Source organism: Mycobacterium sp. NPDC050551, from assembly GCF_040674075.1.
In the GTDB taxonomy this organism is placed as follows: domain Bacteria; phylum Actinomycetota; class Actinomycetes; order Mycobacteriales; family Mycobacteriaceae; genus Mycobacterium.
Map to the genome: position 1 here is coordinate 115344 of NZ_JBFARC010000006.1, position 227148 is coordinate 342491.

Genomic DNA, 227148 nt, shown 5'->3' on the forward strand with positions numbered 1-227148 from the left:
CCGCCGCGGGATGGCGCACTGCCTTGACGGTCTGTGCCGGTGCGGTGACGTCGTGGCGCTCCCACAGCTCGGCGAACTCGGCGCTGACCGTCTGCAGGCGCTCCACGAGGCGGCCGAACTCCGTGTCCCCGGGGAACAGCGCTGCGTCGGCGCGGAAGGCTGCCACCACGGCAGGCGCTGCCGCCTCCCAGTCCATCCGCATCCCGCGGTAGCGGGCGCTGGTGAAGAACGTCACCAGGCAGTTCTCGTCCGGCTCGCCGTATCCGAAAACCGTTTCAGCCCAGGCATTCACCGCCAGCAGATGCCAGTGCCGGTCCCGGACGACGGCCGGCGCGGGCCAGGTGTCGAGCAGCCTGCGCACCTCCGCGGTGACGGCCGCGCCGGTACGGGCGGGAAGCGGCGGGTTCGCCCCGGCCAGGAGGTACAGATGCGCCCGTTCGTGCGGGTCGAGGTGCAGCGCACGGGCCACCGCGTCCAGCACGTCTGCGGAGACGGTGATGTTGCGGCCCTGCTCGAGCCACGTGTACCAGGACACGCCGACGCCTGCGAGGACGGCAACCTCCTCGCGCCGCAGTCCCGGTGTGCGACGTCGCCCTCCCGTGGGCATGCCGACGTCGGCGGGTGAGAGCCGCGCCCGCCGGGACCGCAGATAGGCACTGAGTTCGTCGCGCGTGGTCATGCCCGGCTCAACACCGGATCGGCCCGTCCCGTTCCACCGCCTACCCTTGTCGGAGTGTCCGATCAGCCCCGCGACGACGTGCGTGCGTTGCGCGCCCGCCTCGACGGGCTCACCATCCGCGACGCGGCGCGGATCGGCCGCAGGCTGAAGAACCTGCGCGGCCTGGTCGACGCCGACCGCCTGGCGCAGCTCGCGGCGCAGGTCGCCGCCGGTGAGGCGGTCGTCGCGAGCCGTGCCGCGGCCGTGCCCGCGATCACCTACCCCGACCTGCCGGTCAGTGATCTGCGCGGGGAGATCGCCACCGCCATCGAGGAGAACCAGGTGGTGGTGATCGCCGGTGAGACCGGTTCGGGCAAGACCACCCAGCTGCCCAAGATCTGCCTGGAACTCGGCCGCGGCGTGCGGGGCACCATCGGTCACACCCAGCCCCGCCGGCTGGCGGCGCGCACGGTGGCCCAGCGCATCGCCGACGAGCTCGGCACCCCGCTCGGCGACGCCGTCGGGTACACCGTCCGATTCACCGACCAGGTCAGCGACCGCACCCTGGTCAAGCTGATGACCGACGGGATCCTGCTCGCCGAGATCCAGCGTGACCGCAGGCTGCTCGGCTACGACACCCTGATCCTCGACGAGGCCCACGAGCGCAGCCTCAACATCGACTTCCTACTCGGCTACCTTCGCGAACTGCTGCCACGGCGCCCCGACCTCAAGGTCATCGTCACCTCGGCGACCATCGAGCCGCAGCGCTTCGCCGCCCACTTCGCCGACGCGGCAGGCAGGCCCGCACCGATCGTGGAGGTGTCCGGGCGCACCTATCCCGTCGAGATCCGCTATCGGCCATTGGAAGTCGTCGTTCCCGCGGCAGACCGCGACGACCCCGACGACCCCGATCACGAGGTGGTCCGCACCGAGTTGCGCGACCCGACCGAGGCGATCGTCGACGCGGTGCGCGAACTCGCCGCCGAACCGCCGGGCGACGTGCTGGTGTTCCTCTCCGGCGAGCGGGAGATCCGCGACACCGCCGAGGCCCTACGGGCCGCGCTCGACCCGCACACCGAGGTGCTGCCGCTGTACGCCCGGCTGCCGACGGCCGAACAGCAGAAGGTGTTCTCGCCGAGCCGCTCTGCCCGCCGGATCGTGTTGGCCACCAACGTGGCCGAGACGTCGCTGACGGTGCCGGGGGTGCGCTACGTCGTCGACCCCGGCACGGCGCGCATCTCCCGCTACAGCAGGCGGACCAAGGTGCAGCGGCTGCCGATCGAGCCGATCTCGCAGGCGTCGGCCGCGCAGCGGGCGGGCCGCTCGGGTCGCGTCGCGCCCGGTGTGTGCATCCGGCTGTACTCCGAGGACGACTTCGCCTCGCGGCCCCGCTACACCGATCCCGAGATCCTGCGCACCAACCTCGCCGCGGTGCTGCTGCAGATGTCGGCCCTGGGACTCGGTGACGTCGAACGGTTTCCCTTTCTGGACCCGCCGGATGCACGCAGCATCCGCGACGGCGTGCAGCTGCTTCAGGAACTGGGCGCCTTCGACGAGGACGGCGCGCTCACCGACGTCGGCCGCCGGCTGGCACGGCTGCCGCTGGACCCCCGCATCGGCCGGATGATCCTGCAGGCCGACACCGAGGGCTGCGTGCGCGAGGTGCTGGTGCTGGCCGCCGCGCTGTCCATCCCGGACCCGCGTGAACGCCCCGCCGACCGGGAGGAGGCGGCCAGGCAGAAGCACGCCAGGTTCGCCGACGAGCAGTCCGACTTCATGAGCTACCTGAATCTGTGGCGCTACCTTCGCGAGCAGCGAAAGGAGCGGTCGGGCAGCTCTTTCCGGCGGATGTGCCGCGACGAGTTCCTGCATTATCTCCGGATCCGGGAGTGGCAGGACCTCAACGGCCAGCTGCGCAGCATCGCCCGCGACCTGGGCATCGTCGAATCGGACGACAGAGAGCCGGCCGAACCGGACCGGGTACACGCCGCGCTGCTGGCGGGGCTGCTGTCCCATGTCGGCATGCGCCAGGAGGAGTCGCGGGAGTATCTCGGCGCCCGCAACACCCGCTTCGTGCTGGCCCCCGGCTCGGTGCTGACCCGCAGGCCGCCACGCTGGATCGTGGTGGCCGACCTGGTGGAGACCAGCAGGCTGTACGGCCGCATCGCGGCGCGGGTCCAGCCGGAGACGGTGGAGCGGATCGCCGGGGACCGGGTGCGGCGCAATCACAGCGAGCCGCACTGGGACGCCCAGCGCGGCGCGGTGATGGCCTACGAGCGGGTCACCCTCTACGGGTTGACGCTGGTGGCGCGCCGCCGCGTCGACTACACGAGGCACGATCCGGAGCTGGCGCGCGACCTGTTCATCCGGCACGCCCTCGTCGACGGCGAGTGGCAGACCCGGCACCACTTCTTCCGCGACAACAGTCGGCTGCGTGCGGAACTCGCCGAACTGGAGGAACGCACCCGCAGGCGTGACCTGCTGGTGTCCGACGATGACATCGTCGCGTTCTACGACGCGCGGGTGCCCGCGGACGTGGTGTCGGTGCGGCACTTCGACGGGTGGTGGAAGAAACAGCGGCACAAGACCCCCGACCTGCTCACGATGACGCGCGCCGACCTGCTGCGCGGGGATGTCGAGGCCGATCAGCCCGACCGGTGGGAGGCCGACGACCTGTCGCTGCCGCTGAGCTACCGTTTCGAGCCGACGGCGCCCGACGACGGGGTGACCGTGCACGTCCCCGTCGACGTGCTGGCCCGCCTCGGGGGTGACCAATTCGCCTGGCAGGTCCCGGCATTCCGCGAGGAGCTGGTCACCGAATTGATCCGCTCGCTGCCGAAGACGCTGCGGCGCAACTTCGTCCCGGCGCCCGACACCGCTCGTGCCGTGCTGTCCACGCTCGACCCCGGGACGGAGCCGCTGCTCGACGCGCTGCAACGGGAGCTGCACCGCCGCACCGGGGTGCTGGTCCCCGTCGATGCGTTCGACCTCGGCAAGCTGCCCGCGCACCTGCGGGTGACGTTCGCCGTCGAGGACGCCGAGGGCGCGGAGGTGGCTCGCGGCAAGGATCTCGACGCGCTGCAGGAGGAGCTCGCCGGGTCGGCGCGCCGGGCCGTCGCCGAGGCGGTCGCCGGAGACCTCGAACGCAGCGGACTACGCGGCTGGCCCGACGATCTGGAGGAGCTGCCGCGCACGGTCGAGCGCACCGTCGGCGGCCGCACGGTGCGCGGATACCCGGCGCTGGTCGACGCCGGCGCCGCGGTGGACGTGCGGGTGCTGGCGACGGCGGCCGAGCAGAACGCGGCGATGACGCCCGGCCTGCGCCGGCTGTTGCGGCTCTCGGCGCCGTCACCGGCCAAGGCGGTGGAGCGCGCGCTCGACACCCGCACGCGGCTGGTGCTCGGCGCCAATCCCGACGGCTCACTGCAGGCGCTGATCGAGGACTGCGCCGACGCCGCGGTCGCCGCGCTGGCGCCCGCCCCGGTGTGGCGGCGAGACGAATTCGGCGCGCTGCGCGACCGGGTGGCGGGCGCCCTGGTGCCGACCACGCTCGACATCGTCGGCCGCGTGCAGAAGGTGCTGGCTGCGGCGCACGACGCGGAACTCGCACTGCCGCAGACACCGTCGGCGGCGCAGGCCGAGTCGATCGCCGACATCCGCGCCCAGTTGGCCGGCCTGCTGCCGCGCGGCTTCGTCGCCGCCACCGGCGCCGCGCATCTGGGCGACCTGACCCGCTATCTGACCGCCGTCAGCAGGCGGCTCGACCGATTGCCGCACGCGCTGAACGCCGACCGGGAGCGGATGGCCAGGGTGCACGCCGTGCAGCAGGCCTACGACGAGGTGCTGCGCGCACTCGCTCCCGGCCGGGCGGCGGCCGCCGACGTCCGCGACATCGCCCGGCAGATCCAGGAGTTGCGCGTCAGCCTGTGGGCGCAGCAGCTCGGCACCCCGCGCCCGGTCAGCGAGCAGCGCATCTACCGGGCGATCGACGCCCTCATCTGAGCACGGCGGCGGCGGACACGGCCGCGACGGCCAGCAGCGCGAGGATCATCGTCGCGACACCGGCCCAGCCGAACCCGTCGAGCATCACCCCGCCCAGCCAGCCGAACACACTGGATCCGGCGTAGAACGCCAGGTTGTACAGCGACGCGGCCTGCGCCCGGCCGACGGTGGCCGCCCTGGCGACCCACCCCGAGGCGATCGCATGCACGCCGAAGAAGCCCGCCGTGGCGACCACCAGCCCGGCCAGCACCACGACCACATGGGTGGCCAGCGTCGCGGCCACGCCTGCCGCCATCACCGCGGCCGCCGCCAGCAGCACCGGCTTGCGCCCGAATCGCGCTGCCGCCGAACCGGACCGGGCCGACGACCAGGTGCCGGCCAGATAGGCGACGAAGACCAGGCTGATCACCGTGTGCGGCAGGCCGAACGGCGGCGCGGACAGCCGGAAGCCGAGGAAGTTGTAGAGCGCGACGAAGCCGCCGGTGAGCACGAACGCGATCGCGAACAGTGTGAGCTGTTGCGGTGAGCGCAGATTGACGGCCAGCCGGCGCAGCAGTCCGCCCCCACCGCCTGCGGCCGAGCCGGCCGTGAAGCCGCGCTGTGCGGGGATCAGCGCGATGAAGGCGACCGCCGCGACGGCGCACAACACCGACACCGAGAAGATCCCGAGCCGCCACGTCGTGGCGTCGGCGACCGGCCCGGCGAGCAGGCGTCCGGTGAGGCCGCCGATGGTGGTGCCGGCCACGTAGGTGCCCGCGGCGCGGGCGGCGTCGCGCGGGTCGATCTCCTCGGTGAGGTAGGTGAGCGCGACGACGGGCACCGCGCCCACCATCAGCCCCTCGAGGAAGCGTCCGGTCAGCAGCAGCGACATGGTCGGTGCGAACGGCGTCACCAGTCCGAGCAGTGTCGCGGCGATCACCGCGCCCGACATCGCCCGGACCCGGCCGACCCGGTCGGAGACCAGGGACCAGGGGATGACGCCGACCGCCAGGCCGATGGTGGCGACGGATATCAGCAGCGCGGCCCGCGACGCCGTGACGCCCAGTTCGGCGGAGACCTGCGGCAGCACCGCCTGCGGCGCGTAGAGCTGGGCGAAGGAGGCCAGGCCGGCACAGAACAGCGCGGCCAGCGCGCGGCGGTAGGCGCGGGTGCCGCGCGTGTGTCCAGCCCGGTCGAGATGGAGCGGTTCGACGGTGGTGGTCACCCGGGACACGCTAGAAAGGGCCGATCAATGTGTCCAATGCATGTATCGATGATCAGTGATACGTCTGACGCATGGTCAGACGGCGGCGCCCAGGAATGCGGCGAACCGGCGCGCCGCCGGTGACATCGGCCTGGCCGCGTGCCACGCGACGCCCACGGACCGCCGGGCGTGCGGGTTCGTCAGCGGGATGTACGCGGCGGCCGGTTCACCGCGGGGCGGCTGCGGCATGGGCACCACCGCCACGCCGAGGCCCGCGGCTACGAGTCCCTCGACGGTGGGCACCTCGATCGCCTCGAACACCACCCGGGGACTCACGCCGTCGGCCGCCCACAACTGATCGGTCAGCGCGCGCAGCGCGAACTGTTCACCCAGCGCGACGATCGGTTCGTCGGCCGCCTCGGCGAGCCGGATCCTGCGCCGTCCGGCGAACCGGTGATCCCGCGGGACCACCAGGCACAGCCGCTCGACATGTAGCTGATGCCAGCCGAATTCGTCGCTCTCCGGCCGTGGTGCGGTGATCGCCAGGTCGACCTGACCGCCGCCGAGGTACTCGGCGATGTCATAGGCCGCGGCCTGGCGCAGCAGCATCCGCACCCGCGGCGCCTCGGTGCGGAACCGGCCGAGCAGATCGGGCACGAACCAGCTCGCCAGCGAGTGCAGGAACGCCAGCCGCACGGTGCCGCCGTCGGGGTCGCGCAGGGCCGAGATCCGATCGGTCGCCGACGCGATCTCGGCGATGCTGCGCTGCGCGTGTTCGAGCATGATCTCGCCGTACACGTTGAGGCGCAGCCGCCGGTTCACCCGGTCGAACAGCTGCGTGCCGAGCCGGTCCTCCAGCCGGGCCAGCGCCCGGGACAGCGTCGGCTGGGTGATCCGCAACTCGGCGGCCGCATCGGTCATGTGCTGGGTCTGCGCCAGGACCACGAACCAGTGCAGCTCGTCGAGGTTCACGAGACAGACGATACGACGCGGCAGCGACGATCGTGGCTGGTAGGAGGGCTGATCACCGGATATTGACGACCCCCTGGCTTGTGCATGCCGATTGCCGTAGCGTGGGGTGCAGCGGTCATCCGGCCCTCGCGGCCGACGACCTGTGGATATTCCACGAATGACCTTGCAACGGGTTGGGACGTAGCCCTCTGCAGTACCGGGCGTCGAGACGACGCCATCAAGGCGCTGAATGCGCCGGGAAGTCCGAGGAATCCCTCATGGACGGACACATCTCTCTTTCGAGCACCACCACTCTTTCGAGCACCACCACAACGCTTCCAGGTATCGAACTCACCGAGGCCCGGCTGGGATCGGCCATCGTCATCAGTGTCGGCGGGTGCGTCGACATGCGCACCGCCGCGGAGTTGACCACCGCGATCGAGCGGGCGTGCAGCGAGAAGCCCGCGGGCGGGGTGATCGTCGATCTCACCGGCGTCCGCTTCCTGGCCGCCGCAGGCATCAACTCGCTGCTCGCCGCACGCTGGGGCTCGGCGGCTTCCGGGTTCGGCGTGGTCGCCGCCGGACCGGTCACCTCCCGGCCCATCACGGTGCTCGGGCTGAACGACGACCTGGCGCTGTTCTCCACCGTCGACGACGCGCTGGTGGGCCTCACCGCCGCCTGAGTTTCTCTTCGGCTACTTGGTGCCGAACATGCGATCGCCGGCGTCGCCGAGACCGGGAACGATGTACCCGTGCTCGTCGAGCCGGCGATCGATCGCTGCGGTGTAGATCGGCACGTCGGGGTGGGCGTCCTGCAGCGCCTCGATCCCCTCGGGGCAGGTGAGCAGGCAGACGAACTTGACCGACCGCGGGGAGCACTCCTTGAGCCGCTCCACTGCGGCCACCGCCGAATGGCCGGTGGCCAGCATCGGATCGACCACCACCACGTCGCGCTCGTTGAGATCGCCCGGCATCTTGAAGTAGTACTCGATGGCGACAAGCGTTTTCGGGTCCCGGTAGAGGCCGATGTGGCCGACCCGGGCGGCGGGCACGACGCTCAGCATGCCGTCCAGGATGCCGGTGCCCGCGCGCAGGATCGACACGAAGACGAGTTTCTTGCCGTCGATCACCCGGCTGGTCATCGTCTCCAGCGGCGTCTCGATCTCGATGTCGTGCATCGGCATGTCGCGGAGCACCTCGTAGGCCATCAGCGCCGAGATCTCCTGGAGCAGCTGGCGGAAGCTGTTCGTGGAGGCCTCTTTCCGGCGCATCAGCGTCAGCTTGTGCTGCACCAGCGGGTGCTCGACGAGGTGGACCCCTGTCATGTCAGAACACCGTCCCGTCGCTGCTGACCGTCAACGGTGGCAGCCCACCACGCAGCCGGCCCGCCAGTGCCCGGCCGGTGGCCCAGGTGCCGCCTTCGAGAATGCAGGCCAGCGGCAGGTCCTGCGTGCCCGCACCGAGTTCCGCACGCACCAGGGGCGCCAGGTCGTCGAGCAGTGCCACCGTCAAGGCACGCCATTCGACGACCAGTTCGTCGCCGGGCCGCCAGGTCTGCGTGGTCCACGCCGCGTCGCGCAGTTGCAGGACGCCGGTGTCGAGCAGCAGGCCGCCGTTGCGGTACTCGGGCAATCCGGTCAGCGCGTCGACGTCGTCCACCTGCACCCCTGCCCACTCGAACGGCTCGAGCAGCGAATAGGTCAACCACTGCGACAGTTTGTGGAACGGCATCCAGCCCGCCGTCAGCCCCGGCCCGGGCACCGCGTCGTGGCGCCAGCAGTCGCCGAGCCTCTGGTCGCCGATGGCGTTGTCCGCGGGCCAGATCGGCGCCATCGTGGTCAGCAGCTGCGCCAGCAGCGCTGGAGCCGAGAGCCGCCCGCCGGTGGCGGCGAGCGCGTCGAAGAGTCCCCCGGGGCGGCCATGCGGACCGAAGACGTCCGGCCGCGCGGTTAACGCCGCACCGAGCCGGCGCAGCAGTTCGGCGCGACCGTCGAGGCCGAGCAGCGGGTTGTCCGGGCCCACCTGAAAGGCGCCGGCCAGCGCGTCGGTCGTGAGCGCGCGCAGTGCCGCCGCGTCGACCCGGTACGGATCGTCGGGGTCGGAGGAGAACAGCCCGGTCTCGAAGGCGTGCATCCCGGCGACGGCCAGTCCCTCCGAGCGGGTGAACGTCCGGTCCTGTTCCCGGAACACCCATTCCGGCCCGGCCCCGGCGTCCAGCAGGACGCTCACCACCGCGAGGTCGATCATGGTGCGGGCGCGCGCGGCCGGGTCGCAGCCGGTGAGGTTCGACTCCAGGCGCTGTCGGCGGTCGACGCCGCCGGCCTCGAAGTGCCGCCACCTGCTGTGGTACGGAATCCGCAAGTCCGGGAAACGGTTTCGCGTCACGGCGGCCACCTCGGTGGCGGCGTGCGGCAGGGCGTCGTCACGGACGACGAACCACGGTGAACCGCCGGAACGGCCCCGGTCGAGCAGATGGCGTGCCCGCTCCCGGATGACGGCCGGCGAGCGCAGCGCCGTGGCGGCGCCGTCCGCGGTGGCGGTGTCGGGTGTGACGGCGATCGTGCTCACGCCTCGAGGCCCCGGCCCTTGGCCTTCGCGAGTTCGGCGGCGTCGGGCACCGGTCCCGGGGTGAAGTAACCGGCGGCGGTCTTCGCGTCGATCTCCACCCGGGCGTCGGCGGGGATCAGCTCGTCGGGGATGTTCACCCGCTCGCCGACCTCGATGCCGGATCCGGTGATCGCGTCGTACTTCATGTTGCTCATCGACACCAGGCGGTGGATCTTGGTCACGCCCAGCCAGTGCAGGACGTCGGGCATGAGTTCCTGGAACCGCATGTCCTGCACGCCGGCAACACATTCGGTGCGGGCGAAGTACTGGTCGGCCGTGTCGCCGCCGACCTGCCGCTTGCGGGCGTTGTACACCAGGAACTTCGTCACCTCGCCCAGCGCGCGGCCCTCCTTGCGGGAGTAGCTCACCAGGCCGACGCCGCCGTGCTGGGCGCCGCGGACGCACTCCTCGATGGCGTGCGTCAGATACGGGCGGCAGGTGCAGATGTCGGAGCCGAACACGTCGGAGCCGTTGCACTCGTCGTGCACACGCGCGGTCAGCTCGACGGCTGGGTTTGCGAGATCGCCAGGGTCGCCGAAGATGTACAACGTCTGACCGCCTATCGGGGGCAGGAACACCTCGAGGTCGGAGCGGGTGACGAGTTCGGGATACATGCCGCCGGTCTCCTCGAACAGCACCCGGCGCAGATCCGTTTCGCTGCAACCGAACCGCTGCGCCACCCCGGGCAGGTGCCACACCGGTTCGATCGCCGCCTTGGTGACGAGCGCGGCGCCACCCTCCAGCAGCATGCGGCCGTCTGGTTCCAGCCGTCCCCTGGCGATGGCGTCGGCGATCTCGGGCAGCACCACGTGCGCCTTGGTGACCGCGATGGTGGGGCGGATGTCGTAGCCGGCGGCCAGCTCGGCGGCGAACACCTCGCCGACCGTGGCGCCCCACGGATCGAGGCTGACGATCCGCGCGGGGTCGCCCCACTGCGGGTGCGGGCCGATGCGGTCGGTGGGCGAGGTGTCGGTGAGGTCGGCGCGGTGATCGCGGGACAGCGCGCCCGCGGCGACGGCCAGTGCGCGGTAGACGCTGTAGGACCCGCTGTGCGTGCCGATCACGTTGCGGTGCCCGCGGTTGATGGTGGTGCCGACCACGGGACCGCGCTCGGCCGCCGTCGGCGCACCCCAGTGCAGCGGTGGGGCCCCGAGGCCGCCGCTGTGAGACGTCAGCCGGATGTGCCCGGCGGGCCTCGGCGCGGCAGGCGGGGGCGCGGCTGTGGCATCAGCGGGCATGTGCGCTCCTCGGCCGGTGGGGAAGCCGCCAGCTTAGTGACGGCCGGCCGATGCGGCCACCCGTGCGCAACCGCCTAGCCTGGCAGGCGTGCTGGTGAAGGTGACCCGACGGTGAGTCGCAAGCGCGTCGTCGTCGCGGGCCTGGGCGACACCGGAGTGCTCACCGCGATCAAGCTTGCGCGCCGGGCCGACGTGGTGGGCATCTCGGTCAAGCCCGGCCTGCTCAGCGGGCAGGAACTGGGCACCCGGCTCAGCCGGCCGCACGACTGGGCGCGCGACTACTGGATCCCGTTCGACCGGCTGCGCGGCCTGGACCGGGTGCGCACGGTGCACGGCGAGATCACCGGTGTCGACCTCGGCGCGCGCACGCTCGGCGTGCGGGGCGCGGACGGCGCGGTGCACGAGGAGCCCTACGACGCACTGGTCATCTCGACGGGGGTGACCAACGGGTTCTGGCGGCAGTCCACGGTGCAGGACGCGGGCGCCGTCGGGGCGGACCTGCGCGCGGCCCACGACCGGCTGGCCGGCGCGGGCACGGTGATGGTGATCGGTGGGGGAGCGGCCGCCGTCAGCACCGCCGCGAACGTGGCCGCGACGTGGCCGGCCAAGCGGGTCGGACTGTATTTCCCCGGCGAGCGGGCGCTGCCGCAGCATCACGACGGGGTGTGGCGGCGGGTCCGGCGGCGGCTCGAGGAGTTCGGGGTCGCACTGCACCCGGGCCACCGTGCGCTGGTGCCCGACGGCTTCGCGTGTGACCAGATCACCGACGGGCCCGTGCACTGGTCCAGTGGCCAGCCCGCCGCCTCGGCCGACGCGGTGCTCTGGGCGATCGGGCGGGTGCGGCCGAACACCGGATGGCTGCCCGGCGAGCTGCTGGACGAGCAGGGCTTCGTGCGCGTCACGCCGACGCTGCAGGTGCCGCACCAGCCGGGGGTGTTCGCGGTCGGCGACGTTGCGGCGACCGACCCGCTGCGCACCTCCGCGCGCAACCGGGCGGACAAGCTGTTGGCGCACAACGTCATCGCGCAGTTCGAGGGCCGCAGCCTGAAGGAGTACCGGGCGCCGAAGCGGCGCTGGGGTTCGGTGCTCGGCGTGCAGGCCGACGGGCTGCAGGTGTTCGCCCCCAGCGGGCAGGCATTCCGGTTCCCGGCCTGGTCGGTGGAGCGAATCCTGCTGCCGCTCATCGTGCGCCGCGGGATCTACGGCGGAGTGCGCACCAACCGCCCGCTCTGAGTACGGCTCCTGGCACGAAGAAGCCCGCCGCCGCAGCGGGGCTGCGGCGGCGGGTCTTTCGCGTTACTGCTTGATCTAGCCGGCCATGAACTGGTCGTAGGCCGACGCGAGCTCCGGCGACAGCACCGTCACGTTGCACTGACGCTGCGTCTCGCCGATCGGCGCGAGGATGCCGCGCAGCTCGTAGTACTCCTGCGAGTTCGCGGTGAAGTACCCGCGCAGGTTGGCCTCGGCCTGCGGACGCGGCTGGGTGAACGCCGCGGTGACGGCCTGGTTGGCACCCGGGTGGGCGGCCAGGTAGTTGCGAGCCTCGCCGGTGACGTTGCTGACCGTGTTGGCCACCTGGTCGGCGTTGCACTGGGCAGGCGCCGCGACGGCGCTCGGCGCTGCGATGGTCGCTGCGGCCAGGCCCCCGAACAGGATGCCTGCGCTCGCGCCGGCGATTCTCCGGCGCATGGTGTTACCACTCGAATTCATGATCACTTGTCCTTCATATTGCGAATTGACTTTGGTGCGAATCCCCCGCCCCCGCAAACCAAGGTAGCCGAATGGTCGGGGTGCCAAACGCGAGCCGCGGGCCTGCGGAAACGCCTCTCCGGAGCGTTACATGATCACGGCGTGACATGCGCCTCAATAACGGCGGTATTCGATAAGCGCATCCGCAGATCGGACCCAATTCCTCAGAATCGCCGCCCGACTCTTAAATGATCGTGATGTGCGCGGTGACCGAATTGTTACCTTCGAATGCCGCTGCGCGGGATCTCCTCGGCGATGCGGTCCATCAGTGCGGTGTAGCGGTTGGCCTCGCGGTGTTGCCCCGGTTTACCGCTGCTGATGAGTCCGGCCGCGAGTCCGCGCTCCGGGTCGGCCCACACCGCGACGTTGGTCAGGCCGAGGTTGCCGAACGCCGCCGGGGCGTTGCGGCCGAACGGGCCGAAGCGCTTCGACCCGAGCATGTACCCGGTGCCCCAGCGCAGCGGCATCAGCCCGACCGCGACGTCCGGTCGCAGCCGCCGGCACGGCCGGGTGGCCGCGTACACGGTTTCGGGCGCCGTCACCCGAACGCCGTCGAGTTCGCCGCCGCGACGCAGCAGCTCGGCGAACCGGGACAGCTCGTCGGCGGTGGAGACCGTGTTGGACGACGGCAGCACGCTGGTCAGGTACTGCGGGCTGTTCGAGAACGGGATAATCTTGTGCAGCGGTCCGCCAGTGGCCAATTGGAAGACCTTCTGCATTGCCGCGGGCAACGGAACGCCCGTCGCGTGGCTCGGCGCGACTTGCGGGACGTCCTGCGGTGCGACGCCGAAATTGGTCCACCGGAAGCCCAGCGGATCGAGGATGTCGGTGGCCAGGATGTCGCGGATGTTCCGTCCGGCGGCCGCGCCGACGATCTCCCGGATCAACGGTCCCCACGTGAGTCCGTGATAGATGTGCACCAGCCCAGGGCGGTGCAGCGGACGCAGGCTCCCGAGCATCTGACGGGTGTACTCGCTGTCGTCCATGCGTTTGAGGTCGACGCGGGGGCCGATGTAGATGGGAACGCCTGCGCTGTGCGTCATGACGTGCCGGATCGTGGTGCGTTCCTTGCCGTGGCCGGTGTACTCGGGGAGGTGGTCGCACACCCGGTCGTCGAGGGACAGCACGCCACGCTCGACGAGCATGTGCACCACCGTGGTGGTGACGAACTTGGCGGCGGAGTACGCGCAGAACGGCGTGTCGGGGGTGACGGGCACCTTCTCGGTGTCCGGCGGGTCGTCGGGAGCGTTGCCCCAGCCGTGACCGATGGCCCGGTTCAGCACGATCCTGCCGTTGTGACGCAGGCACAGCTGGATCGCGGGATGCATCCCGGCGGTGTACCAGTACCGGACCGCGGCCCAGATCCGCTCGACGGCCGCCGGGTCGATGCCGGAGTGGTCTTCGGCGCCGGCGGTGGTGACCGCGTCCAGATCGGCCGGGACACGGATCCGGCCGTCGGCGGGTGCTTCGAGCTGCGATTCGGCCACGTCGACAGGCTAACCGCACCTCTCCGGCGGATGAATTCGTCGCTCGGCTACAACAGCTTTCGACCTCTGACAAGCGGCGACGCGGGTGTCGGCGAGATAGTGACATATGCAACACCGCGGCTGGTTTTAACGCTCCCGCAACACCGGGTAGCCCAATGGGCAGGTGCAAACGGCGCCGACAGAACACCGTCAACGCCAAAGGGGCTAACCATATGACTACTACCGCAGAGACCACCACCTTGCTCGCACAGTTGCGCACGCTGCTCGACCTCACGTCCACCGAGATCCAGGTGGCCGAGACCCGGGTCGCGCAGGCCCGTACCGAGGCCGTCCGCACTGAGCTCACTCAGAACGCGTCGAACGGGCGTGAGCGTGCCGAGGCCATCGAGCAGACCATCCGCGACCTCGGCGGCTTCCCCGACGTGATCGGCCCGTTCCTGGGTCGTGCCGCGGCTGCCGTCAAGGCGCTCACCGAGCAGGCGCAGCCGTTCGACGAGGCGCTGCTGGGCGACCTGGCGCTCGAGCACCAGTTGCTCGACCGGGCCCGCTACACGAAGGCGCTGGCCGTCGCGGCCCGCAACAAGGACGTCGAGAACCTGGCCACCCGGCTGATCACCGCACACGCGGCGACCGTCGACTGGCTCACCACCGTTCTCGCCGAGGACGCGCTGGGCGGACCCGCCGCACTGCGTCGCACGCCGGTCCAGGCGTTCGCCGGAGCGACCGTCAAGCTGGTCAACGTGCCGGTGACCTGGACCACCCGCGGTATCGACCGTGCGCTTGATTCCGTGCGCTCGGTGCCGCCGGCGCTCAACGAGCTGCGCAACCGGGGCGTCAACGCCGGTGAGATCGCCGCCAAGACGATCAGCGCGTCGCGCGACGCCGCGCTGAACGCCGCCGAGCGGGTCACCCGCCAGGAAGGCGCCGACGACGCGGCCGACGCGCTGCACTCCGCCCGGTCGGCCACCGGTGTGCTGGACGCGTCCGAACTGCCGATCGCGGACTACGAGGACCTCAACGTGAGCCAGGCCGTGGCCGCGGTGAAGGACCTCGAGGATGCCGCCGACATCCGGGCGATCATCCACTACGAGGAGGCCCACAAGAACCGGGCGAGCGTCGTGTCCGCCGCGCAGACGCGCGTCGCCGACATCGCCAAGGAGATCGTGGGCATCAGCAACTGAGCCACGCGAAGTACAGCCCCGGCGGCCACGGTCGCCGGGGTTTTCGCATGTCTGAGGGGTCAGTTCGGCCAGCGCGGTGACCGGCCGAGGTGGGCGACCAGAAGGTCGAGGTCGGTGGCGCGGCCGCCGGCGTGGGCCGCCGGACCGAACGGCGCCCCGGCGGCGGCGCGCGACTCGTCGTCGGGCACGATCCGCGCGACGGACAACGCCGCGGCCACCACGTCGTCGCCGAGTGCGAGGGGCCGGCCCAGGCTGCGCGCCACGTCCCAGCCGTGCACCGCGTAGTCGACGAAGTGCATGGCGATCGCCACCGGCCCGGGGAACACCGCGTCGGTGCCGAATTCGGGCAGGGTGAACGACGCGTCGAGCACACCGTCGGCGCCGAACGCCGCGAGCAGGTCCTCGGCCGCTTCGGTGTAGGTCCCCACCGGGTCGGCGTCGACGGCGGCGGCGACGCGGTCGGGATCCCAGATCTGCAGGTCCGCCCCGGCGCCACGCGCCGCCGCGGCGAATCCGTGGTGCTGAACCGTCATGTGCGCGAGCAGGTGGCGCAGCGTCCAGTCGCCGCACGGGGTGGGCAGATCGAGACGGTCGGGGGTGACCGCTGCGACGACGTCAACGGATGCGAGCACGGCGCGGCGGTGCAGGGGACGGAAATCGGTATCAGTAAGCATATGCAGATCGTATGCGCATGCGTACGATATGGCAATGCCTATACTCGCGCCGTGGCGGGACGGTCGAGGCGGCGCGACCTCGCGGCGATGCTGGCGCCGCTGGTGCGCGACGCGATCGCGGCCGAGCGTCCGGTGCTCGAGGCACACGGCCTCTCCATGTGGGGCTACAGCGTGCTGGTCACCCTCGACGAGTCGCCGATACGCACCCAGGCGGCCCTCGCCGAGGCCATCGGGGCGGACAAGACCCGGATCATCGCGACCCTCGACGAACTGCAGGCGCAGGGCCACATCGAACGCAGGCCCGATCCGGCCGACCGCCGCGTGCGGCTGCTGGCGATCACCGAGTCCGGCCGCACCGTCAAGGACGCCGCGCAGCACGAGATCCAGCAGGGCGAGGAGAGTCTGCTCGGCCAACTGCCGGACGCCGACCGCCGCGTCTTCCTGCGGGCGCTGGACCGGTTGTCGCGCCGCCCGTGACTCAGCGCGTCAGGAAGCCCGCGTCCAGCTTCCACTCGGTGCCGGTGATGAACGCCGCCGCGTCGGACACCAGCCATGCCACCGCACCGGCCACGTCGGCCGGTTGCAGCAACGGGATGGGCAGCGCATTCTGCTGGCTCAGCAGCCACGGGTCGGCCGCCTCGGAGAGCGCCATCGTGGTCTCGTTGAGGATCATGTCGGTGGCCACGCCGCTGGGGTGAATGGTGTTGACCCGGATCGACTGCGGTGCAAGCTGACTCGCCCAGCCCTGCATCAGCGCGACCAGGGCGCGCTTGGACGCCGAGTAGCCCTGCAGGCCGGGCCGGTCGGTGCCGGACGCCTTGATGCCCGCCGTCGAGGAGGCCAGCACCACCGAGCCGCCCCGGCCACCGGCGAGCAGGGCGGGGATGGCGGCCTCGACCGTGTTCCACACCCCGACCAGGTTGACGTCGACGACGTCGCGGAAGATCCGCTCGCGGTCCTCGCCGGAGGTCAGCCGGATGATGCCGGCGTTCGCGATGACGATGTCCAGGCGGCCGAACAGGTCGACGCCCTCGTCGACCACCGCGCGGACGGCGCCGCCGTCGCGAACGTCGGCCTGCCGGGCGAGGATTCGCCTGCCCTGGGCCTCGACCTCACCGACCGTCGCGACGAGGTCCTCGGGTGTCGACCCGGGGTAGTCGGTCGAGTCGAACTCCGCGCAGGCGTCGAGCGCGATGACGTCGGCGCCCGCGGCCGCCAGCGCGACCGCGTACGCGCGGCCCAGCCCCCGCGCCGCGCCGGTGACGAGGGCGACCCGGCCGTCCAGACCCCGCTCAGCCATCGTTGTCCGGGCTGGGGAAGTTCACGTCCTTGGTGACCGGTTTCCACTCCTCGATCGAGGCCGACATCGCGGCCAGCTTGTCGCGGGTGGCCTTGAGCACGTCGCGGCCGAGCAGCAGCCGCAGCGGCGGATCGTCGAGGGTGGTGAGCATCAGCACCGCCTCGGCGACCTTGCGCGGGTCACCGGGCAGGTCGTTGGCGAACTGCTTGATCAGCGTCTTGCGTGCGCCGACGTGTTCGGCGTAATCGTCGACGGGAGTGGCGGACTCCTTCATCGACCGGGCCGCCCAGTCGGTGCGGAAGGCGCCCGGCTCGATCGCGCACACCTTGATGCCCAGTGGCTTGACCTCGGCGGCCAGCGCCTCGGTGAGCGCCTCGAGGGCGAACTTGGTCGACGAGTAGTACGCATTGGGCGGGTTGGCCACCAGCCCGGTCATCGACGAGATGTTGACGATGTGACCGCCCCGGCGGGCCCGCATCTGCGGCAGCACCGCCTTGATCATGTCGACCGCGCCGAAGTAGTTGGTGTCGAACAGCTTCCGCACCTCGGCGTCATCGCCCTCCTCGACGGCGGACATGTAGCCGTAGCCGGCGTTGTTCACCAATACGTCCACCCCGCCGAACGCATCGTCGGCGGCGGCCACCGCGGCGGCGATCTGACCCTTGTCCGTCACGTCCAGGGCTACCGGCACGGCGCGCTCACCGAAGGTCTCGGCGAAGTCCCCGACGGCCTCGGCGCGCCGCGCCGTCACCACCACGCTGTGACCGTTCTCCAGTGCGACGCGGGCGATCTCGCGTCCGATACCGGTCGAGCACCCGGTGATGAGCCAGCGCGCCACGTCAGACCGTCCCTTCCGGCAGGCGCCGCAGATACGCCGCCCGCCGTGCCGCCAGTTCCCCGGCGCGTTCCTGCGTTGTCACCCGGTCGAGTCCGGGCACCTCGGCGTCCAGGTCGTCGAGCTTGACCACCCGGCCCCGCGCGCCAAGGTCCTCGCGCGGGCCGTCCGGCCCGAACTCGGCCATCCGCAGCGTCAGGATGCCCTCACCCAGGCCGTCGGTGTCGATCCAGTTGCGGGTCCCCGGATCGGTGGCGGAGATGACGTAGGTGTAGCCGCCGCCGTCCCCCGGATGCGACTGCGCCTTGTTGAGACTGCCTGTGCGATCGACGATCTCGAGGGTGGTGCCCCAGACGTTGCTCAGCGGCACGGTGAAGTACTCCGCGCCGCCGTCGTCGACGTCCACGACGAACGCCTCGTCGGGTCGCAGATCGAACCGGCCCATCACGTAGACCTGATTGCGCATCGCACCCGCCCGGTCCGCCGACCACGCCAGGTCGAAGTGGTTGGCAGGCATCTTGTACACGCCGTGGCTGAGCTTGCCGGTGAAGTTCGCGAAGTGCGCCATCATCGCCGCGGTGGCCTCGGCCTGTTCGTCGACGGTGCGAGCCGGCCCCGCGGGCGGCCCGCCGAGGCGCTCGACCGTGAGGTGGTTCGGGTCGTCGCGGCCCCAGTCGAGCAGCACGTCGCGGATGTAGAACTCGTGCGCCTCCGGCGTGGAGCGCACGTGGTTGGGTCTGCCGTTCGCGGGTTCGGAGTCCACGGTGATGGTGAACGACCCGTCGGACTCCACCTCCATGGTGCGGCCGTTGAGCACGTCGACGGTGCCCATGTTCGCGTCCCACAGCGTGAAGTAGTTCTCGGTCATCCGGTGTTCGCCGACGCGTCCGCGGATCTCGTAGCGTTCGTCGCCGCTGATCGGGATCACCCGGTAGATGCTGTCGGGATTGTCGATGCCCCAGCGTGTTCCGGGGATGGTGCGCCCGGCCACCGGGTGCGCCAGCCGGGTGATGCAGGTGACCTCGGGCCGCAGCGGGTCCTGATTGGACGACCACACCGCCGCGGAGAACATCACCTCGGCGAACGCGGCGTCGAAGCGCTCCCGCATGGTGTCCGACGGCTTGGCGCGCGACAGCCAGTTCTCCGCGACCGAGGTGTAGGCGGCGCGCACGGTCGGATGTTCGGTGAGCTCGAGGGCGGCCAGTTCGTGCTCGTGCTGCGCGGCGGTGGCGACGGGGTGGTCGGTCATCACGTCCTCGGGTGTCGGAAGCGGGAGTTGTAGGCCGCGAAGCGGTCGTCGACCTCTGACTCGGTGAGGCCGTAGTCCTGCAGCGCATAGGCCGGGCGTTGCGGCGCGCGCGGCCGTTCGACGAGCCACCGGCGCATGGCCGCCTCGGCCTCGGCGGTGAGTGCCAGGCCGATGGCGTCGTACACCCGCGCGACGGCTGCGATCGGATCGGCGACCGCGTCGGCGTAGGCGATGTCGGTGACCAGGGCGGCGGGCCACTGCGTGCGTACGGCCATGGCCCGGTCGGCGGTCCAGCCCATCCGCTGCAACCACTGTGCGCCGACGCGGTGCCGGTCGACGGTGTCGGCGTGCATCGCGTGCAGCGTCGCGTTGAGGCTGGCGCCCGAGGCGACGGTCTCGCGGGGATCCCGGTGCATGTGCACCACGTGCAGATCGGGGAACCGTGCGCGCAGGGCGTCGAGGTAACCGAGGTGGGCCGGCGACTTGAGCACCCAACGCCGGGCGGCGGTCCCGGCGTGCCGTTTCTGCCACTGCAGGAACTGCAGCATGCGGTGCAGGTACTCGTACGCCGGCGCGAAGTCCTGCGTGTCGATCCACGACCGGTACCGCGGCACGTGCGCACCGGACTCGGGCACGTGGGAGAGGAATGCGTCGGACAGGAAGACGATCTCCTCCTCCGGTTCCCGCGCGTACATCGGGTGGATCGCGAACAGGTCCGGCGCGAGCTCGCGCGACCTGGCCTCGCGCGTTTCGCTGATGGCGATCCGCGGGTCGGGCCCCGACCAGTCGTGGTCGAGCCGCGGCGCCACCTCGACCACCTCCCAGCCGTACGCGCAGTGCAGGCGGGGATCGGCGGCCAGCAGCCGCTGCAGCAGCGTGGTGCCGCTGCGCATCATGCCGACCACCACGATCGGGGCGGCGATCACCTCGTCGAGGATCTCCGGGTATCTGCGGATCCACTCCTGGGAGCGCAGCCGCATCCGCAGGCTGTGCACGATGCCCGCGCGCAGGATGTGCACGCCGATGTCGTTGAGATCGGCGGCCGCGTAGTCGTCGAGCAGGACGGCCAGCGGCTCGGCGAACGGCACCGGGCCCCAGTCCTGCAGGCCCTCCTTCTGCTGGGCGGCGGACATCACCGCCGCGACGTCGAACGCGGAGGTCTGCGCGGTGCCGGTCACCACTTGAGGTGGTGACTCATGTCGCCGACCTGGTCGACGAACATGGTGCGGGAGTCGAACCACCAGCGCCCGTCCACCCGGTGGAACGTGTCGTGGTAGCGACCGGTGACGATGACCTGCAGCGGCAGGTCGGGTGTGGCCTGCGTGACCAGGTAGCACGACCGGGCCGCGGCGCTGCCCGCGGCCTCGTCGACCTCGATCCGCACGTTCGTGGTGTGGTGGTGGGTCTTCGGGGTGCCGTCGTCGTGGAGCCGGGTCGCCATGTCGTACATCTGCCGCACCCGGACCGTGCCCTCGAACACCGTCTCCGGCGGGCCGTTCTCCACCCCGCAGATCCGGCCGTGCGCGAACAGGTCGGCGACCGCGCCGAGATCGCCGGCGTCGATCCGCTCGGCATAGGAGTAGATCAGGTTCTCGATTTCGCGTGCGCTGTCGGTCATGCGGAATGCCCCGTGGTGAACGGTGTGCGAACGGCGTTCTGGCGCAAGGGCGACCCCGCAATCCGGCCACGGAGGCCGTCATGGCCAGCCGTACTACTGGCTCTAGTCAACTAACCAGCAGTGAACATCGGTGTCAACGGCCGGGGCCGGTCCGGCGCGGTGCCGCACCGGGCTACCCTCACACCGTGACCACACCGTGGGCGCCGAGCCGACTCGGCAACCTGACCGGCAAACGCATCGTCGTCACCGGAGCCACCAACGGGGTGGGCCTGGGCACGGCACGGGCGCTGGCCGCGGCGGGGGCGCACGTCATCATGGCGGTCCGCAACACCGAACTCGGCGCGCAGCGCGCCGCGGAGATCGGCGGCTCCACCGAGGTCCGCAAGGTGGACCTCGCCGACCAGGCTTCGGTGCGGGCGTTCTGCGCCGACCTCGACGGCGAGATCGACATCCTGATCAACAACGCCGGGGCCCTCACCCAGGCCCGAACCGACACCGTCGACGGCTTCGAGGGAACGATCGGCACCAACCTGCTCGGACCGTTCGCCCTGACGAACCTGCTGTTCGACCGGGTGACGTCGCAGATCATCACCGTCGGGTCGAATGCGCACCGCAATGCGACCCTGCGCCTCGACGACATGCATCTGCGCACCAACAAGTGGACCGTGATGGGCGCCTACGCCCGCTCGAAGATGGCCGTGATGCTGTGGGGCCTCGAACTGGACCGGCGGTTGCGGGCGGCGAAGTCGCCGGTGGTCAGCCAGCTGACCGATCCGGGCTGGGTGGCGTCGAACATCTCCCAGGTGTCGGACAAGCCGCTGATGGCGGTGGCGCACAAGGTGGTCAAGGGGGTGGCCGACCGGCTGGCCAACGACATCGACGCAGGCGCGGCGCCGACGCTCTACTGCATCAGCGAGCCCATCCCGCCGGGCAGCTACGTCGGAGTGGCGGGCCGGATGGGCCTGACGGGCGGGCCCGTCCTGATCGGCCGCAGCGAGGCCGTCTGTGACTACGCCGCGGCCAGGCGGGTGTTCGAATTCGCCGAGCAGGAGACGAACACCACGCTGCCCGTGTGATTCTCAGATGCCGTAGCGCAGCTTCACGCTGCGGTAGCGGTCCTGCAGCTGGGCGGTGCGCTGCTCCGGCGTCACCATCGCGGTACCGGGCGGCAGGGCGTCGAGCAGGTCTGCCCGCGGCACCAGCCGGGTGCGGAACACCGCGGCATGCCGGCTGGCCAGGTTGCGGTAGGTGAGGTTTCCGTCCGAGAAGCCCTGTGTGTCAAGCCAGTTGTGTACCAGCGGGTCGTCGTGCGACAGCACCAGCCGCACCACCCCGTCGGCGTCGACCGCCGTACGTGCCGGGGTGTAGCTGACCGGGCGGTGCAGGAAGTCCATGCTCGAGCCGAACACGCCGCCCATGCCGAACACCCAGAATCCGTCGTGGGCGTCCATCTCCACGATCAGTGCCTCGTCGGGCGCCAGCCGCCACACCATGTGCGCGGCGACCCGGCCGCGCTTGGCGTCGGCGTCGGAGTCCGCGGACCGGTCGGCGGGAAACCGGTTGAGCTGCAACGGGTCACACACGCCACCGGAGTACCGCCACGAATGCTCGGGCCAGTCGCGCATCGCGCCGGTGAGGAAGTCGGCTGCCCAGCCGAACGCCTCGACCATCCGGTCGGCCAACGGCGGTGCCGGCGGGCCGGTCATGCCCACCCGTTCGATCGTCAGCGTCGTCGGTGTCTCGTACCAGGCGTCGAACGCCTCGCGCACGAACAGCTTCCGGCTGCCCGCGGTGGTCGGCAGCCAGTTCTGCGGACGTTGCGGCCCGCCGACGTACACCTCGAATCGACCGTCGGCGTCGGTGACGATCTGGTGGCCGAACAAGTTGGCCTCCGGGATGTCGCCGAAGGGTTCGTGCAGCGACGGCCAGTCGGTGCCGGGGATGGTGTCCGGCCGCGGTCCCTGCACCGTGATGTTCAGCCACCGCGCGGTGCCGCGGGCGCCGGTGAGCCGGTAGGTGTGGGAGCCGTCGATCCAGGCCTGACGGTAGGTGAAGTCGGCGACGTCGCCGCCGAGCTTGCGGGTCGGCGTACAGAACGGGTGCAGCTGGGGGTACGCCGGGTCGCGGGTCTCCAGCGCCAGGTCGAAGGCCTGCCCGAGGTTCTGGGTGAGGAAGCGGAAGGCATCGGCGCGCTGTACCGGTGCCGCCGGGTTGACGTCCTTGAACGCCTGCGCCCCTGCGTCTTTCAGCCGGTCGCAGAAGTCGCGCCACGCCTGGTCGAGTGCGTCGTCGGCGGGTCCGTCGCGGAAGGCCACGATGTTCAGGCTCCCAGGCGCGTCAACAGGGCGGACAGGTGGTGCGCCGCACGTGCGGTGGCAGGCGCGGCGCCCTCGGCGTCGATGCGCGGTCCCACCAGTTCGATGTCGAAGACGCCGCCGTAGCCCGTCGCCAGCACGTCGCCCAGGATCCCCGGCAGGTCGATGGTCCCGTCGCCGGGTACCGCCCGGCACGGTGCGCTCCGGTCACCGAGCACGTAGTCGCTGACCTGAACCAGGCCGGTGTGCGGCGCGGCGCGCTCGATGAGCCCGCGCAGCCCCGCCTCCATCCAGCAGGCGTGCAGGTCGACACACACCCCGATGTCCGCGCGCTCGGCCAGCGCGATCGTGTCGGACAGCGTGTGGGCCATGTGGATGTCGGCGTTGAACGGCGAGGCGTTCTCCACCAGCAGCCGCACCCCCGCGGCTTCGGCGGCCTCCCGGCCCGGGCCGAGCAGATCGGCGAGCCGGTCGGCGGCCCGCTCCCACGTCAGCCCGCCGCGGCCGCCGGTCAGCAGATACAACCGCTCGGCGCCGAGTTCCGCGGCGACGTCGACGACCTCCAGCAGCCGGCGGCCCGCCTCGCCACTGTCGCGTTCGATGTCCGGATGGACGGCGAAGACGTGGTTCACCGTGGTGACCCGCGGCCCGCCGCGACGCACCGCGCGCCACGCCTCGGCGGACAGTGGGAACGCCTGGCTGACCAGCGTCATGTGCTGGATTTCCAGGGACCGGCAGTGCTCGACGAACACCTCGGTCGGCCGGCCGAGGAACGCCACCTGGTGCAGGCTGACGCGGGAATGCACGGCTAGGAACGCTTTTCGATGGGCACCCCGAAGCGTTCCCGGAACGGGCGGAACTCCTCGTGCAGCGCGTCGAGGTCCTCGCCGATGTCGGTGAGCACCGTGGTGGAGTACCGGAACTTGCCGTGCCGGTCGCCCTTGTTCGTCGCCAGGTAGTCACGCATCGCCGCTTCGGCCTCGGCGGACAGCTCGCGGCCGGCGAACCCGTAGCAGTCGCGCACGGTGGCAACGGGGTCGGCGACGAAGTCCACATAGCGGACGTGGTGGATGCGCGGATCGGCGGCGAGCGGGTTGGTCATGGTGTTGGCGGTGCTCGCCCGCGTCATCTCCAGGTGGAACTTCGCCTCGGCGGCGAGATCCACCGGGCCGACGAGCCCGTCGGCGATGTCGGCCATCATCATCGTGCGCGACGCCGCCACCTGCACCGGATCGCGGTGCAGCCAGACCAGCCGGGCATCGGGATAGGCGTCGAAGAACTCGGCGAGCCGGAAGCCGTGAAAGCCCTTGCACACCCACTGCTGCGGCGGCCCGCCGTACTGAAGCTGCTGCAGCATGGCGCGGTGGATGCGGTACTGCGCTGCAGCGTCGGTGGGAAGCCCGGCCGCGAGTGTCTTCATCGGCACCCGCCACCAGGCCGTCGGCGTCATCACCCGGAAGTCGAACGCCCACGTCCGCTCGTCCTCGGGCAGCCCGTCGCCGAGCATGTCGTTGTACGGATGGCTGTGCAGCCACTTGGGCAGCTTGGCGTTGATCTCCCGCCAGTCCTCGTCGGCGCGGGCCCGGCGGGGATCGTCGGGGCCGGCGAGTCCCGGCGGCGGCGACGGGTACATCACCTCCCAGAACCTCAGCGCGCGGGCGGCAGGATCCACCGACATCAGCGCGTGCATCAGCGTCGTGCCGGAGCGGGGTTCGCCGGTGACGAACAGCGGTCGGTCGATCACCTCGTCGGCGATCGGATGGCGTTGGCGGTCCTCGAAGAACTCCAGTCGCGACGTGAGCAGCCACCGGCACACCTCGGTGGCCTGCCGCCGTCCGGCGTCGTCGAGGCCCGCGGCGTTGAGGTGGTCCACTGCCACGGCGAATCGCGCGGGCAGGGTGTCGTCGCCCCAGTCGGTCAGACCGGTGTCCCGGCACGCCGCGCCGAGCAGTTCCTCCGCGTCGAGTGCGTTGCGCGACAGCGTGATCGGTGCCGGGGCGGCCGCGGGATCGTCGAGCAGCGCGAGCAGCAGGTCCTCGGTCTCGCGGACCTTGCCCGCCGACGCGGCGCTGTAGGCCAGCCCGGCCATGCCGCCGTACTCCATCAGCTTGAACACCCGCATGCCTGCGTCGGCGAAGTCCTTGAGCCGCTGAGCCACCTCACGCGGGCTGCCGCACGGGAAGATGTCGCGGATGGCCTGGGTGTCCACCTCGTCGCAGAACCGCAGGAGGTTCTCCCGCGACAGCTTCACCGGATCGAAATCCTGTACTCCGCGCCAGTTCTCGCCCATCGGATGCCGGTGTCCGAAGGCTCGCAGATCCGCCGCGGTCAGCAGCAGCAGGATCGACTTCACCAACGGCGCACGCAGCATCTCGGCGATCTCGTCGTCGTCGCCGATCAGGCAGATCTGCGTCAGCGCGGGCACGATCGCCATCGGGTCGCGGCCGGCGCGGTCGGCGGCGGACCGCACGGCGGCGAGCTTGGCGGCGTAGTCCTCGGGCGTGTAGGCGCCCATCGGCCACCAGCCGTCGGCGTACCGGCCGGTGAGCTCGAGCATGCGGGGTCCGGCGGCGCCGATCCACAGCGGCGGGCAGCGGCCGTCGACGTGGGCGGTATCGAGGCGGGCGTGGTCGAGGCGGTAGAACTCGCCGCGGAAGTCGACGGGGCCCTCGCTGTCCCACAGCAGTCTGATCACCCGGATCGACTCCTCGAGACGGCTGACGGGACGGGCGAAGTCGAAGCCGTAGGGCACGATGTTCTCGAGTTCACCGGATCCGAGGCCGAGGATGAAGCGGCCGTTCGAGAGGTGGTCGAGGGTGAGGGCCGTCTGGGCGAGCAGCGCCGGGTGCCTGCGCACCGTGTCGACGACGCTGGTGGCCAGCGGGGTGCGCTCGGTGAGCACGGCCGCCGCGGCGGCGACAGCCATGGCGTCCAGATTCTGGTGGGGCGACGGCGAGGCGGTCGCCAGGTCGGTGAATTCCGGTGTCCAGATCGCGTCCGGCCAGAAGCTGACCATGTGGTCGGGAATCCAGATCGAGTGGTACCGGCCGGAGTCGTACGCGCCGAGCTGATCCAGCCCGAGCGGGAGCGTGGTGCGCAGGAACGCGGCCGGTTGCACCTTCATCGCGGGGCGCTTGCATGCGGGCTGTTGAGCACTCGCACAGCATACGAGCCGTGACCCTCTCGCCGCGGCAACTTCCCGCGTTGAGGTCGCCAGGGGCCCGGGTGAGCTACGTAGGCCGACGTTGCTGTGCGTTGACGCCGGCGTCGATTTCGCCCGGTTGCTCGCCGTACCGCCGTCCCGACGCCCGGCTGCAGCAGGACGATCCGGGTGGTGCCGGCACCGTCTGTCGCAGGGGTCACAGGGTGCGGGTGTCAACGTTAGGGAAACCCCCGATTCCTTCACCCCCGTTGCGCGTCGAGACTTGGCGACAAGGGACACGTGCGGCGCGGCGAATAGACAGTCGCGTCACGAAGGGGGAGGGGAAAGCATGATCCAGCAGACGGAGGAGCGTCGGATCGGCGGGGAGCACCGGCCGAGCCTGATCGGCCAGTTCGGGGGGCCGCGACCGCTTGAACAGCGGACCATCGGCGGACGCACCGCCAGCGAGGTGCCGGGACTCGACATCGGGGAGCTGCGTTCGTGGCAGAACTTCCTCGACGCGTCGCTTCGGCTGACGGCCCGGCTCAACCGGGTGCTGTCCGACGCGCACCAGGTGGGGCTGTCCGACCTGCGGCTGCTGCAGCGGCTGCAGAAGTCCGACACCGGCTCGGCGAGGATGGGGGACCTCGCCGACGCGCTCGTGGTGTCGGCCAGCCGGATCAGCCGCCAGGTGGGCCGGCTCGAGGACAAGGGCCTTGCCAAGCGGATGCCCAGCGAGAAGGACGGCCGTAGCGTGCTGGCCACCATCACCGAGAAGGGCACTGCCCTGCTCGAGGAGGCGATGCTCACCTACGGCGAGGCGATCCGTGAGCATTACCTGCAGCAGCTGTCCCGGCCGCAGACCGCGGCCATGGCCGAGAACTGCAGGCGGATCAACGCGGCGCTGATGTGCGAGGACACTGTCTGAGCGCGTCGCCTCAGTCGCGCGCGTTCGGCTCGCCCAGCACCCGCAGCGGTGGGTTGCGCACATACCGGGCCTGATTGCCGCCGTCGACGCGCGCCTGCCGCATGGCCGCGCATGCAATGCCGATCACCTCGTCGAGCACCTCGTCGGGTGGATGCCGCGTCAAGGGCCGCAGCGGTGTGCTGACCACCCCGATGCTCGCCGTCAGGCCTGACGGGGTGGTGGTGATCGCTCCGCGCAGCCGCTCCACCAGCGGCGACGCATCGGCGGTGGTGAACGTGTCGGCGATCAGGAACTCGGCGTCGGCCTCGCCGGTCAGCATGTGGGCGACCACCGCGTTCTGCCGGACGTTCTCGCGCATCGTCTGGCCGACGGCGACCCGTACCTGGTCGCCGACGTGCACGCCGCCGACGTCGACCCGGAGCGAGAAGCTGTCGATGCTGACGACGACGATCACGAAGTAGCGGTCGTCGTCGCGGCTGCGCGACGCCAGCAGCGTCGCCGCCCGCAGCCCGAAGGCGTCGCGATTCAGCAGGCCGGTGAGCGGCTCGATCTCGTCCTGGTCGATGTCGTCGACGATCAGCCGGCTGGCGGTCCGGCAGGTGTAGACCACCACCACGTTGACCGTCACCACCAGCGCCGCGCCGACGACCGCCAGCGTGGCGTCGGCGGTCATCCGCAGGGCGAGCGTCAGCAGCGTGGCGGCCATGCCCGTCCACACCACGAACAGCAGTCGCAGCGAGTGGAAGAACGCGACGTAGGCCGCGATGATCGCGAAGTTCGTCGCCCCGAGCAGCCCCACCAGCGGAACCGGTTGGATCAGGCACCCCGCGATGACCGCCACCGTGCCGATGACGACGCTGGCCGCCGATTCGGTGCGACTCGGCCAGCGGCGGCGCAGCCACGACAGTCCGACGACCAGGCACGTCGCCGCGACGGCAGCGGCGATCACCCGGTCGCGCCCGGTCTGCGGCCCGATCGAGCTTCCCGTGAGCGCCAGCGGCAACGCACCGGCGACGACGACGGAGCCCGCGATGACGCGACAGGTGCGCACCTGCGCTCCGCGCGCCGCCAGGATCGCCGTCAGCCAGTAGTAATGGTCCCCGGGACCCACTCGCTTCGACGCCGTCATCTCCGCGTCATCTTCCGTCCGAACTGTCCGCGCCCCCGGCCGCACACCCATTGTCCCTATCGCCGTCGACGGCTTTTTCATTATCGGTCGATTGCCGACGGACGTGTTGACTGCCGGTTAGGGGACCCTTAGTTTGTGGTGACAGCTTTGCGCGAACCGGCTGGTGTGGAACGCCCGGACCGGACTCCGCCCACCCGAATGCTCGGCCGACGATGGCGTGGCGACGTGCCGCGGGAGAGGACACCTGATGGCACGCGGTTTCCAGGGCGCCATGATGAAGGGGTTCGGCGCGCGCGACCACACCGCCACGGTGATCGGGACCGAACGGATCGCACCGCACTTCGTGCGGATCCGGATGGAGTCGCCGACCGTCTTCGAAGATGTGGTGCCCGAACCCGCGGCGTGGCTGCGGTTCTGGTTCCCCGACCCTGACGGGTCCGATTCGGAGTTCCAGCGCGGCTACACGCTGTCGGAGGCCGACGCCGACAGCGGCCGTTTCGCGGTCGACGTCGTGCTGCACGAACCGGCGGGTCCCGCGTCGACGTGGGCGAAGACCGTGCAACCCGGCGCGACCATCGAGGTGATGGCGCTGATGGGGTCGACGCGCTTCGATCTGCCCGAGGAACCGCCCGCGGGCTACCTGCTGATCGGCGACGCGGCCTCGATCCCCGGCATCAACGGCATCATCGGCGCGATCGACGCCGAGGTGCCCATCGAGCTGTACCTCGAGCAGCACGACGAACACGACCCGCTGATCCCGATCACCGAGCACCCGCGGCTGCGCCTGCACCGGGTGGCCCGCCGCGACGAGAAGTCGCTGGCCGAGGCGCTCGAGATCCGTGACTGGTCGAACTGGTACGCCTGGGCGACGCCCGAGGCCAACACCCTCAAGCATGTGCGGAACCGGTTGAAGGAGTTCGGCTTTCCCAAGTCCGAGATCCACGCCCAGGCGTACTGGAACGCGGGCAAGGCGATGGGCAGGCAACGCGGTGGTGACGAGCAACAGACCGCCGCGCCCGCCGTGACACCCGTGCCCGCCGCCGAGGCCCCGGCGCCCGCTCCCGCGGCGCCACAGGGCAGCTGGCGGTCGCAGGCGGCGGGCAGGCTGCTGGCGCCACTGAAGACACCGCTGATCGTCTGCGGGGTGCTGCAGGCGGTGATCACGCTCGTTCAACTGGCGCCCTTCGTGCTGCTGGTGGAACTCGCCCGGCTGCTCCTGACCGCTGCCGACGAATCCCGTTTGTGGACACTGGCGTTTACCGCGCTGACACTGCTGGGCGTCGGCACCGTGCTCGGCGCCGCGCTGACGCTGTGGCTGCACGCGCTCGACGCCCGGTTCGCCCGGGAACTGCGCGGCCGGCTGCTGACCAAGATGGCCCGGCTACCGCTCGGCTGGTTCACCGCCCGCGGCTCCGGCTCCATCAAGCAGCTGGTGCAGGACGACACCCTGGCCCTGCATTACCTTGTCACGCATGCCATTCCGGATGCCGTCGCCGCGGCGGTGTCGCCGGTCGCCGTGCTGGTGTACCTGTTCGTCGTGGACTGGCGGATCGCGCTGGTGCTGTTCGTCCCGGTGCTGGTGTGGATGGTGCTGACGTCGACGATGACGGTGCAGTCCGGACCGAAGATCCCGCAGTCGGCCAAGTGGGTGGAGCGGATGAACGGCGAGGCCGGCGCCTACCTCGAGGGTCAGCCGGTGGTGCGGGTGTTCGGTGGCGCCGCGGCGTCGAGCTTCCGTGCCCGGCTCGACGAGTACATCGCGTTCCTCAACGACTGGCAGCGGCCCTTCGTCGGCAAGAAGACGACGATGGACATCGCGACCCGGCCCGCGACGTTCCTGTGGCTGATCGCCGTCACCGGCACGCTGCTCGTCGTCGCGGGGTCGATGGACCCGGTGAATCTGCTGCCGTTCCTGTTGCTGGGCACCACCTTCGGTTCCCGGCTGCTCAACATCGCCTACGGGCTGGGCGGCATCCGGACCGGCGTGCTCGCCGCGCGGCGGCTGCAGAACACGCTCGACGAGCCCGAACTCGACGTGCGCGACGACGCCGCCCCGCATGACGACAACCGGAGCGGCATCGTCGAATTCGACCGCGTCACCTTCGGCTACCGCCCCGGGGTGCCGGTGATCAAGGACGTCTCGCTGACGCTGCGGCCGGGCACGGTCACCGCGCTGGTCGGGCCGTCGGGCTCGGGCAAGTCGACGCTGGCCGCGCTGCTGGCACGCTTCCACGACGTCGCCGACGGCGCGATACTGGTCGACGGCAGGGACGTCCGGTCGCTGAGCGCCGACGAGCTGTACCGGCGGGTGGGCTTCGTGTTGCAGGAGACCCAGCTGGTGCACGGCACCGTCGCCGAGAACATCGCGCTGGCCGAGCCGGACTCACCGCCGGAGCGGGTGCACGCGGCGGCCGAGCAGGCCCAGATCCATGACCGGGTGCTGCGGCTGCCGGACGGCTACGACACCGTGCTCGGCGCCGCCAGCGGGTTGTCCGGCGGTGAGCGGCAGCGGCTCACCATCGCCAGGGCGATCGTCGCCGACACCCCGGTGCTGATCCTCGACGAGGCCACCGCGTTCGCCGACCCCGAGTCGGAGTACCTGGTGCAGCAGGCGCTCAACCGGCTGACCAGTGACCGCACCGTGCTGGTGATCGCCCACCGGCTGCACACCGTCACCGGCGCCGACCAGATCGTCGTCCTCGACGACGGCCGCATCGCCGAACGCGGCACCCACGACGAGCTGCTGGCCGCCGACGGTCTCTACCGGCGGCTCTGGGACACCGCCCGGCCCGGCGAGGGCGCCGTGGCGAGCGCACAGGAGGCGACGCGATGATCCCGACCCTGATCCGGCTCATCCCGGTCGACCGCACGCCAAGGGTGGCGCTCTATGCGGTACTCGCGCTGATATCGGTCGTTCTGCGGGCCGTCGCCGCGGTGCTGCTGGTGCCGCTGATCGCCGCGCTGTTCGGCGACACCCCGGCGGACGCGCTGCCGTGGCTCGGCTGGCTGACCCTGGCGACCCTGGTGGGCTGGGCGGTGGACGGCGCGACCGCGCGGATCGGTTTCGACCTGGGCTTCGCCGTCCTCGACCGCACCCAGCACGACGTCGCCGACCGGCTGCCCGCGGTGCGGCTGGACTGGTTCGACGCCGAGAACACCGCCACCGCACGGCAGGCCATCGCGGCGACCGGGCCGGACCTGGTGGGCCTCGTCGTCAACCTGCTGACCCCGCTGCTCAACGCGGTGCTGCTGCCGCTGGCGGTCGCGCTGGCACTGTTCGCGGTCGCGCCGTGGCAGCTCGGCGCCGCGGCGTTGGCCGGAGTGGTGGTGCTGCTGGCGGCGATGGGGGCATCGGGCCGGCTGAGCCGGCAGGCCGACCGGGTGGCCGGGGAGTCCAACAGCGCGCTGACCGAACGGCTCATCGAGTTCGCCCGCACCCAGCAGGCGTTGCGCGCCGCGCGCCGCGTCGAGCCCGCCCGCAGCCACGTCGGCGAGGCGCTGGCCACCCAGCACGGGGCGACCATGCGGCTGCTGCTCATGCAGGTGCCCGGGCAGCTGCTGTTCAGCATCGCCAGTCAGCTGGCGCTCATCCTGCTCGCAGGCGTGACCACCGTGCTGACCGTGAACGGTGCGCTCTCGGTGCCGGAGGCCGTCGCGCTGATCGTCGTCATCGCCCGTTACCTGGAGCCGTTCACCACGCTGAGCGAGCTGGCGCCCGCACTCGAGACGATCCGCGCCACCCTCGACCACATCCGCGCGGTGATCACGGCGCCGACCCTGCGGGCGGGCACCGGCACGCTGCCCGAATCGTCGGCGCCGCCCCGGATCACGTTCTCCGACGTCAGCTTCGGCTACGGGGACACCCCCGTGCTCGACGGCGTCAGCTTCACGCTCGAGCCGGGCGCCACCACCGCGATCGTCGGGCCGTCGGGTTCGGGCAAGAGCACGATCCTGGCGCTGATCGCCGGACTGCACGAACCGGTGTCGGGTCGGGTGCTGATCGACGGTGTCGACGCGGCAGGCCTTGACGCCGAGAGCCGTCGCGCCGCCGCGAGTGTGGTGTTCCAGCAGCCGTACCTGTTCAACGGCACCATCCGGGAGAACGTGCTGGCCGGTGATCCCGCCGCGGACGCCGGCGAGCTGGCGCGCGCGACGGCGCTGGCCCGGGTCGACGAACTGACCGGACGGCTGCCCGACGGCGATGCCACCCGCGTCGGCGAGGCGGGCACCGCACTGTCCGGTGGCGAGCGCCAGCGGGTGAGCATCGCCCGTGCGCTGCTCAAGAAGTCGCCGGTGCTGCTCGTCGACGAGGCCACCAGCGCGCTGGACAACGAGAACGAGGCGGCGATCGTCGACGCGCTCACGGCCGATGTACGGCCGCGCACCAAGGTGATCGTCGCGCACCGGCTGGCCAGCATCCGCCACGCCGACCGCGTGCTGTTCCTGGACGGCGGCCGCGTCGTCGAGGATGGCAGTATCGACGAACTACTTTCAGCCGGCGGCCGGTTCGAGGAGTTCTGGCGCCAGCAGCGCGACGCCGCGGACTGGCGCATCCACGCCTGACTTCGCCGGACCTCGTCGCGACGACTCGGGGAGGCATGTGTGGCGGACACCAGCAGTGACGTCTGGGAGGTGCTGTCGACCGCCAGGTCGATCCGGCGGTTCACCGCCGATCCGGTGGACGACGCCACGCTGACCCGGTGCCTGGACGCCGCGCGCTGCGCGCCCTCGGGGGCCAACGCCCAGGGCTGGCGGTTCGTGGTGCTGCGGTCGGAGCGGCAGCGGGCGGTGGTGGCCGAGGCCGCCGCGCAGGCGCTCGCCGTCATCGAACCGGTCTACGGGATCACCCGCCCGGCAGCGGACGACCTCAGCCGGCGCGCCCGCGACAATCGCGCGCTCTACGAGTTGCACGACCGGGCAGGCGAATTCACCTCGGTGCTGTTCGCCCAGCAGCATTACCCGACCGCGTCGGAGCTGCTGCTGGGTGGCTCGATCTTCCCGGCCATGCAGAACTTCCTGCTCGCGGCGCGCGCGCAGGGCCTGGGCGCCTGCCCGACCAGCTGGGCGTCATACGGCGGTGAACAGCTGCTGCGCGGGGCGGTCGGGGTGCCCGAGGACTGGCTGCTGGCCGGCCACGTGGTGGTCGGGTGGCCCAAGGGCAGGCACGGCCCGGTGCGTAGGCGACCGCTGGAGACCGTGGTGAACCTCGACCACTGGGACGCCTCCGCGGGCGAGATCATCGGCGGTGCGGATTCCGTCGCCCGGCAGGCGAATGCTGAGTCTGGTTAAGCTTCTGATCATGAATGCATGCACGAATCGATCTTGGCCGAAACGATATTGAGTATTCGGGCGATCTCTAGCCGCTGATGCGGAATCCGTAGTACTTTCCGGTCGAGAACGAAGCGACCCCCCGTTCCGCGTGGAAGGTGCGCCATGCTGAGCACTGCCGATGACCATCATGCGGTCGAGCCGCGCAGTCCCGATGACGGTGTCGAATTCACCGGCAGGGCCGCCCTCGCGATGCGTCGCCATTCACCGGCCCGCGTGGTGGTGACCGTCGACGGCGAGATCGACGCCACCAACGGCCGGGCGTTGGGCCGATTCGTCGAGCGGCACACCGGCATCTCCACCCAGCTCGTCCTGGACCTGAGCAACGTCGAATTCTTCGGCTGTCAGGGCTTCCGGGCCCTGTACTACATCGGGGTGCACTGTGCGCGGTCCGACGTGGACTGGGCCCTGGTCGGCAGCCAGGCCGTACGGAGGCTGCTGCAGATCCTCGACCCGAACAACGAATTACCGCTGGTCGAAGACCTGGCCGCCGCAGAGTCGCGGCTGGACTGCCTGGCTCGCTGTCACCGCCTGGCGATGGGACGGGGCTGAGGGCTGTCGTCGTCCGTACTGACATCGGCAGATGGCGATCATGGCAAACGCAACTAACGCGATCGCCGATCACCATTCTCGGTCAGAACAGCGTGAACATGCGGTTATCGTTCTCGCATCCTGGGGCAGCGGGTTCCGGCAGCAAAGAGTGGGATCGATCATGAACCGAGACAGAATTTCCGTGGGTAGGAGAATCCCGGCAGTCCTCGCCGCGGCGGCGGGCATAGCGGCTTTCGGGCTGCTCACCACGCCGGTCGCGAGCGCACAGCCCCCCGGCCAGTGTCCCGAGGGTCAGTTCCCCACAACGGACGGATCCGGGTGCGCGGGCGTCCCGGACCCCACCAAGTACGGCTGTCCGCCCGAAGACTTCCAGTGCATGTTCGAGAAGACGCTGGGTCCGCGCTGAGGGTCGCTCGGATTCACCGCGTGGGGCCCGCTCCACGGTCGTGATGCAACGGGCATGTCAGTGGGCGCTCGTACACTCGCACACATGTTCGAAGAGTTGTCGGCGGTGCCGTTCGGGGCTGACGAAGCCCGGCTGCATGCCCGGTTGGCGGAGTTGGAGACGGCCAAGGCCGCCTGCGCCGCCGGGCAGGCCCGGGTCGCCGCTGAACTCGATGCGATGCGCCGGGCCCGCGAAGCCGCCCAGGGGGTGCCGGCGGCGAAGCGGGGTCGGGGGTTGGCCGGGGAGATCGCGTTGGCCCGACGGGCGTCGCCGAATCAGGGTGGGCGGCATCTGGGTGTCGCCCGGGCATTGGTGCATGAGATGCCGTGCACGCTGGCGGCGTTGGAGTGCGGGGTGCTCACCGAGTGGCGGGCGACGCTGATCGTGCGGGAGTCGGCGTGCCTGTCGGTCGAGCACCGCCAGCAGTTGGACGCCGAGATGTGCGGCGACCTGGCGGCGTTGGAGGGCCTGGGTGACGGCCGGATCGAGGCCGAGGCGAAGAAGATCGCCTACCGGTTGGATGCGCAGGCGGTGGTCGACCGCGCCGCAAAGGCGGTCACCGAGCGGACGGTGACGATCCGGCCCGCCCCCGATGTCATGGCGTACGTGAGCGCGCTGCTGCCGATGGCCCAAGGGGTGGCGGTGTACGCCGCGCTCAAGAATGCGGCCGACACCACCTTCGATGAGCGCAGCCGCGGCCAGGTGATGGCCGACACCCTCTATGAGCGGGTCACCGGTCGCAGCGCAGCGACACCGGTGCCGGTGACCGTGGATCTGGTGATGTCGGATCGGGCGCTGCTGGGTGGGGATGGCGAGCCGGCGCACCTGCAGGGCTATGGCCCGGTCCCGGCGCAGATCGCGCGGCAGATGGTGGCTGATGCCGCGGGTGCGGGTGTGGCGGCGTTGCGCCGGCTCTATGCGCGGCCGGCGTCGGGGGCGTTGGTGGCGATGGAGTCGCGGTCGCGGTGTTTCCCGAAAGCCCTGGCGCGGTTCATCGATCTGCGTGATCAGCGGTGCCGTACGCCGTATTGCGATGCCCCGATCCGCCACCACGACCACGCCCACCCGCATCACCGGGGTGGGGCGACGAGCGCGGTGAACGCCCTGGGGGACTGCGCGCGGTGCAACTACGACAAGGAGGCCCCGGGCTGGCAGGTCAGCACCGGCGAGGTCGACGGCGTGCACACCGCGCAGTTCGTCACCCCCAGCGGGGGCCGCTACCGCTCCACCGCGCCGCCGGCGCCGGGGAAACTCGACATCCTGGTCAAGCGCCCGCAACAGCGGATCACCTGCGGCGCGGCGCTACTCAAGAACCGGCTGCACCCAGACCCGGGACGATATCGCCCACGTCGAACGTGACCGGCTACCGGCCGCCGACGGTGATCATGTCGGACACCAGCTGGGTCCATCCCGGACGCCGGACCCGGTGCTGGTCGACGAGGGTGAATCCGGCGTCGGTGAACAGCGTGCGCATCTGCGCGGGCGACGGGTTGTGCGCCGGACTGCGGCGGCCCAGCGTCAGCCGGTCGAAGGGCGCCGGCAGATTCGGATTGATCGTGGTGACGGCGACCAGCCCGCCGGGCGCGAGCACGCGATGGAACTCGCGCAGGGCGGCCGGCTGGTCGAAGAAGTGGAACGCCGAAGTGGTGACGACCGCGTCGAGCGCACCGTCGTCGAACGGCAACCGCTCGGCCGGTCCCTTGCGCCAGTCGACCTTCGCCGACCGGGCGTGTGCCTGCTCGAGCATCCCGTCGGACATGTCGACGCCATAGATTTCGTCGGGCCCGAGCTCGCGCTGGATGCGATCAGTGAGAATACCTGTGCCGCATGCAATGTCGGCTATCCGCCGGGCGCCGTGGGTGCGCAGCCGGTCGACCACCTCGTTCTGCGCGGGGCGGTACACCAGGCGTTGCAGGAGCTGCTGGTCGTACAAGGGCGCGGCCACACTCCAGAATCGTGTGATCGCGTCGTTCAGTCCCCTGCGCGTTTCCGCCGCCACGTGTATCGCCTCCGAATCGCCTCGACGCTCCACAGTACCGAGGCGGCCTGTGGGCGCTTGGTCAACGTGAGCAGTCCGCCTTGAGGGCGACCCTGCGGGAGTCGGCCACCGCGAACGGGTTCTTCCCGTCCTCGTCACGCAGGACGAAACCGGCCTGCCTCCGCGGGTTTCGATCGGTACCGGCGCATTCGGCCCCGTGGGTCTCGAAGGTGGCAATGGAATGCCCCGCCGGTCCGGCGGCCGCCGCCGTCGGTGCAAGGATCGTCGCGCAAGCCGCCGCGGCGATACCGGCGGAGATCAACAGGTGGGTCCTCATGGTCGTGCCTTCCATTCGTTGTGACTGTTCAGAAGGCTCTACGAGGTGGGACGCGAAAAGGTTCACCGCGCCTGGCCGACTTCTCGCGTTGACTTTGCGATGGGAGTGCAGAAGTGCGAGTGGAGGACGCCCTCAATGCAAAGTCAACGCAGAGGAGGCGTGGGCAAGGCCTGCGCGCCCTGGGCGCTGAACGCGTCGAACATCAGGCTCAGGTAGCGCCGGCGCACCGCCTTCGGCTGGTTCATCGCCACCGACGCGGTGGTCACCATCGCGACGAAGTTGACCACGTCGTCCGCGGTCAGGTCCGCCCGCAGCAGTCCGGACTCCTTGGCGTGCGCGATCATCGCCTCGAACTGCTCGCGGTCGCGGGTGAACAGGTCGACGGTCAGCTCGGCCAGATCACCCATCGAGGCGAGCAGCGGCCGCTGCTCGAACATCGCGTCCTCGAGACGGGCCAGCGCGTCGATGAACGCCTCGCGCGGCGCGTTGTCGCCCAGCGCGGTGATCGTCGGCCGGATGTCATTGACGACGATGTCCTCGTACACCGCGGCGGCCAGCGCGCGGCGGTTCGGGAAATGCCGGTACAGCGTCGCGTTGCCGACGCCCGCGGCCTTGGCCACCTGGCTCAGGGTCGCGGAAGTGCCGTCGCGCGCGAAGATCTCGCGCGCGGCGGCGATGATCCTGCTGACGTTCGCGAACGCGTCCGACCGTTGGTGAGCTGTGCGCGCCACATTCAAATGGTAGCGCGCTCCCATTTAGCGCGGTGCCGATTCAGGCGTCGGTCTTTGCGGTGATCGAGCTGATCGCGTCGACCACCGCCTGCGGGGCGTCCTGGGCGACGAACGTCCGGGCATCCGGCACCTCGACCCAGGTGGCGTCGGGGAACAGCGCGGCGAGGCGCCGTCCGAGGGCGGGGGTGAAGCTGCGGTCGAGCATGCCCCACACCACCGTGACCGGTTTGGTGAAACGGGGCAGCCGCGACGCCACGTCGGTGAGGTCCGTCTTCGCGACGTTGCGCAGCAGCCTCGCGAGTTCCCGCCGGATCCGCGGATCGTTCTGGCACGGCGCCACCCATGCCGCGGTGAGTGTCGGATCCGTCCGGAACAACATTCCGAAGCCGATCGGGGAGTGGCGCAGCGCAGTGATCCTCATCAGGTTCATCAGCAGCTTGATTGACAGATTTCCGCGCAGCGTCGCGAACACCAGGTTGAACGGGAAAGGCGGGAACTTGTCGAACGCGTCGCAGTTGGTCAGCACCAGCCGGCCGACGGACTCGGGATAGGCATCGACCACCAGCTGGCAGATGCCGCCGCCGGTGTCGTTGCCGACCAGGGTCACGTTCTCCAGCCCGAGCGCGGCGATGGTGTCGCGGACCATCGTGGCCACCCCCATCGGCGACAGGTCGGCGCGATCGCCCGCGGGGCGGGTGTGCGATCCGAGCGGCCAGTCCGGCAGCACGCAGCGGAACCCCCTGCGCGCCAACTCGTCCGCGACCCCCGACCACAGCCGGTGATCGACGAGGATGCCGTGCACGAACAGGACCGGGGGATGCGGGGAGTCCTCCGGGCCGACGACGCGGTAGTCGAGGGTGGTGTCCTTCAAGTTCAGCTGAGGCATCTCGGATATCCTTCGATCGGCATTTACAAACACTCGGTATGAAAGTTACGTGCAGACTGTATGAAAGTCAACGGTTCCCCGGACGGCCGGCCCGTGCGCCGCACTCAGGCGGAGCGCACCGCCGAGACCCGCGCGCGGCTGATGGCGGCCGGACGCCGACTGTTCGCCGACCACGCCTTCGCCGACGTGTCCACCCAGCAGATCGTGGCGGCGGCCGGTGTCACCCGGGGCGCCCTCTACCACCAGTTCTCCGACAAGGCGGCGCTGTTCGAGGCCGTGTACGAGCAGGTCGAGGAGGAACTCGTGGCGAGCATCGCCGAGGCCATCGCCACCGCGGCGCCCGGGGACCAACTCGAGGCGATGCGGCACGGCGTCCGGCTGTTCCTCGACCACTGCGCCGCCCCGGACGTGCACCGGATCGTCCTCGTCAACGCGCCCGCGGTGCTCGGATGGGAGCACTGGCGCGAGGTCGGGTCGCGGTACGGGCTGGGGGTGATCGAGGCGATGCTCTCGCAGGCCATCGCCGACGGCGTGCTGCCCGAGCAACCGGTGCGGCCGACGGCCCACGTGCTCCTCGGCGCGCTCGACGAGGCGGCGCTGTACGTGTCCCGCGCGCAGGACCCCGAAGCCGCGCAGCGGGACATGTACGAGGTCTGCGACCGCATCATCCGCGGGATCGCCTCGCGGTGACCACAGCAAACCGGGCCGACGTGTTGAGAGCCGACGCGGAGGGTATGCCAAGCGCGCTATGAGCGAACACCGACCATGGAGCTGACCTGGTGGCCGGTCGCGATCGCCGGGTTCGCACTCCTGGCCGTGGTTGTCGGCCTGGCCGTCCTGCTGCCGATGGCGCACGCGCCGCGCCGACTGCGACCCCTGGCCAACGTCGACCGCCTCACCCGGCTGCCCGAGTACGCCAGGGCGGCGCGCGTCCGCCGGGCCTCCGCGCTGGCCACCGTGCTGATGCTGGCGGTGCTCTTCGGCGCCGCCGTGATCGCGGGCGCCCGGCCCGTGGACGTGCGCGCCGCCGAGGAGAGCCAGCCCGAGGAGGTGATGCTCTGCGTGGGCCAGCCCGCCACCGATCCGGCCACCGCCGCGTTCCTGTCGTACTTCGCCGGACAGGTCACCACCGGACCCGGCACCGAACGCATCGGACTGACGTCGTCCAATCGGCGGGTCGTCCCGCTCACCCGCGACTACCAGTACGCGGCAGGCCGATTCAACGACTACGCCGGCCTCGAGCCGGCATCGGACCTGGCCGGCTCGTTCGCGCCCGCGGTCACCTACGTCGACTATGCGCGCACCGTCGAGGACGTACTCGCGCTGTGCCTCACCGGATTTCCGACGGACGGGCCCGCGACCGCGTACCGCCGCTCGCTGATCTATCTCGGGCCCAGCGTGTTTCGCACTGACGGCGCCGAGCCCGGACTGTTCACCGCCGACCAGGTGGGCGACCTCGCGTCCGATGCCCGCGCGCAGGTGAACATCGTCGCAGTGGCCGATCCCACCGAGTCGTCCCGGGACGCCGACGCCGCGCTCGAGGACCTCGTCGAACGCACCGGCGGGCAGTTCTTCCGTCAACTGCCCGCGGGCGTCGGCGGCGGCGCCGACCAGCTCACCACCCGGCTGGACGCCATCCGCGCCGACCCGCCGCCCGCCGTCCCCGCCGACAGCGGGCTGTTCAGCAAGCTGCCCGGCGAGTCGCCGACCGTGCCGTTGACCGTGGCGCTGCTCTCGGCCGCCGTGTTGTCGGTGGCCCTGGTGGTGCTTCGCCGATGAGCGCTTGCGCGAAGAGGAGACGGCACCGATGAGCGTCGACCCCGTCCTGCCCGGGCCGATCCTCGCGGTGGTGGCCGCCGCGCTCGTCGTCGCCCGGCTGGTCACCCTGCGCCAGGTGTTCGTGGCCACCGGCGCGCAGCGGCGCGCGGCGGCGCTGCGCTGGATCGGCCTGACCCTGGCGGTGCTGCTGGTGCTGGCGGCGCTGGCCCGGCCCGGGGCCGGCACCGTCGAATCGGACAACGCCGCCGCGGCGCCGGCAGGCGGGCCGAACGTCTTCTTCGTGGTGGACCGTTCGGTGGACTCCGGCGTCGCCGACTACGACGGCAGGCCCCGGATCGAGGGCATGCGGACCGACATCGAGACCCTCATCGAGCGCTACCCACAGGCCCGGTTCGCCATGATCTCGTTCGCGGCCCGCCCGTCGCTGGACTGGCCGCTGTCCGACGATGCGTGGAGCCTCGAACCGGTGGCCGCCGCGCTGACCCCGTATGCCGACCCGCCCGACGCGACGGCGCAGGTCAACGTCGCCGCTGCCGCGAATCCCCTGCGCTACCAGCTGATTCAAGCCGGCCAGCAGTATCCGCAGTCCCGCAACCTGGTCTTCTACCTCGGCTCCGGCGCGGGCGGGTCGGAGGCGCCACAGGGCCGCTTCGAGCTGGAGACGGGCATGGTCGACGGCGGTGCGGTGCTCGGCTACGGCACACCGGGACCCGACGGTGGCGCGCCGCTCGACGAGGCCGCGCTGCAGCAGGTCGCCGACCAGCTGGGTGTGCCGTACGCCCGGCGAGACGCGGGACCGCCGCTGGAGAGCGTGCTGCCCGCGCCGTCGTCCGCCGACACCGAGGAAGCGCAGAACGCCCCGCGCACGGAGTGGTACTGGTTGTTCATGCTGCTGGCCGCCGCGCTGGCACTGGCCGAGATCTACCTGATGGTCCGCGAGCTGCGCAGGCACCGGGCGGCCCGGCGGGCGGTGACCTCGTGACGCGCCGGCGGGGGCCGGCCCCGCGGCGGCTGAGACTGCGCAGGCGGCTGTTGCTACTCTCCGCGCCGGTGGCGTTGCTCGCGCTGGTGGTCGCGCTCAAGCTGGTCACGATGGTGGCGGCGGGGAGCTCGGCCGTCGACGACTACGCCGAGGGCGACCTCGACGGCCTGTCCTCCGACGTGTCGGTGCTGCAGTTCGGCAACCTGGTCGAGACCGCGAAGGCGCCGTTCGCCGCGGGCACGCTTGCGGTGCTCGACGGCCGCCTCGCCGACGCGGACGCCGAGTTCGCCGAGGCGCTGCGCCGCACCGACGCCGCGCAGTCCTGCCCGGTGCGGGTCAACCTCGAGCTGGTCCGCGAGACCCAGGGCGACCTGGCCGGCTTCGCCAGGGACCCGGTGGCCGCCCGCGAGCGCTACACCAGCGCGCTGGCCGTCGTCGAAGGCGCACCGCCGGAGTGCTTCGAAGGCAACACCGACCCGGACGAGGAGCGCCGCGCCATCCGCGACGACGCCGCCGAACGACTGGCCGCGAAGATCAGGAACGCCGACGCGATGCCGCCACCACCACCGCCGCCTCCGCCTCCGCCGCCCCCACCGCCACCGCCACCACCCCCGTCGGCGGGGTCACCGACCGAGGACGAGGAGCAGCGGCCCGACGACCCGCGACGGTTGGACCCACGCGGCGGCGATCCGCTCGAGCGGTTGAAACGGGTGCTGCGGGATGCGGCCGGCGCCGCTGCGGCGGGCTGAGCAGGTCAGACGGTGGCGTCGCCGTCGCGCAGATCGGCCAGCGCGTCGTCGAGCGTGGCGTGCAGCGGGAACACGTCGTCCAGGCGCGTCAGCTGGATCGGCCGGGCGGTGACGGGGCCGCTGGCCACCACCGCGTAGCGCGCCGACCCACTGACCTTCTCGTGGGTGGCGACCAGGATCTGCAGGCCCACCGACGCCAGGAACGTCACCTCGGAGAGGTCGATGATCAGGGCGGCGGGACGCTCGTCCACCAGGCCCGCGACCACTTCCTCGAGGGTGGCGGAGGTGGCGAGATCGACCACGCCGCCCACGGCGAGCACCGCGATGCCGTCGACGTGCTGCACCGAGGTGGAGATCGCTTGCGAAGCTGACAACTGCCGTCCTTACGTCGCCATCCGCCGGTGGGCGGACGTTGGAAGCCTAACCGTCTCGGGCAACACGGAAAAAATACTTCACCGGAAACGGGCCCACCACCGGGATAGGCTCGTCAGGTGACTCGCGCGCCGGGTGCGCGCATGCGCTGGCCGGGAGAGCACATGACCGAGATGTCGACCGATTTCACCGCCGCGGGCACGCCCGGCATTTCCACCGAGGGGCTGTTGCCGCAGCTGGTCAAGCATCTGCGGCAGAACCGCACGGTGCTGCGCGAGGAGTGGGCCCGCCGCATCACCGCCGCCGAACTGCTCACCGCGATGACGCCGGAGGAACTCTTCTCCGAGGCGACCGCGGTCTACGACAACTACGTCGAGGTGCTGGAGACCGGCAGCGTGGAAGCCCTGCAGGCCTACGCCCGCGACCTGTCCGAGCGCATCATCCCGCGGGGCGTCGAGACCGACGAGGTGCTCGGCATCGTGCTGCTGCTGCGCGACGTGCTCGCCCGCTCGCTGTTCGAGAAGTACCAGACCGACTTCGACCTGCTCAACCGCGTGCTCGACGCCTACGAGCCGGCCGCCAACCGCATCGCCAACACCGTGGGCGTCAGCTTCGTCCAGGAGCGCGAGCGCATCATCCGCCAGCAGCAGGAGGCCATCCGCGAGCTGTCCACCCCGGTGCTGCAGGTGCGCGAGCAGCTGCTGATCCTGCCGATCATCGGCGTGCTCGACAGCCAGCGCGCCCGCCAGGTCACCGAGCAGCTGCTGCGGGCCATCCGGGCCAACCGCGCCAAGGTGGTGGTCATCGACATCACCGGCGTCCCGACCATCGACTCCACCGTCGCCAACTGGTGCAGACCGTCGACGCGTCGGGCCTGATGGGCGCCAGCGTGATCATCACCGGGCTGTCCTCGGAGATCGCCCTGACGCTGGTCACCATCGGCCTCGACCTGTCGAAGATGAACGCGGTCGGCGACCTGCAGGGCGGCATCGAGGAGGCAGAACGCCTGCTCGGATACGAGGTGAGCCGCACCGGCGAGCAGAACGGCTGAGCGCGCCGACTGCGCCGCAACCACTTCCATGCCGGTACCCATCCTCAAGCAGGGCGCGATCCTCATCGCGACCGTGCAGGCCGCGCTGACCGACTCCGACACCGAGCGGCTGCAGCACGACCTGATGGAACGGGTCAGCCGGTTCCGCGCGCAGGGCATCATCGTCGACGTGACCGCGATCGACGTGATGGATTCCTATGCGGCCCGGTCACTCCGGACGATCGCGCACATGACGCGGCTGCGCGGCGCCGACACCGTGATCGTCGGCCTTCAGCCCGAGGTGGCCTTCGCGATGGTGCAGCTGGGCCTGGTCTTCGACGGCATGCACACCGCACTCGACCTGGAGGAGGGGCTGGCGCTGCTGCACCGCCGGGCGCCCGGCGACGAACGGCCGCGACGGTGACACCGCCGCGGTCGGCGGACTTCGTCGTCGACGTCAACGACTCCGACGACATCGTCACCGCGCGTCAGGCCGGCCACGAACTCGCACGCCGGCTGGGCTTCTCGCTGACCGACGTGACGATGGTGGCCACCGCGATCTCGGAGATCGCGCGCAACATCACCAGCTACGCAGGCCGCGGCGAGGTGCGGGTGGGGGTGCAGTTCCGCGACGGGCGCAGGGCGCTGGTGGTGCGGGCGGAGGACGACGGCCCCGGCATCGCCGACATCGACCGCGCACTGGAGGACGGCTACTCGACCGGCCGCGGCCTCGGCCTCGGCCTGCCCGGCGCCCGGCGGCTGATGGACCGGCTGATCGTCGAGTCGACACCGGGGCAGGGCACCGTCGTCGAGATGTGGAAGTGGACGCCCGACGATGGCTGAGACGATGGCCCAGCACGGCCGGCTCGGCCCGATCGAGTGGGCGGCGGCGGCGCGGCCGGTGGCCGGTCAGATGGTGTGCGGCGACCTGTCGGTGGCGGTCGGGGTCGGCCCGCACGCCGCGCTGTTCGGCGTCATCGACGGCCTCGGGCACGGCGAACCCGCGGCCGCCGCGGCCCGGTGCGCCGAGCGGGTGCTGCGGCACGCCGACGACCGGCCGCTGGACGACCTGATGGCGCAGTGCCACCGGGAGATGACCGACACCCGCGGCGCCGCGATCACGCTCGCGCGCATCGACTTCGGCGCGGGCATCCTGCAGTGGGTCGGCGTCGGCAACGTGTCGGCGGACCTGGTCGCGCGCGCGCCGAGCGGCGTCGACACCTGCTCGTCGGCCCGGCTGCTCGGCGGCATCGTCGGCTACCGGCTACCCGAGATCGCCGCGCCGGAGGGCCTCCCGGTGCGGCCCGGCCACCTGCTCGTGATGGCCAGCGACGGCCTGGACGAGAACCGGCTGCAGGCACTCGATTTCGCGGCACCCGCCGACACCCTCGCCGAGCAGATTCTGCACCGGCACGGCAGGGACGGCGACGACGCGCTGGTGCTGGTGGCCCGCCACCGCGGGACGGCGTCATGACCGACGAGTTCCGCTCCGCCTACGCCGACGCGCTGCGCGCCTATCTGGCCGGGCGCGACGAGGCGACACTCGAGGTCGGCCACGAACTGGGCCGCCGCGCGCTGGCCGAGCGGATCAGCACGCTCGACGTCGTGGAGAACCACTTCCGGCTGCTCGAGGGGGGCGACGCCGGGGCGGAACCGGCTGCGGCACTGCAGTTCCTGCTCCAGGCGCTGGCCGCCCTTGACGTGGCCACCCGCGGATTCCTCGACGGCACCCAGCGTTACGAGCAGCAGCGGGCCCGCGCCGACGGCCTCGCCGACCGCGACCAGTTCCGCCGCGCACTGGTCAACGCACTGCAGGAAGGCTTCTTCATCGCCGACGGCGACGGCGCGGTGGTGGAGATCAACGACGCGTTCACCGACATCACCGGCTACGACGCGGCGGGCCTGCCCTACCGGTGGCCCTACCCCTGGCTCGCCGACCAGGCGCTGGCCGCCCGGCAGCTCAACCAGCTGACCGAGGCCGGGGACATCCAGTCCGAGACGGAGATCCGGCGCCGCGACGGCACCGCAGGCTGGGCCGCGGTGAGCATCAACGTGGTGCCCGCCGCGGGTAGGAGCCGGGAGGCGTACGTCGGCACCATCCGCGACGTCACCCTGGCGCGGGCCGCCTCGGAGCGCGAACGGCTGCTCGCCCGGCTGGCCACGGCGATCGGCTTGGCCAAGAGCATGGCCGAGGTGCTGGCGATCACGCTGGACGAATGCCGCACGGCGATCGACCTGCAGCGGGTGCTCACGGTGACCTGGCTGTCCGCCGACGAGGAGCCCGCGGTCCGGGCGGCCGGTGAGCCGGCAGGCACGGAGTGGTCCGACCTCGACCCGGCCCTGCAGGTCACCCTGGGGGAGGCCCGGCAGTGGCCGCCGCTGACCATCGAACCGGTGTTGCCGCCCGATGATTCGGACACCGCCTGCGGAATCGTCGCCATGCTGCCCGGCGCCGGTGACACGGCGGTGGTGCTCGAACACTTCCGGCCCCGGCAGCTCAGTGCCGACGACCGGCTGCTGCTCACCGCGCTGGTGGGCCACCTCGGCCTGGCGGTCCAGCACGTCCGCCAATTCGAGGCCGCGCGCGAGGCGTCGCTGACCCTGCAGCGGGCGATGCTGCCCACCACCAGCCCGCCCGCCGGGTTCGCGGTGCGTTACGAACCGGCCGTCGCGCCGCTGGAGATCGGCGGCGACTGGTACGACGTGCTGCCGATCGGCGACCACGACATCGGCATCATCGTCGGCGACTGCGTGGGGCGCGGGCTGCCCGCCGCCGCCGTGATGGGTCAGCTGCGCAGTTCGGCGCGCGCGTTGCTGCTGACCGGCGCCGAGCCCGCCGTCCTGCTCGAGGAGCTCGACTCGGCGGCCGCGCTCATCCCGCACGCCTACTGCGCGACGGTGTTCCTCGCCATCCTCGACATCCGGACCGGCGAATTGCGCTACAGCAGCGCCGGTCACATGCCCGCGGTGCTCGCCGTCCCCGCGTCGCCGCCCGCCGTGCTCTCCGACGCCGGGGCGGTGCCGCTGGCGGTGCGGCGCACGGGACCGCGCCCGCAGGCCACCTGCACCCTGCCACCCGGTTCGGCGCTGCTGCTCTACACCGACGGCCTGGTGGAACGGCGGGACGCGCCCATCGACGACGGTATCGACCGCGTCACCCGGGTGCTGGCACGCGAGATGTCCTCACCCGCCGACACCATCGCCGACGCGGTGCTGCGCGAGCTGGCGCCACCGTCGGGATACGACGACGACGTCGCCGTGTTGGTCTACCGCCGGCCGCCCGCACCGCTGCACCTCGAGATCGCCGCCACCCCCGCCCACCTCGGCCGGGTCCGCACCGAGCTGACGGCCTGGCTGGCCGAGGTCGGGGCGGGCGAGGAACTGGTTACCGACGTCGTGCTCGCGGTCAACGAGGCGTGCACCAACAGCGTCGAGCACGGCTACCGCGACGTGGCCGCCGGCGTGATGATCGTCGACGCCGCGGTGTGGGGCGACGAGATCGTGGTCCGGGTGGTCGATTTCGGGGCCTGGAAGATCCCCGACGCGAAACCGCGCACCCGCGGCCGCGGGCTGCCGATGATGCGGGCGGTCAGCGCACGCGTCGACCTCGGGCCGTCGGCGGCAGGCACCACCGTCGAGATGGTGTTCCGGCTCACACCCGGGTGATCGACGGGAATACTCGCCGCCGAACCGGGTAGCCCGACTAACCATGGCGACATTCCTGTATCGCGTCGGGGGCTTCGCGTACCGCCGCCGGCTGCTGGTGATCGGACTCTGGGTGGGCCTGCTGCTGGCCGCGCTGGCCGGCACCACACTGGCCCAGCCGTTCCAGAAGGACTTCTCGCTGCCGGGCTCGGCGTCACAGCAGGCGAGCGACCTGATGGACCAGAAGTTCCCCGCGCAACGCGACATCGACGAGATGGCGCAGGCGAAGGTGGTGCTCCAGGCGCCCGCCGGCGCCACGCTGGACCGCCCGGAGACCGTCGCCGCGGTCGACAGGCTCGTCGGGGAGTTGCGCGGGCTGCCGCACGTGCAGGGCCAGACCCTGGTGAACCCGCTGACCACGCCCGCGGGTGCGACGAGCGTCAGCAAGGACCGCACCATCGCCTACCTGGACGTGAGCTACGACCAGAAGTTCGTCGACGTGTCCAAGGACCAGATCGACGCGCTGGAGTCCGTGATGGCGAAGGCCCGCGACGGCGGGTTGACCGTCGAGGGCACCGGCACCCTCTACAACGGGCAGACCCCGCAACAGGGCCCGTCCGAGGCCATCGGATTCGCCGTCGCGCTGGTGGTGATGGTGATCGCCTTCGCCTCGGTGGTGGCCGCGACCCTGCCGATCATCACCGCGCTGTTCGGCGTCGGGATCTCGATCGCCCTGATCACCGGCGCGACGTCGCTGGTCGACATGGACTCCTCGGCGCTGATGCTGTCGTCGATGCTCGGCATCGCGGTGTCGATCGACTACTCGCTGTTCATCGTGTCGCGCTACCGCAACGAACTCCGCGTCACCGACGACCGCGCCCACGCCACCGGCCGGGCCGTCGGCACCGCGGGGTCCTCGGTGGTGTTCGCCGGCCTGACCGTCGTCATCGCCCTGGTCGGCCTGACGGTCGTCGGCATCCCGATGATCTCGGTGATGGGCCTGACCGCGGCGCTGGCGGTAGTGATGGCCGTGCTCGCGGCGGTGACGCTGCTGCCCGCGTTCCTCGGACTCTTCGGCCACCGCGCCTTCGCCGGCCGCATCAAGCGGCTGCGCCAGGGCGACGAACCGGACACCGCTCCGACCAACGGACTGCGCTGGGCCAAACTGATTGCCGCACATCCCGTTCCGGCGATCATCGCCGTGGTGCTCGCGCTCGGCGTGATCGCACTGCCGACCACCAAGCTGCAGCTCGGGATGGACGTGGCCGCCACCGGCGACCAGAAGAACGCCGTCAAGCTGCTCGACCAGGGCTTCGGCGAAGGCATCACCGGCCCGTTGATCGTCGTCGCCGACGGCGCGGGGGCCTCCGCGGCCCCGGCCGGCTACCAGGCGCTCGCGAAGGAGATCCAGGCGCTGCCCGACGTGCAGATGGTCGCCCCGCCGCAGCTCAACCCCGACGGCACCGGTGCGCTGATCAGCGTCATCCCGGCCAGCGGGCCGAGCAGCCCGCAGACCCAGGCCCTCGTCGACTCGATCCGCGGTCTCGAGCAGGGCATCACCGACGCCACCGGCGTGCAGTTCGGCGTGACCGGGCAGACCGCGATCCTGTCCGACCTGTCCGAATCGATGACCAAGGCGCTGGTGCCGTACCTGGCACTGGTGGTCGGGCTGGCGTTCCTGGTGCTGACGCTGGTGTTCCGTTCCCTGCTCGTACCTCTCACGGCGACACTGGGATTCGTGTTGTCGATCGGTGCGACGTTCGGCGCCACCGTCGCGGTGTTCCAGGAGGGCTGGTTCGGGCTGGTGTCCGACCCCGGGCCGATCATCAGCTTCCTGCCCATCTTCCTGATCGGCATCGTGTTCGGCCTGGCGATGGACTACCAGGTGTTCCTGGTGACGCGGATGCGCGAGAAGTTCGTCACCGGTGACACCGACCGCACCGCACAGGAGGCGGTCATCACCGGGTTCCAGCGCAGTGCGCGGGTGGTCAGCTGTGCGGCAGTCATCATGATCTCGGTGTTCGCGGCGTTCATCCTGTCGCCCGACTCCGTGGCCAAGTCGATGGGCTTCGCGCTGGCCGTCGCCGTGGTCTTCGACGCGTTCGTGGTGCGGATGGTGTTCATCCCCGCGGTCATGTCGCTGCTCGGGGAGCGGGCCTGGTACCTGCCGGCCTGGCTGGACCGGTTGCTGCCCGACGTCGACGTCGAGGGCGACAAGCTGAGCACCGACGCCACCGAATCCCGCGAGCAGGTGCCTGCCTAGAGCACCGGCCACTCGCCGGTGAAGTGTTCGGCGACCAGGCGGCCCGCCAGCGGATAGTCGCGCAGCGCCGTCGTCATCAGTGCCGCGAGTTCGGTGATGGCAGTGGCGTCCGCGCCGCGGGTGCGCAGCAGGTCGGCGATCCACGCGGAGGTCTCGGCGACCGGGCGGGGATCTCCGGTGAGCAGGGCGGCCGCCACCGCGTGCAGCGCCTGGTGCAGCGCGTCGTCGGCGACGTCGAGCACCCGGCTGTCCGCGTCCGCCTCGCGGGTCAGCGACCACCGATCGCGCAGCAGCGCGACCAGGCGCCGGTGATCCAGGTCGAGGGCGGATTGCTCGGCGACGGCGTCGGCGGGCAACGGGCCTGCAGGCGGCACCACCGCGGGCAGACCGGCGAGCACCGCGACCGCCCCGTGAGCGTCCGGCGCCCATGCCGTCGCCCCCAGCGCCGTCGCCCGGACGTCGTCGTAGCCGAACGCCGGTCCGCCGACCACGACGGGCACGCCCGCGCCGGTGCCCGCCTCGATGAACCGCCGCGTCGTCGGCAGCGAACCGAGAATCGAGCAGCTCACCGCGATCGCATCCGGGCCGAGATCCTGCAGGTGCTGGCTGAGCCGCAACGGCGTGGTGGAGGCGCCGAGCAGCGTGCTGTCCCAGCCGTTCGCGCGCAGCGCGCAGGCGATGATCATCGCGGGCAGCGCATGCCACTCCCGCTCGGCGCACGCCACCAGCACGCGGCCGTGGGTCACCGGCACCTGCCGGACGTGCCCGGCCACCGCCGTCGTCGCCGCGACCGCGATCGCGGTGGCAGCGTGCTCCTCGGCGACCGTCCACTCCCCGCGCTGCCAGCGTGACCCGACGGTGCGCTGCGCGGTCGCGACGACGTCGGTCAGCACCGCCACCGGATCGGCGCCGTCGGCCAGCAGGCGGGTCACCAGTGCGGTCGCGGCCACTGCATCGTTGGCCGAGAGGGCCTGCTCGTAACCGTTCAACGCGTCCGTCAGGACGGCGGTGTTCACCTCCCGCACGTCACCGCGAGCAGCGCGATGTCGTCGTGCGGGCCGCCGTCGACGAATTCGATGACGTCCTGCTCGATGGCCTCACAGACCACCGCGGGCGCGGCGCCCGCGTAGGCGGGCAGCAGGGCCGTCAGCCGGTCGACGCCGTAGAACCCGTCGGCGCCGCGGGCCTCGTCGACCCCGTCGGTGAACATCAGCAGGGTGTCGCCGCGCTCCAGGCGCAGCGTCGCCGTGCGGTACGTTGCCTGCGGCGCCAGCTTGATGGCGGTGCCGAAGATCTCGACCTGCTCGACGTCACCGCAGGCACGCAGCACGATCGGCGCCGGGTGGCCCGCCACCGCGATCTCGACGTCGGCCCCACCGTCGGCGGACGTCCGGACCCGCGCGCAGACCACGGTGACGAACTGGTCGGAACCCGGCTCCCACAGCACGTGATTCAGCGCGCCGAGCACCACGGCAGGCCGCGGGTCGAAATAGGCGGCGGTGCGCAGACTCTGGCGGGTCTGACCGGTCAGCGCGGCGGCCTCGACGCCCTTGCCGCAGACGTCACCGAGGGCCAGCAGCCAGTCGCCGTCGGCTCCGTACACGTCGTAGAAGTCGCCGCCGATCTCGAGGTGTTCGGCCGAGGGCCGGTATCGCGCGGCCAGCCGGATGTCGCCCGCCTCCGGGAGTGCGGGCGGCCGCAGGCTGCGCTGCAGGATCGTCGCCACCCGCGCCCGCTCCTCGTAGAGGCGGGCCGAGTCGAGTGCGACCGCCGCGCGGGAGGCGATCCGCTCCGCGAACGCCACCTCGTCGTCGTCGAATCCGCGGCCCTGGCCGCGGGTGATCATCAGCACACCCACCGTCGCCCCGCGGGCGGTCAACCCGAGCAACAGCACGTCGGCCGGCCGCAGCGCGTCCACCTGCTCGCGCAGCCGCGGATGCCGGATGATGCCGAACATCCCGTGCTCGGCAGAGCCCGCCGGGTCCGCCCCGATCCCGAAGTGCAGCAGCTCGCGGTGGCCGGTGCGTAGCACCCGGTCGGTGGCCAGGCCGTCCACCACCGATCGTGGCACCACCTCGGTGAACGCCACGTCGTCGCCGCCGTGCACCTCCAGCCCGCCGGTGCGGTTGTCGGGCATCACCAGTGCGGCCCAGTCCGCGATCGCGGGCCGGATGAGGCTGAGCACCCGCAGCACGGTCCTGCGGTAGTTCAGCGAACCGGCGAGATTCACTTCGACGGACTCCATCAGCGTGCGGCGCTGCACCGCTGCCACGGTCTCCGCATGGATCGCCGACGGCTCCTGCGCCATCCGGTTACTCGCCATCGCCATTCACCGTAGCCGCACTCGCTGCGCCTCATCATCCGACGAGTGCTGCGGTCGGATACGCTGTGAGCCGCCGTCCGAGCCGCTGGGTCCGATGGCGGCGATTCCCGGGTTCAGCCTGCAGCCTTCTTTCCTTCTGTGCGCGTCGTCGACGGCGCCGAGACGAGGTGGGCTGTGACCGCTGAAGACCATCGTGAGGAATGGGTCGGCAGCGTCGTCGTCGTGCGCGCGTCCGGTGCGATCGACATGCTGACCGCGCCGGCGTTGACCGAGAAGGTGCGTGCGGTCGTCGCACAGCGGCCCACCGCGGTGATCATCGACCTGACCGACGTCGAGTTCCTCGCCTCCGCCGGCATGCAGGTCCTGGTCAACACCCACCACGAGGTCACGCCCGCGATCCGGTTCGCGGTCGTCGCCGACGGTCCGGCGACCAGCAGACCGCTGAAGATCACCGGGCTGACCGACGTGATCACGCTGTTCCCGACACTCGACGGTGCCCTGGATCACGTCAGACCGTGACCTCCCGCGGCGAGTGACTCCGCGGGGAAGCGGGTAGCCCATCAAGACCATGTCTTTCGCACACGCCTTGACCGACAGCGCGGACGCCGCCTTCGTCCGGACCGTGGCCGCCGATGCCGGCGCGGTGAGCAGCTTGCGGGAGGAGTTCTCCCGGTGGCTGCGGACCGGTTTCCGGCTCGACGCGGTCCGGTACAGCGACATCCTGCTCGCGGTGAACGAGGCTATGGCCAACGCCGCCGAGTTCGCCTACCGCGACGGCGGGCGGGACCGGACGTTCTGCCTGCAGGCCCACCGCGACGGTCCGGGCGTCCTCGCCGTCACCGTCGCCGACCGTGGGAGGTGGCGGGAGGCCGCGCCCGCCTCGAGGACATCCGCGCGGGGCCGCGGCATCCCGCTGATGCGGGCACTCGCCGACCGGTTCGCCATCGATCCGTCGCCGCAGGGCACCCGGGTGTATCTGGGCTTCGACGGGTGCGCCGCCATGTTGAGCCCGGTCGCATCGGCCTGACGGGAAATTTTTCCGGCACTCGGTTTGGTTGCCCAGTGCAGTGGGAACGAGACGCCCACTGGGCAACCACCCCGATATGGAGTCACACCGTGACGATCGCATACCTGCACGGTCAAGCATCCGCGTGCCGGCCGCCGATCGCATCGCGGTTGACGGCTGTCGGCAGCACCCGCGGGCGCGGGACGTCACGGCGCACCACGGTTCGGGTGCGCGGCGAGGTGGACGCCGCGAACGCCAAGGAGTTCGCGGTCGCGGTGTACGAGGCGATTCCCCCGGCCGCCCGGTCCGTCACCCTCGACCTCAGCGATCTGGATTTCATCGCGGTCGACGGCATCGCCGCCCTGCACGCGATCAACGCCCACCTGACCCGCGGCGGCGCCACGTGGCACGTGGTGCCCAGCCGGGCGGTGAGCCGCATCCTCGACCTGTGCGACCCGGTGGGCCTGATCCCGCGGTCGATGCCCGAACGGGCCCGCGGCGCCACCGCCTGAACCGTTGACCGCCCCGCCTGCGGGCTGCTAGTCATACACGGGACGCATTGTTGAGCGATCGCTCAGTGCGAGCAGGGAGCCATGATGACCACCGCCGCCGCGGTCTATTACGACCCCTACGCCATCGACATCGTCAACGATCCGTACCCGACCTACGCGCGACTGCGCGAGGAGGCGCCGCTCTACTACAACGAGCGCTACGACTTCTGGGCCGTCTCCCGGCACGCCGACGTCGAGGACGCGCTGTCGAACTGGCAGACGTTCTCGAACTCCCGTAGCGACATCCTCGAACTCGTGCAGTCCGACTTCGACATGCCCGAGGGCGTGATGATGTTCGAGGACCCGCCCGTGCACAGCATGCTGCGCGGCCTGATGTCGCGGGTCTTCACGCCGCGCCGGATGGCCGAGATCGAGGACCAGATCCGCCGGTTCTGCATCGGCTGCCTCGACCCGCACGTCGGCACCGACGGCTTCGACATCATCGCCGAACTGGCCGCCATGATGCCGATGCGGGTGATCGGCATGCTGCTGGGAATCCCCGAGTCCGAACAGGTCTCGGTGCGCGACGCCAACGACGCCAACCTGCGCACCCAGCGCGGCGCGCCGATGAAGGTGGTCGCCGCCGACAGGATCGCCGACGGCCGCATCTACGCCGACTACGTCGAGTGGCGCTCGCACAACCCCTCCGACGACCTGATGACGGCGCTGCTCAACGTCGAGTTCACCGACGCCGACGGCGTCACCCGCAAGCTCACCCGCAAGGAGGTGCTGCACTACACGCAGGTGGTTGCCGGTGCGGGCAACGAGACCACCGGCCGGCTGATCGGCTGGCTGGCGAAGGTGCTCGCCGAGCACCCCGACCAGCGCCGCCGCGTCGCCGAGGACCGCTCGCTGCTCAACCGCGCGATCGACGAGACGCTGCGGTTCGAGCCGACCGGCCCGCACGTCGCGCGGTACCTCGCGCGCGAGCACGAGCTGTACGGCACCACGGTGCCCGCGGGCAGCGCGATCCTGCTGCTGTTCGGCGCCGCCAACCGCGACCCGCGCCGCTACCGCGACCCCGACACCTTCGACATCGGCCGCGACAACATCAGCCACCTGACCTTCGGCAAGGGCGTGCACTACTGCCTCGGCGCCAACCTCGCCCGCATGGAAGGCCGGATCGCCCTCGACGAGCTGCTGAACCGGTGGCCCGAGTGGGGCATCGACTACGACAGCATGGAACTCGCCCCGACATCCACGGTCCGGGGCTGGGAGCGGTTGCGGATCGTGGTGTCCTAGACCGATGACCACGACTCCCGAGGATTTCCTCGCCCTCACCCACGCCAAGGGCCGCTACTGCTACACCCTGGACACCCGCGACTGGGCCGGGTTCGGCGATCTGATGACCGACGACATGGAGCTCGACGTCAGCGACGGCGGCACCGGCGTGCCCGTCATCACCGGCCGCGACGCCGCCGTCGACATGATCCGGTCCTCGCTGACCAACGCCCGATCCGCCCACCAGGTGCACACCCCGCTGATCGAGGTCGACGGTGACGAGGCCACCGTCGTGTGGGCCATGCAGGACCGGGTGGTGTGGGAGAACGGTCCGGCACTCACCGGTTACGGCCACTACCACGAGCGGTGGGTCCGCCAGGACGGCGCGTGGAGGATCAAGGCGCTGCGGCTGACCCGGCTGATCATGGAGTTCAGCACCCCCGGGTCCTGACGGCCGCGCGCGCAGCACGCCCGCCGACCGGGACAATGGCGTAGGTGAAGTTCGATCTGCTCACCCCCGGCATCGAAGTCGGCTTGGTGACCACGAATCCCGACCCCATGGTGGCGTTCTACGAAGGCTTCCTCGAACTGGAGTTCCAGGGCGAGCTCGAGTTCCCCGGCGGCACGCAGCGGCGCTACACGCTGGGCAACGGCGTGCTCAAGCTGGTGACCTACGACCCGCCGCCGCCGCAACCCGCGGCGCCGGGAGGCGGGCGGGCACAGGCCGGGGTCCGGTACTTCACGATCGGGGTGCAGAACCTGCGGGCCGTCGCCGAGGAGTTCGCCGCGTCGCCTTACGACATCGTCGAACCGCTGACGGAATTCGCGCCGGTGCCGGGGATGGGCTGGATGTTCGTCGCCGACCCCGACGGCAACTGGATCGAACTGTTCGGGACGCTGTAACCATGGCCTACCCGCATCCGCAGCAGTCGCCGGCCGAGACGCCGACCTGCTACCGCCATCCCGACCGGCAGACCTATGTGCGCTGCAACCGCTGCGGGCGGTACATCTGCGGTGAGTGCATGCGCTCAGCGGCGGTGGGCCATCAGTGCGTCGAGTGCGTGAATGCGGGCGCCAAAACGGTGCGGCCGGTGCGTACCCCGTTCGGCGGCCGCGCCGGCGCCACCAAGCCGATGGTCACCTACGTGCTCATCGCGGTCAACGTGCTGGCGTTCGTGCTGCAGACCGCCGTGCCCGAATTGGAGCGCGAGCTCGTGCTGTGGGCGCCGGGCGTCGCGTCCGGCGAGTGGTGGCGGCTGGTGACGTCGGCGTTCCTGCACTACGGCATCACCCACCTGCTGTTCAACATGCTGGCGCTGTACTTCGTGGGACCCGCGCTGGAAGCGGCGCTGGGCCGACTGCGCTTCGGCGCGCTCTACGGGCTGAGCGCACTCGGCGGCTCGGTGCTGGTCTACCTGCTCTCGCCGCTCAACACCGGCACGGCGGGTGCCTCCGGCGCGGTGTTCGGCCTGTTCGGCGCGACGTTCGTGGTGGCCAAGCGGCTCAACCTGGACATCCGCGGGATCGCGGGGATCATCGTGCTGAACCTCGTGTTCACGTTCGTCTACCCCCTGATCAGTTCGCAGGGCATCAGCTGGCAGGGCCACATCGGCGGGCTCGTCACCGGTGCGGCGGTGGCCGCGGCGTACGCCTACGCCCCGCGCGAGCGGCGCGACCTGATCCAGGCGGGGGTGACGGCGGCGGTCCTGGTGGTGCTGGCGGCGCTGGTCTGGTGGCACACCGGCGAACTGCTCGACCTGTTCGGCGGCCCGGTGCGCTAGGACCGCAGCTGCGGCAGCACGTCGCGCTGCCAGGACTCGAAGAAGCCGTCGAGGTCCGGTCCGATCTGCTGGACGTAGACCTCGTCGACCCCGGCGTCGAGGTACTCGCGCATCTGCGCGGCGTGCTTGTCGGGGTCCGGGCCGCACGTCACCGACTCGGCGACCTTCTCCCGCGGCACCAGAGCGCCGGCGTCGGCGAAGTCGCCGGGCCGCGGCAGCGTCTGGGCCAGCTGACCGGGCAGGCTCTCGTTCGGCCACAGCCGGTGCGCCGCATCGAGGCCCTTCTCGGCGTCGCGGTCCCAGCTGACCTTGGTGCCGGCCTGCACGGGCTTGTCGCCGCCGCCGGAGTCGCGGAACGTCTTGATCAGCTCGGCGTCCGCCATCGTGGTGGCGAAGCCGTCGCCGATGCGGCCGGCCAGCTCGGCGGCCTGTGGGCCGAAGCCCGACACATAGATGGGCACCGGCTGCTCGGGCAGCGTGTAGATGCGGGCCTCCTGCACCTCGTAGTGCAGGCCGTGGTGGCTGACCTCGTTGCCTCTGTGCAGCAGCCGGATGACGTCGACGGCCTCCTCGAGCATCTCCAGCCGGACGCCGACCGACGGCCAGTGATCGCCGAGGACGTGCTCGTTGAGTGCCTCCCCGCTGCCGACGCCCAGGACGAACCGGCCGTCGAGCTGGACGGCGGCGGTGGCGGCCGCCTGGGCGATGATCGCCGGATGGATGCGGATGGTGGGGCAGGTGACCCCCGTCGAGACCGGTAGCGAGGTCACCTGCGACAGCGCACCGATCACCCCCCACACGAACGGGCTCTGGCCCTGTTCGTCGTTCCACGGGTGGAAGTGGTCCGAGATCCACAGTGAGTCGAAGCCCGCGGCCTCCGCACGCTTGGCCTGGTCCACCAGTTCGGCAGGGGTGTACTGCTCACACGACAGGAAGTATCCGATCTTCGCCATGGCGCGCGGGGTACCCGCCGCCGCGCCGGCTATGCGTTCGGGCTATTCCGAGTGCTGCGTCGGGCTCTGCGGGGACTCCCACTTGCTCTCCAGCGAGCGGGTGACCACCGTGCCCGCCGGATACTCCTGTTGGAAGGTCTCACCGTCGGTGTCCTGGAACGTGACCGTGAAGACCGTTCCGTCCGGCGTCTCGTCGGCGCTCTTGAACACCACCTGGTAGGGCTGTGAACCGGACCCGCGGTCGACGTCGACGACGTCACCCTCGGCCACGTCGTCGATCGGATCGTTGGCAACGTTGGACATGGCCCCGACGGTAGCCGACGGCTCGGGGCATGCACGCTCAGGTCATACAGACATTGGAGAACAGCAGCACCGGCCAGGACGCGATCGAGCCGAGGAAGGAGATCGCCAGGTCGGCGCCCTCCATGCCGCGCAGGTGCTCGGTGTGCGTACTCGACCAGATGACCCCGACGATCAGGTACGGCGTCCCGAGCAGCAGTGCGATGCCGATCAACTCGGCGATGCTGAGCTTGTAGGCCAGCAGCTGACGAAGCTTGGTCTCCATCGGTGTCCCCTCCATCCACTCCACCGGAATGTTAACGGGCGTTCGTAGCTGGCGGGACGGATCGACGCGATGAGACCCCGTGTTGTCAGTCGAATACCGCGCGTGGACGACGTCGATGTGTACCGCTGTTTCGTGAGAATGTGTTCCCGTGGCGGTCGCCGGTGTGGCACGCTGACCGACATGGCAGTACCGGGGGACAGCCAGAGAACAGCCGAGGACCGCGTGTTGACCACCACCGACACCCGCATCACGATCGGGCGCCGCACCGCGCGCTGGTCCGACGAACCTGTCACCGTGGCCGACGCGATGGACTTCTGGTCGTTCGCGGCAGGCGCGGCCAACGTCATCATGCAGCTCTCCTCGCCGGGGGTGGGCTACGGCGTGGTGGAGAGCAAGGTGGACTCCGGCAACCTGCTCAAGCATCCGTGGAAGCGGGCCAGGACGACGTTCCAGTACCTCGCGGTCGCGATCCTCGGCACCGACGCCGACCGGGCGGCGATGCGGGAGGCCGTCAACGGCGCGCACCGTCACGTGAAGTCGGAGCCGGGCAGTGCGGTGCGCTACAACGCCTTCGATCGTGAACTGCAGATGTGGGTCGCCGCATGCCTTTTCGTCGGGCTGGAGGACACCTACCAGCTGCTGCGCGGTGAGATGACCCCCGAGCAGTCCGAGCAGTTCTACCGCTCGGCGTGGACGCTCGGCACCACGCTTCAGGTCACCGAGGACCAATGGCCCTCCAGCCGAGCCGATTTCGACGATTACTGGAACACCGCGTGCGCGCGGGTGACCGTCGACGACACGGTGCGTGCCTACCTAGACGACCTGATCGACCTGCGGATGATCCGGGCGCCGCTGCGGCTGACGTCGCGACGGCTGCTGAGATTCCTCACCATCGGGTTCCTGGCACCCGTGTTCCGCGACGCCATGGGGGTGCGGTGGAGTGACGCCGAGCAGCGCTGGTTCGAAAGACTCTTCCGCACAGTCGCTTTGGTCAACCGATTCCTTCCACCGTTCATCCGGCAGGGCGGCAGCCTGGTGTTGCTGGCCGATGTCCGCCGCCGTATTCGGCGCCACCGCCCGCTGATCTGACAATGGACGCGCTGCGCCGCCTGCTCGCCCGCGAGTTGACTGTCGCGGGATGGCTCGAGCTGGGCATGTGGCTCGCGATCCCGTACCTGGCGATCGGCATCGGGTTCACCTTCTTCCAGCCGGAGTTCGCCCGGCTCGCCGAGCTGCGGCTGCAGGCCACGCTGCCCGCGGGCGCCAATCTGGTGGCCTTCGGCGAGTCGGTGCTCTACTGGCCGGTGCTGCTGTTCGCGCCCGAGGTGTGCGCGGCGGTCTAGCATTCGTGATGCTCGGCGCGGGATCATGGCTCGATGGCCGACAGTGCGACCGATCAGGCGATCGACGAGCTGTACCAAGCGTTGCCCGAGGAGTTCACCGCGCTGCGGACGCGACTGGCCAAGGCGGCCAAACAGCGCGGTGACGCCGAAGGGGCCAAGGCGATCTCGGCGTCACGAAAGCCGACCACTTCGGCCTGGGTCGTCAACCGGCTGATCCACGAGGACCCCGAGGTCAGGTCGCAGCTGGCCGACCTGGGGGAGCGGCTGCGCAGCGCGCACTCCACGATGGACGGTGAGCGCATCCGGCAGTTCTCCGGCGAGCAGCGCCGTCTCGTCGGGGAGCTCACCCGCACGGCGTTCCGGGTCGCGGGCATCGCCAACCCGTCGGCGGCGCTGCGCGACGACGTCACCGACACCCTGCAGGCCGCCGTCGCGGACCCCGACGTCACCGCCCGGCTCGGCCGGCTGGCCAAGGCCGAACAGTGGTCGGGGTTCGGTGAGTTCGGTGAGATCTCCCAGGTGTCCACCACGGCGCGCGGCAGCAGGGCGGCCACGCCGAAGGCCGCCCCCGCGCCGGAGCCGAAGGCCGGCCGGGACAAGGCCGACCGGGATAAGGCCGACCGGGACAAGGAAGACAGGGACACGGCCGACCGGGAGCGGCGTGAGCGGGCGCGCGCCGTGCTGGCGGCCGCGGAGCGGGCGAAGGCCGAGGCCGACGAAGCGATCGCCGAGCGGCAGAGCGACCTGGCCACCGCGCGGCTCAAGCGCGACGACGCGCGCAACCGGCTCGCGAGGGCCGAGGAGGCGCTCGAGGAGGCCGAGGAGGCCTACGCCGCCGCCAAGCAGGCCGGCCGCGATGCGGGCGCCGTGGTGAAGGAGGCCAAGAAGGGGCTCGGCCGGGGCTGAAACCCGGTCGGACTGTGTCGCGGGTCATGCTGCCGGGACCCGCGTGTGCTTGGCGACAAACGATAGCCGACTCCCATATCGGGAGCCTACTCTCACTTACATGTCGACACTTCTGCATCGCATGGGCCGCTACGCCTTCGCCCGGCCCTGGCACGTCATCGGCGTGTGGCTGGCGCTGATCGCCGTCGTCGCAGGCATTCTCGCGATCAATCCGCCCAAGGTCTCCAACGAGATGCGCATCAACGGCACCCCCGCCCAGCAGGTCATCGACCAGCTGGCCGAGCGGATGCCCGAAGCGTCCGGCGGGCAGGGCCTGATCGCGTTCGCCGCGCCTGCAGGCACCCGCATCGACGACCCGGCGCACCGCGACGCCGTGCTGGCCGCCGTCGACGCCGTCGCGCACAGCGACCACGTGCTCGACCCGAACGAGATCGCCCGGGCCGAACTGGCCAAGGGGCCGGCCAGCCCGACGCTGGCCGCATCGGCGGCCATCGCGCAGGCGCAGGTACACGCGCCTGCGCCGGAGAATGCGCCGAAGCCGTTGCTGCTCAACGGCCGACCGGTGCCCGGCGTGGTGGTCTCGGCCGACGGCGCCGCGGCGCTCTACCAGTTCTCGTTCGACAAGCAGACCGCCGAGCTGCCCACCGGAACCATCGAGCACACCGTCGACGCCGCCCGGGAAGCACTGGGACAGAGCGGGATCGAGGTGCTGCCGTCGGCGAGCATGCTGCAGATGCCCGAGATCATCGGCGCAGGCGAGATCATCGGCGTGATGGTGGCCGCGCTCGTCCTGGTTGTCACCCTCGGCTCGCTGGTGGCCGCGGGCCTGCCGCTGGTCACCGCGCTGACCGCCGTCGCGATCGGGGTGGGCGGCACCTTCCTGTTCTCGCATCTGGTGAACATGCAGTCGATGACCGCCGTGCTGGCATTGATGCTCGGCCTGGCCGTCGGCATCGACTACGCGATGTTCATCGTCAACCGGCAGCGCCGCCTCATCCTGGACCGCGGCCTGTCGGCGGCCGACGCCGCGGCGCGGGCCATCGGCACCGCGGGCAGTGCGGTGGTCTTCGCGGGCACCACGGTCGTCATCGCGCTGGTGGCGCTGACCGTGGTCGGGATCTCGCTGCTGACGCCGATGGCGCTGGCCGCCGCGGCGACGGTGGTCGTCGCCGTCGCCTCCGCGATCACCCTGCTGCCCGCGCTGCTCGGGCTGGTCGGCGAGCGGATCTGCTCGGCGAAGGCCCGTGACGAGGCCGCCGCGGCCGACAGCGACACCGGTAACCACCGGTTCGCCTCGGCGTGGGTGGGAGCGGTGCTGCGGCACCGTGTTCCGGTCGCGATCGCCGGCGTCGTCGTCACCGGCCTGCTCGCGGTGCCCGCACTGAACATGTCGCTGGGGCTGCCCGACGGTGGCAGCTACAACCAGGGCACCCCGCAGCGGGCGAGCTACGACCTGGTCGGCGAGCACTACGGCGACGGCTTCAACGGACCCCTGGTGGTGATCGCCGAACCGGCCGCCAGTGGGGCGCTGACCACGGCCGACCTCGTCGACACCTACAACGACCTGCGCCGGATGCCCGGGGTGGAGTCGGTGAGCCTGGGCACCGTCAGCGACACCGCCGACACCGCGGTGTTCTCGGTGGTGCCCACCGCCGGTCCGACCGACGACGCCACCGCACAACTGGTGCGCGACATCCGGGCACATGCCGGACCGCTGTCGGAACTGCGCGACGTCGACCTCGGCGTCACCGGCGTCACCGCGATGGGCATCGACACCACCGACCGGCTGGCCGAGGCCATCCCGCTGTACATCGCCGTCGTCGTCGGCCTCTCGCTGTTGGTGCTGCTGGTGGTGTTCCGCTCGATCGCGGTGCCCGTCAAGGCGACGGTGGGCTTCCTGCTCAGTGTGATCGCCACGTTCGGCGCCACCACCGCGCTGTTCCAGTGGGGCTGGTTCCAGCAACTCATCGGGCTGAGCGCCACCGGGCCGATCCTGAGCCTGCTGCCGATCATCGTCATCGGTGTGTTGTACGGCCTGGCAATGGATTACGAGGTCTTCCTGGTCTCGTCGATGAAGGAGGCGCACGTGCACGGCCACCGCGGCGACGAGGCGGTGTCACACGGATTCGCCCAGGCCAGCCGGGTGGTCGCGGCGGCCGCGGTGATCATGATGGCGGTGTTCTCCGGCTTCGTGTTCAACGCCGACCCGATGATCAAGCAGATGGGCTTCGCGCTGGCGTTCGGCGTGCTGATCGACGCGTTCGTGGTGCGGATGACCGTGGTGCCCGCGGTGATGTCGATGCTGGGCGACCGGGCCTGGTGGCTGCCGCGGCGGCTGGCGGCCTTCCTGCCCGACCTGGACATCGAGGGCGACAAGCTGAATCGCCGGCTGGCCCGCAGCGCAGGCGAGGACGCACCCGTCCCCGTGTAGCCGGTCGCGCCCACCGTGCGGCGTGTCGCCTAGTGTTCGGCTGAACATCGGCGACACGCCGCACACTCGGCAACAGGGAGAAGCGATGAGATCCGGCGCCGCGATCGTTGCGACCGTCCTGGCCGTGCTCTCGGTCGCCGGTGCCCCGTTGGCGGCGGCGGGCGGCCCGCACACCATCACGCTGACCTTCATCCGGCATGCGCAGTCCGCGGGCAACGCCTCCGGCCTGATCGACACGTCGACGCCAGGTCCGGGTCTGACCGAACTCGGCCGCGAGCAGGCCGCGGCCGCCGCGGCGCATCTGAGCGGCAACGACTACGACGGCATCTTCGCCTCGACGATGGTGCGCACGCAGCAGACTGCGCAACCCATGTCGGCGGCACTCGGCGAGCCCGTCACGGTGCTGCCCGGCCTGCGCGAGATCGAGGCGGGCGAGTACGAGGGCAGACCCGAGGCCGACGCGGTGGACTACTTCTCGGCGCCGCAACGCTGGCTGGCCGGCGACCGGTCGGCCCGCATCCCGGGTTCGCTGAGCGGCGACGAATTCGACGCCCGGTTCGACGACGCCGTCCGCCGGATCTACGACAGCGGCGCCCGCGATCCCGTCGCGTTCTCCCACGGCGCGGCGATCATGCTGTGGGTGACGATGAACGTCGCCAACCCCGACCCGTCACTGCTGCGCAGCGAGCCGCTGCAGAACACCGGCCGGGTGGTGCTGTCCGGCAGCCCCGAGCAGGGCTGGACGCTCGACGACTGGCGGGGCGCTCCGGCCTGACCGCGACGTGACGTACGCCACACCGCACGTGGTCATGCGTCCGCCCCACGTCGTCTTCTCCGCCGGCCACCTGCGCGTTAGGGTTGGCGCAAGCATCCGACGATCGGGAGCACACATGAAGATCCGGCTGTTGCCATACGTCAACCTCGAGGTCGACGACCGCCTGCGCCAGGGGATCCGGCGGCGCGGCGAGCGACTGCGGCTGAACGTGCGGGCCTACCTGCTCAGCGCCGCCGACGACGTCGACACCGCGGGCGACCGGGTCCGCGGCCTCTGCGACAAGGCGGTCACCCGCGTCGACTCGGTGGTGGCCGGCGTCAACGACCGGATCGCGCCGTCGGCGCCCCGGCCGCATCTGCGCCCGGTCGCCGATCGCGAAGCCAGCTAGTACCCGCCACACTGCCCGCCACCTTCCGCGCGGACTGAGCGCGCGCCCGCGCTGACCCCGCGCCGCACTCCGCCTACGGTGGTGGGTGCTGCCTGCCGACGGCGGCAGGACCGGAAGGGGTGCGCGGCTTGGTGGGCCACGGTTTGGCGGTGCTCTTCGCACTGCTTGCAGCGGTGTTCATGGCGGTCGGGATCGTCGTGCGACAGCGCGCCACGATGGACGTGCCCGCGGAGAAAGGCGTCAGCACCCTGATGTTGATGACGCTGGTGCGCCGCCCCCTGTGGTGGGCCGGCACCGGGTCCGCCGTCGCCGGCTTCGTGTTCCAGGCGCTGGCGCTGGGCTACGGGTCGCTGATCCTGGTGCAACCGATCCTGGTGTCCGCCCTGCTGTTCGCGCTTCCGCTGAGCGCGCGGCTGGCCGGCAGGCGGGTGAGCCGCGCCGAATGGCTGTGGGCGGTGCTGCTGACCGTCGCGCTGACGGTGTTCGTGGCGCTGGCCAAGGCCAAGGCCGGCGACTACGACATCTCGACACCGGCGACGGTGGCGGTGGCCGTGGTGTGCGGCGCGGCGGTGCTGGCGTGCATCGCCGTCGCGGTCCGCGCCGTCGACTGGCGGCGCGCAGTGCTGCTGGCCGTCGCCGTCGGGGTGCTCTTCGGCGTGGTCGCGGTGCTCACCAAGATCGTGATGCACCTGATCACCGAGGGCCGGGTCGAGGCGGTGCTGACGACGCCCACGATCTACCTCGTCGTCCTGCTCGGGGTGGCCGCGACGCTGCTGCAGCAGTCGGCCTTCCACGCGGGCTCGCTGCAGACCTCGGTGCCGACGATGCTGGTGCTGGAGCCGGCGGTCGCCGTCGTGCTGGGCTCGGTGCTGCTCGGCGAGCACCTGTCGATCACCGGTTGGGAACCGGTGGCCCTGGTCATCGCGATCGCCGCGATGGTGGCGGCCACCATCGCCCTCGGCCGTGAGGAAGGCGCCTACGAAGCCGAACTCGAGGCCGTGGTGCGCCAGCCGTAGCGGTTACGGGTTGATCGTGTTCTCGCCGATCTGGCGTCCCCACACGTATTCGATGGCGATGGGCTGACCGAGTTCGATGTGGTTGTACGGCGCGAGCGAGGCGCCGGTGTCCATCACCAGATACGGCGCGGGGAACAGGTCGCGGGTGACCTTCTGCCAACAGCCCGGCCTGCCCTCGGGGCCGCCCTTGGCGTTCACCTTGGGCAGGTTATCCGGGTACACCCACGGGTTGGCTGCGCCGACGAGCGTGTTGTGCAGGTTCACCGAATAGCCGTTGCCGCCGTTGAACTCGGTGAACTTGGGCTCGTTGTCGTGCCAGTTGCGGATGGTGCAGTACAGCGCGGGGCTGTACTCGTCGAGCGTCGCCGAGGTGCGGATCAGATCCTCGGAGCCGCGCACCAGGTAGGGGCCGCCGCGCTCGAACACGTCGCCGCCGGTGTTGCCGAAGCCGACCGCGGCCATCAGCGCCGCGTCGAGGTTGCCGCGCTCCTGATTCAGGGTGCGCGCGGTGGTGACGGCGTTCTCCAGCCCGTCGAACAGGTCCGGCGCGGCGTCGGCGTACACCTCGCCGAGGTCGGCCAGCAACTGGGTGTCGCGGCGGATCTGCGGCATCTGCGGGTTGACGTCGGCCAGGATCTCGTTGCCGTTGACCACCGCCTGGCCGAACCGCTCACCGAGTCCGTCGAGTGCCTCGGCGGTCGCGGTCAGCGTCTGGTTCAGCTTGATCGGGTCGACCTGCTGGGCGACCTCGACCACCGTCTCGAACAGCGTGTTGAACTCGGTGGTCACGCTGGTCGCGTCGACGACGTCGGCGGGGTCGAGCCGCTGCGGCACCGGGTTCTCCGGCGTCGAGAACGACACGAACTTGTTGCCGAACACCGTGGAGGCCGCGATGTCGACGTCCACGTTGGCCGGGATGAGCCGCATGTACTGCGGGTCGATGTCGAGGAGCAGCTTGGCCCGCGGTTCGTTGCCGACACTCTGCGGCTCGACCTCCGCCACCCGGCCGATCTGCACGCCGTTGTAGGTGACCTTGGAACCCGGGTCGGTGTTCAGGCCGGCGCGGTCGGCCATCAGGGTGAGGCGCGTCACCGGTGTGAAGGACCCGCGGAACTGCAGCCACACCATCGCCAGGATCACCACCATGATCACGATGGTGAAGACGCTCGCCGTCTTCACGGGCGGATCCCAGCGCCAGTGCTTGAACCGTTTTTGCAGGCCGGTATCCACAGGTGCTTCCTCCCCGGATGGTCGTCACCTCGGCCGCCAGCATATAAGTTAATGACGATTCCGACAGTTAAAGTGACCTAACTTTTTCAACCCCGGTTGCGTCGCCGCAAGTGAGTGCGGTGCACATCACGTGATGACGGGTGTGCGACGCAGGTCACATTCGCGCGGGCGCCGGCTCAATGCATAGACTGGCTAAAGAGCCATGCCGAGAGGACACCCGATGCTGACGCCCCTGCCGGCCGACGAGTGGGACGACCACACCAGCCGCGCCCTCGAAGGCACCGTGGCTCCCGAGCGGCGCAACCCCGAGGACGCGGGGAACGCGCTGGCGACACTCGTGCGCCATCCGGAACTGGCGGGCAAGTTCCTGCCGTTCAACACCTATCTGATGGAGGGTTCGTCGCTGCCCCCGCGCGAGCGCGAACTGGCCATTCTGCGTGTCGCCCACCGCCACGGGTGCCGGTACGAGTGGGTGCACCACGTCGCGATCGGCAGGCAGGCCGGCCTGACCGACGCCGACGTGGAGGCCGCCCGCACCGGCGAGGCCGCAGGCGCGTTCGACCGCGCGGTGCTGGCCGCCGTCGACGAACTCCACGACGGGTCGCGGATCACTCCCGGCACCTGGGATGCGCTGGGGCAGCACCTCGATGACCGGCAGCGGATGGACCTGCTGTTCACCGCAGGCGGTTACGGCGTGCTGGCGACGGCGCTGAACACCTTCGGCGTTGAACCCGAGGAGTGGGCGGGCAAGCCGGAGCACTACCAGGCCGGCGCCGACTCGGGCATCGGCTCGTAGCGGACGAACCGGCGGGTGAACGAACCCGCACCGTGGGACAGCGACCGCAGGTCCACCGCGTAGCGGCTGAGCTCGATCTGCGGGACGTCCGCCTTCAGCAGCGTGCGGTCGCCGCCCATCGTCTCGGTGCCCAGCACCCGGCCGCGACGCGTCGACAGGTCGCTCATCACCGCGCCCACCAGATCGTCGGGGATCAGTACCGACACCTCGTCGACCGGTTCCAGCGCCGTGATTACCGTCGCGGCGGCCGCGTCGCGCAACGCCAGCGCACCGGCCGTCTGGAACGCCGAGTCCGACGAGTCCACGCTGTGCGCCTTGCCGTCGACCAGCGTCACCCTGATGTCGACCACGGGGTGTTCCGCTCCACTGTTGCCGCTGAGGCCCTTGGCCATCTGCGCCCGGACGCCCTTCTCCACGCTGGGGATGAACTGGCGCGGCACCGCACCGCCGACGACGCGGTCGACGAACTCGAAGCCCGCACCGGGGGGCAACGGCTCGACCTCGATGTCGCACACCGCGTACTGGCCGTGACCGCCGGACTGTTTGACGTGCCTGCCATGGCCTTTCGCGGCGGCGCCGAACGTCTCGCGCAGCGGCACCCGCAGTTCGACGACGTCGACGGCGACGCCGTAGCGACGTGCCAGCGCATCGAGCACGACGTGGGAGTGTGCCTCGCCCATGCACCACAGCACCAGCTGGTGGGTGTCGGGGTTCTGCTCGATGCGCAGCGTCGGGTCCTCGGCGGCCAACCGCGCCAAGCCGACCGACAGCTTGTCCTCGTCGGTCCTGGCGCGCGGCGCCACCGCGATCGGCAGCAGCGGCTCGGGCATCGTCCACGGTTTGAGCACCAGTGGTGAATCCTTGTCCGACAACGTGTCTCCGGTCTCGGCGTGGCTCAGCCTGCCGATCGCGCAGATGTCGCCTGCGATCACCGACGGCGCGGGCCGCTGGTGGCGACCGAGCGGGAACGACAGCGCACAGATCCGTTCGTCCTCGTCGTGGTCGGCGGGTCCGGCGCCCGCGCCGAAGAAGGACGAGAAATGGCCCGACACGTGCACCGTCATGTCGGGCCTGATCGTCCCGGAGAACACCCGGGCCAGACTCACCCTGCCGACGTAGGGGTCCGACGTCGTCTTCACCACCTCGGCGAGCAGCGGGCCGTCCGGGTCGCAGCACAACCCCTTGCGGTCGGCACCCTGCGGCGTGAACGCCTCGGGCAGTGGGTGTTCCGGTGGCGACGGGAAGCCGCGCGCGGCGACCTCGAGCAGTTCCAGCGTGCCGGTGCCGGTGGTGCTGCACACCGGGACGACGGGAAAGAACGACGCGCGGGCGACGGCCTTCTCGAGGTCCTCGATCAGCACCGACTCGTCGATGTCCTCGCCGCCGAGGTAGCGCTCCATCAGGGTCTCGTCCTCGGACTCCTCGATGATGCCCTCGATCAGGGCGCCGCGCAGTTCGCCGGCGCGGTCGTCGCCGGCGGGGGTACGGGCGAGCAGCCCGGTCAGCCCGTCGCCGGCGGGCACGTACAGCGGAAGAACCCTGTCGCCGAACGCATCCTGTGCCGCGGAGAGTGCCGCGGAGTAGTCGGCCCTGGCGTGGTCGAGCTTGGTGATCACCACCGCCCTCGGGATCCTCACCTGGCTGCACTCCAGCCACAGCGACCGCGTCGGCTCGTCGACACCCTCGTTCGCGGCGATCACGAACAGCGCGCAGTCCGCCGCCCTCAGTCCGGCCCGCAGCTCACCGACGAAGTCGGCGTAGCCGGGGGTGTCGATCAGGTTGATCTTGACGTCGCGGAACCGCAGCGACGCCAGCGCCAGGCCGACCGACCGCTGCTGGGCGACCTCCGCGTCGTCGCTGTCGCAGACGGTGGTGCCGTCGGTCACGGAGCCGGCGCGGTTGAGCACACCGGCGGCCACCAGTAGCGCCTCGACGAGCGTCGTCTTGCCCGCCCCGGAGGGGCCGACGAGCACGACGTTGCGGATGGCGGCGGGCCGGGCCGCGGTGATGACGGCGGAGGCGCCGCCGCGGGAGGTTGTCGTCCGGTCGGCCATGACGATCCCTTCGCCCGGGCCGCGTCGCCCGGTGCACCGTCCAGAATTCTCCGATGCGGACGGCAGCACAAGGGCGGCCGTCAGAGCATGCGGGCCAGGTGCCTGTTGCGCCGGACGAGGGTGTGCTTGAGAACCAGCCCGACGTGCAGGGCGATCGCCAGTAGCAACGCGATCTGGGCGGCCACGTGCAGCGGCACCCAGTCGTGACCGAGGGCGAGCACCGCCAGCCCGGTGCCGGGCACCACGAACAGCAGTGCCAGCAGCGCCTTCTCCAGGGCGGCCTCGAGGGTGCGTTCCCCCGCGGTGAGGTTCTCCGCCCACGGCGGCAACCCGGCCACGGCACGCCAGACGATCCGCAGCACACCGAGGGCGATCAGCGAGAGACCCAGCGTCACATGGAGTTCCGGCAACGAGACCCCGTCACCGGCGAAGGTGCCCGACGCCACGTCGCCGAACGCGTCGGCCACGTAGTCGTCCTCGCGGACGTCGAGTTCGTCCTCCAGTCGGTCGATCTCGTTCTCGAAACGTTCCTCGGCCGCTTCGCCCTGCCGTTCGGCCCGCTCCTCGCCGCGCTCCTCGAGTTCGTCGATGCGGTCCTTCTCGCGGTCGAGCGCGGCCTCGTCGGGACCCATCGTCGCGCCCACCGTGAACTGCGCGACGATCACCGCGACGGTCAGCCAGTGCAGGAGCTTCGAGACGGCGCCGTACCCGTGGGCGCCGTTGCGCAGCCGGATCAGGCCTGCCACGACGACCACCGTCGCACCGCGACGGTCACCACCGGACCGTCGAGGGCGAGGCGCTGGTACTGAACGTACTTGTGGCGCAGCAGCGAATAGCCGGCCGCCATCTCCTCGCCGCTGTGGTGCACCGTCGCCTCGCCGTCGGCGCGCGCCCACCACAGCTGGGTCCAGTCGTCGTCGTAGTGGTCGACGAGCAGCGTCACCCGCGGATCGGCCTCGATGTTGGCCAACCGCCGCAGCCGCTGGGTGGTCTTGCGCTTGGCGTCGACCGCGGTGTAGATCGTGTCACCCGACACGGCGAACACCACCGGCACCAGGTGCGGCGCGCCGCCGGGGTCGATGGTCGCCAGCACCGCGGACGGGGCATCCGCGAAGCGGGCCGCTGCCGCCCTGGCGTCGTCGTCACCGGCCATCTCGGACTCACACCGCCTTGACCGGTTCGATCCCGAGGTCGCGGTAGGTGACCAGCGCGACGAACGGGACGTTGCGTTCGGCGAACAGTGCGGCCGCCACGTCGCCGCGGTCGACCATCGGGATGACGCCGGTGGCCACGGCGCCCGCCGCGGTCACCCGGTCGAGCGCGAGCGCCGTCGATCCGCCGGTGCTGATCACGTCGTCGACCAGCAGCACCCGCGTGCCGGGCTCGATGCGGGTGCCCTCGATCCACTGTTCGCGGCCGCGCGACTTCTGCTCCTTGCGCACCGAGAACCACGCGGCACCGGTCACCATCGCGACGCCGTGGGCCAGCGGATCCGCGCCCATGGTGAGCCCGCCGACGGCGTCGAACTCGATGCCGTTCATCGCCGCCAGATCCGCGACCGCACGGCTCACCACGGTCAGCCGTTCACCGTTGTCGACGGCGTACTTACCGTCGATGTAGTCGTGGCTGAGCTGCCCGCTCGCCAGCCGGAACGGCTCGGCGCGGTGCTCGTATCCGCGGGTGCGGATCAGGTCGAAGGCGGCTTGCCAGGTGTCCGGACGCCCGGTCGCAGCAGACATACCGGCGATCGTATTGCAGGGTCAGCCGTCCCCGCGGGCGCGGCGGGTCAGTTCCACCGCCGCCGAGCGCAGTTCCCCGAACGACGCGATGGGCGCGGCGTAGCCGATGCGCGGGTACGCGACGCCGCGCGGTGTGGTCACCCGCAGGTCGAGGCCGTACCGGTCGGCGCCGGTGCAGACGGCGGCCGTGGCGTCGGGGTAACCGCCGAGCGAGGCGGCCATCGCCAGCAGCGACTCCGCGTGGTCGGCGTTGAGGTGGGCGACGGCGCCCGCGGCTCGCGGCGCCACCGGATCGGGCTCGGCGGCCGCGTACTCGGCGCCGGTGGTGGACTCCATCCGGCCGTACCCGCCGACCCACCGGACCCGCTGCACCCGCAGCACCCACAGCGTGAAGTCGCTGTAGTCGATGTAGTACTTGGCGGCCGCGACCGCGGCCAGGTGCGCCTCGCGGGCGGCGTCGCGCTCGTCGCCGGTCGGGCGTTCGGCGACACCGGCGAGGGTGACCCGGCCACTGGCCAGCGGGTCGGTGTCGGTGACAGGCGCGACGATCGCCAGGCTGGCCCGCGGGTCGCCGTCGAGGTTGCGGCCGTGCTCGGCGAGGTTCGACACGCACAGCACGGGCGCCCCGCCGTGCAGTCCGTAGGTGACGAACGACGCCCAGGGGTCGCCGTCCGCGGTGAGCGTCGCCAGCGTCGCGGTGTTGGTAGAGGCCGCGATGGTGCGGGCCTCTTCGGCGGCCGACGGGCGGACGGCACGGGACACCTCGCCCAGGGGCGGGGGGATCGACGGGGCGTCGCCGGGGTCACCATGATCGCGGTTGGCCACCTCGGCACCCTACCTGACCTGCGCGCGGCCGCCGATGGGACGGCCGGCAGCCGCCCCGGGGGACCGTCGGCGAAGGGCTATTGCCGACAGCTACCGCCAAATGCCGTCAATATGCGAAAATACCTGCGGTGGGTGTGTGGTATAGCAATCGCCCGCCGGGGGAGTGAGGGTCGCATGGCAATGCCGTCGTTGCGTCCGCTGATGTGTGCCGGTGTCGTGGTGGGTGGACTGGTCGTGGCGGGTCCGGTCGCGGGCGTCGCGGTTGCCGAACCCGGCAGCTCCGATGATGCGGGCAAGTCCGACAGCAGTGAAACCGGCAAAGGCGACGACGACCGCACGCCCGGACAGGGGCGCGACTCCCGCAACGACGACGGTGCCGGCAGTCAGCGCAAGCGGCGGACATTCGGTATCAGCCTCGGCGGCACCCGGGCGCGTGAGGAGCGCACCGACGACGGCGAGGACACCAAATCCGACCGCGACCGCATCGACATCCGCGTGCCCGGCGGCCGGAGCAACCTGCCCATCCCGCAGGTGAGGATGTCCGTCGGCGCAACCGAGCGCGAGGCCGACAACTGCACCGGGTCGTGCCTGGCGAGTCTGCGTGTCGGGACGCCGGGCGTCTCCGCATCGGTGTCGCTGTACTCCGGCGCACGCGAACCCGAACCGGAACCACCCGGCCCGGCGTTCCGCGGCGGACCCGCCGAGGAGGACCCGGTCGTCGATGCCGGCAGCGGCGGTGAGGTGGGGCAGTTCAGCCCCGGGGCGCCGGAGGTGCTCGAGGTGCCGATGATCGTCGCCGCGCCGCCCGTCGTGGGGATGGCACCACCGCTCGCCGTCGTACCGGGTGCGCCGGGGCCCGCACCGGCGTCGACGGGGTTCTTCGGCATCCAGGCCGCCCTGCCCTCGTCGGCCACGGGCGGGTCGATGATCGGCACGCCATCCGCTTTCAACGCACCCGCGCTACCGGGGTCGAGCGTCGCGAGCGGTGCCGCGGCGCGGTTGGGTCTGCCGTCCGCCTCGCGCGCCGGCGGGCCGGGCGGCCAGTGGGTCGGCGCCATGCCGGGGTTGTTCGGGCTGTTCCTCGTGACGGCCTGCGGCGGCTTCATCGGCTACCGGCAGGCCAACGCGGGCCGGTACGTGCGCTCCGGGGGAGCCGACCGGTTCCTGGGCTGACGGCTAGCCGCCGAGTGCGGCGATGAGGTCCTTGATCTTGGCGGTCTCCGCCTCGCTCGCCTGCTCCTCGGCCTCGACGGCCTCGATCAGGTCGCGGCGCAGTCCGACACCGTTGGCGGCTTCCTTGGTGCTCAGCTTGGCCCGCGTGCGTGCGACGTAGAGGCGCTGCCCGAGGGTGGCTCCGGGGCCGCCGGCCGCGCTCTCCATCAACGCGTCGTAGCGGTTGCGCACACCGCTGAGCGCGACGATCACCGACGGGTTGATCCGGCTGTGGCTCGCGGCCTCCGACATCGCACCGAGCAGCTTGCGCAGACCCGTCAGCACCACCGCGGACCGCTCCGGGAACTCGGGATCGGTCGCGTCGGGCAGCGAGTCGATGGCCGCCGAGTACATGTGCATCGCCGCATCGGACAGACTGACGATTACCGGAGCTTCACCATCATTTGGCGTCGATTCAGCCACAGACCCACCCGAATTCCTACTCAGAGTATCGATCGCCCCCGACGGGCGGATCACAGACGCCGAAACCGTAACGCGTCGGCCCCGGGGTTTCAACAGTTACCTCACACCGTGGAACCGGTGCCGGAAACCGGCCCGGCGGGCCACGATTCGGTTCGCGCCGCGATGGGTAGGTTTCAGGGTGCGACGGCGCCGCGACCCCCGTCCGACGATCTGGAGCCAAGCGATGAACATGCCGTTCGACACCTGGCTACCGCAGCAGCGGTGGTACGCCGGGCGCACCCGCCACCTCGAGGAGGTCCGGCCGGGCCGGGTGATCTCTCTGCGACCCGACCTCGACCTGGTGCTGCTCGACGTCCTCTACGCCGACGGCGCCGCTGAGCGATACCAGTTGCTGGTCGGCCGCGGCGACACCACGCCCTCCGACGTTCCCTCCGGTGCGGTGATCGGCGTCGACGACGGCCGCACCGCCTACGACGCGCTGTTCGACCCGGCCGCCGCGCAGTACCTGCTGTCGCTGATCGACGACGATGCCGACGTCGACGGCGTCCGCTTCGTCAAGGAACCGGGCGCCGCCCTGCCGACGGGCGAGGCGGCCAGGGTGTCGGGCGCCGAGCAGAGCAATACCAGCGTGATCTTCGGCCGCGAGGCCATCTTCAAGGCCTTCCGCCGCCTCACCCCCGGCGTCAACCCCGACATCGAGCTCAACCGGGTGCTCGCCCGTGCGGGCAACCCGCACGTCGCCCGCCTGCTGGGCTCCATCGAGACGACGCTGGACGGGCAGCCCTACGCGATGGGCATGGTGACCGAGTTCGCCGGCGGCTCCACCGAAGGCTGGGACATGGCCCTGGCCAGCACCCGGAATCTGTTCGTCGACACTCAGAACGGCGGCGCCGCAGACGAATTCGTTGCGGAGTCACGCCTGCTCGGCGAGGCCGTCGCCTCGGTGCACGCCACGCTCGCCGACGAGTTGGGCACGTCGACCCTGCCGTTCCCCACCGACACGGTGCTCGAGCGGCTGCGCGCGGTGGCCGGTGCGGTACCCGAGATCGGCCGCTACGTGCCGTTGATCGAGGAGCGCTACCGCAAGCTGGCCGAGCAGTCGATCACCGTGCAGCGCGTGCACGGCGACCTGCACCTGGGCCAGGTGCTGCGCACCGGGGCCGCCTGGCTGCTCATCGACTTCGAGGGTGAGCCCGGCCAGCCGCTCGACGAGCGCAGGCGGCCGGACTCCGCACTGCGCGACGTCGCCGGTGTGCTGCGGTCCTACGAGTACGCCGCCCACCAGCAGCTGATCGAGGGTACGGAGGAGACCGATCCGCAGCAGGCCCAGCGCGCCCGGGAGTGGGCGCAGCGCAACGTGACTGCGTTCTGCGACGGATACGCCGCCGGATGTGGCGCGGATCCCCGCGATTCGGCCGAACTGCTGGCGGCATACGAACTGGACAAGGCCGTGTACGAGGCGGGCTACGAGAGCCGTCACCGGCCGGGGTGGCTGCCCATCCCGTTGGACTCGATCGCCCGCCTCGTCGGGTAGCGGCCGCTACAGCGTGGCGACCTCGTAGTCGGTGAGCCGGTCGGTCAGCACGTGCAGCTGGTCACCGGCCGAGCCCAGGGTGTGCTCGATGGCCGTCAGGCGCGCCGCGTAGTGCCCGACCGGGTACTCGGCGGTGACGCCGATGCCGCCGTGCAACTGGATCGCCTCCTGGCTGATGTGGCGCCCGGAGCGGCAGATCTGCAGCTTCGCCCGAGCCGACACCGCCGGGTCGAAGTTGCCGTCCGCGATCGACATGGCGGCGTACATGCTCATGGAACGCGCCAGTTCGAGGGAGACGTACATGTCGGCGGCGCGCTGGGTGAGCGTCTGGAACTTGTTCAGCGTGACACCGAATTGCTTACGGCTGGTGAGGTATTCGGTGGTCAGCCGCAGCGCCTCCTCCATCGCGCCGAGCGCCTCGGCGCACAGGGCGGACTGCAGGCGCACGACGGTGCGGGCGATCGCCTCGGATGCGTCCGACGCCGAACCCAGCGGCTGCGCCGGCGCGTCGGCCAGGTCGACCTGCGCGCCGTGCTGGCCGTCGAAGGTGCGGTAGCCCGTGCGGGTGACCGCGTCGGCCTCCACCAGAAACAGGCCCGTCCCGCCGTCGGGGAGCGCCGCGCTGACCACCAGCGTGTCCGCTGAGTCGCCGGCGAGCACCGGGTTCTTGCGTCCGCTGAGCGACCACGAATCCCCTTGCTGCACAGCCTTGGTCGTGATCGTCCCGGCCGCGCCGCGCATGCCGGGCTCGACGTGGGCGAAGGCCAGCAGCCGCTGACCGGCGGCCACCTCGTCGAGGAGGCCGCGCTGCTCGTCGGTGCCTGCTTCGGCGATCAGCGCGCCGGGGCCCAGCGCGGCGTTCAGCACCGGTTCCGGGGCGAGCCTGCGACCGATCTCGGTGGCCACCGCCATGATCTCGAGTGCCCCGCCGGCGTCCTCCTCGAATCCGAGTCCCAGGATGCCGATCTCGGCGAGCTGGTTCCACACGTCGCGGCTCCACCCGAGCTCGGAGTCGATCACCTTGAGGCGGCTCTCCGGGTCGTAGCTGCGGGCCAGCACGTCACGGGTGGTGTCGCGCAGCAGCACCTGCTCTTCGCTGAGCTGAAAGTCCATGAGTTGCTCCCTATCTCACAGTCCGAGGATGGTCGAGGCGATGATGGTGCGCTGCACCTCGTTGCTGCCGCCGTAGATCGAGGTCTTGCGGTAGTTCAGGTACGTGGGCGCCGCGTGCTGGGCCCAGTACGGCGAGGCGATGTCGTCGCCTGCGTCGAACGGCAGCGCATCGGCACCCGCCACCTCGACCAGCAGTTCGGTCGCGATCTGCTGGAGCTGGCTGCCCCGCAGCTTGAGCACCGACGACGCCGGGTTGGGCTTGCCGTCGACCGATCCGGACGCCACCCGCATCTGAGTGAGTTCCAGTGCCAGCGCGTCGTTCTCGGCCTCGGCCAGGCGGGCGGCGAACAGCGGGTCCTCGAGCAGGCCGGACTCCTTCGCGCGGGCCTTGACCTCGGAGAGCTTCAGCTTGGTGCGGGCCACCTGGGTGATGCCGGTGCGCTCGTTGCCCAGCAGGAACTTGGCGTAGCTCCAGCCCTGGTTCTCCTCGCCGACGAGCTGGTCGGCGGGCACCCGGACGTCCTCGAAGAACACCTCGTTGACCTCGTAGCTGCCGTCGACGAGCTTGATCGGCCGCAGCGTGATTCCCGGGGTGTTCATGTCGATGAGCAGCAGCGAGATACCCGCCTGACGCTTGGGCGCCTGCGGGTCGGTGCGCACCAGGTTGAAGATCCAGTCGGCGTGCTGGCCCAGGGTGGTCCAGGTCTTCTGCCCGTTGACCACGTAGGTGTCGCCGTCGCGGGTCGCGGTGGTGCGCAGCGAGGCGAGGTCGGACCCGGCCTCCGGCTCGGAGAACCCCTGGCACCACCAGATGTCCAGCGACGCGGTAGGCGGCAGGAACCGTTCCTTCATCTCCTGCGAGCCGAACTCGGCGATCACCGGGCCGATCATCTTGGCGTTGAACGTCAGCGGCTCGGGAACGCTGGCCAGCTGCATCTCGTCGAGCCAGATCTGGTGCTGGGTCGGCGTCCAGTCCTTGCCGCCCCACTCGACGGGCCAGTTCGGCACCGCCAGACCGTGCTCGTGCAGGATCTTGTGCGTGGTGACGATGTCCTCTTTGGACACCTCGCCGCCGCGGCGCGAGCGCTCGCGGACGTCGGCGGGGATCTTGGTCGTGTAGAAGGTGCGTAGCTCGTCCCGGAAGGCGGCTTCCTCCGGTGTCAGCGCCAGTTGCATTGCTGCCTCCCTACTCGTCGGTAATCAGGCCTGTATGTACCGTAAACCACCCGGTTGGTCGGGTCGCTGGCGCACCGGGACTACTACCCGCCACTGCGATGGCGGAGAATGCGGACATGGCCAAATACCTGCTGAACGACGCGGCGGTGGAGAAGGCCCGCGACCTCATCGAGGCCCGCCAGTACGTGCTCGACAGCGACTGGGGTGAGGTCCAGCCCCGCGCCGACGCGCAGAACGCCTACCTGGACCGGCACTCGTGGGACGACTACGCCGCCTGGCATCTCGCGCTCACCGACGGCGCGTCCGACGGCACCAAGGCGCGGTACGCCTTCAGGTACGGCGACTTCCGGCGGCTGCACCGCACCGGCCTGATCGCCTGCGTGTACCGCGCCGCCGAGTGGCGGCACAAGCAGGTGGAGCTGGCGGCCCACGATCTGCTGCAACGGCTCGACCGCGCCTGCGGCATCACCTAGTCGCGCAGCAGGAACTCCAGCAGCCGGTCCCGCACCTCCGGCGACGCGTCGACGGCGGGGTCCGAGCCGTGCAGCAGGCCGAGGCCGGCGCCGAACAGCAGCCCGGAGCGCAGCGCGGCGTCGCCGGGTTCGAAGCCGTAGTCGGTGAAGGCCTGCAGGACCGCCGCGAACACCCGCTGGTCGCCGCGCCGGACGCTCTCGCCGACCCGGTCGTCGGTGAGCGCCCAGGCCCGCATCACCCGCTCCACGGACCAGTGGTCGGGGCGCGCCAGCATGCCCATCATCCGGGCCAGACGCTCCCGGGGATCGAGGTCCTCCATCGAGATCAACCGGCGGCGGTCCTCGGCACGCAGCTCGGTCCAGGAGTCCACGAGCGCGGCGCGGTAGGCCTGGATGTCGGCGAAGTGCCAGTAGAAACTGCCCTTGGTGACGTTGAGCCGCTCGCAGAGCCGGCCGATGCGCAGCGCGTCGAAGCCACCCTCGGCAAGCAGGTCGAAACCGGCTTCCACCCAGTCGTCGAACGACAGGGGTTGGTCGCGCTGCGACGCCATGACGCGCAGCATACGGTCACCGTCGCGGCCATCCGCTGACACTGGCGAAAATTTGCCCGCTCGGGCAGCGCGTTTAGCGCCGCGGCCGGTGGGGCAACCGGGCAGGCGACAGCAGGCCGCACCGGACCGATCCAGGAGGTCTCCCATGAGCACCGACAACACTTCCGCCGACTCGGCCAACGACGTCGGCGACGAGGGCGAAGCGCTGCGCCCGTCCGAGGCGCTGGACTCCGACGAGGTGCGCAACAACGACGGCGACGACGTCGTCGACCCGCCCGAGCGGTGGATCGAGCCCAAGGAGGACGAGACCCTCGACGAGCGGCTGTCCGACGAGGTGCCCGATGTCTCCGCCGACGGCGCACCGGCCGCAGGCGACGCCACCGACGGCGGTGACGTCGTCTCGGTCAGCGACGACGAACTCGACCACCTCGACACGCAGCGGCACGGCACCGACGAGGGTCAAATCAGCGGCACCCCGGAGGACGGCGAGTCGTTCTTCGACGTCGTCGAGTGACGCGGGGCGGGCGGCCCCGTCCGGTCAGTCGCCCGCCTGCAGCACGATCACCGAGCGCGAGTCGACACTGAACGTCGTCCCGGCCGGCACCGGCTCGCTGTGTCCGGCGCCGTTGCCCCCGGTGTAGATCACCGGCTTCCACAGCTTGCCGAACTCCTCGCCGGGCATGGTGAAGTCGATCGGCTCGTGGTGGGCGTTGAAGCACAGGAAGAACGAGTCGTCCACCACCCGCTGACCGCGGTCGTCGAGGTCCGGGATGCCGTCGCCGTTGAGGTACACCGCCACCGACTTGGCGAACCCGCTCTCCCAGTCCTCGTCGGTCATCTCCGAACCGTCGGGGGAGAACCACGCGATGTCGGGCAGGCCGGGTCCGCCCTTCTGCCGGACCGGCCTGCCGCTGAAGAACCGGCGACGGCGGAACACCGGGTGCGCGGCCCGCAGTGCGGACACGGCCTGGGTGAACTCCATCAGATCGGTGTCCGCGGTGGACCAGTCGATCCAGGACAGCTCGTTGTCCTGGCAGTAGACGTTGTTGTTGCCGTGCTGGGTGCGGCCCAATTCGTCACCGTGCGCGATCATCGGAACACCCTGCGACAGCAGCAGGGTGGTCAGGAAGTTGCGCTGCTGCTTGGATCGCAGCGCGATGACCTCAGGGTCATCGGTGGGACCCTCGACGCCGCAGTTCCAGGACCGGTTGTGGCTCTCGCCGTCGTTGTTGTCCTCGCCGTTGGCCTCGTTGTGTTTCTCGTTGTAGGACACCAGGTCCCGCAGCGTGAAGCCGTCGTGGGCGATGACGAAGTTGATCGAGGCGACCGGACGGCGAGCGGTGTGCTCGTAGAGGTCCGACGAGCCGGTCAGCCGGGAGGCGAACTCGTCGAGTGTGGCCGACTCGCCGCGCCAGTAGTCGCGGACCGTGTCGCGGTATTTGCCGTTCCACTCCGTCCACTGCGGCGGGAAGTTGCCGACCTGGTAGCCGCCGGGTCCGACGTCCCACGGTTCGGCGATCAGCTTCACCTGGCTGACCGTCGGATCCTGCTGCACGAGTTCGAAGAACGTCGACAGCCGGTCCACGTCGTAGAACTCGCGGGCGAGCGTCGAGGCCAGGTCGAAGCGGAATCCGTCGACATGCATCTCGGTGACCCAGTACCGCAGCGAGTCCATGATCAGCTGCAGCGCGTGCGGGCTGCCGGCGTTGAGGCTGTTGCCGGTGCCCGTGTAGTCCATGTAGTAGCGCTTGTCGTCGTCGACGAGGCGGTAGTACGCCGCGTTGTCGATGCCGCGGAACGAGACCGTCGGACCCATGTGGTTGCCCTCGGCGGTGTGGTTGTAGACCACGTCGAGGATCACCTCGATACCGGCTTCGTGCAGGGTGCGCACCATCGCCTTGAACTCCTGCACCTGACCGCCGGGGGTGTTGCTCGAGCTGTACTTGGGGTCGGGCGCCAGGAAGCCGATCGTGTTGTAGCCCCAGTAGTTCGACAAGCCCTTGTCGATCAGGGTCGAGTCGTTGGCGAAGTGGTGCACCGGCATCAGTTCGATGGCGTTGACGCCGAGCGCCTTGAGGTGATCGATGATCACCGGGTGGGCCACCGCGGAGTACGTCCCCCGGATCTGCTCGGGGATCTCGGGATGGGTCTGGGTGAGTCCCTTGACGTGGGCCTCGTAGATCACCGTGTCGGCGTATTCGTGTTTCGGCGGGCGGTCCACGCCCCAGTCGAAGAACGGGTTGATCACCACCGACTTCGGCATGAGGTCCGCCGAGTCGTCGTCGTTGCGGCTGTCCGGTTCGCCGAAGTTGTAGCCGAACAGCGGCTGACCCCAGTCGAACGTGCCGTCGATCGCCTTGGAGTACGGGTCGAGCAGCAGCTTGTTGGGATTGCAGCGCAACCCGTTGGCCGGATCGTGCGGGCCGTGCACCCGGTAGCCGTAGCGCTGGCCCGGCTCGATGTTCGGGATGAAGCCGTGCCACACGAAGCCGTCCACCTCGGGCAGCGTCACGCAGCCGGTCTGCTGACCGTCGGCGTCGAACAGACACAGCTCCACCCGCTCGGCGACCTCACTGAACACGGCGAAATTGGTGCCGAAGCCGTCGTACGTCGCGCCGAGCGGATAGGCCTTGCCCGGCCAGATGTCGGCCAGCGCGGCGGGCGCGTCGGCCGGTGGGGCGGGCTTGCTCGAGCTGGCTCGGACCAAAGTGCACTCTCCTACTTCCCTGGATTGACCAAGGCGACGATACGGGTCCCCGTGATGCGGGAGCATCACGAGCGTTCTTCCAGCCGTCCCGCTCCGGAGAGGAGTCCATGGTGTCGAGCCGCCCCGACCAGCCCCGTTACCGCACGTTGCTGGTCGACGTCCGCGCCGGTGTGGCCACCATCACCCTTAACCGGCCGGACCGGCGCAACGCCGTCGGTGACGGGATGCGGGACGAACTGGCTGAGGCCTATACCCGGTGCGACGGGGACGAAAACGTGCGCGCGATCGTGCTCACCGGGACGCCTCCGGCGTTCTCTGCGGGTGCCGACCTGGCTGCGGGTGAGGACACCTTCACCGCCCCGGGGCCGGGGTTCAGCGCGGGAGGGATCGACGTGCCGGCGTGGACGCTGAGCAAACCCGTGATCGCGGCGGTCAACGGTCATGCGCTGGGCCTGGGGTTGACGCTGGCGCTGCAGTGCGACATCCGCATCTTCGCCGCCGACGCGAAGTACGGCGTCGTGCAGGTGCGCCGGGGCGTGGTGGGTGACGCCTACGCGCACTGGGTGCTACCGCGGCTGGCCGGGATCTCCGGCGCCGCGGAGATCCTGCTCACCGGCGCGACGTTCGACGGCCACCGCGCGGTCGAACTCGGCCTGGGCAGCCGCGTGCTCGACGCCGCCGAGGTGCTGCCTGCGGCGCTGGCGGTGGCACGCGACATCGCCGAGAACACCGCGCCGCTGTCGGTGGCCGCCAGCAAGCGGCTGCTGTGGGACTCCTTCGATCTCGACCGGGACGCCGTCGGCGCCCGCGAGACGGAGATCCACCTGCGGCTGATGGCCCACGACGACGCCCGCGAGGCGATGCGCGCGTACCTGCAGCAGCGGCCGCCGCGCTGGTCGGGCTGACCGGTCAGGCCACCTCGACACCCGCCGCGCGCAGCGCGTCGACGGCCTCGGCGGTGGACGTCGGCGACACCCCCGCAGTGAGGTCGAGCAGCACCCGCGTGGTGAAGCCTGCGGCGGCCGCATCGGCGGCCGTGGCCTTCACGCAGTAGTCGGTGGCGATGCCGACGACGTCCACGGTGTCGACGTCGCGGGCGCGCAGCCAGTCGGCGAGCGGGGCGCCCGTGGCGTCGGCGCCCTCGAAGCCGCTGTACGCCGCGGAGTAGTGGCCCTTGTGGAACACCGCCTCGACGGCGGACGGGTCGAACGCGGGATGGAAGTCGACGCCGGGGGTGCCGACGACGCAGTGCGGCGGCCACGAGTCGCGGAAGTCCGGGTCGTCGGAGAAGTGCGCTCCCGGATCGATGTGGTAGTCCTTCGTCGCGACGACGTGGTCGTACTCGTGTGCGCCGAGCAGCTCGGTGATTCCCCGCGCGACGGCGCCGCCGCCCTCGACGGCCAGCGACCCGCCCTCGCAGAAGTCGTTCTGGACGTCGACGACGATCAATGCCCGCATCCTGCAACGGTATCCCCGCACCGCGGGGCGGCGCTCAGAAGCGCGGCGGTTCGTCGCCGCCCTCGCAGGCGGTCAGGGTGGGGCAGACGATGTAGTGCGCCTGGTTGCCGCCGTCGCGCCGGGCCTCGCCGACGGCCGCGCGGGCGATGCCGATCAACTCGGTGAGCACCTCGTAGGGCGGGTGCTGGGCGAGCCCGCGCATCGGCGTGCTGACCACACCGATGCTGGCGCTGGTGCGCGGTGGCGTCACCTTGATCGCACTGCGGACCCGCTCGACCAACGGCGAACTGTCGGTGGTGGGGAAGCTGTCGACGATCAGGAACTCCGAGTCCGGCACGTGGGCGATGACGGCGTTCTGCCGGGTGGTCTCGCGCAGGGTCTGCCCGACGGCGACGCGGGCCTGCTCGCCGGACACCTTGCCCTCGGTCTGCGTCAGCAGCGCGTAGCTGTCCAGGTCGACGGCCACGATGACCAGGTAGCGGTCGTCGTCCCGGTTTCGGGCGGCGATGAACGCCGACGCGGTCCGGTAGAAGGCGTCCTCGTTGAGCAGGCCGGTGAGCGGGTCGATCTCGGCGTTGTGGACGTTGATCCCGAGCAGGTGCACCAGGGACTGGCAGGCGAACGGCGTGCCGAAGTTGACCAGCACCAGGAACAGCAGCGTCGAGCAGGCCAGCGCGGTGTCACCGGTCTCCGCGAGGCGCAGCGCCAGCACTCCGGCGGTGACCGAGGAGATGACGAAGTTCAGCGCCATGTAGCGCGGGGTGTGGAAGAAGGCGATGTAGCCGGCGAGCACGGCGAAGGCGGTGGCGCCGAACATCCCGTTGAACGGGTCGGCCTGCACCAGGCACGCCGCCGAGATGCAGGCGGCCACCACGATGACGAAGAGCGACGACTGGGTGCGGCTGAGCCAGCCGTGCAGCAGCCAGGTCGCCGCCAGCGCGAGCAGACAGGTGGCGACGATCAGCGCGACGGTCCACCCGACGCGGCCCTGCGGGCCTGCCGGGCTGGCCAGTGAGACCAGCACTACGCCGGCGAAACCGGCAAGGGCGAAGGCGAACAGCCGGCAGGTGCTGAGCTTGGCGCCGCGGGCGGCCAGCATCGCGGTGAGCCAGTAATAGTGGTCGGGTTGGCGCCACCAGTCGCGTACCGCGCTCGTCATACGGACCTCCCAGTCGGCGCCACGTCCCGCAACAGCTCCGAGATCGTGGTGTGCTCGGGCGGCCCCGGTGACGACGCTACCAAGAAACCCGTACCTGCGGTATGTCGAAATCAGCCGCCGAACAGCAGGTACAGCCCCATGAACGTGTAGCCGACCATCACCAGCATCATCGCGAGCTGGCCCGTCAGCTGGTGGGCGCGCGGCAACAACCGCAGCGCCCGGTCGTGTGCGGCGATCACGCCGGCGATGTGACCGGCCACCACGAAGCCCACCTTCAGCGTCGCCAGCACGGCGGGGTGCATGGACAGCAGGTAGCTCACCTCGGCGTCGCCGAGCCCGAGCAGATTCCAGCCGCGGTCGAGCGGGTCGGCCAGCCGGATCACGGTCTGCTGTCCGCGTTCGATCAGGTAGGTCAGGTAGTGGGCGAAGATGTAGCCGATCACGATCGGGATCAGCGAATGCGCCATCAGCCCGGGCAGCCTGCGGCGCAGCGCGCGGTCGACCCCGCCGGTCGCGCGCGCCGCGAGCCAGAAGGTGCCGGCCACCACACCGGCGAACACCAGCAGGCCCGCGGTCCGGACCAGCGTCGCGGCCGCCGCCGACGACGTGTGGTCGTCGACGAACGTGCGGAACGCCGGCGTCGCCGAGAAGCTGTCGAATGCCGTCGAGCCGAGCAGCACCGCGAGCACGGCGACGGTGCCGCCGCGCACCGGCAGCGTCAGCAGGTGGTCGAACGGGTTGCCGATCGCGATGCGGCCGGTGTCCCGGACGCGGTGCATCGGGGAGAGCCGCGACGCCACCACGCTGTAGACCTCGAACGGGTCGGCGCGGGCCGGCCAGCGCGGCCCCCACCACAGCGTGCCTGCGACGACGACGGCGAGGTAGATGACCAGCCAGGTGCGGATCGCTTGCAGCGAACCAGGATCCGCGCTGGCCAGCTCCAGCCACACGAACGCGAACAACCCTGCGGCCGCGGGCCAGTACCCGAGCCGCTCGGGATAGGGCCTGCCGGTGCGAGCGCGCCCGAGCGTCGCGACGCGGAATGCGCTGCGCACCGGCGACACCGCCCGCCACACCGGCCCGATGAGCAGCGACAGCGCGGGCACGCCCACCCAGATCAGCACGTAGAACACGCCGGGCAGCGGGTTGTCGGCGCCGTCGGGCCCGAAGAACGCGGCCATCGCCACCCAGCCGGTGAACGCCAGGGCCGCCGCCGCCAGCACCCACCGGGTGGCGGGCGCGTCCACCGCCGTGGTCACCCACTGCGGCAGCGCCCGGCCCGGCTTGTCGGGGTCGAACCGAGGTGTGCGCCAGGCCAGCGCGACGACGGCGAAGGTGAACGTCAGCGCCCACGCCGCGCCGATCAACGCATAGGTGAACGGGATCGGCAGGTCGGTCGAGCCGCCGAGGCCGTGCGCGAGGATCGCGGTGGAGGCGCCCGCCGTCACTGCTGTACTTGGATGGTCGCGACGACCTTGCCCGCGTCGTGCAGTTCGATGTCGACGTTGCCGGGCACGTCGACGGTGAACTGGAACTGCTGACCGGGCTTGGCCTCCACCGGGAAGCTGTGCTCGGGGACCGAGTGCACGTGCAGTTCGTCGGCGGCGTCGCTGTCCACCCGGATCACGATCGGCTGGCCCACCTTGGCCTGCAGCGCGGCGTTGGTCGGGGTGACCTCGCCGCCCTGGATCTTCACCTCGATCGTCAGCCGGTCGGGCGCCTGCTGCTGATCGGTCATGTCCGACGGCGCGACGGTGGTGACCGACGGGCTGCTCGACGCGGCGGCTGTGCTGCTGCCGCCGTCCGCTCCGTCGCCACCGCCGCCGCACGCGGCGAGAAGGGTTGTCGTGGCTGCCAGTACGAGGATTCTGCTAAGCGCTGTCACGGTCACCCATCTTGGTCGGTTGCGCCGATCCCTTCACTGTGAGGCCCGTCTCCTCTGCGCCGGTTCTTCACCGCGATGTAGACCACGACCCCGGCCACGACGATCGCCGGGGCGAACGCCGGGACCGCAAGCCAGATCGGGTGATCGGCGAGCAGTTGGACGTCGGGCCGACCCGTCATGCCTGCGCTGAGGGCTGCAGTTCGGCGTCGCTGTCGGACGGTTCGCTGTTGTTGATCCGGCCGCCGCCCCAGGTGATGCCGGAGATCATGGCCAGCGTGCAGACCAGCACCACCAGGCAGCCGATCAGCCACAGCGACTGCGGGATGTCCGGGCTGCGCTCGCGCTGCAGGATCGTGACCTCCGAGACGAACGGCCGGGTGAACTGCGGGTCGGCACGCACTTCCTGCGCGCCGATCCCGGGATCGCCGGCCAGGAAGATCGGCACGGCGGTGAACGTCTTGCCGTCGTGCACGCGCAGCAGGGTCTTCCAGGAACCCGCGACCGGCATCGGCTTGGTGGACACGTAGTGGCCCGGGCCGACCTTCTCGAGGTGATCGATGAACTGGCCGCGTTCGTTGGGCAGTCCGCCCTGCCAGCCCAGCACCGACACCCAGTTGGGGTCGTCGCTGATCACGTCCGGCGGGTTGAAACGCACGTCGGCGGTCACGTAGCGCTCGCCGTTGACGGGCGGCGCCTCGGCGAGCGTGAACGCGGCGGTGGCGTTCTGCGGCACGTCGTAGCGCAGGCCGTTGGCGGCCGCACCGCCGATGGCGAGCACGGTCAGCGCGACGAGGCCGGCGCCGATCGCCCGGCGCGGCAGCTTCTGGGCGGTCAGCACCATGCCGACCATCGCGCCGCAGCCGCCGGTCAGGACAGCCACCGGCACCGTCATCGCCAGGGCTTCGGGCCAGATGCTGGTCGGCCACGGGTAGGCGTAGACGGAGTTGACCCACAGGGACTCCAGCCAGATGCCGATGGTCCCGATGCCGAGGCCGGCGACGAGGCCGAACACCACCGGCCGTTTGAGCAAGGGTGTCAGCGCGAGGAGTTCGACCACGATCGCGGCGCCCAGGTAGAGCGGGAACCAGTTGACCGGCGCGTCGAGCACCGGGGCCACGATGAGCGCGACGATGCCGCGCAGTCCGATCGCCACCAGCGCGGCGATCAACGCGGCGCCGCGACCCATGAAGATGCGGGCGCCGACCAGGGCGAGCGCCGCGGCGGCGGCGATCAGCATCGGCTGGAACGCCTGCCGGAACTGCGGCACCCCGAAGTCGAACTCGATCTGGTACACCGATGCGCCGATCAGGACACCGGCGAATGCGAGGTACTGGACGAACTTGAGCCCGAAGCCGTCGGGCCCCACGTCGGCCGGACGGGCCTTGCGGCCCTCGTGCTCGAGGTACAGCGCCGCCAGCGTCGAGAAGCCGGCGCCGCCGATCATCATCAGGTGGGTGGGGCCCCACAGCGTGACGTCCTGGCCGAAGATGCGGTGCCAGACGTCGTCGAGCGGGAAGCCCATCAGGGCATAGAGGCCGCAGCCGGCCATCACGATGCCGCCGACCGGGGCGTACCAGTTGTCGGTGATCCGCACGGCGGCCGGGCCGGGCCGCTCCCCGTCCAGCGGCAGCACCATCGCCGTGCAGCCGGCGACGAAGATGCCGAACAGGCCGATAAGGATGAAGTAGTGGGCCGGGTTTGCCAGCGCGCCGTCGTCGCGACCGTTGCCGATGTGCAGGCTGACGTCCCAGATGAAGCCGTACAGCGCGCAGATGATCGACGAGATGAACATCGCGATGGGCAGCGCGACCCACGACGGGCGCTTGAAGCGGTGCCCGCTCCAGTCGGCCAGCTTCCTGAGCCAGGTGATCTTGTGTTGGCGGTGCATCCAGCCGATCCAGAGCAGCACCGCCGTGACGACGCCGCCCGCGGCGGTCAGACCGATGATCTCGTTGATGGCGGCGCCGCCGCCCTCAGAACCCTCGGCCAGCACCGAGACGCTGGAAACCTGGTCGAAGAACCCCACTGTCATCTCCCCGAGTCGCGCGGACCGAACCTACCGCTGGGTAATATTGCCAGAGAGGCCCTACCCGAAACCAGGGGTACCGGGTTGTTGGTCATGCCACGACACGAAAAGTCTGCAGTGACGTGTCGGCGGCGTCCGGGATGTTCATCCCCGCTTCGAGGCCGGTCCGCAGGTAGGAGACCACGGCGTCGTTGAGCCGTTCGCCGGGCACCACCGCCGGGATGCCGGGTGGATACGGCGTGATCTGCTCGGCGGCGATCCGGCCCGCCGCCTGCTCGGCGGGAACGTCCTCGACCCGGCCGAAGAAGGCGTCGCGCGGTGACGCGACGGTCTCCAGTTGCAGTTCCTCGGGCGCGGGCAGGTCGATGCGCGGTGGCCGCTCGAAGTCGTCGGCGGCCCTGCGCCACGCCCACATCGCCTCCACCAGGCGGTCCGCCGCGGCCCGGTCGTCGGCCATCGACATGGTGGCCACCATGCGCCGGTGGTCGCTCATGTGCAGGTCGATGCCGCAGTGCTCGCGCAACCAGTCGTGGCCCTGGTAGCCGGAGGTGCCGGTGGCCGAGATGTCCATCAGGACCTGCATCCGGTCCAGGTCGTGGGAGGCCTGTTCGCCGAGCAGCTCGTCGTCGAGCACCTCCACGCCGGGGATCTCCTCGAGTCGCTCCCGCAGTTCGGCCACGCGGCCAGCACCTCGAGCACCCGCGGGTCCACGCCTCGGCCCTGTCGGTGGCCCGGCGGCGCATAGTCGTAGAGCGCGCGTTCGCGGTGGTCGACAAGGGCGTCGAGCAGCGGAGCGCGGGAGTGGTCCATCACGGCTGCAGGACGACCTTCACCATCCCGTCCTCCTTCTTCTGGAACGTCTCGTAGGCGCCCGGCGCGGCGTCCAGCGGCAACCGGTGCGTCGCGAACGACTCCACACCGAGCGGGTCGTCGGCGGTCAGCAGCGGCATGATGTCCGGCACCCACCGCTTGACGTTGGCCTGCCCCATCCGCAGCTGGATCTGCTTGTCGAACAACGTCTTCATGTCGATCGGGTCGGCGACGCCGCCGTAGACACCGCTCAACGAGATGGTGCCGCCGCGGCGCACCAGCGAGATCGCGGAGTTCAGCGCGGCCAGCCGGTCCACCCCGGCGTTCTTCATCACCAGTCGGCCCACCGGCGCGGGCAGGAAGCCGCTCGCGGTCTGCGCCGCCTCGGCGATCGGCGAGCCGTGCGCCTCCATCCCGACCGCATCGATCACCGCGTCGGCGCCGCGGCCCTCGGTGATGTCGGCGACGACGGCGTCCGCGTCCTCGCTGCGCAGGTCGATCACCTCGGCGCAGTACGCCCGCGCACGGTCCAGCCGTTCGGTGACCCGGTCGACGCCGATCACCCGGCAGTCCTTGCGGTGGGCGGCGATGCGGCACGACATCGCGCCGATCGGCCCGAGACCGAGAACGACGAGTGTGCCGCCGGCGGGCACCTCGGCGTACTCGACGGCCTGCCAGGCCGTGGGCAACACGTCGGACAGGTAGACGTAGCGGTCGTCGGGCCCGTCGTCGGGGACCTTGATGTGGGTGTACTGCGCCTGCGGCACCCGCAGGTACTCGGCCTGTCCGCCCGCGACCTCGCCGTACAGCTTCGAGTAGCCGAATAGCGCTGCGCCGGTGCCCTGGTCGCGGTTCTGCGTGGTCTCGCACTGGCTCTGCAGGCCGTGGTCGCACATGAAGCAGGCCCCGCAGGAGATGTTGAACGGGATGACCACCCGGTCTCCGACGTTCAGGTCGCCGACCGAGCTGCCCGTCTCCTCGACCACGCCCATCGCCTCGTGGCCGAGGATGTCGCCTGGGCTCATGAACGCACCGAGCACCTCGTAGAGGTGCAGGTCGGAGCCGCAGATGTTGGTGCTGGTGACCTTGATGATCGCGTCGGTCGGTTCCTTGATGATGGGGTCGGGCACCGTGTCCACGGACACCTTCCGCCTGCCCTGCCAGGTGACGGCACGCATACGTCCTCCTCCGAAATCTCGTCCTGATGTCTCTCGGAGTGGCATGCCCGCAATGCGGTGCCCCAAACGGGCGCCGGGGTCAGCTCCAGGGGGTGGTCGGCCGGTCCCGGCGGTGGCCGTCGACCACGACGTCGACCTTCTCGTCGAAGAAGCACACCCGGTCACGCACCGGTTCGGCGTCGTGCAGCGGGTCGGGATAGGTCCACGCGAGGTCGCGCGGGCCGCCCGGCAGGGAGAAGTAGTGGGCGCGGCCCTTGTACGCGCAGTGACTCGCGGTGTCGCTGGGCTCCAGTTCGGCGGTGACGTCCTCGCGCGGCAGGTAGAACCGCACCGGCAGTTGCGTCTCGAAGAGCAGCATCGGCCGGGTGGACTCCGCGAGCCGGGTGCCGTCGAGTTCGACTACCACGTGACGGTCGCTGCGCAACACGTCGATGCGGCTGAACGGGTCGTGCGGGTGCCCGACGATCGGCTCGTCCTCCTCGCGCCACTGGAAGGGGTCGAACTGCAGGATCGCGTAGCCCTCGAGGTCCGGGTCGTCGGGGGTGAAGGCCGCGGCTGCGCCGGTCTGGTCGCCGGCGATCACGTCGTACGGCGTGCCGGCACAGCTGTGCGAGACGAACGGCACCGACGGATCGAGGACGGGGCGCGCGGTGTCGTCGTCGTCGATCCCCGATTCGGCGCCCGCCGGAACCAGTTGGGCGGCGAGGTCGGCCGTCGGGACGGCGTAGGCAGGCACAATGCGGCGCGGCTCCCACACCAGCCGGGCCCGGCAGGTGTCGGCGACGGGCTCACCGCCGAGCGACACCCGCACCCGCTTCTCGGTCGGCTCGAAGCGCAGCGCCCCGATGTTGCCGCCGATCGCGTCCAGCATCCGAATCGCCATGAGGGGGTTACTTCCGCGGCGGCTGCAGCACCTTCATGGCCAGCCGCATCACCGGTTCGGGGACGCGGTCCTTCGCGCCGAGGGCCGCGTCGGCGGCGCGGCCGCGCAACGGCGTGCCGCGTCCGAACCACCGGTTCAGCGGCCCGCCGGTCGGTTCGAGGTCGACGTGCAGGGGTGGCGCACCGTCGGCGGCGCCGAGCGCACGCCCGATGACCATCCGCTGGATCTCGCTGGTGCCCTCGAAGATGGTGTACAGCTTGGCGTCGCGGTACCACTTCTCCACCGGGTGGTCGGTGATGTAGCCCCAACCGCCCATCGTCTGGATGGCGCGCTCGGTGGCCTTGACCGCCACCTCGCTGGCGGCGAGCTTAGACATCGAGCCCTCGCCGCGGTCGAACGGCACACCGGTGGCGGCCATCCACGACGCCCGCCACGTGAGCAGCCGCGCCGCGTCGATCCGGGTCGCGATGTCCGCGATCGGGAACGAGATGCCCTGGTTGTCGATGATCGGCGCGCCGAAGGCCTCCCGCCGGTTGGCGTACTCGGTCATGTATTCCAGTGCGGCACGGGCGATTCCGAGCGCCTGCGCGGCGACCATCGGCCGGGTCTGCTCGAAGGTGCCCAGCGACGCCGAGCCGGACCGGCGGGCGCCCTCGACGGCCTCGCGCGCCTTCTCCAGTTTGTGCTCGAGCTTCTCGTTCCCGCCGAGCAGGTTCTCGCCGGGCACGCGCACGCCGTCGAACTTCAGCTCGGCGGTGTGCGACGCCCGGCAGCCCAGCTTGTCGAGCTTGCGCACCAGTTCCAGTCCGGGTGTGCCACCGGGGACGATGAACATCGCCTGGCCGCGGTGGCCCAGTTCCTGGTCGACCACGGCGTTGACCACGTGGACGTTGGCGATGCCACCGTTGCCGATCCACATCTTGTGACCGTCGATGATCCAGTCGTCACCGTCGCGACGCGCCGTGGTGCGCAGGTTACGGACGTCGCTGCCACCCTCGGGTTCCGAGATGGCCAGCGCGGCGAGCTTGAGATCGCCCGGAGTACCGAAACATTCGGGCGCCCACTGCAGCATCTGCTCCGGCGATGCGGCCTGTCCGATCGCCGAGAGCGCCAGTGCGGGCATCACGACGGCCAGCCCGATGCCGGCGCAGCCCCAGAACAGCTCCTCCATGAACATCGGCAGCGACAGCCCGGTGGGGTCGCCGATCAGGTCGCGATAGAACAGCGGGCTGTAGAAGCCGCGCTGCGCAGCCTCCTCCAGCACCGGCCACGGAAACTCCTGGCGCTTGTCGTACTCCTGCGCCACGGGACGGATGCACTGCTCGGCGAACTCGTGGGCACGCCGCGCGAGGTCGTGCTGCGCGATGGTGGGCGTCAGGTCGAAGGTCATCAAGCGACGGATTAGCCGCGCGGCGTCGCCGCGAAACCTCGGACCACGCGACCCGCAACGACGACGGCCCCCGGAGTGTTCCGGGGGCCGTCGTCGGGGGTGTTACTTGACGTCGATGGTGACCGTCGGGCTGAAATTGTTGTTGTTCTTGTCGTTGGAGCGGATCGCGTTGGGGCGGATGCTGGCGTTGGGGCTGACCGACACGACGCGGGCTTCGTCCAGCGGTACGTCGTTGAGGCGGTTGACCTGAACGCGGTAGCCCTGCGAGCGCAGTTCCTCGATGGCTTGTTCGGCGTTGCCGGGGCCGGTGGGTGCGGCGGCGGCGGGGCCGGCGAGGCCGACGAAGGCGGCGGCGAAGGCGCTGGCGGCGAGGGTGGCGAATCCGAACTTGTTCATGGCCTTGCTTCTTTCTTGGGTGTTTCTCGTTGTGGTCTGATAGTTCAAACCGGCAGGTCAAGCGTTTGATTTCCGTTGGCAGGGATTGGCCGACCGGTGGCAGGAAGTGATCGGTCGACGCCCGATTTCGGTGTCATCGACGCTCACGCGTCGCCCCTACGATCGATGCGTGGGCAAGGACTTCCCGACGGCCGTGCGGTGGCGTCGCCTCGCGCTCGGCGTCGCTGTCGGCCTTGCGGTCTCGGCGGCAGCGCTGGCGGTCGCCGCTCCCGGGGTCATGTGGATCGTCCGGTCGTCGGGCGACGTGACGACGCATTCGCTCACCACCATGGGCATCATCGCCGCGGTCGCCGGGGGATGGGCGTTCATCGCCGCAGTGCCGCGACTGGTCGGCAGGGACTCACCCGCGACCGGCCTGATGAAGGTCGCAGGCTTCGTCGCCGCGGCCCTCTGCGCCTGGACACTCTGGATGGCGTTCGACGTGTTCCGGGCCCGGGATGCGCTGCCCTTCGTGGACAGCACGGGCGCGAGCATCCTCGCGGTCGTCGCTGTGCTGTGTGCCGTCGTGGCGACGGTCTCCGCCCTCGCCTCGACGGCCGTCGCCGGCCCGGTCAGTGGCAGAACCGCGTGGTGCGTCGCCCTCGCCGTGCTGGTCGTCGTCCCCGTCCTGAGCTACCGGAGCGTTGCGGACCACCGCAGCGGCGTGTGGGGTCCCGATCTGACCGCGACGGCCACTCCGCCCACCGAGGCTCCGAACGCGGTCGGCCCCGTCCGCTACGAGATCCCGCTCGACGACGGGGAGAACCTCCCCGAGGTCTACGGCGTCGGCAACGGTTTCGTCGTGGACACCCGCCGAGAGATCACCGCCTACGACGGTGCGACCGGCGCGAAGCGTTGGCACGCCACCGGTTATGGAACCAGCGGACGACTCCTGGTGGTGCGCCGCGATCGGGACGACCGGACGGGGATCGTCGTCGTCTTCCTCTATCACGGGATCATCGCGTTCGACGGCGGCACCGGCGAGGTGCTGTGGCGTCGCGAGTACAGCAGCGGCGGGGACGTGACCGCGGCGACCGGATCGGTCGACGCACTCGGCATGGCCGTCTTCACCGCCAACGCTCCCGTGAGCGGATCCGACAGCCGCACCCGCTTCCACTCTCTGGACCCCGCCACCGGACGTGAGCGCTGGAGCCAGTCCATCTCGTGCAGCAATCCCACTCTCTCGCCCGGCACCCCCGGCCAATTCGCCTACGACTGCTCGAAGCCGACGCTCATCGACGCCCGCACCGGTGTCTTCACCGATGTGCCCGGTGAGTACGCGCCGAGGGCGGGCACCGACGTCTACGCGTCATCGTTCACCGAATGGGACGATCGCGGGTCGTCGACGGAGAAGACCATCGTGATCGACCCGAGCGGGAAGGTCGTCGACGAGATGTCGGACGCCGAAGCCGTTTCCCGAGCCCACAACGGGTTCCTGCTCGTCCACGGTGGCGGCACCTGGATGATGCGCGATTACCGCAGTCACCGGTCGACACCGGTGCCACTCGATGCGGTGCCGGCCCCGGAGAACTACACGCGGCCGAACACGGCCTGGCTCGGCGACAGACTTCTGATCGCGGCGCAGAAGCGCGACGCGCCGCTGTTCCTCATCGACCCGGCCCGTCCAGGTGAGCAGCCATTGCGCACCCCGTCGCCGTGCCCCCGCGATGAGACCATGCGCGACCTGCAGGTGGTCGCCGGCGCCGTCGTCGCGCAGTGCGAGACCTCTCGCGTCGTCGCCCTCGTGCCCTAGCGCGACTCATCGACGACGGCCCCCGGGTTTCCCGGGGGCCGTCGTCGGTGGTGTTGGTGTTACTTGACGGTGATGGTGACCGTCGGGCTGTAGGTGTTGTTGTTCTTGTCGTTGGAGCGGATGGCGTCGGGGCGGATGCTGGCGTTGGGGCTGACCGAGACGACGCGGGCTTCGTCGAGGGCGACGTCGTTGAGGCGGTTGACCTGAACGCGGTAGCCCTGCGAGCGGAGTTCTTCGATGGCTTGTTCGGCGTTGCCGGGGCCGGTGGGTGCTGCGGCGGCGGGGCCGGCGAGGCCGACGAAGGCGGCGGCGAGGGCGCTGGCGGCGAGGGTGGCGAATCCGAACTTGTTCATGGTCTTGCTTCTTTCTTGGGTGGTTCTCGTTGTCTTCTGACTGCTTAAACTCGCAGGTCAGGGGTTTAATTCCGCTGGCAGTAATTGGTTGACCGGTGGCAGGAAGTGATCGCTGGGCGTCTGGTGACACGACGACGGCCCCCGGGTTTTCCGGGGACCGCCGTCGGTGAGGTGGGGTGTTACTTGACGGTGATGGTGACCGTCGGGCTGAACGTGGAGGTGTTCTTGTCGTTGGTGCGGATGGCGTCGGGGCGGATGCTGGCGTTGGGGCTGACCGACACGACGCGGGCCTCGTCCAGCGGTACGTCGTTGAGGCGGTTGACGTTGACGCGGTAGCCCTGCGAGCGCAGTTCTTCGATGGCTTGTTCGGCGTTGCCGGGGCCGGTGGGTGCGGCGGCGGCGGGGCCGGCGAGGCCGACGAAGGCGGCGGCGAAGGCGCTGGCGGCGAGGGTGGCGAATCCGAACTTGTTCATGGTCTTGCTTCTTTCTTGGGTGCTTCTCGTTCTCTTCTGACTCGTTGAACCCGCAGGTCAGGGGATTAATTCCGGTGGCAGTAATTGGTTGACCGGTGGCAGGAAGTGATCGCTCGATGGCCGACCCAGCGGTGACGCCGCACACTGGAAGCGCGATGGAACTGCCGGCGCTGGGTCTTCGACAGCGCGACGGCCTGACATGCGGTCCGGCCGTCGCCGTCGTCGCGGGCGCCCTGATGAATCCGGCCTACCGCGCAGCCCTGCTCGATCCCTCCGCGCACGCCGTCACCGCGCCCGGCCGAGCGTGGTTCGCCGGTGAGCAGGGCCGCATCCACGCCGAGGTGAACCGCATCTGGCCGCGCCGGCTCGGAACGACTCCGGCAGGGATGGCCCGCGCGCTCACCGCACAGGCCGCGGCCCTCGGTGTCCGGTACCGCTGGCGGCTGTGCCACGGCAGGCGCGACCGCCTCGCCGACGTGGTGACCGCCCTCGACCGGACATACCCGGTGGCGATGCTGATCGGCAATTGGTTGCCCCGGCACTGGGTGCTGCTCGTCGACCGCGACCCCGACGCGCTCGCGCGCGACGGTGACCACGACGGTGACGATGTGCTGCGGTGCTACGAACCGTCTTCGGGCGCCGTCGTACCGGTGCCGATGTCGGCGATCCGCGGCGCACACCTGACGGGCCTCGGCTTCCCGCGGCCGTACGCCGTGGTGGTTCCATCCCGTCAGTGACTTCGTCGATCATTCGAACGTATGATCGAACGGTGGGCGAGCTGAAGTCGATCGGCTACAACGGGCAGCCGACCCAACACGCCTTCCGGGCGGTCGAACCGCCGGTCACGGTCCTGGTCGACCTGGCGGCGGTGTTCCCGCGCGAGCCGCACCGCATCGGCGGGTATCAGCCCGCCGGCCTGCAGATGCACTCGGTCGTCGAAGGCCGGCTGACGTGCTGGGGCATGTGCGAGCAGGGCTACTGGTGGGGCCTGGTCACCTACGACGTCGTCTACGGACCGCGGCGTAGGCCCGTCACGCACTGGGTCCCGGCCTGGACCCTCAAGCGCAAGCCCGACGCGCGCTGAGTCATGCCGCGTGCACCGCCCTGGCGACGCGGCGCTGCGCCTCGCCGGGCGAGATCCGCAGCCGTCGCGCCAGCACCTCCGCCCAGGTGGCGCCGCCCATCCGGACCGGATTGCCGGTGGCGATCAACCGGCCGAGCAGCCGCTGCTGCAACTCGTCGGCCAGGGCGATCGACCGGTCGAGCCTGCTGAACACCTCCTCCAATTCTCGCGGGGTCATCTCCGACAGGGGCAGCGCCGCCAGCGACCGGTCAGCGGCATCGAGCCTGTCCAGGAGCGTGGCCAACGCGTCATTCGAACTCATGTTCGACACGCTAGCCGCCACCACCGACATACCGTCGCTAATGTCGGTCACATGGCTCCGAAGATCGCCACCGCAGACACCGTCGACCTGCCCGGCCTGCTGGACTTCGTCCGGCCGCGGCACCGGATGGTGCTCACCACGTTCCGTGCCGACGGCGGGCTGCAGAGCTCGCCGGTCACCGGCGGTGTCGACGACGACGGCCGCCTGGTGATCGCCAGCTACCCGCAGCGGGCGAAGTCGCGCAACGTCGGACGCACCCCGCGCGCCAGCGTCACCGTCCTGTCCGACGACTTCAACGGCCCCTACGTCCAGGTCGACGGCGACGCCGAGGTGATCCTGCTGCCCGACGCGGTCGAGCCGTTGGTGGAGTACTTCCGGGCCGTCGCCGGCGAGCACTCCGACTGGGCGGAGTATCGCCAGGCGATGGTCGCGCAGGGCAAGTGCCTGATCAGGGTCACACCGGTGCGCTGGGGACCCGTTGCTACGGGCGGCTTCCCGCCGGCGTAGACCGGCGCCAGGCGTCCCGCGGCGGTCCTGCGGCGGTGTGCGCCGCATCACTGTTCAACCTGCCGAATCCCCGCCCACCGATATTGACGAGGGCTATATTCAGCCTGTGATCAGCGGGAATTCGCTGATGGGGCGGGAGAATGAGCTGGCGCTCATTCGCCGTGCCCTGGGCGGGGGAGGCGGCTACGCCGGCGTGGTGATCGTCGGCGCCGCTGGCGTGGGGAAGACCAGGCTGGCGCGGGAAGTGTTGACGCGCAGCGCAACTGCGAACGACCGGGTGACCTGGGTGGTCGGCACCGAGTCGGCGCGGCCGCTGCCGCTCGGCGCGTTCAGCGCGACGATCAGCCCGGCCATGTCGGAGGCCCTGACCAGTGTGCGGCGCCTCATCAATTCGTTTGTGCCACAACATCGCCACGGCCGGGTGCTTGTCGGCGTCGACGATGCCCACCTGCTGGACGGCCTGTCCGCCCACGTCGTGCACCAGCTCGCGCAGTCGGCCGGGGTGCGGTTGGTGGTGACGGTGCGCGCAGGAGCCGACGAGCCGGACGCGGTGACCGCACTGTGGAAGGACGGGCTGCTGGCGCGGCTCGACCTCGAGCCGCTGTCGGCCGAGGCGACCAGCACCCTGATCGAGAAGACCCTGGAGGGGCCGGTGGACAGCCGCACTGCGCGGCGGTTCTGGAAGCTCACCGGCGGGAACGCACTGTATCTGCTGCAGCTGCTCAAGGATCAGGTGGCGGCGGGCCGCATCCGCCAGGTGGCCGGGGTGTGGATGTGGGACGGCGACGTCGCTGTCTCCCAGGGCATCACCGACATGGTCGGCCGCCAGCTCGGCAGGCTCACCCCGGGGCCGGCACTCGTCGTCGACCTGCTCTCGCAGTGTGAGCCGCTGCGCGTCGACGTGCTGTGCGAGCTGGCGCAGCGCGCCGACCTGGAGACGGCCGAGCAGATGCGGCTGGTCAACGTCGAGCGGACAGCGGCGGGGCTGACCGCCCGGCTGGCGCACCCGCTGTACGGCGAACTGCGCCGGGCGGCCGCCGGCGAGATGTACCTGTCCAGCCTGCGCGGGAAGCTGGCCCGCAAGTTGGGCGAACAGCCCGACGGTGACATGCAGGCGACGGTCCGGCGCGCGCTGCTCACCCTGGAGTCCGACCTGCCGCCCGACCCGCAGCTCTACCTGCAGGCCGCCCGCCACGAGCTGGCGCTGCTTGACCCGGACGCAGCCGACCGGTTCGCCACCGCCGCAGCCGAAGCCGGTGCGCCCGAGGCCGCCCCGCTGCGGGCGATGACGATGATCCTGCTCGGCTGCGGCGACCGGGCCGAGGAGGTGCTGTCGGACATCGGCACCGGCGACCGCGCCGACAGTCACCACTGGGCGACGCTGCGGGCCGCGAACCTGACCTGGCTGCTCGGCCGGCCGCGCGACGCGGTGGCGATCCTCGAGGCGCTGGCCACGGGGCCGGAGACCGACGCCGAACTGGCGGCCCGGCTGGCCATCGAGGCGGGGGTCGACGCGGTGCTCGGCCGGTGCGTCGCCGCCGAGGAGAAGGCGAACGCGGCACTGGAATCCGGCTCGCTGACCGATCTGCACGCGATGCTGGCGTCCATCGCGCTGATGATGGCGCTCGGCGCGCTGGGCCGGGCCGAGCAGATCGAGGAGCTCGCCGGGCGCGCCATCGAGCGGGCGGTCACGTCGTTCGAGTCGTCGCAGATGCGGTTCTGGTTCGGCGGGGTGCACGGCCGGGCCTGCCGTCTCAACGGCCGCATCGACGAATGTGTGCGGTGGGCCGACGAACTCACCGAGTCCGCCCGGGATGTCCCGGGACTTGCACATGCCAACCTGGCCTCGCTGCGGGCACACGCGATGCTGGCGCGGGGCGCCATCCGCGACGCCGCCAAACTGCTGCACGAGGCGCTCGCCGGGGCCGAGCAGCACGGCGTCACCAGTGGGCTGCGCGCGGCCAGCTGCTTCGGCCTCGCCGAGGCGCACGCGAAGCTCGGCGAGGCGGACGCCGCGCGGCATGCGCTCGAGGAGGCGCGCCGGTGCGTGCCGGACGACTACGTGTACATGCAGACCAACCTCTCGCTGGCCACCGGATGGACCCTGGCCGCAGGCGGTGAACTCACCGAGGCCGTCAAGGTGGCCCGCGCCGCCGCGGGGGACGCCCGTGACCGCGGCCAGCCCACCCACGAGCTGGCCTGCGTGCAGGCGATCGTGCTGTGGGGCGACACGTCGATGACCGCGCGGGCCCGCGAGCTCGCCGACTCGCTGCGGCTGCCGCTGGCCGATGCGGTGGCCCGGCACGCGCAGGCGCTCGAAGCCGACGACGGACCCGGCCTGCTCGACGCGTCGATGGATTATCAGGCCAGTGGCGACCGGGCCGCCGCCGCCGACACGGCGGCCCAGGCGGCGGTCGCGTACACCCGCAGTGGGCAGAGCAGGCGCGGCAAGTACGCCGCGACGCTGGCGCAGCAGATCGCCGACGACTGCGGCGGCCTGTGCACCCCGGCGCTGCGCAATCCCGCAGGCCAACCGCTGACCCAGCGGCAGCGCGAGATCGTCGAGCTGGTGTGTGCCGAGTTGTCCAACCGGGAGATCGCCGAACGGCTGGTGATGTCGGTCCGCAGCGTCGAGGGCCACATCTACCGGGCCTGTCAGCGGGTCGGCGCCAGCTCACGCGAGGAGCTGGCCCGCATCATCCGCGGGGGCCCGCTCGCCGGCTGGTAGAACGGCTGGGCCGGACATCGGCCCCTGCGCTGTGATAGTCAGGCGGTGAGCCGCCGCGTTGCGTCGACTAGCACGTCAAACTATAGTCTGGACACATGTCCAGAGGGTGCGGAGTCATCGCGTGACACGATTCGACGAGCTCATCGCGACGTCGCCCGTCGTCTTCGGAATCATCTAGGTATGCGGATCGCGTTGCTGTCCTACCGCAGCAAGACCCACTGCGGCGGGCAGGGAGTCTATGTCCGCCACCTCAGCCGTGGCCTGGTCGAACTCGGCCACGACGTCGAGGTGTTCTCCGGCCAGCCGTACCCCGAGGGGCTGGACCCGCGGGTGCGCCTGACGAAGGTGCCCAGCCTCGACCTGTACCGCGAGCCCGACCCGTTCCGGGTGCCGCGGCCCAGCGAGATCCGCGACCGCATCGACCTGCACGAGCTGCTGGCGACCTGGACCGCGGGCTTCCCGGAGCCGCGCACCTTCACGATGCGGGTGGCCCGGCTGCTGGCCGGCAGGCGCGACGAGTTCGACGTCGTGCACGACAACCAGAGCCTCGGCACCGGCCTGCTCGACATCGCCGCGTCGGGGCTGCCGGTGGTCGCCACCGTGCATCACCCGATCACCCGCGACAAGGTGGTCGACGTCGCCGCCGCGCGCTGGTGGCGCAAGCCGCTGGTGCGCCGCTGGTACGGCTTCGCCGAGATGCAGAAGCAGGTCGCCCGCCAGATCCCCGAGCTGCTCACGGTGTCCTCGTCGTCGGCCACCGACATCGCCGACGACTTCGGCGTGGCGCCCGGCCAGCTGCACGTGGTGCCGCTGGGCGTGGACACCGAACTCTTCACCCCTGCCGCCAACCGGGTCAGCGGCCGGATCATCGCGATCGCCAGTGCCGACGTGCCGCTCAAGGGCATCAGCCACCTGTTGCACGCGGTGGCGCGGCTGCGGGTCGAGCGCAATCTCGACGTGCAGCTGGTGAGCAAGCTCGAGCCCAACGGGCCCACCGAGAAGCTGATCGCCGAGCTGGGCATCAGTGACATCGTCAACACCTCGAGCGGGCTATCCGACTCCGAGCTGGCCGAGCTGCTGGCCTCGGCGGAGGTGGCCTGCATCCCGTCGCTGTACGAGGGCTTCTCGCTGCCCGCCGTCGAGGCGATGGCCAGCGGTACCCCGATCGTGGCCAGCCGGGCGGGCGCGCTGCCCGAGGTGGTCGGACCCGACGGTGAGTGCGCCCGCCTGGTGCGGCCGGCCGACGTCGACGAGTTGACCGCGGTGCTGGGTCAGCTGCTCGACTCGCCGCTGGAGCGGCACCGCCTCGGTGCGGCAGGCAGGCGCCGTGCCCTCGAGGTGTTCAGCTGGGAATCCGTTGCCGCGCAGACCGTCTCGGTGTACAAGCGGGCGATATGCTGACCGTCGACTTCGGCAGGCTCGGTGTAGGCCCCGGCACGTCGGTGATCGACGTGGGCTGCGGTGCGGGCAGGCATTCGTTCGAGGCCTACCGGCGTGGCGCCGACGTCATCGCGTTCGACCAGAACACCGAGGACCTCAACGCCGTCGACGAGATCATGCAGGCGATGAAGGAGCAGGGCGAGGTTCCCGAGGGTGCCCGCGCAGAGGCGGTCAAGGGTGACGCGCTGGACCTGCCCTACGCCGACGGCACGTTCGACGTCGTCATCGCCTCGGAGATCCTCGAGCACGTGCCCGCCGACGACCGGGCCATCGCCGAACTGGTGCGGGTGCTCAAACCCGGTGGCTCACTGGCGATCACGGTGCCGCGTTGGCTGCCGGAGCGGATCTGCTGGCTGCTGTCGGACGAGTACCACGCCAATGAGGGCGGCCACGTCCGGATCTACCGTGCCGACGCGTTGCGCAACAAGGTGCTGTCGCACGGCCTGCGGTTCACCTTCCACCATCACGCCCATGCGCTGCACTCGCCGTTCTGGTGGCTGAAATGCGCTGTGGGAACGTCGAAGAACGACCATCCCGCGGTGGCGGCCTACCACAAGCTGCTGGTGTGGGACATGGTCGACCAGCCGTGGATCACCCGGCGCGCCGAGGAAGTGCTCAACCCACTGGTCGGCAAGAGCGTCGCCCTCTACTTCGAGAAGCCGGTGCATGTTGCGTCGGCCTGAGATCCCCGGTGTGCCCGGTGTCTTCACCCCGCAGCAGTGTCTGCAGACCGCGCAGTCGATCGCGGCGACGCAGGAGAGTTCCGGCGCCATCCCGTGGTTCGACGGCGGTCACACCGACCCGTGGGATCACGTCGAGTCGGCGATGGCGCTGACCGCCGCGGGGTTGATCGAACCCGCCCGTGCCGCGTTCGAGTGGTGCCGCGACAAGCAGCGTCCCGACGGTTCGTGGCCGATCCAGTTCCGCAACGGCGTGGTCGAGGACTTCAACAGCGACAGCAACTTCTGCGCGTATGTCGCCACCGGGGTGTGGCACCACCTGCTGATCACCCGTGACCGGCGGTTCGCCGAGCGGATGTGGCCGGTGGTCTCCAAGGCCGTCGACTTCGTGCTCGACCTGCAGCGGCCCAACGGTGAGATCGCCTGGGCGCGAAGCAAAGCCGGACCCGTCGATGAGGCGCTGCTGACCGGGTGCGCCAGCATCCACCACAGTCTTCGGTGCGCACTGGCGCTGGCCGACTACTTCGACGACCCGCAACCGGAGTGGGAGGTTGCGGTCGGCCGGCTCGGTCACGCGATCGTCGCGCACCCGGGATCGTTCGTCCCCAAGGACCGCCACTCGATGGAGTGGTACTACCCGGTGATGTGCGGCGCGCTGCGCGGGCCCGCGGCCCTGGAACGCATCGACGACCGCTGGGACGACTTCGTGGTGCCCGGCCTGGGCATCCGCTGCGTCGACGACCGGCCCTGGGTCACCGGCGCCGAGACCTGCGAACTGGTGATGGCGCTGGACGCCATCGGGGATGCGCGGCGCGCGCACGAGCAGTTCGCGGCCATGCACCATCTTCGGGAACGGGACGGCTCCTATTGGACCGGACTGGTGTTCGCCGACGGCAAGCGCTGGCCGGAGGAGCGCACCACGTGGACCGGCGGCGCGGTGATCCTCGCCGCTGATGCGCTGTCGCGCACCACGCCCGGCTCAGGCATCTTCCGGGCCGCCGATCTGCCGCGTGGCCTCGAGGACGAATTCGACTGCGCCTGCGCCGACACCCGGCGCTGAAAGCCCGTCGGTCAGAGCGAACCCGGCTGCCCGCCGGTCCTTTCCAGCACCCGCATGGATCCCATCGCCGACACTTCGGTGAAGTCGCCGGTGTCGAGGGCGCGGCGGTAGATGTGGAACGGCGCCTGGCCGCCGTCGCGGGGATCGGGGAACACGTCGTGGATGATCAACCCGCCGCCGACGTCCACCCAGCGGGCCCAGCCGTCGAAGTCGCGCTGCGCGGCCTCCTCGGTGTGGCCGCCGTCGATGAACAACAGCCGCAACGGTGTTCGCCAGCCGGTGGCCACCACGGTGGACTTGCCGACGATCGCGACCACGTGATCGTCCAGCCCGGCGGCGTCCAGTGTGTGGCGCAGCGTGGGCAGCGTGTCGAACAGTCCGGTGACCGGGTCGACCATGCCGCTGTCGTGGTACTCCCAGCCCGCCTGGTGCTCCTCGGAGCCGTGGTGGTGGTCGATGGTGTAGACGACGGCGCCGGCTTCCTGCGCGGCGGCGCCGAGCATCACCGTCGACTTGCCGCAGTACGTGCCGATCTCGACGCCGACACCGCCGGGCAGGTACCGCACCGCAGCGTCGTAGAGCGCCCGGCCCTCGTCGGCAGGCATGAAGCCGGTGACGTTCTCGGCGAGGGCGAAAAGCTGCGCGGCCCGCGGCGGCAGGGCGGTCCCGGTGACGGATTCGGTGGTACTCATGGTCTCAACTTAGCCGTCGGCCGGGCACGGCTCACCGCGGCGTGGGCGGCTCGGCCGTTGCTGGCCCCCCGGGGTTGTAGTAGCGTCCGGACATGTGTCCGATCCGGCTTTGGAGTCGACTCGGCGCCGATTGACCGCCAAACAGGCCGACACCGTCGACCGGCTCGGCCGCGCGGCGGTGGACATCCTCGGCAGGGACGGATTCGCGGGCCTGACCGTACGCCGGGTGGCCGCCGAGGCCGGGGTCGGCGCGGCCACCGCCTACACCTACTTCTCCTCCAAGGAACACCTTGTCGCCGAGGTGTTCTGGCGCCGCCTCGCCGCGTCCCCGGCCGCTGATCACGGCTCGCCGGAACCCGCCGCACGGGTGATCGAGGTGCTGCAGCACATCGCCCTGCTGGTGGCCGACGAACCCGAATTCGCCGGGGCGGTCACCAATGCGCTGCTGGGCCGCGACCCCGACGTCGAGGTGCTGCGTCAGCGCATCGGGCGCGACGTCCGCGACCGGCTCGTCACCGCGCTCGGGCCGGACACCGACTACGACGTCATCGAGTCACTCGAGTTGCTCTACGTCGGCGCACTGGTGTGGGCCGGGATGGGGTATTCGTCCTACGCGGACATGACCGAACGGCTCACCAAGTCGGCGCGCCTGATCCTGGGCTAACGCGCCTGCGGGCCGAGGATCGCCGTCGAGGCCGCGACCGCCGGCTCGACGATCGCCCGGACGTCGCCGCCGTCCTCCACCAGCACCGCCGTCAGCTCACGCAGGCCGCCGAGCAGGATGACCGCCAGCGGCCTCGGCACCACAGGGAGGCCCGCGCGCTGAAAGCCGGGGCTGCTGCTCAGGTCGACGAGCATGTCGGTGAGGTGCTCCATGGCCAGCCGGTGCAGCGGCGCGGCGACCACCCCGAGCCCGGGCAGTTCGCGGATCCAGCTCAGCGTCACCGCGGGCCGCGACTCGATGTGGGCGACGTAGGCGTCCACGGCCTGCCGGATCTGCTCCTGCCAGGCCGCCTCGGGGTCGACGGCGGCCCGGATCCGGTTGACCAGCGCCTCGTTGTTGGCACGCAGGAGTTCGATGAAGCAGTCCTCCTTGGTGCCGAACAGGCCGTAGAACGTCCGCTTCGACGTGCGCGCGTGCCGCACGATGTCCGACACCGTGGTGTCGCGGTAGCCGCGTTCGGCGACCGAGGTGGCCAGCCCGTCGAGCAACCGGCCGCGGAAGGAGTCGGTGGCCCCGGCGCGGGCCTCGTCGTCGACTGAGGTCGTCATGTCCCTCCCACCGCTCTTGCGCGTGCTGGTACCAACCGGTACCGTACTCCACACATCCACGGTACATCGCAGTACCAACCGGGGTCTGGAGTCCTGAATGAGCGAAGCGACCACCACTGAACACCCCGTCTCGGCGTCTCAGGGTGCGAATCTGCCGCCCACGGTGCGTGTTCCCAAGCTGCTCCAGGGCGTGGTGTACGTGCTCGCCCGGCGTCAGCTGATCGACCGCCTGACACGACGGCACGGCGCCGCGTACGTCACCAACATCCCGATGTTCGGCAAGACGGTGATCCTCACCGATCCGGCGCTGGCCAAGCAGGTCTTCACCACCAGTCCCGACGAGCTCGGCAACGTCCAGCCCAACCTCAGCCGGGTCTTCGGGCCCGGATCGGTATTCGCGCTCGACGGCGACGAGCACCGCACGCGACGCAAGCTGCTCACCCCGCCGTTCCACGGCAAGGCGATGAAGAACTACGAGGCGATCGTCGAGGAGGAGACGCGCCGCGAGATGGCGTCGTGGCCCGACGGCCGGCCGTTCGAGACCCTCGAACCGATGATGCGGATCACCCTCAACATCATTCTGCGCGCCATCTTCGGGGCCGACGGCGCCGAGCTCGACCGGCTCCGCGAGGTGATCCCGCCGTGGGTGACGCTGGGCTCGCGCCTCGTCGTCTTCCCGGAACCGGCCCGCGACCTCGGGCCGCTGAGCCCGTGGCGACGTCTGCACGACTACCGGCGGACCTACGAGTCGGTGATCGACACCCTGATCGCCCAGGCCAGGGCCGACGAGCACTTCGACGAGCGCACCGATGTGCTGTCGCTGTTCCTGCGCAGCGCGTACGAAGACGGCTCGACGATGACGCCGAGTGAGATCGGCGACGAGCTGCTCACCCTGCTCGCCGCCGGGCACGAGACCACCGCGTCGACCCTGGCGTGGGCGTTCGAGCGGATCAGCCGTCATCCCGCGGTGCTCGCCGAACTGGAGGCCGAGGCACAGACCGACGGCAACGAGTACCGCCAGGCCACCATCCTCGAGGTGCAGCGGTCGCGCACCGTGATCGACTTCTGCGGACGGCACGTCTGGGCGCCGATGGTGCAGATCGGCCAGTGGCGTATCCCGCGCGGCTACTCGGTGCTGGTGAGCATCAACCAGTTGCACGCCAACACCGAGGAGTTCCCGGACCCGCAGCGGTTCGACCCCACGCGGTTCGTCGGCAAGCGGCCCAACATGTTCGCCTGGGCGCCGTTCGGCGGCGGCACCCGCCGATGCGTCGGCGCCGCCTTCGCCAACATGGAGATGGACGTCGTCCTACGAACGGTGTTGCGGCACTTCGACGTCGAGACCACGACGGCGCGCGACGAGAAGGTGCACTCCCGCGGGGTGGCGTTCACCCCGAAGGATGGCGGCCGGGTGGTCATGCGCCGCCGGCCGACACCCCTCGGGTCCTGACTACGTCGTCGCGTCGGCCCGCTTGGGCAGCTTCCAGTCCGGTCGCGGGAAGTGGCACGTGTAGCCCCACGGCAGCCGCTCCAGGTAGTCCTGGTGCTCGGGCTCGGCCTCCCAGAAATCACTGGCGGGCGTCACCTCGGTGACCACCTTGCCGGGCCAGAGCCCTGAGGCGTCGACGTCGGCGATCGTGTCGAGTGCGACGCGCTTCTGCTCGTCGTCGACGTAGAAGATCGCCGACCGGTAGCTGGTGCCGACGTCGTTGCCCTGCCGGTTCTTCGTCGTGGGGTCGTGGATCTGGAAGAAGTACTCCAGCACCGCCCGGTAGTCGGTCTTCGCCGGGTCGTAGACGATCTCGATCGCCTCGGCGTGGCCGGGATGGTTGCGGTAGGTCGCGTTGGCGTTCTGCCCGCCGGTGTAGCCGACTCGGGTTGACACCACCCCGGGCTGCTTGCGGATCAGATCCTGCATGCCCCAGAAGCAGCCGCCGGCCAGGATCGCCTTCTCGGTGGTGCTCATGCCTGTGCCTCCTGTGAAGAGAAGAGTTGCCGGTACTCGCCGTATCCCTCGGCCTCGAGGTCGTCGAGATGGACGAATCTCAGCGAAGCCGAGTTGATGCAGTAGCGCAACCCGCCTGCCTCGCGCGGCCCGTCGTTGAACACGTGTCCGAGGTGGCTGTCGCCGTGCGCGGACCGGACCTCGGTGCGGAGCATCAAGTGGCTGAAGTCCCGCTTCTCTCGCACATTCGACGCGCCGTTCGCGGCATCCAGCGGTCTGGTGAAGCTCGGCCACCCGCTGCCACTCTCGAACTTGTCCGTCGAGGCGAACAACGGCTCACCGGACACCACGTCCACGTAGATACCCGGTTCGTGGTTGTCCCAGTACTCGCCGGTGAACGGCCGCTCCGTGCCGTTGCGCTGCGTCACCTGGTACTGCTCCGGCGACAATGCGTCGACCGCCACCGGGTTCTTGTGATAAGTCCTGCTCATCTGTCCCTTTCTACTCTTCGGGGCACCAGCTACAACCTCGGGAACGGTTCGGATAGTCCCGGCGTGGCCTGACCGCGGCGGACCTCGACAACCCGGGTAGAACGTGTTCTAGTTTGGTGGTGACGGGCAGCACCTTCAGCCGCGACGAACTCATCGCCGCCTTCGCCGACTTCGAGAAGACCGTCGACACCGCCGCGCAGACCCGCAACTGGGATCCGTGGGTCGACCAGTACAGCGAGGACATCGTCTACGTCGAACACGCCGCGGGCACCATGCGCGGTCGCGAGCAGGTCCGCGACTGGATCTGGAAGACCATGGAAGCCTTCCCCGGCAGCTACATGACGTCGTTCCCGTCGCTGTGGACGGTCTACGACGAATCGACCGCCCGGGTGATCTGCGAGCTCGACAACCCCATGCGCGACCCCGGCGACGGCAGCGTCATCAGCGCCACCAACATCTCGATCGTCACCTACGCCGGCGACGGCAAGTGGCGCCGCCAGGAGGACATCTACAACCCGCTGCGGTTCGTGTCCGCGGCCACCAAATGGTGCAGGAAGGCCCAGGAACTGGGCACCCTGCCCGACGAGGCCGCCGCATGGCTGACTTCCTTCGGCGGCGCCCGGTGACCCGCGCGCTGGTCATCGGCGCCAACGGTTACCTCGGCTCGCACGTGACGCGCCAGCTGGTCGCGGCGGGCCAGGACGTCCGGGTGATGGTGCGCGACGGCGCCAAGACCGTCGGCATCGACGACCTGCAGGTCGAGCGGTTCGTCGGCGACATCTGGAGCGACGACGTCCTGCGCGAGGCGATGACGGGCTGCCAGGACGTCTACTACTGCGTGGTCGACACCCGGGGCTGGCTGCGCGATCCGGCGCCGCTGTTCCGCACCAACGTCGAGGGCACCCGCAACGTGCTCGAGGTCGCCGCGCAGGTGCACGACGCCCACCCGCTGCGCCGCTTCGTGTTCACCAGCAGCTACGTGACCGTCGGCAGGAAGCGGGGCCGCGTCGCCACCGAGGACGACGTCATCGGCGAGGCACAGCGCAAGCGCCTGACGCCCTATGTCCGGTCCCGCCTGCAGGCCGAGGAGCTCGTGCTGGACTACGCGCGCCGCCGGGGTCTGCCCGCCGTGGCGATGTGCGTGTCGACGACCTACGGCGCCGGCGACTGGGGCCGCACCCCGCACGGTGCGATCATCGCGGGCGCCGCGTTCGGCAAACTGCCGTTCGTGATGGGCGGTATCGAACTGGAGGCCGTCGGGGTCGACGACGCCGCCCGCGCGATGATCCTGGCCGCGGAGAAGGGCCGTCCGGGCGAGCGGTACCTCATCTCCGAGAAGATGATCAGCAACGCCGAGGTGGTCCGCATCGCCGCCGAGGCGGCGGGCACCCCGCCGCCGACCAAGTCGGTGCCGCTGGCGCTGTCCTACGCGATGGCCGCCATGGGCAGCGCGAAGGCCCGGTTGCGCGGCACCGACGAGCGGCTGTCGATGGGCTCGCTGCGGCTGATGCGGGCCGAGGCCGAGGTCGACCACAGCAAGGCGGTGCGCGAGCTCGGCTGGCAGCCCCGGCCGGTCGAGGAGTCGATCCGGGAGGCCGCGCGGTTCTGGGTGGAGCTGCGAAAAGCCAAGCGCAAAGCCGGATCCGCGGGCTGAACGACGCGCCCGCGGGTGGGCTACCGTCGAGGTCATGACCGACAAGACGAGGGTCGACCTGACCGGTGCGCCGGAGACCATGCTGGCGACGCTGTACGCCAAGGCGCTCGACGCCGGGGCCGCCGACTCCGCCCTGCACGACCACCTCGCCGCGGACATCGTCGCGCAGATCGACTACGACTGGGCGAAGACCGGGATGACGCCGGGCAATGCGCCGAGTGTCGCGCTGCGCTCCAAGCACTTCGACACCTGGGCGGGGCAGTTCCTCGCGGTGCATCCCGAAGCGGTGGTGGTGCACCTCGGCTGCGGGCTGGACAGCCGCTTCTTCCGGCTGGCGCCCGGGCCGGGCGTCGAGTGGTACGACGTCGACTATCCCGACGTGATCGCGCTGCGCGAGCGGTTCTATCCGCAGCCCGAGCACTACCACCGAGTCGCCGCATCGGTCACCGATCCGGCGTGGCTCGCCTCGATCACGGCGGACCGGCCGACCCTGATCCTGGGCGAGGGGCTGACCATGTACCTGACCGAGGCGGACGGCGTGGCCCTGCTGCGCCGGGTGGTGGCCCACTTCCCCTCGGGTGAACTGCAATTCGACGCGTTCAACCGGCTGGGCATCCGGTCGCAGTGGACCAACACCGTGGTGCGTCGCTCGGGGTCGACACTGCACTGGGCGATCGACAGGCCCGCCGACATCCTCGACGCCGTGCCCGGAACCCGGCTGCTGGCGTGGGTGCCGGTGTTCGAAACCGACGCGTTCTCGACACTGAGTGCCGGCTACCGGGTGATGGCGGCGGTGATGAACCGGGTGCCCGGACTGCGCACCATGGCGCAGTTCCACCGCTACGCATTTTGAGTGCGTGGTCCCAGTACCGGTTGCCTGCGGCCGCCGGGGTTGAAGTCGGCCGACCACGGCCAGCGCCCCCGCCGGTCCGACCACACCAGCTGAAGCGCCCGCACATCAGCGCCATAGAGGTTGATCGCCATGCCGAGGTGGGCGTCGGGCTGCGCCACTTCGACCACCTCGAGCAGGACCCCGTCGGGCAGTTCGATCTCGTCGCCCGGGGCCGGGGGTTCCTCGCACACGCAGTAGTCGGCGACGGTGTTGAGCACCTGCAGTGCCCGGGGCGGGTCCACACCGGTGACGAGCAGTTCCGGGAGCCCGCACTCGTGCAGACCCACGGTGTAGGAGAACGGATTACGTTCGCTCTCGACGAACTGAACCGCCCAGCCGTGCTCGACGACCTTGTCGTACAGCACGTCGAGGTAGTCGGCGAGCGAGGCCTCGGGGTGATCGCACTGCCAGCACATCGGCGGCGTCCTTTCGTCAGTGGTACCTGCCCTCAGCGTGCACCCGGGGTCTGACAGGATCGGGCGGTGGCGACGGATCGCGGGCAGGTGCGCAACGGCGAGGTGTCGCACTGGTTCGCCGAACTCCCCGCACCCCGCCCGCGGCTGTCCGGCGACCGCGACGCCGACGTCTGCATCGTCGGCGCGGGATACACCGGGCTGTGGACCGCCTACTACCTCAAGCGCGCCGACCCGTCGCTGCGCATCGCGGTGCTCGAGGCCCGCTTCGCGGGGTTCGGCGCATCCGGCCGCAACGGCGGCTGGTTGTCCGGCCTGGTGCCCGGTGACCGCGCCAGGCTCGCCCAGCAGTACGGCAGGCAGCGCGTAGTGGCGTGGCAGCGGGCGCTCAACGACGCCGTCGACGAGGTCATCGGCGTCACCGCCCGGGAGGGCATCGACGCCGGCGTCGTCAAGGGCGGCACCCTGGAGATCGCCCGCAACCCGGCGCAGGCCGCACGGCTGGCGGCGGCGTTCGACGAGGAGCTGCGCTGGGGCGATGACGACGTGGCGCTGCTGACCGGAGATGAAGCGGCGCAACGGATCCGGTTCGCCGACATGATCTCGGCGTACCACACGCCGCACTGCGCACGGATCCAGCCGGCGCGCCTCGCCCGCGGACTGGCCGACGTCGTCGAACGCCTCGGCGTCGACATCTACGAGCAGACGACGGTCACCGCCATCGCGGCGGGCCGGGCCGACACGGCGCACGGCGCGGTCCGGGCCGGCACCGTGCTGCGCGCCACCGAGGGGTTCACCGCGAGGATGCCGACGCTGCGGCGGCGGTGGCTGCCGATGAACAGTTCGATGATCGCCACCGAGCCGATTCCCGAGCGGATCTGGGACGCGATCGGCTGGGAGGGCCGCGAGACGGCGGGGGACACCGCGCACGGTTTCTTCTACGCCCAGCGCACGGTCGACGACCGGATCGCCATCGGCGGGCGCAGCGTGCCCTACCGCTACGCGTCGCGCACGGACGTCGACGGCCGGGTGCCGGCGCGCACCATCGGCCGGCTGACCGAGGTGCTGCACGCGATCCTGCCGCAGGTTCGCGACGTGCCGATCGCGCACGGCTGGTGCGGGGTGCTCGCGGTGCCGCGGGACTGGTCTGCGGGTGTGGGCCTGGACCGGTCGACCGGGCTGGGTTGGGCCGGCGGGTACGTCGGGCACGGGGTCACCGCGGCCAATCTCGCCGGGCGGACGCTCGCCGATCTGGTGCTCCGCCACGACACCGACCGCACCGCGCTGCCCTGGGTGGGGCACCGTGCGCGCGACTGGGAGCCCGAACCGTTGCGTTGGCTCGGCGTGCGGGGCCTGTACACCGCCTATCAGCTCGCCGACCGCCACGAGGCGCGCGGCCGGGCCACCACGTCACCGATTGCGGCACTCGCCGACCGGATCGCCGGCCGCCCCCACTAGCTCTCTCGGATCGGCTCGCGGTGCGGCCGATGGGTCGCCCACGAATGCTTAGCCATAGCCGTGTGCCATGTGGTTTCCGAAAACGATTCTGAACGCCCATGACATGCATCGCTGCTCGTCATCGGGCTGAACTTCCTTCCGTAAACAAGCGGCGTCGATTCGGATGCGCAATTTGCCGAGCGATCCAGGTGACGAACCAATAGCTTCGAGGGGGATCGGCGCCGGCGAATGACCCAGAGAAACGAGAAACCATGAAGAAGTTTGCCATCGCTCTGGCGGCCGTCTGCATCGGCGGCCTGGCGGCGGCTCCGTCGGCCTCCGCGGAGCAGGCACCTCTCACGGAGGGATCGCACACGTTCATCTTCTCCGACGGCGCGACGAGCGCGGTGACCGTCGCCTACGACTGCGGTCCGGACTGCTTCTCGATGGGCGACGCGTCGTCGCGCGAACAGTTTCGTTTCGACGGCGCGCGCTGGGTCACCGCCAGCGGCATCTCGACCGCCGACGGGCGCAACTACCTCAACAAGAACGGGCAGTCCGCCACGGTGACGTAGCCGCGTTTCCTCCGGGGTGGGCCACCGCGCGCGTGACTGGGAAACCCGAGCCGTTGCGCTGGCTCGGCGTGAGGGCGCTTCACGCCGCCTATCGGCTCGCCGACCGGATTGCGGGCCGCCGCACTAACGCGCGGTCGAATCCCTTGTGTCACATCTGTTTCTCTGTCACAAAGTCGGCTGATCTGTCGGGGGGTCGAACTAGTGTTCGATGTATGGACGGGGCGGATGTGGTCGCGGCGCTGCAGGCGTGGGACGATGCCCGCGCCGGGCTGGCCGCCCTGCCCCTGGGCACGTTGACCGGCGCGGAGTTGGTGGCGGTCTACGAGCACCGCCAGCACGGGCTGCGCCAGGAAGCCGCGCTCGATCACACCGTGCTGGCCACCCTGACGCAGCGGTTCACCGCCGCGGACTTCGGTGGCACCGGGCTGAAAGACGTGTTGGCGCAGCGGTTACACCTCGACACCGCCGATGCGAAGAGACGCCTCGACGCTGCCGGCATGCTCGGACCCCGGTGGGCGTTCACCGGTGAAGAACTACCTGCGGAGTGGGACAACACGTCGGCCGCCTTGACGAAAGGGCTGATCGATCCCGCGCACGTCGAGGTGATCCGCAAGTTCTTCACCAGGCTCCCGCCGTGGGTCGACCAGGCGCCCCGCGCCGACGCCGAGGGCGACCTCGCGCGGTGGGCGCAGGGCATGTGCCCGGAGGATCTGCAAAAGCTCGCCGATCATCTGGTCGAGGTCATCGATCCCGACGGCGCCGAACCCGACCACGACACCCAGCAAGCCAAACGCAATCTGAAGATGGGTAAGCAGCGCCGCGACGGGATGACCCCGGTCCGTGGCGAGCTCGACCCCGAGACCGCTGCCCTACTCGACGTCGTGCTCGCCCGAGACGGCGCGCCCGGACACAACCTGCCTGAGGACCCGGGTGCGGGCGAGGTCGCCGAACGCGACATCACCGGCAACTCCGATCCGCGCACCCGCGAACAACGCCACCACGACGCGCTGAAGACCGCGCTACGGCACGCCGCGGCCACCGGAGGTCAGATCAACGGGCTACCGGCCACCATCGTGGCCACCACCACCGTCGGCGACCTGCACGCCGGCACCGGTTACGCCCGCACCGCCGGCGGCACCAAACTGCCGGTCCGCGACCTGATCCGGCTGGCCGGCCAGTCCCAGCACTACCTGGCCGTCTTCGACGACCACACCGAAGAAATCCTCTACCTCGGTCGCGCCCGGCGTTGCGCCACCACCGCCCAGCGGCTGGCGTTGTTCGCTCGCGACAGGGGCTGCACCCGACCCGGCTGCACCGCCCCGGCCTACCGAACCCAAGTCCACCACGCTCAGCGCGACTGGGCCGAGGGCGGACGCACCGACATCGACGAACTCGCCCTGGCCTGCCAACCCGACAACAACCTCATCGAACAAAGCGAATGGACCACCCGCCGACGCAACGGCCGCACCGAATGGATCCCCCCACCCACCCTCGACACCGGCCAACACCGCACCAACAACTACCACCACCCCCGCCGCCACCTCACCGACCGAGACGACGACGCAGAACCGGCGTAGCGGCGTGGCCTAGAGAGTCCTACTGGACGCCCGCTTCGGCCTTGGCCTTGAGCCGCTGCAGGGTGACCTTGATGTGCTCGGAGTTCGCCGTGTCCCGATCACTGACGCCGGTCGCGAGCACCGCCACCTTCTTGAACCAGCCCGCGCGGCGGTCCCACGTCCGCTCGGTCACCCGGCACCCGGTGCCCGCGGCCTCGATGTCGTAGCGCCAGTGCGCCACCGGGAGGATCGCGCTGCGGACGTCGAAGGCGAACACCCGGCCGGCGTCGGCATCGGTCACCGTGCACGTGGTGCTCCACCGCTTCGAGCCGTTCTCGTTGCGGCCCTTGAACACCGCTCCGGGCTGGGCCCCGTCGCCCTTCTGCCACTGCATCGCCGTGGTCTCCTCGGCCAGGTCCGCGAGCGTCGGCAGGTCGGTGATCAGCCGGTACACGGTCGCCGGATCGGCGGCGATGTCCACGGTTGCCTCGGCGGAGGCCGCTCCCAAGTCGGTCATCCGGCGATGGTAACCGCCGGACCGAACCCGGCGGACCGCTGCGGAAGAATCGCTGGCGATGCGCGGTTGGCAGGAGAAGAGTGGACAACGTACGCGTGAGGAGAACTCCGATGACCGAACGTCCCGTCCTGCACCCCACCGCAGAGCACCCGATCACCGTCACACCGACCGGAGCACGGGTGACCGTGCGGGTCAACGGCGAACTGGTCGCCGACACCACCGACGCGGTGACCCTGCAGGAGTCGACCTATCCCGCGGTGCAGTACATCCCGCTGTCCGACGTGGTCGCCGAGCGGCTGCAGCACAGCAACACCGGCACGTACTGCCCGTACAAGGGTGAGGCCGCCTACTACTCCGTCGCCGCGGGCGACGATGTCGTCGAAGACGCGATCTGGACCTACCGGAATCCGTACCCCGCGGTGGCCGCGATCGCAGGCCGGGTCGCGTTCTACCCGGACAAGGCCGAGATCACGGTCGGTTAGCGGCTGCGCACCAGGTAGCGCCGCTCGGCGTAGGCCAGGTCGTCGCGCCACAGCCGGGTCGCGGCGTACCGCATCACCGGCGCGAGAAGCGGCGCCGCGTACACGCCGTAGCCGAAATTGGGCCGGTCGGAGTGGGCGACCACGGCCTCGATCACCGCGGTGCGGGGCCTGCCGTCGGGCCCCGGACCCACCGGCGTTGCATGGGTTTCGACGACGCTGCCTGCGCCCTCGCCGTCGACGATGCGCATCACGATGGTGCGCGGGCCCGGCGCGGTGAACTCGGCGATCACCGGGACGCCGAGGCGGCCGATCCGGAACGTGACCGCCACCAGGAAGCGGTCTGCCTGCTCGGTGACCTCACCCTCGGCGGGCGGCGCGCTGAGCACGTCGAGCCGGGTGAACGAGTACGGGTGGAACCACGCGCCGTGCCAGGGGTCGAGCCGGTTGGCGATGATGTCGGCCGGCTCGCACACCCCCTCGAGCCGGGTGACGGCGTGCAGATAGGGCGCCGGTGGCCGCACCGGGATCAACGGCGCATCGGTGGGCTGTTCACCGCCGACGGCGTCCAGCCGGACCCAGACCAGCACCCCGTCGTCGTGAGCGGGGTAGGGCTTCCAACCGAATTCGCGGCGGTCACCGCCCAGCCGCAGGCCGTGCCAGGGGCACACCAGCGCACCGCAGTCCACGGTGCCGGTGGCGAGCTCGGCACCCAGGTGCGGGCAGCTGCCCGGTCCCACGCGCAGCTCGCCGGCGGCACCGCGCCACGCCACGATCTCCACGCCACCGACCGAGGTCCCCAGGGGTGTGCCGCCGATGTCGTCACTGGCGGCGAACGCGAACCAGTTGCCGGTGGGCCTGGCCTGCGCCCGGACCAGGGCGCGGTCGATGACGGCCGGCTGCGCGTCACGGTAGGTGGGCTCCTGTCGGGCCCACGAGATCTTCGGCAGCACCTCGAACGGGACCACCTTGTCCCACTTGGCTTTCAGGTCGGTGAGCCGGCTCATGACGCGGCCTGCTCCGCCCGTGCCACCAGCCGGCTCAGCGTGGGGGACCGGCCTTCGGTCGGCACCGTCACCAGGGCGTGGCCGGCGATGCCGAAGCCCTGCAGCAGTTGGTTGGCCGCGGCCCAGCCGGTGGTGGCGGCCCGCTCCATCAGCGCGACGGGCAGGTCGATCCGGATGCCGTCACCGGCCAGCGCCAATCCGTCGGTCGGGGTCGCCACGCCGGGCCTGCGGTCGAAGTCGCCCGGTGCGAACCGCGGGCAGTCCTGCCTGCGCAGCACCAGTTCGCCGACGATGCGGGCGTCCCGGGTCTCCGGATACAGCTCGTGCAACCGGGCCAGCAGCCGCCCGGGCAGCTCGTCGGCGGGTCCGACGGCGGCGTAGGAATGCAGTTCGACCACCGAACCACCGGTGCGCCCCGCCCATTCGGCGGCCTGGCGTTCGTAGCGTTCCAGCACACTGACATTGTCCAACGGCGGACGGCCGCCCGTGCCGAGAAAGGCCGGCCGGTCGGGGTGCACCGGCCGGTCGAGCCACAGCCGCTGCACCACGAACGGCGGTGCGGTGCCCAGCGCGTCCACCCGGGCCCGCCAGTCGGCGTCGCCGAGCGCGGGGGATTGTTCCACGATGCGGCGCAGCCCCGTCACGTCGGTGGCCAGCACCACGCCGTCCGCGTCCAGCGTCGCGCCCGAGTCGCAGCGCACCTGGAACGCCTGTGCCCCAGTGGTTTTCGCCACCTCGCTCACCGAGACGCCGGTGTGGAAACGCACACCGAGCCCCTCGAGCCGCGCGCGCATCGGCTGCCACAGCGCTTCGTCGAAGTTCGCGTTCGCCACGTCGAAGACCAGGCCCTCGCTGGAGCCGAGGAAGTAGATGTGGAACATCGTGGCCAGCTCGGCCGCCGACAACTCCTCGGGCAGCGCGAAGAAACTGCGGGAGAACACCTCGAACGCCAGATGCCGGGCGGCCTCCGGGAAGTTGATGTCGCGCAGGAACTTGTCGGCGTCGACGTGGTCCAGGCGGTCGTAGATGTCGGGCACCGACACGGTCGCCAGCGGGCCCGCCGCCCGGCCGTCGACGCGGACCAGGTCGCGCAGCCGGAACGTCGGGCTGCGCAGCGCGAACACCAGAGCGTTCCACGGCGGGCTCTGCGGCAGCCCGCGGAACGTGTCCACCCGGCCCTTGGCGTCGATCAGCGGATAGTCCTCGACCGGCACCAGCATCCGCAGCCCGGGATCGATGCGGCTCAACAGGTGTCGCAGGTTGTAGTACTGGCGGAAGAAGGCGTGGAAGCCGCGGTTCATCGTCACCGGGGTGCCGTCGGGCAGGTCGTCCTCCCATCCGCCGACCCGGCCGCCCAGGTAGGGCTCGCGCTCGACGACCTCCACCTCGATGCCGCGTTCGGCCAGGCCGGTGGCGGCGGCGAGGCCCGCGATGCCCGCGCCCACCACCACGGCGCGCGGGCGGCGCGGCAGGCCGTCGGCGTTGCGGGCCCCCGGCGGGGCCGGGTGCAGCACGCGGCGGGGATCGGTCACGGTGCCACCGCGGTGAAGGTGTGCACGATGTCGCGCTGCCAGCCGGGCATGGTGTCGCTGTCGACGTCACCGAAACCGTTGCGGCGCAGTCTGTCGCGGAACGCCGCGGCGCCGTCGAACTCCATCACGCTGCGCCGCAGGTAGCGGTAGAGCGAGGCGTCGCCGGTGCGCAACCGGCCTGCGGGGATGATCACCGTCCAGCACACCGCGTTCCACACGATGGTGGCCACCCGGGAGTCACGCACCGAGTAGTCGTGCACCGCCAGCGGCGCGCCGGGACGCAGCAGGGTGCGGAACGTCTGCAGCTGCGCGTCGGGGTCGGGCAGGTTGCGGATCAGGTACGCGGCGAAGATGCCGTCGAACGGGCCGTCCACCCCGGCCGCCGCGAGATCCTCGATGCGGCTGTGCACGAAGCGCACCGATGCGGGCCACGTCTTGGCGGTGGCCTCGGCGAGCATGCCCGCCGATCCGTCCACCGCGACGATCTCCGCCTCCGGCGCCACCGACAGCAGTGCCGCGGTCGACAGTCCGGTGCCGCAGCCGGCGTCGAGCAGGCGCAGCCCTGCGCCGTTGCGCGGCAACCGCATTCGCTGCGCGGAGATCCTCAGGTGGTCCTCGTAGCCGGGATTCGCGCCGACCAGGCGGTCGTACGCGGCAGCCCCGGTGTCGAAGGCATCGGGGACGTGGTCGCGACTCAGTCCGGTCACATGGCCTCACTTTCCGCCGTCTCGCGGCGCAGACGCTGACGTTCCCACAGCAGCAGCACCGCGGTCACCATCGAGAACCCGAAGAGGAAGTCCTCCACCGGGATGTCCCACGGGAACCGGATGCCGCTGAAGTGGTCGTCGTGGTAGACGACGATCGGCGCCGACAGTTTGGTCAGCCAGCCGTCGACGGGGATCTGGAAGCCGAGCACGATCGCCATCGACATCCAGTAGGCGGGTCGCCGGAACAGCCCGGTGCGCAGGAAGAGCAGCTCCCAGGCGATCACCAGGAGCACCGACACGACCGCGGGCAGGGTGTAGCCGACGCCGATCACGCGGACTCCGAGGACCGGTCGCGCAGCCGCCGGAACAGTCCGAGGCAGGAGGTGACGGCGTTGTAGGTGAGCAGTCCGCACAGCGGGATCACCAGGAAGAACAGCAGTTCCTCCAGCGGGAGGCTGCCGATGCGGATCCCGGTGACGTAGTCGGGGTTGTAGGTCCAGACCTGCCCGCTGATGGCCAGCACGTCCCAGGTGACGAACACCGCCGCGACGGGCAGCAGCGCCGACGCGGTGCGGCCGATCTGGCGGTACACCCCGGAACCGAAGAACTCCAGCGGCAATGTGATTGCCAGGCAGGCGCCCAGCACCATCAGGTATTGCCAGTGATCCATGGCTACACCTTTACAGGGTTGGCCATCCGCGCGCGCCAGGCCCGCACCAACCCGGCGCCGGCCACCTGCAGCCGCCTGCCGGTGCCGACCGTCGCGCGCTGGGTGAAGATGTCGAAGTCGATCTCCTCGATGCGGTCCAGGATTTCGGAGTACAGCACCTGGGCGGCGCTGACGCAGGGCCGCGAACGGGGCGCCAGCAGTGCGATGCCGCCCTCGGCGTAGTCGTAGATCCGGCGGGCCGCCGCGTGCTGTTCGGCCAGCGCGCTGCGGACCCGGGCGTCGGTGCGCCCGTTGGCCCGGCACCACTGCAGCAGGTCGCGGTCCACCCCGTGCGCGGCGAGTTCGTCGGCGGGCAGGTACACCCTGCCGCGTTCGAGGTCCTCGTTCACGTCGCGCAGGAAGTTGGTCAGCTGGAAGGCCTTGCCGAGCGCGGCGGCGTAGGGCGCGGCGTCCTCACGGGGGCCGACGGTGCCGAGGATCGGCACCATCTGCAGGCCGATCACCTCCGCGGAGCCGTACATGTAGCGGTCCAGCTCGGCGCGGTCCGGATAGTCGGTGACGGTCAGGTCCATCCGCATCGACGCCAGGAAGTCGTCGAACAACTCCCACGCGATGCCGTAGCGGCGCGCGGTGTGCACCACGGCGTCGAGCGCCTTGTCGTCCGGATCGGCGGGCCCGTGCCCGTTCGATTCGGCGGATCCGGCGGTGCCCTTGGTCATCCGGTTGAACAGCCGGGTGGCCAGCCGCTGCAGGTTGTCGGCGCGCTCGCTGATCGGGATCACGGGGTCGAAGTCGTCGAGGATGTCGTCGGCCTGACGGGCGAAGCCGTACAGCGCATGCACGGCCGGCCGCTGCTCGGGCGCCAGCAGCCGGGTGGCCAGGAAGAACGTCCGACCGTGCCGGGCGTTGATCAACCGGCAGCGGCGGTAGGCGTCGCGCAGCGCAGGGTCGTGGACGCCGGCGGCGTCGAGTTCCGAACCGATCATGGCAGCCCGCTCCTCGTTCTCGTCGGCGCCGGACGGGTGACGGCTCCGGTGACCCGGTCGGCGGCCAGCCGACCGGACAGCACAGCGGTGGGGATGCCGACGCCGGGCACCGTCGAGGACCCGGCGAGCACCACGTTGTCGATTCCGCGCACGGTGTTGGCCGGCCGGAACGGGCCGGTCTGGGCGAAGGTGTGCGCCAGCGAGAACGGCGTGCCCGCCACCATCCCGTCGCGCGCCCAGTCGTCGGGGTTCACCACGTGCAGCAGTTGCAGGTCGCTACCGACGCCGGGCAGCCTCGCCTGCACCGTGGCCAGCATCTGCTCGGTGTAGGCGGCGCCGGTGCGCGCCCAGTCCACCGTGCCGACAGCGGTGTTGGGTGCGGGGGCCAGCACGTAGAGCAGGTCGCGCCCGGCGGGGGCGAGGCCGGCGTCGCCCGCGCTGGGCCGGGTGACCAACAGCGACGGGTCGCCCATCACGCGGCCGTCGTCGATGATGTCGCGGAACGTCTGCTCCCAGGCGCCGCCGAACAGGATGTTGTGGTGGCCGACGCTCTCGTCCACGGTGCTGCAGCCGACGTGCGCGACCACGGCAGAGGGAGCGGGCCGGATCGGCAGCAGGCGGCGTGGGGTACGGCCCAGCATCCGGTAGGTGGCGGGCAGCTCGGTGGTCAGCACCACCGCGTCGGCCGCGAATCGCTGTCCGTTGTCGGTGTGCACTGCGATCACCCGGCCGCCGCGCTGCTCCAACTCCGACACCGTTGCGCCGTAGTGGAATTCGACACCCGCGTCGGCGGCCGCGGCTGCCATCGCCGACGGCACGGCCCGCATGCCGCCGCGCGGGAAGTAGACCCCGGCGACGGTGTCCATGTAGGCGATGACGGCGTAGGCCGCCAGCGCGCGGTCCGGCGGCACCCCGGCGTAGAGCGCCTGGAAGGTGAAGATCCGGCGCAACCGCTCGTCGGCAATGAAGCGGCGGATCACCTTGTCCCACCGTCGGAAGCCGCCGATCGCCGCCAGTCGGGCCAGCTGCGGCGTCAGCAGCGACAGCGGCGAATCGAAGTTCGACCCGATGAAGCCGTCGAACTCCACCTTGTACAGCCGCGTCAGCCACTCGCGGAGCTCGGTGTAGCCGCGGGCGGCCTCGCCGCCGGCGAAACGCTCGATCTCGGCGGTCATCGCCGCCGGGTCGGTGTGCACGTCCAGCCCGGTGCCGTCGGCGAACGAGGCGTGATAGGCCGGGTTTACCGGCAGCAGCTCGACGCGGTCGGCCAGCGACTCGCCGACCGCGGCGAACGCCTCGTCCAGGATGTCCGGCATCGTCAGCACCGTCGGGCCGGTGTCGATGGCGTAGCCGTCGATGTCCAGGCGGCCCATCCGGCCGCCGGGGAAGGTCTCGCGTTCGAGCACGGTGACCGTACGGCCCCGGCCGGCGAGCTGCAGGGCGGCCGACAGCCCCGACAGGCCTGCGCCGACCACCACAACGCGGTCGGTGTTGCCCTCGACTGTGCGCATCAACCAGCTCCTGCCTGAGTGTCCGTCATGCCGCCCGCCGCGTGCAGACCGCGGCCATCTCGACCAGCGCGGCGCGCACGGTGGCGTCGAGCCGGCTGGCGTGTACGCGCTCGAGCGCGTGGGTGAGTTTGCGATCGATCAGCTGCTCGATCCACTGCACGGCGCCGGTGGCGGCGATGAGCGCCCGCCACCGCATGATGTCGGCGTCGCTCAGCTCGCGCTCGGCCATCAGCTCGTCGAGCTGGCGCCGCGCACCCGCGTCGGCCAGGTGGTGGGCGGCCATCACCACGCTGGTGGCCTTGTGCTCGGACAGGTCGCCGCCGGCCGGTTTCCCGGTCACCGAGGGCGCGCCGAAGATGCCCAGCAGATCGTCGCGCAACTGGAACGCCTCGCCGACGGCCGCGCCGTAGCGGCCGAGCAGTGCCACCGTCTCCTCCGGGCAGCCGGCGAGTGCGCCGCCGATCTCGAGCGGGCGGCGCACCGTGTAGTTACCGGACTTGCGCCGCGCGACATCCAACACGGCCTCCAGTGTCGGCCGTCCACCGGCGTCGTTGACCAGATCCGCAAACTGCCCGACCGCGAGTTCGGTGCGCATCGCGTCGTACCGCGGCCAGGCCCGGGCCAGGGCCGTCGCGCCCAGCCCGCTCTCGCGCATCATCTGCGCCGCCCACACCAGGCACAGGTCGCCGAGCAGCACCGCCGCCGAGGCGCCGAACCGGTCGGCCGACCCGGCCAGGCCGCGCTCGCGGTGCCAGTCGGCGAATCGCACGTGTGCCGACGGCAGCCCGCGCCGCATCGGCGAATCGTCCATCACATCGTCCTGCAGCAGGGCGAAGGTGTGCAGCAGCTCGAAGCTGGCGGCCGCGCGCAGCGCGGCGTCGTCGGGCGCGGCGCCGCTCAGCCAGCCCAGGTACATGAAGGTGGAGCGCAGGCACTTGCCGTCGCTGACGAAGTCGGCGAGTACGGCGGGAGCGATGTCCACTCCGGTGGCCCGCAGGTCGGCGGTGCACCGGTCGGCGACGAACCCGGTGACCGCCCTGAGCACCGCTGCGCGCACGTCGCTGCGCCAGACCTCGAACGATGCGCCGGAATTCCCGTTGGGCGGCGCTACCGCGATGGTCTGCACGGCGGACGCCAACGTGCGATCGCCGACACCACTCACCCCGACCCTTTCGACACGCGAACCGATACCCACTTCAAACTAGGGTGGACTGGACATACCCCCCACCCCAGCGGCCCAATCCGGGCCGGATGTCATCAACACGTCACACTGGAATCCCTGCGGAAACCGGGATGGAGCGGCCGCGTGGACACACACCGATCGGTGCGCCGCAGCGTGTCCTTCGACGGTCCCGCCAGCCCCGCGCTCACGCTGACGCCGCTGCGCCGCGGCCGGTACGACCCGTGTTTCCTCAACGCCGCGGACGGCGCCATCTGGCGGACCAGCCTGATGCCGTCCGGACCGGTGACGGCGCGCATCATCCGCGCGGCTCCCGACGCCGTCGACTGCGAGGCGTGGGGCGCCGGTGCGGCGGAGTTCCTCGAGGGGTTGCCCGCGCTGCTGGGCGCCGAGGACGACTGCTCCGACTTCGCACCGGAGGAACCGACCATCGCCGCTGCCCACCGCCGCGTGCCGCACCTGCGGCTGGCTCGCACCGGGCGGGTGCTCGAGGCGTTGATCCCCGCCGTGCTCGAGCAGCGGGTGCAGGGCATCGACGCGTTCCGCGCCTGGCGGCAGTTGGTGACCCGATACGGCTCGGCCGCGCCGGGGCCCGCGCCCGAGCGGATGCGGGTGCCGCCGCCCGCCGAGGTTTGGCGGCTGATCCCGTCGTGGGTGTTCCACCGGGCCAACGTCGACCCGCGCCGCGCCCGCACGGTGGTGCTGTGCGCGCAACGGGCCGACGCGCTGGAACGGTTGGCGACCAAGCCCGCCGAGCAGGCCAAGGCCGCGATGATGTCGTTGCCGGGCGTCGGCGAGTGGACGGTCGCCGAGACCGCCCAGCGGGCCTTCGGCGACGCCGACGCCCTCTCGGTGGGCGACTATCACGTGGCCAAGATGGTCGGCTGGAGCCTGCTCGGGCATCCGATCGACGACCCGGAGATGGTCGCGCTGCTCGAGCCGCTGCGGCCGCACCGGCACCGCGCCGTCCGGCTGCTCGAGGTCAGCGGACTCGCCCGCAATCCGCGGTTCGGTGCGCGGATGGCGGTGCCGAATCTGGCCGAAATGTGACGTGGGCACGGCACTGATTACGGTCTGCGACCCACGGGTATGCGAGCACGCGACGACTTGATCACGCGCAAAGGAGCTATCAATGACTCAGTTCACTGTTCCCGGCATGACCGACAAAGAGGGCGCCAAGGTCGCCGAGATCCTGCAGAAGCAGCTCAGCCGCTACAACGATCTGCACCTGACGCTCAAGCACGTCCACTGGAACGTGGTCGGACCGAACTTCATCGGTGTGCACGAGATGATCGACCCGCAGGTCGAACTGGTGCGCGGCTACGCCGACGAGGTGGCCGAGCGCATCGCGACGCTCGGCGCAGCCCCGAAGGGCACCCCGGGCGCCATCATCAGCGACCGGTCGTGGGACGACTACTCCCTCGGGCGCGACACCGTCGCCGCCCACCTCGCCGCGCTCGACCTGGTGTACGACGGCGTCATCGCCGACACCCGCAAGGGCATCGAGGAGACCGAGGAACCCGATCCCATCACCAACGACATGCTGATCGGCCACTCCGCCGAGTTGGAGAAGTTTCAGTGGTTCGTCCGGGCTCACCTGGAGAACGCAGGCGGCAAGCTGACCCACGAGGGTGAGTCCACCGAGAAGGGCGCCGCGAACAGCGCCCGCTCCAACGGCACCAAGTAACAGCTACCGAGGGTCAGGCCCGCGCTCCAGGCGCGGGCCTGATTCGTCTGCTTCCGCTTCCAGGTCGGCGAGGTCGGTCTCGGCGTCGAGCGTGTCGTCGCGGACGGGTCGGTCGGCGAGTTCTTCGTTGCGGCCGAACAGGTACGGGTAGGCCAGCCCGGCGATGGCCGCGCCCACCAGCGGCGCCAGCCAGAACGCCCACAGCTGCGCCGGTGCGCCGTCGCCGTTGAAGAAGGCGACACCGGTGCTGCGGGCAGGGTTGACCGAGGTGTTGGAGATCGGGATCGAGATCAGGTGGATCAGGGTCAGGGTGAGCCCGATCGACAACCCGGCGAAACCGTGCGGCGCCCGGTCGTCGGTCGAGCCGAGGATCACCAGCAGGAAGATGCCCGTCAGCACCACCTCGGCCACGAGTACCGCCCACAGCGAGTAGCCGCCCGGCGAGTGGTCGCCGAATCCGTTGGCCGCCATGTTCCCGGTCGCAGTCCAGTCCGCACGGCCCTGCGCCACGACGTAGATCACCAGACCGGCCACCAGTCCGCCGACCACCTGGGTGATCCAATAAGCAGGCAGCACACGCCATTCCACGCGCCGGGCCAGCGCGGCGCCCAGGGTGACCGCGGGATTGAAATGGCCGCCCGAAATCGTGCCGAAGGCGTACACGCCGGTGAGCACGGTGAGACCGAATGCCAGTGCGACACCGAGGAATCCGATGCCCAGGACGTAGCCGTCGGCGGCGGTGAACTTGGCAGCGAACACTGCGCTGCCGCAGCCGCCGAGCACCAACCAGAACGTCCCGATGAATTCCGCCGCCAGTCGGTGCGACATCGTCGGCTCACGCATGACCTGCCCCCTCGTCGGAGTGACCCCTGTCACAGGGTGGCACGCGACGCCGCCGCGGCGGCACCGTCGTTCTCCGATCGTGTCCCGATAGAGACGTCAGTCCGGCGGCGACGACGACGCCCGCTGCGCTTCGGCGGTCTCCCGGTTCAGCCGCTGAGCCTGGTAGATCGAGACGTTCGTGCGGGTGACGACGAGGTAGGCGATGCCGACGGCGACCATCGCGCAGGGGATCACCGAGAACGAGTCGGTCATCTCGGCCACCATGATCGTCACCGCCAGCGGCGCATGGGCCACGCTGCCGAAGCACGCCATCATGCCCACCACCACGAACACCGCGGGGCTGTCGGGCAGGCCGGGTGCGCCTGCGAGTTCTCCGAGTCGCCAGATCGCCGCGCCGACGAACGCGCCGATGACGATGCCGGGCCCGAAGATGCCGCCGGAGCCGCCCGTTCCGATGGACAGCGAGGTGGCGACGATCTTGGCGAACGGCAGCACCAGCACCACCCACAGCGGGATCGCCATCAGCGTGTCGGTGGCGGCGGCCTTCTGCGCCCAGCCGTAGCCGCTGGCCAGCACCTGCGGTAGCAGCAGGGCCAGCAGGCCGACCGCGAGTCCGCCGATCGCCGGCTTGATCACCTTGCCGCCCGGCAGTTTCGCCGTCAGCGCCACGGTGCCGTAGAAGATGCGGGCGTACAGCAGGCCCACCGCCGCGGCGACCAGGCCGAGCAGTACGAACCACAGCAGGGTCAGCGGCTGGTCGAACCGGAAATCGGCTGCCAGGGAACCGAACAACGGTTCGAAGCCGAGGATCGATCCCAGCACGGCGTACGCGGTGGCCGAGGTGATGAAGCCGGGCACCAGCGCTCTGTAGTCGAAGTCCTCGCGGTAGACGATCGACGCGGCGAGCACCGCCCCGCCCAGCGGCGCGCCGAAGATGGCGCCGATCCCCGCGCCGATGCCCAGCGACACCGCGATGCGGCCGTCCTCGTAGGACAGGTCGAGCCGGCGCGCCAGGATGGACCCGAAGCCGGCCGAGATCTGCGCGGCCGGGCCCTCGCGGCCACCGGAGCCACCCGAGCCGATGGTGAGCGCGCTGGTGATGGTCTTCACCACGATGGCGCGGGTGCGGATGCTGCGCGGGTCGGTGTGCACCGCCTCGATCGCGCTGTCGGTGCCGTGGCCCTCGGCCTCCGGCGCGAACTTCGCGACCAGCCAGGCCGAGACGAGCGCGCCGCCGCAGACGATCAGCGGGATCGCCCAGGGCCTCTCGAATCCCGTTGATCCCGGGTCCCCGCCGTCCTCGCCGTCGGGTCTGGGGATGTGGTAGCCGCCGAGTTCACCGAGCAGGAACCGGCCGGCGTAGTCCAGGGCGAGGTAGAACACCACCGCGCCGAGGCCGGCGATGACGCCGATGGACAGCCCGAGGATCAGCCACTTGCGCAGGTATCCCGAGCCGCGGATGAAACCGCCGAGCCCGCCGGTGGTGCCGTGGGCATCGGACATGGTGCGGATGCTAGCCGAGCGGCAACGTCAGCGATAGGCGGTGTAGTGGGCGGTGAGCGCCTGGCGGCCGTCCGCCCCGACGGCTTGCGCCGAGGCGGTGCCGGTGCTCCGGCCCACGCGCAATGCCGTTGCCTCGTAGCGGGATTGGTCACCGGCGAGCAGCCGCCGCAGATAGTTGACCCGCAGCGATCCGGTGCGTAGCGGCGAATCGGCCGTGGCATTGATCGCGGCGTTGGCCACGAGTTCGAGCCCGGTGGCCGCGACGCCGCCGTGCACCACGCCGAGGCTGTTGTTGAGCACCGGGTCGGCGGCCTGGCGCAGTTCGGCCGGACCGGGGCCGGGCCGCACGGCCATCATGTCGGCCAGTCCGGTCCTGGGCTCGTGGTGGGCAGGGTCGGACGGGAAGTCGGTGAACTCCGCCGCGACGATGTAGAACGACCGCACCGTGCCGGTGCCGATGACGGTGCCGCGGTGGGTGAACTCGGCCAGCGCCAGCGCCGTAAGGGTCTTGTGGGCGAACGGACGGGCGTGGGCCACCACCGGGTCGTCGTGACCGGCGATGAGGTCGACCGCCTCGGGAACGAGCTCCAGCGACAGTTCGGTGGTCAGGGTCCATTCGTCGTCGCCCTTGCGGATGTGGTTGGCCAGTCCGCCGACGTGGTCGAGCAGCATCGCCAGCGGCGCCACGGTTGGCGCGCCTGTCAGGGGGTTGACCAGGCCCGCGACCGGGATCGTCGCCACGACGCGGTTGCCGGTGCCCTCGTGGGTCTCGATCCCGAACCGGCCGATGGGGGTGTTGAGCGGGTGTGACATCGCAACCAAGTGTGCAGGGTCACCGCCGGGCCCGCGTGACGGAGTCGACTCTAAGAATCTGACTAGGCTTTCGCGCAAAGGGTGGAATGCCTGAAGCTGCAGCAAAGAGGCCATCGCGAATTCCTGTAGCAAACTGTATCGGCCGGACAGCAACCAGGGTGGCCACGGACGCCCGGTTGGGTGGGGCGCGCCGGTGCGGCCAAAGGTGGCGTAGGGCAACGGCATTCGTGAGCATGGCGGCGGGACGTTCCGCGGGCCGGCAACCCGGCCGGCGAGTATAGTTAGGTCAGACTAAGTTGGCATGTCAGGCGGTGTTTGTCCTATCGTTTTCTCCCATTGAGGCGATGGGGAAAAAGGCCGCTGTTCAGTGCTGCACGGACGACCTCCTCCGCCAACCGGCCAGGCCGTCTCCGACGGCCGTCAACGGTGCACTTCGTGTAGGCGTGAGAGTAAGGGTCAGGTGGGAATGGCGCCCAGGAAACAAGGGCTGTACAACCCCGCGTTCGAGCACGATTCGTGCGGCGTGGCGATGGTCGCCGACATCCACGGTCGTCGCAGCCGCGACATCGTCGACAACGCCATCACGGCGCTGCTGAACCTGGAGCACCGCGGTGCCCAGGGCGCCGAACCGAACACCGGTGACGGCGCGGGCATCCTGCTGCAGGTGCCCGACGACTTCCTGCGCGCGGTGGTGGAATTCGACCTGCCGCCCGCGGGCAGCTACGCGACCGGCATCGCCTTCCTGCCGCAGTCGTCCAAGGACGCCGCCGTGGCATGCGAGGCGGTGGAGAAGATCGCCGAGGCCGAGGGCCTGCAGGTGATCGGCTGGCGCGACGTGCCAACCGACGACAGCTCGCTGGGCGCGCTGGCCCGCGACGCGATGCCGACCTTCCGGCAGGTGTTCATCTCCGGCGCCGAGGGCATGGACCTCGAGCGCCGCGCATACGTGGTGCGCAAGCGCGCCGAGCACGAGCTCGGCACCAAGGGCCCCGGCCAGGACGGCCCGGGACGCGAAACTGTCTACTTCCCAAGCCTTTCCGGGCAGACCTTCGTCTACAAGGGGATGCTGACCACCCCGCAGCTCAAGGCGTTCTACCTCGACCTGCAGGACGACCGGCTGACCAGTGCGCTGGGCATCGTGCACTCGCGGTTCTCCACCAACACCTTCCCGTCGTGGCCGCTGGCACACCCGTTCCGCCGGGTCGCCCACAACGGCGAGATCAACACCGTCACCGGCAACGAGAACTGGATGCGGGCGCGCGAGGCGCTGATCAAGACCGACGTCTTCGGATCCGAGCAGGACCTCGACAAGATCACCCCGGTCTGCACGCCCGGCGCGTCGGACACCGCGCGCTTCGACGAGGTGCTGGAACTCCTGCATCTCGGCGGCCGCAGCCTGCCGCACGCCGTGCTGATGATGATCCCCGAGGCGTGGGAACGTCACGAGTCGATGGACCCCGCCCAGCGGGCGTTCTACGAGTACCACTCGTCGCTGATGGAGCCGTGGGACGGACCGGCGTCGGTGTGCTTCACCGACGGCACCGTGATCGGCGCGGTGCTCGACCGCAACGGCCTGCGCCCGTCGCGTATCTGGGTCACCGAGGACGGCCTGGTCGTGATGGCGTCCGAGGCCGGCGTGCTGAACCTCGACCCGTCCACCGTCGTGAAGAAGATGCGCCTGCAGCCCGGCCGGATGTTCCTGGTCGACACCGCCCAGGGCCGCATCGTCGACGACGAGGAGATCAAGGCCGAACTGGCCGCCGAGCATCCCTACCAGGAATGGCTGGACAACGGCCTGTTCCGGCTCGACGAACTGCCGCCCGGCGACTACGTCCGGATGCCCCACCACCGGGTGGTGCTGCGGCAGCAGATCTTCGGCTTCACCTACGAGGAGCTCAACCTGCTGGTGGCGCCGATGGCGCGCAACGGCGCCGAGGCCCTCGGCTCGATGGGCACCGACACCCCGATCGCAGTGCTCTCGCAGCGGTCGCGGATGCTCTACGACTACTTCCAGCAGCTGTTCGCCCAGGTGACGAACCCACCGCTGGACGCCATCCGCGAAGAGGTGGTGACCAGCCTCCAGGGCACCGTCGGCCCCGAGGGCGACCTGCTCAACCCGGACAGCGAGTCGTGCAGGCAGATCGTGCTGCCCCAGCCGATCCTGCGCAACGCCGAGCTGTCGAAGCTGATGTGCGTCGACCCCGACCACGAGATCCGCGGCAACAAGCACGGGATGCGCGCCGCGGTGATCCGCTGCCTGTACCCGGTGAACCGCGGCGGCCAGGGGCTCAAGGAGGCGCTGGACAACGTGCGGGCCAAGGTGTCCGCGGCGATCCGCGACGGCGCCCGCATCATCGTGCTGTCCGACCGCGAGTCCGACGAACAGCTGGCTCCGATCCCGTCGCTGCTGAGCGTCTCGGCGGTGCACCATCACCTGGTGCGTGACCGCACCCGGACCAAGGTCGGTCTGGTGGTCGAGGCGGGTGACGCCCGCGAGGTGCACCACATGGCCGCCCTGTGCGGGTTCGGCGCCGCTGCCATCAACCCGTACATGGCGTTCGAGTCGATCGAGGACATGGTCGACCGCGGCGTGATCGCCGGCATCACCAGCGACCAGGCCAAGGCCAACTACGTCAAGGCCGCGGGCAAGGGCGTGCTGAAGGTGATGTCGAAGATGGGCATCTCCACGCTGGCGTCCTACACCGGCGCTCAGCTGTTCCAGGCCATCGGCATCTCCCAGCAGGTGCTCGACGAGTACTTCACCGGGCTGAACTGCCCGACCGGCGGCATCGACCTCGAGGACATCGCCACCGACGTCGCCGCCCGGCACGCGCTGGCCTACCTGGACCGTCCCGACGAGCGCGCGCACCGCGAACTCGAGGTGGGCGGCGAGTACCAGTGGCGCCGCGAGGGCGAATACCACCTGTTCAACCCGGACACGGTGTTCAAGCTGCAGCACTCCACCCGCACCGGCCAGTTCTCCATCTTCAAGGAGTACACCGGCCTGATCGACGATCAGAGCAAGCGGATGGCGTCGCTGCGCGGCCTGCTGAAGTTCCGCAGCGGACTGCGGCCCCCGGTGCCGATCGACGAGGTGGAACCTGCGACGGAGATCGTCAAGCGGTTCTCCACGGGCGCGATGAGCTACGGCTCGATCTCGGCCGAGGCCCACGAGACGCTGGCGATCGCGATGAACCGGCTCGGCGGCCGGTCGAACTCGGGCGAGGGCGGCGAAGCCGTCAGCCGTTTCGACCGCGACCCGAACGGCGACTGGCGGCGCAGCGCCATCAAGCAGGTGGCGTCGGGCCGGTTCGGCGTCACCAGCCACTACCTGTCCAACTGCACCGACATCCAGATCAAGATGGCCCAGGGCGCGAAACCCGGTGAGGGCGGACAGCTTCCGGGTCACAAGGTGTACCCGTGGGTGGCCGAGGTGCGCCATTCGACGCCGGGCGTCGGGCTGATCTCGCCGCCGCCGCACCACGACATCTACTCGATCGAGGATCTGGCGCAGCTGATCCACGACCTGAAGAACGCCAACCCGCAGGCCCGCGTGCACGTGAAGCTGGTGTCGGAGAACGGCGTCGGCACCGTGGCGGCGGGCGTGTCCAAGGCGCACGCCGACGTGGTGCTGATCTCGGGTCACGACGGCGGCACCGGCGCGACCCCGCTGACGTCGCAGAAGCACGCGGGCGCCCCGTGGGAGCTCGGCCTGGCCGAGACCCAGCAGACGCTGCTGCTCAACGGACTTCGCGACCGGATCGTGGTGCAGGTCGACGGCCAGCTCAAGACCGGCCGCGACGTCGTCGTCGCCGCACTGCTGGGCGCCGAGGAGTTCGGCTTCGCGACCGCACCCCTGGTGGTGGCCGGCTGCATCATGATGCGGGTCTGCCACCTCGACACCTGCCCCGTCGGCGTGGCCACCCAGAACCCGGTGCTGCGCAAGCGGTTCAACGCCAAGCCGGAGTTCGTGGAGAACTTCTTCATGTTCATCGCCGAAGAGGTCCGCGAGCTGATGGCGGAGTTGGGCTTCCGCACCGTCAACGACATGGTCGGACAGGTCGGCGCGCTGGACACCACGCAGGCCGCCGAGCACTGGAAGGCCTACAAGCTGGACCTGTCGCCGGTGCTGCACGAGCCGGAGTCGGCGTTCATGAACCAGGACCTGTACTGCAGTTCGCGTCAGGACCACGGCCTGGACAAGGCGCTCGATCAGCAGCTCATCGTGATGAGCCGGGAGGCACTCGATTCCGGCAAGCCGGTGCGGTTCAACACCACCATCGCGAACGTGAACCGCACGGTGGGCACGATGCTCGGCCATGAGCTGACCAAAGCCTATGGCGGGCAGGGGCTTCCCGACGGCACGATCGACATCACCTTCGACGGCTCGGCGGGCAACAGCTTCGGGGCGTTCGTGCCGCGCGGCATCACGCTGCGCGTCTACGGTGACGCCAACGACTACGTCGGCAAGGGACTGTCCGGCGGGCAGGTCGTGGTGCGTCCACCCGACGACGCGCCTGCCGACTACGTCGCCGAGGACAACATCATCGCGGGCAACGTGATCCTGTTCGGCGCCACCAGCGGCAAGATGTTCCTGCGCGGTCAGGTGGGGGAGCGGTTCGCGGTGCGCAACTCCGGCGCGGAGGCCGTGGTGGAGGGCGTCGGCGATCACGGCTGCGAGTACATGACGGGCGGCAAGGTGCTGATCCTCGGCCCGACCGGGCGCAACTTCGCGGCAGGCATGTCCGGTGGCATCGCCTACGTGCACGACCCGCACGGAAGGCTGCCGGAGAACCTCAACGCCGAGATGGTGGAGCTCGACGGCCTCGACGACGAGGACCGCGAATGGCTGCACGCTGCGGTCCAGGCCCATGTCGACGCCACCGATTCGGCGGTGGGACAGCGGGTCCTGGCGGATTGGAACACGGAATTGGAGAAGTTCGTCAAGGTGATGCCGAAGGACTACAAGCGGGTCCTCGAGGCCATCGCCGAGGCCGAGCGCAAGGGTGTCGACGTGGACGAGGCGATCATGGCGGCCGCAAGTGGCTGATCCGAAGGGCTTCCTCAAGTACACCCATCGCGAGACTCCGCAGCGCCGGCCCGTCGACCTGCGACTGCGCGACTGGAAAGAGGTCTACGAGGACTTCTCCCACGAGACGCTGCAGTCACAGGCCGCACGTTGCATGGACTGCGGTATCCCGTTCTGCCACAACGGCTGCCCGCTGGGGAACCTGATCCCCGAGTGGAACGACCTGGTGTTCCGTGACCGCTGGCGGGAATCCATCGAGCGGCTGCACGCCACCAACAACTTCCCGGAATTCACCGGGCGGCTGTGCCCGGCGCCGTGCGAGGCGTCGTGCGTGCTCGGTATCAACCAGGATCCGGTGACCATCAAGCAGGTCGAGGTCGAGATCATCGACAACGCCTTCGAGAACGGCTGGGTGGTACCGCTTCCGCCCGACCGGCTGACCGGCAAGAAGGTGGCCGTCGTCGGATCGGGGCCGGCCGGCCTGGCCGCCGCACAGCAGCTGACCCGTGCAGGGCACGAGGTAACGGTGCTGGAGCGCGCCGACCGGATCGGCGGCCTGCTGCGGTACGGCATCCCCGAGTTCAAGATGGAGAAGCGCCACATCGACCGCAGGCTGGAGCAGATGCGGGCCGAGGGCACGCAGTTCCGCACCGGCGTCAACGTCGGCGTCGACATCACCGTCGAGCAGTTGCGGGCGGACTTCGACGCGGTGGTGCTTGCGGGCGGCGCGACGGCGTGGCGCGACCTGCCGATCCCCGGTCGCGACCTCGAGGGCATCTACCAGGCCATGGAGTTCCTGCCGTGGGCCAACCGGGTGCAACTGGGTGATCCGGTGGTCGGCGACGACGGCGAACCGCCGATCACCGCCAAGGGCAAGAAGGTGGTCATCATCGGCGGCGGCGACACCGGCGCCGACTGCCTCGGCACGTCGCACCGGCAGGGCGCGGAGACGGTATACCAGTTCGAGATCATGCCCCGGCCGCCGGAGACCAGGGCCGACACCACCCCGTGGCCGACCTACCCGCTGATGTACCGGGTGTCGTCGGCGCACGAGGAGGGCGGCGAGCGGGTGTTCTCCGTCAACACCGAGGAGTTCTGCGGTGAGGACGGCAAGGTCAAGTCACTCAAGGTGCACGAGGTCGAGATGAAGGCCGGCAAGTTCGAGCGGGTCGAGGGATCCGACTTCGAGCTGGAGGCCGACCTGGTGCTGCTGGCGATGGGCTTCGTCGGCCCGGAGAAGGACGGCCTGCTCACCGAATTGAAGGTGGAGCTCACCGACCGGGGCAACGTCGCGCGCGACAAGGACTTCGCGACGTCGGTGCCGGGCGTGTTCGTCGCCGGTGACATGGGTCGCGGGCAGTCGCTGATCGTGTGGGCGATCGCGGAGGGCCGCGCCGCCGCGGCGGGCGTGGACCGTTACCTGATGGGTCAGACGGCGCTGCCCGTTCCGATCGAGCCGACGGCCGCTCCCCAGCGGTAGGGGATGAGCGCGGCGGCTGTGAATGGTCACAGCCGTCACGCCAGTCCCACCAGAAACAGCAGATGATTATTCGGCGCGCCTCCCACCATTTGCCGGCGAAGTGTTTCTAATAAAAGTCTGTGGGTAATGAGGTAAAGTACGACCACGGGTCAGCAATCACGACATCGCAGGAGTGATCACCGTGCACATCAACCCGATCTCGCGATCCCGGGTGAGTCGAATCGCCTGGTCACTGCTCCGTCATCCGGTCAAGAGCCGTGAGTTCCCGGAGAAACAGGAGCGACTGATCACTCCCGACGAGCTACTTCGCTTCGGCGTCTGACCCGCTGTTTCGAGCCTGACGCCCGCCGTCTGCGCGGCGAACGCAGGTTTTGCTTGATCGTTATCGCTTCGTGATCGTCATTGCTGCGGCCCCGGAAACCGGCGGTGACGCCGACCCCTCGCTATTGCTGAGCCGATAGAGCGCGTCAGCCGGTGAGCAGCCCGGAATCCCGGATCGCCTCGGCCAGCGGCTCCAGCACCGCGGTGTCGTACGGCGGCGGTAGATAGATGATGGCCAGATCGAGACCCTCCGCGCCGAGCGCGATGCAGTCCTCGATCAGCGCGCGGTAGTTCCGGTCCTCGCCGAGCCGGACGTGCGCCGAGAGGGTGATCTCCTTGGGGTCGCGGCCGATGTCCTTGCACCGGGCGGCCAGCACATCACGCTTCTGGGCGAACTCCGCCGGCGTACCGCCGACGAAATTCCAGTGGTCGGCGTACTTCGCGGTGATCGGCAGCGTGCGCTTCTCGCCGCTGCCACCGATGCAGATCGGCGGATGGGGCTGCTGCGGGCCCTTCGGCTCGTTACGCGCGTTCTTGAGCTGGTAGTACTTGCCGTCGAACGTCGTCGTCTCCTTGGACAGCAGGCTGGTCAACACCTCACAGGCCTCCTCGAAGCGGTCGAACCGCTCCTTGAGGCTGCCCAGTTCGATGCCGTAGGCGCCGGACTCCTCCTCGTTCCAGCCGGCGCCGATGCCGAGTTCGAGCCGGCCGCCCGAGATGATGTCGAGCGCCGAGGCCATGTTGGCGAGCACGGCGGGATGCCGGTAGTGGATTCCGGTGACGAGCACGCCGACTCGTAGCCGGGTGGTGGCCTGCGCGAGCGCGGTCAGCGTCACCCAGCCTTCGAGGCACGGCCCGGTGGAGTCGGAGAAGATCGGATAGAAGTGGTCGAACGTCCAGCCGGACTCGTAGACGTCGATCCCGTCGGCCACCTGCCAGATCGGCAGCATCTCGGCCCAGGTGGTGTTCTGCGGTGAGGTCTTGAAGGCGAATCGCACGTTGTCCGAGCGTAGTCCCGTCGGCTGTGAGCCGCCGGTCAGTCGGCGAGGGCGTAGCGATCGGCGAACAGCGCGGCCCTCGCCGCCAGCACCGACTCCGGGCTCGGCAGTCCGACCTGGTGCTCGAGCAGGTTGCGGGTGGCGACGACGTCGTGGCCGAGTTCGGCCATGTAACCAGCGATCACGACGTGCTGCGCGGCCATCGACTGCTGCCGGGCCAGCGCCGCGATCACCACGATCTCCTCGGCCAGTTCGTGCTCGGTCATCTCGACGACCCGCGGGGCCAGTGCGACGCCGACGAGGTGGCCGCCGAACGTGACGGTGGCGGACACGCTGTCGTGCGGGTTGCTCGCCGTGAACAGCAGCGGCCGGCCGTCGGTTTCGCCGTCCACATCACCCCCTCGTCTCCCGATCGAGCGTATGGCAGCCCCGGCCGCCCCCTGCGCGGCAGTTTCGTGCGCCGGGAGCGGCGGGCACACTGGAGGCATGGATCCGGTGACCGCCCTGCGCCAGATTGCGTACTACAAAGACCGGGCCCGGGAGGACTCCCGGCGGGTGATGGCCTACCGGAACGCCGCCGACATCGTCGAGCGGCTGACCGACGCGGAGCGCGAGCGGCACGGCACCGCCAACAGCTGGCAGTCGCTGCCCGGCGTCGGTCCCAAGACCGCCAAGGTGATCGCCCAGGCCTGGGCGGGTCGCGAACCCGACGCCCTTGTCGAATTGCGGGACAACGCAGCCGATCTCGGGGGTGGCGAGATCAGGGCCGCGCTACGCGGTGACCTGCACGTGCACTCCAACTGGTCGGACGGGTCAGCGCCGATCGAGGAGATGATGCTGGCCGCCCGCGACCTCGGACACGAATACTGCGCGCTCACCGATCACTCGCCGAGGCTGACCATCGCCAACGGGCTGTCGCCGGACCGGCTGCGCAAACAGCTCGACGTCATCGACGAACTCCGCGAACGTGTTGCGCCGCTTCGGATCCTCACCGGCATCGAGGTCGACATCCTCGAAGACGGTTCCCTCGACCAGGAGCCGGAGCTGCTCGAGCGCCTCGACGTGGTGGTCGCCAGCGTGCATTCGAAGCTCGCGATGGACGCGCCGTCCATGACGCGCCGGATGATCAAGGCGGTGTCCAACCCGCACGCCGACGTGCTCGGGCACTGCACCGGCCGGCTGGTCACCGGGGGTCGCGGCGTGCGTCCCGAGTCGAAGTTCGACGCCGAGAAGGTGTTCACCGCATGCCTGGAGAACGGCACCGCCGTCGAGATCAACTCCCGCCCCGAACGCCGTGACCCGCCCACCCGGCTGCTCGAGCTCGCCTTCGACATCGGTTGCCTGTTCTCCATCGACACCGACTCCCACGCTCCCGGCCAGCTCGACTTCCTCGGCTACGGCGCGCAGCGCGCGCTCGATGCCGGGGTTCCGGCGGAACGCATCGTCAACACGTGGTCGGCCGACGACCTGCTGGAGTGGACCACCAGCTGAGTGCCGAACTCCGCATTCAGTCCGGTAGGTGCGGCACCTCGAGGCCGGGATCGCGCCCGACGAGCACACCCCGGGTGAGCGCGGCGTTGCCGTACCGGGTGCGGACCTTGTCCATCGCGCTGTCCAGGGCGATCGGGTCGGCGGCCGCACCGAACGGCAACTCCAGCTGCTGCGCGCCGGCGGCGTCGATGTTCGTCACCGCGAACCCCACCAGCGTCAGCCCGCGTTCGGCGGTCAGCGGCGCCGCGGCGGCGACGAGCTCCCGTGCCGCTGCGAGCACGGCCTCGGTGGACGCCGTCGCCCGCGGCATCGTCAGCGAGCGGGTGGCGCGGCCGAAGTCGTCGAACCGCAGCCGCAGCACCACCGTGCGGCCGGTGCGGTCCGCCCTGCGCATCCGGCGGGTGATGCGATCGACGAGATTGACCACGACGGCATCGACCTCGGCGGCCGACATGGTGTTGCCCGCCCGACCGAGCGCCCGCTGCGCGCCCACCGAGCGGCGCCGCACGCCCGTCACCACCCGGCGCCGGTCGATGTTGCGCGACAGCGCGTAGAGCTGGCGGCCCATCGCCCCACCGACCATCGACCCGAGGGTGGCTTCGTTCAGCTCGGCGACGTCGGCCACCGTCTGGATGCCGTGCGCGTGCAGCTTCTCGGCGGTCTTCGCACCGACCCCCCACAGCCGGCGCACCGGCAGCGGATGCAGGAACGCCAACTCCCGGTCGGGCGGCACCAGCAGCAGGCCGTCCGGCTTGGCCTCCTGGCTCGCCACCTTGGCGAGGAACTTGGTGCGCGCGATGCCGACGGTGATGGGCAGCCCGACCTCGTCACGCACCCGGTCCCGCAGCCGCGCGCCGATCTGCACCGGCGTGCCCGACACCCGGCCCAGCCCGCCTACGTCGAGGAACGCCTCGTCGACCGAGAGCGGCTCGACCAGCGGGGTGGTGTCCCGGAACACCGCGAACACGTCGTCGCTGGCCTGCGAGTACGCCGACATCCGGGGCGGCACCACCACCGCGTGAGGGCACAGCCGGCGGGCCTGGTGGCCGCCCATCGCGGTGCGCACCCCGTAGGCCTTGGCCTCGTAGCTCGCCGCGAGCACGACCCCGCCGCCGACGAGCACGGGCCGACCACGTAGCGCGGGGTCGTCACGCTGCTCGACCGATGCGTAGAACGAGTCGAGATCGGCGTGCATGATGGTCGCCGCGCCGCTTCGACTCGCCGCGCCGCTTCGCTCCTGCCCGCCGGACACGAACACATGTTCGCATGAGGGTCCGACGCGTCAGCCGCATTCTCCGTAGACGGCGCAGGTCCACACGTGCACCAGTGAATCGAGCACCCGCTCGGTCGGGATCGCCGGCGTCTCCTGGGCGAACGCCGCCAGCAGGGTGCGTTCGTTCATCAGGTTCAGCGCGGTGGCGATGTCGCGCGCCGGGATGGTGTTCGGCGCGGCGTTGCGGTTGCGCTCGGCCTCGATGGTGGCCGCGGTGAAGTCGATCCACTTCTGCATGAATGTCGAGAACACGCCGCGGATCTCGGCGTTGTCAGAGCTGGACGCCGCAACGGTCACGCCGCGGTGCGCGCCGAAGGTGTCGAAGAAGACCTTGATGCCGGGCCGCCAGACGTCGCGGCCGTCGGGCGCCTGCGCCGCGGATGCCTCCAGTGCGGTGTCGGCCTCCCGGATCACCCGTTCCCACAGCGTGAGCAGCACCGCTTCTTTCGAGGGGAAGTAGAAGTAGAAGGTGGGTCGGGAGATGCCTGCGCCCCTGGCGAGGTCGTCGACCGAGATCCCGGCGAACCCGCGCTCGTCGAGCAGCCGTTCAGCGGTCGCCAGGATGGCCTGCTCACGGTCGTCACCCGAGGGGCGAGCGGGGCGGCGGCCACGCGATGCGCGGGCCTGGCTGGCGGTGGTCACTACGGTGACTTTACACGGTGTCGACAATTCTCGACACACTGTTGACCAACTCAACACTGTGTTGATACCTTGACACCATGACCGAATTTGTCGACGTTGTCATCGTGGGAGCCGGCATCTCCGGCATCAGCGCGGCCTGGCATCTGCAGAACCAGAACCCCGGTAAGAGCTACGCGATCCTCGAGCGTCGGGAGAGGCTCGGCGGCACCTGGGATCTGTTCAAGTACCCAGGCATCCGTTCGGACTCCGACATGTACACCCTCGGATTCCACTTCAAGCCATGGGCGACCGACCAGATGATCGCCGACGGCCCCTCGATCTGGAACTACCTGAACGAGGCCGCCACCGAGAACGGCATCGACAAGCACATGCGGTACGGCCACAAGGTCGTCGCCGCCAACTGGTCGGATGACGACAGCCGGTGGGAGCTCACCATCGAGCGCGGCGGCGAGCAGATCGAGCTGCACGCCGGCTTCCTGTGGGCCTGCAGCGGCTACTACAACTACGACGAGGGCTTCTCCCCGGAGTTCCCCGGCGTCGACGAGTTCGGCGGCACGGTCGTGCACCCCCAGCACTGGCCGGAGGATCTGGACTACCAGGGCAAGAAGGTCGTCGTGATCGGCAGCGGCGCCACCGCCATCACCCTGATCCCCGCGCTGATCGACAACGGCGCCGGTCACGTCACGATGCTGCAGCGCACACCCACCTACATCGGGTCGCTGCCCGACAAGGATCCGTTCGCCAAGCGGGCCTACCGGCTGCTTCCGGAGAAGCCGGCCTACACCGCGGTGCGCTGGAAGGCGATCCTGCAGGCCACGGCGCAGTACCAGCTCGCCCGTGCGCTGCCGAACGTGTTCCGGAAGTTGTTGCGCACCATGGCCGAACGGCGCCTGCCCGAGGGCTACGACTACGACAGGCACTTCAGCCCGGACTACAAGCCGTGGGATCAGCGCGTGTGCCTGGCTCCCAACGGCGACATCTTCAAGGCCATCCGCAAGGGCAAGGCCGACGTCGTCACCGATGCCATCGAGACGTTCACCGCCGACGGCATCCTGCTGAAGTCGGGCGAGCGCATCGAGGCCGACATCATCGTCACCGCAACCGGATTGAACGTGCAGTTCTTCGGCGGCGCGAAGGTATCCCGCAACGGCGCACCGCTGGATCTCGCGGACACCGTGGCCTACAAGGGCATGATGCTCTCCGGTGTGCCGAACATGGCGTTCACCTTCGGCTACACCAACGCGTCGTGGACGCTCAAGGCCGACCTGACGTCGGAGTACGTCAGCCGTCTGCTCAGCTTCATGGGCGAGAAGGACTACGTCACCGTCGAACCGCGTGAACCCGGCAGCGATATCGAGCGGTTGCCGTTCGTCGACTTGAGCTCGGGTTACATCAAGCGGGCCCTCGACACGTTGCCGAAGTCGGGTTCCGAGACGCCGTGGCGGCTCAAGCAGAACTACCTGGTCGACCTGCGGGTCATCCGCAACGGCAAGATCGACGACGGCACACTGGAATTCAGCAAGCTGCGGGCGTCCGTCTCGGCCTGACGCCCCCGCGCACGGAAAGCCCCCGGCCTGTGTCGGGGGCTTTTCCGCGCTACGGGCCGACCACCACCACGCCGTCGTCGTCGCTGTAGGCGATGTCGCCGGGCACGAACGTCACACCGCCGAACTCCACGGCCACATCACGCTCGCCCGCACCGGTCTTCGAACTCTTGCGGGGGTTGGTGCCCAGCGCCTTGATCCCGATGTCGAGGGTGCGCAGCACCGCCGCGTCGCGCACCGCGCCGTTGATGATCAGCCCGGCCCAGCCGTTGTCCCGGCCCAGCGCGGCGATGACGTCGCCGACCAGGGCGGTGTGCACCGACCCGTCGCCGTCGATCACCAGGACGCCGCCGTCGCCCGGTTCGGACAGCACCGACTTCAGCAGGGCGTTGTCCTGGAAACAACGCACCGTGGTGATCGGCCCTGCGAATTCTGCCCGGCCGCCGAACTGCCGCAATTGCAGGTCGCAGCTGCGGACGTCGGGGCCGATGTCGTCGACGAGGTCAGCGGTGGCGCGCGGTGCGATGGTCACCCGCCGATTATCTCAGCCCGGTCGAGCGCCGTGGCTCAGTCGTCGTCGGCGTACCGGCGTGCGATCAGCACGAGCAGGATCGCCAGAACGCCTGCGGCGACGGCCGCGGCGACCGGCATCCGGGACACCTCCGCCGACCTCAACGGCATCGGCACCGCGCCCGAGACTGGGTTGGCGGCCGTGGCCACCGTCGACTTCGCTTGAGCGGCAGCCTCTTTGGCCGCGGCGGTGATGTCGGAGGCGGACGGCGTCGGCAGGGCGGGCTCCGGTTGCACCGGGGTCGCGGCAGCCGGTGCGGCCTCAGGGGCAGCGGCCTTCGCCGGCGGCGCTTTCTTCGCGGGGGCCTTCTTCACGGCCTTGGCGGGAGCCTTCTTCGCCGGCGCCTTCTTGGCGGGCGTCTTCTTGGCCGCGGCCTTCTTGGCGGGGGCCTTCTTGGCCGGAGACTTCCTGGTGGGCTGCGCCGGCGGCGGAGCGGGATCAGCTGCGCCCGACGACGGCGGGGGAGCGACCGGTGCGGCGGCGTCCGGGGTCTGATCGGGGCGACCCTGCTGGTCTGCCATTCGGCTGCTCCTTTGCGGTGTCTCTAGCCTCGTGCGCGATCGCGTGGGTGTCGAAGCCGGCAGTGGTGCCCATCATGCCAGGCCGGATCGGCGGTCAACCCGTCACTGCCAGTGCGGCGGCCAGGGCCAGCGCCACGGCCATGATTGCCAACTCGATCAGGGAACGGGTTCGGGACAGTCCGGCCGTCGCGCGGTGCGCTCGTGCCGCCGGGAGCCACCCGGCCCGGTTCCGCCACGCCAGCGCCATCAACGCGGCGGTGACCACGATCTTCGCCGACAGCACGCGACCGTATCCGGTCGAATAGAACGCGTCCCACGAATCCACGGCCGCGACCGCACCGGCGGTCCCGGCCGCCAGCAGCACCGCCACGCAGATCAACGACAGCGCGGAGAACCGCGGCAGCACCCGGGCCCACCGCCCGCGGTGCCCGACCGTGAGGACCAGTGCGGCGAGGGCACCGCACCACACCGCGACGGCCAGCGCGTGGACCGCCACCGCCACCCCGCCCCACGGACTCTCCGAGAGGTGGCCCGCGAGTGTCCGGGCGGCCAGTCCGGCGGCCGCCAAGCCACCCGCCGCGACAGCCGTCGCGGCCGTCCGCGGTGCGGCCAGCGCGATCAGGCCGACGGCCACCGCCGCCGCGATGCTGAACAGGCCTGCCTGCCCGACGGTCGTCTGCGACGAGAACTGCACGAAGTCACGCACGCCGACCCGGTTCAGCGGTAGCGCCGCCGCCTGCGCGGTCACCACGATCAGGCGCACCACCTCCGCCAGCAGCCAGACGGCCGCGGTCACCCCGAGTGGGGTCGCCGACGAGCGGACGAGTTCGTCGCGGTGTCTGCCGACGTCGAGCATCGGCACCACCGTCAAGCCGAGTGTGACCACCGCCGCGGAGTCGGCCAAGGCGCGCACCGTCGACGCGGCCAGTGAGTTCGACGGCTGGGCCAGCGCCCACGCCAGCACCGAGGCCGCCACCACGACGAGCGCGCCGGTGACCGCCACGCGACCGCCGACGATCGCGGGAGCGGTCACCTCCTGCGCCGCACCGCCCACCACACGCCTGCGCCGAGGACGAGGGCGCCGGCCACCACGAACGGCCAGACGGGAACGCCGCGATCGGGCGGAGCGGCCGGGGTGGCGGTCGCCGAGGGGCCCGGTGTGCCCGTGCCGGCCACGTCGAGCGCGAACGACCAAGATCCGTTCACCACGTGTCCGTCGGCCGAGGTCAGCCGGTAGTTGACGGTGTAGGTACCGGCCGGACCCAATGGCCGCACCCCCACGCTCACGTCGGCGTCGGCGACCTCGGGTTCGCCCGTCGACCAGAGATTCCCGTCGGGGCCGACGACGGTCATCGCTGCGAACGCCTTCTGCATCGGCTCGTTGAACGTCGCGGTGACCCGCTGCGGCGACGCGGTGAGGACGGTGCCCTCGGCGGGGTCGGCGGCGATGCGGGCCGCGTGCGCGGCGGCCGGCCCTGCGCCCGTGAACGCCAGCGCCGCGAGCACAACGGTCACCAGGGCGGTCAGCGCGTACAGGCGCTTCGGCGGGTGCGGCATCGTCGTCAGACGACGCCCAGGCGCGCCATCAGGTCGGCGTCGATCCCGTCGAGCTGGGTGGCGATGGCCGAGTGTGCGGCCCGTCGACGCGTCGTCGGCATGTTCTCGGCGGCCGTGACCGCGGCCGACAGGTCGCTGAGCCGCTCGGTGATCGCGGCGACGAACTGCTTGGTCTCGGCGTCCTTGGGCTTCTTCTGCGCGACCAGCCGCAGGGACTGCTCCGCCCCGGCGATCCGCGCCGACAGCTCGGCGCCGTGTCCGGAGAATTGGCCGAGCTGGCTGAGCGGGACGCCGAGGCGGTCGGCGCGGCGCTCGTCGACGAGCCCGCGCGCGGAGATGGAGGCCCGGTACACCACCGGGACGACGATCGGCGCCAGCAAACGTGCCACGGTCAGCACCCGGCGAATGCGGGTGGCGGAGAACAACTTGCCCTCCCTGGCGGCCTTGAGCTGGGTCTCAGCAACGCGCAGGGCCGCCCGGTCGCTGTCGCGCTGGGCGCGCAGCTGTGCCTTGAGCGCCCGCGTCTCAGCCTTGTTGGCGGACTTGATCCGACGGGTCTCGTTCTTGGCGGCGAGCTTGGCCTCCATCTTGGCCTTCACCTTGATGGCCCGGGCCTCTGCCCGGCGGGTAGCGCGGCTCTTGCGTCGCTTGAACAGGGCCATCCCGGCGTGCCTCCCGGTTGATTCGTCATGTGATGCGCGTGCGGCCAACAGCGCCGCGGAACAACAGTATCGTTCGGGCGCAGCGCCGCCCTGCCGCGCCCCTGCGAGGAGCCGGGGCTATTCCTTGCAGTAGCAAACCATCACCTCGGATTATGCGACAATCGGTGCACCGCCAGAGAGGCCGGCGGACGGGGCGACGAGGGGTGGTGGCGCAGTGGGCTCGCGCGTTCGCGTCGCCACATCGGCCGGGCTTGTCGCTTCCGGCCTGTTCCTCACTGGTCTGGGTGGGGCGCTGGCGTTTGCCGACTCGGACCACGGCGGCGGAGGCGACGGCCGGCCGTCACAGGACTCCCGCGGCGATGACCGCGGCGACAACCCCGATCGGCCCGGTCGCGACGGACCCGGTCGCGACGGCCCCGGCCGTGAAGGGCCCGACCGCGGCGACGACGGACCGAGGGACCCCGACCGCGGCGACGACGGCCCAGGAGGCCCCGGCCGCGGCGAGAACGGCCCGGGCGGACCCGGCCACGGGTCGGGCGGACCACGCCCCGGTAACCCGGGCCCGACGAGGCCCGGTTCCGGCGAGGAGCATGACGGCGACTGGGGGCACGGCCATCCGGGACATCCTGGCTGGCCGGGTGGCCACGGTCCGACGAAGCCGACCAAACCGACGAAGCCCACCGAGCCGACGGGTTCGACCGAGCCGACAGAGCCCACGGGTTCGACCGAGCCGACAGAGCCGACCGATACGACCGATCCGTCTGAGACGACCGATCCGTCTGAGACGACCGATCCGTCTGAGACCACGGATCCGTCTGAGACCACGGATCCGTCTGAGACCACGGATCCGTCTGAGACCACGGATCCGTCTGAGACCACGGATCCGTCCGAGACCACCGACCCGCCGACGACCACCCTGCGGCCCACGTCTGACGGCTCGGGCGGTGGCGATGGCGACGGATCGCAGGGCTCAGGACAGCCCGAACCGCCGGACGAGGAGACTCCGCCGGTCGGTGAGCCCGAGCCCGAACCGCATGTGCTCGACGCGGCTCCGGGCATCGGCGCGCTCGCCCAGGCGCCCATGGCGCCGATCGCCATGCCGATCATCGTTCCGCCGATCGTGGTGCCGCCGGTCGCCCTGCCGCCCCTCGTCGCACCGCCGGGACTGGGCTTCGGTGGCGGGCCGGGTGGCCCTGGAGGGCCTCGGGGTCCGAACCCGGGTTCCGGTCCGCGCGAGGTGAACACCGATCCGCGCACCGGACGTCAGCCCGAGGTGCCGGTACGCGGTGGTGACCCCGGGGTGCCGCCCGCGACGACGTTCCGGGTCGGATACGTGGAATACCTGCGAACTGCGGGTATGTCTCAGATCGCAGCGGTGGCGGTGCCCGGTGTCGCGGGAATCCTGGTTCTCACCGGCGCGGGGGGACTCGTCGGTTACCGGCAGGCGAAAGCCGGCCGGGCGGTGCGCAGCGCCGGCACAGCGCGGTTCGTCGAGTAGTCACGGACGCTCGCCGAAGACAAGGCGGCGGGCACATAGGGATTGAGTCGAGAGGGGGTTCCATGCCTGCAAGCCGTCGCGTGACGCGTGCAGTGAGTGCTGTGCTCGATCTTGCGCCTCGCCGGGGCGAGGTGTCGTTGACCCGTCTGGTCCAGGCGGTCAGCGAGGATCGCGGGCGTCCCATCGAACTCAAAACCGCCGAACTGCCTCCCGGTGTGTGCGGCCAGTGGCGGCAGTACACCGACCGCGACGTCTTCCTGTTGCAGAACGGCCTGCCGGCGTGGGATCGCACCCTCGCTCACGAACTCGGCCATCTCGTGCTGGGCCACGAGGGGATGCCGGTCGCCGAGGCGGCCCGCGCCACCGCCGAGGTCGCCAGCTCCGAACTGATCGGCTACATGCTCAATCAGCGCACCGGGTGCATGGGACCCAGCGGTGAGGACGCCGAACAGGAGGCCGAGGACTTCGCGGCACTGCTCATCTACCGGCTCGGACGTCTGCCCTCGGACCGCTCCTCGATAGTGCAGGTGCGGCTCGGAGAGGCGTTTGGTTGATCATCTGGGTGATCGCCGGGCTGCTCGGCCTGGCGACCGGACTTCGCATCGGATGGGCCCTGGTCAACAAGCAGTCGTTGGTCAGCACCGCGATGATCCTCGCGCTCGGCAGCCTCGGCCTGGTGGCGGCGCTCAACTGGCAGCCGCTCACCCTGCTGATCGACGACGTCCTGCACTGGCCGAACATCGCCATGGGGTTCAGTCAGGTGGCGCTGATCGCCTGCGCCGCAGGCAGTTCGGTGATGATCACCACGGTCGCGTCCGGGCGTAAGGCGTCGACCACCCGGCGGCTCGCCCTGGCGCAGTACGGCATCGCGACCGTCATCGCGCTGGGCAGCCTCGGCATGTTCTTCGCCGAGGGCAAGCAGCCCCAGATGGCCCCGGAGGAGTACCTCAAGAACAACCTCGGCTCGTCGTGGCTGCCGCCACTGCTGTACGTCCTCGTGGCGCTGTCACTGGTGTCCTGGGCGGGTATCCGGCACTCCAGCCGCAGCCGACGGGGCCGGGCGCTGTTCGTGTTCACCATCGGCATCGTGCTGATCATGCTGGCGAGCGGGTTCTTCGTCGTGCGCGCCGCGGGCCAGTCGTCCATCGGCGTGGGCACCGCCGCGACACTGCTGGGTTGCGCGATGGTGGTGGTGGCCGCCGGGTCGCTGCTGCCGAGCATCGAGGACTGGTTCGGCGCCCGCCGCGAGTTGCGGACGATTCAACCGATCCTGGCCGAACTGGGCCGTCGCCATCCCGACGTCGGGATCGGTGTCCGGCCGCGTGGCCCGTTGGTCTTCCGGGTGGCCGAGCGGATGTCGCTGATCTCCGATGCGCTGTTCCTCGAGGCCACCGTCGCCGCCAACACCAGGCACACCGTCGACGTCAGGGGCACCGAACCGGGCCGCGGTGGGAGCCTCCCGGACGACGGCAGCACGATCGATGAGTTGGATCTGGCCGGGGTGGATGCGCCGCAGGTGCCGCCGCGGGTGCAGGCCCGCGCCATCGCGGAGTGGATCCACGCGGGTCGTGCCGGTGCCACCCGCCAAGGCCGGAAGTCCTTCCCGGGTCTTGGCTGGTTGCGCCAGCCCGAGTCGTACTCGGACCGGGAGTGGATCCTGGCCATCGCCCAGGAGTACCGCGCGCTCGACAGTGCCGCCTCAGACACCGAAGACTGACGGGTCAGCCGCTTAGTTCGCCACGGGTCGGATCGGCCCCGGCGACGGGCTAACTGTCGAGATTCTCCCGGCGGCGCAGTTCGTCGACCTTCTGCGCGATGTCCTGCTGTGCCTCGGGAGACAGCCCCACCGTCCGCGCCGCAATACGGCGGATGCCCTCGTCACGCATGCTCGCGAGCCACGTCAGCTCCTTGTCGAGCTTCTCGTAGTACTCGTCGTCGGTGAAGTACGCCGGCTTGATCCGGAAGAAGTTGGCAAGGGCGGCCATGGTGGCCACCGACGGGTTCGTACGGTTGCCCGAACGGAGCTGGGACAGGTAGGGCGCTGACATGGTGATGCCTTCGGCCTTCAGTGCGGCGATCACTTCGGCCGACGTGTGAGGGCCACGTCCCGGCGGATAGACGGTGTCGAACAGCCGGTTCAGACGTGCGGCAAACGTCGTGCTCATCGAATTGACCTCCACATGCGTGACGAGCGGCGGTTTAGGCGGCGGTATTTGCTGACCATCGTAGCGACAGTTGTCCCGTCAACCAAGTGCAAACCGCCGGAAAGTTAACTTGGCTTCAGTTCCACTCGAGCCGCCGATACAGCTACCAGCGACTTTGTGTTGTGTCCGCACCCTGTCCAGATGGTGCCTGGAAGCAAATAATAACGGGTGCGTAGGCTCGGGTCAGTCGAACGTGAAACAGCAGCTCCGACGGGAAACGCCGGGTACCCGACAAGCTACCCGCGATCTACCGCCGACGGCGGATCCAGGCGTTTGCTGTGTTTGTTGTGACGTGGCCCACTCGGCCGCGGCGGCATCGGATTCCTCCGCCGTGACCTGCACGAGCGCTTTTCGGGGTTGATACGAGGGTGGAAACGACCCCGCGGTAGCCGGGCGGGATCAGGCCGATTCGGGCGACGATTCCAGCGGTACCGACGGCTCGGCGCCGTCGTCCGCACCGCCGCGGCGCCGGCGAACGGCGCGCATCCCGACCACGATCGCGACCGTGACGGCGGCGCCGCCGGTGGCCGCGAACGCCACCACCCGCCAGCCCAGCGCGGCGTCGAACAGCATCCACAAGCCGAAGAGCAGGAACAGCAGGCTGGCCACACCGTGCAGGAAGCCCTCGGGCAGGCGTTTGTGCAGCAGCGCGCCCACCAGGATCGCGACACCGTCGGCGAGCACCATTCCGATGGTCGCGCCGATCCACACTCCGACCGCATCGTTGTCGCTGGCCAGCGCGACCGTCGCCAGCATCGTCTTGTCGCCGAGCTCGGCGAGCAGGAACGACGAGACGATCGCGAACACCACGAACCGCGGCTCGGCCACCCGCACGTCGTCGTCGCCGTCGTCGGTGCGGCCTTCTCGCCAGGTCCACACGGCGAAGAGAAGGAATGCGATCGCCGCGGCGAAGGCGATGGGGCGTTCGGGCAGCGTCATCCCCAGGAAATGGCCGATGGTGACCGACAGACCGTGGACGAGGCAGGCGGCGATACCGACGCCGGTGAGCACCACCCACCACCGGTGCCGCAGCGCGTAGGTCATGGTGATCAGCTGCGACTTGTCGCCCAGTTCTGCGACGAACACGACCGCGAGGCTGAGGAGGGCGGCGGTGAGCACTGTGGGCACCTTTCGACACGCAGCCGGCGTGGCCGTTTGCTCACGGCTCGCCGAGCTTCCGGTCGAAGGTCTCGCCCACCGCGTCGTGCGGTTCGCGTGCCGGGCTCTCGCCAGTATGTCGACACGACGATTCGGGGCTACTCCCCTTCGCTGATGAACTCAACCATAGCGGGCGCGCTGCGGGTATGCCACCGCGCCAGACGATTTCGGGAGGCCGTACTTTTCGTTTCGAGCTACTGATCGAACTATTCGAAAAGCCTTATGCGGCAAGCAGCATCGCCAGGATCGCGGTATCGGGGTGGCTGATCGGGTCGACGCCGACCCGGCTCACCATCGAGGTGACGGTGCCGTCGGACTCGGCCTCCACCCACGCGGCCCGGTGCTCGAGACCCAGATGCGGCAGGCCGGGCAGGAGTACGCATCCGGACGCCGCGCCGCTGCACTCCGGCAGCGACGGCATGGTCTCCGACGGCGGATGCAGCATCAGTAGTGCCGGCGGCTGGCGGTCCGCGAAAAATCCTGGCGGAACCGCTGATTCGCCGACGACGGTGCCCTCGGCCAGCACCAGGCCCACGGTGCCCGGTTCCGGCTCGTCGGGGAGCTCCTCCCTGACGCCGAAAATCGTTGTCGTGGAGAGTAATCCGGGCAGCGAAGCGACGCGGACGGTGACCATCAGCAGCTGCGCCCACTCCTTCGTCGAATCCGGCCACCGGCCGGACACCACGAAGCCCTTGAGTGCACCTGAAGAGTGAAAGGGCGCGATCTCGATCGCCCTACCTGACCCTGTCTCCATCTCGCCTCCGGGACATCGGTGTTCGGACATTACCCCGACTCGCCTGTGGGTCGATCCGTTCAGCATGCGCCAGCGTCGGTCTGGCACGCAAGACGACACGAGTGCTAACGGCGAAGAGTCTGGTGACGAAAACGTCCCCGAGACAGAGGCGGGGCGCCGCGCGAATCGCGCGGCGCCCCTTCTGTGAAGCGTGTGACGGCCGAAGCCGACCCGGCCCTAACCGAGGATGAGCCCCTTGGCCGCGCCGGTGGCGGTGGCGAACCGGTTCTGCACGTCGGCCCAGTTGACGACGTTCCAGAACGCCTTGACGTAGTCCGCCTTCACGTTCTTGTACTGCAGGTAGTACGCGTGCTCCCACATGTCGACCTGCAGCAGCGGGATGATGCCGAGCGGCACGTTGGCCTGCTGGTCGTAGAGCTGGAAGGTCAGCAGGCGCTGGCCCAGCGTGTCGTAGCCGAGCACCGCCCAACCCGAGCCCTGCAGGCCGTTGGCGGCGGCGGTGAACTGCGCCCGGAAGTTGTCGAACGAACCGAAAGCGTCGTCGATGGCCGCGCCCAATTCGCCGGTCGGCTTGTCACCGCCGTTAGGGGACAGGTTCTTCCACCAGATGGTGTGGTTGACGTGCCCGCCGAGGTGGAAGGCGAGGTTCTTCTCGTTGAGGAAGATCGCGGAGTGGTCACCGCTGGCACGGGCCTCCTCCAGCTTCGACAGCGCGTCGTTGGCGCCCTTGACATAGGTCGCGTGATGTTTGCTGTGGTGAAGCTCGTTGATTTGTCCGGAGATGTGGGGCTCTAGGGCTCCGTAGTCGTAATCGAGTTCGGGCAGGGTGTATTCGGCCACGAGTTTCCTTCCTCTTGCTGATCGATGAAGCTCGACATCCTCGGTATCAAGGTCAACATTGCTCCATCACTGCGCGCACCGCAAGGACACGCGGCGCACCTACAGCAGTACCCGTCGGAGCCGACTTCAGAACAGGACGATCAGCGCGAGAATGCCCAGCAGCACCAGGGCGATCGCGCCGGCGCGCATGCAGGCCATCAGCTGGCTGCGGTTGTAGACGTGAGTGGACGTGTGCCATTCAGAGGGCGGCATGGCCGAACCCGAGCCCATCGGATGCGATGCCATCAAACGCTCCTGACCAGCACAATCAATGTCCGCCCCCAGGTGAGATCAATCACAGAAACCTCGTGTGACGCTGATCATAGCCCTTTGCGGGCCGACAGAAAAATCGGACCCGCAAACCCGCCGCAGGCCGCATCGGCGGCGTTGCGATCATCCTGAGGCGATGTCGGCCTCGGCCCCTCCGCCGCCGGTGGCGGGGGCCGTGACGCCGGCAGGCCCGCCGGTGCACACCGGTGCCCGACGACGCCCGCGCGAGCGTCGGCGACCGGCCGTCGCAACCTTCCCGGGAAGGCCCGCCACGCTGCCGCCGCCGCGCGAGCGGCAGGGTGCCGGAGCACTCGCGGCGGATGCCGTCGACGGCTGCGGCCGGCGGCCCGGGTGGTTAGCTCGGCATGTTGATCACCGGCCTGTCGGACCCCGCAGGTTATCCACAGCCACGCGCAGCCGCGATACAGATTCGGCGGCTCACGAGGCGTTGCGGCAGCTGGCCGCCCTGTGGATAGACCTGTGGAAACTGTGGATAGCCCCGAGATAGCTGCCGTCGCGGGCTGCAGCGTCGTTGGATGCGGCAGCCGGCCGGGCGTGCCAGCATGGGGACATGGATGACGTGGAGGTCGCACAGGTCGGCGTCGCGCAGCTGCCCGACGCCTTCGACGACTCGGTGATCCTGCTCGACGTACGCGAGGACGACGAGTGGCAGCGGGGGCACGCCGCCGACGCGCGCCACATTCCGATGGGTGACGTCCCATCCCGGCTCGCCGACATCGACCCCGGAGCCCAGGTGTACGTGGTGTGCCATGCGGGCGGCCGATCCCAGCGGGTGGCGCAGTACCTGGTCCGCAACGGCTACCAGGCGGCCAACGTCAGCGGAGGGATGCTGGCGTGGGCGGGCGCCGGCCGTCCCGTCGTCACCGACGCCGGCGGCGTGGGTAGCGTCTGACCAGCAGGTGCCCGACCGACTGCGCTACCACCGCCGCCGCCATCGCTAGGCTGATCGGATGATCCAGGTGTGTTCCCGCTGCGGGACGCGGTGGAACGTGCGCGACCGGCAGCGGCAGTGGTGCCCGCGCTGCCAGGGCACGCTGCTCGCGCCGTCGGGCCCCGCGCCGGTCTCGGAGTGGAGCGCGCCGCCCGGGGAAGGCGCATCGCGATCCGCCGGCCAGAACCCTTCGCCGAAGATCCCCCCGGGCTACCGCTGGATCGCCGTGCGGCCCGGCGCGCCGCCGCCGAGACGCCGCAGGCGCGGCGCACTCGGACCCACGCCCCGCTACGGCACCATCCCGCCGTGGGGGCTGGTGGACTACTTCCCTCCGGACGATCAGCAGGACGAGCGCACCCGTCCAGGGCCGTCGCTGCGTGCGGTGCGTCGACTGCTCACCGCCACGACGATCGCGTTCGGGATCGCCGCGTTCCTGCTGCTCCTGCGCTACGTCCTGCTGCTGGTCAACCGCAGCATGCTGCTCGCACCGTGGCTCGCCGACGGCGTGACCTGGCTCGGCGTCGTGGCGGCCGTCGTCGCGTTCTTCCTGCTGCTCGCCCTCGCGATCGTGCTGTCCAACTGGCTGATCGCCCGGCGGGCGGCGGCCTTCGCCCACCGCGGCCAGGCCGATCCCCGGCCGGCGTGGGCACTGCGCTGGGGATGCCTGCTGCCCTTCGTCAACCTGGTCTGGGCGCCGGTGTTCGTCTACGAGCTGGCCCGGATCGAGAGCCGGGTCAGCCTGATGCGCCGGCTCCTCCTGGTGTGGACGATCCTGTGGACGCTGTGCACGATCCTGGCCGTCTTCGCGTTCGCGACGAGTTTTCCCGACACGCCGCAGGGCGTCGCCGACAACACGGTCACCACGACGATCGCCTACCTGCTGTCGGTGGCGGTTCTGCTCCTGACGAGGCGGATCTACCTGGGCTTCGAGCGCACCCCGGTGGAGCGGGCGGCCCGTCGCTGGGTGCTGATCCCCGACGACCGGGCAGAGCCTGCGGGTGCCCGGCAGGAGCACGAGCGGGTATCCGAATCCGCCGTTGCGGTTGAGACCTGAGGGCAGCACCCGGCAGCATAGCCCTATGGATTCGGGGGATGCCGGAACCGCCGGGGCGGCGGAGTCCGGTCCGGCGCTCAGCGGACACCCGTTCGTGGTGGCCCACCGCGGTGCGTCTGCCGACCGCCCGGAGCACACCCGTGCGGCCTACGAGCTGGCCCTGAAGGAGGGCGCCGACGGCGTCGAGTGCGACGTGCGGCTGACCCGCGACGGCCACCTGGTGTGCGTGCACGACCGCCGGGTCGACCGCACGTCGACGGGCAGCGGTCTGGTCAGCGAGATGACGCTGGCGCAACTGCGCGAACTCGACTACGGGTCCTGGCACGCCGGCGGCGCCACCGGTGACACCGGGCTGCTCACGCTCGACGACCTCGTCGGCCTGGTGCTCGACTGGCACCGGCCGGTCAAGCTGTTCATCGAGACCAAGCACCCGGTGCGCTACGGCGCGCTGGTCGAGAGCAAGGTGCTGGCGCTGCTGCACCGCTACGGCATCGCCGCACCGGCGTCGGCGGATCTGTCACGCGCGGTGGTGATGTCGTTCTCGGCCGCGGCGGTGTGGCGCATCCGGCGGGCGGCGCCGCTGCTGCCGACCGTGTTGCTCGGGGAGACGTCGCGCTATCTGGGCGGCAGCGCGGCCACCACCGTCGGCGCCACGGCGGTGGGCCCGTCGATCGCGACGCTGCGCGAACACCCGGAGCTGGTCGACCGTGCCGCGGCGCAGGGCCGCGCGCTCTACTGCTGGACCGTCGACCATTACGAGGACGTGCAGTACTGCCGTGACGTCGGGGTCGCGTGGGTGGCGACGAACCACCCCGGCCGGACCAAGGACTGGTTGCAGAACGGTCTGACCGGGGCGGAACGCGACTGATTACAGGTTGCCGCCGGCGGCGCGGGGCGCGGTCGGATCGGCGGCGGGCACGCTGATCTCGCGGGCCACGAAGTCCTCGAGGTGGAACAGGTCGGTGCCGGCCCGGTCGGCGATGCGCACCAGGGTGGTCATCGTCGCGACCTCTTCGACCTGCTCCTTGAGGAACCACTGCATGAACTGCTCGCCGAGGTAGTCGCCCTCGTCGCGGGCGACGCTCGCCAGCCGGGAGATCTGCTCGGTGACGGCGCGCTCCTGGTCGAGCGCCAGCTTGAGCGCGTCGCGCGGGGTGTCGAAGCGGTTGCACACCGCGTCGACACCCGGGATCGCCACGTCGACGTCGCGGTCGAGCAGGTACTGCACCAGCATCATGGCGTGGTTGCGCTCCTCGACGGCCTGGCCGTAGAAGTGCTTCGCCAGCTGCGGCAGGTCGGCGCCGTCGAAGTGCACCGCGATCGCGATGTATTGCTGGGCGGCGGTGAACTCGCTGCGCACCTGGTCCGTCAAGAGCTCGTGGAACTTGGTGTCGAGTGCGCTGTCAGTGCTCATGAAAGGGAGGATATAGCAGGTCAGAGGGGGTTGTCAGCAAAGGTCTGCCTTATTGAGGCGAGGTTTCCCTAAGTGCTGTGAGCCCGCTCACGCGCGTGCGACACCGTTTGCTGAGGGTCGCCTAACCGAACTCACGGCTGCGTGTCGATGGTGTCGGCGGGGATCGCGGCGTCCGTGGCGAGCGCGTCGAACAGCCGGCTCGCCGCGTCGCTGTCCCACACCACGACGGCGCCGGAGTCGCTGCCGGTGAACTCGCCGATCGGCACAGTCGTCGTCGTGACGTCGCCGCGCAGCGCCCACGCCAGCCGGGCGAGGTCCCACACGTGTGCGCCCTCGTCGACCGCCAGCGCGCCACCCGCGGCGTGCACCAGCGGATACCAGCGCAGCGGGTTGAGCAGGACCGCGGGGCTGGCGGCGCGGTGCAGCAGTGCCGACATGAAGGCCCGCTGATTCGTCATCCGGTCGAGGTCGGCCCGCGGGGTCGCGCGGGTGCGCACGTAGCCCAGCGCGCTGCGGCCGTCGAGTTCCTGACAGCCGGCGGGCAGGCTGATCCCGGCCAGTGGATCGTCGATCGGCTCGGGCGGGCACATCGTCACGCCGCCGACCGCGTCGACGGCCTCGGCGAAGCCGTCGAAGCCGATCTCCGCGTAGTGGTCGAGACGCAGCCCGGTGGCCTGCTCGACCGTCTGTGCCAGCAGCGGCGCGCCACCGATCGAGAAGGCGGCGTTGATCTTGTCCTCGCCGTAGTCGGGGATCGGCACGTAGGAGTCGCGCGGGATGGACACCATCGTCGTCGGCGCACCCGAGAACAGGCCGGGGACGTGGACGAGCAGGATGGTGTCGGTGCGGCCGGCACCGATGTCGCCACCCGTCGCCAGTTCGGCCTGCTGTTCGGGGGAGAGGTTCTGGCGGCTGTCCGAGCCGACCAGCAGCCAGGTGGTGCCGCGTCCGGCGGCCGGCCGGTCGGGGTAGTCCGCCAGCGCCGGGATCCGGTGCAGTGAGGTGTCGATCCACACCGCGGCGCCCACCATGGCGAGCACCGTGACCAGCAGCAGTGAGGCGATGATCCGGCCCCAGCGTCGGCGCCGTCGGGGCTTGGCCACCGGTGCGGGCGGCCGCGGGGGCGGTGTGGCCGGCCTGGCTGCGGGCGCGGGCACCCGTGGCGGAGGTGGTGGCCGCCGGGCGGCGGGCGGCGGGCCGGGCCGGCGAGAGGGCGGTGCGGGCGGCGGTGGCAGCCGGCGTGGGGGTGTGGGCGGACGGGGCGGCCACACCGGTGGGGGCCGGTGCGCCGGGTTGCGGCGGATCATCTCCGGCGGCTCCCGTGGCGGCTGCCGTGGTGTCGGCCGGTTGTCGTCCACAGCAGAAATGTACGTGCCCTGGGTGCCCGTACCCCGGCGACGGGCTACGCGAGCCAGCCGAGTCGGTCGGCCAGCAGGGCATAGCCGACGAAGGCGACCGCGTCGATCAGCGCGTGTGCGAGGACCAGCGGCCACAGCCTGCCGGTCCGCTGGTAGACGTAGCCGAACACCAGACCCATCGCCACGTTGCCCAGCCCCGCGCCGAAACCCTGGTACAGGTGGTACGCGCCGCGCAGCAGGCTGCTGATCACCACCGCGGCCACCGGACTGAGTTTCAGCTGGCGCAACCGGGTGAGCAGGAAGCCCACCACGATGATCTCCTCGGCCCAGGCGTTGGCGAACGACACCGCAAGTAGCACCGGGATCCGCCACCAGGTGTCGTAGAGCTCCGCGGGTTCGACGTCGGCGTTCGCGCCGAGCACGCGGGCCACCTGGTACAGCGCCAGGCCCGGCAGCCCGATCAGCGCCGCCAGCCCGAGCCCGCCAAGCACGTCGCTCCGGCGGGGCCGGCCCAGGCCGATGCGTGCCGGGCCGAACCCGCTGCGCCACAACAGGTACAGCCCGAGGGCGCCCCAGGCCAGCAGCTGGAACACGCGGGTCAGGTTGAATCCGAGGTCGATCAGGTCAAACGGCGAACGCTTCGGATTGAGCGCGATCACCTGCCCCGACAGGCCCTGCAGCACCGATTCGATCAGGCTCAGGGACGCGGTGTAGGCGCTCAGGCCGAAGGTGACCGCCAGCACGACGGCGATCTCGATGCTCAGCCCGCGCCGCTGCGGCACCTGCGGGTCGGCGGGCTCGGTCACCGCCACAGGCTAGTGCGGCGTGGGGTCAGACGCGGCGCGCGCGCAGGCCGTTGAGGAACGGGCAGCCCATCAGGACCCGGATGGCCTGACTCAACCCGGTGACGTCGTCGACCGGTTTGGCGAACGGCAGCCGCACGTCGTGGTCGCCGTCCTCGTTCTCGACACGCAGCTGGACGCCGTAGCGGTCCAGGCCGAGCGGGCGCACGCGACCCCGGCGCAGCGCGGTGGGGAGCCGGGTGGCCAGCCGCTCCACCACGTCGCGGTGCGCGGAGTCCATGTGCTGCAGCCAGCACGACTCCATCTCGCAGAACGGGTCGGGCCGCGCCTCGAGCAAAGTGTTCAGGCCGACGGCCTCGGCGCCGGTGGAGTCGGCGACCACCACCGACTCGATCTCCAGCCGCATCAGCGCACAACGGGTGTCGCCACCGCTGTTCTCGCCCGAGTTGACTTGCAGCAGAGCTGGATTCGGGTCGGACGACGCGATGAGGTCGAGCATCGGCGCGACGTGCACGGCGGCCACCTCGCGCAGCCGGCCGCGGATCCAGACCAGCGACCGCACCGGCTCGCGCAGCGGCAGCGGGGCGTAGTCGGTCATCTCGAGAACCGCCTGGACTCCCGCGGTGCCCGAGCCGACGACCATGCCCGCGACCATGCCGTCGACCGGGACGGTCAACGCGAACGAGCCGTCCTCGAGGAGGTGGTGGATCGGCGTGGCGACGGGTTCGACACCCTCCACGGCCAGCATCGCGCCGCCGCCGCGCGCACATGCGCTGCGGATCCGCTCGGCTGTCGTCGGTGCCGCATTCGTCATCGCTCGCCCTCCCGGTAGATAAGGTGAGCCTAACTTAACTAGCGACATGCGCGGGGCGCAAGGCCTTCCCTCCAGCGGAACGGCGTTACCACGGCCACCCGATAGGGTTGAGACGTGCCGAGCATCGCCTATCTGGGGCCCCAGGGAACCTTCACAGAGGCGGCGTTGCTGCAGTTGACCGCCGCGGACGCGATCCCCATCGCGGGTGCCGTCACCCCGCTGCCCGTCGACAGCACATCCGCGAGCCTGGAGTGTGTCCGCGCGGGCACCGCCGACTACGCGTGCGTCCCGATCGAGAACTCGATCGAGGGCTCGGTGCTGCCGACGCTGGACAGCCTGGCCGTCGGCGCCCCGCTGCAGATCTTCGCCGAGACCGTCCTCGAGGTGTCGTTCACCATCGCGGTGCGGCCCGACCACACCGGTGACGTCACGACCGTCGCCGCCTTTCCGGTGGCCGCCGCGCAGGTCCGGCGGTGGCTGGCCGACAAGCTGCCGGGCGCACAGGTGGTGCCCGCCCAGTCGAACGCCGCCGCGGCACACGACGTGGCCGACGGCCGGGCCGATGCCGCGGTCAGCACGGTGCTGGCCGCCGAACGCCTAGGACTGCGGGTGCTCGCCTCCGGCGTCGTCGACGAGGCCAGCGCCCGCACCCGGTTCCTGCTCGCCGGCCGGCCGGCGCCACCGCCCGCCCGCACCGGCGCCGACCGCACCTCGGTGGTGCTGCGGCTGGCCAACTCGCCCGGCGCGCTCGTCACCGCGATGACCGAGTTGTCCGTCCGCGACATCGACCTGACCCGCATCGAGTCCCGGCCCACCAGAACGGGACTGGGCACCTACATGTTCTTCCTCGACTTCGTCGGCCACATCGACGACGACGCCGTCGCCGAGGCACTCAGAGCGCTGCACCGGCGTTGTGCAGATGTGCGCTATCTCGGATCCTGGCCGACGGGCGTGGCCGTCGGTGCGCCGCCGCCCGAGCTCGACGACGCATCGCGCTGGCTGGCCGCGCTGCGCGACGGCACACTCGGTGATGCGGAGGTGAACGAATGAGCGGACGGCTGGTACTGGTCCGGCACGGGCAGTCGCTGTCGAACGTGGAACGGCGGCTGGACACCCGCCCGCCCGGCCGCGAGCTGACCGAGCTGGGTCGCGAGCAGGCCAGGGACTTCGCCCGCGGGCTCGCGCAGCCGCCGGCGATGGTCGCCCACTCGGTCGCGGTGCGGGCGGTGCAGACAGCCGCAGAGATCGCCGCGCACGCCGGGCTGCCCGCCCACGAGTTCGACGGCCTGCACGAGGTCCAGGTCGGCGCGCTCGAGGACCGCAACGACGACGACGCGGTCGCCGAGTTCGAATCCGTCTACCAGCGCTGGCACCAGGGTGACCTCGACGCCGTGATGCCCGGCGGCGAATCCGGCAACGAGGTCCTCGACCGCTATGTCCCCGTCCTCACCCAGCTGAGGTTGCGCCACCTCGACGACGACGCCTGGCGCGGCGACATCGTGGTGGTCAGCCACGGCGCGGCCATCCGGTTGGTCGCGGGGGTGCTGGCAGGCGTCGACGGCGGCTTCGCGCTCGACCACCACCTGGCCAACACCGAGGCCGTGGTGCTGGCGCCCATCACCGACGGCCGCTGGAGCTGCGTGCAGTGGGGCACGCTGACCCCGCCGTTCTATCCCGAGACCGACGTGCACCCCGTGCAGGACGCGCTGGAGTCCGCCGACCCGATGGGCTGACCCGGGCGACGCTGTGGCAGGCGTCAGCCGACGCGGACGACGGACCCGCCTGCGGCCTGGCCGCATTCGCAGCCGATCGCCTCGCAGTCGATCTTGAACGTGTGCAGCACCTCGGGCGTCTCGCAGCCGTCCTCGGTGCACTCCGTACGGAACCGGACGTGGTGGACCACCGTGCCATGGCAGTGCTCCAGCCCGGCCCGGCACTCCCGGCACTGGAAACTCATGGCCCGTTCATAGCACCGCGGGGCGACATCACACGGTTGCCGCGCCATTCACCCCCACCCCAACTCGTGCAGGCGCTCCTCGTCGATGCCGAAGTGATGGGCGATCTCGTGGATCACGGTGATCGCCACCTCGTCGACCACCTGCTCCTCGGAGTCGCAGACGTCCAGCAGCGCACCGCGGTAGATCGTGATCGTGTCCGGCAGTGAGCCGGCGTACCAGGAGTCCCGCTCGGTCAGCGCGATGCCCTCGTAGAGGCCGAGCAGGCCGGGCTCCTCGTCGTGGCGGTCGGCCACCAGCACCACGACGTTGTCGATGGCAGCCGCGAGGTCGGCGGGAATCAGGTCGAGTGCATCCGAGACCAGCTCGTCGAACCGCTGCGGGCTCATCCGGACGCCCACCCGGTTACGGCACCGGGGGAGGCGGCGGCCCTGGTGCCGGCGGTGGCACCGGTTCGGGCGCGGGTGGCGGTGGCGGGGCGGCCGCGGGCGGCGGCACTGCCTCGGGCGGAGGCGGCGCACCGGGCGGCGGCGGTGCCGGTGCCGGCGGCGCGCCGTTGAGGAACGTGTTGCCGCCGCCGGGCGGGGCGTCCGCGGGCGGCGGATCGCCCGGGGCCGGCGGGGTGGCCTGCTGCGGGCCGTGCTGGGTGCCCTGGGACTCGCTGCCCGAGTCGCTGGACCCGCTGGAGCTGGAGTCGTCGGTGCTCGACGAGGACGAGTCCGACGACGAGCTGGACGAGTCCGAGGACGAGTCCGACGACGAATCCGACGTGGTGTCGACGGCGTCGGGGAACGGGATCGGCGGCAGGTTGAGCCGCTCCTCCGGGATGTCGGGCGGCGGCACCGGCGGCTGACCGTTGATCTGCAGCGGGCCCTTCGCGCTGTTCAGCAGCGTCGACCAGCCGCCGTTGCCCAGCGTCGCGCCGATGCTGCACGACACCTGATGGCTGCCCGCAGACCAGCTGGGCAGCGAGATCGTGCTGTAGATGAGGGTCAGCGTGGTGTTGCGCAACTGGATGGGCGCCAGGTAGGCGTCGGTCATCCGCGTGCAGGCGTCCTTGATGAACGTGTCCTGCTCGGGCTCCGGCGGCAGGCCGGCGGGCCACTTCTCAGCCAGGTTCACCGAGCCGGTGACCTCCATGGCGTGCGGCGCCGCACAGTCGACCGGGATGTCGGTGGGCTGGTTGGTCGACGGGTCGATGCCGAGGCAGGTGCCTGCAGGCCAGACCTTGGACTGGTCGATCTCGGCGACCTTGCCCTGGAACGCCAGCTGCTGGTTGTTCGGGCCGGGCAGCTGCAGCCCGCACAGCATCCGGCGCTCGCCGTTCTGACGCCACGCCTTGTCGCCGGACCACAGCATGCTCACGGTGAAGCGGCTGTTGGGGTCGAACCGCTGCCCGAGGTAGCGACGGACGGCCGGCTGGCACTGCTCCTGGCTGATCTGCTGGATGCGGGCGGTCGACGGGGGCGGGGCCTCCGGGCCGTACTCGCTGCCGGGGAACGTGCGCATGTCGACCGACTCGGCCACCTCGAAGCGGTGCTCGTCCTTGCAGTCGACGATCTCCGCCGCGTCCGGGGTGCGGTCCGGCCAATTCAGGCAGTCGCCGTCCTCGGCGTGGTTGAACGTGTCGTTGCCGCGCGGTCCGAGGCTGATCGCGCTGGCGTTCAGGCCCATGCCGTTGGCGCCCTCGCTGCGCGGCAGCGCGGTGATCAGGCCGGCGATCAGCAGCCCGCCCAGCGCCGTCAGCAGCAGCGCGCGACGGGTCGAGGCGGCCTGCAGACTGTGCCACCATGCCACCCGCTGTGCGGGCGCATCGGGCCCGTCGGCGCGCGGGTCGTGGTGCTCTGGTGCCTCCAACATCCGCTCCATTGTGACAGGCGTGTCAGGTGCTGTGACAAGTGATGCAGTTGTAACGTTATGGGGTTGTGTTGGGAGCCCGGTCCGGCGCGCTACGTTGACCGGTGTGCCGGCACCCGACGAGGACATCGACCTGGCGCTGAGCGAGCTCGCCGGCCGCCTGTTCGACATGGCCCGCCGCGGCGACGCCGACACGCTCGCCGCCTACGTGGACGCCGGGGTTCCCGCCGATCTCACCAACGGCAAGGGCGACACCCTGCTGATGCTGGCGGCCTACCACGGCCACCCTCGGACGGTGCGGGCGCTCATCGACCGCGGAGCCGACGTGGACCGGCCCAACGACCGCGGACAGACCCCGCTGGCCGGGGCGGTGTTCAAGGGCGAGGACGCGATCGTGGCACTGCTGCTCGAGGCGGGCGCCGACCCCGAGGCGGGCGCACCGAGCGCGGCGGACACCGCGCGGGTCTTCGGGCAGACCGGCTACCTCCAGATGTTCGCGGCAACCGGCCGAAAGTAGGGTTGACGTCCGTGATCGACCTCAAGGTGCTGCGCGAGAACCCGGACCTCGTACGAGCCTCGCAGCGTGCGCGTGGCGAGGACCCCGACCTGGTCGACGCGCTGCTGCGCGCAGACACCGCCCGCCGCGCGGCGGTGTCGGCGGCCGACAACCTGCGCGCCGAGCAGAAGTCGGCGAGCAAGCAGGTCGGCAAGGCGTCACCGGAGGAGCGGCCGGCGCTGCTCGAGCACGCCAGGGCGCTGGCCGAGAAGGTCAAGGCCGCCGAGGCGCAGCAGGCCGAGGCCGACGCCGCCTTCACGGCCGCGCACATGGGCATCTCCAACGTCATCGTCGACGGCGTGCCCGCAGGCGGCGAGGACGACTTCACGGTCCTCGAGACCGTCGGCGAGCCACCGCGCCTCGACGACCCGAAGGACCACCTCGAACTCGGCGAGGCGCTCGGCCTGATCGACATGGAACGCGGCGCCAAGGTGTCCGGTTCGCGGTTCTACTTCCTCACCGGCGCAGGGGCACTGCTGCAGCTCGGGCTGATGCAGCTCGCCGTCCGGCTTGCCACCGACAACGGTTTCACCCTCGTCATCCCGCCGGTGCTGGTGCGCCCCGAGGTGATGGCGGGCACCGGCTTCCTGGGCGCCCACGCCGACGAGGTCTACCACCTCGAGGCCGACGACATGTACCTCGTCGGCACGTCCGAGGTGCCGCTGGCCGGCTATCACGCCGACGAGATCCTCGACCTGTCCGCCGGGCCGCGCCGCTACGCCGGCTGGTCGTCCTGCTTCCGCCGCGAGGCGGGCAGCTACGGCAAGGACACCCGGGGCATCATCCGGGTGCACCAGTTCGACAAGGTCGAGGGCTTCGTCTACTGCCGCCCCGACGAGGCCGAGGCCGAGCACGAGCGGCTGCTGGGCTGGCAGCGCCGGATGCTCGAGCTGATCGGCGTGCCGTACCGGGTGATCGACATCGCCGCGGGCGACCTGGGCTCGTCGGCGGCCCGCAAGTTCGACTGCGAGGCGTGGGTGCCCACCCAGCAGACCTACCGCGAGCTCACCTCCACGTCGAACTGCACCACCTTCCAGGCGCGCAGGCTGGCCATCCGCTACCGCGACGACAACGGCAGGCCGCAGATCGCGGCGACCCTCAACGGCACCCTGGCCACCACGCGGTGGCTGGTGGCCATACTGGAGAACCACCAACAACCCGATGGCAGCGTCCGCGTCCCCGAGGCGCTGGTGCCGTTCGTCGGCAGGGAGGTACTGGAACCGTGATCGACCTCGAACTCGACGAACTGCGTTCCTGGTTCGGCTTCGGCGTGGCGGGAAACTTCGCCGGTCACCTCGAACAGGCCGGTGAGGCAAGCGATTTCGTCAACGTCACCTCCGAAGGTGGTGCGCCCAAGGGAATCTTCCCGTGGTACGCGCCGGGCCACGACGGATTCCTCGGCGAGTTCCCGCTGTCGCACGACTCGATCGTGCTGCCCGCCAGCGACACTCCGCTCAACCTGCAGATCGAACCCGAGGTCGGCCTGGCCTGCCGGGTGAACTGGAACGGCGACACCGTCGCGAGCCTGGAGCCGTTCGCTCTCGGCGCGTTCAACGACTGCTCGATCCGCCGTCCTGGCGCGCCGAAGATCAGCCACAAGAAGAACTGGGGCCCGGCGTCCAAGGGTGTCGCCGCGCAGTTCTTCGACATCAGCGACCTGACGCCGGACGGTCCGACCGCGACGCTGCGGCTGGTCTGCTACCTGCGTGACGGCAGCGGCCAGGAGCACGAGTACGGCCTGGACAGCCCGCTACTCGGCTACTCCTACTACGGCGAGGTGCTGCTGGACTGGGTGGTCGAGCGGCTGGCCAACCAGAAGGGTTCGGCCGAAACACCGTTGGAGGACGTCGGAGCGTTGATGGCGGCGTCGGGTCACCCCGAGCACGTCCTGATCGGCATCGGCGCGACGCGCTACACCGAACTCGGCGAGTCGACGTTCCTGCAGGCCGGCGACCAGGCCATCGTCCGGGTCTACGACACCGAGTCCGACGCGGTGTCCGAACTCCGCCAGACCGTCTCGTCCCGCTGAACCGGAGGCCGCCGTGACCGCGACGCCGATGACCACGACCACGGTGACCGAGCTGTGGCGCTTCCCGGTCAAGTCGATGGGCGGTGGCCGGGTGGACCACGTCCGGGTGGACACCCGCGGCGTGCACGCCGACCGGTTGTGGGCGGTGCGCGACCTCGACAAGGACATCACCGCGACGGCCCGGCGGATCCCCGCGCTGCTGGGCTGCTCGGCCCGCTACGCCGACGAGCCGGGACCCGACGCCGGGCCGGGCAACGCGCCGCCCGTGGTGATCACGCTGCCCGACGGCTCCGAGCACACCAGCGACGACCCGCGGATCCACGCGCTGCTCTCCGAGGTCGCCGGGCGGCCGGTGCGCCTCACGGCGCTGCCTCCTGCCGACGACACCAGCGCCCACCGGCTCTCGGTCCAGCAGAGCCGGGCCAACTTCGCCGCCGCGGAGGTCCGCCGCGACTTCGGCCTCGCCGAGTCCGACCCGCTGCCCGACACCTCGGTGTTCACCACCCGCCAGGTGCTCACCCTGGCGCGCTTCTCGACCCCGCCGGGCACCTTCGTCGACCTCAGCCCCGTCCACCTGCTCAGCACCAACAGCCTGTCGGCGCTGTCGGCCGACGGCACGCCCTACGACGTGCGCCGGTTCCGGCCGAACATCCTGGTCACCGTCGAGGGCGCCGACAGCGACTTCCCCGAAGCCGAATGGACCGGCGCGACACTGCAGGTCGGCTCGTCGGCGCTGCACGTCACCATCCCGACCATCCGCTGCGCGGTGCCGACCCGGCCGCAGCCCGGGGTGGACACGGACCGGGCACTGGGTCGCAGGCTCTCCGACCGCACCAACCGGTTCCTCGGGGTGTACGTCGACGTCACCACCCCGGGGACCGTGCGGATCGGGGACGTGGTGTCGGTACACCGGCCCACGCCGCCGGGAGCACTGCAGCGCGCCGCGGCCGCGGCGGGCCGGACCGCCAAGCGCAGGATGCAGCAGGTGCTCGAGGCGACGGTGCTGCGCGGGCAGAACTGAGTCACCGCGGGTTTCACCGCCCCGACGCCGGGTACCGGGACGGGACCCGACGCGAGGAGTTCTGCGAATGCGAGCGATGGTCTACCGCGGCCCGTACAAGGTGCGGGTGGAGGAGAAGGACATTCCGCCGATCGAGCATCCCAACGATGCGATCGTCAAGGTGCAGCTCGCCGCCATCTGTGGCTCTGATCTGCACCTCTACCACGGCATGATGCCCGACACCCGGGTCGGCATGACGTTCGGCCACGAGTTCATCGGCGTCGTGCACGACGTCGGCCCGTCGGTGCAGAACCTGCAACCCGGCGACCGGGTCATGGTGCCGTTCAACATCTACTGCGGGTCGTGCTTCTTCTGCGCCCGCGGCCTGTACTCGAACTGCCACAACGTCAACCCCAACGCCACGGCCGTCGGCGGCATCTACGGCTACTCGCACACCTGCGGCGGGTACGACGGCGGCCAGGCCGAATTCGTCCGGGTGCCGTTCGCCGACGTCGGCCCCGCGGTGATCCCGGACTGGATGTCCGACGAGGACGCGCTGATGTGCACCGACGCGCTGGCCACCGGATACTTCGGCGCCCAGCTCGGCGACATCGTCGAGGGCGACGTGGTCGCGGTGTTCGGCGCCGGGCCGGTCGGCCTGTACGCCGCCGCGTCGGCGTGGCTGATGGGCGCGGGCAGGGTGATCGTGATCGACCATCTGGAGTACCGGCTGGAGAAGGCCCGCACCTTCGCCCACGCCGAGACCCGCAACTTCGCCGAGTACGACGACATCGTCGTCGAGATGAAGAAGGCCACCGGCTATCTCGGCGCGGACGTGGTGATCGACGCGGTGGGCGCCGAGGCGGACGGCAACCTGATGCAGCACGTCGCCGCCGCGAAGCTGAAGCTGCAGGGCGGTTCGCCGATCGCGCTGAACTGGGCCATCGACTCCGTGCGCAAGGGTGGGACGGTGTCGGTGATGGGCGCCTACGGGCCCATCTTCAGCGCCGTCAAGTTCGGCGACGCGATGAACAAGGGCTTGACGCTGCGGATGAACCAGTGCCCGGTCAAGCGCCAGTGGCCGCGGCTGTTCTCGCACATCCAGAACGGCTACCTCAAGCCCAGCGAGCTGATCACACATCGAATTCCGTTGGAGCACATCGCCGAGGGGTACCACGTGTTCTCCGCCAAACTCGACGGCTGCATCAAGCCGGTCGTCGTGCCGAACGCCGCGTGAGCAGGAGCCAGCCATGACCTACACCGCCGATCACCCGCCCGTGCCGTCCTCGGAGGAACTACGGGGCCGCATCCCCGGCTGGGGCGCCGACCTCGACCCGAAGGACCGGCCGTCGGTGCCGAAGCTCCGCTTCGAGGAGACCGGTGCGCACTGGGACTTCCCGGATCGCCAGCTGGAGATGCAACCCCGCGAACGGTCGATCGAGCACCAGTTCCTCACGCCGGTGTTCGGCACGTCGACCCCGCCGCGAGGCCTGTCGGGCGCGATCCGCCGGTACGCCTACCGCAGGTTCAGCGAGGGCCGCGCCGCGCACTGGCTGCTGCTGATCCTCGGCGATCGGGTGGACGCGATCGAGAGCCACGCACTGGCGCTGGCGAAAGGACATCCGGACAATCCGATCACCGAGTCCGGCATCAAGACCGAGTTCACCTACAACGGCCTCGCGGCGCGCACCGGCACCCGGCGGGTCGACCGCAACCACGCGTGGATGGATCCGCTGCTCGTCGCCGGACCGTGGGTGATCACCGGGGTCCTCGGCACCCGCGCGATCAGCCGGGTGGCGCGGCGGGTCAGGCGGTAGCGCCGAACCGGTTCCAGATCCGTCGGGTCTGCGCGCCGACGTCCGCGTCATTGGTGCGCTGGAAGTTCCGGCCGCCCCGGCCGAACGTGGCGAGAACGGCGGGCGGCGCCGTGGATTCGGTGACGGGTGTGTCGAGCCACGAGCAGGCCCGGACGTGCACGAGGTCGACGGCGGCCGCGTCGGCGTCGCTGTCGTAGAAGTAGGGGCCGGTGATCCGGCCCAGCCAGAACAGGCCGTCCCCGTCGCGGGTCCAGACGAACGAGCCTTCCTCGACGGCGGCGAACCGTTCGATGCGGCGCGCCAGCCGCTCGTCGTGCTGCTCGGCGGCCAGCGTCACCGCCGCCTCCAGATCGTCGGGTGCGGGTGTCAGCACACCGCCGAACCCGCAGCGGGACAACGAGAACGCCCGGTCGAGGGCGTGCTGCGGGTCGATGTCGTCGCGCCGGGACCGCATCGGCGCGCGGTACACCGCAGTCAGCGCTGCCCCAGCAGATCGTCGAGGATCGCGACCAGCGACTCGGGGTGTTCGGGGGTGAACGCAGGACGCCACCGGTTGTCCTCGACGTCGAGGGTGACCAGGGTGCTCTTCAGCGGCCTGCGGATGTCGAGCGGCAACCACAGCCGCAGATCGGAACTCCCCCACAGCCGGCAGCGCTGCAGCAGGTCCAGCGGACGCGCCTGGTAGCCGCGGATCGACCGCAGCGGGATGACCTTCGACGTGCCCGACGGGAAGTGGTAGCGGCGCAACGTGATCGCGTACTGGTCGAGCTGGATCAGCCCGTCGTCGTAGTGCTGCTGCGGTGCACTCACAGCGGACGGCTCCGCAGCTCGTGGCCCTTGGTGGTCAGGCACCGGCCGGTCTCGAGATTCCACTGCCAGCCGTGCAGGTTGCAGGTCAGCGTCTTGCCTTCCACCACGCCGAACTTCGACAGGTCGGCCTTCAGGTGCGGGCAGCGGCGCTGGAACTCGTAGCCGTCCATGGTGATCGACGCGGAGTCGTCGTGCGCCTCGGCGAACCACCCGTCCGCGTAGGCCACCCGCTCGTCGGTCAGGCACTTGAAGAACGTGTAGAGGTATTCGTTGTACCCGCCGACGCGCCACGCGGTGAACCGGGTGGACAGGAAGATGGTGTTCACCCAGTCCGGTTCGGCGTCGCGCAGCACGGTGCGCACCAGTTCCGGTGCGATCTCGAAGCCGTACCGGAACTTCTCGTCCGGGATCGGTTCGCGGACAACCCGTTTCGGGAAGTCGATCACCACGGTTTCACGGCCCATGCGCAGTTCCACCGGATAGCCGATGCCGTCGCAGATCTGGTCGCTCTGCAGCATGATCGGCTCGAAGCGGGCCCGTAGCGGCTCGAGCAGCGGCTCACCCTCGGCAGGAGCCCAGCGCGCCTTCTCGGCGGCCAGCACCGGCGCCATCCGCTCGGCGTAGGCCGCGATGTAGTCGGCCTTGCCGGTGGTGAAGATGGCCTCCACCTCGGCCTCGGGCAGTGGGTGGGTCAGCGAATTCAGCTGCGAGCCGGTCAGATCCGCCGTCGAGCCGGGCATCATCAGCAGGCCGCGGTCGTGGCCGTGCCTGCGCATCTGGTCCAGGAACACCATCTGGTCGGGGAAGATGTTCGCCGGATCGCCGTGGTCGTCGTTGAGATCACGCAGTTCGGGGTCCAGGAAGCACGGCGGTCCCGCCGACGGCACCACCCATGTCGCGCCGACCTGGGCGATGTACTGCCGGCAGCGGTCCATCTGGCGCTGCCGCTTCTGGATGCCGAACGCCTCCTTGGCCCTGGCCGGCATGTCGTAGACCATCGGGTACCAGATGGCGCCGGAGAACTGCAGCATGTGCACGTCCACCTGGCCGAAGTCGGCGGCCAGCACGTCGAGGTCCACCGGCCGGGCGTCGTTCATGTTGAAGGCCACGGTCTCGCCGTCGTCGACCACCAGGCCCGAGTCGCCGATGGGCCCGTCGGCGGGCGCCCTCAGCGCGATGATCATCACGCCGAGATCGCCCTTGGGTCCGCTGATGTCGTGGCGCACCGAGTCGGTGGTCTCGAAGAACCGGTGGAAGCCCAGTTCCTCGAGTGCGCGGCGCAGGTCGGGCACCGGGTAGTCGGGCAGCAACACCGTGGCGTCCTTGTTGACGTACGTGCGCAGCGTGTCCGGGTCGAAGTGGTCTTTGTGCAGGTGGGACACGTAGAGGTAGTCCACGTCGCCCAGCGCGGCCCAGTCCAGGCCGCTGTTGTCGGGGAACGGGAACCAGGAACCGAAGTAGGCGGGGTTGACCCAGGGGTCGCACAGGATGCTGCCGGCGCGTGTGTCGATCCGGAAGCCGGCATGTCCGACGCTGGTGACCTGCACTGATGCCCTTTCTCGGGTGCGCTGTTCGGTACCGAGCTTAACGGGAGTGAGGCGCTGCGCCTGCCACGGCCGGGGCCTGGGGGACCGGCGCGCCGGGTCGGGCAGGACGGCGCGCACTACGCTGGCAACCGTGGAACCGGTATACGGAACTGTCATCCAGCTGGCCCGCCTGGTCTGGCGGCTTCAGGGGCTGAAGTTCACCGTCACCGGGGTGGAGAACCTGCCCACCACGGGCGGCGCGGTGGTGGCCATCAACCACACCAGCTATTTCGACTTCACCTTCGCCGGCCTGCCCGCGTACCGGCAGAAGCAGGGCCGCAAGGTGCGGTTCATGGCCAAGCGTGAGGTGTTCGACCACAAGATCACCGGCCCGATCATGCGCAGCCTGCGCCACATCGAGGTGGACCGCGACAGCGGTGCGGCGTCGTTCGACGCGGCGTGCGCGGCGCTGAAGGCCGGCGAGCTGGTGGGCGTCTACCCGGAGGCGACGATCAGCCGCAGCTTCGAGATCAAGCAGTTCAAATCCGGTGCGGCCCGGATGGCGATCGCCGCGGGCGTGCCGATCGTGCCGCACATCGTGTGGGGCGCCCAGCGGATCTGGACCAAAGGCCATCCGAAGAACCTGTACCGGCCGAAGGTGCCGATCACGGTGGCGGTCGGCGAGCCGATCGAGCCGACGCTGCCCGCGCCCGAGCTGACCGCGCTGCTGCATTCACGCATGCAGCACCTGCTGGAGCGGGTCCAGGAGGCCTACGGTCCGCACCCGCCCGGCGAGTTCTGGGTGCCGCACCGGCTCGGCGGCGGTGCGCCGTCGCTGGCGGAGGCCAATCAGATGGACGCCGACGAGGCCGCCGAGAAGGCCGCCGCGCGGGCCCGCCGGGCCGAGGAGCCGGGACCCGCCGGAGCGCCGGGGTAGCGGTCATGGAACCGGTGTATCGGACGCTGGAGCTCGCGGCCGCGGCGGCCGCGCGCGCCTCCGGGGTCCGGATCGGCTTCCACGGCGTGCAGAACATCCCGGCGACCGGTGGCGCCGTGGTCGCGATCAACCACACGGGCTACGTGGACTGGCTGCCTGCGGGGCTGGCCGCCCGGCTGCGCAGGCGGCGGCTGCGGTTCATGATCAAGGCCGAGATGCAGGACGTCAGGGTGGTCGGTTTCCTGATCAAGCGGACCGGGACCATCCCGGTGGACCGGCGGGCCGGGGCGGGCGCCTACGCGGTGGCGGTGCAGCGGCTGCGCGAGGGCGAGTTGGTGGCCGTCTATCCGGAGGCCACCATCAGCCGCAGTTTCGAGCTCAAGGGCTTCAAGACCGGCGCGGCCCGGATGGCGCTGGAGGCCCAGGTGCCGATCGTGCCGATGATCATCTGGGGCGCCCATCGGGTGTGGACGAAGGATCATCCGAAGGCGATGGGCCGCAACAAGATCCCGATCGAGGTGTGCGCCGGTGCGCAGATCCCGCCCGAGGGCGACGCCAGCACGCTGGAAGTGGCCATGCGGGAGTCGATGACGGCGCTGCTGTACCGGGTGCAGACCGAGTACCCGCACCCCGAGGGCGCATACTGGGTGCCTCGCCGGCTGGGTGGCACGGCGCCGACCCCCGAGGAAGCGGCGCGCCTCGACGAGGCCGAACTCGCCGAGCGGGCCCGCAGGCGTGCCGAACGCGACGCCAGGAGCCGTAGATGACGCTGCCCGCATTGATCGCCACCGATGTGGACGGCACGCTTCTCGACGACGACGAGAAGGTGTCCGCGCGCACCCGCGCCGCCGTGCACGCCGCCGTCGCCGCAGGCGCCGTGTTCGTGCTGGCCACCGGTCGCCCGCCGCGATGGATCCACCCCGTCGTCGACGGGCTGGGGCTGGCGCCGATGGCGGTGTGCGCGAACGGCGCCGTCATCTACGACCCGTCGACCGACCGCATCGTGTCGGCCCGGACGCTGTCCGCCGACGTGCTGGGCGAGCTGGCCGAGATCGCGGCCAGGGTGATTCCCGGCGCCGGGCTGGCCGTGGAGCGGGTGGGCCGCTCCGCCCATGACGCCGCGACGCCGCAGTTCGTCAGCTCGCCCGGCTACGAGCACGCGTGGCTCAATCCGGACAACACCGAGGTGTCGGTGGAGGACCTGCTCAGCGCCCCCGCGGTGAAGCTGTTGATCCGCAAGGCCGGTGCCCGCAGCGCCGACATGGTCGCGGCCCTGGCCCCGCACATCGGCCTGCAGGGCGACCTCACGTACTCCACCAACAACGGCCTGGTCGAGGTGGTGCCGCTGGGCATCAGCAAGGCCACCGGCATCGAGGAACTGGCCCGCCCGCTCGGTCTGGTCGCCGGTGACGTGGTGACCTTCGGTGACATGCCCAACGACGTGCCGATGCTGCGGTGGGCCGGCCTCGGGGTGGCGATGGGCAACGCGCACCCGGAGGCGATCGCGGCGGCCGACGAGGTCACCGCACCCAACGTCGACGACGGGGTGGCCCGGGTGCTCGAACGCTGGTGGCTCTGAAGCCCGTCTAGGGGTCGATCGCGCGCGGCGCGGTGAAGCGTTCCAGCTGGACGGGCGGATGGTCGGCCGACGGCGGCGGCAGCTCGAGCGGCACCCCGTCGATCACCCGGGTGATGGTCAAATTCTCCCGGTCGAAGTTGAGCGTGCCGTGCTGGAAGTTCTGCACGATCCACTGCGGTTCGGGGATCTCGGCGCTGGTGGGCAGGCCGAGCGCGCCGCGCTCGAAACCCAGTGCGCCCCAGGCGTCGTAGATCGCGCCCTTGACCGGGTTGGCTCCGGTGGACGGTGACCAGTACACCGCGCCGTGCTGGAACCGGACGTAGCGGGCGTCCCCCGCACCCGCGGCTTCCGGTGTGGTCGGCGCGCCGAGCGGGCCCGCCGTGCCGCCCGTCTGGTCCCAGCGGGCGAAGATCGCCCCGCCGCGCAGCGATTCGGCGAGGTCCTGGGGCCCGGGGGGCCGGTTGAACCGGGCGGCGATGTCGCGCAGCTGGTTCATCGCCGCGTATGCCGCGTTGCCGGGGCACTCGGTGTTCCCGACGTCGCGGTGGGTGAAGATCGCGGGCAGCCTGGGGGCGGCGCCGCGCGGGAAGTGCGTGAACGAGCCGCCCGCGGAGGTCAGCACGACGCTGCCGAGCGGGTCGACGCGGTCGAGGCCGAGCCGCCAGCCGAGCAGCCGGCCGGTGGTGCGCAGCTGGATCGGCGTGGGAGGCACCGATTCGAAGTTGCCCATCATCGCCACGCCCCAGGTGTCGACGTTGAACCCGCCGGTGTGGGAGCCCTCGACGGGCCGGTCGATGCCGCCCGCCCGTCCCTCGAACACCTGCCCGTACTTGTCGACCATGGCGTTGTAGGCGACGTCGCACCAGCCCAGCGTGCGGGTGTGGTACGCGTAGATCGACCGCACGATGCCGGCGGAGTCCTGTGGGGCGTAGTCGTTGCTGCCTGCCGTGTGGTGCACCACGCCTGCGCGCACCCGGCTGTCGTAGCGGGGCCCGCCGCACCGCATCGACTCGTCGGCGCCCCACTGGCCGCGGGAGATAACGTTGGGCGGCACGCCGGGCGCGGTGACGGCGCCGGGCAGCGGGACCAGGTCCACCGGCGCCTGCGGCGGGCTGATCAGCACCGCGTTGATGTTCTGGGCGAACGGCTGCTCGATCGCCGCAGGCAGGTAGCCGAGACCGGCGTGCGGCGCGCCCTGCGGGACGGCGCTCGTAGGAGCGTCGAGCGGGCGGGTGACGGCGATCTGCACGGTGGTGGTGCGGCCGACGAACACCGGTTCGGTGCCGCGGACGCCGGCCGACTCCTCGCCGACGCCGTCGAGCGTCTCGGCCTCGTACCAGGGGCCCCAGGACCCGTCGGACTTCTTGGCCCGGACCCGCGCCGATGTGCCGGTCAGGTCGTCGGCGGTCAGGGCGACCAGAGAGAAGGGGGTTTCCTGGCGGATCTCGCGGATCGTCTCACCGCCGCCGAGGCCGGCCAGCGGCTGTTCGGCCAGCGTGGGCGCCTCGATGCCGGGTGCGTCGTCGTGGTCACCGGGCAGGCCGTCGACCGCCAGCGGGAGCAGCAGCGCGGTCGCCGCGACCGCGGTGAAGAGGATCGTCGGCGCAGGGCGGCGGGACAGCACGGACTGATGTTACGTATGTGTCAGGTGTTACCAGTGTTTCGACACGTTCAAACATTTGAGGAAAAATCCGGGCCCCTGCAACGGCACCGCAGAGCGCGCGCGTCTGCGGTGCCGTTCGGGGCCAGGTCTTATGCGGGTGGCGCGGGCGGCGCCGGGGCGGGAACCGGCGGCGGCACCGCGCCCTTCATCGCCGACGTGATCGCCGGCATCACCATGCCCTTGAGCAGATCGATCGCCTGTCCGGCGCCGAGCTGGTTCGCCGCGCTCGACAGGTCGCCGATCAGTCCGGTGCTGCCCGTGCTCACCGGGCTGGCGGCGGCCAGTGACGGATCACCCAGGATCGGGTAACTGCCGAGTGCGGGATCGGCGATCGGTGCCGAGATCGGGATCTCACCCGGCACGCCGAGTCCCGGAGTGCTCGAGATCGGGGTCAGCGCGGGATCGAGGCCGGGGGTGGTCAGGCCGGGCAGCCCGCCGGGCGCGGCGGCCGCGGGGCTGGTCAGCGCCGGATTCGTGAGCCCGGGGCTGGTGAGTGCGGGATTGGTCAGCCCCGCATCGGCCAGGCCGGGCGCAGTGGCGGTCACCGGCGGCACGCTCAGGCCGGGCGTGGACAGCCCCGGCGTGGTCAGTGCGGGCGTGGTCAGGCCGGGTGCCCCCGGCGCGGTCAGGCCCGGTGCGGTGAGTCCCGGCGTGGTCAGGCCCGGTGCCGCCAACCCCGGAGAGGTCAGCGACGGCGAGGCCAGCGACGGGCTCGGGGTCGAACCGGTCAGCACGCCCGTGGGCGCAGGCGGCAGGTTGATGCCGAACTGCGACAGGCCCTGGGAGAGGGCGCCGATCAGCTCGCCCGGCAGGTCGGTGACCATCGCGGCCTGGACGAATTCACGGTGCTGGGGTGCGTTCCGGTCGGACAGGTCGGAAACGGCGATCACTGCGGCTGGACTTGCGACGGCCAGGGCGGCGAACGCGCTCATGGCTGTCGAGAGCTTGCGTCGACGTCTGTTCGGCACGAAAGTCTCCTCAATACATGGACTACATAAGGTCAGTGCTCGTGCGGTACCGGCGGGTGCCCGGCCGATGCGGGTGTCCGGCTCCCGACCATGTCCGGAGGTCAGGAGGCCGACGTGATCGATGGTACGGGTGTGACTGCTGTGAATAGAGTGACGATATTGAATCGTGAGCCAATGGAGACCTTGCGCCGCTGACACCGGAGCGGCGACGCGAGGGACGGTGGGACGGGACGGCCGCCGGGGTCCGATACCCTGGCTGCCGATGACCGCTCCAGATACCCGGGCGCCCAGCCAGTCGGATCGCGCCGGAGACTTCGACCTCATCGTCGTCGGTTCCGGATTCTTCGGCCTGACCATCGCCGAGCGCGTGGCCACCCAACTCGACAGGCGCGTCCTGGTGCTCGACCGCCGGCCGCACATCGGTGGCAACGCCTACTCCGAGGCCGAGCCACAGACCGGTATCGAGGTGCACCGCTACGGTGCGCACCTGTTCCACACCTCCAACCAGCGGGTCTGGGACTACGTCCGGCAGTTCACCGACTTCACCGGCTACCAGCACCGCGTCTTCGCGCTACACAGCGGGCAGGCCTACCCGCTGCCGATGGGACTCGGGCTGGTCTCGCAGTTCTTCGGCCGCTACTTCACCCCCGACGAGGCGCGCGCGCTGATCGCCGAGCAGTCCGCCGAGATCGACACCGCCGACGCACAGAACCTCGAGGAGAAGGCCATCTCGCTGATCGGGCGCCCGCTCTACGAGGCGTTCATCAAGCACTACACCGCCAAGCAGTGGCAGACCGACCCCAAGGAACTGCCCGCGGCCAACATCACCCGGCTGCCGGTCCGTTACACCTTCGAGAACCGCTACTTCAACGACACCTACGAGGGCCTGCCGGTCGACGGCTACACCGCGTGGCTGCAGAACATGGCCGCCGACGACCGCATCGAGGTGCGGCTCGACACGGACTGGTTCGACGTCCGCGACCGGCTGCGCGCCGAGAGCCCGGACGCGCCGGTGATCTACACCGGCCCGCTGGACCGGTACTTCGACTACGCCGACGGCAGGCTCGGGTGGCGCACGCTCGACTTCGAGCAGGAAGTCGTGGAGACCGGCGACTTCCAGGGCACACCGGTGATGAACTACAGCGACCCCGAGGTGCCCTACACCCGCATCCACGAGTTCCGGCACTTCCATCCCGAGCGGGCGTACCCGACCGACAGGACCGTCATCATGCGGGAGTTCTCCCGTTTCGCCGACGACGACGACGAGCCGTACTACCCGATCAACACCGAGGCCGACCGTGCGCTGCTGGCCGCCTACCGGACCCGGGCCAAGGCCGAGACCGCTTCGGCCAAGGTGCTTTTCGGCGGCCGGCTGGGCACCTACCAGTACCTCGACATGCACATGGCCATCGCCAGCGCGCTCAACATGTACGACAACGTCCTGGCGCCGCACCTCCGCGACGGCGCCCCGCTGACCGTGAGCGAGACCACCACACCATGAGTGACATCCCCACCGGCGCACTGGATGCCGGCAAGCCCAAGTCGGTCAGCCTGCTGTCGCGGGTGATCCTGCCGCGCCCGGGCGAACCGCTCGACGTCCGCAAGCTCTACATCGAGGAGTCGACCACCAACGCGCGGCGCGCGCATGCGCCCACCCGCACCACGCTGGAGATCGGCGCGGAGTCCGAGGTGTCGTTCGCGACGTACTTCAACGCCTTCCCCGCGAGCTACTGGCGGCGCTGGTCGACGCTGGAGTCGGTGGTGCTGCGCGTCGAACTCGTCGGCAGCGCCCGCGTCGACGTGTACCGGTCCAAGTCCACCGGTGCGCGGATCACCGTCGGCGGCACCGAGGCGGTCAGCGCGGACGACGACACCCCGGCGGTGGTCGAGTTCGAGATCGGCCTCGACCCGTTCGAGGACGGCGGCTGGATCTGGTTCGACATCACCACGAACGCCAGCGTCACGCTGCGCAGCGCGGGCTGGTACGCCCCGGTCGCCGCACCGAACCGGGCCAACGTCGCCGTCGGCATCCCGACGTTCAACCGGCCCGCGGACTGCGTCAACGCGCTGGCCGCGCTCACGTCGGATCCGCTCGTCGACGAGGTGATCAGCGCGGTGATCGTGTCCGACCAGGGCACCAGCAAGGCCAAGGACCATCCCGGCTTCGCCGCCGCCGCGGCCGGTTTGGGTGACCGCCTCACCATTCACAACCAGCCCAACCTCGGTGGCTCCGGCGGATACAGCCGCGTGATGTACGAGGCGCTGAAGAACACCGACTGCGAACAGATCCTGTTCATGGACGACGACATCCGCGTCGAGCCGGACTCGATCCTGCGGGCGCTGGCGATGAACCGGTTCGCGAAAGTGCCCACGCTCGTCGGCGGCCAGATGCTCAACCTGCAGGAGCCGAGCCACCTGCATGTGATGGGCGAGATGGTCGACGCCGAGAACTTCATGTGGACCAACGCGATCAACACCGAGTACGACCACAACTTCGCGAAATACGCCCTCAGCGACGAGGAGAGCGTGCGCAGCAGGCTGCTGCACCGCCGCATCGACGTCGACTACAACGGCTGGTGGATGTGCATGATCCCGCGCCAGGTCGCCGAGGAGCTCGGCCAGCCGCTGCCGCTGTTCATCAAGTGGGACGACGCCGAGTACGGCCTGCGGGCCGGCGAGCACGGCTACCCCACCGTCACGTTGCCCGGTGCGGCGATCTGGCACATGGCGTGGAGCGATAAGGACGACGCGATCGACTGGCAGGCGTACTTCCACCTGCGCAACCGCCTCGTGGTGGCGGCGATGCACTGGGACGGCAACATCAGCGGGCTGATCGCCAGCCACCTGAAGGCCACCATCAAACACCTCCTCTGCCTTGAGTATTCGACGGTCGCCATCCAGAACAAGGCAATGGACGACTTCCTCGCGGGCCCCGACCACATCTTCTCGATCCTCGAGTCGGCACTGCCGGACATCCGCGCGATGCGCCAGCAGTATCCCGACGCGGTGGTGCTGCCGAGCGCGACCGCGCTGCCCACACCGTCGGACAAGCGGTGGCGCAAGAAGATCAAGATCCCGGTGGGCCCGGTCTCGATCGGCACGAGGCTCGTCCACGGTGTCGCGCACCAGCTCAAGGCGCACGACCCTGAGCACCACCGCAGGCCGCAGATCAACGTCGCCACCCAGGACGCGCGGTGGTTCTCGTTGAGCAAGGTCGACGGCGTCACCGTCACCACCGCCGACGGCCGCGGCGTGGTGTACCGCCAGCGCGACCGGGAGAAGATGTTCGAACTGCTCCGGGAGTCGCTGAAACGTCAAGCGCGCCTTGCCCGCAGGTTCAACCGGATGCGCAAGGTGTACCGGGAGGCGCTGCCGGTGCTGACCAGCAAGCAGAAGTGGGAAGAGGTCCTGCTGCCCAGCCTCGACGGTTCCGCAGAGGCGCAGACCGCGGCCGCCCGCACATGACGGAACCGCCGCGGGGCGAGGACGCCGCGCTGGTGGCCGTTCAGGCGGCGTTGGCAGGCCGGCCGGGCGTACTCACCGCCGCCCGCACGCTGTCGCACTTCGGTGAGCACAGCGCGGGCTGGCTCGGAGCCGCCGGGATCGGCGCCCTGCTGCAGCCCACGCGCCGCCGGGCCTGGCTGACCGCAGGGGTTGGGGCGTTCGCCGCCCACGCGGCCGCCGTCGTCATCAAGCGGGTGGTGCGCCGCGAGCGGCCTCACCACCCGGCGATCGCGGTGAACGTCGGCACGCCGAGCCGGCTGTCGTTCCCCTCGGCCCACGCCACGTCCACCACCGCGGCCGCGGTGCTGCTCGGCCGGGTGTCCGGGCTGCCGCTGCCCGTCGTGCTGGTGCCGCCGATGGCGTTGTCGCGCCTGGTGCTCGGGGTGCACTACCCCAGCGATGTGCTCACCGGCGTGGCGGTCGGCGCGACGGTCGCCGAGGTGGTCTCCAGGATCAGCGAGCGTTACGGAGCGGACCCGAGATGAGTGTGCAGCCACATGAGTACGAGAATGTCTGAGGAAGCGGCGCCGGTGACCGGCCCGCCGAAGAATCTCGCCAGCGGCATCGTCAAGGCGCTGCGGCCACGCCAGTGGGTGAAGAACGTCCTCGTGTTCGCCGCGCCGGTGGCCGCCCTCGGCGACGACCGCTACGCCTACGACTACCGCGTGGTCCTGGTCAACGTGCTGGTGGCGTTCGTGGTGTTCAGCCTCGGCGCGTCGGCGGTGTACCTCGTCAACGACGCGCGTGACGTCGAGGCCGACCGGCAGCACCCGACCAAACGCTTCCGGCCGATCGCCGCGGGCGTGGTGCCCGAATGGCTGGCGTACACGCTGGCCACGGTGCTGGCGGTGGCCTCGATCGGCATCTCGTATCTGGTGACGCCGAACCTCGCCCTGGTGATGGCGATCTACATCGCCATCCAGCTGGCCTACTGCTTCGGGCTCAAGCACCAGGCCGTCATCGACATCTGCATCGTCTCCTCGGGTTTCCTGATCCGGGCGATCGCAGGCGGCGTGGCCGCCGATGTGCCGCTGTCGCAATGGTTCCTGCTGATGATGGCCTTCGGGTCGCTGTTCATGGCGGCCGGGAAGCGTTACGCTGAACTGCAGTTGGCGGAACGCACCGGCGCCAAGATCCGCAAGTCGCTGGAGAGCTACACCAGCAGCTACCTGCGCTTCGTCTGGACGTTGTCGGCCACCGCCCTGGTGCTCTGCTACGGGCTGTGGGCCTTCGAGCGCGACGACCTCGCAGGCACCTCCTGGTTCGTGGTGTCGATGATCCCGTTCACCGTCGCGATCCTGCGCTACGCGGTCGACGTCGACGGCGGGCTGGCCGGCGAGCCGGAGGAGATCGCGCTGGGCGACCGGGTGCTCCAGTTGCTCGCGGTGGCCTGGATCGGGACCGTCGGTGCGGCCGTCCTCTTCGGCTGAGCCCGCCGGCGCGTCGGCCCTGCGCCGGCCGGCCTTCCCGTTCGACGTGACCGCCCGCGTCAGCCTCTGGGTGGGGGTGGCGGTGGTGGCGGTGCTGTTCGGCTGGGGCGCCTGGCAGCGCCGGTGGATCGCCGACGACGGCCTGATCGTGTTGCGCACGGTGCGGAACCTGTTGGCGGGCAACGGCCCTGTCTTCAACGCAGGCGAACGCGTCGAGTCCAACACCTCCACGCTGTGGACATACCTGATCACCCTGGGTTCGTGGGTGGGCGGCGCCGTGCAGCTGGAGTACGTGGCGCTGTGGTTCGCGCTGGTGCTCTCCGTCCTCGGGGTGGCGCTGGCGATGCTCGGCGCGGGCCGGCTCTACGCGCCGAGCCTGCAGGGCCGCCGCGCGCTGCTGCTGCCTGCCGGCGCACTGGTCTACATCGCGGTGCCGCCGGCCCGCGACTTCGCCACCTCCGGTCTCGAGAACGGTTTGGTGCTGGCCTATCTCGGCCTGCTGTGGTGGATGATGGTGTGCTGGTCGCAGGCGCTGCGCAGCCGCCCCCCGGACGCGCCCGACGGGAACGCGGTGAGCCGGACCTTCGCCGCCGCACTGGCTTTCGTCGGCGGCCTGAGCGTGCTGGTGCGTCCCGAGCTCGCGCTGATCGGCGGACTGGCGTTGGTGATGATGCTGATCGCCGCCCGCGGCTGGCGCCGCCGGGTGCTGATCGTGGCCGCGGGCGGCGCGCTGCCGGTGCTCTACCAGATCTTCCGGATGGGCTACTACGGGCTGCTGACGCCCAACACCGCGCTGGCCAAGGACGCCTCGGGCGCCAAGTGGCCGCAGGGCTTCATCTACCTCGCGAACTTCAATCAGCCCTATCTGCTGTGGATTCCGGCCGTGCTGCTGCTGGCGCTCGGCGCGGTGCTGGTGGCCACCAGGTCGCGGCCGTGGTGGATCTCGCACCGGTCGCCGCGCGGGTACGGGTGGGTGGCCCGCACCGTGCAGAGCCCGCCGGCCGTGGTGATCTTCTTCGTGGTGAGCGGTCTGCTGCAGGCGATCTACTGGGTCCGCCAGGGCGGCGACTTCATGCACGGCCGGGTGCTGCTCACACCGCTGTTCTGCCTGCTGCTGCCGGTCGCGGCGATCCCGGTGGTGCTCCCGGACGGCAGCCGGTTCACCCGCGAGACCGGCTACCTGCTGGCCGCGGCCACCTCGGTGCTCTGGCTCACCGTCGCGGGATGGTCACTGTGGGCGGCGAATTCGCCCGGCGTGGGGGCCGACGCCACCCGGGTGACCTACACCGGCATCGTCGACGAACGGCGGTTCTACGCCCAGGCCACCGGTCACGCCCACCCGCTGACGGCGGCCGACTATCTGGACTATCCGCGGATGCGCGCGGTGATCACCGCGCTGGACAACACCCCCGACGGCGCGCTGCTGCTGCCTGCGGGCAACTACGACCGCTGGGACGTGGTGCCCGCGATCCCGCCACCGCCGCGCCCGCCCGACGCGTCGGCGGACTGGGTCGACGAGCACCAGCCACAGCACACCGTCTTCTTCACCAACCTCGGCATGTTGGGCATGAATGTCGGCCTCGACGTGCGGGTGATCGACCAGATCGGCCTGGCCAACCCGCTCGCCGCGCACACCGCCCGGCTCGAGGACGGCCGCATCGGGCACGACAAGAACCTCTACCCGGACTGGGCGGTGGCCGAGGGCCCGTTCCTCAAGACCCGCCCGTACGTGCCGCAGTACCTCGACGAGGACTGGATCCGGCAGGCCGAGGCGGCACTGAAGTGCCCGGACACCGAAGTCGTGCTCACCTCCATCCGCGGGCCGATGGGACCGCGCCGGTTCCTGTCGAATCTCGTGCACGCCGCCGAGTTCACCCGCTACCGCATCGACCGGGTGCCGCGCTACGAACTGGCCCGCTGCGGGCTCGCGGTGCCCGAGCCGATCAACCCGCCCTACACCGGTATGCCGGCCACCGGACCTTAGAGCTGCGAGATTTGTGATCGGAATGGATTGTCTGTTTGGGTAACGCCGCAACCACCTCCGGACGATATGCAGTCAGGTGTGTTGCATTCCTCGGCCCACGACCGCCGTTCGCACGGCGCCGGCAGAAGTGAAACGGACGGTTAGGACCTTGCGTAGGACCCCGGGTGCTGTCGCTGCGCGCCGGCTTCTCGCCGCGCTGACCGCGCTGGTCGTGCTGCCCGGCCTGGTCACCGTCACAGGCGCGTCGCAGGCCGCGGCGTTCTCCCGCGAAGGCCTGCCCGTCGAGTACCTCGACGTCTACTCCACGGCGATGGGGCGCAACGTGCGCGTCGAGTTCGAGGGCGCCCCGGGTCCGGCTGCGAAAGCCGTCTACCTGCTCGACGGCCTGCGCGCCCAGGACGACTACAGCGGCTGGGACATCAACACCGCCGCCTTCGAATGGTTCCACGACTCCGGTGTCGCGGTGGTGATGCCCGTCGGTGGGCAGTCCAGCTTCTACACCGACTGGTATTCGCCGTCGAGCTTCAACAACCAGCCCTACACGTACAAGTGGGAGACCTTCCTGACCGCCGAGCTGCCGCAGTGGCTGGCGGAGAACAAGCAGGTGTCGACCACCGGCAACGCCGTGGTCGGGCTGTCGATGTCGGGCAGCGCCGCGCTGACCCTGTCGGCCTACCACCCGGCGCAGTTCCGTTACGCCGCCTCGCTGTCGGGCTTCCTCAACCCGTCGACGGTCGTCATGCAGCAGGCCATCCGGGTGGCGATGCTCGACGCGGGCGGCTTCAACGTCGACAACATGTGGGGCCCGCCGTGGAACCCGGCCTGGAAGCGCAACGACCCGGTGGTGCAGGCGGCCCGCATCGCGGCCAACGGGACCCGGCTCTGGATCTACTGCGCACCCGGCGGCGCGACACCGCTGGACACCGCTGACCCCGGCCAGGCGCTCAATGCGACCAGCCTCGAGGCGATGGCGATCACCAGCAACAAGGCGTTCCAGCAGGCCTACACCGCCGCAGGCGGCCGCAACGCCACCTTCTCGTTCCCGCCCGCGGGCAACCACGCCTGGGGCTACTGGGGCGCGCAACTGCAAGCCCTCAAACCCGACCTGCTCGCCACCATCGGCGGCTGACGGGCAGATGATGATATCGGTAAAGGCGCAGTTCAGAAGCGAATTCGCGCACACATGGGAAATAGCCGGAGAGAGTTATCACACCGAGGTGTGGTTGACTACACGGGCAACGCGGCCTGCTCCGGTGGACACAGGCCGGGTTCGGCATTCGACAGATGGGATAGGTAAAGCATGAAGTTCGTTGGGAAGATGCGCGGCGCCTGGACGCGCCGGCTCACGGTCGTGGCCTTGGCGGCCGCCGTGCTGCCCGGCCTGGTCAGTGCGGTCGGCGGCTCGGCGACTGCGGGGGCCTTCTCTCGTCCGGGTCTGCCGGTCGAGTACCTGATGGTGCCGTCCGCGGGTATGGGACGTGACATCAAGGTGCAGTTCCAGAGTGGTGGCCAGGGAGCGCCGGGCGTGTACCTGCTCGACGGCCTGCGCGCACGTGATGACTTCAACGGTTGGGACATCGAGACCAACGCGTTCGAGATGTACTACGAGTCGGGCCTCTCGGTGATCATGCCCGTCGGTGGCCAGTCCAGCTTCTACTCGGACTGGTACGAGCCCGCCTGCGGCAAGGCCGGTTGCTCCACCTACAAGTGGGAGACGTTCCTGACCCAGGAGCTGCCCGCCTACCTGTCCGCCAACCACGGCGTGAACCCGAACCGCAACGCGGCCGTCGGCCTGTCGATGGCCGGTTCGGCCGCGATGACGCTGGCGATCTACTACCCGCAGCAGTTCCAGTACGCGGCGTCGCTGTCGGGCTTCCTGAACCTGTCCGAGGGCTGGTGGCCGATGCTGGTCGGGATGTCGATGGGTGACGCGGGCGGCTACAAGTCCGAGGCCATGTGGGGTCCGTCGAGCGATCCGGCGTGGAAGCGCAACGACCCGATGGTGAACATCGACAAGCTGGTCGCCAACGGCACCCGCGTGTGGGTCTTCTGCGGCAACGGCAAGCCTGCCGACATCAACGGCAGCGGCGTCGCCGCGGGCGACAACTTCAACGCGAAGTTCCTCGAGAGCTTCACGCTGCGGACCAACGAGACCTTCCAGGAGCAGTACATCGCCGCGGGCGGCAAGAACGGCGTGTTCAACTTCCCGCAGGCCGGTACCCACAGCTGGGAGTACTGGGGTCAGCAGCTCGGCCAGATGAAGCCGGACATCCAGCGCGTGCTGGGTGCCACCCCGGGCCCGGTCGCCGCTCCTGCGGCGGCTCCGGTCGAGGCCGGCAACTGATCCAGCGCTAGACGAACGACGCCTGCGGCGGCGATCCCTTCGGGGGTCGCCGCCGTCGGCCGTTTACGGGTCGTCCGACCGGCCCCTTTTGGCGCGACCCCGGGGGCAGGTGTGATTCACTACCTGCGGCGGGGACAGCCGAGACGTGAGGTGGATGAATGGGTCGGTCACTGGTCCGGGGACTTCTGAGCGTGCTACTGGCTGCGGGCCTGTGGGGGGCCGTCGGGACCACCTCCGGCACCACCGCGGGCGCCGAGCCCGTCGAGTACCTGATGGTGCCGTCGGCGGCGATGGGCCGTGACATCCCGGTGGCCTTCCAGGGCGGTGGACCGCACGCGGTGTTCCTGCTCGACGCGTTCAACGCCGCGCCGGACGTGAGCAACTGGGTGACCGCGGGCAACGCGATGAGCACGCTGGCGGGCAAGGGTGTCTCGGTGGCCGCGCCTGCCGGCGGCGCATGGAGCATGTACACCAACTGGGAGCAGGACGGCAGCAGGCAGTGGGAGACCTTCCTGTCCTCCGAGCTGCCCAACTGGCTGGCGGCCAACAAGGGCCTCGCCCCGGGCGGGCACGGCATCGTCGGCGCAGCCCAGGGTGGCTACGGCGCCATGGCGATGGCGACCTTCCACCCCGACCGGTTCCGCTACGCCGGATCGCTGTCGGGCTTCCTGACGCCGTCGTTGACCCAGATGAACGGCGCCATCACCGACGGGCTGGCCCGCTTCGGCGGCGTCGACATCCGCAACATGTGGGGTCTGCCGCAGCTCGGCCGGTGGAAGTGGCACGACCCCGACGTGCACATCCAGCTGCTGATCAACAACAACACCCGGTTGTGGGTGTTCAGCCCCGCCACCCTGACGTGCAGCGACCCGGCCGCGATGATCGGCTACTGCGATCAGGCCGCGGGCAGCGCGCGCACCTTCTACCAGCACTACCGGGGCAACGGCGGCGGCAACGGGCACTTCGAGTTCCCGGCGGGCGTCCAGCACGACTGGGGTAGCTGGTCGTCGCAGCTGGCCGCGATGTCGGGCGAACTGTCCAGCGTCCTGCGCTGACCCGCGGTTCACCGCGAATCCGCTGGCCGGGAGCACTTTTGGGCAGCCGGTACCGTGGAGGGGTGCAACGCAGGAGTGAGCGGTCGTCGCGGCGTGCCCGGCGCGGTGCGCTGCCGGCGCTCCTGGTCCTCTCGGCGGTGCTGGTGGTCAGTGCCTGCGGCCTGACCGACGACCTGCGGGCGACTGTCGGGCTGCCGACGTCGGAGACCACCCCGGCCGGTGTGGACGCGCAGTCGGCGCGCAGCGCGCCGGACATCACCGGACCGCACGCGGACGCCGAACAGGGGCAGATGACCGTGACCGCGCAGCAGCGCGACTACCTCGACGCGCTGGCGGCCGCGGGGGTGACGCCCTCGAGCGACCTGCTCGCGCTGTCCATCGGGTCCTACGTCTGCCAGGCGCGGGCGGCCCAGCAGACCGATCAGGCGGTGTGGGACTTCGTGGTGCCGCTGGTGCGCAGCGACGTGCGCACGGCCGGGTCGGACGCGGCCCACACCGCGCGGGCCGACCTCGACACCGTGACCGCCGACTACATTCGCATCGCGACCGAACGACTCTGCTAGCAGGAGAACATGGCCAGGACCAAAAGGACCCGCCGGAAACGGCACCGCATCCTCGCGCTCATCGCGGCCGGGGCGATGGCACTCGTGGTGGTGCTGGTGGTGGCGATCGTGGTGATCGTGCTGCGCAAGCCCGACACCCCGGACACCGCGCTGCCGCCCAGCGCGGTGCCTCCCACCAGTGACCCCGGGACACCCGGCCAGCGCAAGCCCCGTCCGGAGTTCCAGGACGCGAGCTGCCCGGACGTGCAGCTGATCTCGATTCCCGGCACCTGGGAGTCGTCGGTGCAGATGGACCCCTTCAACCCGGTGCAGTTCCCGGCGGCGCTGCTGCTGCGGGTGACCAATCCGATCCGCGCGGAGTTCGACAACCAGCGGCTGGAGATCTTCACCGTCCCGTACACGGCGCAGTTCCACAATCCGTTCTCCGCGGACCGGCAGATGTCGTACAACGACAGCCGGGCCGAGGGCACCCGTGCCGCGGTCAAGGCGATGACCGACATGAACAACCGCTGCCCGCTCACCAGCTACGTGCTGGTCGGCTTTTCCCAGGGTGCGGTGATCGCGGGCGACATGGCCAGTGACATCGGCAACGGTCGCGGGCCGGTCGACGAGGACCTGGTGCTCGGCGTGGTCGCGATCGCCGACGGTCGCCGCCAGACCGGCGTCGGCCGCGACGTTGGGCTCAACCCGCCGGGGGTGGGCGCGGAGATCACGCTGCACGAGGTGCCGACGCTGTCGACGCTCGGGCTGACGATGACCGGCCCGCGGCCCGGCGGTTTCGGCACGCTCAACGACCGCACCTTCGAGATCTGCGCCCCCGGCGACCTGATCTGTGCCGCGCCGGAGTCGGCGTTCTCGATCGTCAACCTGCCCAAGACGCTGGAGACGCTGTCCGGAGGGGCGGGGCAGCCGGTGCACGCCATGTACGCCACCCCGCAGTTCTGGAACGACAACGGCCTGACGGCGACCGACTGGACGCTGAACTGGACCCGTGACCTGATCTCGAACGCGCCGCAGCCGAAACATGGCTGATTTGTGACCGTGGCGGATTTGGCCGCCGCCGATCCGTACCCTTAACATTAAGAGAAAAGTAAGAGGGGTGTCCCGTGGTGGCGTCCGCGGCGGTTTCGCCGGTGCCGCCCTCACCCCGGTAGGATTCCGGGGGTTTGGGGTCGAGCAGCTGGCCTCGCCCATGACAGGAGTATGAAATGGCCTTCCACAACCCGTTCCTCAAGGACGGTCAGATCCGGTTCCCCGACAACGGGAGCCTGGTCCGCCACGTCGAACGGTGGGCGAAGGTGCGTGGCGACAAGCTGGCCTACCGCTTTCTGGACTTCTCGACCGAGCGCGACGGTGTCGAGCGCGACCTGAGCTGGTCGGTGTTCGGCGCCCGCAACCGCGCCGTCGGCGCCCGGCTGCAGCAGGTCACCCAGCCCGGGGACCGGGTGGCGATCCTGTGCCCGCAGAACCTCGACTACCTCATCGCCTTCTTCGGCGTCCTGTACTCCGGCCGGATCGCCGTCCCGCTGTTCGACCCGAACGAGCCCGGCCACGTCGGCCGGCTGCACGCGGTGCTCGACGACTGCCACCCGTCGGCGATCCTGACGACCACCGACGCCGCCGAGGGCGTGCGCAAGTTCTTCCGCAGCCGGCCTGCCAACCAGCGCCCGCGCGTGATCGCCGTCGACGCCGTTCCCGACGAGGTCGGCGCCACCTGGGAGCCGGTCGAGGTCAACAACGACAGCATCGCCTACCTGCAGTACACCTCGGGGTCGACCCGCATCCCGACCGGCGTCCAGATCACCCACCTCAACCTGGCCACCAACGTGGTGCAGGTGATCGAGGCGCTCGAGGGCGAAGAAGGCGACCGCGGCGTGTCCTGGCTGCCGTTCTTCCACGACATGGGTCTGATCACCGTGCTGCTGCCCGTCGTGATCGGCCACTACATCTCCTTCATGACGCCCGCGGCGTTCGTCCGCAGGCCCGGCCGGTGGATCCGGGAGATGGCCCGCAAGGAGGGCGAGACCGGCGGTGTCATCTCGGTGGCGCCCAACTTCGCGTTCGACCACGCCGCGGTCCGTGGCCTGCCCAAGGACGGCGAGCCGCCGCTGGACCTGTCCAACGTCAAGGCGCTGCTCAACGGCAGCGAGCCGATCTCGGCCGCCACCGTTCGCAACTTCAACGAGGCGTTCGGGCCGTACGGCTTCAAGCCGCAGGCCATCAAGCCGTCCTACGGGCTGGCCGAAGCCACGCTGTTCGTCTCCACCACGCCGGTCAACGAGTCGCCGAAGATCATCACCGTCGACCGCAACGAGCTGAACAACCACCGGTTCGTCGAGGTGCCGGCCGACTCCGAGAAGGCCGTCGCACAGGCGTCGGCGGGCAAGATCGGCGTCGCCGAGTGGGCGGTCATCGTCGACAACGACACCGCCACCGAGCTGCCGGACGGCCAGATCGGTGAGATCTGGATCAGCGGCCAGAACATGGGCACCGGCTACTGGGGCAAGGAAGAGGAGACCCAGGCCACCTTCCGCAACATCCTCAAGTCGCGCACCGAGCCCTCGCACGCCCAGGGTGCGGACGACGACGCGACGTGGGTGCGGACCGGCGACTACGGCGCCTACCACGAGGGCGACCTCTACATCACCGGGCGCGTCAAGGACCTGGTGATCATCGACGGCCGCAACCACTACCCGCAGGACCTGGAGTACTCGGCGCAGGAGTCGACCAAGGCGCTGCGCACCGGCTTCGTCGCGGCGTTCTCGGTGCCGGCCAACCAGCTGCCCGACGAGGTCTTCGAGAACGCCCACGCCGGCCTCAAGCGCGACCCGTCCGACACCTCCGAGCAGCTGGTGATCGTCGGCGAGCGGGCGCCGGGCGCGCACAAGCTGGACATGGCGCCGATCGCCGACGACATCCGGGCCGCGATCGCGGTGCGCCACGGCGTGACCGTCCGCGACGTGCTGCTCACCCCCGCGGGTGCCATCCCGCGGACGTCCAGCGGCAAGATCGGCCGCCGGGCCTGCCGCTCGGCGTACCTCGACGGCAGCCTGCGCAGCGGGAAGGTCGCCAACGCCTTCCCCGACGAGACGGATTGACCGGAGCGTCCGGCGACCCTGAGGACTCCCGACGACTGAGATTCCACCGTTGCGGGTGGCGAAAGAGATTTGAACATGTCTGACACACCGAACGATTCGCCGTCCGCACCGGACCAGCCGGTCATCGCGCAGGGGGACGACGGCCCGCTGCGGCCGGCGCAGGTCGACATGACCGTCAACGAGATGCGCGAATGGCTGCGCAACTGGATCGCCAACGCCACCGGCCAGGCCGCCGACAAGATCGACGAGTCCGCGCCGATGGTGGAACTCGGCCTGTCGTCGCGCGACGCGGTGGCGATGGCCAGCGACATCGAGGACCTCACCGGCGTCACGCTGACCGCGACCGTGGTGTTCCGCAACCCGACCATCGAGTCACTGGCGGCGGTGATCATCGAGGGCGAGCCCGAGGTCGACCACACCGACGACGGCACCGACTGGACCCGGGATCGCGACGTGGAAGACATCGCGATCGTCGGCCTGGCGACCCGGTTCCCCGGTGACCTGAACACGCCGGGGCAGATGTGGGACGCGCTGCTCGAGGGCCGCGACGCCATCACCGACCTGCCCGAGGGCCGCTGGTCGGAGTTCCTCTCCGAGCCGCGGATCGCGGAGCGGCTGGCCAACGCGCGCACCCGCGGCGGCTACCTGTCCGACATCAAGGGCTTCGACTCCGAGTTCTTCGCGCTGTCGAAGATGGAAGCCGACAACATCGACCCGCAGCAGCGGATGGCGCTGGAGCTCACCTGGGAGGCGCTCGAGGACGCCCGCATCCCGGCGTCGAGCCTGCGTGGTCAGCGGGTCGGCGTCTACATCGGCAGCTCCACCAACGACTACAGCTTCCTGGCAGTCGCCGACCCGGGGACGGCGCACCCGTACGCCATCACCGGCGGCGCGAGCTCGATCATCGCCAACCGGGTGTCCTACTTCTACGACTTCCGCGGCCCGTCGATGGCCATCGACACCGCGTGCTCCAGCTCGCTGGTCGCCGCGCACCAGGGTGTCGCGGCGCTGCGCGCCGGCGAGGCCGACGTCGTGCTGGTCGGCGGCGTCAACGCCCTGGTCACCCCACTGGTGACGGCCGCGTTCGACGAGATCGGCGGCGTGCTCGCCGCCGACGGCCGGATCAAGTCCTTCTCCCAGGACGCCGACGGCTACGCCCGTTCCGAGGGCGGCGGCATGCTGGTGTTCAAGCGGCTGTCGGACGCGCGCCGCGACGGCGACGAGATCTACGCGGTGGTTGCGGGCAGCGCGGTCAACCACGACGGCCGGTCCAACGGCCTGCTGGCACCCAACCCCGACGCGCAGGCCGAGGTGCTGCGCAAGGCGTACAAGGACGCGGGCATCAACCCCCGCGACGTCGACTACGTCGAGGCGCACGGCACCGGCACCATCCTCGGCGACCCGATCGAGGCCGACGCGCTGGGCCGCGTGGTGGGCCGCACCCGCCCGGCCGACCGGCCCGCGCTGCTCGGTGCGGTGAAGTCGAACCTCGGCCACCTGGAGTCGGCCGCGGGCGCGGCGAGCCTGGCGAAGACGGCGCTGGCGCTGAAGAACAACAAGATTCCGCCGTCGATCAACTACACCGGTCCGAACCCGTACATCGACTTCGACGCGGTGCGGCTGAAGGTCGCCGACACCGTCACCGACTGGCCGCGCTACAGCGGCAACGCGATCGCCGGCGTGTCCGGCTTCGGCTTCGGCGGCGCGAACGCGCACATGGTGCTGCGCGAGGTGTTGCCGTCTGACCTGGTGGAGCCCGAACCCGCAGAAGAGGTGGTCGCGGTCACCGCGGCGCCGAACCAGCCCGCCCAGTATGTCGGCGGGGTGCGGATGGACGAGTACGGCGAGTTCATCGACGATGATGACGACGACGATCTGGACCGCCCCGCCGCCGCTCTCGACGACGAGTACGAGCTGCCCGGGATCACCGACGAGGCCAAGCGACTGCTGGAGGTCGCCCGCGAGGAACTCGCGGCCGGCGAACAGCCGACCCCGGTTGTGCCCCTTGCCATCTCGGCGTTCCTGACGTCGCGCAAGCGGGCCGCCGCCGCCGAGCTGGCCGACTGGATCGACAGCCCGGAGGGCCGGGCGTCGTCCCTGGAGTCGATCGGTCGCTCGCTGTCGCGGCGCAACCACGGCCGTTCCCGCGCGGTGGTGCTGGCCCACGACCACGACGAGGCGGTCAAGGGTCTGCGCGCGGTCGCCGAGGGCAAGCAGAGCCCCAGCGTGTTCAGCGCCGACGGCCCGGTCACCAACGGCCCGGTGTGGGTGCTGGCCGGATTCGGCGCGCAGCACCGCAAGATGGGCAAGAGCCTGTATTTGCGCAACGAGGTCTTCGCCGAGTGGATCGACAAGGTCGACGCCCACGTGCAGGACGAGCGCGGCTACTCGGTGCTGGAGCTGATCCTCGACGACTCGCAGGACTACGGCATCGAGACCACCCAGATCACCATCTTCGCCATCCAGGTCGCGCTCGGTGAGCTGCTGCGCCACCACGGCGCCAAACCCGGTGCAGTGATCGGGCAGTCGCTCGGCGAGGCCGCCGCGGCCTACTTCGCCGGCGGTCTGTCGCTGGCCGACGCCACCCGCACCATATGCTCGCGCAGCCACCTGATGGGTGAGGGCGAAGCGATGCTCTTCGGCGAGTACATCAGGCTGATGGCGCTCGTCGAGTACTCCGCCGACGAGATCAAGACGGTGTTCTCCGACTACCCCGACCTGGAGGTGTGCGTCTACGCCGCACCCACCCAGACGGTGATCGGCGGTCCGCCCGCGCAGGTGGACGCGATCATCGAGCGGGCGGAGAAGGAGGGCAAGTTCGCCCGCAAGTTCCAGACCAAGGGCGCCAGCCACACCACGCAGATGGATCCGCTGCTGGGCGAGCTGGCCGCCGAACTGCAGGGCATCGAGCCGCATCCCGTGCAGATCGGCTACTTCTCGACCGTGCACGAAGGGCAGTACATCCGGCCCGGCGGCGAGCCGATCCACGACGTCGACTACTGGAAGAAGGGCCTGCGGCACTCGGTCTACTTCACCCACGGCATCCGCAACGCGGTCGACAACGGCCACACCACGTTCCTGGAGCTGGCCCCGAATCCGGTGGCGCTCATGCAGGTCGGGCTGACGACGGCTGCCGCAGGCCTGCACGACGGGCAGCTGATCGCCACGCTGGCCCGCAAGCAGGACGAGGTCGACTCGATGACCGCGGCCATGGCGCAGCTGTTCGTGCACGGCCACGACCTCGACATGCGCACGCTGTTCCCGCGCCGCTCGCGCGGCCTGGCCGGTGCGCTGGACTTCGCCGACATCCCGCCCACCCGGTTCCGCCGCAAGCCGCACTGGCTCGACGTGCGGTTCAGCGGTGACAACTCGGGCATCATGCCGGGCACGCACGTCGCCACCCCGGACGGCCGCCACGTGTGGGAGTACGCACCGCGCGGCGGCACCGACCTGTCGGCACTGGTGAAAACCGCTGCCTCGCAGATCCTTCCGGATGCCGCGGTGGTCGCCGCCGAACAGCGCGCGGTACCCGGCGAGGACGCCCGGCTGGTCACCACGCTGACCCGTCACCCCGGTGGCGCCTCGGTGCAGGTGCATGCCCGCATCGACGAGTCGTTCACGCTGGTGTACGACGCGATCGTGTCCCGCGGCGGCCAGGGGATCGCGCTGCCCGCCGCGGTCGCCACCGGAGTCGTTGCCGCGCAGCCGCTGACGGCCGCACCGGAGACGGCGCCCACCGAGGACGCCGAGATCCTGCACGACAACCTGACCGCAGGCGCCAATCTCGGTGCCTCGCTGGGCAAGTGGAGCCCGGAGTCCGGCGAGTCGATCCACGACCGGCTCGGCACCATCGTCGGCAGCGCCATGGGCTACGAGCCCGAGGACCTGCCGTGGGAGGTGCCGCTGATCGAGCTCGGCCTGGATTCGCTGATGGCGGTGCGCATCAAGAACCGGGTCGAATACGACTTCGACATGCCGCCGATCCAGCTGACCGCGGTGCGCGACGCCAACCTCAACGCCGTGGAGAAACTGATCACCTACGCGATCGAGCATCGCGACGAGGTCGACCAGCTGGCCGAGGCGCAGAAGGGGAAGACCGCCGAGGAGATCGCCGCCGCTCAGGCCGAACTCCTTGGCGGTGCGAGCACCGTCGCCGAACTCGAGGAGAAACTCGCGTCGGCCGGCCACCCGCTGGGCGCGACCGAGGAGGTCAGGGAGCAGGCGACGGTGCTCAGCGGCGCCAGCCCCGCGACGATCGCGGCACCCGCGCCCGACCCGCAGGCCGAGCCGGACACCCAGTCCGGCGGGGCGCCTGTCCCGCCGCCGCCCACCAACCCGGCAGGCCCTTCAGCGGCGAGTGTCCCACCGCCGCCGACGAATCCGTCCGGGCCCGCCGCCTCGGGCCCGTCGCAGTCCACGGTCGCCGCGGCGTCCAAGGTGCTGACCCAGGAGGCCGTCACCGAGGCGCTCGGCGCCGACGTGCCGCCCCGCGACGCCGCGGAGCGGGTCACGTTCGCGACGTGGGCCATCGTCACCGGCAAGTCGCCCGGCGGCATCTTCAATGAGCTGCCGAGCATCGACGAGGCGACGGCGACGAAGATCGCAGAGCGGCTCACCGAGCGGGTCGACGAGGGCACCATCACCGTCGACGCCGTCCGCTCGGCGAAGACGGTCGAGGAGCTCGCCACCACGGTGCGCGACTACCTCGAGGGCGGCAAGATCGACGGCTTCGTGCGGACGCTGCGGCCACCGGTGGAGGGCTCGAACAGCGTGCCGGTGTTCGTATTCCATCCCGCGGGCGGCTCGACCGTGGTGTACGAACCGCTGCTGCGCCACCTGCCGCCGGACACCCCGATGTACGGCTTCGAGCGGGTCGAGGGTTCGGTCGAGGAACGGGCCGCCGAGTACCTGCCGAAGCTGATGGAGATCGGCGGCAAGGGGCCGTACATCCTGGTCGGCTGGTCGCTGGGTGGTGCGCTGGCGTACGCCTGCGCGATCGGACTCAAGCGCGCGGGCGCCGACGTCCGGTTCGTCGGGTTGATCGACATGGTGCGTCCGGGCGAGGAGATCCCGCAGACCCAGGAGGAGATGCGGGCGCGCTGGGACCGCTACGCTCGCTTCGCCGAGCGCACGTTCAACGTCGAGGTGCCCGAGATCCCGTATGAGGAACTCGAGAAGCTCGACGACGAGGGCCAGGTCCGGTACGTCCTGGACGTCGTCAGCCAGAGCGGGGTGCAGATCCCCGGCGGCATCATCGAGCACCAGCGGACGTCCTACCTGGACAACCGGTTGCTCGAGACCGCGGAGATCCAGCCCTACGACGGGCACGTCACCCTGTACATGGCCGATCGGTACCACGACGACGCGATCTTCTTCGAGCCGCGCTACGCCATCCGTCAGCCCGACGGCGGCTGGGGCGAGTTCGTCGAGGATCTCGAGATCGTGCCCATCGGGGGTGAGCACATCCAGGCGATCGACGAGCCGTACATTGCCAAGGTGGGTGCCCACATGAGCGAGGCGATCAACCGCGTCGAGAGCGAGAGCAAGTGACCACAGGAGAAGCGCCCGCCGTTCACGCGGGGACGACCGCGGAGAAGCTCGCGGAACTGCGGGAGAAGCTGGAACTGGCCAAGGATCCCGGCGACGAGAAGTCAAAGGCTCGCCGGGACAAGAAGGGTCTGCCCAGCGCCCGGGCGCGGATCCACGCGCTGCTCGACCCGGGCAGTTTCCTGGAGATCGGCGCCCTGGCGAAGACGCCGGGTGACCCGAACGCGTTGTTCACCGACGGCGTGGTCACCGGCCACGGCACCATCAACGGCAGGCCGGTCGGCGTGTTCAGCCACGACCAGACGGTGTTCCAGGGGTCGGTCGGCGAGATGTTCGGCCGCAAGGTGGCCAAGCTGATGGAGTGGGTGGCGATGGTCGGCTGCCCGATCGTCGGCATCAATGACTCGGCCGGCGCCCGGATCCAGGACGCGGTGACGTCGCTGGCCTGGTACGCCGAACTCGGCCGCCGCCACGAATTGCTGCGCGGCATGGTGCCGGAGATCTCGATCATCCTCGGCAAGTGCGCGGGCGGTGCGGTGTACTCGCCGATCCAGACCGATCTCGTTATCGCCGTGCGCGACCAGGGGTACATGTTCGTCACCGGGCCCGACGTGATCAAAGACGTCACCGGTGAGGACGTCAGCCTCGACGAACTGGGCGGCGCCGATGCGCAGGCCCGCTACGGCAACATCCACCAGGTGGTCGAGGACGAGGCCGCGGCGTTCCAGTACGCCCGCGACTACCTGAGCTTCCTGCCCGCCAACACCTTCGACGATGCGCCGGTGGTCAACCCGGGTCTCGAGCCGGAGGTCACGCCGCACGACCTCGAGCTGGACTCACTCGTGCCGGACAGCGACAACATGGCCTACGACATGCACGAGATCCTGCTGCGGATCTTCGACGACGGCGACGTGTTCGACGTGGCCGCCAACCAGGGCCAGTCCATCATCACGGCGTTCTCGCGGGTCGACGGCCGGCCGATCGGCGTGATCGCAAACCAGCCGATGTACCTGTCCGGCGCGATCGACAACGAGGCCTCTGACAAGGCGGCCCGGTTCGTCCGCTTCTGCGACTCGTACAACCTGCCGCTGGTCTTCGTCGTCGACACCCCGGGCTTCATGCCGGGTGTGGAACAGGAGAAGGGCGGCATCATCAAGCGCGGCGGCCGGTTCCTCAACGCCGTCGTCGAGGCCGATGTGCCGAAGGTGACCATCACGATCCGCAAGTCGTACGGCGGTGCGTACGCGGTGATGGGTTCCAAGCAGCTCTCCGCGGACCTGAACTTCGCCTGGCCGACCGCACGCATCGCCGTGATCGGCGCCGAGGGTGCGGCGCAGCTGCTGGTGAAGCGGTTCCCCGATCCGACGTCGCCCGAGGTGCAGAAGATCCGCAAGGACTTCATCGAGGGCTACAACCTGAACATGGCGACACCGTGGATCGCCGCCGAACGCGGCTTCATCGATGCCGTGATCCAGCCGCACGAGACCCGGTTGCTGCTGCGCAAGTCGTTGAAGCTGCTGCGGGACAAGCAGATCAACCGCGTCAACCGCAAGCACGGCCTCACCCCGATCTAGCCCGCTACGGCTGGATGCGGATCCGCCCCGGCGAGTACAGGCCGCTGTGGGTGTCGGTGCCGAGGTCGATCTGCGCGGGTGCGGCGTCGACGACGGTGTCGAACCTGCGCAGTGAGCCCCAGTCCTGGCCCCAGTCCTCGGACAGGTACGTCGACATCACCGAGGCCTTCAGCAGCAGATCGGTGATGCCGAGCAGGCCACCCTCGAGGCCGTTCTGCCAGGTGTCGGTGCTCTGCAGCTTCGCGAAGTAGTCCGGCGAGATGCGGTACTTGGGCACCTCGGTGACGCCGTTGGCGTGCAGCATCGGCTGCTGGCACGGAAAGGCCATTCCGACCGCCCAGTCCATCAGCACCGGCTGCTCGGACCCGACGTACTCCTGCAGCGACTTCACCTCGGGAACCCGTGGCGGCGTCACGGCGATCCAGTCGCCCTGACCGAGGTTGAGGTCCTCGGCGATCACCCGCACGGCGACGGCGTCGTCCGGGATCTGCGAGCGCGGGTAGCGCAGGTTGCGCCACGACGGCGTCGGTCCGACGTCGTACGGGTCGACGCGTCCGGCGGGTGCGACGGCGCCGTCGGGTCCGCGCCGGCCGTACTCGAGCGCCACCGTCTGTCCCGACGAAACCCCGTCGGCCACACTGTTTCCTGCGACAGTGCCGGCTGCGGTGATCACCACCAGCGGGTGCGCCTCGTCGGCGGCGGGCAGCTCGTACCAGGCCGACGCGAGCGTGCTCTCCTGCTGGGCGGTGGTGGAGTAGGTGCCCGCCACCGGTACCCGCGCCGGGTCCAGTCCGTAGGGCAGCGGCACCGTCGACCCGTTCACCCCGGGGCGTGGCAGCCGCCGCGGGCCGTTCCAGTCGGCGTCGGTGCCGGGCTGCGGGTTGTTGAGCCTGATTGCCTCGGCGATGATGCGGTCGGGAATGCCGTTGGGGGAGAAGCCGACCGGGTCGGTGCCGCCGAGTGGGCCGAGCGGGCCGTAGCGGCCGGGCGCGGCGCGCAGGAAGCCGGCGTTGGAGTCGGGTTCGACCAGCACGTCGTCGGCCATGCCGCAGCCGCCGACGAACGCCCGTACGTTCGCCCAGCCGTTGGAGTAGGTCGGATACTGGCGGACCACGCCGACCGCCATCGACGCGACGAACACCACGACCATGAACCCGGCGGCCAGGGGGACCGGTGCGGCGGTCAACCGGTCCACCACCCGTGACTCGCGCCGCCCGGACACGTGTAGCCAGAAGGCCCACAGCGCGGCGATCGCGAACAGGGCGAAGAAGACCGCCGACACGGTGACGCCACCCAGCTGGGGCACCGAGTTGTTGAACGGCACACCGTAATTGGAGACGTACCACCAGCCGTTGACCGAAGCGAAGCACAGCGCCAGCACGAAGAACACCAGCGCAAGGAACGCCATCCTGTTGCGCGCCGAGCGCAGCACGGTCCGTGACATCAGCACGGTGGTGAGCGCGGCCATGGCGCCGCCCACGGCGGCGAACAGCCCGAAGTGGTGGATCCACTTGGTGGGGGTGAACATCAGGAAGAAGATCGTCGCGAAGATGATGCCCATCAGCCGCCACGCCGGACCGCGGGCGATGCCGGCGATCCTCTTGCGGCGCAACATCATGAAAAGCGCGGGGAACAGGCACAGTGCGGTGAACAGGAAGGCGAACCGGCGCGAGATCGCCGCGTCCACCGTCGGCAGCACCAGGTAGTAGTAGCGCAGGTTCTCGGTCCACCACTCCTGGCTGGGGCCGATCGCGGTGCGGATCCGGGTGGCCTCCAACACCGTCGCGAAGGTCTGGTCGATGAACACCACGCACAGGATCACGGTGCCCGCCGCGAGCATCGGCGCGATCAGTGGCCACGTGCCGACGGTCTGCCTGCGGCGCATCACGATGCGCAGGATCGGTCGTCCGCCTGCGACCAGCGCCGCAACCGCGATCAAGCCGGTGGGCTGGATGCCCAGCGTGAACGCCGCCGAGAAGATGGCCAGCGCGGCCGGGGTCAACCGGCCCGAACTGACGGCGCGCTCGATCAGCACGTAGGTGATCAAAGCGCCGGTGGCGATCTGCCCCTCCGGGCGCAGGCCGTTGTTGAACGGCATCCACGCGCCGATCAGCACCAGGCCGGCCGCCCACAGCGCGGGGCGGCTGGCGATCACGGCGGGCCCAAGTCGGGGCAGCACCTCGCGGCTCAGCAGCAGCCAGCAGATCAGCGAGCAGATGAGATCGGGCAGGCGCATCCAGATGCCGGCGGTGCTCACCTGGGACATCAGCGCCAGCACGTTGTAGTACCAGCCGAAGGGGTCCTCGGGCACACCGAACCAGCGGAAGTAGTTGGCCATGTAGCCGGAGTGCTCGGCCGTGCGGGCCATCTGCATCTGGTAGCCGTCATCGGAGGAGTTGGTGCCGATGATGTACCAGAGCGCGAACACGCCCACCACGAACACGTCCACGGCGGTGAAGGTCCGCCACCGGGTGGGGATCAGCCGGCGCATGCGGCGGCCGTCGGCCCGGTCCAGCCGCCACAGCGCGACCAGCGCAACGACCGTGCACACGATGCCGAGGACGATCGCGAGGAGTTTGAGTGCCGTCGGATGGGTGGTGAAGCGGGTGTCGATCGCCGCGGAGAACTGCAGCCCGGGAGGGGCGGGACCGGTCAGGTCGGTGAACACGCCGACGATCGCCGGCCGCAGGTTGGGGTCGGCGAATCCGCTGCGCTGCGGGGAACCGTCGCGCTTCTTCAGGCCGACGAATTCGGCGTAGGTGCCGTCGATCGACGAGGTGATGTCGATGCGGTCGCAGCCGGGCCCGGCGACGCGGCCGCGTTCCACGCTGGCCACCACGACGTTGCGGACGATCACGTCGACGCGCGAGGCCGTGACGTTGACCAGCATCGCGTTCAGTGCGGCGTCGCGGCCCTCGGCGGGTGCGGTGCCGAGCACGAGTCCGCCGTCGCGGGGCATGCCACGGACCACGTCGCACGGGATGGTCGCGGTGAGGCTGACCGGTGCCTGGGTGATCAGCGGCGCCGTCACATTGGCGTACTGGCCCTGCTGCGGCCAGTTCAGCGTCGCCGTGGTCTGGGTGACCGGCAGCAGCGGTGTGGCGACCGACATCACGAACCCGAGCAGGCCGGCGATCGTCGCGACCCAGCGCGCCACCCGCACGTCCCGGCTCTGGTCCTTCACCGCGTTCACGGGAGGGCCCTGATCGGTCCGCCGCGGCTCCAGCCGAACACCCGCTTGGAACCCTCCTCGATCACCGCGTCGGGTGCGTCGTCCCGGGGCACCACCCGGCTGTAGCGCTCGATGGAGCCCCAGTCCCGGTACCAGTCGTCACGCAGGTACGTCGGGATCGACTCGGTGCGCAGCAGCGCCTGGATGAACAGGAACGGCCCGCCGTCCTCGGCCGACTGCCACTGGTTCGACGAGGTGACCACCTGCTTCAGGTTGGGCAGCACCCGGTACTCGGGCAGTTCTGCCACCCCCAGATGTTCGGAGAACGGGCGCTGGCACGGGAAGTTCGCGGCGGTGGCGATGTCCATCAGTACCGGCGTCCGGTCACCGAGGAAGTCCTGGGCGGTCTGCAGCACCGGCACCCGTGGCGGCGTGAATCCGAACCACTGGTCCTCCGACAGGTTCGGGTCGTCGGCCACGATGCGCGCCACGTTCGCCTCCGGCGGCGCCCACGCCAGCGGGAAACGCAGGTTGCGCCATGCCTTCTGCTGGAAGATGTCGATCGGCTGCACCTCGCCGAGCTCCTGGTAGCTGCCGTCGGGCCGGTGCACGCCCCACTGCAGCTTGAGCGACTGGCCGTAGTTGAACGAGCCGTCCTCCTCGTAGTACCAGATGGCGCCGGCGGCGGCGACGGTCACCAGCGGCCGGTCGGCGGTGCGGGGCGGCAGCTGGTACCACGCCGAGGTGGCCGTCGCCGCGATCCCTGCCTCATCCGAGCCGGGCTCGGCGAAGCTGCCCATCACCGGCGTGCGGTCGGGGTCGAGCCCGAACGGCAGGAACACCCGCGAGCCGTTGACGCCCTCTGGGCCGTAGCCACCACCGGTGCCCGCCGCGTAGCCGATGCCGATGTTGGGCTTGTCCACCGGACCGTCGGCGTTGGGGGTGCCGGGGTTGGCCGCCACCGGTTCGGCGGGCTCGAGGGTGTCGTTGACGCCGTTGGGGGTGAAGCCCACCGGGTCCTCGCCGCCCAGCGGGCCGTACTCGCCGAAGCGCTGTCCCGGGACGGGTTGCAGCATGCCGGCGTTGGTGTCGGCCTCGACGAGCACGGCGTCGGCCATCGCGCAGCTGTCGCCGGAGAATCCCGACCGCAGCGCCGAGAGGTTGGCCGCCCCGGTGGTGTAGACGGGGTAGCGGCTCGCGGTGGCCTTGACCATGGACCCCAGCTCGAGCACCACCATGATGGTCGCCACGACGAGCAGCGGGGTGGACGCCAGCGCCCGGTTGCGGCCGGTGTCGGCGACCTGGGTGTGCCCGGCGTAGTCGATCCGAAAGTGCAGCCAGCCGGTGAGCAGGCCGCCGGCGATGGCGAGCACCAGGAAGATCGTGGTCACCGGGTAGCCGACGATCACCGGCTGCTTGTCGAACCACGGCACGCCGTAGTTGCCCACGTAGAACCAGCCGTTGAGGCCCGAGGTGGCCCACGCCAGCACGAACAGCAGTGCCGTCACGTACAGCGCGAGATTTCGTCGGCTGTGCAGGCCCACGCGGGCGAACGCGAACGCGGTGACGGCGCCGAGCGCACCGGCCAGCCCGGCGAATGCGCCGAACTGCACCGCCCACTTGGTCGGGGTGAGCGTCAGCAGCAGCAGCCCCACCGCGGTGGTCCCGGTGAGACGCCACACCGGTGCGCTGAACGCGCCGGGCACCCGGCCCCGCCGCAGCAGCACCATGAGCAGGCCGAACACGCACAGCAGCAGGATCAGCACCGAGAAGCGCCGGGTCAGCGAGCCGTCGACGCTGTCCTCGACGGTCAGGAAGTAGTACCGCAGGAACTCCTGGTACCACGGGATCGTCGGGCCGACGACGTACTTGATGCGGACCGACTCGGCGACGGTGGCCAGCGTCTGGTCGCGGAACGCGATCACGAAGACCAGCGACGCGGCGGCGGCCAGCGGCGCCAGCGCTGCGGCCAGTCCGTGAGACGTCCTGCGGGCGGCGACGATGCGCGCGATGGGGCGCGCCCCGACGAGCAGCGGCGCCAGGGCGATGAGCCCCTGCGGTGCGAGCGTCACCGAGAACATCGCGATGACGATCGCCGCCGCCGCCGGCCACAGCCGCCGCGTTCCGATGGTGCTCTCGACCAGCATCCACACCGCGACCACGCCGAACGCGATCAGCGGCTCCGGGCGCAGGCCGTTGTTGAACGGCAGCCACGCCGCCAGGAACACCACACCCGCGGTGAGCACGGCGACGCGGTTGGCGGCCAGCCGCCTGCCCAGCCGCGGCAGCGCGCACCGGCTGACGATCAGCCAGGTGGCAATCGCGGCCGCGGTGGCGGGCAGCCGCATCCACGTGCCCGCGGTGCTGACGGACGCCAGGTGCGTGAGCACCGACTGGTACCAGTCGAACGGCGCCTCGCTGGCGCCGAAGTAGCGGTAGTAGTTGGTGGCGTAACCGGCCTCGCCGGCGATGCGCGCGATGGTGAGGTTGTAGCCGTCGTCCGAGGACTGCGGGCCGACGACGTGCCACACCAGCAGGCCGCCGACCACGCCCGCGTCGGCCAGCCAGGTCGCGGGACCGGCACGCCACACGCCGCGCCACGCCAGGGCGATCCGCCGTCTGCCGCGGCGGTCCAGCACGGCCAGCGCGACGATCGAGGCGATCACGCACGCGACGCCCAGCACCATCACCGCGAGCTTGAGCGGCGTCGGGGTGGTGGCGAACCGGGTGTCGACGTCGATACGCGCCGTCAGGCCCGGTTGCGCCGCCACGTCGAGGTCGGTGAAGACGCCTGCGACCTGCGGCTTCTTGTCGGCCGGCAGCACGCCCGTCGCGCCGGGGATGCCGATGAAGTCGGCTCCCGCGCCGCCGGCGTCGGCCCACACGTGCAGGGAGCTGCAGCCGCCGCCCGCCACCGCGGCGCGGGGAGCGACGGCGGCCACCGTGTCACGGAACGCCACGAGCACGGCGTCGGTGGTGGCGCGGACGAACAAGCCGTTGCGGCCGGAGGCGATGCCGCCCTCGGGGATGGTGGAGAACACCGTGCCGCCCTCGGGCGGCAGGCTCGCGATGGCCCGGCACGGGATCGACACGTCGAGCGCGAGCGGCGCGCCGGACACCAGCGGCGCGGTCAGCTGCCCGACGGTGCCTGCGGGGGTCGGGGCCTGCGGCCACAGGATGGTGGCGGTGGTCTGCTTCACCGGCAGCAGGGGGACCAGCGCGCACAGCACGACACCGGCCAGGCCGGCGACGACGGCGATCAACCGGGCGATGCGGGGACCGCGGACGGCGGCGTCTTCGGCATCGGCGGGCACGAGGGACGATGGTATGCGACGGTCCTTGGCGGTCAGGAGAGGCGCAGCGGTGCCGGGCTCCACAACCCGCTTCGGGTCGCCGAGCCGAGGTCCAGCCGGGCCTGCGGTGCGTTCGGGGAGTACGGCGTGAGCCGCTGCAGGGCGCCCCAGTCGCGGAACCAGTCGTCGCGCAGATAGGTGGGCACGGTGCCGGGACGCAGCAGCAGTTCGGTGATGCCGAGCGGTCCGCCGCCCAGGTAGTCCATCACCGGCGAGTTGGCCTCGGCGCCGAACCGGTCGGGCAGGATGCGCCACTTCGGCACCTCGGTGACGCCGTTGCGGTGGAAGAACGGCCGCTGGCACGGGAACGCCATGCCGACCAGCCAGTCCAGCATCACCGGGTCGGTCGACCCGACGACGTCCTGCAGGGTGCGCAGTTCCGGGATGCGGGGCGGGGTCAGCGCGATCCAGTGCTGCGGCGAGAGGTCGTCGTCGGTGGCGACCAGGCGGATCACGGTGGCCTCCCGTGGGATGGCCGCCAGCGGGGCCCGCAGATTGCGCCAGGCGGGGGAGGCGCCCACGTCGGCGAACCCGACGGCGCCGCCCGGCTCGTCGGCGGCCGCGCCCGCGTCGGTGGCCCACTGCACGACGACCTCGCCGGGATCGAAGCGGCCCGCGGCCGCCACGGCCAGCAGCGGTGGCTCCTTCTCGCTGTCGCGCGACGGCAGCCGGTACCACGCCGAGCGCAGAGCGGCCGTCTGCTGGGTGCCGCTGCGCCAGCTGCCGAGCACCGGGGTGCGGGCGGGATCGAGGCCGTAGGGCAGCCGGGCCCGCGAACCGTTGACGCCCGCCCTGGCCGTGGTGCCGCCCTCGGTGCCGGCCTCGCCGTCGGTCTCCAGGCCGCTGTCCTCGGGGGTGTCGGCGAAGTTGGCCGAGCCGGGCTGGTCCATCACCGGGTCGGCGGACACGTCGGTCGGGATGCCGTTGGGGCCGAAGCCCTGGTCGGTGACTGCACCGAGGGCGTCGCCCACCGGAACGTCCACCGGCTGCAGCAGCCCGGCGTTGATGTCCTGCTCCACCATCACGTCGTCGGCCAGCCCGCACGTCTTGCCGGTCAGCGCCTCGAGGTTGGACCGGCCGTTGCTCCACGCCGGGTACTGGTCGGTCATCGCCAGCGTCAGCGAGACCACCTCGAACATCACCAGCAGCCAGGTGGCGATCGCCAACGGCGACTGCATGATTCGTCGCCAACGCAACCGGCCGGCCGCATCGGGTGAGGTGTCGCGGCCGGAGAAGTGGTACCAGGCCGCCGCCAGCAGGGCGAGCACCGCCAGCCCGAGCAGGATGGTGCTGAATCCGAACTTCCACTCGGGGAACGCGTTCGACCACGGCACGCCGAAGTTCGAGACGTACCACCAGCCGTTGACGGTGGCGAACGACAGCGCCATCACGAACAGCACCGCCGCGGCGAACATCGACCGGTTGCGCCGCGAACGCATCGCCGCCGCCGTCACCGCGACCGCCGCCAGCGCGCCGAGCGATCCGGCAAGTCCGGCGAACACCCCGAAGTGGTGCGTCCATTTGGTCGGCGTGAACATCATCACCAGGAACGAGATGATCGTGATGCCGACGATGCGCCGGCTCGGCCCGGCCGCGGTGCCGGGGATCCTGCCCTTGCGCAACGTCATCGCCACCGACACCGCCAGGGCGAGCAGCAGTGTCAGCACGGCGAACCGGCGTGCCACCGAGCCGTCGGGGCTGAGGGTGAACAGCCGCTCGTAGCGGATGTGTTCGTCGAACCAGCTCAGGCTGGGTCCGATCGCGGACTTGAAGGAGCTGGCCTGGATCTCCGCGGCCAGCGTCTGGTCGCGGAAGACCAGGATGACGGTGACGGTCGCCGCGGCCAGGATCGGCGCCAGCAGCGCCAGGTAGCCGAATTGCGAGACATGGCGCGCCACAATGGTTTTCAGTGGGCCCACCGCGACGAGCAGGGCGCCGACGGCGGCGATTCCGGTGGGCCCGGAGAACAGGGTGAGCGCGCCGATGATGATGGCGATCGCAACCGGGAGCAGCCTGCTGGTGGCCACGCCACGCTCGACCGAGCACCAGGTCAGCAGGATGCCGAGGGCGATGATCGGCTCCGGCCGCAGCCCGTTGTTCAGCGGCAGCCAGAAGGCCAGGAACAGCCCGGCCGCCGTCCACGCCGCCGCCTGACTGGTCTTGACCGTGTGGCCGAGCCGCGGGATCACCTCACGGCTGATCAGCGCCCAGCACAGCAGCCCCATCACCAGGGTGGGCAGCCGCACCCAGGCGCTGGTGGTGCTCACCTGGGCCCACAGCGCGAGCAGGTCGTAGTACCAGCCGAACGGCGCCTCGGGGGTGCCGAACCAGCGGTAGTAGTTCGCCATGTAGCCGGCGTGCTCGGACACCCGGGCCATGGTGAGGATGTAGCCGTCGTCGGCGGTGTTGGCGCCGACGAAGTGCCACCACACCAGCACCGCGGTGACCAGGCCGTCCAGCGGCTTCACCCGCCACCAGCGGGCGGGCAGCAGGCGCCGGTGCCGCATCCCGTCGGCGGTGTCGAGGACGTGCAGGGCGCCGAGGGCGACCAGCGTCAGCACCACGCCGAGCACCATCGTCAGCGACTTCAGCAGCGTCGGCGTGGTGCTGTAGCGGGAGTCGACGGTCGCGGAGAACTCCAGGCCCGGCGGCGCCCGGCCGGACAGGTCGGTGAACACCCCGACGATCTGGGGACGGAAGTCGTAGCCGCCGCGTTCGCCGCGCAATGGCGCACCGGGGGTTTCGCCGGGTTCGGTGGCGTTCGGTCCACGGGTTAGCCCGACGAACTCCCCGGTGATCTTGTCGGCGTGCGCGGTGAAGGTGAGTTCGCGGCAGTCCGGCCCGAGCACCTGCGACAGCGGGGCGCTGACCACCGGCGTGTTGCGCACGATCACCAGCAGGTTGTTGTCCACCCGCTCGATGAGCAGTCCGCGGTCGATGGCCTTGGGCGCCTGCTTGGGCACCGTCGACACCAGCACGGTTCGACCTGCGTTCTGCGGACCGACCAGTCCCGCGGCGGCCTGGCAGGGCACGGTGATGGTGAGGTCGGTGGCGACGTAGCCGATCAGCGGGGCGTTGACGCTCTCCAGCACGCCGTTCTGCGGCCAGTTGAGTGTCGCGGTGGTCTGCTCCACCGGCAGCAGCGGGGTGGCCATCGCCATCGCCGCGCCGAGCAGGCCGGCCACGATCGCGATGATGCGCGCGGTGCGGTGGTTACCGTTGCGCACCGCCTTGCCGACCACGGGGCTTGATGTTAGTGGCCTGGATTCCGTGTCAGCCATCGACCGGTTTCCGGATCGCCAGGACGAACGGCCCGATCTCGCTGACCTCGAAGCGCGGGTCGTCGAACAGCGCCGCGTCGAGCGCCACCTGGTAGCGGCGGACGTTGGGCTGGTTGGGGTAGACGTCGGAGGCCAGCCGCAGCGTGTAACTGTCCGAGGACCCGCCCGGCCCGCCGTGGCGCATCAGGAAAACCGTCGGCGGATCCCACGGCAGCGCGTCGAGGGCCTCGACGAACTGGTCGGCGCTGCTCAGCGACACCCAGCTCTCGATGGCGTCGGCGCGTTTGTCGAACTGCGCGAGCGGGTTGGCGTAGTGCGACGTCAGGCCCTGGAAGCCGTAGTAGGGGTAGAAGGACAGGAAGCTGTAGTCGGCGGTCAGCACCACGGTCTGGTCGCGGGGCCGCCCGGTGGTCGCGAGGATGGTCTCGTCGATCTCGCGGTAGTGCTTCTCCGCTCCGGGCGGGCGGCGGTCGGCGCGCTGGCCGTCGCCGCCGGTGTCGGTGTAGGCCACCGTGATGTCGGGCCGCAGCACGTCGGGGATGTCCTGGGTGAACGTCAACGCGCCGATCGCACCCAGCGCCGTCGCCGTGGCCAGCAGCCTCCTGCTGGAGAAGCTGTCGGCGAGTCCGCGGGCGCCCTCGATGAAGCCGAACGTGCCCGCCGCCGCCAGCAGCACCACCAGTGTCGGCTGCAGCCGGAAGGACAGCAGCGTGGTGCCGGCGAGTGTGGTCAGCATCGACAGCAGCGACCAGGCATAGACCGCCAGCACCGCGGCGGCCAGCGCACCGGCCCGCACCGACACGCGGGCCCGCACGATCAGCCAGATGGTGCCCACCATGCACAGCGCGCCGAGCATCGTGAAGCTCAGCATCGGGAACGACAGCTGGGCGCCGTCGGCGGGCAGGTAGTGCTGCGCGGTCCCCGAGCCGGCAGGCGACCCCTTCACCGCGGCGATGACGTACGGGCCCCAGTGGATCAGCGCGATCAGGCCGGACAGCACGGCGATCACGGCCAATCGCAGCACCGGCCGCCAGCTGCGCCGGTGCACGGCGAGCGCCGCACCCATGATCGCCAGCGTGAACGCGGCGAATCCGAACAGCAGTGTGTAGAACAGTGCGGCCACGCCGAGGAACACCCCGACGCCGACCACCGCCGCCCAGCCCCGTTCTCGCCCCCGCAGCCCGGACCACCCCAGCACGAACACCGGCGGCAGCAGCACGGCGATCACCGCGGCGTACGGTTCGGCCGGCGAGTAGGCGAGCATCACCGCGGCGGTCGCGGCGGTGACGAGCACCGCGTACTCGAAGCGGATCATCGCCGCCCACAGCGCCAGCGCGATCGCCACCGCGATCGCGATCGACGTGATGGCCCACGGCTTGAACATCTCCCAGGCCGGGGTGCCGGTCAGCGCCGCCAGCCTGCCGCCGATCCAGAACCAGCCCGACGGGTAGTACGGCGGCAGCCCGATGTAGGTCATGTCGTGCGGGCCCGCGGTGTCGGTGAGGCGGGTCAGGTACTCGGTGCGGAACTGCTGGTCGACGGAGACGCCGAACAGGTAGAGCTTCGTCGCGCCGAGCGGCATCGCCAGCGTCACCACCGCGAATGCGGCAAGGAACACCTGCGCCGCCAGCCGGGCGATCAACCTGCGGCCACGCCGCCACAGCCAGATGGCGGCGAACAACCCTGCCAGCGCACCGAACTGGCCGACCGTCGTCAGTGCGTGCAGCTGATTGGACGAGTTGTAGGCGGGCCATTCGACGCGTGCGATCGCGACGAGCGACACCACCGACACCAGCACGGCGATCGCTGCGGCGACCGCCATCTGACCGAGTACGGCCAGCGCGCTGCGCACTGCCGACACCCCGGTCGCGCCGCTCCCGCCCACCGTCAGATCGGCAGTTTGCGGAAGATCGGCCGCGGGATGTGCCGCAGCACCATCATCACGTAGCGGAACAACCCCGGTGCCCACACGAGGTCCTTGCCCTTGGTCGACGCCGTGACGGCCAGCTCGGCGACGTCCTCCTTGTCGACGGTGAACGGCGCCTCCTTGGCCCCGGTGGCCTCCCAGTGCCGGATGGTCGTCGTCGTCCGCACCTGGCCGGGTCGGATCACCAGCACCCGAACACCGTACTCGCGCAACGCCTCTCCGAGGCCGAGGTAGAAGCCGTCCAGGCCGGCCTTGGTGGATCCGTATACGAAGTTCGACCGCCGCACCCGCTCGCCCGCCGCCGAGCTCATCGCGATGATCCGGCCGGAGCCCTGCGCGCGCATCCTCTCCCCGAGCAGGACACCGACCGACACCGCTGCGGTGTAGTTGATCTGGGCGATCTGCACCGCCTTGCGCTGGTTCTGCCACAGTTCCTCGGCGTCGCCGAGCAGGCCGAACGCCACGATCGCGACGTCGACGTCGCCGCCCTCGAAGGCTGCGTCGATCACGCCGGGATGGCTTGCGGTGTCGACCCCGTCGAAGTCGATCCACTCGACGGACCGGGCACCGGCGGCACGCATGGACTCGATCGCCCTGTCCTTGCCGGGGTGGTCGGGCAGGTCGGCCAGCACGATGCGGGCGCGGGCGTTGCGCAGGTAGCGCTCGCAGATGGCCAGGCCGATCTCCGACGTACCTCCGAGCAGCAGGATGGTCTGCGGATTACCTACGGCGTCGAGCACCATGCAGTACAGCTCCCAGCGTCGGGTGTGTCATCGGCGGATCGAATCAGTCAAGAGGGTACCGTGCCGCCTTTCGGGTCCCGATTTTCTGTCCCTGCCAGTCGGCCGCCGATGCAACCGAGCTACAGCAGTTCGAGCCGGCGCGCCATGTCCGAGACGAACACGCCGTCGGGATCCGCCCTGCGGCGCACCGCGATCCACTCGTCGATCCGCGGGTACATGGCATGGAACATCTCCGCGGTGGTGCGGTTGTCCTTGGCCGTGTAGAGCCGGCCGCCGAATTCGAGCACCCGCTTGTCGAGGCCGTTGAGGAACTCGTTGAGCCCGGCCTTGATCGGGAAGTCGACGCAGACGTTCCAGCCGGGGATCGGGAAGCTCAGCGGCGCCTGGTTGCCCGGACCGAACAGCTTGAACACGTTGAGGAACGAGTAGTGCCCGGAGCGCTGGATGTCGACGATGATCGCCTTGAACTCGTCGACGGCCTCGGTGGGCACCACGAACTGATACTGACCGAAACCCGCTGAGCCGTAGGCCCGGTTCCACTCGCCGAACATGTCCAGCGGGTGATAGAACTGCGTCAGGTTCTGCACCTTGGCGCGGTAGGTGCCCGACTTGCGGTACCACAGCTCGCCGATCGGCCCGAACGTCCACTTGTTGGCCAGCCCGTTGGGAAAGACGTCGGGGAACGTGAGCAGTTGCGGCGCATCGAATTTCAGCGGATTCTTCTGGAGTTTCTCCGGCAGCTGGTCGAGGCGTGCCAGCGAGCCGCGGGAGATGGCCGCGCGGCCCAGCTTCGGCGGCGGGCTGATCGCGTCGAACCAGGCGCTCGAGTAGGTGTAGTTGTTCTCGCTGCCGTCGCTGTGGAAGGCGATGGTCTCGTCGAGGCTGCTGGTGACGTCACCGTCGGCGATGAAGTAGGCCGTCTCGGTGGGCGTCATCGCGATCCTCGCGCGCAGGATGATGCCGGTCAGCCCGTTCCCGCCGACGGTCGCCCAGAACAGGTCGGCGTCCGCGCCGTCCGGGGTGATGGTGCGGATCTCGCCGTTGGCCAGCAGCAGGTCCATCGAGCGGACGTGGTTGCCGAAGCTGCCCGCGCTGTGGTGGTTCTTGCCGTGGATGTCGCAGGCGATCGCACCGCCGATGGTGACCTGCCGGGTGCCGGGCAGCACCGGCACCCACAGCCCGAGGGGCAGCGCGGCACGCATGAGCTGGTCGAGGTTCACCCCGCCGTCCACATCGACGACGTGGGTGTCCGAATCCATCGAGTGGATGCGGTTCAGCGCATTCATGTCGACGACGAGGCCGCCGCCGTTCTGCGCGTTGTCGCCGTAGGAGCGGCCGAGTCCGCGGGCGATCACGCCGCGCTCACCGGCCTCGACCACCGCCTTGGCGATCTCGTCGGGCTCCGGGGTCGACAGCACGCGGGCCACGCTGGGCGCCGTTCGGGCCCAGCCCATCAGCTTCCTGCTCGTCACACCCGTTGTCCCAGACATCGAGACGAGGGTACCGCCCGCGGCGCGGGCACCGAATTGGTGCGCCGACCCCCGCGGCACCGCCGGTAATCTCGATGACCGAGGTGGGGAGCCCGGGCATGCAGCTGAGCGACATCGACTCGTGGAACGTCGGTGCCCTGCAGTCCATTGCCTTCGAGCTCAACGACGAACTCAAGACCGTCGAGGGCGTCGCATCGGACCTCGACCTGATCTCCCGGCTGCCGGGCTGGGATTCCCCCGCCGCCGAGGCCGCCCGCGGCAAGATCGGCGAGAGCAAGGGCAAGGTCCTCGACGACGCCGCGGTGATCGGTGCGGTGGCGCAGCTGGCCGAGGAGACCGGCAAGGCGGTGACTGAGCTCCAGTCGGAGCTGGGCAGGATCCGCGCCGAGGTCGCGGCGCAGGGAGGGATGCTCACCCTGGCGGACAACGGCGACGTCACCGTCCACGGTTCTCCGGAGACCCGCGAAGAGCTCAAGAACATCGCCGAGAACCTCGAGATCCGGGCCAAGGCATTGATCCACCAGGCCGAGGACGTCGACGCCGACTGTGCGGAGGTGTTCACCAACCTGTCCGAGGGCGACGTCACCGCCAACGGGGCCACGGACTTCGCGGCTGCTCAGCAGATGGGCCGCGACCACTCCGGGCTGTCGGCGCCCTCCCCGCCCGAGGGCGAGGGGGTGACGCCGGAACACGTCAGAGCGTGGTGGGAGGGGCTGTCCGCGGACGAGCAGAACAGGGTCAAGGCGGAGCACCCGGAGTGGATCGGCGACCGCGACGGCGTTCCGGTGCCCGCGCGTGACGAGGTGAACAGGGCCGAACTGGACCGGGAGCTCGCCGAGGCGCAGCGCGACGTCGATGCTTTACCGCCGACCCTGCAGGAGTATCTGCAACAGCAGGGCATCAAGCCCGACCGGGGCGCGGCGGGTGCCGTCCAGGAGTACAACCGGATGAAGGCCGACCGTGAGGGCAGACTGGCCGAGCTGCAGGGGCTGAAGGACTCGCTGGCGCAGAGAAGCGACAAGGACCCGCCCAAGTACCTGATGCTGCTGGAGTTCCCGGAGGGCCGCGAGCCGCGGGCCGCCGTCGCGGTGGGCAACCCCGACACGGCCGAGCACGTCACGGTGACCGCACCCGGGGTGGGGACGACGCTCGACAGCGTGCCCGGCATGGTCACCGAGGCCGGCGCTCTGCGCACCGAGATAGCCACCCAACTGGACCTCGCGGGCGTGCAGGGCGAAGAGGTCGCCACCATCGCCTGGCTGGGGTACGAGCCGCCGCAGGCCGACGACATCTCGATCCTGGAGGCGGGCTCCGACCGCAGGGCCAACGAGGCCGCACCGGATCTCGCCGAGTTCTACCGCGGCATCAACGCGACCAACGAGCACGGTGCGGACGTGAACCTGTCGGCCTTCGGCCACTCCTACGGCTCGCTGACCACGGCGCAGGCGCTCAACGAACTCGGCGAGACCGGTGTGGTCGACAACGCGGCGTTCTACGGGTCGCCGGGCCTCGGCTTCACCGACGAGACCACCACCGAGTACCACGGCAACGTGCCGTACCAGACGCACGTGCCGATCAGTGACGAGTCGGACCTCTTTCTCGCCAACGGCCACGCCTACGTGATGTCGGCGCCCGGCGACCCGATCTCCGGTGACCCGTCGAAATGGGGCATTCCCTATCCGTCGGCGGGCGACCTGGGCGCATTCGGACCCAATCCGCTCACGCTGCCGCTCGAACAGCTGTCGTCGGAGGCTGCCGTCACCCACGACGGCGTGCCCCGCCCCGGCGCGGTCGCCCACTCGGACTACCCCCGCCCGGTCGAGGTCCCGGGATACGACGAGGACCAGCTGCGCACACCGGCCTACAACCTTGCGATCATCGGTGGTGGGCTGGCGGACGTTCCGCTCAAGGACGGGGAGAGCAGGCTGGTGCGATGACCAAGACATTCCTGGCCCTGCTGCTCACCGTGCTCGTGGCGGCGGGCTGCGGGGGAGACGGCGCCGATGGCGACTCGCCGGGCGCGACAGAGGAGGTGCCCGTGACCGCACTCGCCGACCTTCCGGACGCCGAGCAGGCCCGGCTGCAGATGGTCGACCTGATCGAGCGGGTCCGCGACGAGGTGATCCGGCTGGTTCCCGAGAGCGCGCCGTGGCGGTGGAACCGCGACGAGAACTGGGCCGACTGCACGCAGGAGGCCACCGGGCAGAAGGGGCTGTCGGTCAGCACCCAGAACATGATCTCCGACATCTCCTTCGACGACGCGCAGTGGGGCCTGGTGTTCCCCGCGGTGCAGCGGGTGGTGGCTGCGGAGGGATTGACCAACGTCTCGCCGATGGTGGACTCGTCGTTCAACCACGACGTCCGGATCAGCAGCGACGACGGCCGCACCCTGCGCCTGGGGTCCAAGGAGGCGTCGTTGATCAAGGGTTACGTCGCGTGCCGCCGCCCGGCCCCCGAGGGCATCCGGTGAGTGAGATCGAGGTCGACACCGCCGAGGTGCGCCGCTCGGCCGACCAGATGAGCGTCGTGGCGCAGGAGGCGGCGTCGAGTCGCTCCGGCGTGGCCGACAGCATCTCCGGTCAGACGGCGGCGTGGAAACAGGCGGGCACGCCGGGCTTCTCGAAGTTCGTCGGCATCCTCGAGGCGCAGGCCGAGCGGCTGCGCACCGACCTCACCGGACTCGGTGACAAGCTGCGCGCGGCGGCGGACGTCTACAACCAGCAGGACCACGAGGGTGGGGAAGCTCTGGACAGCACCGTCGGCGGCACCGACTAGCGCAGCCGGAAAATGACCGTCCGCTGCACCACGAAGTTGATCACCGTCGCCGTGCCCTGGGCGATCACGAAGGCGACCGGCACCCGCCACGCCTTGTCTTCCAGGAGCGTGAAGAACGCGTAGTTGATGCCGACCTGCGCGACGTAGGTGGTGGCGTACAGCGCGCACACCGCGAGGAACCTCGCCCGGCTCGGCGGCGCCTGGAACGTCCAGCGGCGGTTGATCAGGTAGGCGGTGGTGGTGCCCGCGATGAAGCTCAGCGTCTTGGCGACGTTGACGTGCAGACCGAACTCCAGCAGCAGCACGTAGAGGCCGAAGTCCACGACCGCCGACAGCCCGCCGGTGACGAGGAAGCGCCAGACCTGGGTGCGCAGCGACATGCCTGGCGGCATCGGGGGTTCGGCCACCCGGGCAGCTTACGGGGTGGCTACCGCCGCAGCGTCTCGGTGAGGACGCCGCACAGCGCGTCCACCGCGGCCGGGAACGCGTGGTCGGCAGGCGTGCCGAAGCCGACGATGACGCCGTCCGGTTCCGGCACGTCGGGTCCGGCCAGCGGATGCCGCATCCGGGTCAGGCCCGATACGCCGACGCCCGCTTCGCCGGCCCGGCGCAGCACCTCGTGTTCGGTGCCGTCGGGCAGGGTGAGCAGCAGGTTGATCCCGGCCGACATCCCGCGGACGCCGACATCGAACGGGGCGAGCCGCTCCACCAGCGCGTCGCGGCGGTGGCGGTAGCGCAGCCGCATCCGGCGGATGTGCCGGTCGTACTGGCCGCTGGTGATGAAGTCGGCCATGGTGAGCTGCGCGATGGCGTCGACGTAGAACTGTTCGCCGCCCGCGGCGTCGAGCACCGGCTCGACGAGGTCGTCGGGCAGCGCCATCCAGCCCAGCCGCAGCGCCGGGGACAGGCTCTTGCTGGCCGAGCCGACGTAGACGACGCGGTCGGGGCCGAGGCTGTGCACGGCGCCGACGGGCTGGCGGTCGTAGCGGAACTCCCCGTCGTAGTCGTCCTCGATCAGGTAGCCGCCGGTGCGCTGAGCCCAGTCGACGACGGCGGTGCGCCGCGCCGGGTGCAGCGACATGCCGTGCGGATTGTGGTGCGCCGGGGTGAGCAGCACCGCGGGGGTGTCGACGCCGTCGAGCTCGCCGACCCGGGCGCCGTCGGCGTCGAGGCCGATCGGGACGGTGGGGACGCCGAGCGCCTCGATGGCGTCGCGGAAGATGAACAGGCCGTAGGCCTCGACGGCGATCGGCCTGCCCGGCGATGCGCGGGAGAACACCCGGGTGAGCAGTTCGACGCCGTGCCGCGCGCCCGCGGTGATGACGATCGTCTCGGCAGAGGCGCGGACCCCGCGCACGCGGGCCAGGTAGTCGGCGAGTGCCTCGCGCAGTTCGGGCCTGCCGCGGGCGTCGCCCATCCGCAACGCCTCGTTGGGCGCGGCGGTCAGCGCCCGGCGCGCGGACGCCAGCCAGGCCGACCGCGGGAACTGGGCGACGTCGGGCGAGCCGGGCAGCAGGTTGTGCCGGGGCACACCGGGTGTCCCGCGCGGCCGGGTGGGCAGGCGGCGCGCGTTCGTGGTGACCACCCAGGTGCCTGCGCCCTGCCGGGAGGCGAGCCAGCCCTCCGCGGTCAGCTCTGCATACGCCTCCGCCACGGTGTTGCGGGCCAGTCCGAGGTCGCCGGCCAGTGTGCGCGACGGCGGCAGCATCGTGCCGGCAGCCAGCCGCCCGGAACGCACGGCATCGCGCAGCGCGCCGATCAGCTGGTCGCGCACGCCGCGGGAGCCGGGGCGCACCGCACGCAGGTCCAGGTGTAGGTCGCGCGCCCCATAATTGGCCCACGAAGTCACCGTCGGATTGAACCATGAAGATGGGCTTTTCCGCATTAGCGTTGGCGGCATGACACAGACACTCGACACCGCCACCATCGACCACAAGCCGAACCGCATCAAGATGTTCAAGGCCGCACCCGAGATCTACGAAGCGATGATGCAGCTGTCGAACGCTTCGGCCAAGGACGTCGAACCGATCATCGGCGAACTCGTGAAGATCCGTGCCTCGCAGATCAACCGGTGCGCCTTCTGCCTGGACATGCACGTCCACGACGCCCGCAAGCTCGGCGAGACCGAGCAGCGATTGGCCCTGATCGCCGCCTGGGAGGAGGCGGGCGACCTGTTCGACGACCGCGAGCGGGCCGCTCTGGCGCTGGCCGAGGCGGTCACCGAGGTGGCCCATCACGGGCAGGTGCCCGACGAGGTCTACGACCATGCGGCCGAGGTGTTCACCGAGCGTGAACTGGCGCAGGTGATCGCGATGGCGGTGACCATCAACGCGTGGAACCGGATCAACCTCGCCGCGCCGAACCCGCTGCCGCGACGCTGATTACGGTGGACGGGTGCTGACCCGGTCCGGTGCGCAGATCGACGTCGTCGGCGACGTCGTGCACAAGCTGCACCGGGCCGGGACGGACCCGAGGGCGTTGACCGTCCGCCTGCGCGCGGCAACCCGGCTCGCCGGGCCGGGGCCGGGCTGTCTGCTCGCGCCGCTGCGCGACCATCCGGACCCGGTGGGGGACCGCTGGCGCACACGCTGGCCGCGGGTGGAAACCGTTGCGCAGGAACCGGACCGATTGCCGTGGGTGGCCGCCGCCCGGCTGTTGGCGACACTGCACGCCGAGCCGCCGCTCGGGCCGGAGCGCCGGCTGCCGCACGGCTGGCCCGCCCGGTTGCGCCGATCGGTGGGCCGGGCGCGCCGGCTCGGCGGGGGTGTCGTGTACGCGGCGGCGGCTGCGCTGCCCGACGCGGCGTGGCGGGCAGGCAGCGCCGACCGGCCCGCGGTGCTGGTGCACGGCGACTGGCACCTCGGCCAGCTCGGCCGCCGCACGCCGGACTCGCCGTGGCTGCTGATCGACATCGACGACCTCGGGGTCGGCGACCCCGCATGGGACCTCGCCCGGCCGGCCGGGTTCTGGGCGGCGGGGCTGATCCCGGATGCGGACTGGGCGGCGTTCCTCGACGCCTACCGGGACGCCGGCGGCGTCGCGCTCCCCGCGGCGCCCGCAGATCCGTGGCCGGTGCTCGAACCGTTCGCCCGCGCGGCCGTCGTGCATGCCGCCGCCAACCGGCCCGACGACGACCTGCTGCTGGCGGCCTGCGCCCGGATGGTGACGCGCTAGCTCGAGAAGAACAGCCCGCCGAAGCCCTGCTTGCGGTAGCGCTTGTTGCCGCGGTGGCCCCAGCCCGGCCCCTGGTCGTAGCCGTGTCCGTGGCCCTGGCCGTAGCTTTGGCCGTAGCCCTGCGGGTAGCTCTGGCCGTAGCCCTGCTGCTGGGGCGGTGGCGGCGGCGCGGCGAACCGGTTCTCCAGTTGGGTCAGCGACTCGAGCTCGCCGAAGTCGAGGAAGATGCCCCGGCAGGTGTCGCACTGCTCCAGGTGAATGCCGTTGCGCTCGTAGGTCTTCATGACCCCTGCGCACTTCGGGCACAGCAGCGGGGTGCCGGCACCGGGCGACGACGCGGACGGCGGCGGTTCATATGGCGGAATGCTCATATGTCGACAACGGCGGGGAAGCCTGAGAAGTGCCTGTACGCCGGAATGGCAGCGTTCAGCTGACGTTCCGCTCTCGGGGAGCGGACGGGAAATCGTGAATCGGTGAAGCTCAACCGTCGCTACCAGTTCGCTGTCAAACTCGGCTCATGGCGGACGGCAGCTCAGCCCTGGTGCTGATGCACGGCATTCTCATGTCAGGGAACGCTTGGCAAGACGTGGTGCCGCTGTTGTCCGACCGCCACCAGGTGTACACACCGACCACTGCCGGTCACCACGGCGGGCCGGCCTTAGCGCGCTCCCCGGCCACGGTCAGCGAGTTGGTCGACGCCCTCGAGCGTTACCTGGACGAGCGCGGTCTCGAACGACCACATCTTGTGGGTCTCTCGCTGGGCGGTTGGATGGCCATCGAGTTGGCTCGGCGCGGCCGCGCGGCAACGGTATGTGCGTTGGCCCCGGCAGGCTTTTGGTCGCCGGGGGACGAAGCACAAGCCCACACGAAGAAGCAGATTCACGGATTCGTGACGATGGGGCGCCTTGCCCGTCCCGTCCGTCCCGTCGCGGCGCTCGCGATGAAGTCGGCGACTGTGCGCCGACTCGGCTTGCGCAACGCAGCTCGTCATGCAGACCGGATCACCGCGGCGCAGAGCGTTGCGGCTATCGAGGACATCATTGGCTGCACCGTCGACGTCGATGACCTTCTCGGGTCCGGCGAACATCTTGCGCCGCTCAATCCGGTGCCATGCCCGATCACCATCGCATGGTGTGGCGACGATGCAGTGCTTCGGGTGCCGGCGTGCGACGCAATCGCTCGCGAACGGATTCCGCAGGCGTCATTCACGACGCTGCCCGGGGTCGGGCATGTCCCCATGATCGACAATCCCGAACTGGTGGCCCACACCATTCTGGCCGCGACGGGCGGGCAATGACTCGGGTTCTCACCCCACGTCTACCCAGATGGTCAGGCCCACGATCAACGCGGCGACAACCGCGAGCAGGATCTTGTCTGTTGTGTGAACGCGTGGCGCTTCCGATGGGCCCATACGCAATTCGCGGGCGATCAGGAAGAGGGGAAAGGTAACGCTGATCGCTATCGCGAGTCCCCCCACGATATAGAGCCAAACGAACCTGACATCGTGCTTCCTGGCCTCGACCACCATCAGAATCGAGGCAGCGAGGCCCAGAAGTAGTACGTCCGCCGTGAACAAGCGCGATGCCGGTGTGACCTTCAGGTCGTTCGTGAAGTCGTGCAGGTAGCGAGCCGGCTCATCGAAGTACGCCAGATTCTGGCTCCCCGTCGCGATGAGCGCGGCGACAGCGATGACGGCGTAGACGACACAGAGCATCTTGCGAGACGACGGGAGCGACGAGATCGATGATGCTTGGTCGGCATGATCAGGAGTCGACATGGCCTCACGCTAGGGCGGACCGAACCTGGGCTGACAGCGATTTGCCGAAAGTGATGGACTCACGACGAGCGGTAGTCGACCTCAGACCCAGTACGGCACCCGCGCGCGGTACTGCCGCATGGCCAACGCCGCCATGATCCAGCCGATGACGGTCAGCACGATCACCACCAGCCAGTGCCGCAACTCCTGATCGGCGCCGAGCAGCGGCGCGCGCACGATGTCGAGGTAGTGCAGCAGCGGGTTCAGCTCGACGAGGCGGGCGTAATTGCCCGCACCCTGCTGCTGCAGCGTCGCCTCGTTCCAGATGATCGGCGTCATGAAGAACAGCAGCTGCACCAGCGAGGCGAGCAGCGGCCCGATGTCGCGGTAGCGGGTGGCCAGGATGCCGAAGCACAGCGACACCCAGATGCAGTTGAGCACGATCAGGAACAGCGCCGGGATGACCGCGAGGTCCGTCCAGTGCCACGGCTTCGGATAGATCATCGCGATGATCACGAAGATGATCATGTTGTGGCCGAACAGGATGAGCTGCCGCCACACCAGCCGATACACGTGCACCGAGAGCGGCGTCGGAAGCTGTTTGATCAGACCTTCATTGGCGATGAAGACCTCGGATCCCTCGAGGATCGCGGCGTTGATCAGGTTCCAGACGATCAGCCCCATCGTCACGTAGGGCAGGTGTTCGGCCAGTTCGAGCTTGAACAGCTTGGAGTACAGCAGCCCCATCGCGACGGCGGTGGCGCCCGTGGCGATCGTGATCCAGAACGGGCCCAGCACCGACCGGCGGTACCGCTGCTTGATGTCCTGCCAGCCGAGCTGCAGCCACAGCTCGCGCTTGCCGAAGCCGCCGGCCAGATCGCCCCACGCCCTGCCGAAGGTCCGCGACTGGGCCGCCGCGTCGGTGAACGTCATCGAGAAAACCTTTCGCGTCGGCCCAACCGGCGCAGCCGCACCCATTCGCGCAGGCCCGCCGGATCCCGCTTCGACACCAGGAAGAACCAGCCGAACCGCACCCACTCCTGCGCCTGCAGCTTGCGCAGGCCGGGTTGCGACAGCAGGTAGCCGCGGTTGCGGTAGGTGAAGAACCGCTTGGTGTCGTCGTCGGGGTACTGGGTGTGCATGCGCCCGCCGAGGATGGGTTTGAACTCGTCGCTGCCACACGGGTGCAGATAGCTGGTGTCCAGGCAGGTACCGAACCGGATGCCGGAGCGAACCAGCCTGCGGTGCACCTCCACCTCGTCGCCCCGGACGAACAGCCGCAGGTCCGGAACCCCGACCGCCTCCACGGTGGCCGCGGACAGCAGCGCCCCGTTGAACAGCGACGCGATGCCCTCGAGCAGGTCGCCGCTGCCGTCGACGCGCAGTTCGTCCACCCGCCGCCGCCACACCAGCCCGCGGCGCAGCGGGAAGGCCAGTCGCGACGGGTCGTCGATGTCGCACACCATCGGCGACACCTCGCCGAGCGAATGCCGGGCGGCGCAGGCCATCAGGGTGGCCAGCACGTCGGCGTCCGCAGGCCGGCCGTCGTCGTCGGCCAGCCACACCCAGTCGGCGCCCAGTGCCAGTGCATGCAGCATGCCGAGCGCGAATCCCCCTGCACCGCCGAGGTTTCGGCGTGAGCCCAGATAGGTCGACGGCACCGGCTGACCGGTCACCAGATCGCGTACGTGGGTGTCCGAATCGGAGAAGTCATTGTCGACGACGATCAGGTGGTCCGGCGGGCGGCTCTGGGAGGCCAGCGCCTTGAGCGACCGGGCCAGCGGATCGGGGCGCCGGTGGGTGACCACCACCGCGACCACTAGTTCAGTCACGTGCGTCCTCTCGCGCGCGCTCCTCCTCGAGCACCTCGCGCACGTGCCGCGCGGCGTCCTCACCCTCGTAGGCGCGCACCACGTCCTCGATGCCGCCGGTCATCTTGATCGTGCCGTGGTCCACCCACATCGCGGTCTTGCACAGCCGGGCCAGGAACTCGTTGGAGTGGCTGGCGAACACCAGGATTCCCGACCGCTCCACCAGGGCCGCCAACCTGGTCTGCGCCTTGCGCAGGAAATCGGCGTCCACCGCGCCGATGCCCTCGTCGAGCAGCAGGATCTCGGGGTCGATGCTGGTGACGACGCCCATCGCGAGCCGCACCCGCATGCCGGTGGAGTAGGTGCGCAGCGGCATCGACAGGTACTCGCCGAGCTCGGTGAACTCGGCGATCTCGTCGACCTTGGCCATCATCTGCTTGCGTGTCTGGCCGAGGAACAGGCCGCGGATGATGATGTTCTCGTATCCGGAGATCTCCGGGTCCATGCCGACGCCGAGGTCGAACACCGGCGCCACCCGGCCGGTGACGGTGGTCGAGCCGCGGGTGGGTTCGTAGATGCCCGACAGCAGCCGCAACAACGTCGACTTGCCCGCCCCGTTGTGGCCGACCAGGCCGACGCGGTCGCCGTGCTCCAGTGACATGGTGATGTCCCGCAGCGCCTCGATCACCACGACGTTCGACGAGTTCCGGCCGATCGTCCCGCCGGCCTTGCCCAGGAACGCCTTCTTCAGCGAGCGCGACTTCGCGTCGAAGATGGGGAACTCCACCCACGCGTTACGCGTCTCGATGCGCGGCTCGGAGAAACCGGTCACGGCCTAGAGGTACTGCCCGGTCCCGGGCTGCGTCGGCCCGCCGCGCTGTCCCGGCACCGCGATACCCGGCGGCAGCGCACCCTGACGCATCTGCTCGAGCTGCTGACGGGCGGCCATCTGCTGGGCGAACAGCGCGGTCTGGATGCCGTGGAACAGCCCCTCCAGCCAGCCCACCAGCTGTGCCTGCGCGATGCGCAGCTCGGCGTCCGACGGCGTGCCCTCCTGGAACGGCAGCGTGAGCCGGTCGAGTTCGTCGCGCAGCTCCGGCGCCAGGCCCTCCTCGAGTTCGCGGATGCTGGTCTGGTGGATGTCGCGCAGCCGGTTGCGGCTGGCGTCGTCGAGCGGCGCCGCGCGCACCTCCTCGAGCAGCTGCTTGATCATCGTGCCGATGCGCATCACCTTCGCCGGCTGCTCCACCAGGTCCGTCAGTGACCTGTCGTTGTCGCCGGAGTCGCCGTCCGGACCACCGATGATCTCGATGTTGTCGTCGTCGGAGCTCATAGTCATGTCCCTGAGGTTCCCTGCATTCCCTGTCTCACGCTGACTCTGGTCGTCGCCTGCGACAGTAGTCCGCGTCCACGCCGCCCCGATGTCCGGGACGGCCCGCTGCGACCTGCGCGCCATGGGCCACCAGCAACGACCGAGCGATTAGCACCCCGAAGCGCAAGCTTCCTGCATTACTATTGCTGCCCAGGCGTCCGGCCCAGGCGCGCCTCGGGGATGTCGTCAGGCATCGGCAGGCGACGGCCGTGCGCCCACCGGCTTCGAGCCGGTTGTCGGGATTCACGGACCCTTTAAGGTGGCTGGCATGGCATACGACGTCGCCCGGGTGCGTGGTCTGCACCCGTCGCTGGGCGACGGCTGGGTGCATTTCGACGCCCAGCACGGGATGCTGCTGCCGGACTCGGTGGCAACGACGGTGTCCACGGCCTTCCGCGGCTCGATCTCCACCACCGTCGGTCCGCATCCGTCCGCCCGCCGCAGCGCCGCCGTTCTGGACGCGGCCCGGCAGGCCATCGCCGACCTCGTGAACGCCGACCCGCGCGGGGTGGTGCTCGGCGCCGACCGCGCGCTGCTGCTGTCCTCACTGGCCGACGCGTCGTCGGCACGGGTCGGCCTCGGATACGAAGTCGTGGTCACCCGGCTCGACGACGAGGCCAACATCGCGCCGTGGTTGCGTGCGGCCAACCGCTACGGCGCCAAGGTGAAGTGGGCCGAGGTCGACATCGAGACCGGGGAGCTGCCCGCGTGGCAGTGGGAGGGGCTGATCAGCAGGCCCACCCGGCTGGTCGCGATCGCGTCCGGGTCGTCGACCCTGGGCACCGTCACCGATCTGCGTGCGGTCACCAAGCTCGTGCACGAGGTCGGCGGGCTCGTCGTGGTGGATCATTCGGCCGCCGCGCCGTACCGGCTGATCGACATCGAGGAGATCGAGGCCGACGTGGTGGCGGTGAACGCCCTGGCGTGGGGCGGACCGCCGATCGGCGCGCTGGTGTTCCGCGACCCGTCGACGATCGACTCGTTCAGTTCGGTGTCGCTGAATCCCTATGCCACCGGCGCCGCGCGGCTGGAGATGGGCACGCACCAGTTCGGCATGCTCGCCGGGGTGGTGGCCAGCGTCGAGTACCTGGCGTCGCTCGACGAGTCGGCCAGCGGTTCCCGCCGCGAAAGACTCTCGCTGTCCATGCAATCGGCGACGTCGTACCTGAACCGGCTGTTCGACTACCTGCTCGTCTCGCTGCGGTCACTGCCCCTGGTGATGGTCATCGGCCGTCCCGAGGTGCGCATCCCGGTGCTCAGCTTCGCGGTACGCGACGTGCCCGCCGAGCGGGTGGTGCAGCGGCTGGCCGACAACGGCGTGCTCGCCATCGCGAACGCCAACTCGCGGGTGCTCGACGTCATCGGCGTCAACGACATCGGCGGCGCCGTGACGATCGGGCTGGCGCACTACAGCACCACCGCCGAGGTCGATCAGCTGGTGCGCGCGCTGGCCTCGCTCGGCTGAGCCACGCGCTCAATCCGTAACGCGCAGCAGCACTTTCCCGGACACATCGCCGGAGTCGAGCAGTTCGTGCGCGGCCTGCGCCTCCTGCACCGGGAATTCCGCGCCGACGATCGGGCGCACCCGGCCGTCGGCGATCATCGGCCACACCTCGGTGCGGACGGCCGCCACGATCTCACCCTTGCCGCCCGGCCCGTCGACCGGTCGGGCCCGCAGCGCCGTGCCGATCACACCGGCCCGCTTACCGATCAGCTTGCCGACGTTGAGTTCGCCCTTCAGGCCGCCCTGCATGCCGATGATCACCACGCGGCCGCCGACGGCGAGCGCGTCGACGTTGCGCTCGAGGTAGGACGCACCCATGATGTCGAGGATCACGTCGGCGCCCGCGCCGTCGGTCTCCTCGCGCAGCCGCTCGACGAAGTCCTGTTCGCGGTAGTTGATCAGGATGTCGGCGCCGAGTTCCTGGCACAGGTCCAGCTTGTTGGCCGATCCGGCGGTCACCGCGACCCGGCAGCCCAGCGCGAGCGCCACCTGGATCGCGTGGGTGCCGATGCCGCTGGCGCCGCCGTGGACGAGCATCACCTGGCCGGGCTGCAGTCCGGCCGTCATCACCAGGTTCGACCACACCGTGCACGCCACCTCCGGCAGTGCCGCGGCGAGATGGAGTTCGACCGCGTCGGGCACCGGGAGCACCTGCGCCGCGGGCACCGCGACGAACTCCGCGTAGCCGCCCCCTGCCAGCAACGCGCAGACCGGCTGTCCAGGCGTCCATTCGGTGACGCCGTCGCCGAGCGCGTGCACGGTACCGGAGACCTCGAGACCGATGATCTCGCTCGCGCCGGGGGGCGGCGGATACTTGCCCGCGGCCTGCAGCAGGTCGGCCCGGTTGACCCCGGCGGCGGCGATCCGGATGGTGATCTCTCCGGGTCCGGGGGTGACATCGGGGACATCGTCCCAGGTCAAGCGGTCAGGCGCGGAAGCGACAATGGCACGCATCAAAGCAACCCTACTACGCGTGCAGTTCCGCTCCGATCGTCGCGGCGAAGTCCTACCATGACGCCATGGAGGGGATGATTGCGGGGCGAACAGCAAGTGACATGCCGGGGCTTGACATCGGTGAACAGCGATCCTGGCAAAATTTTTTGGATTCCGCGCTGCGGATGTATGCGACGCTGAACCGGTCGCTTGTCGAGGCCCATCACCTGACGCTGAACGACGTCAGGCTGCTGGACATTCTGGACAAATCGTCGACCGGGTCCGCTCGGATGGGGGATCTGGCCGACGGGCTGATGTCGCTGCCGAGCCGGGTCACCCGGCAGATCCGGCGACTGGAGACGGCGGGGCTGGTGCAGCGCCGGGCGAGTCCGGACGACGGTCGTGGGGTGCTGGCGGCCATCACCGATGAGGGTCGCCATCACGTCCGCAAGGCGATGGTCACCTACGGCGACGACGTCCGTGCTCATTTCCTGGGCCGGCTGTCGCGTGCGCAGGTCGCGGCGATGGGCGAGAACTGTCGCCGCATCAGTGTGGGGCTGCAGACCAGCGCACCGCCCGCGAAGTTCGGCCGGGCGTAGAGCCCGTATTCTGTTGCGCGGTGGCGTGGCAGAGCGGCCTAATGCACTCGCCTTGAAAGCGAGAGACGGCTAACACCGTCCGGGGGTTCAAATCCCTCCGCCACCGCCACGGCGGGTCAGCGCACCGCTCGCGCCAGCATCTCGACGCCCGCGCCGATCTGCGTCTCGGTGAGGTTGGCGTAACCCAGGATCAGGCCGGGCGGCGCGGTGGCCGCATCGTGATAGCAGGGGGCGAGCGCCTCGACCCGCACCCGCATCGCGCCCGCACGCCGCACCACCTCGTCGATCGGGACACCTGCAGGCAGCAGCACCGTGAGGTGAAGCCCGGCCGCGGCGCCGAGCACGGTGGCCTCGGGCAGCTCGCGATCGAGCGCGCGCAGCAGGGCGTTTCGCCGTGACACGTAGCGCCGGCGCATCTGGCGCAGGTGCCGGTCGTAGCCGCCGGAGGTCAGCAGCTCGGCCAGCGCGATCTGGTCCATCACCGGACTGCCGGTGTCCGCCAGGCCCTTGGCGACGGTGACGGGGCCGACGAGGTCGGTGGGCAGCACCATCCAGCCGATCCGCAGCCCCGGCGCCAGCGTCTTGCTCGTGGACCCGACGTACACCACCCGATCGGGCGCCATGCCCTGCAGTGCGCCGACGGGCGCACGGTCGTAACGGTATTCGGCGTCGTAGTCGTCCTCGACCACCAGGTGTCCCGACCGCGCCCAGTCCAGCAGCGCGGAACGCCGCGCCGCGCTGAGCACCACTCCGGTCGGTGAGTGGTGCGCCGGGGTGGCCAGCACCACCGACGCGCCGCCCGCGGACAGGGCGGCCACGTCGAGGCCGTGCTCGTCGACCGCAGCAGCTATCGGATCGATGCCGTTGTGCTGCAACACCATCCGGTGCAGCCAGAATCCGGGGTCCTCCGTCGCGAAGGAGCGGCCCGCGAGCACCCGGGCCAGCAGCGCGACGGCCTGCGTGACGCCGGACGTCAGCACGATGTGCTGGGGATCGGCCTGCACGCCGCGGGCGCGCCGCAGGTAGTCGGCCAGTGCCGCCCTGGTGGCGGGCACACCCTGCGGGGCGACGTATCCGAGCGCCTCGGACGGGGTGCGGGCGAGGCCGAGGCGCAGCGCGCGCAGCCAGGCGTCCCGCGGGAAGCTGCCGAGATCCGGTGAGCCGGGCCGGAAGTCGACGTCATACCGGGGCGGCCCGGCGGGGTGCCGCTCGGCGGGCGTCCGGACGCCGTCGACAGCCGCCACCCGGGTGCCCGATCCCTGCCTGCTGTGCAGGAAGCCCTCCGCCGTGAGCTGATCGTAGGCCTCCACCACCAGCCGCCGGGACACGCCGAGGTCGGCGGCGAGCACCCGGCTCGACGGGAGCCGGGTGCCCTCGGCCAGCCGTCCGGTGCGGATGGCGGCGCGCAGCCCGTCGGCGAGCTGGCGGTGCAGGGGTTCGGGCCTGCCACGGTCCAGCTGCACCAGCAGCTCCGGCCCCGAAGTGGTACCCGAAACCGGCATGGAAGTGGAGCCTAGTACGGAGCCACCTGCGGGATAGCGTGATCGGCATGACCACCGCGACCACCCGTGCCCCGTCGCGCTACGCCGAGGTGGTGCTGATCGTGTTCGGGCTGTACTCGGTGCTCATCGGCGTGTTCATGCTGGTGGCGCCCGGAGTCTTCTTCGACACCCTCGGCAACTTCGGCGTGCGCAACGACCACTACATCTTCGACAACGCCTCCTTCGAACTGCCGCTCGGACTGCTGATGCTGGCCGCCGCGCGGTGGCCGTCCTGGCGGGTGCCCGCGCTGGCGTTCGCCACGCTGCACTGGGCACTGCACGCGGTCAGTCACCTCGTCGACCCGCACCACGGCGCCGGCGACGTCGTCGGCTGGATCGAGGCCGCAGGCCTGGTGGCCACCACGGCGATCCTCGCAATTGCGTTGCGGCACACCATCACAGCGCAGCGGCGGTCATGAAAGTTCTGGTCGCCGGCGCGACGAGTGTGCCCGGGCTTCCGCTGCTGCGCGAACTGCGCGCCCGCGGCCACGACGTGGTCGGCATGACCCGGTCGGCCGCCAGGACGGCGCAGATCTCCGCCACGGGCGCCGACGCCGTGGTGGCCGACGTCTTCGACACCGCGGAGGTCGAATCGGTGCTCGCCGACGTCGCACCCGATGCGGTGGTCAGCCTGCTCACCACGCTGCCGAAGTACGGACCGTTGCGGGCCAAGGACTTCGAGCCCGCGACGAAGCTGTGGAGCATCGGCGCCCCGAACCTGGTGGCCGCCGCGAAGCGGGCAGGCGTGCGCCGGGTGGTGGCCGAGTCGGTGATCTTCGCCTACGGCTATCCGCCGACCGGGCCTCCGCTGATGGACGAGTCCGACCCGTATCCCGGCCCGCCGCCACCGCGCGGGGCGGGCTTCCTCGGCGCGCTGCGCGCGATGGAGCAGTCGGTACTGGCGGCCGACGGAATCGTGTTGCGCTACGGCGTCTTCTACGGTCCCGGCGTCACCCACGACGACCTGTTCCGGAAGCTCGCCAGGTTCTGGGCCGTGCCCGCGCTGACGGGCGGCGGGATCCTGTCGTGGGTGCACATCGACGACGTCGCCCGCGCGACCGCCGATGCGGTGGAGAGGGGCAGGCCCGGGCAGATCTACAACGTCGTCGACGACCGGCCGCAGTCCTTCGGCGACTACATCCGCGAACTCAACGCGAAACTGGGCAGGCCCAAGCCGTGGCCGATCTCGTCGAAAGTCGTCGGACTGGTGTCGTCCTACCCGGCGACGGCGTTCGGCGACACCTGGCTGCCGCTGTCCAACGCGAAGGCCAGGGCCGAACTCGGCTTCGCGCCTATTCCCCGGTGAAGTTCGGCGGCCGCTTGCCGAACATCGCCGTGATGCCCTCGGTGAGGTCCTTGCTCGGCAGGAACGCCGCATTCCACGCCGCCACGTAGCGCAGGCTCGCCGCCACCTGGGCGGTGCGCTGCTCGTCGAGCACGTCCTTCACGCCCTGCACCACCAGCGGCGGGTTGGCCGCGATCTCCGCGGCGGTGGCGTGCGCGGCGGCCAGGGCGGCGTCTGCGTCGTCGAACACGTCGTTGACCAATCCGATCTTCTCCGCCCGCGCCGCATCGATGTCCTTACCCGTCAGCGCCAGTTCGCGCAGGTGCCCGTCGGACAGGATCAGCGGCAGCCGGGCCAGGCTGCCCACGTCGGCGACGATGGCCAGCTTGACCTCACGCACCGAGAACTTCGCGTCGGCGCTGGCGTAGCGGATGTCGACGGCGCTGATGAGGTCGACGCCGCCGCCGATGCACCAGCCGTGCACCGAGGCGATGGTGGGGGTGCGGCAGTCGGCGACCGCGGTGATGGACTGCTGCATCTTCTTGAGTCGGGTGTGGAAGTCGGTGCGGGCCCGGGCCAGTGCACCGTCGGCGAGCATCGGGGTCAGGGTGTCGCCCATGGCGGCCAGGTCGAGGCCGTAGCTGAAGTTCCTGCCCGAACCCGTCAGCACGATGGCCCGCACGTCGGGGTCGGCGTCCAGGGCGGCGAACACCTCGGGGAGCTCGGCCCAGAAGGCCGGTCCCATCGCGTTGCCCTTGCCGGGACCGACCAGCGTCACCCGTGCGACGTGGCCGTCGACGTCGACGGTGACCGACTCGTGTGTTTCACCCATGCCGTGCAGGCTATCGCCCGGCTATCCGGCTGGTCCCATCACGGCGTCGCGCACCGGGGAGCTCGGCAGGATCTGGCACATCGCGTCGGCCATGATCTGGGCGACCCACGGCTCGTCGATCCCGCCGCCCGCCTGCTCGGAGAGGATCGCCTTGATCACCGCGAGCCGGGTGGCTTCGTCGAGGCCCTGATACTCCGAACACGTCATCGTGGTGGCGTTCGGCGGGGCGGGCACCTCAGGCACCGGCGTCGAACCCGGAAGGCCGGGGATCTTGAAGTCCGGCATGCCAGGGATCTGCGGCAGCCCGGGGATGCCGGGCATCGCGGTGGGTGAGTCCGGTGACGCGGGCGACGACAGCGGCGGGCCGGGCTCGGTGGTCTGCGCGACGGTGCCGGTGGTGGTGTTCGAGCAGCCGGCCAGGACGCCTGCGGCGATCAGCGTTGTCGCCGCTACCCGCATACGGGTCTTCATCTGGGCAACGATAGGCGGTCGGGCGTCGTAGCGTAGGAGGCATGGCCCCTGACTTGCGTCCCGGACCGGATTCCCCGCCACTCGACGAACTCGATGCCGCCGAGCGATCGCTCGTGGTGTTGCAGCAGGTCGTGCACGGGATCGCCGATGACGACCTGACGAAGCAGACGCCGTGCCACGAGTACGACGTCGCGAGCCTCACCGACCATCTGCTCGGTTCGATCACCGCCCTCGGTGGCGCCGCGGGCGCGGAGTTGCCCGAGCGCAACCGGGACGACTCGGTGGAACGGCAGGTGATCGCCGCCGCGCGGCCTGCGCTGGACGCCTGGCGCAGGCGCGGGCTGGACGGCACGGCGTCCGTGGGTTCCCGGGATACGCCCGCGACGGTGCTCGCGGGGATCCTGTCGATCGAGTTCCTGGTGCACGGCTGGGATTACGCCCAGGCGACCGGCCGCCCGTTCGACGCCCCCGACTCGCTGACCGACTACGTCTACGACCTGACCCGCAAGATCATCACGCCCGAGGGCCGCAAGGCCGTCGGGTTCGACGATCCCGTCGAGGTGCCCGAAGACGCCGCCCCGTTGAAGCGCCTGCTGGCCTTCACCGGCCGCAGGGTCTAGACCCGTTCGAGCCAGAAGTACAGGTACCGGGTGCCGTCGAGGGCGCCCTTGCCGTTCATGATGCCGAGCAGTGTGTCGTCGTCGACCTTCTTGAAGTGGTCGTGCACGGGCCTGCCGTCGTAGACCATCGACGCGGTCACCTCGCCGCGGAACTCCTCCATCCAGAGGCTGGCTTCGCCCTTCATCGCCTCGGTGTTGGAGAACCTGTTGCCGTCGGCGTCCAGGCACACCAGGGGCTTGGCGTCGGCGGCCGAGTGGAACGTCTTGCCGAACCAGTTCAGCCGCTTCATGAAGCCGTTGGCCTTGTGACCGGTCTGGAACTCGCCGCCCTTCCACTCGCCGATCAGGAAGTCGATGGTCACGGGCTCCAGCGTCGCCCAGAACTCGTCGAGCTCCGTGTCGGCGATCTCGCCGGTGCGCGAGGTCAACTCGACGAACTGCTGGCGGGCGGTGGTGGTGTCGGTCATCGGTCTCCGATCCATGCGGTCGCGAATTCGAGGAAGGCGTCGTTCTCTGCAGGCGAGGCGACGGTGACCCGGACGCCGTCCTCACCGTAGGGACGCACCACCAGCCGGTGGTCGGCGGCCTGCGCCACGAAGTCCAGCGTGCGGCCGGCCAGCGGCAGCCACACGAAGTTGGCCTGCGACGGCGGCAGGTCGTACCCGGCGTCGCGCAACGCGGCGCTCACCCGGGCGCGTTCGGCGACGATGTCGTCGGTGCGGGCCAGCAGCTCGTCGGCGGCATCCAGGGAGGCGATGGCCGCGGCCTGCGAGATGCTGCCTGCGCTGAACGGGACGTAGACCTTGGCGAGCGCGGTGGCGACGTCCGGGTCGGCCACCGCGTAGCCCACGCGCAGGCCGGCCAGGCCGTAGGCCTTCGAAAAGGTGCGCAGCACCACCACATTGCGGTGCGTGCGGACGAGACCGAAGCTGTCGGGCAGCAGACCGTCGCGGATGAACTCGACGTAGGCCTCGTCGATGGCGACCAGGATGTGCGGCGGCACCGCGGCGACGAAGCGGGCCAGCGCCTCGGGGTCGACGACGGTGCTGGTCGGGTTGTTCGGATTGCAGACGAAGATCAGCCGGG

The 227148-nt window shown here is 70.3% G+C and carries 219 protein-coding genes, 1 tRNA gene and 4 pseudogenes (2 of these 224 running past the window's edge); 108 read left to right on the top strand and 116 right to left on the bottom strand.

Translation table 11 applies throughout. From position 1 onward, the window contains the following. Positions 1-679, bottom strand: partial view of a helix-turn-helix transcriptional regulator gene (locus AB0K11_RS22720; protein WP_364982217.1) — the 5' portion only. 131 nt of this gene lie to the left of the window's left edge; 679 of the gene's 810 nt are visible here — the first part of the coding sequence; its start codon is at positions 677-679; its stop codon lies beyond the left edge, outside the window. A 54-nt stretch (positions 680-733) separates the two neighbouring features. Here AB0K11_RS22720 and hrpA point away from each other — a divergent pair, with 54 nt between their 5' ends. Then, a complete protein-coding gene (hrpA, locus tag AB0K11_RS22725) occupies positions 734-4660 on the top strand; it encodes an ATP-dependent RNA helicase HrpA (RefSeq protein ID WP_364982220.1) in 3927 nt (1308 codons plus the stop codon). Here hrpA and AB0K11_RS22730 read toward each other — a convergent pair. Together AB0K11_RS22730 and AB0K11_RS22735 are read right to left on the bottom strand one after the other, a co-directional pair. Beyond that, positions 4653-5864, bottom strand: coding sequence for an MFS transporter (locus AB0K11_RS22730; RefSeq protein WP_364982223.1), 1212 nt, complete (start codon positions 5862-5864; stop codon positions 4653-4655). The genes hrpA and AB0K11_RS22730 overlap by 8 nt on opposite strands. 75 nt (positions 5865-5939) lie before the next feature. Next, positions 5940-6815, bottom strand: coding sequence for a LysR family transcriptional regulator (locus AB0K11_RS22735; RefSeq protein ID WP_364982226.1), 876 nt, complete (start codon positions 6813-6815; stop codon positions 5940-5942). Positions 6816-7072: 257 nt separating this feature from the next. Here AB0K11_RS22735 and AB0K11_RS22740 point away from each other — a divergent pair, with 257 nt between their 5' ends. After that, entirely contained in the window at positions 7073-7477 is a 405-nt protein-coding gene (locus tag AB0K11_RS22740) for an STAS domain-containing protein (protein WP_364982230.1), read from the top strand. A 12-nt stretch (positions 7478-7489) separates the two neighbouring features. Here AB0K11_RS22740 and upp read toward each other — a convergent pair whose 3' ends face one another. The 3 genes from upp to AB0K11_RS22755 are packed head-to-tail and all read right to left on the bottom strand — an operon-like array spanning position 7490 to position 10639. Beyond that, the gene (gene upp, locus AB0K11_RS22745) at positions 7490-8119 is read right to left on the bottom strand and encodes a uracil phosphoribosyltransferase (protein WP_364982233.1); all 630 of its coding nucleotides are present in this window, start codon (positions 8117-8119) and stop codon (positions 7490-7492) included. A gap of 1 nt (position 8120) precedes the next feature. Beyond that, positions 8121-9362: a URC4/urg3 family protein gene (locus AB0K11_RS22750; protein WP_364982236.1), complete on the bottom strand. Its 1242-nt coding sequence runs from the start codon at positions 9360-9362 to the stop codon at positions 8121-8123. Beyond that, positions 9359-10639, bottom strand: a complete 1281-nt coding sequence (locus AB0K11_RS22755; protein WP_364982239.1) for a GTP cyclohydrolase II — start codon at positions 10637-10639, stop codon at positions 9359-9361. The genes AB0K11_RS22750 and AB0K11_RS22755 overlap by 4 nt, the downstream gene beginning before the upstream one ends. A gap of 111 nt (positions 10640-10750) precedes the next feature. Between AB0K11_RS22755 and AB0K11_RS22760 the strand changes: the two genes are divergently transcribed. Next, positions 10751-11872 carry an FAD-dependent oxidoreductase gene (locus tag AB0K11_RS22760; protein WP_364982242.1) on the top strand — a complete coding sequence of 374 codons (1122 nt, stop codon included), beginning with the start codon at positions 10751-10753 and terminating at the stop codon, positions 11870-11872. Between the two features lie 75 nt (positions 11873-11947). On the opposite strand, the gene AB0K11_RS22765 is transcribed toward AB0K11_RS22760, so the two are convergent. Beyond that, complete coding sequence (locus AB0K11_RS22765) at positions 11948-12349, bottom strand: heme-binding protein (protein WP_364982244.1); 402 nt, start codon at positions 12347-12349, stop codon at positions 11948-11950. Positions 12350-12606: 257 nt separating this feature from the next. Next, complete coding sequence (lipE, locus tag AB0K11_RS22770) at positions 12607-13875, bottom strand: lipase LipE (RefSeq protein WP_364982247.1); 1269 nt, start codon at positions 13873-13875, stop codon at positions 12607-12609. 212 nt (positions 13876-14087) lie between these two features. Between lipE and AB0K11_RS22775 the strand changes: the two genes are divergently transcribed. Then, on the top strand, positions 14088-15056 hold the full coding sequence (locus tag AB0K11_RS22775) for a ferritin-like domain-containing protein (protein WP_364982250.1): 969 nt from the start codon (positions 14088-14090) through the stop codon (positions 15054-15056). Between the two features lie 59 nt (positions 15057-15115). On the opposite strand, the gene AB0K11_RS22780 is transcribed toward AB0K11_RS22775, so the two are convergent. Then, positions 15116-15730, bottom strand: a complete 615-nt coding sequence (locus AB0K11_RS22780; protein ID WP_364982253.1) for a TIGR03086 family metal-binding protein — start codon at positions 15728-15730, stop codon at positions 15116-15118. A 51-nt stretch (positions 15731-15781) separates the two neighbouring features. On the opposite strand from AB0K11_RS22780, the gene AB0K11_RS22785 reads away from it, so the two are divergent. After that, a complete protein-coding gene (locus tag AB0K11_RS22785) occupies positions 15782-16207 on the top strand; it encodes a MarR family winged helix-turn-helix transcriptional regulator (RefSeq protein WP_364982256.1) in 426 nt (141 codons plus the stop codon). A 1-nt stretch (position 16208) separates the two neighbouring features. Here AB0K11_RS22785 and AB0K11_RS22790 read toward each other — a convergent pair whose 3' ends face one another. From AB0K11_RS22790 to AB0K11_RS22810, 5 genes are read right to left on the bottom strand one after another with little or no spacing between them, the layout of a single operon-like run. After that, positions 16209-17030 carry a mycofactocin-coupled SDR family oxidoreductase gene (locus tag AB0K11_RS22790; protein ID WP_364982259.1) on the bottom strand — a complete coding sequence of 274 codons (822 nt, stop codon included), beginning with the start codon at positions 17028-17030 and terminating at the stop codon, positions 16209-16211. Then, positions 17023-17868, bottom strand: a complete 846-nt coding sequence (locus tag AB0K11_RS22795; protein ID WP_364982262.1) for an oxidoreductase — start codon at positions 17866-17868, stop codon at positions 17023-17025. The genes AB0K11_RS22790 and AB0K11_RS22795 overlap by 8 nt, the downstream gene beginning before the upstream one ends. 1 nt (position 17869) lies before the next feature. Next, positions 17870-19114, bottom strand: coding sequence for a hypothetical protein (locus AB0K11_RS22800; protein WP_364982265.1), 1245 nt, complete (start codon positions 19112-19114; stop codon positions 17870-17872). Next, positions 19114-20247, bottom strand: a complete 1134-nt coding sequence (locus AB0K11_RS22805) for a sulfotransferase (protein ID WP_364983117.1) — start codon at positions 20245-20247, stop codon at positions 19114-19116. The genes AB0K11_RS22800 and AB0K11_RS22805 overlap by 1 nt, the downstream gene beginning before the upstream one ends. A gap of 41 nt (positions 20248-20288) precedes the next feature. Then, on the bottom strand, positions 20289-20732 hold the full coding sequence (locus AB0K11_RS22810; RefSeq protein WP_364982268.1) for a nuclear transport factor 2 family protein: 444 nt from the start codon (positions 20730-20732) through the stop codon (positions 20289-20291). Between the two features lie 185 nt (positions 20733-20917). Between AB0K11_RS22810 and AB0K11_RS22815 the strand changes: the two genes are divergently transcribed. After that, a complete protein-coding gene (locus AB0K11_RS22815) occupies positions 20918-21808 on the top strand; it encodes an SDR family NAD(P)-dependent oxidoreductase (protein ID WP_364982271.1) in 891 nt (296 codons plus the stop codon). 3 nt (positions 21809-21811) lie between these two features. Here AB0K11_RS22815 and AB0K11_RS22820 read toward each other — a convergent pair whose 3' ends face one another. The 4 genes and pseudogenes from AB0K11_RS22820 to AB0K11_RS22835 form a co-directional block, all read right to left on the bottom strand. Next, positions 21812-23047 (bottom strand): DUF1214 domain-containing protein, encoded by a 1236-nt coding sequence (locus AB0K11_RS22820; protein ID WP_364982274.1) that lies wholly within the window; start codon positions 23045-23047, stop codon positions 21812-21814. 5 nt (positions 23048-23052) lie between these two features. After that, entirely contained in the window at positions 23053-23853 is an 801-nt protein-coding gene (locus AB0K11_RS22825; RefSeq protein WP_364982277.1) for a sugar phosphate isomerase/epimerase, read from the bottom strand. A gap of 2 nt (positions 23854-23855) precedes the next feature. After that, on the bottom strand, positions 23856-25028 hold the full coding sequence (locus AB0K11_RS22830; protein ID WP_364983120.1) for a sulfotransferase: 1173 nt from the start codon (positions 25026-25028) through the stop codon (positions 23856-23858). Positions 25029-25049: 21 nt separating this feature from the next. Beyond that, positions 25050-26171: pseudogene (locus AB0K11_RS22835) on the bottom strand (LLM class flavin-dependent oxidoreductase); the annotation flags it as partial. Positions 26172-26538: 367 nt separating this feature from the next. Here AB0K11_RS22835 and AB0K11_RS22840 point away from each other — a divergent pair. Next, positions 26539-27117: a MarR family transcriptional regulator gene (locus tag AB0K11_RS22840; RefSeq protein ID WP_364982280.1), complete on the top strand. Its 579-nt coding sequence runs from the start codon at positions 26539-26541 to the stop codon at positions 27115-27117. A 10-nt stretch (positions 27118-27127) separates the two neighbouring features. On the opposite strand, the gene AB0K11_RS22845 is transcribed toward AB0K11_RS22840, so the two are convergent. Beyond that, on the bottom strand, positions 27128-28246 hold the full coding sequence (locus AB0K11_RS22845; protein ID WP_364982283.1) for a GGDEF domain-containing protein: 1119 nt from the start codon (positions 28244-28246) through the stop codon (positions 27128-27130). A 247-nt stretch (positions 28247-28493) separates the two neighbouring features. On the opposite strand from AB0K11_RS22845, the gene AB0K11_RS22850 reads away from it, so the two are divergent. The 6 genes from AB0K11_RS22850 to AB0K11_RS22875 all read left to right on the top strand — a co-directional run bounded on the left by AB0K11_RS22850 (position 28494) and on the right by AB0K11_RS22875 (position 35930). Further along, a complete protein-coding gene (locus tag AB0K11_RS22850; RefSeq protein WP_364982286.1) occupies positions 28494-31079 on the top strand; it encodes an ABC transporter ATP-binding protein/permease in 2586 nt (861 codons plus the stop codon). Then, positions 31076-32809, top strand: a complete 1734-nt coding sequence (locus tag AB0K11_RS22855; protein ID WP_364982289.1) for an ABC transporter ATP-binding protein — start codon at positions 31076-31078, stop codon at positions 32807-32809. Before AB0K11_RS22850 ends, AB0K11_RS22855 begins: the two co-directional genes overlap by 4 nt. Positions 32810-32878: 69 nt before the next feature. Then, positions 32879-33535: a nitroreductase family protein gene (locus AB0K11_RS22860; RefSeq protein WP_364983123.1), complete on the top strand. Its 657-nt coding sequence runs from the start codon at positions 32879-32881 to the stop codon at positions 33533-33535. Positions 33536-33679: 144 nt separating this feature from the next. Next, complete coding sequence (locus AB0K11_RS22865) at positions 33680-34126, top strand: STAS domain-containing protein (RefSeq protein WP_364982292.1); 447 nt, start codon at positions 33680-33682, stop codon at positions 34124-34126. Between the two features lie 181 nt (positions 34127-34307). After that, on the top strand, positions 34308-34532 hold the full coding sequence (locus AB0K11_RS22870) for a hypothetical protein (protein ID WP_364982294.1): 225 nt from the start codon (positions 34308-34310) through the stop codon (positions 34530-34532). Between the two features lie 84 nt (positions 34533-34616). Then, positions 34617-35930 (top strand): DUF222 domain-containing protein, encoded by a 1314-nt coding sequence (locus AB0K11_RS22875; protein ID WP_364982297.1) that lies wholly within the window; start codon positions 34617-34619, stop codon positions 35928-35930. A gap of 4 nt (positions 35931-35934) precedes the next feature. Here AB0K11_RS22875 and AB0K11_RS22880 read toward each other — a convergent pair whose 3' ends face one another. The 4 genes from AB0K11_RS22880 to AB0K11_RS22895 form a co-directional block, all read right to left on the bottom strand. Continuing rightward, positions 35935-36570, bottom strand: coding sequence for a methyltransferase domain-containing protein (locus AB0K11_RS22880; protein ID WP_364982300.1), 636 nt, complete (start codon positions 36568-36570; stop codon positions 35935-35937). A 61-nt stretch (positions 36571-36631) separates the two neighbouring features. Further along, positions 36632-36886: a hypothetical protein gene (locus tag AB0K11_RS22885; protein ID WP_364982303.1), complete on the bottom strand. Its 255-nt coding sequence runs from the start codon at positions 36884-36886 to the stop codon at positions 36632-36634. 143 nt (positions 36887-37029) lie between these two features. Continuing rightward, complete coding sequence (locus AB0K11_RS22890; protein ID WP_364982306.1) at positions 37030-37617, bottom strand: helix-turn-helix domain-containing protein; 588 nt, start codon at positions 37615-37617, stop codon at positions 37030-37032. A 40-nt stretch (positions 37618-37657) separates the two neighbouring features. Continuing rightward, complete coding sequence (locus AB0K11_RS22895) at positions 37658-38503, bottom strand: alpha/beta hydrolase (RefSeq protein WP_364982309.1); 846 nt, start codon at positions 38501-38503, stop codon at positions 37658-37660. 60 nt (positions 38504-38563) lie between these two features. Between AB0K11_RS22895 and AB0K11_RS22900 the strand changes: the two genes are divergently transcribed. The 4 genes from AB0K11_RS22900 to AB0K11_RS22915 all read left to right on the top strand — a co-directional run bounded on the left by AB0K11_RS22900 (position 38564) and on the right by AB0K11_RS22915 (position 42013). Next, positions 38564-39193, top strand: coding sequence for a TetR/AcrR family transcriptional regulator (locus tag AB0K11_RS22900; protein WP_364982312.1), 630 nt, complete (start codon positions 38564-38566; stop codon positions 39191-39193). A 75-nt stretch (positions 39194-39268) separates the two neighbouring features. After that, positions 39269-40282: a hypothetical protein gene (locus AB0K11_RS22905; protein ID WP_364982315.1), complete on the top strand. Its 1014-nt coding sequence runs from the start codon at positions 39269-39271 to the stop codon at positions 40280-40282. A gap of 28 nt (positions 40283-40310) precedes the next feature. Continuing rightward, entirely contained in the window at positions 40311-41264 is a 954-nt protein-coding gene (locus tag AB0K11_RS22910; RefSeq protein WP_364982318.1) for a VWA domain-containing protein, read from the top strand. Next, positions 41261-42013, top strand: a complete 753-nt coding sequence (locus tag AB0K11_RS22915) for a hypothetical protein (protein ID WP_364982321.1) — start codon at positions 41261-41263, stop codon at positions 42011-42013. Before AB0K11_RS22910 ends, AB0K11_RS22915 begins: the two co-directional genes overlap by 4 nt. 5 nt (positions 42014-42018) lie before the next feature. Here the strand turns inward: AB0K11_RS22915 and AB0K11_RS22920 are convergent, their stop codons facing one another. Beyond that, complete coding sequence (locus AB0K11_RS22920; protein ID WP_364982324.1) at positions 42019-42387, bottom strand: STAS domain-containing protein; 369 nt, start codon at positions 42385-42387, stop codon at positions 42019-42021. A 162-nt stretch (positions 42388-42549) separates the two neighbouring features. Here AB0K11_RS22920 and AB0K11_RS22925 point away from each other — a divergent pair. The 6 genes and pseudogenes from AB0K11_RS22925 to AB0K11_RS22950 all read left to right on the top strand — a co-directional run bounded on the left by AB0K11_RS22925 (position 42550) and on the right by AB0K11_RS22950 (position 49323). Continuing rightward, positions 42550-43436 (top strand): annotated as a pseudogene (locus tag AB0K11_RS22925) (STAS domain-containing protein). A gap of 28 nt (positions 43437-43464) precedes the next feature. Next, a pseudogene (locus AB0K11_RS22930) lies at positions 43465-43837 on the top strand (STAS domain-containing protein); the annotation flags it as partial. Beyond that, complete coding sequence (locus AB0K11_RS22935) at positions 43836-44258, top strand: anti-sigma regulatory factor (RefSeq protein WP_364982327.1); 423 nt, start codon at positions 43836-43838, stop codon at positions 44256-44258. The pseudogene AB0K11_RS22930 and the gene AB0K11_RS22935, both read left to right, overlap by 2 nt. Before the next feature lie 4 nt (positions 44259-44262). Next, on the top strand, positions 44263-44889 hold the full coding sequence (locus AB0K11_RS22940; RefSeq protein ID WP_364983126.1) for a SpoIIE family protein phosphatase: 627 nt from the start codon (positions 44263-44265) through the stop codon (positions 44887-44889). Beyond that, positions 44886-47081, top strand: coding sequence for a SpoIIE family protein phosphatase (locus tag AB0K11_RS22945; RefSeq protein WP_364982330.1), 2196 nt, complete (start codon positions 44886-44888; stop codon positions 47079-47081). The genes AB0K11_RS22940 and AB0K11_RS22945 overlap by 4 nt, the downstream gene beginning before the upstream one ends. Positions 47082-47124: 43 nt before the next feature. Next, positions 47125-49323, top strand: a complete 2199-nt coding sequence (locus tag AB0K11_RS22950) for an MMPL family transporter (RefSeq protein ID WP_364982333.1) — start codon at positions 47125-47127, stop codon at positions 49321-49323. Here AB0K11_RS22950 and AB0K11_RS22955 read toward each other — a convergent pair. Together AB0K11_RS22955 and AB0K11_RS22960 are read right to left on the bottom strand one after the other, a co-directional pair. Further along, on the bottom strand, positions 49320-50339 hold the full coding sequence (locus AB0K11_RS22955; RefSeq protein ID WP_364982336.1) for a cobalamin-dependent protein: 1020 nt from the start codon (positions 50337-50339) through the stop codon (positions 49320-49322). The two genes, AB0K11_RS22950 and AB0K11_RS22955, sit on opposite strands and share 4 nt — an antisense overlap. Further along, positions 50336-51646, bottom strand: coding sequence for a GAF domain-containing SpoIIE family protein phosphatase (locus AB0K11_RS22960; RefSeq protein ID WP_364982339.1), 1311 nt, complete (start codon positions 51644-51646; stop codon positions 50336-50338). Before AB0K11_RS22960 ends, AB0K11_RS22955 begins: the two co-directional genes overlap by 4 nt. 174 nt (positions 51647-51820) lie before the next feature. Between AB0K11_RS22960 and AB0K11_RS22965 the strand changes: the two genes are divergently transcribed. The 7 genes from AB0K11_RS22965 (at position 51821) to AB0K11_RS22995 (ending at position 56205) form a co-directional block, all read left to right on the top strand. Continuing rightward, positions 51821-52165, top strand: a complete 345-nt coding sequence (locus AB0K11_RS22965) for an STAS domain-containing protein (protein ID WP_364982342.1) — start codon at positions 51821-51823, stop codon at positions 52163-52165. Positions 52166-52214: 49 nt separating this feature from the next. Next, complete coding sequence (locus AB0K11_RS22970; protein ID WP_364982345.1) at positions 52215-52673, top strand: ATP-binding protein; 459 nt, start codon at positions 52215-52217, stop codon at positions 52671-52673. Between the two features lie 89 nt (positions 52674-52762). Then, positions 52763-53164 (top strand): STAS domain-containing protein, encoded by a 402-nt coding sequence (locus tag AB0K11_RS22975; RefSeq protein WP_364982348.1) that lies wholly within the window; start codon positions 52763-52765, stop codon positions 53162-53164. Positions 53165-53248: 84 nt separating this feature from the next. Continuing rightward, on the top strand, positions 53249-54445 hold the full coding sequence (locus AB0K11_RS22980) for a cytochrome P450 (protein WP_364982351.1): 1197 nt from the start codon (positions 53249-53251) through the stop codon (positions 54443-54445). A 4-nt stretch (positions 54446-54449) separates the two neighbouring features. Further along, complete coding sequence (locus AB0K11_RS22985) at positions 54450-54875, top strand: nuclear transport factor 2 family protein (RefSeq protein ID WP_364982354.1); 426 nt, start codon at positions 54450-54452, stop codon at positions 54873-54875. A gap of 44 nt (positions 54876-54919) precedes the next feature. Next, complete coding sequence (locus AB0K11_RS22990) at positions 54920-55327, top strand: VOC family protein (RefSeq protein WP_364982357.1); 408 nt, start codon at positions 54920-54922, stop codon at positions 55325-55327. 2 nt (positions 55328-55329) lie between these two features. Continuing rightward, positions 55330-56205, top strand: coding sequence for a rhomboid family intramembrane serine protease (locus tag AB0K11_RS22995; protein WP_364982360.1), 876 nt, complete (start codon positions 55330-55332; stop codon positions 56203-56205). On the opposite strand, the gene AB0K11_RS23000 is transcribed toward AB0K11_RS22995, so the two are convergent. From AB0K11_RS23000 to AB0K11_RS23010, 3 genes are read right to left on the bottom strand one after another with little or no spacing between them, the layout of a single operon-like run. Continuing rightward, positions 56202-57158: a TIGR03557 family F420-dependent LLM class oxidoreductase gene (locus AB0K11_RS23000; RefSeq protein WP_364982363.1), complete on the bottom strand. Its 957-nt coding sequence runs from the start codon at positions 57156-57158 to the stop codon at positions 56202-56204. The genes AB0K11_RS22995 and AB0K11_RS23000 overlap by 4 nt on opposite strands. Positions 57159-57200: 42 nt before the next feature. Next, a complete protein-coding gene (locus AB0K11_RS23005) occupies positions 57201-57461 on the bottom strand; it encodes a hypothetical protein (protein ID WP_364982366.1) in 261 nt (86 codons plus the stop codon). A gap of 37 nt (positions 57462-57498) precedes the next feature. Next, the gene (locus tag AB0K11_RS23010; protein ID WP_264011630.1) at positions 57499-57723 is read right to left on the bottom strand and encodes a hypothetical protein; all 225 of its coding nucleotides are present in this window, start codon (positions 57721-57723) and stop codon (positions 57499-57501) included. A 180-nt stretch (positions 57724-57903) separates the two neighbouring features. On the opposite strand from AB0K11_RS23010, the gene AB0K11_RS23015 reads away from it, so the two are divergent. The 7 genes from AB0K11_RS23015 (at position 57904) to AB0K11_RS23045 (ending at position 64582) form a co-directional block, all read left to right on the top strand. Next, a complete protein-coding gene (locus tag AB0K11_RS23015; RefSeq protein ID WP_364982370.1) occupies positions 57904-58812 on the top strand; it encodes an oxygenase MpaB family protein in 909 nt (302 codons plus the stop codon). A 2-nt stretch (positions 58813-58814) separates the two neighbouring features. Beyond that, entirely contained in the window at positions 58815-59066 is a 252-nt protein-coding gene (locus AB0K11_RS23020) for a hypothetical protein (protein WP_364982373.1), read from the top strand. A 33-nt stretch (positions 59067-59099) separates the two neighbouring features. Then, complete coding sequence (locus AB0K11_RS23025) at positions 59100-59972, top strand: hypothetical protein (protein WP_364982376.1); 873 nt, start codon at positions 59100-59102, stop codon at positions 59970-59972. A gap of 100 nt (positions 59973-60072) precedes the next feature. Next, positions 60073-62403 carry an MMPL family transporter gene (locus AB0K11_RS23030; protein WP_364982379.1) on the top strand — a complete coding sequence of 777 codons (2331 nt, stop codon included), beginning with the start codon at positions 60073-60075 and terminating at the stop codon, positions 62401-62403. 85 nt (positions 62404-62488) lie between these two features. Then, positions 62489-63178: a histidine phosphatase family protein gene (locus AB0K11_RS23035; protein ID WP_364982382.1), complete on the top strand. Its 690-nt coding sequence runs from the start codon at positions 62489-62491 to the stop codon at positions 63176-63178. A 115-nt stretch (positions 63179-63293) separates the two neighbouring features. Beyond that, positions 63294-63566 carry a hypothetical protein gene (locus tag AB0K11_RS23040; RefSeq protein ID WP_264013791.1) on the top strand — a complete coding sequence of 91 codons (273 nt, stop codon included), beginning with the start codon at positions 63294-63296 and terminating at the stop codon, positions 63564-63566. 128 nt (positions 63567-63694) lie between these two features. Next, the gene (locus tag AB0K11_RS23045) at positions 63695-64582 is read left to right on the top strand and encodes a DMT family transporter (protein WP_364982385.1); all 888 of its coding nucleotides are present in this window, start codon (positions 63695-63697) and stop codon (positions 64580-64582) included. A 3-nt stretch (positions 64583-64585) separates the two neighbouring features. Here the strand turns inward: AB0K11_RS23045 and AB0K11_RS23050 are convergent, their stop codons facing one another. Next, positions 64586-65761 (bottom strand): MCE family protein, encoded by a 1176-nt coding sequence (locus AB0K11_RS23050; protein WP_364982388.1) that lies wholly within the window; start codon positions 65759-65761, stop codon positions 64586-64588. Between the two features lie 271 nt (positions 65762-66032). Here AB0K11_RS23050 and AB0K11_RS23055 point away from each other — a divergent pair, with 271 nt between their 5' ends. Further along, on the top strand, positions 66033-66608 hold the full coding sequence (locus AB0K11_RS23055; RefSeq protein ID WP_364982391.1) for a carboxymuconolactone decarboxylase family protein: 576 nt from the start codon (positions 66033-66035) through the stop codon (positions 66606-66608). Here the strand turns inward: AB0K11_RS23055 and AB0K11_RS23060 are convergent. The 5 genes from AB0K11_RS23060 to AB0K11_RS23080 all read right to left on the bottom strand — a co-directional run bounded on the left by AB0K11_RS23060 (position 66572) and on the right by AB0K11_RS23080 (position 71226). Then, the gene (locus tag AB0K11_RS23060; RefSeq protein ID WP_364982394.1) at positions 66572-68662 is read right to left on the bottom strand and encodes an elongation factor G-like protein EF-G2; all 2091 of its coding nucleotides are present in this window, start codon (positions 68660-68662) and stop codon (positions 66572-66574) included. The genes AB0K11_RS23055 and AB0K11_RS23060 overlap by 37 nt on opposite strands. Positions 68663-68742: 80 nt before the next feature. Continuing rightward, positions 68743-69408, bottom strand: a complete 666-nt coding sequence (locus tag AB0K11_RS23065; RefSeq protein WP_364982397.1) for a cytochrome b/b6 domain-containing protein — start codon at positions 69406-69408, stop codon at positions 68743-68745. After that, positions 69396-69815, bottom strand: a complete 420-nt coding sequence (locus AB0K11_RS23070) for a TIGR03668 family PPOX class F420-dependent oxidoreductase (protein WP_364982401.1) — start codon at positions 69813-69815, stop codon at positions 69396-69398. Before AB0K11_RS23070 ends, AB0K11_RS23065 begins: the two co-directional genes overlap by 13 nt. 7 nt (positions 69816-69822) lie before the next feature. Continuing rightward, positions 69823-70401 (bottom strand): phosphoribosyltransferase family protein, encoded by a 579-nt coding sequence (locus AB0K11_RS23075; protein WP_364982404.1) that lies wholly within the window; start codon positions 70399-70401, stop codon positions 69823-69825. A gap of 21 nt (positions 70402-70422) precedes the next feature. Next, positions 70423-71226, bottom strand: a complete 804-nt coding sequence (locus tag AB0K11_RS23080; RefSeq protein ID WP_364982407.1) for a DUF2470 domain-containing protein — start codon at positions 71224-71226, stop codon at positions 70423-70425. Between the two features lie 174 nt (positions 71227-71400). On the opposite strand from AB0K11_RS23080, the gene AB0K11_RS23085 reads away from it, so the two are divergent. After that, positions 71401-72399, top strand: coding sequence for a hypothetical protein (locus AB0K11_RS23085; RefSeq protein ID WP_364982410.1), 999 nt, complete (start codon positions 71401-71403; stop codon positions 72397-72399). A gap of 3 nt (positions 72400-72402) precedes the next feature. Here the strand turns inward: AB0K11_RS23085 and AB0K11_RS23090 are convergent, their stop codons facing one another. Then, the gene (locus tag AB0K11_RS23090; RefSeq protein ID WP_364983129.1) at positions 72403-72792 is read right to left on the bottom strand and encodes a hypothetical protein; all 390 of its coding nucleotides are present in this window, start codon (positions 72790-72792) and stop codon (positions 72403-72405) included. Between the two features lie 292 nt (positions 72793-73084). On the opposite strand from AB0K11_RS23090, the gene AB0K11_RS23095 reads away from it, so the two are divergent. Continuing rightward, positions 73085-74395, top strand: a complete 1311-nt coding sequence (locus AB0K11_RS23095; RefSeq protein WP_364982413.1) for a maltokinase — start codon at positions 73085-73087, stop codon at positions 74393-74395. A 6-nt stretch (positions 74396-74401) separates the two neighbouring features. Here AB0K11_RS23095 and AB0K11_RS23100 read toward each other — a convergent pair whose 3' ends face one another. Then, positions 74402-75508, bottom strand: a complete 1107-nt coding sequence (locus AB0K11_RS23100) for an acyl-CoA dehydrogenase family protein (RefSeq protein WP_364982416.1) — start codon at positions 75506-75508, stop codon at positions 74402-74404. Between the two features lie 15 nt (positions 75509-75523). After that, complete coding sequence (locus AB0K11_RS23105; protein ID WP_364982419.1) at positions 75524-76684, bottom strand: acyl-CoA dehydrogenase family protein; 1161 nt, start codon at positions 76682-76684, stop codon at positions 75524-75526. 116 nt (positions 76685-76800) lie between these two features. On the opposite strand from AB0K11_RS23105, the gene AB0K11_RS23110 reads away from it, so the two are divergent. Continuing rightward, positions 76801-77157 carry a hypothetical protein gene (locus tag AB0K11_RS23110; RefSeq protein ID WP_364982422.1) on the top strand — a complete coding sequence of 119 codons (357 nt, stop codon included), beginning with the start codon at positions 76801-76803 and terminating at the stop codon, positions 77155-77157. Here the strand turns inward: AB0K11_RS23110 and AB0K11_RS23115 are convergent. Further along, positions 77154-77708, bottom strand: a complete 555-nt coding sequence (locus AB0K11_RS23115) for a helix-turn-helix domain-containing protein (RefSeq protein ID WP_364982425.1) — start codon at positions 77706-77708, stop codon at positions 77154-77156. The genes AB0K11_RS23110 and AB0K11_RS23115 overlap by 4 nt on opposite strands. Before the next feature lie 145 nt (positions 77709-77853). Between AB0K11_RS23115 and AB0K11_RS23120 the strand changes: the two genes are divergently transcribed. Then, positions 77854-78222 carry a hypothetical protein gene (locus AB0K11_RS23120; protein WP_364982427.1) on the top strand — a complete coding sequence of 123 codons (369 nt, stop codon included), beginning with the start codon at positions 77854-77856 and terminating at the stop codon, positions 78220-78222. Positions 78223-78246: 24 nt separating this feature from the next. Here AB0K11_RS23120 and glgX read toward each other — a convergent pair whose 3' ends face one another. Further along, a complete protein-coding gene (gene glgX / locus AB0K11_RS23125; protein WP_364982429.1) occupies positions 78247-80415 on the bottom strand; it encodes a glycogen debranching protein GlgX in 2169 nt (722 codons plus the stop codon). A gap of 107 nt (positions 80416-80522) precedes the next feature. On the opposite strand from glgX, the gene AB0K11_RS23130 reads away from it, so the two are divergent. Beyond that, the gene (locus AB0K11_RS23130) at positions 80523-81320 is read left to right on the top strand and encodes an enoyl-CoA hydratase/isomerase family protein (protein ID WP_364982432.1); all 798 of its coding nucleotides are present in this window, start codon (positions 80523-80525) and stop codon (positions 81318-81320) included. Positions 81321-81324: 4 nt separating this feature from the next. On the opposite strand, the gene AB0K11_RS23135 is transcribed toward AB0K11_RS23130, so the two are convergent. The 10 genes and pseudogenes from AB0K11_RS23135 to AB0K11_RS23180 all read right to left on the bottom strand — a co-directional run bounded on the left by AB0K11_RS23135 (position 81325) and on the right by AB0K11_RS23180 (position 91600). Next, positions 81325-81873: an isochorismatase family protein gene (locus AB0K11_RS23135; RefSeq protein WP_364982435.1), complete on the bottom strand. Its 549-nt coding sequence runs from the start codon at positions 81871-81873 to the stop codon at positions 81325-81327. 34 nt (positions 81874-81907) lie between these two features. Then, positions 81908-83032 carry a diguanylate cyclase gene (locus AB0K11_RS23140; RefSeq protein WP_364982438.1) on the bottom strand — a complete coding sequence of 375 codons (1125 nt, stop codon included), beginning with the start codon at positions 83030-83032 and terminating at the stop codon, positions 81908-81910. A gap of 110 nt (positions 83033-83142) precedes the next feature. After that, positions 83143-84480, bottom strand: coding sequence for a hypothetical protein (locus AB0K11_RS23145; RefSeq protein WP_364982441.1), 1338 nt, complete (start codon positions 84478-84480; stop codon positions 83143-83145). Then, on the bottom strand, positions 84477-84917 hold the full coding sequence (locus AB0K11_RS23150) for a hypothetical protein (protein WP_364982444.1): 441 nt from the start codon (positions 84915-84917) through the stop codon (positions 84477-84479). The genes AB0K11_RS23145 and AB0K11_RS23150 overlap by 4 nt, the downstream gene beginning before the upstream one ends. Before the next feature lie 175 nt (positions 84918-85092). Continuing rightward, positions 85093-86949: a hypothetical protein gene (locus AB0K11_RS23155; RefSeq protein WP_364982447.1), complete on the bottom strand. Its 1857-nt coding sequence runs from the start codon at positions 86947-86949 to the stop codon at positions 85093-85095. 85 nt (positions 86950-87034) lie between these two features. Then, positions 87035-87616: pseudogene (locus AB0K11_RS23160) on the bottom strand (ornithine decarboxylase); the annotation flags it as partial. Between the two features lie 136 nt (positions 87617-87752). Continuing rightward, the gene (locus AB0K11_RS23165; protein ID WP_364982450.1) at positions 87753-88931 is read right to left on the bottom strand and encodes a zinc-dependent alcohol dehydrogenase; all 1179 of its coding nucleotides are present in this window, start codon (positions 88929-88931) and stop codon (positions 87753-87755) included. Between the two features lie 79 nt (positions 88932-89010). Then, a complete protein-coding gene (locus AB0K11_RS23170) occupies positions 89011-89814 on the bottom strand; it encodes a DUF427 domain-containing protein (RefSeq protein ID WP_364982453.1) in 804 nt (267 codons plus the stop codon). Positions 89815-89821: 7 nt separating this feature from the next. Then, a complete protein-coding gene (locus AB0K11_RS23175) occupies positions 89822-91204 on the bottom strand; it encodes an acyl-CoA dehydrogenase family protein (protein ID WP_364982456.1) in 1383 nt (460 codons plus the stop codon). Positions 91205-91306: 102 nt separating this feature from the next. Continuing rightward, the gene (locus AB0K11_RS23180; RefSeq protein ID WP_364982459.1) at positions 91307-91600 is read right to left on the bottom strand and encodes a hypothetical protein; all 294 of its coding nucleotides are present in this window, start codon (positions 91598-91600) and stop codon (positions 91307-91309) included. A gap of 169 nt (positions 91601-91769) precedes the next feature. Here AB0K11_RS23180 and AB0K11_RS23185 point away from each other — a divergent pair, with 169 nt between their 5' ends. Further along, the gene (locus tag AB0K11_RS23185) at positions 91770-93392 is read left to right on the top strand and encodes a PQQ-binding-like beta-propeller repeat protein (RefSeq protein WP_364982462.1); all 1623 of its coding nucleotides are present in this window, start codon (positions 91770-91772) and stop codon (positions 93390-93392) included. Between the two features lie 59 nt (positions 93393-93451). Here AB0K11_RS23185 and AB0K11_RS23190 read toward each other — a convergent pair whose 3' ends face one another. Both AB0K11_RS23190 and AB0K11_RS23195 read right to left on the bottom strand, forming a co-directional pair. Then, a complete protein-coding gene (locus AB0K11_RS23190) occupies positions 93452-93745 on the bottom strand; it encodes a hypothetical protein (protein WP_364982465.1) in 294 nt (97 codons plus the stop codon). A 179-nt stretch (positions 93746-93924) separates the two neighbouring features. Beyond that, a complete protein-coding gene (locus tag AB0K11_RS23195; protein WP_364982468.1) occupies positions 93925-94218 on the bottom strand; it encodes a hypothetical protein in 294 nt (97 codons plus the stop codon). 155 nt (positions 94219-94373) lie between these two features. Between AB0K11_RS23195 and AB0K11_RS23200 the strand changes: the two genes are divergently transcribed. Together AB0K11_RS23200 and AB0K11_RS23205 are read left to right on the top strand one after the other, a co-directional pair. Further along, entirely contained in the window at positions 94374-94955 is a 582-nt protein-coding gene (locus AB0K11_RS23200; protein ID WP_364983132.1) for a hypothetical protein, read from the top strand. Between the two features lie 32 nt (positions 94956-94987). Continuing rightward, positions 94988-95302 (top strand): hypothetical protein, encoded by a 315-nt coding sequence (locus tag AB0K11_RS23205; protein WP_364982471.1) that lies wholly within the window; start codon positions 94988-94990, stop codon positions 95300-95302. Position 95303: 1 nt separating this feature from the next. Here the strand turns inward: AB0K11_RS23205 and AB0K11_RS23210 are convergent, their stop codons facing one another. Further along, positions 95304-95603, bottom strand: coding sequence for a hypothetical protein (locus AB0K11_RS23210; protein WP_364982474.1), 300 nt, complete (start codon positions 95601-95603; stop codon positions 95304-95306). A 51-nt stretch (positions 95604-95654) separates the two neighbouring features. On the opposite strand from AB0K11_RS23210, the gene AB0K11_RS23215 reads away from it, so the two are divergent. From AB0K11_RS23215 to AB0K11_RS23235, 5 genes are all read left to right on the top strand, one after another. After that, a complete protein-coding gene (locus AB0K11_RS23215; RefSeq protein WP_364982477.1) occupies positions 95655-96110 on the top strand; it encodes a PPOX class F420-dependent oxidoreductase in 456 nt (151 codons plus the stop codon). 106 nt (positions 96111-96216) lie between these two features. Further along, on the top strand, positions 96217-98838 hold the full coding sequence (locus AB0K11_RS23220) for a LuxR C-terminal-related transcriptional regulator (RefSeq protein WP_364982479.1): 2622 nt from the start codon (positions 96217-96219) through the stop codon (positions 98836-98838). Between the two features lie 180 nt (positions 98839-99018). Beyond that, positions 99019-100239, top strand: a complete 1221-nt coding sequence (locus tag AB0K11_RS23225) for a glycosyltransferase family 4 protein (protein ID WP_364982482.1) — start codon at positions 99019-99021, stop codon at positions 100237-100239. Beyond that, positions 100233-100961 carry a class I SAM-dependent methyltransferase gene (locus AB0K11_RS23230; protein ID WP_364982485.1) on the top strand — a complete coding sequence of 243 codons (729 nt, stop codon included), beginning with the start codon at positions 100233-100235 and terminating at the stop codon, positions 100959-100961. The genes AB0K11_RS23225 and AB0K11_RS23230 overlap by 7 nt, the downstream gene beginning before the upstream one ends. Further along, on the top strand, positions 100945-102018 hold the full coding sequence (locus tag AB0K11_RS23235; protein WP_364982488.1) for a prenyltransferase: 1074 nt from the start codon (positions 100945-100947) through the stop codon (positions 102016-102018). Before AB0K11_RS23230 ends, AB0K11_RS23235 begins: the two co-directional genes overlap by 17 nt. A gap of 11 nt (positions 102019-102029) precedes the next feature. On the opposite strand, the gene AB0K11_RS23240 is transcribed toward AB0K11_RS23235, so the two are convergent. After that, on the bottom strand, positions 102030-102710 hold the full coding sequence (locus AB0K11_RS23240; RefSeq protein ID WP_364982491.1) for a class I SAM-dependent methyltransferase: 681 nt from the start codon (positions 102708-102710) through the stop codon (positions 102030-102032). A 94-nt stretch (positions 102711-102804) separates the two neighbouring features. Between AB0K11_RS23240 and AB0K11_RS23245 the strand changes: the two genes are divergently transcribed. Then, on the top strand, positions 102805-103374 hold the full coding sequence (locus tag AB0K11_RS23245; protein ID WP_364982494.1) for a TetR family transcriptional regulator: 570 nt from the start codon (positions 102805-102807) through the stop codon (positions 103372-103374). Here AB0K11_RS23245 and AB0K11_RS23250 read toward each other — a convergent pair. Then, positions 103371-103982: a TetR/AcrR family transcriptional regulator gene (locus AB0K11_RS23250; protein WP_364982497.1), complete on the bottom strand. Its 612-nt coding sequence runs from the start codon at positions 103980-103982 to the stop codon at positions 103371-103373. The genes AB0K11_RS23245 and AB0K11_RS23250 overlap by 4 nt on opposite strands. Positions 103983-104079: 97 nt before the next feature. On the opposite strand from AB0K11_RS23250, the gene AB0K11_RS23255 reads away from it, so the two are divergent. Then, complete coding sequence (locus AB0K11_RS23255; RefSeq protein ID WP_364982500.1) at positions 104080-105432, top strand: cytochrome P450; 1353 nt, start codon at positions 104080-104082, stop codon at positions 105430-105432. Here the strand turns inward: AB0K11_RS23255 and msrA are convergent, their stop codons facing one another. Both msrA and msrB read right to left on the bottom strand, forming a co-directional pair. After that, on the bottom strand, positions 105433-105948 hold the full coding sequence (gene msrA, locus AB0K11_RS23260; RefSeq protein ID WP_364982502.1) for a peptide-methionine (S)-S-oxide reductase MsrA: 516 nt from the start codon (positions 105946-105948) through the stop codon (positions 105433-105435). Then, positions 105945-106418 (bottom strand): peptide-methionine (R)-S-oxide reductase MsrB, encoded by a 474-nt coding sequence (msrB, locus tag AB0K11_RS23265; protein ID WP_364982505.1) that lies wholly within the window; start codon positions 106416-106418, stop codon positions 105945-105947. The genes msrA and msrB overlap by 4 nt, the downstream gene beginning before the upstream one ends. 119 nt (positions 106419-106537) lie before the next feature. Here msrB and AB0K11_RS23270 point away from each other — a divergent pair, with 119 nt between their 5' ends. Genes AB0K11_RS23270 through AB0K11_RS23280 form a run of 3 tightly spaced genes read left to right on the top strand, consistent with a single transcriptional unit; the run spans position 106538 to position 108925 of the window. Beyond that, complete coding sequence (locus AB0K11_RS23270; protein ID WP_364982508.1) at positions 106538-107044, top strand: nuclear transport factor 2 family protein; 507 nt, start codon at positions 106538-106540, stop codon at positions 107042-107044. After that, the gene (locus AB0K11_RS23275) at positions 107014-108072 is read left to right on the top strand and encodes an NAD-dependent epimerase/dehydratase family protein (protein ID WP_364982511.1); all 1059 of its coding nucleotides are present in this window, start codon (positions 107014-107016) and stop codon (positions 108070-108072) included. Before AB0K11_RS23270 ends, AB0K11_RS23275 begins: the two co-directional genes overlap by 31 nt. Positions 108073-108106: 34 nt before the next feature. Then, entirely contained in the window at positions 108107-108925 is an 819-nt protein-coding gene (locus AB0K11_RS23280; RefSeq protein ID WP_364982514.1) for a class I SAM-dependent methyltransferase, read from the top strand. On the opposite strand, the gene AB0K11_RS23285 is transcribed toward AB0K11_RS23280, so the two are convergent. Continuing rightward, positions 108913-109380, bottom strand: coding sequence for a DUF4262 domain-containing protein (locus AB0K11_RS23285; RefSeq protein WP_364982517.1), 468 nt, complete (start codon positions 109378-109380; stop codon positions 108913-108915). The genes AB0K11_RS23280 and AB0K11_RS23285 overlap by 13 nt on opposite strands. A gap of 66 nt (positions 109381-109446) precedes the next feature. On the opposite strand from AB0K11_RS23285, the gene AB0K11_RS23290 reads away from it, so the two are divergent. The 3 genes from AB0K11_RS23290 (at position 109447) to AB0K11_RS23300 (ending at position 112966) form a co-directional block, all read left to right on the top strand. Continuing rightward, the gene (locus tag AB0K11_RS23290) at positions 109447-110835 is read left to right on the top strand and encodes an FAD-dependent oxidoreductase (RefSeq protein ID WP_364982520.1); all 1389 of its coding nucleotides are present in this window, start codon (positions 109447-109449) and stop codon (positions 110833-110835) included. A 251-nt stretch (positions 110836-111086) separates the two neighbouring features. Further along, positions 111087-111389 (top strand): hypothetical protein, encoded by a 303-nt coding sequence (locus AB0K11_RS23295; RefSeq protein WP_364982523.1) that lies wholly within the window; start codon positions 111087-111089, stop codon positions 111387-111389. Positions 111390-111601: 212 nt separating this feature from the next. Next, a complete protein-coding gene (locus AB0K11_RS23300; RefSeq protein ID WP_364982526.1) occupies positions 111602-112966 on the top strand; it encodes a DUF222 domain-containing protein in 1365 nt (454 codons plus the stop codon). A 19-nt stretch (positions 112967-112985) separates the two neighbouring features. Here the strand turns inward: AB0K11_RS23300 and AB0K11_RS23305 are convergent, their stop codons facing one another. After that, positions 112986-113462, bottom strand: coding sequence for an SRPBCC family protein (locus AB0K11_RS23305; RefSeq protein WP_364982529.1), 477 nt, complete (start codon positions 113460-113462; stop codon positions 112986-112988). A 110-nt stretch (positions 113463-113572) separates the two neighbouring features. Between AB0K11_RS23305 and AB0K11_RS23310 the strand changes: the two genes are divergently transcribed. Continuing rightward, on the top strand, positions 113573-113944 hold the full coding sequence (locus AB0K11_RS23310; RefSeq protein WP_364982532.1) for a DUF427 domain-containing protein: 372 nt from the start codon (positions 113573-113575) through the stop codon (positions 113942-113944). Here the strand turns inward: AB0K11_RS23310 and AB0K11_RS23315 are convergent. The 8 genes from AB0K11_RS23315 to AB0K11_RS23350 are packed head-to-tail and all read right to left on the bottom strand — an operon-like array spanning position 113941 to position 121516. Continuing rightward, complete coding sequence (locus tag AB0K11_RS23315) at positions 113941-114948, bottom strand: DUF5914 domain-containing protein (RefSeq protein WP_364982535.1); 1008 nt, start codon at positions 114946-114948, stop codon at positions 113941-113943. The genes AB0K11_RS23310 and AB0K11_RS23315 overlap by 4 nt on opposite strands. Beyond that, positions 114945-116480, bottom strand: coding sequence for an FAD-dependent oxidoreductase (locus AB0K11_RS23320; RefSeq protein ID WP_364982538.1), 1536 nt, complete (start codon positions 116478-116480; stop codon positions 114945-114947). Before AB0K11_RS23320 ends, AB0K11_RS23315 begins: the two co-directional genes overlap by 4 nt. After that, positions 116477-117178 carry a class I SAM-dependent methyltransferase gene (locus AB0K11_RS23325; RefSeq protein ID WP_364983135.1) on the bottom strand — a complete coding sequence of 234 codons (702 nt, stop codon included), beginning with the start codon at positions 117176-117178 and terminating at the stop codon, positions 116477-116479. Before AB0K11_RS23325 ends, AB0K11_RS23320 begins: the two co-directional genes overlap by 4 nt. A gap of 5 nt (positions 117179-117183) precedes the next feature. Continuing rightward, positions 117184-117519: a lycopene cyclase domain-containing protein gene (locus tag AB0K11_RS23330; protein ID WP_364982541.1), complete on the bottom strand. Its 336-nt coding sequence runs from the start codon at positions 117517-117519 to the stop codon at positions 117184-117186. After that, positions 117516-117857, bottom strand: a complete 342-nt coding sequence (locus AB0K11_RS23335) for a lycopene cyclase domain-containing protein (protein WP_364982544.1) — start codon at positions 117855-117857, stop codon at positions 117516-117518. The genes AB0K11_RS23330 and AB0K11_RS23335 overlap by 4 nt, the downstream gene beginning before the upstream one ends. 2 nt (positions 117858-117859) lie before the next feature. Next, positions 117860-118843 carry a phytoene/squalene synthase family protein gene (locus AB0K11_RS23340; protein ID WP_364982547.1) on the bottom strand — a complete coding sequence of 328 codons (984 nt, stop codon included), beginning with the start codon at positions 118841-118843 and terminating at the stop codon, positions 117860-117862. Beyond that, positions 118840-120354 (bottom strand): phytoene desaturase family protein, encoded by a 1515-nt coding sequence (crtI, locus tag AB0K11_RS23345; protein WP_364982550.1) that lies wholly within the window; start codon positions 120352-120354, stop codon positions 118840-118842. Before crtI ends, AB0K11_RS23340 begins: the two co-directional genes overlap by 4 nt. Before the next feature lie 25 nt (positions 120355-120379). Further along, positions 120380-121516, bottom strand: a complete 1137-nt coding sequence (locus AB0K11_RS23350; protein WP_364982552.1) for a polyprenyl synthetase family protein — start codon at positions 121514-121516, stop codon at positions 120380-120382. 144 nt (positions 121517-121660) lie between these two features. Here AB0K11_RS23350 and AB0K11_RS23355 point away from each other — a divergent pair, with 144 nt between their 5' ends. Both AB0K11_RS23355 and AB0K11_RS23360 read left to right on the top strand, forming a co-directional pair. Beyond that, the gene (locus tag AB0K11_RS23355) at positions 121661-122584 is read left to right on the top strand and encodes a DNA-3-methyladenine glycosylase 2 family protein (RefSeq protein WP_364982555.1); all 924 of its coding nucleotides are present in this window, start codon (positions 121661-121663) and stop codon (positions 122582-122584) included. Between the two features lie 82 nt (positions 122585-122666). Further along, positions 122667-123221, top strand: coding sequence for a DNA starvation/stationary phase protection protein (locus AB0K11_RS23360; protein ID WP_364982558.1), 555 nt, complete (start codon positions 122667-122669; stop codon positions 123219-123221). 3 nt (positions 123222-123224) lie between these two features. On the opposite strand, the gene aqpZ is transcribed toward AB0K11_RS23360, so the two are convergent. From aqpZ to AB0K11_RS23375, 3 genes are all read right to left on the bottom strand, one after another. Beyond that, positions 123225-124064: an aquaporin Z gene (gene aqpZ / locus AB0K11_RS23365; protein WP_364982561.1), complete on the bottom strand. Its 840-nt coding sequence runs from the start codon at positions 124062-124064 to the stop codon at positions 123225-123227. A 96-nt stretch (positions 124065-124160) separates the two neighbouring features. Next, positions 124161-125567: a chloride channel protein gene (locus AB0K11_RS23370; protein ID WP_364982564.1), complete on the bottom strand. Its 1407-nt coding sequence runs from the start codon at positions 125565-125567 to the stop codon at positions 124161-124163. Between the two features lie 27 nt (positions 125568-125594). Then, complete coding sequence (locus AB0K11_RS23375; protein WP_364982567.1) at positions 125595-126380, bottom strand: PaaI family thioesterase; 786 nt, start codon at positions 126378-126380, stop codon at positions 125595-125597. 466 nt (positions 126381-126846) lie between these two features. Between AB0K11_RS23375 and gltB the strand changes: the two genes are divergently transcribed. Both gltB and AB0K11_RS23385 read left to right on the top strand, forming a co-directional pair. Next, positions 126847-131430 (top strand): glutamate synthase large subunit, encoded by a 4584-nt coding sequence (gltB, locus tag AB0K11_RS23380; protein ID WP_364982569.1) that lies wholly within the window; start codon positions 126847-126849, stop codon positions 131428-131430. Next, positions 131423-132889, top strand: a complete 1467-nt coding sequence (locus tag AB0K11_RS23385) for a glutamate synthase subunit beta (protein ID WP_302913725.1) — start codon at positions 131423-131425, stop codon at positions 132887-132889. The genes gltB and AB0K11_RS23385 overlap by 8 nt, the downstream gene beginning before the upstream one ends. 467 nt (positions 132890-133356) lie before the next feature. On the opposite strand, the gene AB0K11_RS23390 is transcribed toward AB0K11_RS23385, so the two are convergent. Together AB0K11_RS23390 and AB0K11_RS23395 are read right to left on the bottom strand one after the other, a co-directional pair. Then, positions 133357-134208 (bottom strand): LLM class F420-dependent oxidoreductase, encoded by an 852-nt coding sequence (locus AB0K11_RS23390; RefSeq protein WP_364982574.1) that lies wholly within the window; start codon positions 134206-134208, stop codon positions 133357-133359. Positions 134209-134246: 38 nt separating this feature from the next. Further along, positions 134247-134600, bottom strand: a complete 354-nt coding sequence (locus tag AB0K11_RS23395) for a hypothetical protein (RefSeq protein ID WP_364982577.1) — start codon at positions 134598-134600, stop codon at positions 134247-134249. A 94-nt stretch (positions 134601-134694) separates the two neighbouring features. Between AB0K11_RS23395 and AB0K11_RS23400 the strand changes: the two genes are divergently transcribed. Beyond that, positions 134695-135699: a PHP domain-containing protein gene (locus AB0K11_RS23400; RefSeq protein ID WP_364982580.1), complete on the top strand. Its 1005-nt coding sequence runs from the start codon at positions 134695-134697 to the stop codon at positions 135697-135699. 16 nt (positions 135700-135715) lie between these two features. Here AB0K11_RS23400 and dinB read toward each other — a convergent pair whose 3' ends face one another. Then, the gene (gene dinB, locus AB0K11_RS23405) at positions 135716-136894 is read right to left on the bottom strand and encodes a DNA polymerase IV (RefSeq protein ID WP_364983138.1); all 1179 of its coding nucleotides are present in this window, start codon (positions 136892-136894) and stop codon (positions 135716-135718) included. Positions 136895-136981: 87 nt separating this feature from the next. Beyond that, positions 136982-137614 (bottom strand): TetR/AcrR family transcriptional regulator, encoded by a 633-nt coding sequence (locus AB0K11_RS23410; RefSeq protein WP_364982583.1) that lies wholly within the window; start codon positions 137612-137614, stop codon positions 136982-136984. A gap of 77 nt (positions 137615-137691) precedes the next feature. Between AB0K11_RS23410 and AB0K11_RS23415 the strand changes: the two genes are divergently transcribed. Beyond that, positions 137692-139161, top strand: a complete 1470-nt coding sequence (locus AB0K11_RS23415; RefSeq protein ID WP_364982586.1) for an NAD(P)/FAD-dependent oxidoreductase — start codon at positions 137692-137694, stop codon at positions 139159-139161. A 49-nt stretch (positions 139162-139210) separates the two neighbouring features. Here AB0K11_RS23415 and rraA read toward each other — a convergent pair whose 3' ends face one another. The 5 genes from rraA to AB0K11_RS23440 form a co-directional block, all read right to left on the bottom strand. Next, positions 139211-139690 (bottom strand): ribonuclease E activity regulator RraA, encoded by a 480-nt coding sequence (gene rraA, locus AB0K11_RS23420; RefSeq protein WP_364982589.1) that lies wholly within the window; start codon positions 139688-139690, stop codon positions 139211-139213. A gap of 35 nt (positions 139691-139725) precedes the next feature. Continuing rightward, positions 139726-140250 carry a hypothetical protein gene (locus tag AB0K11_RS23425; RefSeq protein ID WP_364982592.1) on the bottom strand — a complete coding sequence of 175 codons (525 nt, stop codon included), beginning with the start codon at positions 140248-140250 and terminating at the stop codon, positions 139726-139728. A 94-nt stretch (positions 140251-140344) separates the two neighbouring features. After that, complete coding sequence (locus AB0K11_RS23430) at positions 140345-141283, bottom strand: CopD family protein (RefSeq protein WP_364982595.1); 939 nt, start codon at positions 141281-141283, stop codon at positions 140345-140347. Then, a complete protein-coding gene (locus AB0K11_RS23435) occupies positions 141280-141807 on the bottom strand; it encodes a copper resistance CopC family protein (protein WP_364982598.1) in 528 nt (175 codons plus the stop codon). Before AB0K11_RS23435 ends, AB0K11_RS23430 begins: the two co-directional genes overlap by 4 nt. A 5-nt stretch (positions 141808-141812) precedes the next feature. After that, positions 141813-142469, bottom strand: coding sequence for a DUF6474 family protein (locus AB0K11_RS23440; protein ID WP_364982601.1), 657 nt, complete (start codon positions 142467-142469; stop codon positions 141813-141815). Between the two features lie 214 nt (positions 142470-142683). Between AB0K11_RS23440 and AB0K11_RS23445 the strand changes: the two genes are divergently transcribed. The 3 genes from AB0K11_RS23445 to AB0K11_RS23455 all read left to right on the top strand — a co-directional run bounded on the left by AB0K11_RS23445 (position 142684) and on the right by AB0K11_RS23455 (position 145684). After that, complete coding sequence (locus tag AB0K11_RS23445; RefSeq protein ID WP_364982604.1) at positions 142684-143967, top strand: hypothetical protein; 1284 nt, start codon at positions 142684-142686, stop codon at positions 143965-143967. Positions 143968-144029: 62 nt separating this feature from the next. After that, the gene (locus AB0K11_RS23450) at positions 144030-144521 is read left to right on the top strand and encodes a DUF955 domain-containing protein (protein ID WP_364982607.1); all 492 of its coding nucleotides are present in this window, start codon (positions 144030-144032) and stop codon (positions 144519-144521) included. Further along, complete coding sequence (locus AB0K11_RS23455) at positions 144518-145684, top strand: hypothetical protein (protein ID WP_364982610.1); 1167 nt, start codon at positions 144518-144520, stop codon at positions 145682-145684. Before AB0K11_RS23450 ends, AB0K11_RS23455 begins: the two co-directional genes overlap by 4 nt. A 49-nt stretch (positions 145685-145733) precedes the next feature. On the opposite strand, the gene AB0K11_RS23460 is transcribed toward AB0K11_RS23455, so the two are convergent. The 5 genes from AB0K11_RS23460 to AB0K11_RS23480 form a co-directional block, all read right to left on the bottom strand. Further along, the gene (locus AB0K11_RS23460) at positions 145734-146132 is read right to left on the bottom strand and encodes a helix-turn-helix transcriptional regulator (RefSeq protein WP_364982613.1); all 399 of its coding nucleotides are present in this window, start codon (positions 146130-146132) and stop codon (positions 145734-145736) included. A gap of 438 nt (positions 146133-146570) precedes the next feature. Continuing rightward, positions 146571-147290, bottom strand: coding sequence for a TMEM165/GDT1 family protein (locus AB0K11_RS23465; protein WP_364982616.1), 720 nt, complete (start codon positions 147288-147290; stop codon positions 146571-146573). Positions 147291-147549: 259 nt separating this feature from the next. Further along, positions 147550-148083, bottom strand: coding sequence for a peptidase (locus tag AB0K11_RS23470; protein ID WP_364982619.1), 534 nt, complete (start codon positions 148081-148083; stop codon positions 147550-147552). 216 nt (positions 148084-148299) lie between these two features. After that, a complete protein-coding gene (locus AB0K11_RS23475) occupies positions 148300-148923 on the bottom strand; it encodes a superoxide dismutase (protein WP_364982622.1) in 624 nt (207 codons plus the stop codon). 126 nt (positions 148924-149049) lie between these two features. After that, the gene (locus AB0K11_RS23480) at positions 149050-149208 is read right to left on the bottom strand and encodes a hypothetical protein (protein WP_364982625.1); all 159 of its coding nucleotides are present in this window, start codon (positions 149206-149208) and stop codon (positions 149050-149052) included. Between the two features lie 595 nt (positions 149209-149803). On the opposite strand from AB0K11_RS23480, the gene AB0K11_RS23485 reads away from it, so the two are divergent. From AB0K11_RS23485 to AB0K11_RS23495, 3 genes are read left to right on the top strand one after another with little or no spacing between them, the layout of a single operon-like run. Then, complete coding sequence (locus AB0K11_RS23485) at positions 149804-150145, top strand: rhodanese-like domain-containing protein (protein ID WP_364982628.1); 342 nt, start codon at positions 149804-149806, stop codon at positions 150143-150145. Between the two features lie 58 nt (positions 150146-150203). Then, entirely contained in the window at positions 150204-151238 is a 1035-nt protein-coding gene (locus AB0K11_RS23490) for a DUF4328 domain-containing protein (RefSeq protein WP_364982631.1), read from the top strand. A gap of 25 nt (positions 151239-151263) precedes the next feature. After that, positions 151264-152106, top strand: coding sequence for a glycerophosphodiester phosphodiesterase (locus AB0K11_RS23495; RefSeq protein WP_364982634.1), 843 nt, complete (start codon positions 151264-151266; stop codon positions 152104-152106). On the opposite strand, the gene AB0K11_RS23500 is transcribed toward AB0K11_RS23495, so the two are convergent. From AB0K11_RS23500 to AB0K11_RS23515, 4 genes are all read right to left on the bottom strand, one after another. Then, a complete protein-coding gene (locus AB0K11_RS23500; protein ID WP_364982637.1) occupies positions 152107-152652 on the bottom strand; it encodes a ferritin in 546 nt (181 codons plus the stop codon). It lies immediately after the preceding gene. 131 nt (positions 152653-152783) lie between these two features. Continuing rightward, positions 152784-154010, bottom strand: coding sequence for an LCP family protein (locus AB0K11_RS23505; RefSeq protein ID WP_364982640.1), 1227 nt, complete (start codon positions 154008-154010; stop codon positions 152784-152786). Between the two features lie 44 nt (positions 154011-154054). Then, the gene (locus AB0K11_RS23510; protein WP_364982643.1) at positions 154055-154816 is read right to left on the bottom strand and encodes a CPBP family intramembrane glutamic endopeptidase; all 762 of its coding nucleotides are present in this window, start codon (positions 154814-154816) and stop codon (positions 154055-154057) included. Between the two features lie 25 nt (positions 154817-154841). After that, entirely contained in the window at positions 154842-155627 is a 786-nt protein-coding gene (locus AB0K11_RS23515) for a DUF2470 domain-containing protein (RefSeq protein ID WP_364982647.1), read from the bottom strand. A gap of 114 nt (positions 155628-155741) precedes the next feature. On the opposite strand from AB0K11_RS23515, the gene pheA reads away from it, so the two are divergent. Both pheA and AB0K11_RS23525 read left to right on the top strand, forming a co-directional pair. Next, positions 155742-156677: a prephenate dehydratase gene (pheA, locus tag AB0K11_RS23520; RefSeq protein WP_364982650.1), complete on the top strand. Its 936-nt coding sequence runs from the start codon at positions 155742-155744 to the stop codon at positions 156675-156677. Then, positions 156674-157360: a histidine phosphatase family protein gene (locus AB0K11_RS23525; RefSeq protein ID WP_364982653.1), complete on the top strand. Its 687-nt coding sequence runs from the start codon at positions 156674-156676 to the stop codon at positions 157358-157360. Before pheA ends, AB0K11_RS23525 begins: the two co-directional genes overlap by 4 nt. Before the next feature lie 23 nt (positions 157361-157383). On the opposite strand, the gene AB0K11_RS23530 is transcribed toward AB0K11_RS23525, so the two are convergent. The 3 genes from AB0K11_RS23530 to AB0K11_RS23540 are packed head-to-tail and all read right to left on the bottom strand — an operon-like array spanning position 157384 to position 159451. Then, positions 157384-157584, bottom strand: a complete 201-nt coding sequence (locus AB0K11_RS23530; protein WP_364982656.1) for a hypothetical protein — start codon at positions 157582-157584, stop codon at positions 157384-157386. 48 nt (positions 157585-157632) lie between these two features. Next, entirely contained in the window at positions 157633-157971 is a 339-nt protein-coding gene (locus AB0K11_RS23535; RefSeq protein ID WP_364982659.1) for a metallopeptidase family protein, read from the bottom strand. Between the two features lie 16 nt (positions 157972-157987). After that, positions 157988-159451, bottom strand: coding sequence for a septum formation family protein (locus AB0K11_RS23540; protein ID WP_364982661.1), 1464 nt, complete (start codon positions 159449-159451; stop codon positions 157988-157990). Positions 159452-159608: 157 nt separating this feature from the next. On the opposite strand from AB0K11_RS23540, the gene AB0K11_RS23545 reads away from it, so the two are divergent. The 6 genes from AB0K11_RS23545 (at position 159609) to AB0K11_RS23570 (ending at position 164841) form a co-directional block, all read left to right on the top strand. Further along, a complete protein-coding gene (locus AB0K11_RS23545) occupies positions 159609-159956 on the top strand; it encodes an ankyrin repeat domain-containing protein (RefSeq protein WP_364983141.1) in 348 nt (115 codons plus the stop codon). A gap of 11 nt (positions 159957-159967) precedes the next feature. Next, positions 159968-161221, top strand: a complete 1254-nt coding sequence (serS, locus tag AB0K11_RS23550; RefSeq protein ID WP_364982664.1) for a serine--tRNA ligase — start codon at positions 159968-159970, stop codon at positions 161219-161221. After that, complete coding sequence (locus tag AB0K11_RS23555) at positions 161218-162024, top strand: DUF5718 family protein (protein ID WP_364982667.1); 807 nt, start codon at positions 161218-161220, stop codon at positions 162022-162024. Before serS ends, AB0K11_RS23555 begins: the two co-directional genes overlap by 4 nt. Positions 162025-162037: 13 nt before the next feature. Then, a complete protein-coding gene (locus AB0K11_RS23560) occupies positions 162038-163045 on the top strand; it encodes an MOSC N-terminal beta barrel domain-containing protein (protein WP_364982670.1) in 1008 nt (335 codons plus the stop codon). 67 nt (positions 163046-163112) lie between these two features. Beyond that, positions 163113-164261 carry a zinc-dependent alcohol dehydrogenase gene (locus tag AB0K11_RS23565; RefSeq protein ID WP_364982673.1) on the top strand — a complete coding sequence of 383 codons (1149 nt, stop codon included), beginning with the start codon at positions 163113-163115 and terminating at the stop codon, positions 164259-164261. Between the two features lie 13 nt (positions 164262-164274). Further along, positions 164275-164841, top strand: a complete 567-nt coding sequence (locus AB0K11_RS23570) for a hypothetical protein (RefSeq protein ID WP_364982676.1) — start codon at positions 164275-164277, stop codon at positions 164839-164841. On the opposite strand, the gene AB0K11_RS23575 is transcribed toward AB0K11_RS23570, so the two are convergent. The 3 genes from AB0K11_RS23575 to AB0K11_RS23585 are packed head-to-tail and all read right to left on the bottom strand — an operon-like array spanning position 164831 to position 167198. Further along, positions 164831-165295 (bottom strand): GAF domain-containing protein, encoded by a 465-nt coding sequence (locus tag AB0K11_RS23575; RefSeq protein WP_364982679.1) that lies wholly within the window; start codon positions 165293-165295, stop codon positions 164831-164833. The two genes, AB0K11_RS23570 and AB0K11_RS23575, sit on opposite strands and share 11 nt — an antisense overlap. A gap of 20 nt (positions 165296-165315) precedes the next feature. Then, positions 165316-165651 (bottom strand): hypothetical protein, encoded by a 336-nt coding sequence (locus AB0K11_RS23580; protein ID WP_364982682.1) that lies wholly within the window; start codon positions 165649-165651, stop codon positions 165316-165318. Next, positions 165648-167198: a Rieske 2Fe-2S domain-containing protein gene (locus tag AB0K11_RS23585; RefSeq protein WP_364982685.1), complete on the bottom strand. Its 1551-nt coding sequence runs from the start codon at positions 167196-167198 to the stop codon at positions 165648-165650. The genes AB0K11_RS23580 and AB0K11_RS23585 overlap by 4 nt, the downstream gene beginning before the upstream one ends. Before the next feature lie 130 nt (positions 167199-167328). Between AB0K11_RS23585 and AB0K11_RS23590 the strand changes: the two genes are divergently transcribed. From AB0K11_RS23590 to AB0K11_RS23600, 3 genes are read left to right on the top strand one after another with little or no spacing between them, the layout of a single operon-like run. After that, a complete protein-coding gene (locus AB0K11_RS23590; protein ID WP_364982689.1) occupies positions 167329-168114 on the top strand; it encodes a 1-acyl-sn-glycerol-3-phosphate acyltransferase in 786 nt (261 codons plus the stop codon). 5 nt (positions 168115-168119) lie between these two features. Further along, positions 168120-168881, top strand: a complete 762-nt coding sequence (locus tag AB0K11_RS23595; protein ID WP_364982692.1) for a lysophospholipid acyltransferase family protein — start codon at positions 168120-168122, stop codon at positions 168879-168881. Beyond that, positions 168878-169693: an HAD family hydrolase gene (locus AB0K11_RS23600; RefSeq protein WP_364982696.1), complete on the top strand. Its 816-nt coding sequence runs from the start codon at positions 168878-168880 to the stop codon at positions 169691-169693. Before AB0K11_RS23595 ends, AB0K11_RS23600 begins: the two co-directional genes overlap by 4 nt. A 7-nt stretch (positions 169694-169700) precedes the next feature. Here the strand turns inward: AB0K11_RS23600 and AB0K11_RS23605 are convergent, their stop codons facing one another. Together AB0K11_RS23605 and AB0K11_RS23610 are read right to left on the bottom strand one after the other, a co-directional pair. Continuing rightward, positions 169701-171317: an N-acetylmuramoyl-L-alanine amidase gene (locus AB0K11_RS23605; RefSeq protein ID WP_364982699.1), complete on the bottom strand. Its 1617-nt coding sequence runs from the start codon at positions 171315-171317 to the stop codon at positions 169701-169703. Positions 171318-171445: 128 nt separating this feature from the next. Further along, positions 171446-172324 (bottom strand): hypothetical protein, encoded by an 879-nt coding sequence (locus tag AB0K11_RS23610; protein ID WP_364982702.1) that lies wholly within the window; start codon positions 172322-172324, stop codon positions 171446-171448. A 262-nt stretch (positions 172325-172586) separates the two neighbouring features. On the opposite strand from AB0K11_RS23610, the gene glf reads away from it, so the two are divergent. The 13 genes from glf to AB0K11_RS23675 all read left to right on the top strand — a co-directional run bounded on the left by glf (position 172587) and on the right by AB0K11_RS23675 (position 193423). Continuing rightward, positions 172587-173825 (top strand): UDP-galactopyranose mutase, encoded by a 1239-nt coding sequence (glf, locus tag AB0K11_RS23615; RefSeq protein WP_364982705.1) that lies wholly within the window; start codon positions 172587-172589, stop codon positions 173823-173825. Continuing rightward, a complete protein-coding gene (locus AB0K11_RS23620) occupies positions 173822-175789 on the top strand; it encodes a glycosyltransferase (RefSeq protein WP_364982708.1) in 1968 nt (655 codons plus the stop codon). Before glf ends, AB0K11_RS23620 begins: the two co-directional genes overlap by 4 nt. Then, complete coding sequence (locus tag AB0K11_RS23625; protein WP_364982711.1) at positions 175786-176313, top strand: phosphatase PAP2 family protein; 528 nt, start codon at positions 175786-175788, stop codon at positions 176311-176313. Before AB0K11_RS23620 ends, AB0K11_RS23625 begins: the two co-directional genes overlap by 4 nt. A gap of 24 nt (positions 176314-176337) precedes the next feature. After that, positions 176338-177258, top strand: a complete 921-nt coding sequence (locus AB0K11_RS23630) for a decaprenyl-phosphate phosphoribosyltransferase (protein ID WP_364983144.1) — start codon at positions 176338-176340, stop codon at positions 177256-177258. Then, on the top strand, positions 177236-179242 hold the full coding sequence (gene zomB / locus AB0K11_RS23635; RefSeq protein ID WP_364982714.1) for a flagellar motor control protein ZomB: 2007 nt from the start codon (positions 177236-177238) through the stop codon (positions 179240-179242). The genes AB0K11_RS23630 and zomB overlap by 23 nt, the downstream gene beginning before the upstream one ends. A 148-nt stretch (positions 179243-179390) precedes the next feature. Next, positions 179391-180371, top strand: a complete 981-nt coding sequence (locus AB0K11_RS23640; RefSeq protein ID WP_364982717.1) for an alpha/beta hydrolase family protein — start codon at positions 179391-179393, stop codon at positions 180369-180371. 171 nt (positions 180372-180542) lie between these two features. Beyond that, a complete protein-coding gene (locus AB0K11_RS23645; protein ID WP_364982720.1) occupies positions 180543-181586 on the top strand; it encodes an alpha/beta hydrolase family protein in 1044 nt (347 codons plus the stop codon). Positions 181587-181744: 158 nt separating this feature from the next. Further along, on the top strand, positions 181745-182641 hold the full coding sequence (locus AB0K11_RS23650) for an alpha/beta hydrolase family protein (protein ID WP_364982723.1): 897 nt from the start codon (positions 181745-181747) through the stop codon (positions 182639-182641). 62 nt (positions 182642-182703) lie between these two features. Beyond that, a complete protein-coding gene (locus tag AB0K11_RS23655; RefSeq protein WP_364982726.1) occupies positions 182704-183204 on the top strand; it encodes a DUF732 domain-containing protein in 501 nt (166 codons plus the stop codon). 9 nt (positions 183205-183213) lie between these two features. Then, entirely contained in the window at positions 183214-184236 is a 1023-nt protein-coding gene (locus AB0K11_RS23660) for a cutinase family protein (RefSeq protein ID WP_364982729.1), read from the top strand. Between the two features lie 176 nt (positions 184237-184412). Continuing rightward, a complete protein-coding gene (gene fadD32, locus AB0K11_RS23665) occupies positions 184413-186302 on the top strand; it encodes a long-chain-fatty-acid--AMP ligase FadD32 (protein WP_364982732.1) in 1890 nt (629 codons plus the stop codon). A 168-nt stretch (positions 186303-186470) separates the two neighbouring features. Continuing rightward, positions 186471-191852: a polyketide synthase Pks13 gene (gene pks13 / locus AB0K11_RS23670; protein ID WP_364983147.1), complete on the top strand. Its 5382-nt coding sequence runs from the start codon at positions 186471-186473 to the stop codon at positions 191850-191852. Next, positions 191849-193423 (top strand): acyl-CoA carboxylase subunit beta, encoded by a 1575-nt coding sequence (locus AB0K11_RS23675; protein ID WP_364982735.1) that lies wholly within the window; start codon positions 191849-191851, stop codon positions 193421-193423. Before pks13 ends, AB0K11_RS23675 begins: the two co-directional genes overlap by 4 nt. 4 nt (positions 193424-193427) lie before the next feature. On the opposite strand, the gene AB0K11_RS23680 is transcribed toward AB0K11_RS23675, so the two are convergent. From AB0K11_RS23680 to AB0K11_RS23705, 6 genes are all read right to left on the bottom strand, one after another. After that, positions 193428-196616: an arabinosyltransferase domain-containing protein gene (locus AB0K11_RS23680; RefSeq protein ID WP_364982738.1), complete on the bottom strand. Its 3189-nt coding sequence runs from the start codon at positions 196614-196616 to the stop codon at positions 193428-193430. Continuing rightward, positions 196613-199909, bottom strand: coding sequence for an arabinosyltransferase domain-containing protein (locus AB0K11_RS23685; protein ID WP_364982741.1), 3297 nt, complete (start codon positions 199907-199909; stop codon positions 196613-196615). The genes AB0K11_RS23680 and AB0K11_RS23685 overlap by 4 nt, the downstream gene beginning before the upstream one ends. Before the next feature lie 32 nt (positions 199910-199941). Continuing rightward, complete coding sequence (locus AB0K11_RS23690; RefSeq protein ID WP_364982744.1) at positions 199942-203229, bottom strand: arabinosyltransferase domain-containing protein; 3288 nt, start codon at positions 203227-203229, stop codon at positions 199942-199944. Continuing rightward, complete coding sequence (locus tag AB0K11_RS23695) at positions 203222-205051, bottom strand: galactan 5-O-arabinofuranosyltransferase (RefSeq protein ID WP_364983152.1); 1830 nt, start codon at positions 205049-205051, stop codon at positions 203222-203224. The genes AB0K11_RS23690 and AB0K11_RS23695 overlap by 8 nt, the downstream gene beginning before the upstream one ends. Positions 205052-205116: 65 nt before the next feature. Further along, positions 205117-205899 carry a decaprenylphospho-beta-D-erythro-pentofuranosid-2-ulose 2-reductase gene (locus tag AB0K11_RS23700; protein WP_364982747.1) on the bottom strand — a complete coding sequence of 261 codons (783 nt, stop codon included), beginning with the start codon at positions 205897-205899 and terminating at the stop codon, positions 205117-205119. A gap of 119 nt (positions 205900-206018) precedes the next feature. Next, positions 206019-207389 (bottom strand): FAD-binding oxidoreductase, encoded by a 1371-nt coding sequence (locus AB0K11_RS23705; RefSeq protein WP_364982750.1) that lies wholly within the window; start codon positions 207387-207389, stop codon positions 206019-206021. 74 nt (positions 207390-207463) lie between these two features. Here AB0K11_RS23705 and AB0K11_RS23710 point away from each other — a divergent pair, with 74 nt between their 5' ends. The 3 genes from AB0K11_RS23710 to AB0K11_RS23720 are packed head-to-tail and all read left to right on the top strand — an operon-like array spanning position 207464 to position 210164. Continuing rightward, a complete protein-coding gene (locus AB0K11_RS23710) occupies positions 207464-209326 on the top strand; it encodes an alpha/beta hydrolase (RefSeq protein WP_364982753.1) in 1863 nt (620 codons plus the stop codon). Beyond that, a complete protein-coding gene (locus AB0K11_RS23715; protein ID WP_364982756.1) occupies positions 209323-209859 on the top strand; it encodes an LppA family lipoprotein in 537 nt (178 codons plus the stop codon). Before AB0K11_RS23710 ends, AB0K11_RS23715 begins: the two co-directional genes overlap by 4 nt. Further along, entirely contained in the window at positions 209856-210164 is a 309-nt protein-coding gene (locus AB0K11_RS23720) for a type VII secretion target (protein ID WP_364982759.1), read from the top strand. Before AB0K11_RS23715 ends, AB0K11_RS23720 begins: the two co-directional genes overlap by 4 nt. On the opposite strand, the gene AB0K11_RS23725 is transcribed toward AB0K11_RS23720, so the two are convergent. Both AB0K11_RS23725 and AB0K11_RS23730 read right to left on the bottom strand, forming a co-directional pair. Then, positions 210161-210556: a GtrA family protein gene (locus AB0K11_RS23725; RefSeq protein ID WP_364983155.1), complete on the bottom strand. Its 396-nt coding sequence runs from the start codon at positions 210554-210556 to the stop codon at positions 210161-210163. The genes AB0K11_RS23720 and AB0K11_RS23725 overlap by 4 nt on opposite strands. Positions 210557-210591: 35 nt before the next feature. Continuing rightward, positions 210592-212049: a PLP-dependent aminotransferase family protein gene (locus AB0K11_RS23730; RefSeq protein ID WP_364983158.1), complete on the bottom strand. Its 1458-nt coding sequence runs from the start codon at positions 212047-212049 to the stop codon at positions 210592-210594. 13 nt (positions 212050-212062) lie between these two features. On the opposite strand from AB0K11_RS23730, the gene AB0K11_RS23735 reads away from it, so the two are divergent. Next, on the top strand, positions 212063-212545 hold the full coding sequence (locus tag AB0K11_RS23735; protein ID WP_364982762.1) for a carboxymuconolactone decarboxylase family protein: 483 nt from the start codon (positions 212063-212065) through the stop codon (positions 212543-212545). A gap of 13 nt (positions 212546-212558) precedes the next feature. Then, entirely contained in the window at positions 212559-213338 is a 780-nt protein-coding gene (locus AB0K11_RS23740; RefSeq protein ID WP_364982765.1) for a phosphotransferase, read from the top strand. Here AB0K11_RS23740 and AB0K11_RS23745 read toward each other — a convergent pair. Continuing rightward, complete coding sequence (locus AB0K11_RS23745) at positions 213335-213703, bottom strand: zf-TFIIB domain-containing protein (protein ID WP_364983161.1); 369 nt, start codon at positions 213701-213703, stop codon at positions 213335-213337. The genes AB0K11_RS23740 and AB0K11_RS23745 overlap by 4 nt on opposite strands. 152 nt (positions 213704-213855) lie before the next feature. Here AB0K11_RS23745 and AB0K11_RS23750 point away from each other — a divergent pair, with 152 nt between their 5' ends. Continuing rightward, the gene (locus AB0K11_RS23750; protein ID WP_364982768.1) at positions 213856-214635 is read left to right on the top strand and encodes an alpha/beta hydrolase; all 780 of its coding nucleotides are present in this window, start codon (positions 213856-213858) and stop codon (positions 214633-214635) included. A gap of 9 nt (positions 214636-214644) precedes the next feature. On the opposite strand, the gene AB0K11_RS23755 is transcribed toward AB0K11_RS23750, so the two are convergent. The 5 genes from AB0K11_RS23755 to AB0K11_RS23775 form a co-directional block, all read right to left on the bottom strand. Then, positions 214645-215115, bottom strand: a complete 471-nt coding sequence (locus AB0K11_RS23755; RefSeq protein ID WP_364982771.1) for a DUF2834 domain-containing protein — start codon at positions 215113-215115, stop codon at positions 214645-214647. Between the two features lie 81 nt (positions 215116-215196). Then, a complete protein-coding gene (locus tag AB0K11_RS23760) occupies positions 215197-216027 on the bottom strand; it encodes an ABC transporter permease (protein ID WP_364982774.1) in 831 nt (276 codons plus the stop codon). Beyond that, positions 216024-216926, bottom strand: coding sequence for a glycosyltransferase family 2 protein (locus tag AB0K11_RS23765; RefSeq protein ID WP_364982777.1), 903 nt, complete (start codon positions 216924-216926; stop codon positions 216024-216026). Before AB0K11_RS23765 ends, AB0K11_RS23760 begins: the two co-directional genes overlap by 4 nt. Then, positions 216919-217737, bottom strand: coding sequence for an ABC transporter ATP-binding protein (locus tag AB0K11_RS23770; protein ID WP_364982779.1), 819 nt, complete (start codon positions 217735-217737; stop codon positions 216919-216921). The genes AB0K11_RS23765 and AB0K11_RS23770 overlap by 8 nt, the downstream gene beginning before the upstream one ends. Before the next feature lie 3 nt (positions 217738-217740). Beyond that, a complete protein-coding gene (locus AB0K11_RS23775; RefSeq protein WP_364982782.1) occupies positions 217741-218244 on the bottom strand; it encodes a bacterial proteasome activator family protein in 504 nt (167 codons plus the stop codon). Positions 218245-218545: 301 nt separating this feature from the next. Between AB0K11_RS23775 and AB0K11_RS23780 the strand changes: the two genes are divergently transcribed. Next, the gene (locus AB0K11_RS23780; RefSeq protein WP_264011543.1) at positions 218546-219742 is read left to right on the top strand and encodes a cysteine desulfurase-like protein; all 1197 of its coding nucleotides are present in this window, start codon (positions 218546-218548) and stop codon (positions 219740-219742) included. 9 nt (positions 219743-219751) lie between these two features. Here AB0K11_RS23780 and AB0K11_RS23785 read toward each other — a convergent pair whose 3' ends face one another. Continuing rightward, positions 219752-220735, bottom strand: a complete 984-nt coding sequence (locus AB0K11_RS23785) for an NAD(P)H-quinone oxidoreductase (protein ID WP_364982785.1) — start codon at positions 220733-220735, stop codon at positions 219752-219754. 65 nt (positions 220736-220800) lie between these two features. Here AB0K11_RS23785 and AB0K11_RS23790 point away from each other — a divergent pair, with 65 nt between their 5' ends. Together AB0K11_RS23790 and AB0K11_RS23795 are read left to right on the top strand one after the other, a co-directional pair. Continuing rightward, a complete protein-coding gene (locus AB0K11_RS23790; RefSeq protein WP_364982788.1) occupies positions 220801-221313 on the top strand; it encodes a MarR family transcriptional regulator in 513 nt (170 codons plus the stop codon). A 19-nt stretch (positions 221314-221332) separates the two neighbouring features. Next, a tRNA-Ser gene (locus AB0K11_RS23795) sits at positions 221333-221422 on the top strand. 7 nt (positions 221423-221429) lie between these two features. Here the strand turns inward: AB0K11_RS23795 and AB0K11_RS23800 are convergent. Then, on the bottom strand, positions 221430-222815 hold the full coding sequence (locus tag AB0K11_RS23800) for a PLP-dependent aminotransferase family protein (protein WP_364982791.1): 1386 nt from the start codon (positions 222813-222815) through the stop codon (positions 221430-221432). A gap of 47 nt (positions 222816-222862) precedes the next feature. Here AB0K11_RS23800 and AB0K11_RS23805 point away from each other — a divergent pair, with 47 nt between their 5' ends. Together AB0K11_RS23805 and AB0K11_RS23810 are read left to right on the top strand one after the other, a co-directional pair. Beyond that, on the top strand, positions 222863-223273 hold the full coding sequence (locus tag AB0K11_RS23805) for a hypothetical protein (RefSeq protein WP_364982794.1): 411 nt from the start codon (positions 222863-222865) through the stop codon (positions 223271-223273). Continuing rightward, the gene (locus AB0K11_RS23810; protein WP_364982797.1) at positions 223270-224160 is read left to right on the top strand and encodes an NAD(P)-dependent oxidoreductase; all 891 of its coding nucleotides are present in this window, start codon (positions 223270-223272) and stop codon (positions 224158-224160) included. Before AB0K11_RS23805 ends, AB0K11_RS23810 begins: the two co-directional genes overlap by 4 nt. On the opposite strand, the gene AB0K11_RS23815 is transcribed toward AB0K11_RS23810, so the two are convergent. Next, positions 224147-224971 (bottom strand): crotonase/enoyl-CoA hydratase family protein, encoded by an 825-nt coding sequence (locus tag AB0K11_RS23815; protein ID WP_364982800.1) that lies wholly within the window; start codon positions 224969-224971, stop codon positions 224147-224149. The two genes, AB0K11_RS23810 and AB0K11_RS23815, sit on opposite strands and share 14 nt — an antisense overlap. Positions 224972-224992: 21 nt before the next feature. Beyond that, positions 224993-225442, bottom strand: coding sequence for a hypothetical protein (locus AB0K11_RS23820; RefSeq protein ID WP_364982803.1), 450 nt, complete (start codon positions 225440-225442; stop codon positions 224993-224995). Between the two features lie 41 nt (positions 225443-225483). Between AB0K11_RS23820 and AB0K11_RS23825 the strand changes: the two genes are divergently transcribed. Then, positions 225484-226062, top strand: coding sequence for a TIGR03086 family metal-binding protein (locus tag AB0K11_RS23825; RefSeq protein ID WP_364982806.1), 579 nt, complete (start codon positions 225484-225486; stop codon positions 226060-226062). Here AB0K11_RS23825 and AB0K11_RS23830 read toward each other — a convergent pair. Next, positions 226059-226529 carry a DUF4334 domain-containing protein gene (locus AB0K11_RS23830; RefSeq protein WP_364982808.1) on the bottom strand — a complete coding sequence of 157 codons (471 nt, stop codon included), beginning with the start codon at positions 226527-226529 and terminating at the stop codon, positions 226059-226061. The two genes, AB0K11_RS23825 and AB0K11_RS23830, sit on opposite strands and share 4 nt — an antisense overlap. Continuing rightward, a protein-coding gene (locus tag AB0K11_RS23835) for a pyridoxal phosphate-dependent aminotransferase (RefSeq protein ID WP_364982811.1) crosses the window boundary here: on the bottom strand, positions 226526-227148 show its 3' portion. It continues 433 nt past the right edge of the window; the window shows 623 of its 1056 coding nt (coding positions 434-1056); the start codon falls outside the window, past its right edge; the stop codon is at positions 226526-226528. Before AB0K11_RS23835 ends, AB0K11_RS23830 begins: the two co-directional genes overlap by 4 nt.

Excerpts from the sequence above, each read along its gene's own strand:
- AB0K11_RS23020 (WP_364982373.1), top strand. The coding sequence starts at position 58,815 with ATGGACGCGCTGCGCCGCCTGCTCGCCCGCGAGTTGACTGTCGCGGGA.
- AB0K11_RS23280 (WP_364982514.1), top strand. The coding sequence starts at position 108,107 with ATGACCGACAAGACGAGGGTCGACCTGACCGGTGCGCCGGAGACCATG.
- AB0K11_RS23310 (WP_364982532.1), top strand. The coding sequence starts at position 113,573 with ATGACCGAACGTCCCGTCCTGCACCCCACCGCAGAGCACCCGATCACC.
- AB0K11_RS23775 (WP_364982782.1), bottom strand. The coding sequence starts at position 218,244 with ATGACTATGAGCTCCGACGACGACAACATCGAGATCATCGGTGGTCCG.
- AB0K11_RS22885 (WP_364982303.1), bottom strand. The coding sequence starts at position 36,886 with ATGAGGACCCACCTGTTGATCTCCGCCGGTATCGCCGCGGCGGCTTGC.
- AB0K11_RS23830 (WP_364982808.1), bottom strand. The coding sequence starts at position 226,529 with ATGACCGACACCACCACCGCCCGCCAGCAGTTCGTCGAGTTGACCTCG.
- AB0K11_RS22985 (WP_364982354.1), top strand. The coding sequence starts at position 54,450 with ATGACCACGACTCCCGAGGATTTCCTCGCCCTCACCCACGCCAAGGGC.
- AB0K11_RS23815 (WP_364982800.1), bottom strand. The coding sequence starts at position 224,971 with ATGGGTGAAACACACGAGTCGGTCACCGTCGACGTCGACGGCCACGTC.
- AB0K11_RS23255 (WP_364982500.1), top strand. The coding sequence starts at position 104,080 with ATGAGCGAAGCGACCACCACTGAACACCCCGTCTCGGCGTCTCAGGGT.
- AB0K11_RS23340 (WP_364982547.1), bottom strand. The coding sequence starts at position 118,843 with ATGATCGGTTCGGAACTCGACGCCGCCGGCGTCCACGACCCTGCGCTG.
- AB0K11_RS23545 (WP_364983141.1), top strand. The coding sequence starts at position 159,609 with ATGGCCCGCCGCGGCGACGCCGACACGCTCGCCGCCTACGTGGACGCC.
- AB0K11_RS23785 (WP_364982785.1), bottom strand. The coding sequence starts at position 220,735 with ATGCGTGCCATTGTCGCTTCCGCGCCTGACCGCTTGACCTGGGACGAT.
- AB0K11_RS23575 (WP_364982679.1), bottom strand. The coding sequence starts at position 165,295 with ATGCGGTCCCGGCGCGACGACATCGACCCGCAGCACGCCCTCGACCGG.
- gltB (WP_364982569.1), top strand. The coding sequence starts at position 126,847 with ATGGCGCCCAGGAAACAAGGGCTGTACAACCCCGCGTTCGAGCACGAT.
- AB0K11_RS23090 (WP_364983129.1), bottom strand. The coding sequence starts at position 72,792 with ATGTACTCGGCGGCCATCGACTCGCTGCCCGACGCGACCGATCCCGAG.
- upp (WP_364982233.1), bottom strand. The coding sequence starts at position 8,119 with ATGACAGGGGTCCACCTCGTCGAGCACCCGCTGGTGCAGCACAAGCTG.
- AB0K11_RS22780 (WP_364982253.1), bottom strand. The coding sequence starts at position 15,730 with ATGCTTACTGATACCGATTTCCGTCCCCTGCACCGCCGCGCCGTGCTC.
- AB0K11_RS23285 (WP_364982517.1), bottom strand. The coding sequence starts at position 109,380 with ATGTGCTGGCAGTGCGATCACCCCGAGGCCTCGCTCGCCGACTACCTC.
- AB0K11_RS23800 (WP_364982791.1), bottom strand. The coding sequence starts at position 222,815 with ATGCCGGTTTCGGGTACCACTTCGGGGCCGGAGCTGCTGGTGCAGCTG.
- AB0K11_RS23240 (WP_364982491.1), bottom strand. The coding sequence starts at position 102,710 with ATGAGTACCACCGAATCCGTCACCGGGACCGCCCTGCCGCCGCGGGCC.
- AB0K11_RS23175 (WP_364982456.1), bottom strand. The coding sequence starts at position 91,204 with ATGACCTTCGACCTGACGCCCACCATCGCGCAGCACGACCTCGCGCGG.
- AB0K11_RS23370 (WP_364982564.1), bottom strand. The coding sequence starts at position 125,567 with ATGTCCGATGCCCACGGCACCACCGGCGGGCTCGGCGGTTTCATCCGC.
- AB0K11_RS23805 (WP_364982794.1), top strand. The coding sequence starts at position 222,863 with ATGACCACCGCGACCACCCGTGCCCCGTCGCGCTACGCCGAGGTGGTG.
- AB0K11_RS22995 (WP_364982360.1), top strand. The coding sequence starts at position 55,330 with ATGGCCTACCCGCATCCGCAGCAGTCGCCGGCCGAGACGCCGACCTGC.
- AB0K11_RS23015 (WP_364982370.1), top strand. The coding sequence starts at position 57,904 with ATGGCAGTACCGGGGGACAGCCAGAGAACAGCCGAGGACCGCGTGTTG.
- AB0K11_RS23730 (WP_364983158.1), bottom strand. The coding sequence starts at position 212,049 with ATGCGGAAAAGCCCATCTTCATGGTTCAATCCGACGGTGACTTCGTGG.
- AB0K11_RS23295 (WP_364982523.1), top strand. The coding sequence starts at position 111,087 with ATGAAGAAGTTTGCCATCGCTCTGGCGGCCGTCTGCATCGGCGGCCTG.
- AB0K11_RS23215 (WP_364982477.1), top strand. The coding sequence starts at position 95,655 with ATGGCTCCGAAGATCGCCACCGCAGACACCGTCGACCTGCCCGGCCTG.
- AB0K11_RS23415 (WP_364982586.1), top strand. The coding sequence starts at position 137,692 with ATGACCGAATTTGTCGACGTTGTCATCGTGGGAGCCGGCATCTCCGGC.
- AB0K11_RS22855 (WP_364982289.1), top strand. The coding sequence starts at position 31,076 with ATGATCCCGACCCTGATCCGGCTCATCCCGGTCGACCGCACGCCAAGG.
- AB0K11_RS23725 (WP_364983155.1), bottom strand. The coding sequence starts at position 210,556 with ATGCCGCCAGGCATGTCGCTGCGCACCCAGGTCTGGCGCTTCCTCGTC.
- AB0K11_RS23530 (WP_364982656.1), bottom strand. The coding sequence starts at position 157,584 with ATGAGTTTCCAGTGCCGGGAGTGCCGGGCCGGGCTGGAGCACTGCCAT.
- AB0K11_RS23210 (WP_364982474.1), bottom strand. The coding sequence starts at position 95,603 with ATGAGTTCGAATGACGCGTTGGCCACGCTCCTGGACAGGCTCGATGCC.
- AB0K11_RS23230 (WP_364982485.1), top strand. The coding sequence starts at position 100,233 with ATGCTGACCGTCGACTTCGGCAGGCTCGGTGTAGGCCCCGGCACGTCG.
- AB0K11_RS23110 (WP_364982422.1), top strand. The coding sequence starts at position 76,801 with ATGGCCAAATACCTGCTGAACGACGCGGCGGTGGAGAAGGCCCGCGAC.
- AB0K11_RS23030 (WP_364982379.1), top strand. The coding sequence starts at position 60,073 with ATGTCGACACTTCTGCATCGCATGGGCCGCTACGCCTTCGCCCGGCCC.
- AB0K11_RS23300 (WP_364982526.1), top strand. The coding sequence starts at position 111,602 with ATGGACGGGGCGGATGTGGTCGCGGCGCTGCAGGCGTGGGACGATGCC.
- AB0K11_RS22970 (WP_364982345.1), top strand. The coding sequence starts at position 52,215 with ATGTCTTTCGCACACGCCTTGACCGACAGCGCGGACGCCGCCTTCGTC.
- aqpZ (WP_364982561.1), bottom strand. The coding sequence starts at position 124,064 with ATGCGTGAGCCGACGATGTCGCACCGACTGGCGGCGGAATTCATCGGG.
- AB0K11_RS22865 (WP_364982292.1), top strand. The coding sequence starts at position 33,680 with ATGCTGAGCACTGCCGATGACCATCATGCGGTCGAGCCGCGCAGTCCC.
- AB0K11_RS23360 (WP_364982558.1), top strand. The coding sequence starts at position 122,667 with ATGACTCAGTTCACTGTTCCCGGCATGACCGACAAAGAGGGCGCCAAG.
- AB0K11_RS23570 (WP_364982676.1), top strand. The coding sequence starts at position 164,275 with ATGACCTACACCGCCGATCACCCGCCCGTGCCGTCCTCGGAGGAACTA.
- AB0K11_RS22910 (WP_364982318.1), top strand. The coding sequence starts at position 40,311 with ATGAGCGTCGACCCCGTCCTGCCCGGGCCGATCCTCGCGGTGGTGGCC.
- AB0K11_RS23275 (WP_364982511.1), top strand. The coding sequence starts at position 107,014 with ATGGCTGACTTCCTTCGGCGGCGCCCGGTGACCCGCGCGCTGGTCATC.
- AB0K11_RS22765 (WP_364982244.1), bottom strand. The coding sequence starts at position 12,349 with ATGAATTCGAGTGGTAACACCATGCGCCGGAGAATCGCCGGCGCGAGC.
- AB0K11_RS23645 (WP_364982720.1), top strand. The coding sequence starts at position 180,543 with ATGAAGTTCGTTGGGAAGATGCGCGGCGCCTGGACGCGCCGGCTCACG.
- AB0K11_RS22810 (WP_364982268.1), bottom strand. The coding sequence starts at position 20,732 with ATGACCGACAGCGCACGCGAAATCGAGAACCTGATCTACTCCTATGCC.
- AB0K11_RS23600 (WP_364982696.1), top strand. The coding sequence starts at position 168,878 with ATGACGCTGCCCGCATTGATCGCCACCGATGTGGACGGCACGCTTCTC.
- AB0K11_RS23695 (WP_364983152.1), bottom strand. The coding sequence starts at position 205,051 with ATGGCGGTCGCCGCAGCGATCGCCGTGCTGGTGTCGGTGGTGTCGCTC.
- AB0K11_RS23470 (WP_364982619.1), bottom strand. The coding sequence starts at position 148,083 with ATGGAGACAGGGTCAGGTAGGGCGATCGAGATCGCGCCCTTTCACTCT.
- AB0K11_RS23595 (WP_364982692.1), top strand. The coding sequence starts at position 168,120 with ATGGAACCGGTGTATCGGACGCTGGAGCTCGCGGCCGCGGCGGCCGCG.
- AB0K11_RS22740 (WP_364982230.1), top strand. The coding sequence starts at position 7,073 with ATGGACGGACACATCTCTCTTTCGAGCACCACCACTCTTTCGAGCACC.
- AB0K11_RS23825 (WP_364982806.1), top strand. The coding sequence starts at position 225,484 with ATGGCCCCTGACTTGCGTCCCGGACCGGATTCCCCGCCACTCGACGAA.
- glf (WP_364982705.1), top strand. The coding sequence starts at position 172,587 with ATGACCGCTCCAGATACCCGGGCGCCCAGCCAGTCGGATCGCGCCGGA.
- AB0K11_RS23715 (WP_364982756.1), top strand. The coding sequence starts at position 209,323 with ATGACCAAGACATTCCTGGCCCTGCTGCTCACCGTGCTCGTGGCGGCG.
- AB0K11_RS23315 (WP_364982535.1), bottom strand. The coding sequence starts at position 114,948 with ATGAGCCGGCTCACCGACCTGAAAGCCAAGTGGGACAAGGTGGTCCCG.
- AB0K11_RS23180 (WP_364982459.1), bottom strand. The coding sequence starts at position 91,600 with ATGAACAAGTTCGGATTCGCCACCCTCGCCGCCAGCGCCTTCGCCGCC.
- AB0K11_RS23025 (WP_364982376.1), top strand. The coding sequence starts at position 59,100 with ATGGCCGACAGTGCGACCGATCAGGCGATCGACGAGCTGTACCAAGCG.
- AB0K11_RS23620 (WP_364982708.1), top strand. The coding sequence starts at position 173,822 with ATGAGTGACATCCCCACCGGCGCACTGGATGCCGGCAAGCCCAAGTCG.
- AB0K11_RS22900 (WP_364982312.1), top strand. The coding sequence starts at position 38,564 with ATGAAAGTCAACGGTTCCCCGGACGGCCGGCCCGTGCGCCGCACTCAG.
- AB0K11_RS23010 (WP_264011630.1), bottom strand. The coding sequence starts at position 57,723 with ATGGAGACCAAGCTTCGTCAGCTGCTGGCCTACAAGCTCAGCATCGCC.
- AB0K11_RS22905 (WP_364982315.1), top strand. The coding sequence starts at position 39,269 with ATGGAGCTGACCTGGTGGCCGGTCGCGATCGCCGGGTTCGCACTCCTG.
- AB0K11_RS23760 (WP_364982774.1), bottom strand. The coding sequence starts at position 216,027 with ATGACGTTCACCGACGCGGCGGCCCAGTCGCGGACCTTCGGCAGGGCG.
- AB0K11_RS23525 (WP_364982653.1), top strand. The coding sequence starts at position 156,674 with ATGAGCGGACGGCTGGTACTGGTCCGGCACGGGCAGTCGCTGTCGAAC.
- AB0K11_RS23335 (WP_364982544.1), bottom strand. The coding sequence starts at position 117,857 with ATGGATCACTGGCAATACCTGATGGTGCTGGGCGCCTGCCTGGCAATC.
- AB0K11_RS23200 (WP_364983132.1), top strand. The coding sequence starts at position 94,374 with ATGGAACTGCCGGCGCTGGGTCTTCGACAGCGCGACGGCCTGACATGC.
- AB0K11_RS22875 (WP_364982297.1), top strand. The coding sequence starts at position 34,617 with ATGTTCGAAGAGTTGTCGGCGGTGCCGTTCGGGGCTGACGAAGCCCGG.
- AB0K11_RS22790 (WP_364982259.1), bottom strand. The coding sequence starts at position 17,030 with ATGGCTGAGCGGGGTCTGGACGGCCGGGTCGCCCTCGTCACCGGCGCG.
- AB0K11_RS23660 (WP_364982729.1), top strand. The coding sequence starts at position 183,214 with ATGGCCAGGACCAAAAGGACCCGCCGGAAACGGCACCGCATCCTCGCG.
- AB0K11_RS23630 (WP_364983144.1), top strand. The coding sequence starts at position 176,338 with ATGTCTGAGGAAGCGGCGCCGGTGACCGGCCCGCCGAAGAATCTCGCC.
- AB0K11_RS23540 (WP_364982661.1), bottom strand. The coding sequence starts at position 159,451 with ATGGAGCGGATGTTGGAGGCACCAGAGCACCACGACCCGCGCGCCGAC.
- AB0K11_RS23690 (WP_364982744.1), bottom strand. The coding sequence starts at position 203,229 with ATGGCTGACACGGAATCCAGGCCACTAACATCAAGCCCCGTGGTCGGC.
- AB0K11_RS23055 (WP_364982391.1), top strand. The coding sequence starts at position 66,033 with ATGCTGACGCCCCTGCCGGCCGACGAGTGGGACGACCACACCAGCCGC.
- AB0K11_RS23085 (WP_364982410.1), top strand. The coding sequence starts at position 71,401 with ATGGCAATGCCGTCGTTGCGTCCGCTGATGTGTGCCGGTGTCGTGGTG.
- AB0K11_RS23820 (WP_364982803.1), bottom strand. The coding sequence starts at position 225,442 with ATGAAGACCCGTATGCGGGTAGCGGCGACAACGCTGATCGCCGCAGGC.
- AB0K11_RS23060 (WP_364982394.1), bottom strand. The coding sequence starts at position 68,662 with ATGGCCGACCGGACGACAACCTCCCGCGGCGGCGCCTCCGCCGTCATC.
- AB0K11_RS23440 (WP_364982601.1), bottom strand. The coding sequence starts at position 142,469 with ATGGCCCTGTTCAAGCGACGCAAGAGCCGCGCTACCCGCCGGGCAGAG.
- AB0K11_RS23625 (WP_364982711.1), top strand. The coding sequence starts at position 175,786 with ATGACGGAACCGCCGCGGGGCGAGGACGCCGCGCTGGTGGCCGTTCAG.
- AB0K11_RS23700 (WP_364982747.1), bottom strand. The coding sequence starts at position 205,899 with ATGGTGCTCGACGCCGTAGGTAATCCGCAGACCATCCTGCTGCTCGGA.
- dinB (WP_364983138.1), bottom strand. The coding sequence starts at position 136,894 with ATGCACGCCGATCTCGACTCGTTCTACGCATCGGTCGAGCAGCGTGAC.
- AB0K11_RS23490 (WP_364982631.1), top strand. The coding sequence starts at position 150,204 with ATGATCCAGGTGTGTTCCCGCTGCGGGACGCGGTGGAACGTGCGCGAC.
- AB0K11_RS23140 (WP_364982438.1), bottom strand. The coding sequence starts at position 83,032 with ATGACGAGCGCGGTACGCGACTGGTGGCGCCAACCCGACCACTATTAC.
- AB0K11_RS23450 (WP_364982607.1), top strand. The coding sequence starts at position 144,030 with ATGCCTGCAAGCCGTCGCGTGACGCGTGCAGTGAGTGCTGTGCTCGAT.
- AB0K11_RS23070 (WP_364982401.1), bottom strand. The coding sequence starts at position 69,815 with ATGGCCGGTGACGACGACGCCAGGGCGGCAGCGGCCCGCTTCGCGGAT.
- AB0K11_RS23435 (WP_364982598.1), bottom strand. The coding sequence starts at position 141,807 with ATGCCGCACCCGCCGAAGCGCCTGTACGCGCTGACCGCCCTGGTGACC.
- AB0K11_RS22755 (WP_364982239.1), bottom strand. The coding sequence starts at position 10,639 with ATGCCCGCTGATGCCACAGCCGCGCCCCCGCCTGCCGCGCCGAGGCCC.
- crtI (WP_364982550.1), bottom strand. The coding sequence starts at position 120,354 with ATGCGCACAGTCGAGGGCAACACCGACCGCGTTGTGGTGGTCGGCGCA.
- AB0K11_RS23810 (WP_364982797.1), top strand. The coding sequence starts at position 223,270 with ATGAAAGTTCTGGTCGCCGGCGCGACGAGTGTGCCCGGGCTTCCGCTG.
- AB0K11_RS23480 (WP_364982625.1), bottom strand. The coding sequence starts at position 149,208 with ATGGCATCGCATCCGATGGGCTCGGGTTCGGCCATGCCGCCCTCTGAA.
- AB0K11_RS23170 (WP_364982453.1), bottom strand. The coding sequence starts at position 89,814 with ATGGCGATTCGGATGCTGGACGCGATCGGCGGCAACATCGGGGCGCTG.
- AB0K11_RS23500 (WP_364982637.1), bottom strand. The coding sequence starts at position 152,652 with ATGAGCACTGACAGCGCACTCGACACCAAGTTCCACGAGCTCTTGACG.
- AB0K11_RS22805 (WP_364983117.1), bottom strand. The coding sequence starts at position 20,247 with ATGTCCGCCGCCCAGCAGAAGGAGGGCCTGCAGGACTGGGGCCCGGTG.
- AB0K11_RS23005 (WP_364982366.1), bottom strand. The coding sequence starts at position 57,461 with ATGTCCAACGTTGCCAACGATCCGATCGACGACGTGGCCGAGGGTGAC.
- AB0K11_RS22980 (WP_364982351.1), top strand. The coding sequence starts at position 53,249 with ATGACCACCGCCGCCGCGGTCTATTACGACCCCTACGCCATCGACATC.
- AB0K11_RS22845 (WP_364982283.1), bottom strand. The coding sequence starts at position 28,246 with ATGACGGCGTCGAAGCGAGTGGGTCCCGGGGACCATTACTACTGGCTG.
- AB0K11_RS23100 (WP_364982416.1), bottom strand. The coding sequence starts at position 75,508 with ATGGACTTTCAGCTCAGCGAAGAGCAGGTGCTGCTGCGCGACACCACC.
- AB0K11_RS23650 (WP_364982723.1), top strand. The coding sequence starts at position 181,745 with ATGGGTCGGTCACTGGTCCGGGGACTTCTGAGCGTGCTACTGGCTGCG.
- fadD32 (WP_364982732.1), top strand. The coding sequence starts at position 184,413 with ATGGCCTTCCACAACCCGTTCCTCAAGGACGGTCAGATCCGGTTCCCC.
- AB0K11_RS23235 (WP_364982488.1), top strand. The coding sequence starts at position 100,945 with ATGTTGCGTCGGCCTGAGATCCCCGGTGTGCCCGGTGTCTTCACCCCG.
- AB0K11_RS23120 (WP_364982427.1), top strand. The coding sequence starts at position 77,854 with ATGAGCACCGACAACACTTCCGCCGACTCGGCCAACGACGTCGGCGAC.
- AB0K11_RS23735 (WP_364982762.1), top strand. The coding sequence starts at position 212,063 with ATGACACAGACACTCGACACCGCCACCATCGACCACAAGCCGAACCGC.
- AB0K11_RS22960 (WP_364982339.1), bottom strand. The coding sequence starts at position 51,646 with ATGGCGAGTAACCGGATGGCGCAGGAGCCGTCGGCGATCCATGCGGAG.
- AB0K11_RS23195 (WP_364982468.1), bottom strand. The coding sequence starts at position 94,218 with ATGAACAAGTTCGGATTCGCCACCCTCGCCGCCAGCGCCTTCGCCGCC.
- AB0K11_RS23780 (WP_264011543.1), top strand. The coding sequence starts at position 218,546 with ATGGCATACGACGTCGCCCGGGTGCGTGGTCTGCACCCGTCGCTGGGC.
- AB0K11_RS23750 (WP_364982768.1), top strand. The coding sequence starts at position 213,856 with ATGGCGGACGGCAGCTCAGCCCTGGTGCTGATGCACGGCATTCTCATG.
- AB0K11_RS23460 (WP_364982613.1), bottom strand. The coding sequence starts at position 146,132 with ATGAGCACGACGTTTGCCGCACGTCTGAACCGGCTGTTCGACACCGTC.
- AB0K11_RS22945 (WP_364982330.1), top strand. The coding sequence starts at position 44,886 with ATGACCGACGAGTTCCGCTCCGCCTACGCCGACGCGCTGCGCGCCTAT.
- AB0K11_RS23790 (WP_364982788.1), top strand. The coding sequence starts at position 220,801 with ATGGAGGGGATGATTGCGGGGCGAACAGCAAGTGACATGCCGGGGCTT.
- AB0K11_RS23225 (WP_364982482.1), top strand. The coding sequence starts at position 99,019 with ATGCGGATCGCGTTGCTGTCCTACCGCAGCAAGACCCACTGCGGCGGG.
- AB0K11_RS22940 (WP_364983126.1), top strand. The coding sequence starts at position 44,263 with ATGGCCCAGCACGGCCGGCTCGGCCCGATCGAGTGGGCGGCGGCGGCG.
- AB0K11_RS22840 (WP_364982280.1), top strand. The coding sequence starts at position 26,539 with ATGATCCAGCAGACGGAGGAGCGTCGGATCGGCGGGGAGCACCGGCCG.
- AB0K11_RS23075 (WP_364982404.1), bottom strand. The coding sequence starts at position 70,401 with ATGTCTGCTGCGACCGGGCGTCCGGACACCTGGCAAGCCGCCTTCGAC.
- AB0K11_RS23135 (WP_364982435.1), bottom strand. The coding sequence starts at position 81,873 with ATGCGGGCATTGATCGTCGTCGACGTCCAGAACGACTTCTGCGAGGGC.
- AB0K11_RS23190 (WP_364982465.1), bottom strand. The coding sequence starts at position 93,745 with ATGAACAAGTTCGGATTCGCCACCCTCGCCGCCAGCGCCCTCGCCGCC.
- AB0K11_RS22800 (WP_364982265.1), bottom strand. The coding sequence starts at position 19,114 with ATGACCGACCACCCCGTCGCCACCGCCGCGCAGCACGAGCACGAACTG.
- AB0K11_RS23130 (WP_364982432.1), top strand. The coding sequence starts at position 80,523 with ATGGTGTCGAGCCGCCCCGACCAGCCCCGTTACCGCACGTTGCTGGTC.
- msrB (WP_364982505.1), bottom strand. The coding sequence starts at position 106,418 with ATGAGCAGGACTTATCACAAGAACCCGGTGGCGGTCGACGCATTGTCG.
- pks13 (WP_364983147.1), top strand. The coding sequence starts at position 186,471 with ATGACCGTCAACGAGATGCGCGAATGGCTGCGCAACTGGATCGCCAAC.
- AB0K11_RS23705 (WP_364982750.1), bottom strand. The coding sequence starts at position 207,389 with ATGTCTGGGACAACGGGTGTGACGAGCAGGAAGCTGATGGGCTGGGCC.
- AB0K11_RS23495 (WP_364982634.1), top strand. The coding sequence starts at position 151,264 with ATGGATTCGGGGGATGCCGGAACCGCCGGGGCGGCGGAGTCCGGTCCG.
- AB0K11_RS23165 (WP_364982450.1), bottom strand. The coding sequence starts at position 88,931 with ATGCGTGCCGTCACCTGGCAGGGCAGGCGGAAGGTGTCCGTGGACACG.
- AB0K11_RS23425 (WP_364982592.1), bottom strand. The coding sequence starts at position 140,250 with ATGGCAGACCAGCAGGGTCGCCCCGATCAGACCCCGGACGCCGCCGCA.
- AB0K11_RS23710 (WP_364982753.1), top strand. The coding sequence starts at position 207,464 with ATGACCGAGGTGGGGAGCCCGGGCATGCAGCTGAGCGACATCGACTCG.
- AB0K11_RS23250 (WP_364982497.1), bottom strand. The coding sequence starts at position 103,982 with ATGACGACCTCAGTCGACGACGAGGCCCGCGCCGGGGCCACCGACTCC.
- AB0K11_RS23400 (WP_364982580.1), top strand. The coding sequence starts at position 134,695 with ATGGATCCGGTGACCGCCCTGCGCCAGATTGCGTACTACAAAGACCGG.
- AB0K11_RS22775 (WP_364982250.1), top strand. The coding sequence starts at position 14,088 with ATGACTACTACCGCAGAGACCACCACCTTGCTCGCACAGTTGCGCACG.
- AB0K11_RS23155 (WP_364982447.1), bottom strand. The coding sequence starts at position 86,949 with ATGACAGTGGGGTTCTTCGACCAGGTTTCCAGCGTCTCGGTGCTGGCC.
- AB0K11_RS23755 (WP_364982771.1), bottom strand. The coding sequence starts at position 215,115 with ATGTCGACTCCTGATCATGCCGACCAAGCATCATCGATCTCGTCGCTC.
- AB0K11_RS23305 (WP_364982529.1), bottom strand. The coding sequence starts at position 113,462 with ATGACCGACTTGGGAGCGGCCTCCGCCGAGGCAACCGTGGACATCGCC.
- AB0K11_RS23000 (WP_364982363.1), bottom strand. The coding sequence starts at position 57,158 with ATGGCGAAGATCGGATACTTCCTGTCGTGTGAGCAGTACACCCCTGCC.
- AB0K11_RS23105 (WP_364982419.1), bottom strand. The coding sequence starts at position 76,684 with ATGCAACTGGCGCTGACACCGGAGGAAGCCGCCTTCCGGGACGAGCTA.
- AB0K11_RS23035 (WP_364982382.1), top strand. The coding sequence starts at position 62,489 with ATGAGATCCGGCGCCGCGATCGTTGCGACCGTCCTGGCCGTGCTCTCG.
- AB0K11_RS22950 (WP_364982333.1), top strand. The coding sequence starts at position 47,125 with ATGGCGACATTCCTGTATCGCGTCGGGGGCTTCGCGTACCGCCGCCGG.
- msrA (WP_364982502.1), bottom strand. The coding sequence starts at position 105,948 with ATGAGCACCACCGAGAAGGCGATCCTGGCCGGCGGCTGCTTCTGGGGC.
- AB0K11_RS23535 (WP_364982659.1), bottom strand. The coding sequence starts at position 157,971 with ATGAGCCCGCAGCGGTTCGACGAGCTGGTCTCGGATGCACTCGACCTG.
- AB0K11_RS23515 (WP_364982647.1), bottom strand. The coding sequence starts at position 155,627 with ATGACGAATGCGGCACCGACGACAGCCGAGCGGATCCGCAGCGCATGT.
- AB0K11_RS22895 (WP_364982309.1), bottom strand. The coding sequence starts at position 38,503 with ATGCCTCAGCTGAACTTGAAGGACACCACCCTCGACTACCGCGTCGTC.
- AB0K11_RS23115 (WP_364982425.1), bottom strand. The coding sequence starts at position 77,708 with ATGGCGTCGCAGCGCGACCAACCCCTGTCGTTCGACGACTGGGTGGAA.
- AB0K11_RS23040 (WP_264013791.1), top strand. The coding sequence starts at position 63,294 with ATGAAGATCCGGCTGTTGCCATACGTCAACCTCGAGGTCGACGACCGC.
- AB0K11_RS22850 (WP_364982286.1), top strand. The coding sequence starts at position 28,494 with ATGGCACGCGGTTTCCAGGGCGCCATGATGAAGGGGTTCGGCGCGCGC.
- AB0K11_RS23095 (WP_364982413.1), top strand. The coding sequence starts at position 73,085 with ATGAACATGCCGTTCGACACCTGGCTACCGCAGCAGCGGTGGTACGCC.
- AB0K11_RS23565 (WP_364982673.1), top strand. The coding sequence starts at position 163,113 with ATGCGAGCGATGGTCTACCGCGGCCCGTACAAGGTGCGGGTGGAGGAG.
- AB0K11_RS23485 (WP_364982628.1), top strand. The coding sequence starts at position 149,804 with ATGGATGACGTGGAGGTCGCACAGGTCGGCGTCGCGCAGCTGCCCGAC.
- AB0K11_RS23375 (WP_364982567.1), bottom strand. The coding sequence starts at position 126,380 with ATGTCACACCCGCTCAACACCCCCATCGGCCGGTTCGGGATCGAGACC.